This window comes from Achromobacter sp. UBA4530, from assembly GCF_002388205.1.
GTDB lineage: Bacteria > Pseudomonadota > Gammaproteobacteria > Burkholderiales > Burkholderiaceae_B > Achromobacter > Achromobacter animicus.
In genome coordinates this window covers 1-225,919 of the sequence record NZ_DGMA01000008.1, presented here as the reverse complement: position 1 = coordinate 225,919, position 225,919 = coordinate 1, and the positions used below count along the sequence as shown (strand labels likewise).

Here is a 225,919-nt window from a genome sequence, read left to right as displayed (position 1 = left end):
GATGCGGCGCTTGAGGCGCTGGCGTTTCCGCATGGCGAGTTCCGAGCCGGGCAGCGCGATCTGGCGGTGGCCGTCTACCGCACGGCGCGCGATGGCCGCTGTCTGATGGCGCAGGCTCCTACGGGCATCGGCAAGACGCTGGGCACGATATTTCCGCTGCTCAAGGCCAGTCCGGGTACGGGCCTGGACAAGGTGTTTTTTTTGGCGGCCAAAGGATCGGGCCGCGGGTTGGCGGTGGAGGCGCTGGAAACCATCAATGCGCAGCCCGCCAAGCCAGGCTTGCGGATTCTGGATCTGCAAGCGCGCGACAAGAGCTGCGTGCATCCCGATCTGGCCTGCCACGGCGACTCCTGCCCGCTGGCGCGCGGCTTCTACGATCGTCTGCCGCAGGCCCGCGCCGCAGCGGTTGAACACACGCGGCTGGACGCGCCTAGCGTGCGCGCCATCGCGCTGGAACACGAGGTGTGTCCGTATTACCTGTCGCAGGAGCTGATCCGCTGGAGCGACGTGGTGGTGGGCGACTACAACTATTACTACGATGCCACGGCCATGCTGCATGCGCTGACGCAGGCGCATCAGTGGAAGGTGGCCGTGCTGGTCGACGAGGCGCACAACCTGGTCGACCGCGCGCGCCGCATGTACACGGGCGAGCTCGACCAGAATCGGCTGACCGCCGCGCGGTATGCGGCGCCCAAGGCGCTCAAAAAGCCGCTGGACGGGCTGCACCGGTCGTGGAACGCGCTGAACAAAAAGCAGACGGAACGCTATCAGGCGTACGACGCGGCGCCAGCCGGCGTGCTGACGGCAGTGCAGAAGGCGGTGGCGGCCATCACCGAGTTCATCGGCCAGACGCCGCTGGCGCAGGATGATCCCTTGCTGGGGTTCTATTTCGAGGCACTGCATTTCATGCGGCTGGCGGAACAGTTCGGCTCCCACGCGCTGTTTGACGTGACCCTGGGCGAAGTGGGCGTCAGCAGCGCCAAGACGCCGCCGTCGACGCTGTGCGTGCGCAACGTGATTCCCGCGCCGTATCTGGCGGCGCGCTACGCGACGGCGCATGCGACGGTGCTGTTTTCCGGCACGCTCAGTCCGCAACAGTTCTACCGGGACACGCTGGGCCTGCCCAAGGACACGCCCTGGATCGACGTCGCCGCGCCGTTTCAGGCGGGGCAGCTGGCCGTGCGCGTGGTGGGCAACGTATCCACGCGCTTTCGCGATCGCGAGCGGTCGCTGGCGCCCATCGCGGACCTGATCGCGCGCCAGTACGACGAGCGGCCGGGCAATTACCTGGGCTTTCTGAGCAGCTTTGACTATCTGAAGCGCGTGACGGACCTGATGCGGGAGCGCCATCCGCAAGTGCCGATCTGGCTGCAGACGCCTGGCATGGACGAGCCAGGGCGTGCGGCTTTTCTGGCGCGGTTTACCGAAACGGGGCAGGGCGTGGGATTCGCGGTGCTGGGCGGCGCGTTCTCGGAAGGGGTGGACCTGCCGGGCAAGCGGCTGATCGGCGCGTTCATCGCCACGCTGGGGCTGCCGCAGGTCAACCCCGTGAATGAAAACATGAAGCGCGCCATGGACATGCGTTATGGCGAAGAGAACGGGTACGACTACACGTATCTGTACCCGGGCATGCAGAAGGTGGTGCAGGCGGCGGGCCGGGTCATCCGGACCGAACACGATGAGGGCACCGTGCACCTCATCGATGACCGCTATCGGCGCGCCAAGGTGCGTGGGCTGTTGCCGGGGTGGTGGCGGGTGGACTGATCGCGCGAGCCGCTAGGCGGGGCGCGCTTCGGGATGTGGTTCGGGCTGCGCCGGCGAGCGGAGTTCGGTCAGCGGCTGGTTGGGATCGCGCGACAACTGATAGCCGTACCAGAGGCTGCGCGCCATGCGCTTGGCCATTTCCTGCGCGGCATCGGCCAGGGCGCGATTCGGCAGGGCGTCGGTGGTCTCGCCAAAGAGGACCAGCCAGCGTTCGAAAAGCTCGGCTTTCAGGTTGGGCATGGCCGCGTGTTTGGGCATGGGCATGCCGGTGAACCGCCGCGTGCCCAGGATAACGGCTGACCAGAAGTCCGAGAGCGTGGCCAGGTGTTCGTCCCAGTCGTGGACCAAGCCGTTGAAGATTGGCCCGAGCGCTTCGTCGGCGCGCGCCTTGGCGTAGAAGGTATGGACCAGGTCCTGGATTTCGGCTTCGGTGCAGATGTCGGCGGTGGCGGTATCGGTGGCGATGTCGTGCGTGGTCAAGATGGTCTCCGGGCGGGGGGCAGGAGGCGATCTTAGGGCGAGGGTGGAAGCACGCGGGTTGATATGGCTCAAGCGGCGCGGCGTAATTTATTCGGACGCGTGCTCGGACGGGATCGGGATCTGTTTTCGGCAATAATGATATCCATTCTTATTAAGGCGGATGGATATGCGACAGATGAACGGGCGGCGCAATGGCCTGACTTCGACGGTATTGGCGGTTGCGTTGAAAGCGGCATTAACGGCTGCGTTGGCTGCGACAGCGCCGGGCGTGGCGGTTGCACAGTCAGCGCAAGGCGCGGTCATCCCGCAGGGCCATGCCGACAAGCCGCTCCCCATGCAAAAGGGTGAATTCGTGGCAGGCACATGGTCGGCGGACAGCGGCGTGACGCTGGATCTGCTGGACCCGCAAGGGCGCCATGTCCGCCGCCTGAGCGACCGCGAAAAGCCGGCCGGCGTGCTGATGCTGGTGGGGCCGGCCGATGGCGTCTATACCATACGGGCGCAGGGGCAGGGTGCGTATGAATGGTCCGTGACCCAACGCCTGCCGCTGTCCGAACAGCATGCGCCGGCGCCCACGCTGGACAGCCCGCGCCTGGCCGCGCTGGCCCAAACGTTGTCGCAGGGCGGCACGACGGCCACGTTCTGGGAAGAGATGAAGCGGCAGGGCACGCCGCTGATCGAGCCGGCAAACGCCACGCACGACCGTGTGACCTTCCTGTGGCAGGGCGCGGAACGTAACGTGCGCCTCTTCGGCGGTCCGTCAACGGACCACGCGCAGCTGTCGCGGCTGGGCGATTCCGACGTCTGGTACGTGAGCTTCCTGGTGCCCAAGACGGCCCGCCTGTCTTACCGGCTGGCGCCCGATGTGCCGGAACTGCCGGGGACCGGTATGGCGCGGCGGCGCGCGATTCTCGCCACGGCGCAGGCCGACCCCAACAATCCCAAGGTCTATCCCGAACGCGGCATCGACGCGTTCCAGACCTATTCGGTGCTGGAACTGGCGGACGCGCCGCCGCAGCCGTGGGTCGCGCCGCGCGCGGGTGTGCCCGCCGGCAGTGTCGAGGCGCTGGAACTGCGCAGCGAAATCCTGGGCAATACGCGCACGATTCATCTGTACCGGCCGGCAGGCTGGAAGTCCGATCGCCCGGACAACCACGTGCTGGTGCTGTTCGACGCGGGCGCCTATCTGGGGCGTGTGCCTACGCCCACCATCCTGGACAACATGATCGCGGCCGGCGTCATTCCCCCGACCGCGGCCGTGCTGATCGACAACCCCACCGCAGACTCGCGCGGCCGCGAGTTGCCGCCCAATCCGGATTTCGCCGACTTCCTGGCGCGCGAGCTCATGCCGTGGGCGCGCAAGCAGGGCATTGCAGCGCCCGCGGCACGCACGGTGATTGGCGGGTCAAGTTATGGCGGCCTGGCGTCGTCGTATGCGGCGTTGCGTCATCCCGAGGTCTTCGGCAATGTGCTGAGCCAGTCCGGCTCGTACTGGTGGTCGCCGCCCGGCGAGGAAGACCAGTGGCTGACGCGGCAATTCGTGGCGGTGCGGACGCTGCCGGTGCGGTTCTTCCTGGGCGCGGGCCTGTTTGAATCGGGGCGCGGCGGCCAGCCCGGCATCCTGGAGACCAACCGCCATCTGCGCGACGTGCTGCGAGCCAAGGGTTATCTCGTGACCCATCGCGAGGTGGCGGGTGGCCACGATTACCTGAGCTGGCGCGGGACCTTGTCGGACGGGTTGCTGGAATTGATCGGCAAGAACGGTCTGGCGCGGCAGTAGACGGGGGCGCCGGGCGGCGCGGCATGCTGCCGTTGTCCTGCCGTTGCCCTGCCGGTGTCCGCGGCGCGCGGAAGCCTTCACGCCCTGGGCGCGGCGTTGCCGATTTGCGTAGTATTGTCGCGATGCGCGCGGCCGGCCGCCGCGCTGCGCCCAATGACAATACGCGCGCCCGGCGGATCCGCGGCGCGCGCCAAGGAGACGAACGCCCATGCCTACCCCCGCCCCGCTCAATGACATCGTCGCTATGCCCGCGCACGCGCTGTCGGATGCCATCCGCAGCCGCCGGGTGTCCTGCCGTGAAGTGATGCAGGCGTACCTGGCGCATATCGACCGGGTCAATCCCAAGCTGAACGCCATCGTCGCGCGCCGCGATAGCGACGAGCTGCTGCGCGAGGCCGATGCGCGGGATGCGCAGTTGGCCGCGGGGCAGTGGCAGGGATGGCTGCACGGCATGCCGCAGGCCCCCAAGGACCTGACCGCCGTGCGGGGCATGGTCACGTCGATGGGGTCGCTGGTCTACAAGGACGTGGTGACGGCGCACGATTCGATTCTGGTCGAGCGCATGCGCGCCGCCGGCGCGATCTTCATCGGCCGCAGCAATGTGCCGGAATTCGGCCTGGGCTCGCACACCTACAACAAGGTTTATGGCGCCACGGGCAATCCCTATGACGTCACCAAGACCGCCGGCGGCAGCAGCGGCGGGGCGGCGGCGGCGCTGGCGGCGCGCATGCTGCCCGTGGCCGATGGCAGCGACTTCGGCGGCTCGTTGCGCAATCCCGCGGCGTTCTGCAACGTGTATGGGATGCGCCCGTCGGCCGGGCGTGTGCCGTCCGGTCCGTCGCCCGAAGTCTTCCTGAAGCAGCTTTCCTACGAAGGCCCCATGGGCCGCACGCCGCGCGACGTGGCCTTGCTGCTGTCGGTGATCGCCGGCCACGACAAGCGCGCGCCGCTGTCGCTGACGGACGATCCGGCGCAATACGCGCAGCCGCTGGATGCGGACTTGTCCGGCAAGCGCGTGGGCTGGCTGGGCGATTGGGGCGGCTACCTGGCGATGGAACCCGGCATCCTGGATCTCTGCGAAGCGGCCTTGAAGGATCTGGAGAGCGCGCGTTGCCAGGTCGATGACTACCAGGTGCCCTTTGCGGGCGACCGGCTATGGCGTATCTGGCTGGCGCACCGCCATCTGATGGTGGGCGGACAGTTCCATGCCCTGGTCAACAATCCCGAGACGCGCAAGCTGGTCAAGCCCGCGCTGATCTGGGAGGTCGAGGGACTGGAGGGCTTGACCGCCCGCCAGATCTATCAGGCGACCGAGGAACGCAGCGCGTGGTATCAGACGGTGCTGCGCATGTTTGAAGACGTCGACTTCCTGGCGGTGCCGTCGGCGCAGGTGTTTCCGTTCGACGTGAACCTGGATTGGCCCAAGGAGATTGCGGGCCGGCCGATGGATACGTATCACCGTTGGATGGAGACCGTCACGCCGTGGACGCTGGCCGGTTGCCCGGTCATCAGCGTGCCCGTGGGCTTTAACGCCGAAGGGCTGCCGATGGGCATGCAGCTTATCGGTCCGCCGCGCGGCGATCTTGCCGTGCTGCAACTGGCCCATGCGTACGAAAAGGCGCGCGATTGGGTGCAGGATCGGCCGCCGGTTGCGCTGTGGGAGGCCGCGGGCTGACCCGCCTGCCGCGTCTGCAAACTTCGCCGGCGGACCTGCCGGCCGCATCCAGAAGCATCGCCGGTTCAGCCGCCGGCGTACCACCGCTAACAAATGCCGCTTGATTTTATGTAATAGAACTTTGCATTTTCCCGACAAGCTAGCCATGTTTTGCGTTTTCCTGCGTTTTTCATGGCTGTGATGCGGCACCTTTGTAATAATTGTCGAAATTTCCCACATTCGAGCAGGAATGCGCTGATTGCCGGCGGGGAAATACCCAGGGGCGTCCCGGCAGGGCGTCGACGAGTCGATACAGTACAAAGGTCTCCCGGTATGAAGAATGTGACGCTCCGCCAAAGAATCATGGCCAGTTTTCTGGCCATTCTTGCCATCATGACGTTGATGGTGGTGGTGGACTACCGGCGGCTTCTGGATGTCGAAGCGGAAGCGCAGATGATCAACACCGACGCCGTGCCCGGCATCTACTACAGCACGTCGATCCGGGCAGCATGGTTCGCCGGTTTCGTGGTCGTGCAGGACGCCTTCAATGCGCCGACCGAGGCCGAGCGCCGCGCCGCGCTGGAAGCCCTGCCGCGGAACGACCAGCAGCTTGAAGAACACATCGACTTCTACCGGCGCACCATCGCCCGGCAGGACGACCAGCAGATGTTCGACGACTTCCAGAAGGAATTGCTGGAGTACAAGCGCATCCGCGCCGACATCCTGACGCCGGCCCTGTTGGCGGATCCGGCGCGGGCACAGACGCGGATCCTGACCGAGTTGCGGCCGTCGTTCTACCGAGGGCGCGACATCCTGGCCAGGATGGTGATCGAAAACAAAAAGCAGGCGGATGATGCTGCGGTGAGCATCCAGAAATCCGTGGAGTCGGCCGAGACCGGAATGCTGGTGTCCCTGCTGATGGCGATTGCCGCGTCCATCGTGTGCGGCTACCTGCTGATGCGCGCCATTGCCAACCCCATGCACGACATCGTGAAGACGCTGGAAGCGACGGGCGGAGGCGACCTGACGCGGCGGCTGAAGCTGGCGCGCAACGACGAATTCAACGCCATCGAGACCGGCTTCAACGGCATGGTCGACGAGCTGACTGGCCTGGTCGGCCGGACGCAGCGCTCGGCCGTGCAGGTGGCCACGTCGGTGACCGAAATTGCCGCAACGTCCAAACAGCAGCAGGCCACCGCGTCGGAAGTCGCCGCCACCACCACCGAAATCGGCGCGACGTCGCGCGAGATTTCGGCGACGTCCCGCGAACTGGTGCGCACCATGACCGAAGTCTCCAGCGCGGCTGAGCAGACCGCCACGCTGGCCGGCAGCGGTCAGGTGGGCCTGGCGCGCATGGAAGACACGATGCGCAACGTGGTGGGCGCGGCGGGCTCGGTCAACGCCAAGCTGGCGGTGCTGAATGAAAAGGCCGGCAATATCACGCAAGTCGTGACGACCATCACGAAGGTGGCCGATCAGACCAACCTCTTGTCGCTGAACGCGGCGATCGAGGCCGAGAAGGCGGGCGAGTACGGCCGCGGCTTCGTGGTGGTGGCCACCGAGATCCGCCGCCTTGCCGACCAGACCGCGGTGGCGACCTACGACATCGAGCAGATGGTGCGCGAGATCCAGTCGTCGGTATCGGCCGGTGTCATGGGCATGGACAAGTTTTCCGAGGAAGTGCGCCGCGGCATGGCCGACATGCAGCAGGTGGGCGACCAGCTCTCGCAGATCATCCAGCAGGTGCAGACGCTGGCGCCGCGCGTGCAGATGGTCAACGAAGGCATGCAGGCGCAGGCCACCGGGGCCGAGCAGATCAACCAGGCCCTGCAGCAGCTCAGCGACGCGGCCCAGCAGACGGTGGAGTCGCTGCGGCAGTCCAGCCTTGCCATTGAAGAGCTGACACTGGTGGCCAACGACCTGCGCAGCGGCGTGTCGCGCTTCAAGGTGTGATCGCGTCCATGACTGCTCCTGCCGTCCGCGCCCGCGCTGCCGCGAGCCACGCCGGCTCCGCTCGCCGGCTGTACCTGCTTTTCAGAATTGGCGCGGATCGCTATGCGCTGGACGCCGGGAATATTGCCGAAGTGCTGGGGCTGCGCGTCTTCAAGCAGGTGCCGGGCGCGCCGCATTGGGTGGCCGGCATGATGGAACGCCGCGGCGTTGCTGTGCCGGTCATCGACATGAGCGCGCTGGCCGGCGCGGGCACGTTCGCCGCCGTCACCAGCACGCGCGTGGCGCTGGTGCGCTACCGGCCGGATCACACTGACGCCGAGCGGCTGCTTGGGCTGATCCTGGAACAGGCCACCGAAACCGTCCACTACGACCCGTCGGGGTTTCAGCCGCATGCGCTGGACAATGCCGAGGCGCGCTATCTCGGTCCGGTCCTGACCGACGCGCAAGGCATGGTGCAGGCCGTTTCGGTCAATGATCTGCTGCCCGCCTACGTGCGGGCGCTGCTGTTTCCGTCTGACGGCAACGCGTCGGCAGCCGAGGCGCAGCCATGAGCCTGGTCGAGGAATTCAGCGGGCTCCTCAAGCGCCGCATGGGACTGGACAGCGGCTCCATCGGCCAGGCGGCCGTCGAGCGCGCGGTGCGGCACCGGATGCATGCGGCCGGCGTGGACGATGAGCAGGACTATCTGATGCGCGTGCAGGCCTGGCCCGACGAAATGCAGCAGTTGATCGAAGCCGTGATCGTGCCCGAGACCTGGTTCTTCCGGTATCCGGAATCGCAGGATGCGATGGCGGCGCTGGCACGCGAGCGGTTGTTCGCGCCTGGCTGTGAAGGGCGCATGTTGCGCGTGTTAAGCGTGCCGTGTTCCAGCGGCGAAGAACCGTATTCGATTGCCATGGCGCTGCTGGATGCGGGCGTTCCGTCGCATCGGTTCCATGTGGATGCCGTGGACATCAGCGTGCGCATGGTGGAATTCGCCCAGCGCGCCGTGTACGGCCGCAATTCGTTTCGCGGAGGCGATCTGGCGTTCCGCCATCGCCATTTTTCAGAGGTGCCGGATGGCCATCAACTGGCTGCGCGCGTGCGCGGGCAGGTCCGGTTCCAGCCGGGCAACCTGTTTGATCCGAACCTGTTGGCGGGCGCCGCGCCCTATGACTTCGTGTTCTGCCGCAACCTGTTGATCTATTTCGACCTGGCGACGCAGGAACGGGCCGTGCAGGTGCTGCGCCGGTTTGCGTGCGATGACGGTGTGCTGTTCGTGGGACCGGCCGAGACCAGTCTTCTGACCGGCCGCCGCCTGCCTGCCGTGCCGCTCGCGCGGTCCTTTGCCTTCCGCGCCAAGCCTGCGCCCGCGCCGGCAGAGATGCCGGCCGCTGCGCGCGCGCCGCTGTCCGGCCAGGGTCCCATCGTTCACGCCTGGACGCCGCCGCGCCGCCCGGTCGCGCAGACGCCCGCGCCGCGGCTGCCGGTGCCACATGCGGCAATTGCCGATACGCCATCCGCACCGCCCGCCGCCGCAACGGGGCAGGCCGCGCAGACGTTGCTGCGCGAGATCGCCGCGCTGGCCGATCTGGGCCGGGTGCGCGATGCCATGGCGAAATGTCTGGCGCACATCGAGATCCACGGCGCCAGCGCCGACGCGCTGCATCTGCAAGGTCTGCTTCTGGACGCGGAAGGGCAGTCGCGGCAGGCGCAGGCCGCCTACCGCAAGGCGTTGTATCTGGACCCGAACCACCGCGAGGCGTTGCTGCATCTGGCCGCGCTGGTGGCGTCGGATGGCGATCACGAGGGCGCCCGCCGCCTGCAGGCGCGCGCGGCGCGCGGGGAGGCGCGACGTGACTGACGCGATCCAAGCCCTGTCCGGCGTGGACGACTGCTGGAACCGCATCGGGATACGCGGCGACAAAAGCTGCCCGCAGCTTGCCGAGCATGTGCATTGCCGCAACTGTCCGGTGTATGCCGCGGCGGCCAAGCGTATCCTGGACCGTCTGCCGCCCGCGATGGAAGCGGCCGATGAGGCCGCTCCGCCGCAGCATTCGGCCAATCTGTCCTCGCTGCTGGTATTCCGGCTGCACCGCGAATGGATGGGCCTGCCGACCCGGTCGCTGGACGAGGTGGCCGGCACGCGCGGCATCATCAGCCTGCCGCACCGGCGCGATCCGGCGGTGCTGGGCGTGACCAACGTGCGCGGCACGTTGACGGTGTGCGTGTCGCTGCCGCGCCTGTTGGGCCTGGATGCCGCGGCGCCCCAGGCGCGCGAGCGTCCTGCCACCGCCCGCATGCTGATTTTCGGCGGCGCGGGCCGCGCCGTGGTGCTGCCCGTGGACGAGGTCGAAGGCATGCACGAAGTGGACCTGGAGGCGCTGGAGCCGCTGCCGTCGACGGTGCAGGGCGCAAGCCTGAAGTATTCGCGCGGCGTGGCGCGCTGCGGCGGCCGCGCCGTCGGGGTGCTGGACGAAACCCTGCTGATGCAGGCATTGGAACGGAGCCTCGCTTGAATCCCGATCAGATGCGCGACGCCTCGCTCCTCGAACTGTTCCAGATCGAGACCCGCACCCAGGTGCAGGTCTTGAACGACGGGCTGCTTGCCCTGGAAAAGAACCCCACGTCCGCGCCGCACCTTGAAGCCTGCATGCGCGCCGCGCATTCGCTCAAGGGCGCGGCGCGCATCGTGGACCTGCATCCGGCCGTACGCATCGCGCACGCCATGGAAGACTGCCTGGTGGCCGCGCAGGAAGGCCGTCTGCTTTTGCAAGCCGCCGACATCGATGCCTTGCTGCTGGGCACCGACCTGCTGCAGCGTGTCGCAACGCCGGGCGTGGAACTGGACGCCGAGATCGGCGATCTGGTGGCGCGGCTGAGCAGCGCGCCCAATCTGCCCAACGCCTCCAAGGCGCCCAGCACGTCCGGCACGCCGCCAGCGCCGGGCCCGCGCGCGGGGCGGCCGTCGGACTACCTGCCGCCCATCGTGCGGATCGAAGACGAGCCTGCCGCCGCCGCGCCGGCTGGCGCCGCAAAGCCGACCGCACCCGCCACCCTGCCATCGCGCCGCAGTTCGGACGGCAGCGTGGGCGAGGGCGAGCGGGTGCTGCGCGTGACCGCCGACACGCTGAACCGCCTGCTGGGCTTGTCCAGCGAGACCCTGGTCGAATCGCAATGGGTGGGGCCTTTCAGCACGGCCATGCTGCGGCTGCGGCGAATGCAGACGGGCGCGGCGCACGCGTTGGACGGCCTGCGGGCCGTGCTGGCCGATCAGCAACTGGACGCGCGTGGCCAGGCCGCACTGGACGACGCCCAGCGCATCCTTGAACAATGCCAGCGTGAACTGACGCAGCGCGCCAGCGAAGTCGACGAATTCGGCTGGCGCATGAATCATCTGACGCGGCGCCTTTATGACACCGCGCTCGCCTGCCGCATGCGGCCCTTTGGCGACGGCGTGGGCGGCATGCCGCGCATGGTGCGCGATCTGGGGCGTTCGCTGGGCAAGCAGGTTCGCCTTGAAATCGAGGGCGAAAACACGCAGGTGGACCGGGACATCCTCGAAAAGCTGGATGCGCCGCTCATGCACCTGCTGCGCAACGCCGTGGATCACGGCATCGAGGCGCCCGACGTCCGCGAACGCGCGGGCAAGCCGGCCGAGGGCCTGATCACGCTGTCGGCGCGCCATTCGGCGGGCATGCTGCTGGTTGAGCTGGCCGACGACGGCACCGGCATTTCGCTGGACCACCTGCGCGAAGAAGTCGTCGAACGCAAGCTCACGAATGCCGAGACCGCGTCGCGCCTGAGCGAAGCCGAGCTGCTGGAATTCCTGTTCCTGTCGGGTTTCAGCACGCGCGACGAGGTGACCGAGATATCCGGGCGCGGCGTTGGGCTGGACGTGGTCCAGACGATGGTGCGCCAGTTGCGCGGCGCGGTACGGGTCTACCAGCAGCAGGGGCGGGGCACGCGCTTTGTGCTGGAGATGCCGCTGTCGCTGTCGGTGGTGCGCAGTCTGCTGGTCGAGGTGCAGAACGAGATCTACGCGTTTCCGCTGGCGTACGTCAGCCACGCGTTGCAAGTGGACGCCCAGGACATCGAGCAGCTGGAAGGCCAGCAGCATTTCCGGTTCCAGGACCGGCAGATCGGCCTGGTGTCGGCGCGCCAGATCCTGCGCGCCGGCGAGGCCGCGCCAGCCACGGAGACCTTGTCCGTGGTGGTGGTGGGCGACCATGACCGGCTCTACGGCATCGCGGTGGACCGCTACGTGGGCGAGCGCACGCTGGTCGTGCAGCCGCTGGATCCCCGCCTGGGCAAGGTGCAGGACGTGATGGCGGGATCGCTCATGGATGACGGCACGCCGCTCCTGATCCTGGACGTCGAGGACATGCTGGTGTCCGTCCAGAAGCTGATCGAGGGCGGGCGGCTGTCGCGGGTCGACAGCGGGTCGGGCGCGGCGGCCACGCGCCGCCGCAAGCGCGTGCTGGTGGTGGATGATTCATTGACGGTTCGCGAGCTTGAGCGCAAGCTCCTCTTGAACCGCGGCTTCGATGTGGCGGTCGCCGTGGACGGCATGGATGGCTGGAACATGCTCCGCAGCGAGGACTTCGATCTGATCGTGACCGACGTCGACATGCCGCGTATGGACGGCATCGAGCTGGTGTCGCGGATCAAGGCGGATCCCAGGCTGCAGACCCTGCCCGTCATGGTGGTGTCGTACAAGGACCGGGAAGAGGACAGGCAGCGCGGACTGGATGCTGGCGCGGACTACTATCTGGCCAAGGGCAGCTTCCATGATGATGCGCTGCTCGACGCCGTTGAAGACCTCATCGGGAAGGCACGGACGTGAGAATCGGGATCGTCAACGATATGCCCCTCGCCGTCGAAGTCCTGCGGCGAGTCATTACATTGGAACCCGGCCTGGAGGTCGCCTGGACGGCGTCCGACGGTCTGGAGGCCGTCCAGCAATGCGCCCGCGATCGTCCCGATGTCGTGCTGATGGATCTCATCATGCCCGTCATGGATGGCGTCGAGGCCACGCGCCGCATCATGGCCGAAACCCCCTGCGCAATCGTTGTGGTCACCTCCGACGTGGCGGGCCACACGTCGCGCGTTTTTGACGCCATGGGTCACGGGGCGTTGGATGCGGTGGACACGCCGGTGGTCGGCGCCGCCGACATGCGCACCGCGGCGGCCCCGCTGTTGCGCAAGATCCGCAATATCGGCTGGCTGATCGGCCGTTACGGCAATCGTGCCGCATTGACGCCGGTCAGCAAGCCTGCGGCGCCCGCTAGCACGCGCCGGCTGCTCGCGGTGGGCGCGTCGGCCGGCGGCCCGGCGACACTGGCCCAATTGCTGCGCGACATTCCCCTGGATTTTCCGGCCGGCATCGTGCTGGTGCAGCACGTGGACGCGTCGTTTGCGGCGGGCATGGCGGACTGGCTCAATGACCAGGTGCCGCTGCCGGTCAGGCTGGCGCGCGAAGGCGAACGGCCGTTGCCCGGCCAGATCCTGCTGGCGGGCACGGATGACCATCTGACTCTGCTCGAGGATGGTACCCTCCGGTACACGGATTGTCCGCGCGAAAGCCTGTATCGGCCCTCCATCGATGTCTTCTTTCATAGCGTCGCGCAGCACTGGCGCGGCGTCGCGGTCGGCGTGCTGCTGACCGGCATGGGCCAGGACGGCGCGCGCGGCCTGAAGGCGCTGCGCGAGCGTGGATGCCTGACCATCGCACAAGACCAGGCCACCAGCGCCGTCTATGGCATGCCGAAGGCGGCCGCGGCCATGCAGGCCGCGGTGGAAATCCGGCCGCTCGAACAAATTGCGTCCCGCGTGATTCAGGCTTTCGCCTGAGCCGCGGCACATCGTTAGCATCAAGGACTCACTATGCTCCCATCCCCCGACGACACGGTCTCCGCGGATCTCAATTCGCATGGGGCGATGGTGTTGCTCGTCGACGACCAGGTCATGGTTGGAGAAGCGATCCGGCGCGCGCTCGTGCCCGAGGGCAACATCGATTTTCACTATTGCTCGGACCCTTACAAGGCCTTGAGCGTGGCGATCCAGACCCGGCCCACGGTCATCCTGCAGGATCTGGTGCTGCCCGGCGTGGACGGCCTGAGCCTGGTGCGCGAATACCGCGCCCATCCCGTCACGCGCGACATCCCCATCATCGTGTTGTCCACCAAGGAAGATCCCGCCATCAAGAGCGCGGCCTTCGCGACGGGCGCCAACGATTACCTGGTCAAGCTGCCGGACTCCATCGAGCTGATCGCGCGCATCCGCTACCACTCGCGTTCGTACATGGCGCTGGTGCAGCGCGACGAAGCCTATCAGGCGCTGCGCCAGAGCCAGCAGCAACTGCTGGAAAGCAATATGGAGCTGCGCCGGCTGACCAATTCGGACGGCCTGACCGGCCTGGGCAATCGTCGCTATTTCGATGAATACCTGAATGCCGAATGGCAGCGCGCGGGACGGGACAGCCGCGAGATCAGCATGCTGATGATCGACGTGGACCACTTCAAGTCCTACAACGACACCTATGGCCACATCGCGGGCGACGAAGCGCTCAAGCGCGTGGCCAACACCATCTTCGCCAGTTGCGACCGTTCCACCGACCTGGCGGCGCGTTTTGGCGGCGAGGAGTTTGCGCTGGTGCTGCCGGGCACGCCGGGCGGCAGCGCGCGGCTGGCGGCCGAGAAGCTGCGCCGGGCCGTGGAAGCCATGCAGATTCCCCAGCGCGACGCGGGCTTCGGCCCGTGGCTGACGGTCAGCATCGGGCTGGCGACGGCGGTCCCGCAAGAGGGGCAGCCTTGCACCGAGCTGATCCAGGCCGCCGACCGGGGCCTGTATGAAGCAAAGCGGCAGGGGCGCAACCGGGTGGTGCCCGGACAGCTCTGATGCGCTTGCCTGCCGCTCCGCCTGCTAGCGGGGGTGGCGGCGGCTGATGCCGGCTGCGCCCAGCATCAGCAGCAGGCTGACGGCAACGGCCACTGCGGCCATCGCCATGCCTTCTCCCACTGATCCCTGCTCGAACTGCCGCCACACGAAGATCGACACGGTCTGCACGCCGGCCGGCGCCAGCAGCAGCGACGTCACCAATTCCCGGGACGCCACCGCAAACACCATCAGCATCGACGCCGCCAGCCCGGGCAACACCAGCGGCAGGACGATGCGCCGCAGCGCGCGCGCTGCGCTGGCGCCATGGACCCGCGCCGCCGCTTCCAGGTTGGCGCCGATCTGCGCCAAGGCCGCGCCGACATACCGCACCGGGTAGGGCAGAAGCAGGCAGGTGTACGACAGCAGCAGGATGCCCCAGGTCCCGTAAGGCGTGGCCGGCCAGAACGGCTGGTTCCACGCCAGGATCAGGCCGACGCCGACCACCACGCCGGGCAATGCCGCTGGCAACAAAGCCAGCGCGTCGATCAGCGCGGCCCCGCGTACGTGCCGCCCCGCGATGCACCACGCCGCCAGCAGGCCGACCGCGCCGGCCAGCAAGGCGGTCCCGCTCGCCAGCGACAGGCTCGTGGACAAAGCCTCCCATGCGTCGCCGCGCGCATCGAACAGCGCGGCAAAGTTGACCAGCGTCAGATTGCCGGCCGCGAGGCCGCCCGACACGTTGCGCGTCAGCGCGGCAGCCAGCATCGAGGCCAAGGGCGCCGCCACCGCAATCAACGCCACCGTGGCAAAACCCAGCAGCACGGGGGCGCGCCATGGGCCGAGTTCAACGCGCGCCAGCGGCGCAGGCTTACCCGTTGTGGTTTCGAAACCCCGGCCCGCCAGCGCGGCGCGTTGGACGGCGTAGGCGGTCAGGGCCAGCGCCACTAGCACCAGCGACAGCAGCGATGCGCCGGGCAGGTCGATGGGCCAGTCGGCCAGCCGGCGTTCGATGGCGGTGGTCAGCACGGCAACGCCCGATTGCGAGCCGAGCGCCGCGGGTACGCCGTACTCCTCGATGGCGAGCGTGAACGCAAGCAGCAGGCTGGCGGCAATGGCAGGCAGCGCCAGCGGCAGCGTGACGCGCACGAAGGCGCGCCACGGACCCGCGCCGAATACGCGTGCCACGTCCGCCATCCGCGCGCCGGTGGCCGCCATGCTGCGCGAGACGGCGAAGTACACGACGGGAAAGATCGCCAGGCCCATGGCCAACGTCACGCCGGTCGGCGAAAACAGCAGCGGGCCAAGATTAAAGCCCGTCAGCTGTTCCAGATAGCCGCGCGGCTGCAGGGCCATCGTCCACGACAACGCGGCGATGTACGGCGGAAGCAGAAAGGGAACCAGGAACAGCAGGTCCCACATCCGCGCCAGCGGCACGCGGAACAGCCCGCGCAGGGCACCAAGCGGAATGCCGATGGCCGCGCTGACCGCCGCCACGCCAAGGCCCAGTTTCAGCGTGCCGCCGATCAGGCTGAGCGTGCCGGGACTGCCCAGCGTCGCAGGCCAGGCGCCGAACGGATCGCGTAGCGAACCTTCGCCCAGATGGGGAAACACGGCTTGCAGCGCCACGAACGCCATGGGCAAGGCGACGAGCACCGCCAGGGCGGCCAGGGTGGCGGCCGCCAGGAGATAGATGCTTTTCATGGAGGGGATCGGATGCCGGGCAGGCCGGCATCCCGGCCTGTCAGTGTTGGCCGAAGATCCGGCCGAAGCGGGTCAGCACCTCGGCCCGGCTGGCGCCGGATTCGGTGGCGGTGTCGGGCAGCAGGGCCAGATCCTTGAACACGGGCCGCTTGGCCGCCACGTCCTGACGCGCGGGCATCAGCCAGGCGTCCGCCACGGCGCGCTGGCCTTCTTCGGACAGCACGTAATCCACGAACTTGCGCGCCTCGTCGGCCTGGCGCGCGGTCTTCAGGATCATCATGGGACGCGGAGCGATCGCGGTGCCGCTGGACGGGAAGATGACCTTCACCGATTCGCCCTTGGCGACGCTGGCATACGACACGTAATCCACCGCGCCGAACACCGCCGCCTTCGCGCCTTGCAGCACTGGCGTCAACGCCTGGGCATTGGGGCCGGAGATGGTCATGCCGTTGTCGCGCAGCGTTTCGAACAGCTTCCACGCGGCCTCGCCCTGGGCGTTTTGCAGACCCAGCAGCAGGTCGAGCGACGCGCCTGACAGGGCCGGATCCGGCATGGTGACGAACTGCTTGAATTGCGGGGCGGTCAGATCTGACCAGTCGCGCGGTTCGGGCGTGCCGCTCTTCGTGTTCCAGACGATGCCCAGCGCGGAGATGCCTTGCGCGACATAGGTGGGCGCCTTGAAGCGCGCAGGCACCTGCGCGGCGTTCGGGCTTTCGTAGGCCATCAGCCAGCCGCGCTGGTCCAGGTCCTGGGCGGTGTCCCAGGAGGCCGAGATCAGCACGTCGGCGCGCGGGTTGGCCGCTTCGGCCTCCAGGCGCGCCATGACCTTGCCCGTGGTGGCCTGGAACACGTCCACCTTGATGCCGGTCTTGTCCTGGAAGCCGGCTGCCAATTGCTTGATGAGGCCGCCCGGTCCGGCGGTGTAGACGGTCAGCGCCTTGGCCTGGCCCGAGGCCAATCCGATAGAAAGCGTCATGAAGAGCGTTGCGAGTAGTTGGGAAGAAGGTGCGAGTGACATTTAAGCAGAGTCCTTGTTGACCGGAACGAGTTCGGCGATGCGGCCGTTTTGCATGCGGGCGATCGTGTGCGCCAGCGCATGGGCTTCCTCGTGGTCGTGGGTGACGTAGACGGCGGTCGTGCCGATGCGGCGCAGCAGTGCGCCGATCTCGGCGCATAGCGTTTCGCGCAGCGTCCGGTCCAAATTGGAGAGGGGTTCGTCGAACAGCAGCACGCGCGGGCGGGCGACAATGGCGCGCGCCAGCGCCACGCGCTGCTGCTGGCCGCCGGACAGGTCGGCGGGGCGGCGTTCGGCATGTTCGTGCAGGCCGACCATGGCCAGGGCGTCGCGCACGAGCGCGGGGCGCTCGCGGCGCGAGACGCCCCGCATTTCAAGCGGAAAGCCCACGTTGCTGGCCACGCTCATGTGCGGCCAGAGGGCGTAGTCCTGAAACACCATGCCCAGGCCCCGGCGCTCCGGCGGCTCGTACTGGTCCGCGCCGCTGACCACCGCGCCGCCGAACCGGATGTCGCCGTGCTGCGGCCGCAAGAGGCCGGCCAGCGCCTTGAGCAGCGTGCTCTTGCCGCAGCCGGACGGCCCAAGCAGCGCCAGGACCGTGCCCGCAGGCACGTCCAGGTCCACGCCGTCCAGCACCGTATGGCCGTTGAACGCATGCCGCAGGCCGCGCACGGCGATGGCCGTGCCGCCGGCATTGGAGGCGGGCGCGTTCAAAACCGATGCCGCATGCCGAGGTTCAGGCCGAACTGGTTCTTGCCCGGTTCGACGTTGGCGCCATACTTGCCGCCGACCACGCTCAAGGACGATTTGTCGTCGTTGATGGCGTAAGCAGCCACCGCGTACAGCGTGGTGCGCTTGGACAGATCGTATTCATTGCCGAGCACGATCATGGTGGACTTCTGGCCCGTGCCGGCGGCCTGCACGGCGGGGCAGGCAGCGTTATTCATGTCGTCGCACACCGAGTCGTTCAGGTGGTAGACGGCGGCCGACAGGCGCATGTTGCCCTGCGGCTTGTAGCTGGCGCCCAGCCACGTCATGTTGTTCTTGTAGCTGCGCTGCGTCAGCTTCTGGTCCAGCCAGCGGTAGCCGGCGTAGACCTTGACGTCCTCGAAGTCGTACGACACGCCCGCGACCACGCGGTCTTCGCGGTTGCCGCTGTTGGCGCCCGTCTTGGGTTTGTCAGCGTTCTTCGAGTGATACAGCACCGCGGCGTCCAGACCGCCCGACTTGTAGCGCAGACCGCCGCCCACCATGCGTCCTAGCTTGCTGTCATCGAACGACTGTTCGTTGTTCCAGCCGAAGCTGTAGTAGCCGCCGACGGACACGGGGCCCAGCTTGCCGACGTACATGACGGCGTTGTCGGTACGGTCCGAGAACGCGGCGTCAGGCCGCTTGATCGAGAAGTTGGCGTTGTCGAACGGGTTGTACTTGCTCATCCATTCGATCATCAGCGTGTTGTGGCGCCCCAGCGTCAGGCGGCCCCACGTGTTGCTGGAAAAGCCCACGTAGGCCTGGCGCCCGAACAGCCGTCCGCCTTGCAGCGTGGTGCCGTTGCTGGAGTCAAAGCCGTTTTCAAGCACGAAGATGGCGGAAACGCCGTCGCCCAGGTCCTCGGAACCCTTCAGACCCCAACGCGAACCGTTCAGGTTGCCTGCGCTCATGCCCGTCTTGCTGTTGCCGTCGGGACCGTTGCTGAGGTACTGCAGGCCGGTGTCGATCAGGCCATAAAGCTGGACCGAGGTGGCGGTGGCGGCGAGCGCGGCGGGCGCTGCCAGGGAGAAAGCGGACAGGCAGGCGCCAGCCGCCGCAATGCGGAGTGTCGATTTCAAAATGAAAGTCCTCTTTGGGATTCAATCGGAGCCGACACTCTAGGGGCGTGTTGCTACACGTCGATGACACTGCCCCCCATGCATTGCCACTGCCTTGCGGGCGAGCCGCGGCAAATGGCCTTCGATAGTCCCGCCGCAGGCTACCCGCCCGTCTTGCCGTCCTTGCGATGCGACCGGAACAGAAGGTGGGTCGTCGCCAGATGAAAGCGCACCGCGATCTCGGCGCATTCGGGATCGCGCGCGCGGATGGCGGCGATGATCTGGCGATGGTGTTCCACGCTGCGCAGCATGTCGTCGCGGCCGTAGAAGTAGAACGAGCCGATGATGATCGGCATGTCCAGCAGGTTCTCGACCAGGGATCGCACCCGCGCCGACTGCGCGGCGTTGAGCAGGGCGTGGTGGAACAGATTGTTGTAGTGCTGGACTTGGGCAACGTGGTCGGGCGCGCCGGAGTTCACGGCGTCGAGCATGCACTGGTTGATGCGGTCCAGTTCGTCGATTTGCTCAGGCGTGGCGCGCTCGGCGGCGGCCTTGGCGGAATAGGGTTCGAGCAGCATGCGCAGCTCGAAGGCCTCGTCGATGTCGCGGTCCTGCCAGCCCAGCACGACCGCGCCGCGCCGGCCTTCGCGGGTGACCAGGCCGTCCGCGATCAGGCGTTCGATCGCGTTGCGCACGGGCGTGCGGCTGACGGAAAGCTGCGCGGCGATGTGCTCCTCGCGCAGCGGTTCGCCGGGCAGGAACGAGCCGGCCATCAGGCGGCGGCGCAACTCTCCGTATACGTAATCACTGGCGCTCGACATGACGCGGCTTGGCTCTTCTCGGATTTGGAAGCTGGGACTATAACAACGGCGCGCGGGACCATGGGCGCCGAGGCGTTGGCCGCCGCGCAGGCGGGTTCTACACCTTCACCCCGTGCTCCGCCAGACGCGCCAGAAAGCGCGGCCAGACCTCGGGATTGAGCAGACGCGCCGGCTTGCGCCCGGCGAGCATGTCCAGGATCTGCGTGGCCGAACCCTGTGCCACCTTGCGGCGGCCTTCGTGCGTGACGCCGCCCGTGTGGAAGGCGGCGGCCACGTCCGACCGCTGCAAAAGGCCGCTGCGCGGAGGCGGCGGTTCCACCTGCCACACGTCCAGGCCAGCACCCGCAATATGACCGGATTCCAGCGCCGCGAGCAGGGCGTCTTCGTCATGGATGCCGCCGCGTGCAGTGGAGACGAACAGCGCGCCGCGCTTCATCCGGCGCAAGGCGGCGGCGTCGACCATCCCGCGCGTGACGGCGTTCAGCGGGCAGTGCAGGCTGACGATGTCTGCCTGTTCCAGCAGCGCATCAAACGAGACGGGCGCGGCGCCGCGTTCGGCGATCTGTGCGTCCGTCAGCAGCGGATCGTACGCAATGACCTTCAGGCCGAAACCCGTTGCGATCCGCGCCACCCTGCGTCCGATCTCGCCGATGCCCACGATGCCGATGACGCGGCCTTCGATCTCGTGACCCATCAGGGCCTCGCGGCTGACGGCAGTGCCCGCGCGCAGTGCGGCTTCCGATTCGCCCAGCCGCTTGACCAGCGACAGCAGCAGGGCGAAGGTCATTTCGGCGACCGACGCGGCATTGGCGCCGGCCTGGTTGACGACCGCCACGCCCGCGCGGGTGCATGCGGCCACATCCACCGTGTCGTAGCCCGCGCCGCCCGACGACACGCACAGCAACTGCGGGCAATGGGCCAACAGGTCCGCCGACACCTGCCACCGCGCCGGGATCTCGTCTTTCGCCGCACTGACGTGGTAAGCATGCGCGCCGGCCAGGCCGGCCGCCGTCACGGCGTCGCCGCCGGCCGGCAGCACGCGCAGGTCCAGCGTGCCGTCCCGCGCAATCGTCTCGTCGAACACCGGATCGATCCACAGATCCAGGCGCGCGACGCGCAGTTCGGGCCTGCTGACTGCCGCATCGCTCATGGTCAGACTCCCGTGCAGCCCAACGCGCGCAGACGGGCGTCGACCCACGACGTATCCAGCGTGCCCGCAGCAATGTCCGCCAGCATCTTGGTTTCCACGTCGTGCTTTGCCGCTGCGGCCTCAAAAATGGCCTGCGCCTGATCGAACGGCACGGCAAGCAGCCCGTCGTCGTCGCCCAGGATCAGATCGCCCGGGGCGATGGTCATGCCGTCCAGCGCGACCACGCAGTTGATCTCGCCGGGGCCGTCCTTGTACGGCCCGCGGTGCGTGACGCCGGCCGCATAGACGGGAAACGCGCTGCGGCGGATGGTGCCGCAGTCGCGGATGGCGCCGTTGATGATGATGCCCGCGATGCCGCGCGACTCGGCGTAGGTCGTCATGATCTCGCCGATGATCGCGTTGGTCAGATCGCCGCCGGCGTCGACCACGATGACGTCGCCCGGTTGCGCCAGGCTCAGCGCCTTGTGCACCAGCAGGTTGTCGCCAGGACGCGTGCGCACGGTGAGCGCCGGGCCGGCCAGCGGCGTGCCGTCGTGCATGGGCCGCAGGCGCGCGCCGCCGGCCGTCATGCGCGACATGCAGTCGCTGACGTTAGCGACCGGCACCTGGCGGAATTTGTCGACTAGTTCCTTGCTGACCGCGCGTTGGCGGGCGTGGATTTCAAAACCTGTCATCACTGCTCCTGATAGCGGAATATCTACAAATCGGGTTCACTGCTTCGGAATGCCGGCTTCCTGCACGACCTTGCCGAAGGCGTCGTGGTCCGTGCGGTGGCGGCGCGCCAGGTCTTCGGGCGAGCCCTTGAGCACGCTGTAGCCGGCGTCTTCAAGCTTCTTGATCAGTTCGGGGTTGGACTGCACCTTTTGCAGCTCGCTGTTCAGCGCGGCGATCACGTCATCGGGCGTCTTGCCCGGCGCCATCAGGCCCCACCAGATCGACTGGTTGATGGTCGGAAAACCGCTTTCAGGAAAGGTCGGCACGTCGGGCAGGGCGGGCGAACGCTCGCTCGCGACGACGCCCAGCGCGCGCACCTTGCCGCCGCGGATCTGCGGCAGCAGCGACGCGACGGAGCCCACGTAAATGTCGATCCGGCCGCTGGCCAGGTCGGGGAATGCCTGGCTCCAGCCGCGGTACGGCACGTGCATCAGTTCCATGTTGGCGGCCTTGCGCCACAAGTAGCCGGTCAGGTCGCCCGTGCCGCCGATGCCGGGAATGCCGAGCGAAACCTGGTTGGGGCGCGCCTGCGCGGCCTTGACGACGTCGGCGATGGTCTTGAACGGCGAATCGGGCACCACGACGAAGACGCTGGGCGAAGACGCCACGGGGCCGACCGGCTTGAAGTCTTTGAAGGTGTCGTAGCTGAGCTTGCTGTAGAGCCAGGGGTTCAGCACGATGTTGTCGGTCTGCGCCATGACCAGCGTGTGGCCGTCGGGTTGAGCGCGCGCCGTGGCGTCCAGCGCCAGGTTGCCGCCGGCGCCGGGCTTGTTCTCGACGACGATGTTCCAGCCGGCGTCCTGGCTGATGGCGCTGCCGATCATGCGCGTCAGGGTGTCGGTGCCGCCGCCGGGGGGAAACGGCGAGATCAGGGTGATGGGGGACTTGCCCAGGTCGGCGCCATGCGCGGCGGCGCAGCCCAGCACGAGCGTTGCGGCCAGCAGTTTCTTGAACAGTTTCATTGTCTTCCTCACGGAGTGTTTGCAGATTCGGTCCGCGCTCTGTGGCGCGGTGGGGGTGTCAGGACTGGCGGGCCAGCGTGGTCAGCCAGGCCAGGCGCGCCTCGACCGTGTCGGGCGCCGGGGCTTCGCCCTTGGCGCGCGCGGCCTCGATGCCGCGGGTGGAGCGTGCAAAGAGCTGTTCGACGCCATCAAGGACCAGCGGCGCAAGGCCAGCTTCATGGATCTGGTCGCGCGCTTCGCGGACCTCGGCCAGCCGGCGCGGCGCATGCAGCACGTGCGAGCGCACGAACGAGTCCATGAATGCCGTCAGCGGCGTGCGGTCGATGTCGGCCAGCACTTCGTAAAGCGACTCGCGCAGACCCATGCGCTCGGCCGCCACCAGGCATTCGACGGCCAGGCTTTCCATGCCTTTGGTCATGATGCTGCGCAAGAGCTTCAGGCGCACCGCGTCGCCGGGTTTGCCTTCGATAATCCGGACCGTGGCGCCCGCGCTTTCGCCCAGCGCCGTCACCACGGCCGCGCCTTCGCCGGCGCATAACAGTGGCGTCTTTTCGGCGAGCAGAGCAATGGCGCCCATGATGGCCACGTCCATGAACGGGATGGCGCTCGCGGCAGCGGCGGCGGCTGCCTGCTGCATGTCGGGCGCGCTGGCGGTGGTGAAGTCCGCGTAGACGGCGCCGGTGCGCATGTGGGGAAAGGCTTGCGCGGCGACTTCCGCCGCGCTGTAGCCGTACACGGCCGAGACCACGACGTCGGCCTCGGCCAGCCAGGCGCCCGGTTCGGCATGCAAGGCCGCGTCTGCGGCCTTGGCGCGATCCGCCATTTCCGCGTCCGAGCGCAGGTCGCAGACGCCGACGATGCGATGTCCTGCGGCGATCCAGGCACGGGTGTAGCAGTGGCCGACCTCGCCGCATCCAATCAGTGCGATTTTCATCTTAGAAACACATAAAAAAAACAATACGTGTTTATAGATCCGCGAATTGCGCGAGAAAAGGCCGTGTTTACCCTAGGGTATTCGCCTTACTAGTACATTAAAAAAACAAACAGCGGCTCTTTGGTTTGGCATGTCGGGGATTGGCGGGGGCGGCATCGGGCGCAGCTGCAGCCCTCGATCCGCCCAGTCTGCCTGGAAGATCCACCCCGCGCACGATCGGCGTGCAGGCGCCCCTACCCGTCACAACCTGCAATGTTTCGCCCGCGGCGCGGCGTTATTGTCTGCAAGATGCATGTCGCGCCCGCCCGGTCGGCTGGAACACCAGAATGAGGCACACCATGACTTACTCGAGCTATCACAAGAAGGACATCTTCGGCCGCCCATTGCATGCCGAGACGCAGATGATGTCCTATGGCTACGATCCCTATCTGTCCGAGGGGGCGGTCAAGCCGCCGGTGTTTCTGACGTCCACCTTCGCGTTCCGCACGGCCGAGGACGGCGCGGCGTTCTTTGACTTGGTGTCGGGCCGCAAGCCCTTGCCGCAGGGCGAGACGGCGGGGCTGGTGTACAGCCGGTTCAATCATCCGAACCTGGAAATCGTGGAAGACCGGCTCTCGCTGCTGGACGGTTCGCAGGATGCCGCCGTCACTTCCAGCGGCATGTCCGCGATCAGCGCGGTGCTGATGGCGTTTCTGCGGCCGGGCGATCAACTGGTGCAGTCCGTGCCGCTCTATGGCGGCACCGAGACGCTGATCGGCAAGATCTTCCCGGAGTGGGGCGTTGGGTCGCATCCCGTGGCGGACGGGCTGTCGCCGCGCAACATGCGCACCGCGCTGGAAGAGGCCGCAGCCAAGGGGCCGGTAAAGCTTTTCTATGTCGAAACGCCCGCCAATCCCACCAACGCGCTGTTCGACTTCGAGGCCATGAAGAACGAGCTGGATGCGTTCGAAACGCGTCACGGCTACCGGCCGATCTCGGTGTGCGACAACACGCTGCTCGGGCCGATCTTCCAGAAACCGGCGGAGCACGGGGTGGATCTGTCGGTGTATTCGCTGACCAAGTATGTTGGCGGCCATAGCGATCTGGTGGCGGGGGCGGTCACCGGCAGCAAGGAGCTCATCAAGAAGGTGCGCGCGATCCGCAGCGCCTTCGGGTCGCAACTGGATCCGCATTCTTGCTGGATGATCACGCGGTCAATGGAAACGGTGGTCCTGCGCATGAAGCAGGCGGCACGCACGGCAACCCGCGTGGCGGAATGGCTGGCGGGCAATCCGCACGAAAAGGTGCAGGTGTTCCACCCGGAACTGATCGCCGATCGCGCCTACCAGGAGGTGTACAAGCGGCAATGCACCGGGCCGGGTTCGACGTTCGCCTTCGTGCTGGACGGCGGCCGCGAGCGCGCCTTCCGCTTCATCAATGCGCTGCATCTGTTCCGTTCGGCCGTCAGCCTGGGCGGCACGGAGACGCTGGTGTGCCACCCGGCGTCGACCACGCATTCCGGCGTGCCCGCGGCGGAGCGTGATGCCGCGGGCGTGTCCGAAGGCCTGATCCGGGTGTCGATCGGCCTGGAGCACGAGGAAGACCTGATCGCGGACATGGACCACGCATTCCGCAACGGCTGATCGGTACGGACAGTGCGTCCGCACTTAGGCAGACCGCTCCCGCCGCGTACCGGGATTTAGCCCGGCTGAACCGCCCGGCGGGCGCGGTTCAGCAGCACGAACGCGGCAGTGCCCAGCAGCATGATCGTGGCGGTGGCGATCACCACCGCGTAGCCCGTCTCGAAGGCGCCGCGCGCCAACTCGGTCAGCGAAGCCGCCAGCTCCGCGGGCAGGCTTTCGGCGACGACAAGCGCCTCGTCCAGGCTGTCGCGCGCCGCGCCGGTGGCCGCCACGCCCGCAGGCACGGACAGCGACTGCGCATACACGCCCGACAGGATCGAACCCATCAGCGTCACGCCCAGCGCGCCGCCCAGCTCATACGAGACTTCCTCGATCGACGCCGCCATGCCGGCGCGCTCGGGCGTGGCGCTTTGCATGATGGTGCTGGAGGCGGCGGTCATGGTGGCGCCGATGCCCAGTCCCAGCACGCACAGGCTGATCATCTGCGGGATGACCGCCGCATCATAGGTCAGGAGGTACCCGCCCATCCCCGCGCCTGACACCAGCAGCGACAGGAACAGCATGCGCCGGCTGCCCACGCGCCCGAGCAGAAGACCCGCGAGCGGCCCGGCGACAAAGGCGGCCAGCGGCAGCGGCAGGATGAACAGCGCGGACTGGATCGGCGACATGCCCAGCACCAGTTGCAGGCGCTGGCTGAACACCAGCTCCATGCCCAGCAGCGCCGCGGCGGCAAACAAGGCGGCGGCGACGGCCGAACTGAAGGACGCGTTGCGGAAGATGGCGAAGTCGATCAGCGGATAGGGCCGCCGCCGCTGACGGCGCACGAAAACGGCCAGCATGGCGGCGCCCGCCGCGCAGGCCACGATGGCGTGCAGCCAGGACGGCGACGCACGCCCCAGTTCCTTGAGCGCGTAGGCGCACAGGATCATGCCCGCCATCACCTGCAAGGAGCCGACCAGATCCCACGGCCGCGATGCGTCGGGCTGGCTTGCCGGGATGAACCGCCATGCCAGCGGCAACGCCAGCAGCACGATGGGGACGTTGATGAGAAACACCGAGCCCCACCAGAAATGCTCCAGCAGCAGGCCGCCCACGACGGGTCCGAGCGCGGCGCCGCCCGAGGCGACCGACGCCCAGACGCCAATCGCCACGGCGCGCTCGCGCTCGTCGGCAAACGCCAGGCGCAGGATGGACAGCGTGGCGGGCATTATCATCGCCGCGCCCACACCCAGCAGCGCGCGGGCCGCGATCAGGACGACCGCGCCGGGCGAATAGGCGGCGGCGAGCGACGCCGCGCCGAATACGGCCAGCCCCATCATGAAAAGGCGCTTGTGGCCCAGCCGGTCGCCCAGCGTGCCCATGCCCAGCAACAGGCCGGACACGACCAACGCATATACGTTCACGATCCACAGCTTGGCGGATGCGGTGACGCCAAGTTCTTGGGTGAGCCGCGGCAGGGCGGTGTACAGGACCGTCATGTCGACGACGATCAGCAGCAAGGCGCTGGACACGATGGCCAGCACCAGCCAGCGGCCGGGGGTGGCCGCGGCAACAGCGTTCGAATGAGTCCGCTGCATGGTTCTACTCCTAAAAAGACCGTGTTTCCACTCGCGGCGTGCGCGCTCGGGAACACGGGCTGGCATTATCCATCTACATATCCGCCATAAAAAGTTGGATTGCATCTATAAAATCGATGGATTGAAAGGAGCACACCATGCAATGGACCTTGGACCAACTACGGCAATTCGTGGCGGCGGCGGAGGCCGGATCGTTCTCGGCGGCGGCGCGCCGCATCGGCCGCGCCCAGTCCGCGGTCAGCACGGCGGTGGGCCTGCTGGAGGCGGATCTGGGCGTGGAACTCTTTGACCGGTCGCGCCGCAATGCGGTGCTGACGCCGGCCGGCGAGGTGATGCTGCGGGAAGCGAAAGAACTGCTGCGCCAGGCGGGCGGGCTGTCGCAGCGCGCGCTGGCGTTTGCCGGAGGCCAGGAGGCGCGACTGTCGATTGCGCTGGACGAGGCCTTGCCGTATCTGGTGCTAGGCGCGCTGGCGCTGGAACTGGCCGAGCGATTCCCGGCGCTTGAGCTGACGCAGTTGAACGGCACCGCGACCGAGGTTGCCGATTACGTGCGGCAGGGCCGGGCCAGCATCGCGTTCCACTTCGACCGGGGCGACCCCGGCAGCGACTTTGCGCACCGTTCGCTGGGCAACGTGGCGCAAGGGATCTTCGTGGCGTCTGGCCATCCGCTGGCTGCGCTGCCGCAGGTGTCGCGCGAAGACCTGGCGCGTCACCGCCAGCTTGTCATGCAGATGGAAGGCGTTGAGGACATGGTGCTCAGTCCCACAGTGTGGCGCACCGACAGCTTCTACAGCATCGCGGGCATGGTGGCCGACGGCCTGGGCTTTGCGATCCTGCCGCTGAATATCGCGGAATACGAGAGCTTCAGCACCACGCTGACGCCGGTGCCGTGCGCGGAACTGGCCCTGCCGATGCTGTCCGTGCGGACGTTGTGGCTGCAAGGGGCCGTGTTGAACGAGACGGAACGCTGGCTTCAGCAGCGCATGGAGCAATTGCTGCGGGCGGGATAGCGCAGCGGAGCGGAATGCGCGTCAGGCAAGCCGCGTCTCAGGTCCGCAGCGCGTCAGCTCAGCCGCGTCTCAGCTCAGCAGCGCGGCAACCAGATCGCTGCCCGCCTGTCGGTCACCGCTGAAATCCAGCGCGGCCAGCACGTGTTCCAGGTGTTCGTCCATCAGGGCGCAGGCGCGATCGGCATCGCCGGCGCGCGCCGCCTCGATGAAGGCGTGATGTTCGCGCGACGAGCAATTGGCGTCGTGGGAGCTTTGATACAGCACAGTGATTACCGCGCTGCGCGCCGACAATTCGCGCAGCATGCCGGTCAGCACCGAGTTGCCCACGGTTTCGGCAAGCAGGATGTGGAACTGGCTGAGCAACCGGTTTCTCGCCTGCACGTCGCCGCTTTCCAGGGCCCGGCGTTCCTCGGCCAGATGCGCATCGATGCGGCGGAAGTCGGCGGTATTGGCGCAGGCCACGAACTCCCGGGCCAATGCCGCTTCCAGGATGCGGCGCACGGCGTAGACCTCGCGCGCCTCGTTCGCGTCGGGCTTGCTGACGAAGGCGCCCTTGTCGGGAACGATGTTGATGAGCTTGTCCTTGGACAGCATCAGGAGCGCGGCGCGGATCTTGGTGCGGCTGACCTTGTAGACCCGGGCCAGGGCCTCCTCGCGCAGCCGGGTGCCGGGCGGAAGCTTGTGCGCCACGATGGCGGCGGACACTTCCTGGGCGATGTCGTCGGCGCTGGGGTCTGGCTGGACGTCCTGATTCATGAGGCGCGGCAGGGCTGCCGGTAGCGGGAAATCGTCGGGCAGCCAGTCTAACAAAAGGCGGCCGGGGCGGCAGACATTTCTTGCATACAAAATCTGTCTGCACGCTCCTTCCTAAGGGTGCGGGGCTGCGCGCGGCGCCGGGACCGGGGCAGCAGCGCCTGCCGGCCTGCCCCTGTCCTCCCGGCGTCCGTCCCACTTGCTCGTCCCGCCAGCTTGTCGCGCTACTTGGCCATCAACCCCAGGTTTTCGATCAATGCCTTTTCCTTGACGAAGGTGGCCTGCGCCCAGGCCTTGTAGTCCTCGCTGCTGCGGTAGGCCGGTTCCTGATTGAGCTGCTTCATGACGTCAATGCTGGCCTGGTCGAACAGCGCCTTCTTGAACGCGTCATGCAGGATCTTCACGACCGCCGGGTCCATGCCCTTCGGACCGGCCAGACCATACGGCGACGTGGACACGACCTTGTAGCCCAGCTCTTGCGCGGTCGGCACGTCGGGCCACCGCGTGGTGCGCTTCTCGCCAAAGGTGACCAGCAGGCGCATCTTGCCGGAATCGACGAACTGGTCCCAACCGGTGGCGTCGCTCTGCGCCATGACATGGCCGCCCAGCAGCGCCTGCTGCATGTCGGCGTTGCCCTTGAACGGCACGTGGTTGAGCTTGACGTTGGCGTTGATGGCGATCTCTTCGATGATCAAATGCGGCGACGAGCCAATGCCGGTCGAGCCGTAATCGATCTTGCCGGGCGCCTTGCGCGCCGCCTCGATGTACTCGTTGAAGGTCTTGTACGGCGAATCGGAGCGCACCGTGAAGCCGAAGGTATAGCCCGACAGGCCCAGGATGAAGGTGAAATCGTTGATCGGATCCCAGCTGCTTTTCTGCATGTAGGGCATGCGCAGCATCGCCAGCGTGTACAGCGCGATGGTGTAGCCGTCCGGCTTGGCCGTCTTGGCCATGGTCGCCGTGCCCAGCGTGCCGCCGGCGCCTGGCCGGTTTTCCACGATGACGGGCTGGCCCAGGTGTTTCGAGGCGTCCTGCGCCACGATCCGCAGGTGGCGGTCGGTGGATCCGCCGGCCGGGAAGGGCACGATCAGGGTGATGGGCTTGGTGGGAAAGTCCGTCTGGGCGCTGGCGGAAAAGGGCAACGCGGCGCTTGCCAGCGTGAGCGTCAGGGCGGTAAGGACAGCGCGTCGCAGGGGAAGTCGGTTCATATTGTTTGTCTCCTGGTGGTTTGCCTGATGGTTGTTATGGGCGGCCAGTCAGTCGCGCAAGTCGACCTTGACGGGCAGCCGGGACAGCGCTTCGCGCAGCTGGGCTTTCAGCGGCGCGGGCGCACCGGCGCCGGCTTCTACGGCGACATCCGGTTGCGCATCGGCCAGCACGCGGAAGACGGGATCGTCTTGCGCGCGGCCAGCCGCTTGCAGGGTGCGCGCCACCACGGCCTCGACCGACACGGCGGTCGCCAGGCGGCGCAAATCGGGTTTGTAGATCTTGCCCACGTTGGTCATCGGCATGGTGTCCAGCACGACGACCCGCTTGGGCCGTGCGGGGCCTTCGTCCACGTGCTCAGCGGCGTAAGCCACCAATTCCGCCTCGGTCACCTCGCTGCCTTCGGCCAGCGTGACGAAGGCGATGGGCAATTCGCCCGCGTAGGCATCGGGGGCGCCGACTGCCGCGCAAAGCTGCACCGCCGGGTGTCTGGCAAGCGCGTCCTCGATAGTCTTGGGGTCGATGTTGTGGCCGCCGCGGATGATCAGGTCCTTGGCGCGGCCCTGCAGATGCAGGCGGCCTTCGGCATCCATCAGGCCGACGTCGCCGCTGATGAGCCAGCCGTCTTCGGTGAAGGCGCGCGCGGTGTCGTCGGCGTCCAGAAAACCGGGGATGACGTTCGGCGCCTTGATCAGCACCATGCCCGGCGTGCCGGGCGGCAGATCGCGCGCGGGCTGGCCCGCGGGCATGTCCAGGCTGACGATGCGGATTTGCACATACGGCAGCGGGAACCCCACGCAGTTGACGGGGAATTCGCAGCCGGGGGGCGAGATCGAGGTGATGCCCGCCATTTCGGTCATGCCCAGGCTTTCGCTGACGTGCAGGCCGAAGAGGCGCTTGAAGCGCGCGGCCAGCTCGGCGGGCAGGGGTGCGGCGCCGGTGCGGCAGTAACGGAGCGACGAAATGTCGGCGCCGGCCAACGGCTCCTCCGCCAACGCGGCCAGGATGGTCGGCACGCCCTGCAGCGACGTTGCACGGTGCTTTTCGACAAGGCGCCAGTAATTGCGCAGCACGTCGCGGTTGCGCAGCAGCAGGGTGGTGGGAATGACGGTTTCGACGCCGGACGACAACGCCGCCAGCGATGCCGGCAGCACGCCCGCCACATGAAACAGCGGATAGCCATTGATGACCACGTCGCCGGGACCTGCGTTTTGCAGCTGCACGGCCGCCCAGGCGGAAAACACCTGGTTGGCGTGCGTGTGGATCGCCAGCTTGGGCGCGCCCGTGGTGCCGCCCGTGTGGAAGTAGGCCGCCACGTCGCTGGCGCGGATGACGCGTTCGCTGACCAGCCGGTCTGAAGGCTGGGCCGCACGCGCGGCATTGAAATCCAGCGCGAAGTCCGGCAGCGCGGGGCGGTTCGCTTCGGCTTCATGCCACGGCGCTACGCGCAACAGCGACTTCAGGGTCGGCACGCGCTCCATCAGACGCAGCGCCTTGGACCACGAGCCACACTCCACGTCGGATCCATAGGCGATCAGCGCCTTGGCGCCGGCCGTCGTCATCAGCGATGCCAGCTTGTCTTCGGTGAGCAGCGGATTGAGCGGTTGAACAATGCCGGCCGCCTCGCCGCCCCAGAGGGCAAGGTGGTATTCCAGGCAGCCGGGCAGCAGCACGCCCACGGCGTCGCCTTCCCGGATGCCCAGGCTGTGCAGCAGGTTGGCGGTCTGGTGGATGCCGGCCAGCAGGTCCTGATAGGTCCAGCTGATGGCGTCGTCGGCGGGGTCCGCGCTGCGCAGGAAGGTCAGCGCGCGCCGTTCGCCAAACGCGGCCGCGGAATTGCAGAAGATCTCGTAGGTGCTTTGCACCGTCAGCGTTTCTTCCAGCGGCCGCGCCTGCAGCCGCTGGACGTCCTGCGCAGTACGCACGGGGAAGGGCGCGGCGAAGGGGCGGGAGAGGGTGGCGGAACGGGATTCGATCATGGCCGTGCGTCCGCGTTCATGCCTGCCCCAGCGCAATGTAGCGGCGCAGGTGGTGGTCTTCGTCGCCCAATTGATGGTCGATCATGACCAGGCGCTTGGCGTAGTGCGCCAGCGGCAACTCCCAGGTCATGCCGATGCCGCCATGCAGCTGGATGCATTCTTCGGCCACCAGCGTGCCGATGCGCCCGATGGTGACCTTGGCGGCCGACAGCGCGCGTTCGCGCGTGACACGGTCGGGATGGTCGACGGCGGCGGCCGCGTTGATGACGGCCGAGCGCGCCTGTTCGATCTCCAGCAGCACGTCGGCCATGCGATGCTGCAAGGCCTGGAAGCTGCCGAGCGGTGCGCCAAACTGGCGGCGCGTGCGCAGGTATTCCAGCGTGGCATCGCGCGCGCAGTCCATGGCGCCGACGGCCTCCGCGCACAGCGCCAGGATGCCGCGTCCCACGGCGCGCTCCAGCAGCGGGTAACCGGCGTCCGCTTCGCCCAGCAACGCGCCGGGTCCAAGCTGCACGTTGTCCAGCACCAGCTCCGCGGCGCGCCCGCCGTCGATCAGTCCGTAGCTCCGCAGGCTCAGGCCGGGCGTGGCCTTGGTCACCAGAAAGAGGCTGATGCCGGCCTCATCGTCATCAGCGCCCGACGTCCGCGCCGACACCAGGAATAGATCCGCGTGTTCGCCCGCGTAGACGACCGCCTTGGCGCCATTGAGCATCCAGCCGTCGGCGCTGCGTTGCGCACGCGCCTGCACCTGGTTGAGGTCGTACCCGGATTGCGGCTCGGCGTGGGCCAGCGCGGCGGTCAAGCTGCCGGCGATCAGGCCTTCCAATGCCTCGCGCTGATCCGGCGTGCCCTTTGATGCGATCGCGCTGCCCACCATCACCGCATCCAGGAAGGGTTCCACGACCATGCCGCGGCCCAGCGCTTCAAAGACGACAGAGATGTCAAAGCCCGCGCCGCCCAGCCCGCCGTCCGCCTCGGTGAACAGCGCGCCGATGGCGCCCAGCTCTGCGTAGCGTTGCCAGAATTCAGGGCTGTACCCCTGCGGCGAGTCGGCGTGGCGCATGCGGGTGGCAAAGTCGTATTGCTCGGCGACAAAGCGGCGCAGCATGTCCGAGAGCATGCGCCGGTCTTCGGTGTGTTCGAAATTCATGGCCAGCCCTTACAGTCCCAGGATCATCTTGGAGATGATGTTCTTCTGGATTTCATTGGAGCCGCCGAAGATCGACAGCTTGCGGTTGTTGAAGTACTGCGCTGCGGCGCTGTTGGCGCCGTCCGGGCCGATGGGCGGCGCATCGTAGCCATCGTGCAGCGCCTCGGGCACAAAGGGGCGCGCGTACGGGCCCATGGCGCGGCGGTTCAAGGCGCTGATCTCCTGGCGGATCTGCGTGCCGCGGATCTTCAGCATCGAACTCTCCGCGCCGGGCGCGCCACCGCCGGCCACGGCCGCGACCACGCGCAGGTTGGTCGTGCGCATGTTGGCCAGCTCGATCTCGACACGCGCCAGCCGCGCGGCAAAATCCGGGTCTTCGGTCAGCGGGCGGCCATGCCGCTTCTGGCGCGCGGCCACGGCCTTCAGACGTTCCAGCGCGGCCGTGGACTGGCCCACGCCCGCGATGTTGGTGCGCTCATAGGTCAGCAGATATTTGGCGCACGTCCAGCCGCGGTTTTCCTCGCCCACCAGGTTTTCGACCGGCACGCGCACGTCCGAGAAGAACACCTCATTGACTTCGTGTTCACCGTCCAGCGTGATGATGGGACGCACTTCGATGCCCGGGCTGTTCATGTCGATCAGGAGAAAGCTGATGCCTTCCTGGCGCCGGCCTTCCTGCGAGGTCCGCACCAGGCAGAAGATCATGTTGGCGTACTGGCCCAGCGTGGTCCACGTCTTCTGTCCGTTGACGACGTAGCTGTCGCCATCGCGCACGGCGGTGGTTTTCAGCGATGCCAGGTCCGAGCCCGCGCCGGGTTCGGAGTAGCCCTGGCACCACCAGTCCAAGCCGTCGAGAATACGCGGCAGCCAGTAACGGCGCTGCGCCTCGGTGCCGTACTTGATCAGCACGGGCCCCAGCATGCTCAGGCCGAACGGCACGATGCGCGGGGCGTTGGCCAGTGCGCATTCGTTGTCGAAAATGTACTTCTGCGCGGCCGTCCAGCCGGTGCCGCCGTATTCCTCGGGCCAGTGCGTGGCCAGCCAGCCTTGCGCGTTCAGGATCGCGTGCCATTCGGTCATGTCGTCACGCGTCAGCAGCTTGCCTTCGCCAACTTTGTCCGCCAGACGCCGGGGCAGCCTGGCGTCCAGAAAGGCGCGCACTTCGTCGCGGAAGGCGATTTCTTCGGGGGTGAATTCCAGATCCATGCGGGTCTCTCAGTAAATTTCAAACAGGCCGGCCGCGCCCATGCCGCCGCCGATGCACATCGTGACGACGGCGTAGCGGGCGCCGCGGCGGCGGCCTTCGATCAGGACGTGGCCAGCCAGCCGCGCGCCGGTCACGCCGAAGGGGTGACCCAGCGCAATGGAACCGCCGTCCACGTTCAGGCGGTCCATGGGGATGCCCAGCTTTTCCTGGCAATACAGGGCCTGCGAGGCAAATGCCTCGTTCAGCTCCCACAGGTCGATGTCCTGCACTTTCAGGCCGTGGCGCGCCAGCAGCTTGGGCACTGCGTAAACCGGGCCGATGCCCATTTCGTCCGGCTCGCAGCCGGCGATGGCAAGGCCGCGAAACGCGCCCAGCGGACGGATGCCGGCGCGCTGTGCCTCGGCCGCTTCCATCAGCACGCAGGCGGCCGCGCCGTCGGACAACTGCGAGGCATTGCCCGCCGTGACGAACTGGCCTTCGCCGCGCACGGGCGCCAGGCCGGCCAGCGCCTCGTAAGTCGTGCCGGGACGGTTGCAGGTGTCCTTGTCCACCGTCACTTCGCGTTCGGTGACGGCGCCGGTGGCGCGGTCCGTGACGGACATGGTGGTGGTGACCGGAATGATTTCCTCGCGGTAGCGGCCCGCCGCTTGCGCGGCCTCGGTGCGCGCCTGGCTTTGCGCGGCAAAGCGGTCCTGCGCCTCGCGGCTGATGCCGTAGCGGGCAGCCACGATGTCGGCGGTCTCGATCATGGGCAGATAGAGCTCGGGCTTGTTGGCGACGATCCACGGGTCCATGCCGCTGACGCCATCGTCGCGGGTGCGGATCTGCGACACCAGCTCGACGCCGCCCGCAATCACGGCGGGCGCGCCGTCCATTACGATTCGGCTCGCGGCCGACGCGATCGCCTGCAGGCCGGATGCGCAATAGCGGTTGATGGTGGCGCCGCCGACGCTGACGGGCAGCTCCGCGCGGATCACGGCCTGGCGGCCGATGTTGCGCCCGGTGGCGCCTTCCGGATAGCCGCAGCCGATGAACGCGTCTTCGATCAGCGCGGGGTCGATGCCGGCGCGGTCCACGGCGGCACGCACGGCGTGCGCGGCCAACGTGGGCCCGGCAATCAGGTTGAATTCGCCGCGCCCCGCCTTGGTAATGGGGGTGCGGGCAGTGGAAACGATGACGGCTTCACGCATGAGAGTTCCTAGGATGAATTCGGATCAGGCGGCGTTCAGGCTGCCGAAGGTGCGGCCGGACTCGGCCAGTTCCACGAGCAGCGGCGACGGCTTCCAGAACGCGGGGTCTTCCTTCGCATAGCTGCGGATGTCGGCAAGAATGCTTTGCAGGCCCACGCTGTCGGCGTAGTGCATCGGGCCGCCGCGGTGGCGCGGAAAGCCATAGCCGGACAGGAACACGACGTCGATGTCGGACGGGCGCAGCGCGATGCCCTGGTGCAGCACGTTCGCCGCTTCGTTGACCATCGCGGCCAGGTAGCGGCGCAGGATGTCTTCCTGCGTGAACGGCCGCGGCGTGACGCCGGCGCGGCGGCGTTCTTCGTCGATGATGGCAAACACTTCCGGGTCCGGCGTGCCCTGGCGCGCGCCGTCGGGGTACAGATAAAAGCCGCGGCCGGTCTTCTGACCAAACCAGCCGCGCTCGCAGAGGCGGTCAGGAATCTGCACGTAGCGCAGCGCCGGGTCGCGGGTGGCGGCACGGCGTTTGCGCGTCGCCCAGCCGATGTCTCCGCCGGCCAGATCGGCCATCTGGTACGGGCCCATCGGATAACCAAACGCGCGCACGGCGGCGTCGATGTCATAAGGCGAGGCGCCGTCCTCCATCATCATGTCGGCCGCCTGCCGGTGCACGGCCAGGATGCGGTTGCCGATGAAGCCATCGCACACGCCCGCGCGCACGGGAATCTTGCGCAGCCGTCGCGCCAGCTCGAAGCCGGTTGCCACGGTGTCCGGCGCGGTGTGGCGGCCGACCACGATCTCCATGAGCTTCATGATGTTGGCCGGCGAGAAGAAGTGCAGCCCCAGCACGTCGGCCGGTCCGCGCGTCGCTTCGGCGATGCGGTCCACATCCAGGTAAGAGGTGTTGGTGGCCAGCACGGCGCCGGGCTTGGCAACGCGATCCAGTTGCGCGAAGACGGCCTGCTTGACGGCCATGTCCTCGAACACGGCTTCGATGATGAGGTCGGCCTCGCCCAGCGCGTCGTAGCTGGTGGCGCCGGTGTAGCGCGCCATGCGCGCTGTGCGGTCGTCGGCGCTGATCCGGCCTTTCTTGACCAGCAGGTCGTACACCTGCTCGACGCGCGCGCGGCCACGTGCCAGCGCGGCCTCGTCCTGTTCCACCATCACGACCGCCAGGCCCGCATCGAGCACGGCCACGGCAATGCCCGCGCCCATCGTGCCGCCGCCGACGATGCCCACGCGCTCAAGCCGGCGCGAGCGCGCTTCCTTCAGCTCGGGAATCTTGGCGGTTTCGCGCTCGGCAAAAAACGCGTGGACCAGCGCCGCGCGCTGCGGGCTGTCCAGGCATTGCAGGAAGAGCGCGCGCTCGATGCGCAGGCCTTCGTCGAAGGGCTGTTCAATGGCTGCGCGCACCGCGTCGACGATCTTTGCAGGCGAATACAGGCCGCGGGTGGTAGCGGCGACGCGTTCGGCGGCGGCATCCACCACCGCCAGTTGCGCTTGCCGGTCTGAAAGAGCCTCGGCCGCATCGCGCGTGCGGCGCGGGCCGGCGTTCAGCGCCAGCAGTTCGCGCGTGTAGGCAAGGCCTGCGTCCAGCGCATCCTCCTCTGCGGACAGCACGTCGACCAGCCCCGAAGCCAGGGCGGCTTCGGCGGGCAAGTGCTTGCCGGTCAGCATCAGGTCCAGCGCGGCTAGTGCGCCCATGAGGCGCGGCGCGCGCTGCGTGCCGCCCGCGCCGGGCAACAGGCCCAGGTTCACTTCGGGCAGGCCCAGCTTGGCAGTGGCCAGCGCCACGCGATAGTGCGCCGCCAAGGCAATCTCCAGCCCGCCGCCCAGCGTTGCGCCGTGCAGCGCCGCCACGACGGGCTTGGCGCTGGCTTCGATCTGGTTGCATAGGTCGGGCAGCAGGGGCGGTTGCGGCGGCTTGCCGAACTCGCGGATGTCTGCGCCCGCGATAAAGTTCTTGCCAGCGCCCATCAGCAAGATCGCGCGGACCCGCGCGTCCGTCTGCGCCTGTGTGATGGCGTCGGACAGGTCTCGACGCACGGCGGCGCTCAGTGCATTCACGGGGGGATGGTCGATGACGATGACCAGAATGTCTTCGTAGCGGCGCGTCTGGGCCGCGCCGGTGCTTGCGCTGTCTGTCATGGACAGTGTCTCCAATGATGCTTCCTGCTCGCGCGCCGCGCCGGCATGCCGGTGCGCCGGCGCCTGGCGCGAACGGAGCCTTGGCGGGCCAGGGGTGGCCCGTCTCTTATGGCTTTATTCTTTCGCAGCAAAGATGTCTTGACAATGACATCGATAATTGACACTACGGATAAGAAAATTTGACAATGCACGGCAAGGAGCGCCGCCATGGACACCAAATCCCTTACCCTGCTGGTCGAAATCCTGGACGCGGGCAATCTCAGCGAAGCCGCGCGCCGCCTGAAGATGACGCGCGCCAACGTCAGCTATCACCTGAGCCAATTGGAGCGTTCGGTCGGCATGCAGCTGGTGCGGCGCACGACGCGGCGCGTGGAACCCACCGAGATCGGCCTGAAGCTGTACAAGCACGGGCGCAGCATCCAGGATGAGCTCGCAGCCGCGCGCGAATCGATCGAAACTCTGGGCAAGACACCGCAGGGCAAGGTGCGCCTGAGCGTGCCCAGCGGCTACGGGCAGTTCGTGATGACGCCCTGGCTGCTTGAGTTCAAGAAAACCTATCCCGACATCGTGCTGGACGTGCTGTTTGAAAACAGCGTCGAGGACCTGCTGCGCGACGAAGTCGACATTGCCGTGCGCATCATGTCCGAACCGCCGCAGCATCTGGTCGCGCGCGAACTCGGCCAGGTCCGCTACGTGGCCTGTGCGTCCAGGGACTACGCGGAAAGCCGCGGGCTTCCCCAGCGGCCCGAAGACCTGGCCGGCACGCCTGTCATCAGCGCCGCCGTGATCGGCCGGCCGCTGCGCCTGTCGGCGTACTACGGCGGGCAGCCCCGCCAGCATGTCGTCCTGGAACCCACCGTCATTTCCCGCAACTATGCCTTCCTGCGCGACGCCATCCGCGCGGGCCTGGGCGTCGGAGTGGTGCCGGATTATGTGGTGCACGAGGACATTGCGCGTGGCGAGCTTGTCCCCGCGCTGACCGATTGGCGCTTGAGCATTTTTGGGCGCGGCATGTATATGCTGTACATGCCCAATCGCCACCACCCGCGGGCGCTCGCAATGATCATTGAATTCATCCTGGAGCGGGCGCAGCGGCAGCACGACGGCGAGCCGGGTCTGCTGGCAATCAGCAGCGGCTGAACCTGCCGGGCACGCAACTTGCTGACGGCCTTCGCAAAACGGATGTGAGGGGAAAGATGGACAGCGCGACGCCAGTGGTCACTTCGCCGCAGAGGGAAGGCCCGGAACCCGTAGCGGCCGAGGCCGCCGAAAAAAAGGCCGAGCCGGCGGCGGCAAAGACCGATCCTTCTGAGGAAAAAGTCACGGCGCAGGACGCCGGCCTCATCAAGCCGCCGTCGCCCACGCCGCTCGTGCGCGTCAGCGGCTTCTGTCTGGTGACGCTGACTGTCCTTGCCGTGTTGTTTGGCCTGAAGGCGGGGCAGGAATTCATCGTTCCGGTGGTGATGGCGATTGTGGTCGCCTACACCCTGGATCCCGTCGTCGCCTTGATGGAGCGATATCGCGTGCCGCGCTCGCTGGGCACCGTCATCGTGATGTCGGCCATTGCCGTCGGGATCGTGGGCGTCGTCTACGTCACGCAGGACCAGGTCGCCGACATCATCAATGCGCTCCCCGAGATATCCAGCAAGCTGTCCCGCACGCTGGGCGGCCTCTTGAGCGGCGACGGCTCCATGATGGAGAAATTGCGCAACGCAGCAAGCATCCTGCAGGAGTCGGGTGCGCCCAAGCCCGGCGGTCGCGTCGTCGTGGCCAAGTCGGACGGCGGGCTGAGCGACATCCTGCTGTGGGGCTCCAAGGGGCTGGCCACCTTCGTCGGGCAGGCCACCATGTGCGTGTTCCTCGTCTTCTTCCTGCTGCTGTCGGGCAACGCGTTCAAGCGCAAGTTCGTCAAGATGGCCGGCAAGACGTTGTCGCAAAAGAAGATCAGCGTGCACATGCTGGACCAGATCAACAACTCGATCCACATGTACATGGCGATGATGCTGGTGACCAATGTGGCGCTGGGGCTGCTGTCATGGGGCGCCTTCCGCCTGTTGGGACTGGAAAACGCCGCGACCTGGGCGGTGGTGGCGGGCGCGCTGCACATCATCCCGTACTTCGGCCCGCTGATGACGGCGGTCGGCACTGGCGTCGCGGGACTGGTGCAGTTCGGTGAGCTCGGTCCCGCACTGGCCATCTCCATGAGTTCCGTCGCCATTGCGTTGTTGATGGGCGTCGTCGTCACCACCTGGATGTCTGGCCGCATCGCGCGGATGAACGCCGTGGCCGTGTTCATCCTGCTGCTGCTTTTCACGTGGCTGTGGGGCATCTGGGGAACGCTGCTGTCCGTGCCCATTGCCTTCATCGCGAAGGTGGTGGCCGATCATATCGAAGGGTTGGAGGCGTTGTCGGAGTTCCTGAGCGAGTAGGGCGGATGGCGGTGTCCGGGTGCAATGGCCGGGCCGCCTTCGATTGGTATGCTCGGGGCTTGCATCACCGGATCCTTCATGACCGACACTACCCAACCCCAACGAATCGCCGGCGCGCACACCGCGCTGGATGCCGATGCGCGGCGCGCGCAATTGCGCCGCATGAAGATCGGGGCGCTGGCGCTGCTGGTCGCCATGGTCAGCGGCTTCATCACCAGTCACGTCATGGGCGGGCAGGGCGCGTGGGCCTGGGTGCGGGCGTTTTGCGAGGCAGCCACCGTTGGCGCGTTGGCCGACTGGTTCGCCGTGGTTGCGCTGTTCCGGCGGCCGATGGGTCTGCCCATTCCGCATACCGCCATCATCCCCAGCAACAAGGACCGCATCGGCGACAGCCTGGCGATCTTCGTGCGCGATCACTTCCTGGACCCCGACACCCTCATTGAAAAGCTGCGCGTCTTCGATCCCGCCGCGCGGCTGAGCCGCTGGCTGGCCCGGCCCGCGCAGGCGCACGCCCTGAGCGATGGGGCGCGGCGCGTGGCGCTGCAGACGCTGGACCTGCTGGACGATCGGGCCGTGCGCGGTGTCATCCAGGAATTCGTCGTCAGCAATCTGCGCCGCTGGGATGCGGCGGGCACCGCCGGCGAGGTGATGGGCCTGTTGACCCGCGACGGGCGGCACCAGGAGCTGCTGGACGCCGCGATGGAACGGCTGGGCGGCTACCTGGCCGAGGAAGACGTCAAGGAGCGCGCGTCGACCCTGCTCGTGAAGTTCGCCCGCAAGGAATGGCCGCGCATCATCGCCGCCGTTGACGTGGTCAAGTCCGTCGACAACATCGCCGACAACCTGGCCGACCGCCTGGCGCGCGCGCTGGTCGAAGAGCTGCGCGACGTGCTGTCCGAGCCCGACCACCCCGTGCGCCGCGACTACGAGGCGTGGGTGATGAACTACATCGAACGCCTGAAGACCGACCCGGCGCTGGCCAGCCAGGTCGAAGCCCTGAAGCAGCGCGCCATCGACCACCCCAAGGTCCAGGAATACGTTCAAGGCCTGTGGGACGACATCCATGCGGCGCTGCGGCGCGACCTGGCGGACGAACATTCCGCGCTGGCCGCGCATCTGGAAAGCGCGCTGCTGGCGCTGGCGCGCAAGCTTGGCGAAGACCCCGGCCTGCGAGAAGCCATCAACAACCACATCCTGGGCGGCGCGCGGCGTCTGACCGGACGGTTGCGTGTTGGTGTCACCGAGCACATTTCGCGCACCGTCAAGAACTGGGACGAACGTCATCTGGTCGACGAGCTGGAACTCAGTGTGGGGCGCGATCTGCAGTACATCCGCTTCAACGGCACGCTGGTGGGCGGCCTGATCGGCGTGCTGCTGCATGCGGTGGTCCTGATCGTGAACGGCTAGGCAGGGTCTTCGGCCTTTCCCCACACCGTGTCACAACCTTGTATCAGGAACGAAGTTTTCTGGCGGACCGCCCGGCCCCGGTGCTATCTTCATCTGCGCCGCCGGCTGCGCGAGGCGCGCCTTACCGATGGCCGCCCGCAGCTTGCGGGCATCTTTCCAGGAGGCAATTCATGAAGAAATTCTCGATGCTTGTCACGGCGCTGGCATTGGCGGGCGCGTCCAGCGCGGCGATGGCCGAAGACGTCTCGATGTCGTTCCTGACGCCCGATGGCGTCGGCAAGAGCGCCGGCACCATCACCCTGAAAGACACCAAGGAAGGGCTGCAATTCACGCCCCACCTGAAAGGCCTGCCGCCCGGCGAGCGCGGCTTTCATGTGCACGAGAAAGGCTCGTGCGAGCCCGGCCCGGTAAGCGGCAAGACCGCGCCGGGCGGCGGTGCGGGCGGGCACCTGGATCCCAAGGGCACCAAGGCGCACAAGGGGCCGATGGCGACCGACGGACATCAGGGTGACCTGCCGTTCCTCACCGTCGCGGCCGATGGCAGCGCGACGAAAACCGTGCTTGCGCCGCACCTGAAGCTGGCTGACGTGAAGGGCCGGGCGTTGATGATCCACGCTGGCGGCGACAACTACAGCGACAAGCCCGAGCCGCTGGGCGGCGGAGGCGGACGTATCGTTTGCGGCGTGGTGAAGTAGGGTCAAGCCGTGCCGTTGCGGCCGTACTGCCGGTAGCCTTCGCGCTGCGCCAACCGGTCGTAGTACGCCGCCACGGCGGGCAGCGCCGGCTTTTCGAAGGGCGTCTCGAACCAGCGGTTCACGGACAGCCCCACCGGAATGTCGGCCAGCGTGAACGCGTCGCCGGCCACGTAGGCGCCGGTGGCCGCCAGCCGCTGGTCCAGAATTCCCATGAACCGCGCCCAATCGTGGCACGACGCCGCGATGGCGGCCTCGTCCCGGTGCGCCGGCGACTGCCGCGCCAGCGCCATGAAGGCGTAGCTCCACGACCGGTTCAGGTCCGTCGCCTGCCAATCCATCCACTGATCCACCCGCGCGCGCCGCTTCGGCTCGGCCGGATACAGGTGTTGCCCCTGATACTGACCCGCCAGATAGCGGATGATGGTGTTCGACTCCCACAGCACGAAGTCGCCATCCTGGATCACGGGCACCATGGCATTGGGATTGCGCGCCAGGAACTCCGGTTCGGACGTGGGCCGGAAACCGCTGCCCCAGTCTTCGCGATCAAAAGGCAAATTCAGTTCAGCGCATGTCCACAGCACCTTACGCACGTTGATGGACGAGGCTTTTCCCAATATTTTCAGCATGTTGGCTACCGCGGGCAGGGCGCTTTTCGGAATCGAAGGTCGTCGCAGTCTAGCGGGCCGGGGAACGTGCCGCCATATACAGATTCGGGCGCCGGCAGGCAGAACAGATGCCGGGGGAACGGCACGTGACGGACAAGACCATCTCGCCGCTATCCACGCGCTCCTATATTGCCGACACCGTTGCGCTGATCCTGTTCTTTACGACGACAGGCATCATCAATGAGCGCTGGATCGCGGGAATGACGTGGGAACAGGTGTTCCACGCGCGGCTGATCGGCGGTGCGCTGATGATTCCGGTAGGTAGGCCTTACGGTCTCTGGCGCGATTGGATAATGCGGCGCGCGAAGGACACGCGCGTATCCCGGCTGCTTTGGGATAGCGTGGCGCTGATGACTTTCCAGGTGCCTGTTTACGCCGCGATCATCGCGATCAGCGGGGCATCGGGCGAGGGTCTGGTGCGAGGGATATTGGGCGCGGCCGTGATGATGCTGGTGCTGGGCCGGCCTTACGGCGCGTTTTTGAATGCGATCAGGCGCGTGTTCGGCCTGCCGCCGGGAGGATCGCGGCCGATGTCGCTCAACGAGTAAGCCGTGCGCTTGGGCCTGTCGTGATTGCCGCTCGACGAGTACCCGGACTTGAAGTGAGCCGGGTACTAATCGAGCGGCGGTGGTATTGAATCTGCGACGCGGGTTTTACATCGTCGGTTGCGGAATCGGCGTTTCCGCCGGCATCGAGCCCGTCATGCGCGCCGGGCAACCCGACAGACCCCACTTCGTCACGATGCCCTTTTCGATCATGAACTTCTCGACGCACACGTGATAAGCCGAAATCGGGCCCCAGATTTCTTCGTACGAAATAATTCTTGCACCGCTTTCAAGCGTGTAGCTCTTCTTGGGCGGTCCCCACTTGGAAACCAGTTGCTCTTCGGTGCTGCCCACCCATGCTGCATTCACGTCGTTGTAGGTCTTGTTCCGCTTGCCGGTGATCATGCTCATCTGCGCGGACGTGCAACCCGCGAGCAGCGCAGGCAAAACCACAAGCAGTGCAATTTTTCTCATTTTGATTGTTACCCCGAAGATCGACGATTGAGACTGAGGCGCTTGAACGCGGCACGTTGTTGCTTGACGTTGTGCGTGCATGTCTCGCGCACGGCGGCTGCCGCGCGGTGAGGCTGGCCTCGCTTTTTCATGATTTTTGAGGCGCCAATGTATCAGATGGGTACACGGGCGACCGGTAACAATTCTGACGGTTTGTATGGCCTGCAAGCCCCGCCACGTTTGCGGCGCGCGGGGCGTACAACGCATGCCGCTCCGCCCATTGCCCTCAACAGCGCCCACGCGACCCGAAATTCTTTCGGTGTATGCTTGCCGCCAAAATGCACTGTGCCGGTGCATGAAACTCTGTCTCCACACCATGACCAAGGCCTTGTTAGTCGAAGACGATGCGAAGCTGGCGCGCCTGATCGCGCAGTTTCTGGAACAGCACGGATTCAATGTTGTTCAGGCGTATCGTGGTGATCATGCGGTGGATGCGTTTCGTCGTCACGAGCCGGCCATCACCATTCTGGATCTGATGCTGCCTGGCCGGGACGGCCTGCAGGTCTGCCGGGATCTGCGGGCGTTCTCGTCTGCGCCGATCCTGATGCTGACTGCCCGCGAAGACGACGTGGATCAAATCCTGGGTCTGGAATCCGGCGCAGACGATTACGTCATCAAGCCCGTGGAACCGCGTGTTCTGCTGGCGCGGATCCGCGCCCTGATGCGTCGTCACAACCAGGCTGAAACGCAGCCTGAACTCCTGGTGTTCGGACCGTTGTCGATCGACCGCCAGACCCGCGCGGTCGTGCTGGCCGGCGCAGAGGTCGACCTGACGACGCTGGAATTTGAAATGTTGTGGGCGTTGGCTAGCCAGGCCGGCCAAGTGCTGACGCGCGACGATCTGCTCAACGCCGTGCGCGGCATCGAGTTCAACGGGCTCGATCGCACCGTGGACGTGTGCATCAGCAAATTGCGCCGCAAGCTGGACGACGATCCGCGTGACCCGGCGCGCATCAAGACCATTTGGGGCAAGGGCTACCTGTTCTCGCCCAAGGTCCACGAGCTGGGCAATGCTTAGGTTCGTCCTGCGCATTTTCGTGGTGCTGGCCATCGGGTTCGTGCTGTCGAACGAAGTGGTGGACCGGGCGGCGAACTATCTCTTTGAGTCCGAGACGGCGAACTACACGCGTGAGGCCGTGCGCGGTCAGTTGCACAGCCTGAAGCAGGAACTGGCACATGTGCCGCCCGAGGCGCGCCCCGACTACGTGCGCAACACGTTGGCGCCCCATTACGGACTGGCGTTGCAGGTCCTGAATCCGGCCGACTACAACGCGGCGGAATTTGCGCTGACCGATGTGGAACGCCGCACCATCGACGCCGGCGGATTCTTCCTGCGCGACGACCAGATGAGCTTCGTGGCCGCCATACCCGGTCCGGGCGCGCAGTGGCTGATGGTCAAGCTGCCGCCCGAGCCGCTGGTCGGCACGTGGGTGATCGTCGCCATCTACGCCGCCCTGGGCGTGATGTTGTGTGGATTCATGCTGGTGTGGGCGCTGCCGGTCTGGCGCGATCTGGAAGCGCTGAAGACCGCCGCGCAACGGATGGGACAGGGCGACCTGCGTGTGCGCGCCGAATTGTCGCGGTTTTCCAGCATCCGTGGGCTGGGCGACACGTTCAACCAGATGGCCGATCGCATCAGTGCGCTGATCAGCAATCAGCGCGAGCTGACCAACGCGGTGTCGCACGAACTGCGAACGCCCATCGCCCGGTTGTCGTTCGAACTGGACATGATCGAGCAAGAGGCCGACCCCGCTGCGCGCAAGCGTCTTGTCGAGGAAATGAAGAACGATGTCGCCGAGCTGGACAGCATGGCATCGGAGTTGCTGATGTACGCCCGCCTGGAACACAAGCGCGACGACATCCCGCTACAGCCCCAGGATGCCCGCGGCTGGCTCGATTCCGTTGTGCAGCACGCGTCGTTTGAGGCTGAGCGGGCGCGTGTGCATTGCGAGGTGACGCACTGTGATGCGGGCGAAGTCCGGCTGCATCCGCGTTACATGACGCGCGCGTTGCTCAACCTGCTGCAGAACGCCATCCGGCATGCCGGCGGAAACGTTCAGGTTGGACTGGCCAGTCCAGAGCCGCGGACTTACGTGCTGACGGTGGATGACGACGGATCCGGCGTGCCGCCTGCGGATCGTGAGCGGGTTTTTGATCCCTTCATCCGTCTCGACGAGAGCCGCGCGCGCGGCACCGGGGGGACGGGACTGGGATTGGCCATCGTGCGCCGTGTGGCCCGATGGCACAACGGCGAGGCGCTGGTGTCCGACAGTCCGCTGGGCGGCGCCCGCTTCGTTATCCGTTGGCACGCCGCCTGACTCGACCTGGCGCGCGCACAACGCACGCGCAAAGATCTTCACAAACTCCCTACAAAGCAGGAAGGATCGCGCGGTCGCGCATCGATAGCATCTCGGCATTTCTCTTTCACGGGGTTGCCGTCATCCATGTTCTCGCTTGCCCGCCTGATTGCCATCGGATCGCTCTTCGTCGCCGTGGGCGGTTGCCAGGGGTTGCCACCCGCCGCGCCCGCGACGATCCAGAAAGGGGACTATGCGGCAGTGGTCGATTACCTGACCGAGCGCATCCCTTACGAAATGGACGTGTCCAAGGTTCCCGGCCTCTCCATTGCGGTCGTGGACGATCAGCGCATCGTCTGGAGCACGGGTTTCGGGTACGCGGACACGGCACGGCATCGACGGGCGACCGGCGACACGCTGTATCGCATGGGCGCCGTCAGCAAGGTCGTCACCGCGGCGGCCGTGCTTCGCGCCGCGGACGACGGCTTGCTGTCGCTGGACCGGCCGGCTGACGACGCCTTGACGTACGGGCGCCTCGAATCGCGCCGCAACGCCGCGCAGTGGATGAATGCTGCGCCCTTCACCGCTCGCACGCTGCTGGGCGTGCATCCGGCCACGCTGGAAGACACGATGGGCCGAGCCCGTGCCGACATGGCGTATGCCTTGCTGGGCGACCTGGTGGCGCATGCGGCACAAGAACCGCTTGACGCGTACGTGAGGCGCACCATTCTTCGACCCCTGAACATGCCGCGCGCGGGATTTCATCTGCACGAGCGCATGAAGGGGCAGCGGGCGGCCGGCTACCGGCGCGGCCTGCCCTGGGCGGAAGCGCCACAGCCGAACGCGGCGGCAGATGGCCTGTGGATGAGCGCGTCCGAGATGGCGCGCTTTTCCAGCATGCTGTTCGGGCAAGGCAGAGCCGGCGCCGGATCCGGGGCGGGGCAGGTGCTGTCCGAGCGATCCGCGCAGACGTTGCTGGGTTTGGAAACCGTGGCCGTTAGCAGCATGGATCTGGATTGCCGCTTTGCTTTGTCATGGCTGGCCGCGCCTTGCGGCGACGAATTGGTGAGCGCGACTTCGCTACGCGACCATAGCGGTGCGACGGAAGCGTTCCACTCGCGGTGGGTCGTTGCGCCGCAGGACAGACTTGCCGTGATGGTCATGAGCAACGCGGATTCGGGCGAGGCGCTGGTCGGCTCGGTTGCGACGCTGACGATGCGCCTGATGCGCCAGGCCAGGCATGGCATGTAGTCGCCGCCCGGGGCGCCTGTCGCAATGCGCCGCGGACAACTTGTGAAGTTGTTCAAAGGGCCGTGCAAACTTCTTCACAATTGTTCAAAGGACGCCGGAATTATGCCGGCCACCTGCCGATACATTGCCCGCCAGCGGCCGACCGGCCGCGCAATCAGCAGGGAGGCCGCAGGTGTCGGAAATCGTTGTGTATGTCAGAAGCAAGCCGCAGCTTGGCGACCAGATCGTCGCCATGCCGACGCTGTATCAGCTCAAGACATGGTGGCCGTCGCGCCGCATCAAGGTGGTCGCGCGTGACGACGTGGGCAGCTTCTACCGCGCGTTGCCCTGGGTAGATGAGTTCGTGCGCGCGGCTACGTTTTTCGACTATCTGCACACTCTGAGAAAAGAAACGCGCATGTCCGTCAGCCTGCATCACAGCAGCGAGCGCTTCGGCGTGGTCAACCTGCTGCGCCCGCCGTCGATCCGTTTGGGGTTCCGCAACGCCCGGATCAGCGACCTGGCCTGGACGCATTGCCACCGCAAGGACGTCACGGAATACATCGGCCAGGCCAATCTGCGCGTGCTGGCCGCATATCGGCCGTTCGACCTGCAAGGCGCGACGCGCGCGTGCTTCCAGATGCTCGCTCGTCCACACGTGCACTCGGTGCTGGGCGCCGACGTGGTGATGATCCCCGGGGGCGGCGCGGGCGCTTTCAAGCGTTGGAGCCTTGCAAACTACGTGAGGCTGGCCGATAGGCTCAAGCCGCTGCTGGGCGCCGGCGCCCGCTTTCTGTTCGTGCTTGGGCAGCAGGAAAACGCCGAGCGGGAAGCCCTGCAGGCGATGCAACGGCCCGACTTTTCCATTGCCTATTGCCGGCCCATTTCGGAATTGAGCGCCGTCATGTTGCGCGCGCGCCTGGTGGTGGCCAATGACTGCGGTCCCTCGCATATCGCGCAGGGCGCTTGTGTGCCCTATGTCGGCATCTTCAACGAGGCGAATCCCGAGTGGTTCTGGCAACGGCCCGGGTCGGCGTTCGTCGTTCCACGGCACCCCCAGAGCGGCATCAACTCGATCACGCCCGGTGAGGTGCTTCCTGCCTGCCTGGATGTACTGGATCATCATGCGCATTCTGCATACGCTCGCTGAGCGCAGCCTCGGCGGCCTGGAGTTCCGCACGCTGGAGCAGGCTAGCTGGCTGCACGACCGTGGCTACGAAGTCGCGATCGCCTCGCCCTCGAACAGTGCCGTCAGCCACGCCGCGCGCGAGCGCAAGCTGACGACCGTGGACATCGATTTCAATCCCGCGTACTCGATCCGGACCGTCTTGGCGCTTCGCCGGGCCATCCGAACCCTTCGCATTGAGGTCATCGACAGTCACAGCCGTGCCGACGCGAAGACCGCCGCGCTTTGCCGTGACCTGTGCGCCGTCGTCCGGACGCGTCACTTCGCCAAACCCATGCGTTCCTCCCTGCGCCGCCGGCTGGAATGGGCGATCGGGTGCGATCACGTCATCGCAACCAGTGAAGTCGGCAAACAGGAGCTGCTGGCGGCCCGGTTGGCCGCTGAAGACAGGATCAGCGTTGTCGGGGAGTGGGCCGGGGACCCGTTCTTTTCGCCCAATGACGCGCTCGATGCGAGCCTGCACATCCGTCGCGCCCTCGGGGTGCCCACGCCCAGAGCCGCATACGTCGTCGCCACTATCGGGATGCTGCGGCCAGAAAAAGGACAGGCTGATCTGCTTCACGTCGTGCAACGCCTGCGCATCCGAGGGGTGCCGGCGGTGGCGCTCGTTGTGGGCATGGCGACCGCTCGCACTCAACCCTATGCCTATGCGCTTTACCGTCTGGCGATCGATCTTGGCATTTCGGACTATGTGGTGTTTGCCGGTCACCGCACCGATGTGCCTGACATGATCCGCGCGGCGGATGTCGTGCTGGTTCCATCCGCAACGGAAGCCTGGTCGCGTATCGTGCCCGAGTCGTTTGCCGCAGCCCGGCCTGTCGTTGCCAGCGATGTGGGCGGCTTGCCGGAGATCGTCGTGCCCGGCCGGACAGGCTGGCTGGCTGCGCGCGGCGATATAGGGGGCTATGCCGACTGCATCATGCAGATTCGAAACCGGCCCTGGCGTACCCACGCCATCGTCGCCAATGCGCGGGCGTTCGCGGATACGCATCTGCGCCTGGGCGAACAGATGCTACGCACGCTCGCGGCGTATCGGCGCGCCATGGGCGCCAGCTTGCCCTCTGACGGCCACAAGTGCCAGGAGGCGTCTGCATGAATGTGGTCGACGCAACCTGCAAGGTGGCGGAAGGTGGTCCGGTGGGATGCGCGCGGCCGGCCGATGGCCCGATTCCGGCGTACGGTGAAACGCCGCAGCCTTTGGAACCCATGGCCGGCGAGCATCTGCTGGCGGGCCATGGCGAACACGGACGCACGGGCGTCCTTCTGATTCATCGGGTGGGTGGCCTGCCAAGCGAGCTGCACGAGCTGGCGCGCGGCCTGAATCGGTACGGTTACGCGGTGCTCGTGGTCAAGCTGGCGGGGCACTGCGGCTCTGTGCAGGATCTGGCGGGCGCCGGGTGGCTGGATTGGTTGGCCAGCGTGCGGCGTGGCGCGGATGTGCTGGCGAGCCGGGTTGATCGCGTGATCGTCGGCGGCGTGTCCACGGGGGCCGTGCTGGCGCTCGCCCTTGCGCAGGAACGGCCGTTCCACGTGGCCGGTGTGCTGGCGCTGTCGCCCGTATTTCGTCATGACGGCCGGACGGTTCCGCAACGCGTGAGGGTGGCCTTATGGCTGCTGGCCGCGAGGGCACTGGGCATCGGCCAGCATCGGGCGCTTCAGCGCCGGGAGCGCGCGGCGGGCTTGCCGCGCCTCCCCTGGGGGGCGCTTGCCGAGATGCGCAAACTGGCGGCCTCGGTATCGCGGCACTTGCTCATGCTGCGCGCTCCGTGCCTTGTCATTCATGCGCGGCAGGATGACGTTGCGCCGGTATCGAACGCGTTCAAGATTTTGAAGGGGGCGCGCAACACGAATGTGCAACTGCAGTTGCTGACAGATCGCCGTCACGTAGTCACGATGGGCCGCGGATGCGGGGATGTGGTCTCGCGGGTGGCGGCGTTTGTCAGCAACACATGCCTTAACCCTTCGCCGCCGGCAGCGCCTTCAGCAACGCTTCGTTGAACCGCTTCGGATCCTGTACCTGCGGGGAATGGCCAAGCTCCGGCCACGTGACGAGCTTTGCATTCGGGATGGCCTTGGCCGCCTTCGGGCCCAGCTCAGGATAGTTGCCGAGCTGTTTTGCCACCTCGGGCGCCGCGGCGTCCTTGCCGGGGGCGGTGTTGTCCTTTTCCCCGATGAGCAGCGTGGTAGGCACGGCGATCTGACCGAACTCGTGCACGACGGGCTGCGTGTAGAGCATGTCGTAGGTCAGCGCCTGGTTCCACGCAACGCGTTCGCGGCCTTCGCCTTGCAGCATGCCGGCGGCCATGAGGACCCACTTGTCGTAGTCGTCGCGCCATTGGCCGGCGTAGTAGGTGCCCAGCTGGTACTTCTTCATGCCCTCGAAGTTGGCCTTGAGCTCGCGCTGATACCAGTCGTCGATGCTGCGGTAGGGCACGCCTTTCTGTTTCCAGTCTTCGAGGCCGATGGGATTGACGAGCACCAGGGCGTCGGTTTGCGGGCCGTACATCAACGCGTAACGTGCGGCGAGCATGCCGCCCATGGAGTGGCCGACAATGCTGGCGCGGTCGATTTTCAAATGATCGAGCAGGGCGTGGGTGTTGGCGGCCAGTTGATGAAACGAAAACTGGTAGGCCTGCGGCTTGTCGGATTTGCAGAAGCCGATCTGGTCGGGCACGACGACGCGGTATCCGGCTTGGCTCAGGGCGGCGATGCTGGCGTCCCAGGTGGCGCCGCAGAAATTCTTGCCGTGCATGAGCACGACGGTCTTGCCGTTGGGCTTGGCGGCGGCCACATCCATGTAGGCCATCGACAGCTTCTGGCCTTGCGTGTCCAGCGCCAGCCGCTTGACCTCGTGCGGATACTCAAAGCGCTCCAGGTTGGGACCGTAGTCCGGCACGTTGGGGGCGTCTGCCGCGATGGCGCTGCCGGCAAGCGCCACGCCCGCGCAGAGTGCGCTCAGCCGGAGATGGTGGGATCGTGTCATTCATGTGACTCCTGTTATGACGCCGGCCCGCTGCCGGCGCTGTACAACAGGGACAGCAAAAATGGGGCCTGGGTTCCGCAGGCGGTGAACTCGAAGGCCATCGTCATTCTCCCTGCGTCGCAGAGGTGGCGGACAGTGCCGGCAGCAGGCCGCCGGTGCCTGGCGGGTAATGCGACGCTGCATATTGTCTGGCCTTGGCCTGGAAATAGGCTTCGACCCACTTGAAACGCTCGCCGTCCTTGGCAAGCCCGACGGTGTTGGCAATGGCGGCGAGGCTGATGGTGTGTCCGCCCGCGCCCCAATTGCCTTCCGACACTTCCTCGATGATGACCAATGCGCCGCTGCCGTCTTGGCGCGTGGCGCCCAGGCTTTCCATCATGGCTGCGTGTACCGAGGCGTGGACCTCGGACTTGTGCTGCTGGCTCATGTAGCCTTCAGGAATGCTGACGCGGGCGAGCAGGCGGCCGTGGGTGCGGATGGGCGTGTCGTCGATCTTACCGCCAACCCACCAGTCTTCGGCGGGCACTTCGGTGAACAGCACCGACGCGAAGGCCAAGCCGCCCGGGGTGCGGGCGCCGCCTTCCATCGTCAACAGCACCTCCGTCAGCCGCTTGCCCATTTCGTTCTTGCTGGCGGGGGCGAGCATCCCCTTTGCGTAATACAGCTGAATCACTGGCATGACATTCTCCTCGCATCCCCCAGACGGGGGGCAAGCGGCGTGTGAATACAAGCGCCGCTTGCAATGCAGGTTGATCTGGAAGGCGTTACTGGATGGTTTCAATAATGAGGAGATCGGCGCCTTCACCGTCCGTCTGAATCGTGATGGGGCGATCGCCCCAAACGCCTCGGCTATCGCGGCGGGCCAGCGTGATGTCATCGACGCTGGCCTCTCCGTCCAGCATGAACACATACACGCCATGACGATTGGATTTGGGCGTGTATTGCAGGTGCATTGCCTGGTCGGCCATCAACCTTGAAACCGATACGTCCTGGCCGATTCGCAAGGCGCCGTCGGCGTTGCCCACCAGTTGCGTAAGCTGATTGCGGCGCGTGCTCGCGTCGAAGTGGCTGCGCGTATAGGAAGGCGGCGTCAGCAGGCGGTCGGGCAAGAGCCACAGATACAGCACTTGCATATCGGTGCTGGCCAGATTCAATTCGGAATGCTTGCCGCCGGAGCCGGCAGAGAAGGCGTAGAAGTCGTTCGGTCCAAGTTGATCGATGTTGCCTACCGTGTTCACGTGCGTCAGCGTGCCCGCCAGAACGAACGCGCAAATGATGAAGTCATGGTGGCGGTGCATGTTGTAGCCGCTACCGGTGCCACTGAATACTTCCTCGCCAAAAACGCGGATCCGGCCGAATCCGGGCATGCCGCTTTGGTAAGCGCCAAAGTTGAAGCTGGAATGGCGGGTCACCATGCCTTCGGGGTGGCCGGCGATATAGCTGGACGCTTCGCCCGTCGACAGAAATTTTTCAAAGCCGCGGTCGTGCGCGCGCAGCACAAAGTCTTTGTTCATGATGAGTTCTCGGCAGGCGTTCAGACGAGGGCGTGCGCGGCGGCTTCGGCGCTGGCGTACGGAAGTTCGACCATTTCGAACCGGCTCTTTGGGGTGCCGCAGTCGGGGCAGACCCAATCGTGGGGGATGTCTGCCCATCGGGTTCCTGGCGCAATGCCGTGTTCGGGCAGCCCCAGGGCTTCGTCGTACAGAAAGCCACAGCCAAGGCAGACGTGGCGCTTCAAGGGTTCATCCATAGATGTCTCCATTGGGCCAATTCGCCTCGGCCCGGGGCGAGCGCATCAGGTAGCGCGTGACGCATTTATATAGCGCGTCACGCGCTACTGCAAGGGATTTGATATAGTGACGGTTCGATTTTTTCCAGGGGATCTCGATGGAAAGCGCCACCAATTTGCGTGAAATGGTGCTGGCGCAACTGCGCTCCCGCATCGTGTCGGGCGAAGCGGCACCGGGCACCATTTATTCCGTGCCGGCAGTGGCGACCGAGATGGGCATGTCCACGACCCCGGTGCGCGAGGCATTGCTGGAGCTGAGCCGCACGGGCCTGGTCGCGCCGCTGCGCAATCGGGGGTTCCGTGTGGAAGCGGCCACGCCCAAGGACCTGGAGAACCATTTTGACGTGCGCATCATGCTCGAATCGGGGGCGCTCGTCGCAATTGCGCGGGCGGGTCTCACCGACGCGGCGCCGCTGATTGAGCTGGCCGATGCGGTTGCCGCCGCCGTCAAGGCAGGCAGTGTCGCTGATTACATCGAAACGGACCGCCGGTTCCATGAAGCGTTGGTGTCGCGCGCAAACAATCCGCTGCTGACACGAATGATCATGGACCTGAGAGCCGACATGCGGCTGTATGGAATCAATTCGCCGGAGGGTCTGGAGCGGCAGCGCGCGTCCGTGTCGGAGCACTACGAAATGATCGAGTTGGCGCAAACGCGGCAGACCGAGGCAATTGCCGCGTTGATCACCCGGCATATCGAATCCTGGAAGCCGCTGCTGACGGCCGCGCTGCAGGACGTGTCGGCGGGGAGTGCGAGGGCCCGAGCCTGATTAGCGCCCGGCGCCCCGTGCACGGCGGTTGGCGGAATGCCTTCCCGCCGCCGCCTCACGTCGCATAGAGATTCGTCAACGATGCCTTGACGAAACCTCCATCCACCACGAGATCCTGTCCATTCACATACGAAGACGCATCGCTGGCAAGAAACGCAACGGCGCCGCCAATGTCCGCCGGCAACCCGATCCGCCGTGCAGGAATGCTCGCGATGCGCTTATGCAGCACACCTTCATTTCGATAGTGCGGTTCCGACAGTGGCGTGCGTATCATGCCCGGGCTGATTGAATTCGCGCGTATGCCCAGAGGTCCCCATTCCACGGCCATCTGGCGCGTCAGCGCCTGCAACGCCGCCTTGGTCGTGCCGTAAGCGCCGAGCCGGGTTGGCGTCTGGGCCGAGATCGATGACACATTGATGATGCTGCCGCCCTGTTGATCCCGCATCAACGGAAACACGGCCTGCGCGCACAGCAACGCGCCGCGCAGATTGATGCGGAAGATGCGGTCCCACAGCTCAAGCGGCAGCGCCTCCAGTCCCACCGGCGGCGCGCTGACGGCGGCGTTGTTGACCAGTATGTCGCACCGCCCGAATCGGGTTCGCACCTGATTGGCCATCTCGGCAACCGAATCGGAATCGGAGATATCACAACGCACGTTCAGGCGGCCATCGGCATCCGAGCCGGCAGGGCATGCGTTGACATCCACCTGGACGACGGCGGCGCCCATCGCATGCAGATGCTCGCAAATGGCAAGACCGATTCCGCCGGTCGCGCCGGTTACCACCGCCACGCGGTCCTTCAAGGCATCGGAGGCAAAAGGAAGTTTGAAAGATGTGTCCATAGGCGCGACCTATTTGTTCTTCAGGTCGGCCACTTCAGCCAACCCCTGCCAGATGACGGCGTCGCGTTTGATGGATGCTGCGAATTCCTTTGCAGACATGTCCGCCGGCACGATCATGTTCTGGCCTTCGATTTTTTCCCGCACGTCCGGCGTGTGCTGCGCGCGATAGATCTCGGCGTTCAGCTTGTCGATGATCTCGGGCGGCGTGCCGGCGGGGGCGAAGACGCCGTACCAGCCGTCCGCCTCAAATCTGTAGCCTTGTTCCGCCAGCGTCGGGACGTCCATCGACGCGGGCCAGCGCCGCGATCCGGTCTGGCCCAGGGCGACCAGCTTACCGCTGCGCATGTGGGGAATGGGCGAGGCGATGTCCATGAAGCCGACGCTGATGTTGTTGGCGATCAGGTCGGTGCTCTCGGTAACCAACTGCTTGTAGGGCACGTGCGGCATGTCCAGGCCGTAGTGCGCCTTGATGCCTTCCATGGCCAGGTTGCCGGACGAGCCGGTGCCCCACGAACCATAGGCGAGTTTGCCGGGATTGGCCTTGGCGTACGCGACCATGTCGGCCAGGTTCTTGAAGCCGGTGGTCGGATTGGCGACCAGCAGGATTCCGGCGGCCCCGACCTGGGCGATAGGGAGCAGGTCTTTTTCCGGATCGTACGGCAGCGAGGGAAGCACGACTGGATTGAGCAGGATGGCGGAGGAGGGGGCGAACAGCAGGGTGTAGCCGTCTGGTGCCGCCTTTGCCACCGTGTCGCACGCAATCATGCCGTTGGCGCCGGGCTTGGCTTCCACGACCACGGACTGGTTCAGCGCCTTGGCAAGCGGCGCGGCGATCAGGCGCGCGAAGATGTCGCCGCCCGCGCCGGATGAGCCGGCGACGACAAGCCGGATGGGGCGCTCCGGCCAGCCGCCTTGGGCAGCAAAAGCGTTCACACCCAGGCCCATCAGCATGCCGCCGAGCAGGATGGCGCGTCGTGTGGGTAAAGGATGGGTCATTGCAGCGTCTCCATAATTTTTTGATTTGTTGGAGCTTTCAAATTCTAGGTAGCCGTACCGGATTGGCTATAGCTGAAACCGCAGTTCAGAACTGCGCGAAACGAAGAAGTCGCGGCCACCGTTGTCGGCAACGGCGATGACGCAGTGCTGCGTTTTCTGCAGGAGAGTTCTTCGGGATGGTGGCTGAATCAACGGATGGGTGCTCTATACACTTTTTGTGGGTCAACATATGAAGAGCCAGCCATGCCTTTCACGCTTCGCCGCCGGTCGCCGCTTCGCTTGCCGTTTCTTCAGACGATTCGTCTGTCGATCCGCCCGCCATTTCGATTGCTGTTGGGTAGCGCGGTGCTGACGGCACTATGTTCGTTTTCCGCCACGGCGCAAACAGACTATCCGACGAAACCGGTGCGGCTCGTGGTGCCGTATCCGCCGGGCGCGGCGACCGATGCGATCTCGCGCGCGTTCGCCCAGCAGTTGGGAACGATCATGGGGCAGCCCGTGGTCGTCGAAAACCGGCCTGGCGCGGGTTCGGCGATCGGCATCACGGCGGTGAAAGGCCGGCCGGCCGACGGGTACACGCTGTTGGTCCATGCCGAAGGGTTCTACAGCGCGAAATTGACGACGCCGGGCGCGGGCTACGCGTTTTCGGATTTCGAGATTCTTGCGCCGTTAGGTCAGAGCAGTTACGCCTTCATCGTGCCAGCCGACAGGGGCTGGAATTGCCTCGAGAACCTGAAGGGGGCAAAGCGCGAATTGGATATCGGCATCGCCGACCTGGGCGTGGGCACTTATTCCACGCTGGCCGCGCGACTGGCATCAGGCCTTCAGACGCAGTACCGCCCCATTCCCTTCAAAGGCGGCGCGGAAGGCCTGACGGCGATCCTGGGCGGGCAGATCGACGGCTACTTCACCACGATTGGCACGACGCAGAACGTCAAGGACAATCCTCACGTCAAGGTGTTGGCGTATACCGGGCGGCCAGGAAGCACCTCGCATCTGCCCGGCGTGAAGACGTTCGCAGAACTCGGCGTGCCGGACATGGTATTTCACAGCAGCTACAGCGTGGCCGTGCGGACGGGCATCCCTGAACCGGTGAGAGACAGGCTGGCAGGATTCGTCAGGCAGGCGGTCGCGTCTGAAGAAATGAATAAGGCGCGCCGCGATCTGTACCTGGACGAATACAGCGGGAGTCTGGACGAGTACAAGCAAGAGCTTCTGGACCTGGCTGCGGAATTCGAAGCAAGCGCGCGGGCCCGCAAGGCGGAATGATTTCAGGAGGCCACGGCTTCCGGTTGCTGGCGCAAGCGCAGTACCGGGGACGTAAACAGCACGGCGAACTGAATGAAGAACCCCACGGTCGACACCCAAAGACACGCCTCCACCCCAAACCGCGCCGCCAGCGTCGCGCCGATCAACGCGCCGATGGGCCGCGCGCCGAAGTTGGCGGTCACGATGACGGATGACACGCGGCCCAGCAGGGCGTTGGGCGTCACCGATTGACGCAGCGTGGTGGTGGTGATGGTCCACAGGATCGGCCCGGCGCCGAACAGAAAGAACCCCACCGCCGCCCATGCCCCTGACGGATAGACCAGCGTCGACAAGAGAATGAAGCTGGCCAGTAACGCCGACAGCGGGCCCGCGCCAATCATCGCGCCGAACGGCAGGCGGCGGGCGAGCCGCGGGGCGGTCAGTGCGCCGGCCAGCATGCCCGCGCCGTAGATACCCAGCGTAATCCCGACGCCCGCGGCGGACAGGCCGAGGCGGTCGACGGCGTAGGCGACGTAGATCGCCAGCAGGACAAACCAGGCGGTATTGAAAAAGAGGGCGGTCAGGAGGACCGGACGCAGCAGGGGATGGGTGGCGACGAAGGCGGCGCCTTCGCGCAATTCGGTGAGCGGATGACGGCGTTGGGCCGTCTTCGGTGCGTCCTGCGGCAAGCCTGCCAGAAAGACTGCGGCCAGCAGCGACAGTGTGGTCGCGAGCACATAGGCGGTGGAGGCGCCCATCCACCCCACGAGCGCGCCGCCCGCCGCAGGGCCGGCCGAAAACGCGGCGCTGCGCGCCAGTTCCAGCCAGCGGTTGGCATTGGAGAGTTCACCAGGCGGAACCAGCTTGGGCACCAACGCAGGCGCCGCCACGTTGTAGGCGACGGTGCCCACCGCCCCGGCGAAGCCCAGCGCGGCGAGCCATTGCAGGCTGAGGCCGCCGGACCACAACAGCGCCAGCAGCACGATCAGGCTTGCCGCGCGCACGGCCTCGGCGGCGGTCATCAGCGAGCGGCGCGACATCCGGTCGGCCAGCACGCCGGCGGGCAGGGACAGCAATAGGAACGGCAGCGTCTGCGCGGTTTGCAGGTAGCCGGTCTGCGCGGCGGTGGCGCCCAAGGCCAGCACGGCATACAGCGGCGCGGCGGCGAGCGCGATCTGCTCGGAGAACTGTGCGGCCAGGTTCGACGCCGCGAGGCGGCGGAAAGCGGAGGGCAGGGCGGGCATGGACGGGGCGGCGGGCGCCGCAGAAACGGCAAGGGCACGATGATGATCGTACCCTTGCGGCCCTGCACTCCGGTCCTTGCTGGGACGCGTCCCGATCAGGGAATCGGGGGGTAGTCGCCGAAGCCGTCGGGCCAGGTGGTCAGCACGTCGTAGCCGGTCTCGGTAACGACGACCATGTGCTCCCATTGCGCGGACAGCGAGCGGTCCTTGGTGACGACCGTCCAGCCGTCGGGGAGTTGCTTGGTCTGCGGCTTGCCGGCGTTGATCATGGGCTCGATCGTGAACATCATGCCGGGCTGCAGCACCAGGCCTTCGCCGGGGCGGCCGTAGTGCAGCACCTGCGGGTCGTCGTGATAGATCTGGCCGATGCCGTGGCCGCAGTATTCGCGCACGATGCTGAAGTGCTCGCGATGGGCGACGGTCTGGATGGCGTGGCCGATGTCGCCCAGCGTGGCGCCGGGCTTGACGGCCATGATGCCGGCGCGCATGGCTTCGTACGTGGTGTTGACCAGGCGGCGCGCAAGCGGACTGGGCTGGCCGACGTAGTACATGCGGCTGGTGTCGCCGAACCAGCCGTCCTTGATGACGGCCACGTCGATGTTCAGGATGTCGCCGTTCTTGAGCACCTTGGCCGACGGGATGCCGTGGCAGATGACGTGGTTGACCGACGCGCAGATGGTCTTGGGAAAGCCGTGGTAGCCGACGTTGGCGGGCGTGGCTTTCAGCACGTTGACGATGTAGTCGTGACAGACGCGGTCGAGCTCATCGGTGGTGACGCCGGGACGGACGTGTTCGCCGATCATGTGCAGCACTTCGGCCGCCATGGCGCCCGCCTTGCGGGCCATTTCGATGTCGGCGGCCGATTTGATGGAAACCTTCTTGGCCATTTATGCGGCCTCCTGCTGTAAGGGTTGCGGCAACCCTTGCGAGAGGGAGGCGATGGTGAAGCCTTCTGCCTGATCGATGCGGATCAGCAATTGGCAGATGTCGGCGTGGCGCAGTTCGGGGTAGAGCTCGGACAGCATGCCGATGCGCATCCAGTGTTCGGCCTGGGAATTGATCGAGCGGCTGAGGGCGCCGCTGGCGACGCGCAGGTTCTCATGCATCTGCTCGGAAATCTTGACGATACCCATAGTGGATGTTCCGTATATGTTTTGTATATGGAACGTATCGTACTGCGGCCTGAGGGCGCGTGCAAATCGGCCCTCAGGCTTCCTTGCTTTCCTTGATTTCCTTGCGCGGCTTGGCGCGCGTGGACTTTTTGGCTGCGCCCGCGCGCGGCGCATCCTTCGGTACGGGGGCGGCCGCGGCAGTCATCTGTTCCATCCACATCAGCGCGTCGGTGTACGACACGAACTGCTGGAGGTAACCGGGCGACATCTCGCGCATCAGGGTCAGCGCGCGGTGCACGAGCTGGTTCGAGTTGAGCGGGCCGGCGTTCTTGTGGACCCGTTCCTGCGATTGGCGGACCTGGCGGTCGGCGCTGAAGCGGGACCAAAGCGCGCGGAATTCATCGAGCAGCGGCAACTCGGGGTAGGCGGCGCGCAGGCCTAGCGGGTCGCGGAAATCGTCGGAGCCAAGATAGGCGATCAACTCGGCCAGCGGTCCACCCCACTCGGCGTCTTGCGAGGCCTCTGCATCAGCCTCAGCGCCTGCATCCGCAGCCGCATCCTCCGCGCCGATCAACTCCCCCTCATACGCCGCGATCAGACCCGCAAGCCGCTCGTCCAGCCGCTGACGCACCGCGCCGTCGTACGCGGCCGCGCGGCGGTCTAGTGCGTCGATCAGGTGAAAGCGCAGCGGGTTGAGGCGATCCGCGCCGCTGGCGCGCCAGGCGTCCAGCACCGCACGTGCATTCAGGCTCTCAGCGCGGCTGCCGTCACTGTTCACCGGGCTTACCCGCTTCGTTGGACGGCTTGGGGATGGGCGTGATTTCCACGCGGCGGTTCTTGGCGCGGCCTTCCTCGTCGGCGTTCGACGCCACGGGTTGCTCGGCGCCAAACGCCGCGGCAAACACCGTTGACGACGGCACGCCTTCGTCGATCAGGGCGCGCGTCACCGTGAGCGCGCGCTGGGCGGAAAGGTCCCAGTTGTCCGCGAAGCGGCGGTTGCCTTCGCGCACCTGCTGGTCGTCGGTAAAGCCGCTGACCATCAGGATTTCGTTGTGGGTCTTCAGGTAGGCGGACAGCGGCTCGATCAGGGTTTTCAGGATCTCGCGGCCCTCGGGCTGGAGTTGGTCGGAGTTCAGCGCGAACAGCACGCTGCCGCTGATGCCGATGCGGCCGTTGATGAGCGTCACGCGGCCGGCGGCCAGGGGGCCCGCCAGCGCCTGTTCCAGGGTTTCGCGGCGATGGGTTTCTTCCTGGCGCTGCTTGACCTCTTCTTCCAGCTGCGTCGACAGCTGCAACTGCACCGCGACGACGCTGACCAGGATGAGGACGAAGGCGCCCAGCAGCACGGACATCAGGTCGCCGAAGACGGCCCAGGCGGGCGCCGTTGCCTCCACGCCGCCGTCGATATCCTCGCTCATGCCGTTTCCGCTCCGGCGGTGGCGCGCTGGGCGGCCAACTGCTGCAGGTTCTCGATGATCTGCTTCTGCGACATCAGGCTCAGGTCGACGACCTCACGGGCTTGCGCCACGTAGTAGGAAAGCTGCTCGTCGCCGCGCGCGATGGACTTGTCCAGCGCGGCTTCGATGCGTTGCAGATGCGCCGTAAGCTTGTCGTTCGATTCGCCGAAGGCCTGCACGGCCGCGCCAAAGGATTCGCCCAGGCTGGCGACTTCGACGGCGCTGCTGGTGACCAGCGACGCCACGTCGGACAGCTTGCCGGTTTCGGATTCGACCTGCGCGGTGAACTGCGCACCCACGCGTTCCAGCATGTCGGCCGACGAGGCGACCAGCCCGTCCACGGCGGTGCGCTGCTCGGCGGCGGTGTGGTTGACGGCGTCCAGCAGCGTGCTCAGCGTTTCAAGCAGGCGGTTGCGCTCCTGCAGCATGTCGTTGTCGCGCACCATGCTGTCAGACAGCTTCTGGCGCAGTTCGCCGATGACCTCGGCGGCGGCGCGGGGCGCTTCAGAAGCCGCTTGAACCAGACGGCCGATCTCGGCGATGGTTTCACTGGCGTGGGCCTGCGTCTGGGCAGTGATGTCCTGCGCGGTCAGGCTCAGGGTGTCGCAGATTTCCTGCTGCAAACCGGCGGCCTGTGCGCCGGCCTGCTGCCATTCGGTGCGCAGGGCGTCGGCCATGGCCGCCAGCTTGCCGGTCCAGGCGGTAAGGCGCTCCTCGTCGTTGGCCGCCAGCGCCGTTTGCAGGGCAGTGTGCGATTGTTCCAGCGTCTGAAGCAGCTCGGCGGCTTGCGTGCCGAAGGCGGCGGACGCGGTTTCCAACGCCTGGCGATTGTCGCGGGCGAGTTGTTGGCCGGTTTCTTCCTGGCGGGCCTGCGCATCGGTCCAGGCCTGCGTGACGCCGCCGGCTGCCGTTTCCAGGCGCGTCGACACGCTTTCCAGCAGGGCGGCCTGCTGCTGCGTCTGGGCAGTGATGTCGCGGGCGGTCTGAGCGAGCGCGTCGCTGATTTCGAGCTGGCGCAGGGCGGCTTGCGTGCCGGCCTGTTCCCATTCCTCGCCCAGCTTGGCCGCCATGGCCGTCAGCGAACCGGTCCAGGCGGCCAGACGCTCCTCGTCGCGCGAGGCCAGCGCGGTTTGCAGGTCGGCGTGCGATTGATCCAGCGTGCGCAGCAACGCGTCGGCATGCTGGCCGAAGGTGGCCGCGGCGGTTTCCAGCGCGCGCTGGTTGTCGGCGGCCAGTTGCTTGCCCAGGTCTTCCTGCCGCGTTTGCGCGTCGCGCCAGGCTTGCGTGACGCTGCCTGCCGCGGTTTCCAGGCGTGAGGACACATCCTGCAGCAAGCGGGCCTGCGCCTCGGTCTGGCCGGTGATGCCGCGCGCGGTCTCGGCCAGTGCGTCGTTGATTTCCTGCTGACGGGCCACGGTGTTCGCGCCGGCCTGTTCCCATTCCTGGCCCAGCTTGGCGGTCATGGCGCCGAGCGTATTGCTCCAGACGGCCAGGCGGTCTTCGTCGCGGGCGGCCAAGGCGGCCTGAAGTTCGGTGTGCGATTGGTCCAGCGTGCGCAGCAGCGAGGCGGCGTGCTGTTCGAATGCCGCCGTGGCGGCTTCGAGCGCCGCCTGGTTGCCCGCGGCCAGCTTGCCGCTGGATTCTTCCTGGCGGGCGAGGGCGCGGGTCCATTGGTCCGACACGCCGTTGGCGGCGGCTTCCATGCGGGCCGACACGCCTTCCATCAGCGCAGCTTGCGCCGCGGCCTGCTCGGCCACGTCGCGCACGGTCTGCGCCAAGGTGTCGTTGATTTCCTGCTGGCGGGCGGCGGCTTGCGCGCCAGACTGCTCCCATTCCTGGCGCAGCGTGGCTCCCATCGCGCCCAGCGTTTCGGTCCAGGCGGCCAGGCGCTGCTGATCGCGCGAGGCCAGATCCGTTTGCAGCGCGGCGTGCGAGGCGTTCAGGGTGCGCAGCAGCGATGCGGAATGCTGTTCGAAGCTGGCTGCCGCGGCGGTGAGCGCCTGCAGGTTGTCGCCCGCCAGCTTCTCGCCGGCTTGCTGCTGGCGCGACAGCGCGTCGGTCCAGGCTTGCGACATGTTGCCGGACGACGCTTCCAGGCGCGCCGACACGCTGTCCAGCAGGTTGGCTGAGCGTTGCTCGAAGGTCTGGGCGAAGCGGTCGAGCGAGGCGCGCAGGTCTTCGGCCATGGCCTCGCTGGCGCGCTGCTGGCCGGCCACTGCCTGGCTCCAGATGCCGGCAACGTCGCTCGTCGCGGCTTGCAGGCCGGCGGTCAGGCCTTCCAGTTGCTGGCGCACGGCCTGCGAGACCGTGTCCTGCAGCGTGGCGGTTTCGCGCGACAGGCTGTCCATGGTGGCTTGCACGACGGGCTGCAGCGCTTCGCCGGCGGAGCGCGCGCTTTGCGCCACGCTGTCCTTCATGGACTGTTCCATCACGGATGCGAGGCGGGCGTAGGCGGCTTCGGCCTTGCCCTGGAAGGCGGTCTGGCTGGCGATCTGCCGTTCGTTCAGCGCCTGATTCTGCTGTTCCATGCTCTTCATCATGGATTCCAGCTGGCCGACGATGGCGGGCATCGCTTCCGCCTGACGTTGCATCACTTCAGCCTGGCGCTGGAGCAGCTTGAAGGATTCTTCGCGCTGGTAGCTTTGCGAATACACACGCAGCGTGGTCGCGGCCTGGGTGTCCAGGAGTTGCGCCGCGTGGACGCGGTCGCGGCGGCACAGTGCCGCCAGGAGGCCCAGCATGGCGGACGCGGCGACGCCAGCGATCGAGGTGCCGAACGCAAAGCCCAGGCCCTTGACGGGTGCGGCCAGCGACGCGCGGATCGCGGCCAGATCGGTGGAGCTTTCAAGCGCAAGGCCGGTGCCGCGCAGCGTGACGACCATGCCGAGGAAGGTGCCGAGCATGCCCAGCAGAACCAGCAGGCCGACGAGGTAGGGCGCCAGCGTCGGGCCGGGCAGGCCCACGCGCTCACCTTCGATACGCAGGCGCGCTGCGTTGCGCAGGCCGGCCGGCACCTTGTCCAGCCAGGCGCCCAGGCTGCCGGGCGCTTCCTTGATGTCCGTCACGGCGCGTGACAGGGCAGTCGTTGCCTGCTGGTAGCGCAGCAGCTCGAGCGCGCCGGCCAGGTAACAGACGCCGATCAGCAGCGTCACGGCCAGCGCCAGCGGGTTCGTTCCCGCGTATCCGGCGCCGATCCAGCCCACAACGGCCAGTCCGGCCAGGAAAACCACGATATTGATCAGAGTCTTGGACATAGTGTCCTAATTAGCTGGTGCGAAGGGCGGCAAGCAACCCTTCGACCGGTTGTAAACGAACATCCAATTCGGCCAGCAGCACGGCGCGCATGTCGGCGCGGAACGTGTCCAGCCAGGCGCCCGCGGTAATTGCCGGGACGGGCGCCGCCGCGTTGGCCGGCGCGGCGTCAAGGGCTGCGACCGCTGCATCGCCGTCGGCTCTTGCATTGCCGTCCGCCTCCGCAGCGGTATCAGCCGGCGCGTCGGCGTCAGCCAAGTCCTGCGCCTCGGCAGCAGCCTGGGCTTCTGCGGCAGCCAGCGCCGCTTCCTCGGCCTTGCGCAGCCGGTCAAAGTGCGTCTGCAGCAGCTTCGGAATCGCGCCGAGCAGGGCCCGCTCCTTGGGCAGCAGCGCGCGGTCCATGATCGCGTCCACCACGGCCAGGCGCGTCCATTCGCCATTGCGCGCCGCGACCATCCCGCGCAGGCGGCTGCGCAGATTGCCGATGCTGGTCTCCATCGTGTGCTGCAACGACAGATACCGCTGGCGAAAACTCGAGTAATCGAACTCGTCCTCGGCCAGGACGGCAGCCAGTTTCTTGGCTGGCGCCGGTACCGGGGCGACCCGCTTGGCGGCCGTGGCCGCCGTGTCGCTGGCGATGGCGTCCGCCAGGGTGGTGCGCACGCGCACGCATTCGCGTTCTTCGGCGCTGCTGAACAGGCGGGCGCCGGGCGCAATGACCGGCGGGCTTGTATTCAAGGCCGCCGACAAGGCGATCGCGTCCGTCCAGCCAAGCCATTGGCTCAGATGGTCGGATAGCGACTGCCTGGACTGCTGGACATCCGCGTCCGTCAGGCGAGTCAGCAAGCGAATGAGCGTCGGGCCGCTTAAACCTGTGCGCTGGGGGGCTTGCAACATACCACCAGAGTCAAAAAGGGGGGAGTTTACACGCTGCGACGGGCCGAGAGGGCCTGTACAGGCGGTCCGGGCGGCCGTCCAGGTCATAAAACGGGGTCGCATCATGGACAGTGCGTCGAAGGCGCTGCAATACTGTGTCGCCACCCAGCGAGCAGGAACCCTGGCCCCGCATGACCGTCGAACGTTCCATGGATGCCCGCACCCCCTGGCGATTTGCCCGACGACTTCTCATCCTGGCCGCGTTGGCCGCCCTGGCGGTCTGGGCCTGGCCGCGTCTGCCGGAGGCGGCGCGCGCGCCCTGGCACATGGCGCGGCTGTCCTGGCAGGACGCGCCCGTGTCGCTGCCCGTGCCGGTGCAGGGCGTTGCGTCCCGGCGGCTGGCCGATACCTGGGGTGCGGCGCGGTCGGGCGGGCGCACGCACCAGGGCATCGATATTTTTGCCAAGCGCGGCACGCCGGTGGTGTCGGCGACCGAAGGCGTGGTCACGCGCATCGGCGAAAACACGCTGGGCGGGCAGGTCGTCTGGGTGATGGGACCGGGCCGGCAAATGCACTATTACGCGCACCTGGACGGCTACGCGGATATCCGCCGCGGCCAACTCGTTGCCCCGGGCGATGTGCTGGGCTTTGTGGGCAATACCGGCAACGCCAAAGGCACGCCGCCGCATCTGCATTACGGCATCTATGCAGGGGGCGGCGCGCTCAACCCGTATCCGCTGTTGACCGCGCCCACCGCAACGCAAGGTTCATCTCTGCCCGTATCGTCCGCGCAATAGCCCTGCAACCCGCCCGCTGCGCGGTGTAGATTGGTGCCCAGGCCAGAACAACGGGGCAGGCAGTGCCGCACTTTCCATGGACTTTCTGATTGAAACGGCGGCGCGCGCGTTGGCCGCAGGCGACCCGCTGGGCGCGTTGAACCAGGTGGCGCTGCGCAGCGACGCGCCCGCGCTGGCCTTGCGCGGCATTGCCTTCGCGCAACTGGGTGATCTGCCCCGCGCCAGGACGCTGCTGCGTAGCGCCGCCCGTGGGTTTGGCCCGCGGCAAGCGGTGGCGCGGGCCCGCTGCGTGGTTGCCGAGGCCGAGATCGCGCTGAAGTCGCGAGACCTGGGCCACCCGGACAAGGCGCTGGATACGGCGCGCGTCACGCTGCAGGCGCACGGCGACGTGGTCAACGCGGCGCATGCCGGTCATCTGACGGCGCGCCGCCAGTTGCTGCTGGGGCGGCTGGAAGACGCGGAGCGCACCCTCGCGCAGGTGGATGCCGGCTCACTGCCTTGGGCGTCGCGGGCCATCCAGGACCTGATCGTCGCGGGCATCGCACTACGCCGCCAGCAGGCGGCCGCCGCCCGCGCAGCGCTGGCGCGCGCGGGACAGTTCGCCGGGCGGGCCGGGATTGCGGCGCTGATGGCGGAAGTGGACCAAGCGGCGCGGACATTGGACGCGCCCGCCGCCCGGCGCATCGGACGCGACGGCGAAAGCACGTTGTCGCTGGACCAGGTCGAGGCCTTGCTGGCGTCCGGCACGCTGGTGGTGGATGCCTGCCGGTTCGCTGTGCGAGGTGGGCAAACGGCTGTCGCGCTGGCCGGCCGTCCCGTGCTGTTTGCGCTGGCGCGGGCGTTGGCGCAGGCCTGGCCCGAGGACGTGACGCGCGACGCGCTGATCGCCCAGGCGTTTCGCACGCGCTATTTTGACGAGACGCATCGTGCGCGCCTGCGCGTCGAGATGGGCCGCCTGCGCACCGCGATCCGCCCGTTGGCCGGTGTCCACGCCACTCGGCACGGCTATGCGCTCGCGCCTGCGGGCGCTTGCGACGTTACGGTGCTGGCGCCGGCCGGCGACGAAGCGGATCCGGAGCAGGGGGCGCTGTTGGCCTTTCTGGCTGATGGCGAGGGCTGGTCGAGTTCGGCGCTGGCGCTGGTGCTCGGATCGAGCCAGCGCACCGTGCAGCGCGCGCTTGACGCCCTGGCCGAGACCGGCAAGGTGCAGGCCTTCGGCCAGGGGCGCGCGCGGCGCTGGATGCTGCCGCCGGTGCCTGGATTCACGACAAGCTTGTTACTCCCGGCGATTCTGCCCGCCCAGTAGCATGGAAGCACCCCTACAAAAGGAAGCCACCATGAAACGATCACAAGCCGAAATCCTCCGTGAATATGGCCCGTTTCCGGGCGTCGAGGCCGTCCATGGGCTGACCTATGACGGCAAGCAGGTGTGGTTCGCTACGGGCGACAGCCTCGTTGCCCTGGACCCGGCCACCGGACAGACGTCGCGCTCGCTCGACATCACCGCGAATGCGGGCACGGCCTTTGACGGCACGCACCTCTATCAGATCGCCGATGGCCGGATCCAGAAGGTCGATCCGCAAAGCGGCAAGGTGCTGTCCACCATCCCGGCGCCCGGCGGCGAGGGCGTGTCTGGCCTGGCCTGGGCGGAAGGCAGCCTGTGGGTCGGCGCCTACCGCGACCGCAAGATCCATCAGGTCGACCCCGAAACCGGCAACGTGCTGCGCACCATCGACTCCAACCGCTACGTGACAGGCGTCACATGGGTGGACGGCGAGCTTTGGCACGGCACGTGGGAAGCCGAAGAAAGCGAATTGCGGCGTCTTGAACCGCGCACCGGCGAAGTGCTGGAGGCCGTCGAGATGCCGGCGGGCATTGGCGTGTCGGGCCTGGAATCCGATGGCGGCGCCCGGTTTTATTGCGGCGGCGGCGAAAGCGGCAAGGTGCGCGCGGTGCAGCGGCCGGGCAAGCCGCAGGATTAAAAAATGGGGAAAAACAACAGTAGATGGAGATGAGAAGGATTTGCATTTAAACTTCCTGCCGATTTGTCACCCTTTTGACCCACTCGGTAGGAAGCCCAATGCAAGCAGAAAGACGCGCCCGACGCGGCCACATCGTTCACCCACGTTTCATGCTGCGCCGCACGTCGGCGGCGGTTTTCCTGGCGTTGGCCTCGGGGGCCGTTGCCGCGCAGGACGCCAACGTGTCGACGCTGCCTTCGGTGCAAGTGGTGGGCGAGAACGCCAATCCGAACACCACCGAGGGGACGGGGTCCTACACCCCGCGCGCCACGGCGGCCAGCACCGGGTTGTCGCTGTCCCTGCGCGAGACGCCGCAGTCGGTCACCGTGATGACGCGCCAGCGCATGGACGACGAAGACATGCGATCGCTGGCGGACGTCATGGGCAGCACGCCGGGTATTTCGGTGCAGAACTTCGACAGCGAGCGCTACACGTTCAATTCGCGCGGCTTCAGCATCACCAACTACATGTACGACGGCGTGCCCACGGCATTCGACGTGGGCTACGCGGCGGGCGAGTCGTCCGTCGACCCCATCATCTATGACCGGGTGGAGGTCGTGCGCGGCGCCACGGGCCTGATGACGGGCGCCGGCAATCCGTCGGCCTCCATCAACCTGGTGCGCAAGCACGCCGACAGCCGTGAGTTCAAGGCGGACCTGAGCGCGGGCGTGGGCAACTGGGACACCTATCGCGTGACGGCCGACCTGTCCACGCCGCTGAATGCCGAAGGCACCGTGCGCGGCCGCATTGTGTCCGCCTACCAGGACAACCATTCGTTCCTGGACTACTACCAGAACAAGAAGAAGGTCTTTTACGGCGTGGTGGACGCCGACCTGACCTCGCGCACGACGCTCAGCGTGGGCTACAACTACCAGGACAACGAGCCGCAGGGCAGCAGTTGGGGCGGCTTTCCGCTCTGGTACGCCGACGGCGGCCGCACCGACTGGCGCCGGTCGCTGAATACCGGCGCGCGGTGGACCTCGTGGGGCAGCACGACGCAGGGCGCGTTTGCCAGCCTGGAGCATCGCTTCGACAACGATTGGCGCGTTCAGGCCGTGGGCTCGTATTCCAAGAACGAAATGGACGGCAAGCTGCTGTATCTGTACGGCTGGCCGGACCGCGAAACCGGCCTGGGCATGGGCGCGTCGCCCGCCTGGTATCTGGGCGACCGCAAACAGAATGCGCTGGACCTGAAGGCCAACGGTCCATTCACGCTGTTTGGCCGCCGCCACGAAGCCGTGGTCGGCGCCAGCTTCAACCGGCAGAAGGGCGATTTCAACTACCGGTCCGCCATCGATGCGGCCGACGTCGGCAACTTCCTGAACTGGAACGGCTCGTATCCCGAACCGGACTGGAACGATTCCATCATCGCCAACCGCTACACCACCACCCAGACCGGCTGGTACGGCGCGTTGCGCCTGAACCTGGCCGATCCGCTCAAGCTCATCGTGGGCGGGCGCTACAGCACGTGGAAGACGAACGCGATCGGCTTTGGCGGAGAAGGCCGCACCGAGTTCGAGAAGAACGCCTTCACGCCGTACGCCGGCCTGCTGTACGACATCAACGACACCTACACCGCATACGTCAGCTACACCGGCATCTTCAATCCGCAGACCTACCAGGACCGCAACGGCAACTGGTTGGATCCGCTGGAAGGCAAGTCGTACGAGGCCGGCATCAAGGGCGAATGGCTGGAGGGCCGTCTGAACGCCAGCGCCGCGATCTTCCAGATCGACCAGGACAACGTGGCGCAGGTCGACCCGGGCCAGATAGTGCCGGGCACGACCAACCAGGCCTACACGGCCGCGCAAGGCACGCGCAGCCGCGGCTTCGACCTGGAAATGTCGGGTGAAGTGACGCCGGGCTGGAATGTGGCGGCCGGATGGTCGCATTGGACGGCCAGCGACGGCGAGGGCAACGCGATCCAGACCGACCAGCCGCGCAGCCTGGTGCGCGTCTTCACGACGTATCAGTTGCCGGGCGACTGGAACCGCCTCACGATCGGCGGCGGCGTGAACTGGCAAAGCCATGTCTACACCATCGCCAGCGGCCCGAACGGCGACGAACGCGTCAGCCAGGGCAGCTACGCCATCACCAACCTGATGGCGCGCTACCGCTTCAACCGCAGCCTGTCGGCGCAGTTGAACGTGAACAACGTGTTCGACCGCAAGTACTACAGCCAGATCGGCTTCTACAGCCAGGGCGCGTGGGCCGCGGGACGCAGCGCGATGCTGACGATGCGCTACCAGTATTGATCGCGGGCGTTATGCGGGTCGGCCTTACACGGCCCGGCCTTACGCGGCCCGGCCTTACCCGCGCCTGGCATTGCCCGCCCCGGTCTCAAGCCGGCCCGACCGGTCCGGAGGCCGCCCGTGCGGCCTCCGCGATGCTGGCGATGAACGCCTTGGCGGCCTCGGGCATGATGCGTCCGGCCAGCGTCTGCACCTCGAAGTGACGTTCGTTCATTTCGCGGTCGCGTAGCGGCACGGCGACGATCTTTCCCCATTGCAGGCGGTTGCGGATGGCCAGTTCACCACAGAAGGCCACGCCGCCGCCCGCGCTGGCAAAGCCGACCAGCGCGTCGATGCTGCGGCTGGTGAACGCCGCCTCGCAATGCAGTTGCTGGCGGCTGCAACTGATGTCGATCAGCTGGCGCAACGTGGAATCGGGGCTGGGCAGGGCCAGGGGATAGGCGATCAGCTGCGCCAGCGCCATCTCGCGCCGGTCGGCCAGCGGATGGTCTGCCGCCAGGATCGCGCGCACCGGCGCCGGCACGCGCGCTTCCACGCGGATGTCGCGCTGCGACGTGAGGCTGAGGGTGATGCCGATGTCCGCCGAGCCGTCCCGGATGCGCTGGGGGATCTCCTGCTGCGAGCAGACGTCCAGCGAAAACCGGATGCCCGCGTAGTGCTGCCGGAAAGCCGCGATGGCCGCCGGCACGAACTCCGACGCATAGCCCTCGGTGCTGACGATGCGCACATGGCCTTGCCGCAGGCCGCGCAGCGCCAGGATGTCGCCCGCTACCCGTTCCACGTCCTGCTGCATGCGTTTGGCGTGCGCGGCCAGGAGTTCGCCGGCGGCGTTCGGGACCATGCCGCGCGCGCGGCGCTCGAACAGCAAGGTGCCAAGTTCCCGTTCGATGCGGGCAATCTGGCGGCTGACGGCCGAGGGGGCCACATCCAGGCGCCCCGCGGCTTCACTGACCGAGCCGGTGCGCACGACTTCCAGGAAATAGCGCAGGGAAATCTCCTGCAGGACGCGGGGGTTCATGGTCGGCTCCAAGGTTTGCGGAAAACGCAAAGAAGAATTCTAACCATTGATATTGCTGCAAAGCGCTGGCCGCCTCTAGGATGTGGGCATTATTTGCGCTTCCCATTCGCTACCACAGCCATGTTTCAATCCGACGCTCCCTCCCAATCCCCCGTTCTGGATTCCCTGCGGCAGGCCAAGCCGGTGTTGTGGACAGGCCCGGACATGCCGGCGCCCGCGAGCGGACCGGGTGCGCATTTCCTGATGGATCAGGTGCTGTCGGCGCAGGAACGCTTTACGCGATTCGCGCCGCTGCTCGCCGAGCTGTTTCCGGAGTTGGCCGAGACGGGAGGCGTGATCGAGTCGCCGCTGCTCCCCGTTGCCGCCATGCAAGTAGCGATCGGCCTGCCGCCGGACGCCGGCCGGTTGTGGATCAAGGCGGACCACGCATTGCCGGTGGCCGGCTCCATCAAGGCGCGCGGCGGCATTCACGAAGTGCTGGAATTTGCCGAATCGCTGGCGCTGCGCGAAGGGTTGCTGCTGCCGGGCGATGATTACCGCAAGCTGGCCGGTCCGGAAGCCCGCGCCGTGTTCGGCCGGTATCAGGTCGCCGTGGGTTCCACGGGCAACCTGGGCCTGTCCATCGGCGTGATTGCATCGGCGCTGGGGTTCCGGTCGGCCGTGCACATGTCTGCCGATGCCAAGGAATGGAAGAAGGCGCGTCTGCGGGCGCGCGGCGTCGAGGTCGTGGAGCACGCGGGCGACTACGAAAAGGCCGTGGCCGCGGGCCGGGCGCAGGTCGAAGCCGATCCTTTTGGCTATTTCGTGGACGACGAGCGGTCGGCGTCCCTGTTCATGGGCTACGCCGCCGCCGCGCTGCACCTGCGCGTCCAATTGATCGAGGCGGGCGTGCGGGTCGACGCCGAGCATCCCCTGTTTGTCTACCTGCCTTGCGGCGTGGGCGGGGCGCCGGGCGGGATCGCCTTCGGCCTGACCCAGCTGTATGGCCCGCACGTGCATTGCTTCTTCGCCGAGCCGGTCCAGTCGCCGTGTTTCCTGGTGCGCATGATGGCCGGCCAAGGCGAGCTGCCGGGTGCGCCCGCGTCCGCGTCGGTGTACGACGTCGGCCTGACCAACGTGACCGAGGCCGACGGCCTGGCGGTTCCGACGGCGTCCGAGCTGGCGTACGCGGCGGTGGGCGCGCAACTGCGCGGCGTCTACACCGTTGAAGACGACACGCTGTACGCCGACCTGGCGCGCCTGAAGGACAGCGAAGGCCTGCGCATCGAGCCGTCCGCGGCCGCAGGTTTCAGCGGTCCGCGCCATCTGTGCGGCACCGACGCCGGCCGCGCATGGCTGCGCGCGCACGGCCTAGCCGCGCATCTGCCGCGCGCGACGCACCTGGCCTGGACCACCGGCGGGCTGTTCGTGCCTGACGAAGAATATGACCGATTCCTGAGCCGCGGGCGTTCGCTCGCGGCCGGCAACTAGGCGCCGACAGACGCGCCGCTTATCCACCACCTCCCCATCGAGCACCGCCATGAAAACCTCGTTTCTTGCAGTCAGCCTCGCTTTTGCCAGCACCGTCGGCGCCGTCGCGCCCGCAGTGGCCCAGGACGCCTATCCCAGCCGGCCGATTACGCTGGTCGTGCCTTTTCCGCCGGGTGGCGCCACCGATGTGCTGGGCCGCGTGGTGGCGCAGAAACTGGGGCAGGAATTGGGGCGCACGATCGTGGTGGAAAACCGCGCGGGCGCTGGCACGGTGATCGGCGCCAGCTTCGTCGCCAAGGCCGCGCCGGACGGCTACACGCTGCTGGTCAGTTCGGGCACGACGTTCACGGTCAACCCGGCCATTCAAGCCAACCTGCCGTACGACCCGGTCAAGAGCTTCGAGCCGATCGGCATTGTCGGCCGCACCGGCCTGGCGCTGCTTGCGAACCCCAAGGTGCCCGTCAAGGACTTGAAGGAGTTCGTGGCCTATGTTAAGGACCCGGCTCACGATCAGCCGCCGTACGGATCGTTCGGCACCGGCACCACCGCGCATTTCGTGGGCGAGGCCTTTACCTCGGCCGCCAAGCTGAAGATGACGCACGTGCCGTACAAGGGCAGCTCGCCCGCGATGACTGACCTGATCGGCGGACAGATTCCGTTCTCGGTCGACACCGTGGCCGCGGCCCTGCCGCAAAGCAAGCAGGGCAAGGTGCGCGTCCTGGCGGTGTCCGCGCCCAAGCGCTCCGCCTTCCTGCCCGACGTGCCCACGTTCGCGGAACAGGGCTATCCCTCGGTCGCGATGGATACGTGGCTGATGGTCGCCGCGCCGCGTGGCCTGCCGGCCGACGTGAAGACGCGGCTGGAGAAGGCGCTCAAGGCCACCGTCGAATCGCCCGAGGTGGTCAAGAGCCTTGAGGCGCAAGGCTTCGAAGCCGCCTTCGCCAGCGCCGCTGAAGGCGAGGCGCTGATCCAGCAGGAACTGCCCGTCATGCGTGAAGTGGCGCAGCGGGCCAACATCAAGATCGACTGAAGGAAGACGACGATGGCATTGGACGACACCCTGGTTTCCCTGACGGCGGTCGAGCTGCGGCGCATGATCGGCGCCCGCCAGCTTTCGCCGGTGGAATTGCTGGAGGCCTGCATCGCGCGCATCCAGGCCGTGAACCCGTACATCAACGCGGTGACCGCCACTGCCTATGAGCGGGCGAGGGCGGAAGCGCGCGCTGCCGAGCGCGCCGTGATGGCGGGCGAGCCGCTGGGCCTGTTGCACGGCCTGCCGATGGGGGTGAAGGATCTGGAACCCACCGCCGGTGTGCTGACCACGTACGGCTCGCCCTTGTATCGCGGCCACGTGCCCGAGGAGGACATCGAGCTGGTGGCGCGCCTGCGCCGCGCCGGCGCCATCGTCGCTGCCAAGACCAACGTGCCCGAAATGGGCGCGGGCGCCAACTCGCGCAACACGGTGTGGGGCGCGACCGGCAATCCTTTCAACCCGAACCTGAACGCAGGCGGTTCGTCGGGCGGCTCAGCCGCAGCGTTGGCCGCCGACATGCTGCCGGTCTGCACGGGTTCGGACACCGGCGGCTCGCTGCGCATTCCCGCGTCCAAATGCGGCGTGGTTGGATTCCGGCCGTCGCCGGGCGTCGTGCCCAGCGTGCGCAAGCCGCTGGGCTGGACGCCGATTTCCGTGGTCGGGCCGATGGGCCGCACGGTGGCCGACGCCTGCCTGCAGATGGCGGCGTCCGCGGGCATGCATGCCGGCGATCCGCTCAGCTATCCGCTGGACCCGCTGCAATTCCTGAACCCCGGCGTCGCGGACCTGGGCTCGCTGCGCGTGGCTTACACCGAAGACTTCGGCGCGTGCGATGTGGACGACGGCATCCGCGCCACCTTCCGCGAAAAGATCGCCGCAATGCGGCATCTGTTTGCCGCCTGCGATCCGATCGACCTGGATGTGGGCGAGGCCCACCGGTGCTTCGACGTGCTGCGCGCTGAAGCCTTCGTGGCGGGCATGCGCGACGCCTACGAGAAGGATCCGTCCAGCCTGGGTCCCAATACCCGCGCCAACTTCGAAATGGGCGCGGCGATGAGCCTGAAGGACTGCGCGTGGGCGCAGGCCGAGCAGACGCGCCTGATCAAGCGCTTTCAGCGCGCCTACGACGATTACGACCTCATCCTTTCGCCCACCACGCCCGTGTCGCCGTTCCCGTGGACGCAGTTGTACGCGGACAAGATCAACGGCGTTGCGCAGGAGAACTACTACCGCTGGCTGGCACTGACGTATGTGGTCACGCTGACCACGCACCCGGCGCTGACGCTGCCGTGCGGGCGCGATGCCAAGGGCATGCCGTTCGGACTGCAGATCGTGGGCCGCTTTCGCGCGGACCGTGAAGTGCTGGCCGCGGCGCAGGCGATGGAGCAGGCGTTTGCGGGCTCGGACGTGCTGCAGCGCCCAAGGCCGGATCTGGCTGCGTTGCGTCCTGCCGAGCCGGCGTTGACGTCGATCGTGACGTCGCCGCCACAGTTGCAGGGCGGGGGAGAGACGGGTTCCGTGTCGGCGGTATAACCCCCGCCTTTCAGCGCATCGGGCCAGCACGCCGCGCCACGCGGCCTGCTGGCCTTTTTGCTATTTCAGGCTAGTCCGTTTTCTAGGGTAATTCCTGACTAAAAGCTGATTGTCAGCCGTTTGTCAGGCAGGTTTAATCACTCCAAAGTTGCGCATCAGACGCATCAACCGGCATCGGATGGCTCGCAGCAGCCAATCTGTGCCACACCCTTGCAGCCGTAGTAACAACACGCTGGTCCATGTAGTCCACCCCAGGAGACAACAAGCCATGCAACACGTTACAAAGCCCCGCCGCCGCAAATTCATCTCCGGCGCAGCCGCCGCAGGGGTCGCGGCGCTAGGATTTCCCGCCATCGCCAAGGCGCAGAACGCACCCATTTCCTTCCGGTTCCAGAGCACCTGGCCCGCGACCGACATCTTCCACGAATTCGCCCGCGACTACGCCAACAAGGTCAACGAGATGGCCGGCGGTCAGTTGAAGATCGAAGTGCTGCCCGCGGGCGCCGTGGTCAAGGCGTTCGACTTGCTGGATGCGGTGTCGGCCGGGACGCTGGACGGCGGTCACGGCGTGGTGGCCTACTGGTACGGCAAGAACACGGCGGTGGCGCTGTGGGGGTCCGGTCCGTCATTCGGGATGGATGCCAACATGCTGTTGGCCTGGCATGAATACGGCGGCGGCAAGGAGCTGCTGGTCGAGATCCAGAAGGCCATGAACGTGAACGTGCAGTCCCTGATGTACGGACCGATGCCGACGCAGCCGTTCGGTTGGTTCAAGCGGCCGGTCACGAAGGTCGAGGACGTCAAGGGCGTGAAGTTCCGTACCGTGGGCCTGGCCATTGACATGTACACCGCGATGGGCGCGGCCGTGAATGCGCTGCCCGGCGGGGAAATCGTGCCGGCGCTGGACCGCGGCCTGCTGGACGGGGCGGAATTCAACAACGCGTCTTCCGACCTGGCGCTGGGATTCCAGGACGTCTCCAAGATCTGCATGCTGCAGAGCTTTCACCAGAGTGCGGAGCAATTCGAGGTGCTGTTCAACAAGGCCAAGTACGACGCCTTGCCCGAACACCTGAAGCACATCCTGAGCTATGCGGCGCAGGCGTCCAGCGCGGACATGTCCTGGAAGGCGGCGAACCGCTATTCGCAGGACTACATCAAGCTGCAGAAGGATCACAACGTCAAGTTCTACAAGACGCCTGACGCGATCCTGCAGCAGCAGCTCAAGATCTGGGACGAGATGATCGCCAAGCGGTCGGCCGAGAATCCGCTGTTCAAGAAGGTGCTGGAATCGCAGCGGGCGTTCGCGGAGCGGGTGGGGCGCTGGCACGGCGACACCACCGTCAATTACCGCATGGCCTACAACCACTACTTCTCGCGCAGCACCAAGCCGGCCTGACGCCGTCCTGCGCTGCACCCGCGCGCCGCCTGGCCGGCGCGCGGGGTTTCGCCATGCGTCCAGGTTCCGTGCAGGCCGGCGGCAGGTTTGCCGCGGCCTGAGCGGATCCGACTCCAGGACCTTCGATGATCCGAATCGTACGTTTCATAGATAGCATCTCCACCCTTGTGGGCAAGACCTTTGCCTGGCTGATCGTGGTGCTGACGCTGCATGTGTGCTGGGAAGTCGCGGCGCGCTACATCCTGAACCAGCCCAGCGCCTGGGCGTTCGACCTGCAGATGATGTATTACGGGATCCTGTTCATGATGGCCGGGGCGTATACGCTGGCCAAGAACGGGCACGTGCGCGGGGACATCCTGTACGGATTCCTGCCGCCGCGCGTGCAGGCGGGGCTGGACCTGCTGCTCTTCATCGTCTTTTTCTTTCCGGGCGTCATCGCCCTGGTGTGGGCGGGCTGGTACTACGCCGGCTATTCCATCGCCATCCGCGAGCATTCCTCGCTGATGGCCAACGGGCCGCCGATCTATCCATTCAAGGCCTTCATACCCGCTGCCGGCGCAGTGCTGCTGTTGCAGGGCGTGGCCGAGGTCATGCGCTGCATCCTGTGCCTGAAGCAGGGCGCGTGGCCGTCGCGTGAAGAGGACGTCGAGGAAGTGGACGTCGACAAGCTCAAGGAGATGGTGCACGTGAAGGACGAAGACATCGCCAAGCTCGATCGTTACGTCAACTCCGGGGAGTCCCAGCGATGAAAATCCACAAGGCATTGTGGTTCGGCCTGTCGTGCATCGCGCTGGTGCTGCTGATGATCGCGTTTTTGACGCCGTGGGACAACCTCACCACTGGCCACATCGGGCTGCTGATGCTGGCCCTGATCGTGGTGGCGATCATGCTGGGCTTTCCCACGGCGTTCACGCTGATGGGCATGGGCGTGCTGTTTACGTTTCTGGCGTATTACATGCAGAGCTCGGATCCGGGGCGGTCGCTCGGACAGACGCTGGACCTGATGGTGCAGCGCACGTACGCCACGATGACGAACGATTCGCTGATTTCGATTCCGCTGTTCGTGTTCATGGGCTATCTGGTCGAACGCGCCAACCTGATCGAAAAGCTCTTCCGGTCGATGCATCTGGCGCTGGCGCGGCTGCCCGGCGCGCTGGCGGTGGCCACATTGGCGACGTGCGCCATCTTCGCGACGGCGACAGGCATTGTGGGGGCGGTGGTCACGCTGATGGGGTTGCTGGCAATGCCGGCAATGCTGAAGGCGGGGTACAGCGTGCGCCTGACGGCCGGTTCGATCACGGCGGGCGGTTGTCTGGGCATCCTGCTGCCGCCGTCGGTGATGCTGATCGTGTACGGCGCCACCACGGGCGTGTCGGTCGTGCAGTTGTATGCCGGTGCGCTCTTTCCCGGGCTCATGCTGGCGATTCTGTACATGGTGTACGTCATCATCGTGGCCAAGCTTCGGCCCGACATGGCGCCGCCGCTGCCCGAGAGCGAACGCGGCGTGCCGCTGTCGCCCGGCACGGCCGCGCTTGCCGCGGGCCCCTACACACGCGCCGTGTCGGGCATGCTGGCCGCCATGTTCAAGGGCCGGCGCAACAGCGCGGTGTCGTTTGGCTATCTGACGCGCAATATGGCGATGGCGTTGTCGCCGTTGTTGGTCACGGTGCTGATGCTGGCGGTGGTGCATCATGCGCTGACCAAGCCCGCTGTGGAGTACGAGATTCCCGCCGAACTGCAGTTGGGCTCGGGCGGCTTCGATTCCGGCTCTGGGTTGAACGAACCGCCCACGGATGGCTTGGCCGAGCCGCCGTCCAATGACCTGCCCGAACCGCCGTCCAATGAACTTGCCGAACCGCCGGGTAGCGCGCCCGCCGCGTCGGGTTTGAGCGAACCTCCGGGCACGCCCGCCGCCCAGCCGCCCGCAGGCGCGGCCGCACCTGCACAGCAGGCCGCACCCGACACGGCCGACGCCCGCAAGCCCGCGCCCACCGGCTTCTGGATCTTTGCAGGCGTCTGCGCAGTGATGCTGGCAGTGTTCTACGCCGCGCTGACGTGGGCGCGGCTGGAAATCTTCAAGATGCTGATGGCGTCGTTCTTTCCGCTGGCGGTGATGATAGCGGCCGTGCTTGGTTCGATCGGCTTTGGCCTGGCCACGCCCAGCGAGGCCGCCGCCATGGGCGCGATGGGCGGGGCATTGCTGGCGCTGGCGTATCGCAGGCTGAATCTGCCGGTGCTGCGCGAATCGGTGTTCCTGACGGCCAAGACCAGCGCCATGGTGTGCTGGCTGTTCGTGGGGTCATCGATCTTCTCGGCGGCGTTCGCGCTGCTGGGCGGCCAGCGCATCATCGAGGAATGGGTGCTGTCGCTGGGTCTGACGCAGATTCAGTTCCTGCTGCTGGCGCAGATCATCATCTTCCTGCTCGGCTGGCCGCTGGAATGGACCGAGATCATCGTGATCTTCATGCCGATCTTCGTGCCGCTGCTCAATACCTTCGGCATCGATCCGCTGTTCTTCGGCTTGCTGGTCGCGCTGAACCTGCAGACCGCGTTCCTGTCCCCGCCGGTGGCCATGTCGGCGTTCTACTTGAAGGGCGTGTCGCCGCCGCACGTGACGCTGAATCAGATCTTCCTGGGCATGATGCCGTTCATGGGCATCCAGGTCGTCGCGATCTTCCTGCTGTACATGTTCCCGGCGATCGGCATGTGGCTGCCGACGGTGCTGTATCGCTAAGGCGCCGGTGAGAGCACGTCGCAAGGTGGACAAGGTGTCTGACACCCATGAGATGGCCGTCGCAATCCGACGGCCATCTCGCCGGGGTGTCAGACACCTGCTTTCACTCGGGTGTCAGACACCATTGTTGAGGTACACCACGACCGCGACGAGCCAGGACGCCGCCAGCGCCACATAAGCCAGCAGCAGGATCTGCGTAACGGATGCCGGCCAATGCTTGCCCAAGCCGGCGCTTTTGCCCAGCGCGCCCAACAGGTAGCCGCCGTTCGCGCCCGGCAAAGGCAGCAGGTTCAGCGCTGCCGTAGTGGCGGCGGTCAGGCCCAGCAACGTGGAAAATGGCAGACCTTGCGCGGCGCCATCCACGCGCGCCAGCAGCGCCTGCGCCGTGTGCAGCGGCGACAGCGCGCCGCTGATGATGTTCGCAAATCCACCCGTCAGCGCCTGCACGCCCGCCATGCCGCCGAGCAGCGCGCACGCCAGCGCGATCAGCGCGAGGAAGCCGGAAGCGCCGATGATCAGTTGCGCCCAAAGCGGCTGCGCTTCCAGGTGTTGCGGGTGAATGTCCGCGTCATCCGCCGGCATCGTGTCGCCCGCCGTCTTGAAGCGGACCGCGCCGCCGATGGGCAGCAGCCGGATGCTGAGCTTACCCAGCCGCAACAGGCGCGGCCCCAGCCCGAACGACAGCTCATCCAGCGCTACGCCCAACGCGCGTCCCGCGAAGGCCATCACCATCACATGCAGCAGGGCACAAACGACAACGGCCAGCAGCAGGCCGATGGCCCCTGACGCCACCGTCACTCGTTTTCCGCCTTCGACAGCGACACTTTCCCGAATGTCATCCACACATGCGCCGTCTCGGACGCCTGCGCGCGATACGAGCCGGAGGCTTCACCCAGCCGCATGGCGACGGCGGTGAACTCCCAAGCCTGGGCGTCGTCGCAATCGACCTTGCGTTCGGTGTAAGCGGGCAGTCCATGCGCACGCCCGAATGCCAACGCCAGTTGCGCGTGCTCGGCCAGCTCGGCCGGCACCGATGGATGGTCCCAGCCCCACAGGAAGCTGCCGTCTTCGCTGTTGGACGTGCCGATGATCTGCACCGGCGCGGTGGCGACGATGCCGCCGGGAAGCTGGAACACGATCAGCCCGCTATCCATGTCCACCGACCATTGCTCGGCCTCGTCCAGGTGCCAGGTCGCGCAATGCGCCGTGGTGGCGGCCTGCATGCCTTCCATGCTTTGGGCGATGAAGTTCTGGACGTCGAAGGGCTTGGTGGTGTCGGACATGCTCGCTTGTTCCATCTAGATAAAGGGGCCGGTGATGATACGTGAAACGCGTTTGTGCGCGGCAATGAGGGAGGGCGAGCCGTCGCAACGGGCATCGGCGGCCGTTGGTCCTGCAGCTCAATACGTCAGCGGCGCGCCCGTGACGACCTCATACAAAAACCGGTCCAGCGTCTCGGTCTGGCCGTCGGGCCGGTCGAAGTAGGGCGCCTTTTCCAGTTCGGCCAAGGTCGATTCAAGATACGCGTGGATCAGCGGGAAGCGAGGACCGTGCTCGGCTTCGCCCGCCGCCATCTTGATGGCCAGCAAGTCATTGATCTCGGCGCGCAACGCGGTGTCGGTGATGATGACGTCGGCCAGATCGGCAAAGCGCATCGGCGGAACGCCCCGGCCGCTGTCGATCCATTGGGCGGCCAGCACCGGGCGCAGGACGTACAGATACTTCTTCAGGCGAACCGTGTCGCCCTGCAGCGATTCGCGGAAGTTGCGGCCGGCCATGGCAACGTAGTGCCAGCGCCCCTTGGTGCTGGAGAAGTACGCGCTGCGGAAATGCCGCAGCCACGCGCTGACGGCGTCGTCCTGGCGATAGATGATGGGCGAATCCAGCCACTCGAAAAGCGTGGGGTTGGAACCGCGCAAGAGTTGCAGGGATTTGCGCAGCTCCCAGCCCGAGACGTCCAGTTCGTCGTCAATCGGCAGCTCGATCACGTCGCGTTGCGGCGCCACGCGCAGATACCAGTCCAGCTTGTGTACGTACAGAAAGCGCACGTCGTAGTCGCTGTCGGGCGAGGCAAAGCCCCAGCCGCGGCTGCCGGATTCGCAGGCGAGCAGGACGCGCACGTCGTGGCGCTGCTCGATGTCTTGCAGGGTCGCCATCACGCGTTCGCGGACGGCGGGGTCGATGGGGTGGGCGTGCAGGATCGAAGTCATGCCCCGCATCCTAGCACCGCCCGGCCATCGGCCCGGCGCCGGCTCAAAGCTGGCTCATCCCGCCGTCCGCAATGATCTCCGTGCCAACGATGAAGGCCGATTCGCGCGCAGCCAGATGCAGGACGGTTGCGGCGATTTCCTGCGGCGTACCGAAGCGGCCCAGCGGAATCTGCGACTGGATGCTGGCGGCTGTCTTCTCCAGCGTGTCGGCGTCCAGGCCCAGCTTGCCGTAGATCGGCGTCGTGACCGGACCGGGGCTGACGACGTTGACCCGGACGCCACGCGGCAGCCATTCGGCCGACAGCGTTTTCGCCAGCGAGATCAGCGCCGCCTTGCTGGCCGCGTAGATCGACGACGCCGGCATGCCGATATGGGCATTGATGGACCCGTTGAGCACGATGGACGCGCCCGCGTTGAGCAAGGGGTCCAGCGCCTGCAACTGAAAGAACACGCCCTTGACGTTGGTGTCGAACGTCTGGTCCCACAGGTCTTCGGTGGCGTCGGCCAGCGTGGCGAATTTGGCGATGCCTGCATTGACGAAGACGGCGTCCAGGCGCACGCCTGCCGAGGCCAATGCGTCCGCCAGGGCCGCCGCCGCGCCGGGCGCGCCAGCGGTGTTCTGGATGGCCAAGGCGTTGCCGCCCAGGGTGACGCGGGTCTTTTCCAGCGCCGCGGTGTCGCGTCCGGTAACGATGACGCGGGCGCCTTCGGCGGCGAAGGCTTGGGCGGCAGCGAGGCCGATGCCGCTGGTGCCACCGGTGACCAGGACGGTCTTTTGTTCAAAACGGTTCATGACGGGTTCCTTTGGTGTGGAGGTGAGGTGTAGCCATGTTGCGCCTGGCCCGGGGGTTTGTCGTACGATCTGACGCACAAACACGTTCGAAGAAATTGCACATGTCTGGCCCGGAACGTGTATCCCCAGAGGTACAGCCCACTATGTTGAGCCCGCGATGCTGACTGCCAATGAACTCTCGCTGCTGGAAGCCATCCGCGATAGCGGCAGCCTGTCCCGGGCGGCCGCCCGGCTGGGCAAGGCGCCGTCTTCCGTGTCGCACGCCGCGCGGCAACTGGAGGAACGCTTCGATGCCCTCTTGTTCGACCGCCGCGGGTATCGGCTGCAACTGACGCCCGCCGGCCAATTGCTGGCGGACGAAGCCGCGCGGCTGGCGCAGGATGTCAGCCGGCTCACGCAGCGCGTGCGGCAGGTGGCCAGCGGCTGGGAAGACCGCCTGCACATCGTCAGCGACGAGATCCTGGAATTCGAACTGATGGCGCCGCTGGTCCGGGCCTTCGACAAGCTGGATTCAGGCGTCAGGCTGCGCTTCACGCACGAGGTGCTGGGCGGCACGTGGGGAGCGCTGCGCGAGGGACGGGCAGACCTGATTGTGGGCGCGACCAACGAGCCGCAGACCATGCCGAACCTGCAATGGGCGGCGTTGGGCGAGATGGAGTGGCTTTTTGCCGTATCACCGCGCCATCCGCTGGCCAAGGCAAAGGGGCCGTTGCGCCAGGACCAGATCCAGCAACATCGCGCCGTCGTCGTCGCCGACACGGCGCGCGGCTCGTCGGCGCGCGGGTACGGCAGGGTCGGCGGGCAGGCGACATTGGCCGTGCCCAGCATGCGCGCCAAAATCCTGGCGCAACGCGAAGGCCTCGGCGTGGGCTGGGTGCCGCGCCACCGCGTGGCCTCGCTGCTGGCGCGAGGCGAACTGGTCGAGATGGCCACCGAGACGCCGCGCGAGCCCAACCTGCTGTATCTCGCCTGGCGCGGCGATCACGACGGGCGGGCGCTGCGCTGGTGGTTGGACCAGTTGCGCCAGCCGCGCATGGCGGCGGCGCTGATGCGGGGCATCGACGGGTTCGCCTGACGCGTTGTAGTCTTGACCGCGTGCGGCAACGCAGGCCTTCGGCCGACCAGACCGCAAACAACAGTCCAAAGGACGAACATGGAAGAGACAAGGCAGGAAACCGCGCTCGACTGGGCGGCGCTGGTCGACGACCTGAACCGGCTGCTGCGGCTGAAGACCACCGTCATCGGCATGAAGCTTTACGAGCACGAAGCCGACATGGCGGGGGTGAAGGGCCTGCGCCGGCCCCAGGCCACCCACACCACGGACCAGATCGTGGGCATGGCGGCAAGGCTGGGCTGGACGGTCGGCATTACGGGCGACGATCTGGTCGGCGCGCAATGCCGCGCGGTCATCGGGCTGGGGCCGCAGGACGAAGATTGGAAGCGCGGCAAGGAATATGTGGGGGTCTGGCACGCGACCGAAGCCGATGCCCGGGCGCGCCAGGAGGCGCTGACCTGTGTGCCGGCGGGCAAGTACCGCGCCATGGTGGTGTCGCCGCTGGCGAACGGTCGCCTCGACCCGCCGGACATCTGCCTCGTGTACGCCACGCCGGGCCAGATGATCATCCTGATCAACGGCCTGCAATGGAAGAACTATCAGCGCTTTGACTGGAGCGTCGTGGGGGAAACCGCCTGTGCGGATTCCTGGGGCAGGGCGCTTGCTACGGGCGAACCCAGCCTGTCCTTGCCCTGTTTTGCCGAACGCCGCTATGGCGGCGTGCCCGACGAAGAAATGCTGATGGCGCTGCCTCCCCGCTATCTGCCGATTGCCATCGAAGGCATGAAGGCGCTGTCGGCCAATGGCCTGCGCTATCCCATCGCGCCCTATGGCATCCAGAACGACGTGCGCGCCGGCATGGGGGTGAGCTACGCGCAGCCGCCCAAGGCTCAGGGGTGAATGCCGGCGTGCAGCGCCGCGGCCAGCGCGCGCGCGGCCGGTCCCAGCGGCCGGTCGATGCGGTGCGCAAGATAGGTTTCGGTGGTGACCTGGCTGTCGCGGCCCAGGCTGGCGGTGGGCGCGCGCAGCAGGCGGCCCTCGGCCAGGTCGCGCTCGACCTGCCACAGCGGCAGCCGGCCCCAGCCGAGCCCGGACAGGATCAGCGCGTGCTTGGTGTCCTGGCCGCTGACGCGGCAGGTCTGCGGCGACAGCACGGCAAAGTCGCGGCCCTCCGACAGCGACGAGGGATCGGACTGCACGATCTGAAGGTGATCCGCCAGGTCCGCCGCGGTAAGCGCGCGGCCGGCGCGCGCAGTCTGCGCCAGGGGATGCGAAGCGCCGACCACGGCCACCATCTGAATGGCGCCAAGCGCCTGCACCGCAATGCGCGGATGCCGGAAATGCTCGCCTGCAAGAATGCCCAATGTGTGCGTGCCGGCCAACAGCGCGTCGACCGGTCCGCCCAAGGGCAGCACCGAGACGCGCATCGCCACCGAGGGATACGCGGTGCGCATGTGGTTCAGCGCCGCGCCAGCCCGTTCGATCGGAAAGAGCGTATCCACCACCAGCGAAAGCTCCAGCTCGACGCCTTCGCCCAGGCCCTGCGCGCGAGCGCGCATCGCATCGACCCGCAGCAGGATGTCGCGGGCGTTGGCAAGCAGCGCCTGGCCCTGCGGCGTCATGACGGGACGATGGCCGGTGCGGTCGAACAGCGGTACGCCCAGTTGCGCCTCCATGTTGGCAATGGCGTGGCTGACGGCGGACTGCACACGGGACAAGCGCCGGGCGGCCGCGCGAAAGCTGCCGGTATCTGCGACGGCGGCGAACACACGCAGTTGGTCCAGGGTCAGCGCGTCAATCATGGGAAGGTTGATCTATTTGTTCGATCAAGATCGTCGAAAGGTTATCACTTCGCGGAATCAATTTTGCGAGGCATGATGCCGGAATCTTGGCGATAGCGAGGGACGGGATGGACAAGGTTGAAGGGGCGGAAGGCGCCGTCGGGCACCCCCATTGGGGCGCGGTGCTGGCCATCGTTGGCGCGGGCGTCGTGGCGGCGTTGCAGGTGGGCAAGGTCATCATCGCCGCGCCGCTGCTGCGCAAGGACATGGGGCTGGACCTCGCGTCCATTGGCACGCTGACGGCGGTGTTTTCGATATTGGGCATGGTGGGCGGCATCGCGGCGGGCGGGGTGATCGCGCGCTTTGGCGCCCGGCGCATGCTGATCCTGGGCCTGGCGGCGACCGCGGCGGGCACGGCGGTGGGCGCGCTGGCGCCCGGCTATGGCGTGCTGCTTGGCTCCCGGGTGATCGAGGGACTGGGTTTCCTGATGATTACGGTGGCGGGGCCTGCCGCGCTGCAGCGCATCGTCACTGGCGGCAGGCGCGATTTCGCCTTTGCACTCTGGAGCTGCTACATGCCGGCCGGAATGGCAATCGCGATGCTCGCCTCGCAGGCGTTCGATGACTGGCACGCCTATTGGTGGTGCGCGGGCATCGCTGCAGGCGTGGCGCTTGCCAGCATCGCCGTGCTGGCGCCGCCCACGCCTCGCGGCGCGGCCCTGTCGTGGCAGGGGCTACGACAGGACACGGTCGACACCATGGGCGCGGCCGGCCCGATGCTGCTGGCGCTGTCGTTCACCCTCTACAGCCTGATGTTCTTCGCGCTGTTCACCTTCCTGCCGGTGCTGCTCATGGAGCAACTGGGGCTGACGCTGGCGACGGCCGGGCTGTACAGCGCCATTGCCAGCGCCGCCAACGTGGTGGGCAATCTGGGCGCGGGCGTACTGCTTGCACGCGGCTGGCGGCGGTCCACCTTGATCGCCTGCGCCAGCGCAGTGATGGCGGCCGTGTCGCTGCTGATCTTCGGTTCCGCGCTGCCGGCCATGACCACCTTTCTGTTGTGCGTGCTGTTTTCGGCCGTGGGCGGGCTGATCCCTGCGACGTTGCTAGGCACCGCGCCGCAGGTGGCGCCACGTCCGGCGTTGACCGCGGCGTCGGTGGGGTTGGTCATGCAGGGCAGCAATCTGGGGCAGGTCATCGGACCTGTGGCGGTGGGCGGCGCGATCGACCGCTTTGGCTGGTCCTCCGCGTCGTTCATCGTGGCGGCGGCAGGACTGGCGGGTGTGGCCGTCGCCTGGCGCCTGCGGCGCGTCGGGGGCGCCAATCTTTGATAAGGCTTGGCAGCGCGCGCCGTCGGTCACTCGGTGCCGGTCATGAGGCGGGCGCTTCGCTGTCACCGGGCTGGCCTATCATGGAGCGGCCGAACACGTTGGAGGTTACATGCACACGCCCGCCCCGCGCCTCGTCATCTTTGATTGCGATGGCGTCCTGATCGACAGCGAAATCATCGCCGCGCGCGCCCAATCCAGCGCCCTGGCCGAACACGGCATCGCCATCACGCCCGAAGAGGCCGCGCTGCGCTTTGCCGGCATTCCGGATGCGGACATGTGGCGCACGTTGCAGGCCGAGCACGCCTGCGCGTTGCCCGAAGGCTTCGCGCGCCAGTATGCCGATCGGCTGGATCGCACGTTCCGCACCGAACTGCGCCCCTTGCCGCACGTGCACGAGACGCTGAAGGTATTGAAGGAACGCGGGCTGGACCTGTGCGTCGCGTCCAGCAGCACGCCGGCCAAGCTGGAGGCCGCGCTCAAGATGGTGGGTCTGTGGGAGACGTTTGCACCGCATGTGTTCAGCACTGCGCAGGTGGCCAAGGGCAAGCCGGCGCCGGACGTTTTTCTGTACGCAGCGCGGCAGATGCGGGCCGCGGTGCTGGATTGCGTCGTGGTCGAGGACAGCGTGCCGGGTGTGCGCGCTGCCCGTGCGGCGCGCATGCGGGCAGTGGGGTTTGTGGGCGCCTCGCACAACGGACCGCAACAGCGGCAGCGGTTGCTGGACGAGGGCGCCTTTGAAGTGATCGATGATCTGCGGCGGCTGCCGGAGATCATCTGAGAGGGGCTGCTGATCTATGCCGCGGCGGGCATCTCGCCATGCAGCAGGTAATCCATCAGTTCGCGCACGGAACGCATGGCATTGCCGAATGGCAGTTTGGACGCGCCGCGGAAGAAAAGACCGCGGCTGACTTCGCCACGCATCGCGGCCGCGAGTTTCAGGTCGATGCAGAATTGGCCGAACTTGGCGATGCCGTCGCGCAGGCCGCATTGCGTCAGGCAGTCCATACGCTGGCTGCAGCGGCGCGGGTCGGCACGGGTGTTGGCTTGCAGCGTGCCTTCCTGGCGCAGGTAGCGCGTCAGCCACGGCGTGGCGACCGCACGTGCCGGCAGGCCGGCCACGCTGGTGAATTCCGCCAGTTCGGCGGGGTCGGCGTCGATCAGGACGCGCTTGAAGTTTTCGTGGGCGTCGCCTTCGTGGGTGACGGCGAACGCGGTGCCGACCTGCACGCCATCGGCGCCGTTGCTGAGCCAGTGGCGGACCTGTTCGTGGCTGCCGACGCCGCCCGCGACGATCAGGCGGGGGGCGTCACGGCCCAGTTGCAGTTCAGTGAAAAGGGCGTGGCAATCGGCCAGCACCTTTTTGAAATCGAAGCGTTCGCTGTGCAGGTCGTCGATTCGTGCCGCGCCCAGGTGGCCGCCCGCGTAACCCGGGTGTTCGATGACGACGGCGTCGGCCAGACGGCCCTTTTTCATCCACTTTTTCAGCACGGCTGCAACGCCGCGCGCTTCGGAGAGAATGGGCACCAGCGCCACTTTGGGGAAGTCGGCCGTCATTTCAGGCAGATCGAGCGGCAGGCCTGCACCCATGACGATGGCCTCGGCGCCGCTTTCGCAGGCCTGGCGCACCAGCGCGGGATGGTCGCGCACGGCTTTCATGACGTTTACCGCTACCAGGCCGCGGCCCTGCGCGGTGTCGAGCGCCGCGCGTACTTCGCGGTGCAGGGCTTCACGGTTGGCGGTGTCGATCGTGTCGCGGTCATTGCATTTTTCAGTTCTTTCCACGAGATCGGCGTGGTGATGGCGCAAATCGACGCTGGCAATGGTGCCCACGGCGTTCTGGCTGGCAACCGCGCCGGCCAGGCGATGGGCGGATACGCCAACGCCCATGCCGCCCTGCACGATGGGCAGCAACTCGCGTCCGGCGAGGGTGAGTGATTTGAACCACGTCATGATATGAGTCTTTCCTCTGGTCAAGAGAGCAGAGGCTAGAGCAACGTGGGGAGCGCCGCCTTGCGAAGGATCAAGTGGTGCGGCAATGGGCGGGGGCCAGACAGCTCCCGCCCATCCGTCACGTTTTTATCCCAGCAGCTTGATGATCGCCGGCACGGACAGCACGGCGGTGTAGTAGCCCATGAACTGCACGCCGGTATTGAAGCCGAACAGGCGCGACAGCAGGCCGCCGATGAGGCCCATGGTCAGGATGACGAGCAGGCCCAGGAATTGGCCTTCCCAGACGCTGATCACGATGATCAGGCCGACAAACGTGGCGATGATGGCCTCGTGGCTGACGCGGCGCGACACGAACAGCGCGGCGCGGCGCGCGAAGTTCATGGCGAAGGGATAGGACACCACTGCCGCCAGCAGCACCGCCAGCATGCCGTAACCCAGGAATTCCCAATGGTTCAGCAGGTTGTGCAGGTTGTGCGTCTGGCCGGTTGCCGAATCCACCGTGAAGCGCGGCGGCGCGTTAAAGAGCGGCGCGGCCGGTCCCGCCGCTACGGGGCTCAGGGGCAGGCCGAAGGCGATCAGCGGAATCAGGGCCTCGGCGATGTAGGTGGCCTCGGTCACGCCGTTGCGTGCGCTCAGCACCGTCGTCAGCCGGTGATAGGCGTGCTTGACGCGCGAACCCACCAGCTCGCCCAGCACGACGGTCATGGCGACCGGGCTGAACACGAAGGTGGCGCTGGACACGGCTGCGGTGGCAAGCGTCCAGCGCGTCTGCACCCGGTCCATGACTTTCAGCGGGTTCGGAAAGTAGCCCGACCAGCCTTTTACGTCAGGCGCCAGCGAGAACGTGCGCACCTTGTCGCGCATCATCTTGCCGCGGCCTTGCGGCGACAGCACGGTGAACAGGTCGGCGATCAGCGGTCCGATGGCGATGCCCAGGAAGTAGCTGATGCTGAGCTTGACGCCGTACTTGGCCGTCAGGCTTTGCAGCGCAATGATCACCATGACGAACGGCACCAGCAGCGCCACCGCCGCCCAGCGTCCCGCGGAGAAATACGCGATCAGCAATGCGGCCGCCAGGAAGATCCACGGGGCCGACTTGGTGATGGCGGCGCCGAACGGCGCCAGCAGCACGGCGAACAGCACCGCCAGCGGCACCGCGACAAAGGCGGCGACGATGGCGCCGGACACCATCTTGCGCAGCGCAATGTGCGGCACGCCCAGCTTGCGCAGCATGTTCGCGTCCTGCAGCAGCGGCGTGGCCAGCGTGTCGCCCGGGATGCCCAGCAGCGCGGTCGGCACGGCGTGCGTCATGTGCTTGGCCACCGCGCCCGCCAGAAAGAACGTGAAGACGCCGGCGGGCGGCACGCCCAGCAGCACGACCAGCAGCGTCAGCGGCGCGAGCGTCGTGGTTTCATCGGTGCCGGACACCAGGCCGATGGCCGCAAACACGACCGCGCCCAGCAGGCCCATGCCCGCGGCCACCATGATTTGTTCAAGCAGTTCGGGGCTCATGCCAAGGCCTCCTTGGCGGCGCCGCGCCGGGGGTCGGCAACATCGGCGGCAGTGGCAGAGACGGCGGGCGCCGCCGGCTGCGCGAACAGGTCGTACAGGTCCAGTTCCTTCAGCTCGCGCACCACGGCCTCGGGCAGGTCCGCCAGCGTGCCCAGGCCGCCGGGCTGTTCGGCCAGCTCGGCCAGCACTTCGGCGCGCCAGGCAGGATCGTGCGTGGCGCTGTGCTCGACGACCTCGCGTTTGGGCGGGAACAGTCGGGCGCAGATCACGCCAGCCAGCACGCAGCCCGCCAGCCCGGCCAGCATCGCGTATGCGTGCGCGAGCTCGGGTGACGCCACCACGCCGCGCAGCCAGCGGCGGGCGGCAAAGAAGCCGGCCACGCTGACCGAGATCCCAATGCCGATGGCCCAGGCCAGATGCCTGAGATCCACGGTGTCGCTCCATACTTCAGCCAGGCGCGTGGACGGCGCCTGAGGGCTTTGTTTCATGTCTCTCTCCTGTGTTTATCGGACGGCGCGCGGGGTGACCGGCTCCGCCTCGGGTACTCGCCGTTCGGGTTATCGGGACGCGCGCAGTTCCTCCAGCAAGGCCAGCGCGCGGTCGGTGCGGACGTCTTTTTCCGCGGCCATGCGCTTGGCGACCTCGTCGATCTCCGCGCCCGTGGCGCCGGCCACCAGCGCGATGTTGCGGGCGTGCAGCGCCATGTGGCCGCGCTGGATGCCTTCGGTGGCTAGCGCCCGCAGCGCGCCCAGATTCTGCGCCAGGCCGACGGCCACGGCGACTTCGCCCAACTCCTGCGCGGAGCGTACGTCCATGATCTTGAGCGCAAGTCGCGCCAGCGGATGGGTCTTGGTGGCGCCGCCGACCAGGCCCACAGGCATGGGCATTTCGATGCTGCCGACCAGCGCGCCCGACGTGTCCTTTTCCCAATGCGTCAGCGACGTGTAGCGGCCCGAACGCGCGGCATAGGCGTGCGCGCCGGCCTCGACCGCGCGCCAATCGTTGCCGGTGGCGACGATGACCGGGTCGATGCCGTTCATGATGCCCTTGTTGTGCGTCGCAGCGCGGTACGGGTCGATGGCGGCGAACGTGTACGCGTCCAGCACGCCTTCGATGATCTCGGCGCCGCTGCGCTCCTTGGTGTCCAGCGTCTGCGGCGTCAGGCGCACGCGGGCGCGGGCCAGCCGCAGGTCGGCCAGGTTGGACAGGATGCGCAGGCGGACCGAGCCGCCGACAATTTCCTCGACCAGCGGAGCCACGGCCTCGGCCATGGTGTTGACGGTGTTGGCGCCCATGGCGTCGCGCACGTCGACGATCAGGTGCATCACGATCATCGGGCCGCGCGGCGTGTCCGGGAACACGTGGACCTCGATGTCCTGGCAGCCGCCGCCCAGTTCGATCAGCACCTTGTCGCGGCTGTTGGCCAGCGTCAGGATGCGTTCGCGCTCGCGCAGCAGGGCAAGGCGCGCGCCATGCGGGTCGGTCAGGCCCAGGACCTGCACCTGCGCGCGCATGAGCGGGCGGGTGCTGGACGTCTCGAAGCCGCCGCCTTCGCGCGCCAGCTTGGCCATGAAGGACGCGGCCGCCACCACGGACGGCTCTTCCACGGCCATCGGCACCAGGACGTCGCGGCCATTGACCTGGAAGTTGCCCGCCACGCCCAGCGGCAGCTCGAACGTCCCCAGGACGTTTTCGATCATGCCGTCGGCGCGGGCCAGGTTCAGCGCGCCGGGCTCGGCCAGCATTTGGCGCTCTTCATCGGTAAGCGAGGCGGCGTCGGCAATGAAGGCCAGGCGTTGGGCGGGGGTGAGGGCCCGGAAGTTGGGCAGGCGTGAATCGGCCACGATGGCGTGTCTCCGTATAAGAATCGAGTGGCCTGATTCTAGGTAAACTGTACCGCTATTCAGAGGTACAGTTTGGGCAAACAGTACCATCGCACTGCACCAATTTTGACAACGACAAGACGGGGATCGCAACGTGGATGACGCCAATTCGCCGGGCAGGCCGCAGCGCGCGGCGCCCATCGCCGAGAGCCTGGCCAACCTGATCGGCCAGCAGATCGCCGACGGCGTCTACCGCGCGGGCGACAAGCTGCCGTCCTTGCGCGAGCTGGCGCAACTGCACCGCTACGCCAAGAACACAGTCGTGGTGGCGTTTGAAATGCTGGTGGCGCGCGGGCTGGTCGAACCGCGGCGCGGCTCGGGCTTCTATGTGCTGGACGTCGATCACGCGCGCCCGGCCGCGGACGAAGAGCCGGGGCAATTGAGCCGGGCGATGGACATCGTGTGGCTGATGCGCGAACAGCTCAAGACCCAACCGGATGCGGTCGCCGTGGGCGACGGCTTTCCGCCGGTGGAGTGGCTGGCGGACATGCGCATGGATCGCTATCACCAGAAGGTGGTGCGCACGGGGCTGGGCGCGCTGTTCCGCTACGGCAGCCGATTTGGCTATGCGCCGCTGCGCGAAAGCCTGGTCCGCAAGCTGGGCGACGTGGGCATCAACACCGCGCCGTCGCAACTGGTGCTGACGCATGGCGCCAACGAGGCAATGGATCTGGTGATCCGCTACTTCCTGCCGCCGGGGTCGACGGTGCTGGTGGACAATCCCGGCTACTACCCGCTCTTTGGCAAGCTGAAGCTGGCCGGCGTGCGAATGCTGGGCGTGCCGCGCCTGCCTGACGGGCCGGACGTCGTTGCATTGGAATCGTTGCTGCAGCGCGAAAAGCCGCGGCTCTTCTTTACGCAGTCGATCGCGCACAATCCCACCGGCTCGGACATGTCGCCGGCCAAGGCCTACAAGATCCTGCAACTGTCAGAGCGCTACAACCTGATGGTGGTCGAAAACGACCCCCTGGCGGACTTCAAGCCCACGTCGTCGGTCAGGCTGTCGGCGCTGGATCAGCTTGAGCGCACCATCTACATCGGCAGCTTCTCGAAGTCTTTCTCGGCGGCGTTGCGCGTGGGTTTCATCGCGTGCAACGCTGCGCTGGCAAGCGACCTGGCCGATCTGAAGGCGCTAGTGCACGTCAGCAGTTCTGAATATTGCGAGCGCATGGTGGACGTGATGCTGCGCGAGGGCCATTACGAGCGGCATCTGGTGCGGCTGCGGCAGCGGCTGGAAGCTGCGACCGGCCAGGCGTTGCAGGTGCTGGATTCGCTGGGCGCGCAGGTGTTCACGCGGCCGACCAGTTCGTTGTATCTGTGGTCTGCGTTTCCCGGCGTGGCGGATTCGCTGACGTTGGCCGCGGCGCTGATGCCCGAGAAGGTCATCATGGCGCCGGGTCGCGTGTTCAGCGTGGATCCCACGGCGGTGTCGCCGTGGTCCCGCTGCAATGTGGGCGCCGTGGTGTCGCCGCGCTTCCACGCCACCCTGGCTGCGCATCTGGATCAGCGATAGGAGAATTCCTGGAAGGCCTGCCGCAGCTCGCCCTGCGACTGGTTGCTGAGCGCTCGCGCGACGGGTGCGTCGGGCGCGGCGCGCGCGGCTTGCACCGCAAATTGGCGCACGCCGCGGCGGGCCAGTTCCCGCGCCAGCGCCATCAGCCGCGATTCGTCCAGCCAGTCGGGATGCCACGTGATGCGGCATTCGAAATCCAGTCCGGCGGACAGCAACTGCGTCAGGCACGCCAGCGCCGGTCGCTGGGAATCGCGCCGGCCCGTGATGTCGTCGTAACCCTTGGCGTCCGCCTTGATGTCCATGCCCACCCAGTCCAGATGACGCAGCACGTCGGCAAGCCGTAGCGGGTAGATGCCCGCGGTGTGCAGGCCCACGCGGTAGCCCATGCGTTTGACGTCTCGGATCATGGCGGGCAGGCGCGGCTCGCTTAGCGGCTCGCCGCCTGAGAACACAACGGCGTCCAGGAGGCCCTTGCGGGTTTCGAGGAAGGCGCGGACCTCGCGCCAGTCATAGCGGGCGGCGCGCGTCTGGAGTTCGACGTTGTGGCAATAGTGACAGCGCCACGGGCAGCCCGAAATGAAGACGACCGCGGCCAGTTGGCCGGGCCAGTCGACGGTGGAAAAAGGCACCAGCCCGCCCACGGCGGGCGAGTGCCGGGGCAGGGGCTGGATAACCGGCTGCGGCGGTGCGGCATAGGCCGGCCGATCCGCCAGCAGGCGAATGGCCTGGGCGGCGGGCCGGCCGGCGCCGCCGGCCGGCGAGTTGCCCTGGGGCGATCCGCCTTCAGGCACTGCGTTCGACGAAGAAGCGGCGCTCATTGAATTCGCCCTGTTTGCCGGTGTTGAAGGAAGAAACCGGGCGGTGGTAGCCCATCACCCGGGTCCAGACTTCGCAGCGCACGCGCTGGCTGTCGTCCAGTTGGACAGCGGGAGCGGACGCGGCGACGGGAGCGGTCAAGGTTTGCATAGGTTTTCCTCGGAAAGTGATGCCGGACGCTTGCCCGGCGGGTAAAGGACGGCGCGCGCCGGAAGGTTGCGCACCGCCCCGGATCCCGGCAACGCTAGGCCGGGGTGCAGCAAGACGATTGCTTGGCCAGCAGTTCCGCGTCGCACTTGGGGCAGAACTCGTGGTGCCCTGCCAGGTAGCCGTGATTCGGGCAGATGGAGAACGTGGGCGTGACCGTGATGTAAGGCAGGCGGAAGTTGGTGAGCGCGCGGCGCACGAGCTGCTTGCAGGCCTCGGCGGTGGACACGGCCTCGTTCATGTACAGGTGCAGCACGGTGCCGCCCGTGTACTTGCTTTGCAGCGTTTCCTGCAGTTGCAGCGCGTGGAAGGGATCGTCCGTGTAGCCGACCGGCAACTGGCTGGAGTTCGTGTAGTAGGGCTGGGCGTCCGTACCCGCTTGCAGAATGCCCGGGTAGCGCTTGCGGTCTTCGCGAGCGAAGCGGTACGTGGTGCCCTCGGCCGGCGTGGCTTCAAGGTTGTAGAGGTGGCCGGTTTCTTCCTGGAATTCGGTCATGCGCTGGCGCACGCGGTCCAAAAGGCGCACCGCAAAGGCGTGGCCGGCGGGCGTGGTCACGTCTTCAGCATCGTCCGTGAAGTTGCGGATCATCTCGTTGATGCCGTTCACGCCCAACGTGCTGAAGTGGTTGCGCAGCGTGCCCAGGTAACGGCGGGTGTAGGGGTAGAGGCCCTGGTCGATGTAGCGCTGCACGACCTTGCGCTTCGTTTCCAGCACGTCGCGGCCCAGCGCCAGCAGGTAATCCAGCCGCTCCATCAGCCGCGCTTCGTCGCCGCGGCAGGTATGGCCCAGCCGGGCGCAGTTCACGGTCACGACGCCGACCGATCCGGTCTGCTCGGCCGAGCCGAAGAGGCCGTTGCCGCGCTTCAGGAGTTCGCGCAGGTCGAGCTGCAGGCGGCAGCACATGGAGCGCACCATGTGCGGCTCCAGGTCGGAATTCAGGAAGTTCTGGAAGTACGGCAATCCGTAGCGCGCCGTCATTTCAAAGAGGCGCTCGGTATTGGGATGGTCCCAGTCGAAATCGGGCGTGATGTTGTAGGTGGGAATGGGGAACGTGAACACGCGGCCCTTCGCGTCGCCGGCCATCATGACCTCGATGTACGCGCGGTTGATCATGTCCATCTCGGCCTGCAGGTCGCCGTAGGAAAACGGCATTTCCTCGCCGCCCACGTAAGGGATCTGGTCCTTCAGGTCGGCCGGGCAGGTCCAATCGAACGTGAGGTTGGTGAAGGGCGTTTGTGTGCCCCAGCGGCTGGGCACGTTCAGGTTGAAGATGAGTTCCTGGATGGATTGCTTGACGTCCGCGTAGGTCATCGCGTCGCGGCGGATGAAGGGCGCCATGTAGGTGTCGAACGAGCTGAACGCCTGCGCGCCGGCCCATTCGTTCTGCAGCGTGCCCAGGAAGTTGACGATCTGGCCGATGGCGGCCGACATGTGCTTGGGCGGCGTGGATTCGACCTTGCCGGGAATGCCGTTGAAGCCTTCGGTCAGCAACTGGCGAAGCGACCAGCCGGCGCAGTAGCCGCTGAGCATGTCCAGGTCGTGGATGTGGATGTCGCCTTCGCGGTGGGCATGTCCGGCTTCCGGGGTGAAGACGTTGGACAGCCAGTAGTTGGCGGTGACCTTGCCGGCGACGTTCAGGATGAGGCCGCCCAGGCTGTAGCCCTGATTGGCGTTGGCGTTGACGCGCCAATCGCGCTGTTCCAGATACTCTTCCATGGCGCTTTCGACGTCGACCAGCGTATGGCGCAGCGAACGCAGGCGGGCGTGCTGCTCGCGGTGGACGATGTAGGCGCGCGCCGTGCGCCAATGGCCTGCCTGGACCAGCACGTCTTCGACGCGGTTCTGGATGGTTTCGACGCCGGGGCAGACGTTGCCATCCAGCTTTGCGATGACGGTGCCGGTCAGCGCGCGTGCGCCTTGCAGGTCCAACTCCCCGGTGCTTTGGCCCGCCGCCGCCATGGCTTGCGCGATCTTCTCGCTATCGAATGCAACGACGCGGCCGTCGCGCTTGAGGATATGTTGGATTTCCATTGTTGGCACCATATGTAGTGGAGTGCGAAGACTCTATCACCACATATGGTGCTGGAACCGCTGGATGTGGATGCCGGTTGACCCGCGTCAAATGGCCGAAAACTGTCGTGAATTTGCGCAATGCGGCGGTCGGTCGCACCCGGCGCCTGTCGCCGGCCCGGCCGGATCAGAAGCCGATGCTCACGCCGAGCAGGGAAATCGCCACCGCGACCGCCGCCGTGCCGGCGGCCGGCCGCGGGGCCCATGACAGCAGGCCGAACCACAGCAGCGCGCCTGCGGACAGCCAGCCCAGCCAGACCACCATCCCCAACACGTCGCCCCACAGGCCCACGCAGGGAAGGATGGCCAGCCCCATCAACAGGACCCCGGCGCCGCGCAGGACGCGCGTGTGGCCGGCGTGCGGATTGCGCGTCCAGACCTGGTGATAGTGACGGGGGGTGGCAAGCGCCAGGCAAGCCATGCCGGCGTAGGTCAGCAGCAAGGCCATCGCGATGGCGCAGAGGTCGTTCATGGTCATGCGGCTGCTTTGTTGCGCGGGTCGCTGTGCCTGCCGGGTGGCGCGACGCCCTTGCGCTGTTGTGGGTAATGCCCCCGATTCTACGGGAATCGGCGCGGCGTCTGGCTTTGGAGCGCTTTGTATTTTCTGCACAGCTTCCGGGCCGCCACTGCTCTCACGGCGGCAATCGCCTGCCCGGTTCGGCGGACGCAGCCTCGGGAACGCGAATTGCTGTGTTCGCGCCTCCATCGGAAGCGATCGCCCGCCGTGCGCATCGTTGATGACCTACGACAAGGAGCCCAACCATGAAACGCAAAGCCGGAAACGCCCGCCAGATCAAGGAGCTGCTGTACCAGGCGCTGGAAACCGAGATCGGCGGCCTTGCCATTTACGAGACTGCGGTCAGCTGTGCCATCAATGAAGACCTGAAGAAAGAATGGCTGGGCTATCTGGAAGAAACCCGCACACATCGCCGTGTGTTGCTGACGGTGTTCGAACAACTGAAGCTGGACCCGCAGGCCAGGTCGCCGGGCCGCGACGTGGTGCGTCACCTGGGCGAATCGCTGGTGCGGGCGATGAAGATGGCCATCAACGCCGGCGACCCGGCCGCGGCTCAGCTGGTGGCGACCGAATGCGTGGTGCTGGCAGAGACCAAGGACCACGCCAACTGGTCGCTGATCGGGCTGATTGCCGAGCAGCAATCGGGCGAAGAAGCCAAGATCCTGAAGCAGGCCTATGACGCCGTGGCTACCGATGAGGACCATCACCTCTATCACACGCAAGGATGGTCGCGCGAGTTGTGGATCGAGTCGCTGGGCTTCCCGGCCGTGCTGCCGCCGCCCGAAGAGGTAAAGAAGGTGGAAACCGCCATTGGTGCGTCCCGCGCCGAGCAGGCGCGCGAAACGATGCTGACCCATTAAGGAGAAAAAATCATGGCAAGCAAGAAGCCAGCAAAAGGCGGCGCGCTCGACACCGCCTACATGAATACCGACAGCGGTCCGGCCACCGGTCCCGCCGGCAAGCCGACCCACCCCGCGCTCCAGCGCGCGGCTGCCGTGGGCGCCACCACAGGCGCCATCCCCCATAACGCCAACAAGGAAGCGGAGTACGGCGAGCAGGCCGCGCGCTGTCCCTACGCGGGTGCACACGTGGGCACGGTGGACCCCGCCGTGGGCGCAAGCTCGCTGTCCGAGAAGGAAGTCTCGGACAAGACGGGCGATGCCGCCACGCCGGGCGTAAACCAGAACGACGGCACGTTGCCCCGCGTGCGCGCGGACGGCGGCGGCCAAGCCCTGACCACCAACCAGGGCGTGCGCATCAGCGACAACCAGCACTCGCTGAAAGCAGGGCTGCGCGGGCCGGCACTGCTGAAGGACTTCATCCTGCGTGAAAAGATCACGCATTTCGACCACGAGCGCATCCCCGAGCGCATCGTGCACGCGCGCGGCTCGGCTGCCCACGGCTACTTCGAGTGCTACAAGCCGCTGACGGACCTGACCGCTGCGTCGCTGTTTGCCGAGGCCGGCAAGCGGACCCCGGTCTTCGTGCGCTTTTCGACCGTGGCCGGCGAGCGCGGATCCAAGGATACGGCGCGCGACGTGCGCGGCTTTGCCGTGAAGTTCTACACGGACGAGGGCAACTGGGATCTGGTCGGCAACAACATGCCGGTGTTCTTCATCCAGGACGCAATGAAGTTCCCGGACCTGGTTCACGCGGTCAAGCCCGAACCGCACCATGGCATGCCGCAGGCGGCTTCCGCGCACGACACCTTCTGGGACTTCGTGTCGCTCATGCCCGAATCGACGCACATGCTGATGTGGGCGATGTCGGACCGCGCGATTCCGCGCAGCTACCGGATGATGCAGGGCTTTGGCGTGCACACTTTCCGCTTCGTCAACGCGCAGGGTGAATCGCGGCTGGTGAAATTCCACTGGAATCCGATCCTGGGCACGCATTCGCAGGTATGGAACGAGGCGGTCAAGGTGTCGGGCGCGGACCCGGACTACCACCGGCGCGATCTGTGGGAAGCGATCGACGCGGGCCATGGCCCCGAATGGGAACTGGGCGTGCAGGTCTTCACCGAGGATCAGGCCGAGGGTTTCAGCTTCGACGTGCTGGACGCCACCAAGATCGTGCCCGAGGAACTGGTGCCGGTCGTGCCGATTGGCCGCATGGTGCTGGACCGCAACCCCGACAACTTCTTTGCCGAGACCGAACAGGTGGCGTTCTGCGCCGCGCACGTGGTGCCCGGCGTGGACTTCACGAATGACCCTCTGCTGGCTGGCCGCATCCATTCCTACGTCGACACGCAGATCTCGCGTTTGGGCGGCCCGAACTTCCACGAGATTCCCATCAACGCGCCGCTGGCGCCGGTGCACAACAACCAGCGCGACGGCATGCACCGCCAGGCCATCCATCGCGGCCGGGTGGCCTATGAGCCCAATTCGCTGGCCGGCGGCTGCCCGTTCCAGGCGGGCATGGACGGCTTCGTGTCGTTCCCGGAGCCGGTAACGAGCGATGAATTGCGCGGGCATCCCGAAAAGTTTGCCGAGCACTACAACCAGGCCACGCTGTTCTACGACAGCCAGACCGCCTGGGAGCGCAAGCACATCGTCGATGCCTTCGCGTTCGAGCTCAGCAAGGTGACCGTGCCGCAGATCCGCCAGCGCATGGTGGCGTCCCTGCGCAACGTATCCGACGAGTTGGCCCAAGGGGTGGCCGATCAGCTCGGCATGGCGCTGCCGGACCCGTTGCCGCGCGCCATAAAGAACCCGCCCAAGCCCGAAGTGCAGGTGTCGCCATCGCTGTCCCTGACCGCGCGGCCGGGCGACGGCAGCGTAGCCACGCGCAAGGTCGCCATCCTGGCGGCTGAAGGCGTGGATGGCAAAACCGTATCCGCGGTGGCCGACGCGCTGATTCAGGCGGGCGCCGTCGTGCGGCTGGTGGGTCAGCGCATTGGTCCCGTCCAGAGCGCCGACGGCGGCGCGTTCGATGCGGATGCGTCGCTGGACAACCATCCGTCCGGCGTGTTCGACGGGGCGGTGGTGGCGGGCGGCGCGGATGCCGCGGCGCTTCTGGCTGCCGACGGTCGGGCGCTTGAGTTCCTGCGTGATGCCTACCGGCACGGCAAGACGCTGATGGGTATTGGCGACGGCGTGCAGGTCTACGCGGCCGCAGGCATCGATCCCGATCCGAACGATGGCGGTCTGCTGCTGGGCGGGGAGGATCCGCAGGCGTTCATCGCGGCGCTGGGCAAACACCGCCATCCGGAGCGGGAGACCACGCCACCGAAGGTATGAGGACGCGCCCGCACGGGTAAGAACGGATCATTGACACGTGCGGGGCGGCTGCGAATACTGAGCCGGCAGGTCGGACGCGCGCAATCGGCGCGCGTCCTTCTTAACCGGGGAGGCCGTATGAATCGCGCGTCCGTGTTGCCTGTGAAGTTCCTTGGCTGGCTCTGCGCCAGCCTTTTGACTTTTTCCGCCCTGGTCAGCGTCTCACCGTCCGCGCGGGCCGCGTCGGCGGCGGAGATCGGCGCCGACGCGATGGCGGCGCTGGAGCAGCTTTACTCCCAGGATCCGCGCATGCGTGAACTGGGCAAGCAGGCTGTCGCGGTGCTGGTGTTTCCCGACATCATCAAGGGCGGCTTCCTGGTCGGCGGCGAGCGCGGCTCGGGCGCATTGATCCGCCGCGGCCAGGTCGAAGGGTTTTATTCGATATCTGCACTGTCTTTCGGGTTCCAGGCCGGCGCGCAACAGTTTTCGTACGCGCTGTTCTTCATGAATGAGCCGGCGCTGGCGTACCTGGATCAGAGCGACGGGTGGAGTCTGGGGGCGGGGCCCAGCCTGGTCGTGGTGGATCAGGGCTACGCCGCCAGCATCTCGACCACCACCTTGACGCAAGACGTGTACGCGGTGCCGTTTGGCGAGCAGGGCCTGATGGCGGGGATGGGTCTGCAAGGATCGAAGATCAGCCGCATGGATCCGAACTGAGTCATTTGCAGAAATGGGGGCGGGACCCCGGTTGGCGTCCCGCCGGCCGTCATTCCAGCGTTATGCCGGCACGCTGGGCGATGGCGCTGAAAGTGGCGATTTCTATCGCAATCTGCTCGCGGAAAGCCTGACCTGGCAGGAAGACCGGATTCAGTGACAGTTCCGATACGCGCTTGCGCACCTGAGTGTCCTGCATGATTTCCGCCATTACCCGGTTCAAGGTGTGCATGACCGGAGTCGGCGTGTTCGCCGGCGCGACCAATCCGTACCAGCCGACGAACGATACCTCCGGCATGCCCGCTTCGGCGAAGGTCGGCACGTCCGGCAATTGCGGCATGCGTTGCTCGCCGGTGACGGCCAGTGCGCGGATCTTGCCGGCGCGCACGTGGGCGGCGGACGCCGAAACCGTATCGACGGCCAGCGCGATCTCGCCGCCGATCAGCGCGGTCATGAGTTGCGCGCTGCCCTTGTACGGCACCGGCGTCATCTTGGCGCCGGCAGCCTGCGCGAACATCTCGCCGGTGAGGTGGGGGGCGGACCCGGAGCCAAACGTGCCGTACATCAGTCCGCCTTTGGCGCTTTCCTGTCGGGCGAGCTCGGCCGCCTGTTGTGGCGTCGCCGCGGGCAGCGCGTTTTGCGCCAGCAGCACGACGGGCGCCATGGCGACGATGCCGATGTGCTCGAAGCTGCGTACGGGATCGTAGGGCAGCGACGGTTTGAGTGCGGGCAGGACGCTGTACGTGGTGCTGCCCGACAGCATGAGCGTGTAGCCGTCGGGCGCTGCGCGGGCGACGGCCTCGGCGCCGATAAGCGTGGAGGCGCCGGGGCGATTCTCGACGATGACGGGCTGACCCAGCTTGCCCGTCAACTTGGTGGCGAGCAGGCGCGCCACCGCGTCGGTGGCGCCGCCCGGCGTGAACGGGACGACGATCTTGATGGCTTGGTCCGGATACGCGGCGTGGGCATTCGCGGCGGCAAGTGTCAACGCCAACAGGGCGGTGCGAAGTCTGGCGGTCATGATGGGGCTCGGTCGGATCAGGCGTAGGTGGACGATTGGGAGCAGGCTTGTTCGAGCAAGTCGGCGCCCTGGGTGCCGAGGTCCCAGAAAAGGCCAGCCATGATGGCCAGGCCTTCCCGGGCGACGCTGCCCAGCAGGTGTTCATTGGGCGCGTGCTGCGCGCAAGCGGGATAGGAGTGAGGCACCCACAGGGTGGGAAGGCCAAGTTGGTCGGCAAAAATGTCGTTGGGCAGGGAGCCGCCCAGGTTGGGCAAGAGGGCCGGCCGTTTGCCGGTGGTGCGCTCCAGCGAGGCGGCGGCCCAGCGCACCCACGGGGTGTCGGGCGACAGGCGCGTCGCGCCCGCCTGCATGCCGACACGAACCTCGACGTCGTCGAAACCGCCCTGATGCAGGTGTTCGACCACGTGTTCCTGCAGGGCACGCCAGTCGGTGCCGACCACGAAGCGCAACTGGCACCAGGCCGACGCTTCCGGAGGAATGGCGTTCACGGGCTTGGCGGGGTCGCCGGCGCCGAATGTCAGGACGTCGAGACTGTTCCAGCCGAATACCTTTTCCGGCGAGGTCAAGCCGGGTTCGCCCCACCAGTCGTTGATGTCCGGATCGTCGTCGCCACCACCGACTTCCAGGTCTGCCAGCGCCAAGGCGACCGCAGCGGGGATGGGCGGGGGGCGTAATCCCGGCACGGCGATGCGGCCGTTTGCGTCCACCAGCGAACTGATCGCATGCGTCAGCCGGATGGCCGGGTTGGAAAGCAGTCCGCCCCAGTTGCCGGAATGGTAGCCGCGTTCCCGAGCCCGTACCTTGAGTTCGAAATTGACCGCGCCGCGCGAGCCCATGAACAGCGTGGGCCGCGCGGCGTTCAGGCGCGGCCCGTCGCTGGCGATGAAGACGTCGGCGGCCAGAAGATTGCGGTGCGTCTTGCAGAACGCAGCCAGGCCGGGCGAGCCCGCTTCTTCGCCGGTTTCGATGAGCCAGATCGTATTGAACCCCAGCACGCCGCCGCGGACGGCGATGACGCGCGACAGCGCTTCAAGGTTGATGGAGTGCTGGCCCTTGTTGTCGGCCGTGCCGCGCCCGTACCAGCGGTCGCCTTCGACCTGCAGGCGCCAGGGGTCCCGGCCGGCGTCCCATTTGGCGGCGTTGCCTCGCACCACGTCGCCGTGACCGTACATGAGGACGGTCGGCAACTCGGCCGCTTCGATGCGGCGTGCGACCAGGATCGGCAGGTCCACCCCGGCAGGGTTGCGATGCACTTCACAGGAAAAGCCCAGTGCCGACAGGCGCGGGACCAGTTCGATCGACAGGTAGGCATGCTGCGCCGGGCCCTGGGTGGAGACTTCGCTTTCGGTGGTGTACGCGATGCGGCGCGCGAGGGTGTCCTGAAGGACGCCGCTGTCATACGCTTCTGTCGCGTGGAGAATGGCTTGTTCGCGGGTCATGGCGGTTCTCGGGGCAGTACGGAAAAACAAAAGTATTACGGTTCTACGCGTGCCACAATTAGATATTTCGCACCTTAGCGTTGCCATAAAGGCATCTCATCCAGGAGCCATCCATGATCTCCCTCGGTCTCAGATATTTCCTGGAAGTCGCGCGCTGCGGTTCGATCGCAGGCGCGGCGGCCAGCCTGCACGTGGCGGCATCCGCCGTCAGCCGGCAGATCGCCAAGCTGGAAGACAGCCTGGGCATCGTACTGTTCGAACGCCAGGCGCGCGGCATGGCGCTCAGCGAGGCCGGGCTTCAGCTCGCGGCATACGCCCGGGCGGCCGCGCTGGAGGCCGAACGCGTCACCAAGGAGATCCGGCGGCGGAGCGCGCTAGGCGACGTCACGATCCGGCTGGCCTGTAGCGAGGGATTCGCGCACCGATTCCTGCCGCTATGCATGGCCGACTTCAAGCAGGTCCGGCCCGAGACGCGTTTTCATCTTCAGGTGGACCGGCCGGAGGAGGTGATTCGCCGGATTCTCGAGGGAATGTCGCAGATCGCGCTGCACTACACGGTGGCGCAGGACGATCGCTTGAAGACCGAACTGCTGACGCGCGCGCCGGTTTACGCGGTGATGTGCCGGCAGCATCCGCTTGCCGCGCGCCGTGCGATCAGCCTGCGTGACCTGGCCGACGTGCCGGTATCGGTTGGCGACAAGGGCACGACCGTGCGGCAGCTTTTCGATACCGCCTGCGCCAATGCCGGCTTGCACATCGAGCCGGCCTACGTGTCCAACAATTCGGCGGCCTTCCTGCCCATGCTGCCGGGCAGCCGGATCGTGGCGCTGACGGGTTACCTGACCTTGATGGGGGATCCGCAGGGCACCGCGCTGGCCGCAGTGCCGTTCAGCAACCCGGAAATGCGCCAGCGCAGCATCCAGGCCGTGACGCTGCAAGGGCGCACCTTGCCGCCGCTGGCCAAGGAGTTTCTGGAATTCATGGCGGCGCGGCTCACCGCGGCGCCGCGCGCGCCGGATCTGGAGAAGGGCGCCGCGTAATGGCCGTTGCCTAGACCGACCGCACGAACAGTGCGCGCAGCTTGTTCCAGAAATCGCCGCCCAACACGAAGAAGCTGGCCACCAGCATGACGTCGCCCAGCAGTTGCGCCTGCCACAGCCGCGGCCGGAAACCGGGCCAGATCTGATCGACATAGGGTTCCAGCATCGATGTGAGCAGCGGCAGGATGAACATCACCATGCCGATGGCGTGGCGCACGGGGCCGACCTTCTGCACGGGCGCCAGTTTCTTCGCGTGACCGCCGATGATGGCCTTGAGTTGCTGGAATCCCTCTTTGCCCATGACGGCGATGCAGGTGATGAGCAGCACCTTGTTGGCGATGAAGATGGCGCCGGTCAGTGCCGCGATGCGCGATCCGGGGATGTCCATCGCGGCGCCGATGGGAATCAGGAACCAGAGCGCGAAGGCCAGGATGAAAATTCCGATTCCGCACTTGAAGCGCCAGCCCATTGCCGGCGCGGGTTGGGTTGGCATGTCTTGGACACTCATGGCGGTCTCCTTGCGAGGGGTGGAATTTGAGGCGAGGGGATTCAAGGCAGGTGAATCAAGTTCCGGAAATACGGCGGCGTGAGGAAAATACGCCCGGCTTGCGGGGCGCACGCGGCCGGGGTTCAAGCAACTGCAGCATCAGGCAGGCATACAGGGTGACGGCGATGAACAGCCCCATGCGCACGGCGAAGGCGGTGTAGACGTCCTTGCCCGCCACGCTGTCCTGCACCGACTGGCCCAGCAGGATGATGAGCGTGATCAGGGTGTTCAGCCAGAAAGTGGGCGCATGCGGCGTGGGACTCAGCCGGTACAGCTTTCTGGCCATTACCAGCCCGAACAGCAGCATCCACAGGAAGTACATCCACAGGCTGGGAAAGGGCCGCAGGGCGATCCAGAACCCCACCGCAAGCACGCCGGCCAGCAGCGTCGATCCCAGGATCTCGCGCGCCGCGCCATGCGCCGCCGTGACGCAGCTTTGGCGGCCCAGGCTGACTGCCTTCAGGATGATGGGCATGTAGCCCAGCGGATCGGTCATGGCCAGCAGAAAGGCCGGCAGCACGACCAGCGCCGCGCGCAGGGCCATGCGGCTTGCCTCGGCGGCCGGCAGAACAGGCGGGGGCGGCGGCGCCGGCAGGCCGGGCGGTTCGGGAAACAGCGCGTGGCAGACCCCCAGCACCAGGGCGGCCAGCAGCAGCGCTTTGACCAGGGCCTCGATCACCGTCACCGCCAGGCCGAAGTCCAGGGTGCCTGCCGCGGAAATCATGGTCAGGCCGATGATCAGGAACGTCGACACCAGATTGTTGCCGCCGCGCAGCCCGTGGCGAAACGCCAGGAACAGGCACAGGCCGACGATCAGCACCCCGCCGGCCGGGTAGTAGCGAAGCAGGGGAATCAGCAACAGCCCGCTTCCCGTGGTGAACATCGCCACCAGGGCCAGGCCGAGGCCGGCTTTCAACGACAGCGGCCGGTTCATCTGCGCCAGCAGGAACACCCCGAGCACCGGCGCGATCATCGGGATCGGCATGTCCAGCCCGAAGCTGATCGCCAGGCACAGCGCCGTCCCCACGCCCAGGCGCAGGGCGCGCTGGCCGCGGGGGTCGCGAGGGGCGGGGGGCGTGTCAGTAAGCATAGGACAGCCAGCTCATCAGCCGCAGGTACAGGCGGCCCAGGGGGTTGAGCGGATTGCCGGGGTTGGGAAATGCCATGACTTCGGCCTGGCCGCCCACCCGGATGCCGCGCAGGGACGGAAGCTGTCCGGGATCGAGGTCGATGGCGACCGGGAAGCGTTGGGCGGGCCGCAGCCAGTCGCGGCTGTTCTGCACCGTGGGGAGGCTGCCGGGCTGCGTGGGCGTGCCGACGTTCACGCCATAGCCCACGCTGCGCACGCGGCCCTCGAACACCTGCCCGGGCAGTGCGTCCAGGATGATGGCGACCGGCGTGCCGGGGTCGACGTGCCCCAGGTTGTTCTCGGTCATTTCCGCGTTGATCCACACGTCGTGAATGGCGATCAGCGTCATCACGGGCTTTCCCGCCGCGGCGAATTGGCCGGCGTCGGTCCGCAGGTCGGTGACGAGGCCCGCAGCGGGGGCGCGCACCTGCGTGTTGGCCAGGTCCAGTTCAGCCTTTTCCACGGCGGCGGCGGCGCTGCGCAGCTTGGCGTTGTCTTCCTCGCTGCCGCCTTCCTGTTCGCGCGCCCGCTGCACCTCGGCACGTGCGGCCGCCACCTGGCTGACCGCCTGCGCCAGATTGGCCCGCGCAATCTCCAGCCGGCGCAGCGATATCGTGCCCTGGTCGTCGCGGTACAGGCGCTCGAGTCGGGTGCTGTCCTGGCGCGCGCGGACTTCATTGGCTTGCGCCGCGCGCAGGGACGCCTGCGCCGCATCGATGCCGGCGGTGCTGGCGCCAATCTGCCGGCGCGTGGCGTCCAGATCCGCCCGGGCGCGGTCGAGCGCAATCCGGTAATGCTCCGGGTCGATGTCGAACAGCACGGCGCCCGACTTCACGTCCTGGTTGTTGCGCACATGTACCTGCGTCACCCGGCCCGCCACTTCGGATGCCACCGGCACCACGAAGGCCTCCACCCGCGCCTGCTGCGTGTACGGCGTGTAGCGGTCCGCCAGCAGATACCAGACCAGGCTGATGACGATGACCACGAGAACCCAGCGGACCCCCTTTTTGGCGGGATCCGCGGGGGGCGGCGGGGCGGCCGGCGGTGCGGGCGGTGGCGGCGGCTCGGACGGCGCGGGGCGTGCCGGCGTATCGCGGGCAGGCGAGCCAGGGCTCGCCGCGGGCGCAGCGCTGGCCGTCGGGGGCGCGGGCCTGGGACTAGTCATCGGATCGCCTCGTGGTCTTGGGAAGCGCCGGCGCGGGCCGCCCGGCCTCGGACAGCAGGTCGCCCCAATTCGTGCGCCGCTGCATCTGTTCTTGCGTGGCCGGATCGATGACCGGCTGATCGCTGTACCAGCCGCCGCCCACTGCCTTGTACAGGGCGATCAGGTCGCGCACGGCATTGCCCCGGTTCACCAGATAGGTGTCCTGCTGCGTTGCCAGCGCGCGCTGCGCATCCAGCACCCGCTGAAAGTCGGAATAGCCCTCGCGGTAGAGCGCAGTGGCCAGCGTCAACGAGCGCTTGGCCGCGAGCGCCGAGTCGTAGAGGATCCCGTCGCGTTCCAGCGCCTTGACCAGTCCCGTGGCGGCGTCGTCGGCCTCGCGCGCGGCCTGGCGCACGGCGTCCTGGTAGATGACGATAAGCTGCTGCAGCCGCGCGTCCTGCAGGCGCACGGTGTTGGTGATCCGGCCGTGGTCGAACACGTTCCAGGTCAGGCTGGGGCCTGCAAGCAGCGCTGCGCCACCGGACGTGCCGGCCAGCGACGTGGCGGTCCAGGCGATGCTGCCCAGCAGCGTCAACGAGGGGTAAAGATCCGCCTTGGCCACGCCCACCTGCGCGGACTGCGCCGCGATCCGCAGCTCGGCGGCACGGATGTCCGGTCGCCGCAGCAGCAGGTTGGCCGGCACGTCCTGCAGCACCGCCCGGTCGATTAGCGGAATCACGGCCTCGCGTGTCGCCAGGTCGGGCAGCTCCGGCATCGGGCCCGGCGGCTTGCCGACCAGCACCGCCAGCGCGTTGCGGGTGCGCGCGATCTGGCTTTCGAACTCCGGAATGGTGCTAAGCGTGCCAAGGTATTGCGTGCGCGCCTGCTGCAGGTCCAGTTCGTCGGTCTCGCCGCTCTTGAAAAGGCGCTCGGTGATCTCGTAGCTGCGCTTCTGGATGGCCGCATTGTCGCGGGCGATGCGCAGCCGGGCTTCGGCCGTGCGCAGCGCGTAATAGCTTTCGGCGACCTGCGCGTGCAGCAGCACCAGCACGTCTTCGCGGTTGGCCTCGGCCGCGAAGTAGGCGGCATCGGCGGATTCGATGGCGCGGCTGAAACGGCCCCAGAAGTCCAGTTCCCAGCCGATGCTGAACCCGGCGCTGTATTGCCAGAAGCTGCTGGGCCGCGGATTGCCTTCCGAGGAGCGCGATGACCGATGCTGATAAAGCGCGTCCGCGCCGACGACCTGCGACTGCGGATACAGCCCGCTGCGGGCAATGCCAAGCTGGGCGCGCGCCTCCATGATCTGCAGGCCGGCCACCTGCACGCCGGGATTGTGCGCATCGGCCTGGGCGATCAGGGATTCAAGAACGGGGTCATCGAAGATACGCCACCACTGCCGGGCGTCCGGCTGCGAGGCGTCCAAGGTGGCCTGTTGCAGCGCGGGCGTGTCCCACTGGCTGGACCAGTCGACACGCTGAGGCTCGAAGTCGGGCCCCACCTGCACGCAGCCGGCCAGGCACAGCACGCCGGTCAGCAGCAGTCGATTCAAACAAGTCATCGGCCACATTGGGCACCAGGTCTGTCAGAGGCCAAACTGCAAGTCCCCGGTGACGGCCCGATGGTGCCCGCACCGCGAACGCCGGAAAGCTCGGCAGCGACAACGTGTTGTGTGGTCGCGCCGGCATCGCGGGCAGCAGTCGCGTTCCCGGCGGCGCGAAAAAGCGCCGGACCGGATCGGGCGGTTTGCGTCAGCGTGCCAACCGATTCTATTGAGCTTTTTATTTTCCGGCTAGCGGGAAGATACGGGGGGCGGCCCGGCAGGCCGCGCCGGTCAGGCGGTGCGGCGGCGCCAGCCCAGGCGGCGCAACCGCTCCAGCGCCAGATACACGATCGGCGTCGTATACAGCGTCAGGAACTGGCTGATCATCAACCCGCCGACAATGGCGACACCCAGCGGGCGGCGCAATTCCGACCCTTCGCCCATTCCAAGCACCAAGGGCAGGGCGCCCAGAAGACCCGCCAGGTTGGTCATGACGATGGGCCGCAGGCGCAGCATGGCGGCGCGGTGGATGGCCTGCTCGGGCGTCAGGTTCTCGCGCCGCTCCAGACTCAGGGCGAAGTCGATCATGAGGATGGCGTTCTTCATGACGATGCCCACCAGCAGGAACAGCCCCAGCAGCGCGATCAGCGTGAACTCGATACCGGCCAGCCGCAGCGCCAGCAGCGCCCCGACGCCGGCCGACGGCAGCGTGGACAGGATGGTCAGCGGATGCAGCGCGCTTTCGTACAGGATGCCCAGCACCAGGTAGATGGCGACCAGGACCCCCAGGATCAGCCAGGGCTGGTCCTGCAGGCTCTGCTGGAAGTTGCGCGCATCGCCGCCCAGGCGGGTCTGGATGTAAGACGGCACCATCAGCTTGGCCGTTGCCGCGTCGATGGCGGCCAATCCCTGTTCCAGCGACACGCCGGGCGCCAGCGAGAAGCCGACCCACACCGCGGCAAACAGGCCATCGTGAAACACCCGGTCGTTGACCAGCCCGTTGTCGTAGGTGGCAAATGCGGTCAGCGGAACGCGGTTGCCATCGGCGGCCACGACGTGCACCTGTTCCAGGACTTCCGGGTCTTCGGTGTAGCGCGGGTCCAGTTCCAGCACGACGCGGTACTGGTTCATCGCGTCGTACAGCGTCGCGACCTGCCGCTGGCTGAACGAATTGCTCAGCACGCTGCTGATGGTGTCCATGTCGACGCCCAGCCGCTGCGCCGCGCTGCGGTCGATGTCGATCACGACCTGCTGCGTCGCGCCGTCGCCTTGCGCGTCGACGTCGCGCAGCTCGGGGATCTCCTGCATCGCCTTGGAGATCTTGCGCGACCATTCCCGCAGCGCCGGCACGTCGCTGGCCATGATGGCCAGTTCATGGTCGCCGGAATTGCCGAAGCCGCCGGGCATGCGCAGGTCCTGGTCCACGTTCAGAAAGAACATGCCGCCCGGCACCGCCGGCGCGTTCGTGCGCATCCAGTTGATGACCTCGGTGGACGACGCCTCGCGTTCGGCGGCGGGTTTCAAGCGGATGAGGAACAGCGAATTGCTGATGCCCAGGCCGCCGCCGTTGTAGCCGATGACGTCGTCGACGGCCGGGTGCTTGAGGACAAGTTGCCGGTACTGGTCGATCTTGGGCTGCATGACCTGAAACGAGAACCCGTCGTCGCCGCGCACGAAGCCCATGAGCTGGCCGGTGTCCTGCACCGGCAGAAATCCCTTGGGCGCCTGGACATACAGGTAGACGTTCAGCCCGACGACGCCGGCCAGCAGCAGCAACGTCAGGCGCGCGTGGCCAAGCACGCGCGCCAGCGACACGCCATACCAGTCGTGGATGCGGGCAAACACCGCCTGCATCCGCGAGGGCTTGGCCGCAACATGGCTGACGGGCCGCAGCCAGCGCGCGCACAGTGCCGGAATGATGGCCACCGACACGACCAGCGAGATGACGGTGGCCGCCACCAGCGTGATCGAAAATTCGCGGAACAGCCGCTCCACCAGACCGCCCATGAACAGGATCGACACGAACACGACGCTCAGCGCCACGGTCATGGCCACCAGCGTAAAGCCCACCTCGCGCACGCCGCGCAGCGCGGCCTTGACTGGGGTGAGGCCGCGCTCCAGATGGCGCGAGATGTTTTCCAGCACGACGATGGCGTCGTCCACCACCAGCCCGGCGGCCACGATCAGCGCCATGAGCGACAGGTTGTTCAGCGAAAAGCCCCACGCGTACATGACGGCAAAGGTGGCGATCAGGCAGACCGGAATTGCCACGCTGGGGATCGCGGCGGCACGCGCATTGCCCAGAAACAGCCACACCACCAGGATGACCAGCCCGGCGGCCAGCGCCAGGGTGATGTGCGCCTCGCGCAGCGTCGCCTTGATGCCCGGCGAGCGGTCCAGTGCGACGGTCAGGTCCACGTCGGCGGGCATCAACTGGCGCAGGCCCGGGAGGGCCTGGTTGATGGCGTCGATGGTTTCGATGATGTTGGAGCCCGGCTGCCGGCTGATGGTCAGCACCACCGCCGGATTGCGGTTGTGAAAGCCGCTGCTGTAGCGGTTTTCGACCGAATCGCTGACGCGCGCCACCTGCGACAGCCGGATCACGGCGCCATCCTGGTAGCGCACGATGAGACTGTCGTAGTCCTGCGCGCGGCGCGGCTGCTCGGGGGTGCTGACCTCCCAGCGCTGGCCGGCCGAATCGAGCTGCCCTTGCGGGCCCATGGGAGCGGCGTTCGAAATTGCCTCGCGCACGTCGTCCAGCGCCACGCCGTAGTGCGCCAGCGCGTTGGGATTGACCTGGACCCGCACGGCCGGCAGTGAACTGCCGCCCATCGTCACCTCGCCCACGCCGCTGATCTGCGAAAGCTTCTGCGCCAGCACGGTTGAACCCAGGTCGTAGAGCTGACCAGCGGGCCGCGTGGCGGAACTGAGCGCCAACGCCATGATGGGCGCCTGCGACGGATTGACCTTGCGATAGCTGGGATTGCCCGGCATGCCGGCGGGCAGTTCGGCGCGTGCGGCGTTGATGGCGGCCTGCACGTCGCGGGCGGCCTCGTCGATGTTGCGATCCAGTTCAAACTGGAGCTGCACGCGAGTCGAACCCTGGTTGCTGGACGAGCTCATCGAGCTGACGCCCGCAATGCTGCCCAGCGCCCGTTCCAGCGGCGCGGCGACTGTGCTGGCCATGCTTTCGGGGCTGGCGCCGGGCAGATCGGCGCGCACTTCGATGGTCGGAAAATCCACCTGCGGCAACGGCGCCACCGGCAGCAGGCGCCACGCCACCGCGCCCAGCAGCGTCAGCGCCAGCGCCAGAAAAATGCAGGCGACCGGCCGGTGCAGCAACGCCCGGATCATTTCACCGGGCCTTCGGCGTTGGGCGCCGGTGCGGCATCAGCGCGGCGGTGGCCCAGCCGGTGAAAGAACAGGTACACGGCCGGCGTGGTGAACAGCGTCAGCACCTGGCTGACCAGCAGCCCGCCAACCATGACCCAGCCCAGCGGCTGGCGCAGTTCGGCGCCGGAGCCGGTCGCCAGCATCAACGGCAGCGCGCCAAATAGTGCGGCCAGCGTCGTCATCAGGATGGGGCGCAGGCGCAGCAGCGCGGCCTCGCGGATGGCGGCTTGCGGGTCAAGGCCGCGCGTGCGCTCAGCCTCCAGCGCAAAGTCGACCATCATGATGCCGTTCTTCTTGACCAGCCCGATCAGCAGAATGATGCCGATCACGGCAATCAGGTCCAGCGGCCGGCCGGTGATCAGCAGCGCCAGCAGCGCGCCGACCGTGGCCGAGGGCAGGGTGGACAGGATGGTGACCGGGTGGATGGCGCTTTCGTACAGCATGCCCAGCACCAGGTACATGGTCACCACCGCGGCCAGCATCAGCCACAACGTGTTGGACAGCGACGCCTCGAACGCCGACGCCGCGCCTTGCAGCCGCAGCTCGACGCTTTCGGGCATGCCGATTTCCTGCTTGGCCGCTTCGATGGCAGCGATGGCTTCGCCCAGCGAACCGCCCGGCGGCAGGTTGAAAGACAGATTCACCGCGGGGAACTGCGACAGGTGATTCACCGCCAGCGGTGCGGCGCGTTCACTGACCGTGGCCAGTGCGGACAGCGGAATGGCCTGCCCGTTTTCCGTCTGCAAATGAACGCGTTCCAGCGCCTCGGGGCTGGTCGCCATTGTCCGGTCTACCTCCAGCACCACGCGGTACTGGTTGGATTGCGTGAACAGCGTGGCGACCTGACGCTGGCCGAATGCGTTGTACAGGGCCTGTGCCACGTCGTCCATCGTGACGCCCAAACGCGCGGCGGCGTCGCGCGAGACTTCCAGATAGGCCTGGCGCCCGCCGCCCTGCAGGTCGGAAGAAACGTCGGCAAGCTGGGGCGCCTGCGCCAGCTGCTGCATCAGCGCGGTGGTCCAACGTGTCAGCAGGGCGCTGTCGGGCGAAGTCAGGCTGAACTGATATTGGCCGCGGCTGACGCGGTCTTCGATGTTCAGTTCCTGCACAGGTTGCAGGTAAAGCGAGATGCCGTTCACCTCGCGCGCCCGCGCGTCCAGCCGCGCGATGATGTCCGCCAGCGGCGCGCTGCGTTCGTTCCAGGGCTTCAGATTGATCAGCAGACGCCCCGTGTTCAGCGTGGCGTTCATGCCGTCGATGCCGATGAAGGACGACAGGGTGGCGACGTCGGGATCGGCCAGCAGGCTTTCCGCCACGGCCTGCTGACGACGCGACATGGCGTCAAACGACGTGCTCTGCGCGGATTGGGTCACGCCTTGCAGGACGCCGCCGTCCTGCGCTGGAAAGAAGCCCTTGGGCACCGCCAGATACAGCAGGCCGGTCAGCACCACGGTGGCCACCATCGCCAGCAGCGTCAGCCGCTGGTGGCGAAGGGTCAGGTCCAGCCAGCCGGCGTAGCGCACTTGCAGGCGGTCCAGCAACCCGGGGCGCGACGGCTCGTGCGCCGGCAGCAGGCGCGCGCACATCATGGGCGTCAGCGTCAGCGAAACCGCCAGCGAGATCAGGATGGCGACGGCCAACGTAATGGCGAACTCGCGGAACAACCGGCCGACCACGTCTTCCATGAACAGCAGCGGAATCAGCACCGCGATTAGCGACAGCGTCAGCGACACCAGCGTGAAGCCGATCTGCCCCGCGCCCTTGAGCGCGGCCGCCATCGGGCTGTGGCCTTGTTCGCGGTAGCGCGCAATGTTCTCCAGCATGACGATGGCGTCATCCACCACGAAGCCCGCGCCAATGGTCAGCGCCATCAGCGTCAGATTGTTGGTGGAGAAACCGGCCAGGTACATGAAGCCGAACGTGCCGATCAGCGACAGCGGGACGGCCAGGCTGGGGATCAGCGTAGCGGGCAGGTTGCGCAGGAACAGAAAGGTCACCAGGACGACCAGTCCCACGGCGAAGGCCAGCTCCCATTGCACGCCGCGCACCGAGGCGCGGATGCTCTCCGTCCGATCGGTCAGGATGCGTACCTGCACGGCGGCGGGCAGGCTGGCCGTCAGTTGCGGCAGCAGCGCCTTGACCTGGTCCGCCACCGCAATGACGTTGGCGCCCGGCTGGCGCTGGATATTCACCAGCACTGCGGGCTGCTTGTCCACCCACGCGGCCAGATAGCGGTCTTCGGCGCCGTCCTCCACTGTCGCGATCTGACCCAGCCGCACCGGCGCGCCATTCTTCCAGGCGACGATCAGGTCGCGGTATTCCTCGGCGCTCTGCAATTGATCATTGGCGTCCATGATGACGGACCGCACGGGGCCATCAAAGCTTCCTTTAGGCTGATTGGAGTTGGCCTTGGCAATCGCCTCCTGCACGTCCGACAACTGCAGGCCGCGCGCGGCCAGCGCCATCGGATTGACCTGCACGCGCACGGCGGGGCGCTGCCCGCCCGCCAGGCTGACCATGCCCACACCCGACAGCTGCGACAGCCGCTGCGTCATCCGCGTATCCACCAGATCGTAGACCTTGGGCAGCGGCAGGGAATCCGACGTGACGGCCAGCGTCAGGATCGGCACGTCCGCGGGGTTGACCTTGCGGTAGACGGGCGGGGTGGGCAGATCGTTCGGCAGGAGCGAATCGCTGGCGCTGATGGCTGCCTGCACCTCTTGTTCGGCCACGCCCAGCGGCACGTCCAGCGCAAACTGCAGCGTGATGACCGAGATGCCGCTGCCGCTGGTGGACGACATCTGCTTTAAGCCCGGTATCTGCCCGAAGCGCCGCTCCAGCGGTGCGGTGACCGCGCGCGCCGTCACGTTGGGACTGGCGCCCGGATACTGCGTGGTGACCTGGATGATGGGATAGTCGACCTGCGGCAATGCGGCCACGGGCAGCAGGCGCCACGCCAGGATGCCGGACAGCAGCAGGGCGATCATCAGGAACGATGTGGCGACCGGGCGCAGGATGAAGGGGCGTGACAGGCTCATGCGGGCTCCTTGTCCTGATCGTGCTGCTCCACCATCTGCACATCGCGTCCGTCATGCAGCCGGTCCACGCCCTCGACCACGACGCGCTCGTCCTCGGCCAGGCCCGCCAGCACGACGATGCGACCCGCGTTGGCCGGACCCAGTTCCAGCACGCGGCGGGTGGCGCGGTTGTCGTCGCCGATGACGAAGACGAACGATCCTTCAGAACCGAACTGCACGGCGGCGGTGGGTATGGTCACGACATCGTCCTGCTGCACGACGGCCAGCCGGATGTTCACGAACTGGTTGGGAAACAACGACTCGTCGGCATTGTCGAAGCGCGCGCGCAGCCGCACCGTGCCGCTGGCCGCCTGGATGCGGTTGTCCAGCGCTTCGAGCGTGCCTTCGGCCAGAATGCGGCGCTCATCGGCGTCCCAGGCCTGCACGCGCAACACGGGCGTGTTCGCCTGCGCCTGACGCAGGATGTCCAGGCGGGTCTCCGAGATGCTGAACAGGGCCGACGTGGGCGCCATCTGCACCAGCGTGGTCAGCCCGTCTGCGTCTGTCGTGCGCACGTGGTTGCCGGCATCCACGCGCCGCAAGCCCACGCGGCCGGCGTGCGGCGCCACGATACGCGTAAGACTGAGCAGGCGGCGGGCGTCGGCGACCTGCGCCTGGTTCTTCTGGCGCTGCGCGGTGTACATCCGCACCTGCGCCTCGGCGGCATCAAGCTGCTGCCCGGCCACGGCCTCCTGCCGCGCCAGCTTCCGATAGCGGCGCAGGTCCGCTTCGGCGTTGTCCAGCAGCGCCTGCGTTTGCGCCAGCTCGCCTTCGGCGGACGCCAGCGCAGCCTGGAAGGGGCGCGGGTCTATTTCGGCAAGCAACTGACCCTGCGAGACCGCCTGGCCTTCGGTGTAGTGCAGTCTCACCAACTGGCCATCGACCTGGCTGCGCACGGTCACCTGAGCCAGCGGCGTGATGGTGCCCAACGCATGCAGGTCCCGCTGCAGCGGGCCAGTGCGCGCGGCGGCGACGCTCACTGCGACGGGAAGCTTCCCATAGTTGGGGGGAGGAGGGGCGGCCGGGCCTTTATTGCCCGCCAGCCAGACCGCCGCACCGATCAGCAGGGCCAGCGTCAGGGCGGCCGCGATCAGGATCAGGCGTTTGCGTGAGGGGGTGGGGCCCGCAAGGAAGCGCAGGGACATCAGGGCTGTCAGGCAAGGGATAGCGGACAGCCGAGATTCTATATTAATAATAATGATTAGCGTTATTGACGCTGATTTTCAAGAAGGGTTTGCGCGTATCGTTTAGAGTGGCGGCTGTTTTCAATACCCCGGTTTGCAAGAGGAGTGGGTCATGAGCAAAGAATCCTTCGAAAGTCAGCGGGAATTATTCGAGCGCCTGCAGGAACGGCTGGCGTCCGAACGCGACCGCTTGGCGCAGTGGCAGTCGATCGAAGCCGATTACCAGCGCAAATACACCGAGACGCTGCGGCCCCTCGAAGAAAAGCTCAACCAGCTTCGTTACAAGCTGGTGCTGTGCTTTGATCATGCGTACAAGGAAATGGGCCTGTCCAAGGCCGAGCGCGAATTCGTTTCCGAACTGGTCACGGAGTTTTCGGAAGAACTGCTGGTCCTGGCAACCAAGAGCGAGCTGCCTGCCGGCTGCGACACCGCGCGCCTCAAGACGCTTTACAAGAAGCACCGCGGGTCGGATTACGACGGCAACCTGGCCGAACTGACGGAAAGCGCGGGCCAGGAACTCGCCGATGCGCTGGATCTGGACGTTGCCGATCTGGCCTCGATGTCGCCCATGCAGTTGCTGCAGATCATCCAGGACCAGTATGACGACGAGGACGCGGAAGAACTGCTGGAGTACGCGCGCGTCGTCAAGATTCCGGCCGTGACGAACGACGTCGCGTGGCAGGCCTTGCAAGACGCCGAACGCGCGCGCCAGGCCCAGTCCGCCCAGGATCCCGCCCTGCGTACCGAGGTGCAGGCCGCCGCCGACATCCCGGACGATCGGCTGCAAGAGACCAACGCGGTGCTCGCCGCCCAACTCGACGAAGTGCTGAGCCAGCTTCAGTTCGCCGAAGAAGGCTTCAAGCTGCGCTACGAACTGGACGTGTTCGCCACGTTCGATCCCGATACGGTAATGGGCGAACTGGACGACGATATCAAGGACATCCAGGAGTACATCCAGGAACTGGAGCACGAGATCATGCAGTTCTCGGATGAATCCCTGCTCAAGGCGTGGATCAAGGCGATGCGCCGGGAAGTGGCCGCGATGGAGCGGCGCGAAGATCGGTCCTGACGCGTTTCAGCCTTTCGGCCGCGACACCGGCATCACCCGCATGACCGGCGCGGCCTGCTTGGCCGCCGCATCCGCGCGCGGCCGGATCATCATCGGGAAGAACCGCGACAGGTACAGTCCCAGCGCCAGCGCCCACGCGGTGGCGGACGCATGCAGCAGTCCCAGTGTTGCGGTGGTGGGCAACAGCGCCGCCAGCCGCAGCAATGCCGCCAGGATCATCAGCGCGTAGCTCGCGACCATGCTGCGGTCCGTGTGCAGCGGCCGGCCCAGGTGGCCCAGCGCGGTGCGCGTCACCATGCCCAGGATCAGCACGGAAAACCCTGCCACGCCAATCACGTGCGCCGGCCACGCCTGCCGGACGACGAAGCCCGCCAATTGCGCCGCGCCGACCAGCAGCCCGATGCCCAGGCCCAGATACCCGGCATAGAGAATCCACAGAAGCGGCACGCGCCGCACGGCCCACGGCTTCCAGGACACCCACTGCACCAGCGCGATCACGCCGCTGGCCGCCAACGCCGCCGCGGCCACTTGCTGCACCCCGGCCAGCAGGCAGGCGATGGCAATGACGCCGAACCCAAGCTGCCAATGGCCGCTCTTGGTATGGGGAGGGATGTCCAGGCCCGCGACGGCGCGCTTGGCGAAGAAGGGCATGACCCGCCGCGCGATCAGCAACGTCAGCACGGCCATCGACAGCAGTCCGGCGTTGAAAAAGCGCATCAGCGTGACGTAATCGCCCTGGACCGTCGCCCACAGATACAGCCCGTTGGTCGCGCCGAGCGCCAGCAGCAGCAAGGGAACGCCATAGTTGCGCTGGTTGCGTGTCACGGCGACGGCGCGTCCCAGCGCCCCAGCCGCCCACAGAAAGAAGAGCAGATCGGCAGCCGCCGCAACGGCGAATGCCGGGCGGCCCGGCACCAGATAGCCCACCCGCGCGACGATCCATAACCCGCACAGGGCCGCCAGCGGGTTGCCGCGCAGCGGATTCTTGCCCGTCCAGTTGGCGCCCGCCGTCAGCAGAAACCCCACGGCAATGGTGGCGACAAAGCCCCACAGCATTTCATGCGCGTGCCAGAACATGCCATTCAGCACGCCGGTCAGGCGCGCCGGCGCATGCACCCACAGCAGCACGGAGAACAGGGCCCAAAAGCAGCCGGCCAGGTACAGCGGGCGAAATCCCATTTCGGTGAAAGCGCGCCATTCGGGCGGTGCGGGGCGCGGCTTCTTTGCGGGTTCTTCAATGGAAAGCAGGGTGCTCATGATGTAGCCAGTGCGCGCAGGGTGCGCCGCGTTGCGGGTTAGAACGTGTATTTGAAATACATATTACTGCTGGCGGCATCCGGGCGCGACTTGCCTGCTTGATCCAGCGCAAGGCTGTCCGGAACACCTGCATGACTAGGCACTTCGGAAATGGCCCTTTGGTCGGCTGGGGAATGGTGAGTGAAGGGTGGTCTCCTTAGGCTACCCACATACGCATTTGTCAGCAAAAAGCGAGACCAACCATGGCAGCACATCAATCCTCGGCCGGCGCGCCGATGCGGGTCCTGATATCCAGTACGTTTGCCTTCACCATCTGTTTCGCGGTGTGGATGATCTTCGCCGTGCTGGGCATTCCCATAAAAACCCAGCTCGGCCTGTCTGAAACGCAATTCGGCCTGCTGGCCGCCATGCCGGTCCTGACCGGTTCCCTCGTGCGCGTGCCGCTGGGCATCTGGACCGACCGCTACGGCGGCCGCCCCGTGTTCTTCGTGCTGATGTTGCTGGCAGTGGTGCCGATCTGGCTGCTGTCGTACGCCACGGAATACTGGCAGTTCCTGGTGCTGGCGCTGTTCGTCGGCCTGACCGGCGGCTCGTTCTCGGTGGGTACGCCCTACGTGGCGCGCTGGTTCCCGCGCAACAAGCAGGGCCTGGCCATGGGCGTCTTTGGCGCCGGCAACTCGGGTTCGGCCATCACCAAGTTCGTGGCGCCCGCACTGATCGCCGCGGCCGCCGGATCCTGGGTCATCGTGCCGCAGGTGTACGCCGTGGCGCTGCTGGTCACCGCAATCCTGTTCTGGATGTTCTCGTCGTCCGATCCCTCGCACCGCGTTGCGGGCGGCGCATCCTTGTCGGCCCAGTTCGCCATGCTGAAGGACCCGCGCGTCTGGCGCTATTGCCAGTACTACTCGGTCGTGTTCGGCGGCTACGTTGCCCTGGCGCTGTGGATGACCAAGTACTACATCGGCGAATACGGCTTCGACATGAAGCTGGCCGCGCTGTTGGCCGCATGTTTCTCGCTGCCCGGCGGCGTGCTGCGCGCGGTGGGCGGCTGGATCTCCGACCGCTACGGCGCCTACAAGACCACGTGGTGGGTGATGTGGGTGTGCTGGGTCGCGTTCTTCCTGCTGAGCTATCCGCAAACCGAATTCACCGTCATGACGGCCGGCGGCCCGCGTTCCTTCGGCATCGCGCTCGGTCCGGTCACCTTCACCATCCTGCTGTTCATCGTCGGCATCGCCATGGCGATCGGCAAGGCCTCCGTCTTCAAGTTCATTTCTGACGAGTTCAGCGACAACATCGGCGCCGTGTCCGGCATCGTCGGGCTGGCTGGCGGCCTGGGCGGCTTCATTCTTCCCATCATGTTCGGCGTCCTGCTCGACCTGACCGGCATCCGCTCCAGCGCCTTCATGCTGCTGTACGGCACGGTCTGCGTCTCGCTCATCTTCATGCACTTCAGTTTCCGGCCCGAAAGCGCGGCCATCGCGCGGCAGCAAGCCGCCTGACCCACCCACCATCCTGAGAGAACCTCATGTCCACTCAAGTCCTTGCGCGCTGGGAGCCGGATAACCCCGGCTTCTGGAAACAGACCGGCGCGCGCGTCGCCAACCGCAATCTGTGGATCTCGATCCCGGCGCTGATGCTGGCGTTCAGCATCTGGATGCTGTGGAGCGTGGTCGTGGTCAACCTGGACCGCGCCGGCTTCATGCTGTCCAAGAACCAGCTGTTCTGGCTGACGGCGCTGCCCGCGCTGTCCGGCGCCACGCTGCGCATCTTCTACTCGTTCCTCGTGCCCGTCTTCGGCGGGCGCAAATGGACAGCCATCTCCACCGCCTCGCTGCTGATTCCGGCGCTGGGCATGGGCTTCGCGCTGCGCGACCCCACCACCTCGTTTCCGACGCTATTGATCCTGGCGCTGCTGTGCGGCCTGGGCGGCGGCAACTTCAGCTCCAGTATGGCCAACATCAGCTTCTTCTTCCCCAAGGAAAAGAAGGGTCTGGCCACGGGGCTGAATGCCGGCATCGGAAACCTGGGCGTGTCGCTGGTGCAGTTCGTGGTGCCGGTTGTCATCACGATGGGCGTCTTCGGCGTCGCCGGCGGCGAACCCCAGGTCATCAACGCCAATGGCACGCAGCAGAACCTGTGGCTGCAGAACGCGGGCTTCATCTGGGTGATCCCCATCGCGCTGGCGTCCATCGCCGCGTGGTTCGGCATGAACGACATCGCCGACGCGCGCGCCTCGTTCGCCGACCAGGCCGTCATCTTCAAGCGCAAGCACAACTGGTTGATGTGCTGGCTGTACGTGGGCACGTTCGGGTCGTTCATCGGCTTCTCGGCGGGCTTCGCGATGCTGACCAAGACGCTGTTTCCCACGGTCAATCCCATGGCATACGCTTTCCTGGGACCGCTGGTCGGATCGCTGACGCGTCCCGTGGGCGGCTGGATCTCCGACAAGCTCGGCGGCGCCCGGGTCACGCTCTTCACCTTCGCGGCCATGATCGCCGCGGTGGCGGGCGTCATGGTGTTCCTGCCTGGAGAAGGCCGCCTGGGCGACTTCAACGGGTTCCTTGCCATGTTCATCGTGCTGTTCGCGCTGACTGGCCTGGGCAACGGCTCGACGTTCCGCATGATCCCCGTGATCTTCCTGCGTGAGCGCACGCAGGCCGCGCAGGGCAAGGGCCCGGCCGCGCAAAAGCAGGCGATGACGGAAGCGGCCAAGGAATCGGCCGCCGTGCTGGGTTTTTCCGGCGCCATCGGGGCCTACGGCGGCTTTTTCATCCCGCGCAGCTTCGGCACGTCGCTCGACATGACCGGCAGCGTCCAGACCGCGCTGGTTTGCTTCATCGGCTTCTACGCCACCTGCATGCTGATCACCTGGTGGTTCTACGCGCGCCGCAATGCCCCCGTGCCGTGCTGATCTGCCTGATACGCCGGCCAGTCCGCGCGTTGCGCGCGGTGTGGTCGGCGGCGCGCGACTAGTTCGGTCTACGCGGATAACTAGTCACTCTGCCGAACCCGGGTTGTGCCACCGGCGAATGGTCCGCCAGACAGCCCAGTCCTAAAGTTGCTTCATCAGCATTGATCGCAGTACGCGCCGGCCAGGCCGGCGTTCTTGGAGAAACACAATGAGTCATTTTCTGGACCGGTTGAAGTTCATGTCGCGGGTGAAGTCCACCTTCGCGAACGGTCACGGCGAAACCGTCAACGAGGACCGCAAGTGGGAAAACGCGTACCGCGCCCGCTGGCAGCACGACAAGGTGGTGCGTTCCACCCACGGCGTGAACTGCACCGGCTCCTGCTCCTGGAAGGTCTATGTCAAGAACGGCCTGATCACTTGGGAAACCCAGCAGACCGACTATCCCCGCACCCGTCCCGATCTGCCCAATCATGAGCCGCGTGGCTGTCCGCGCGGCGCCTCGTACAGCTGGTATGTGTACTCGGCGCAACGCGTGAAGTACCCCATGATCCGCGGCCGCCTGATCGAAATGTGGCGCGAAGCCCGCAAGACCATGGATCCCATCGCCGCCTGGGAATGGATCAGCCAGGATCCCAAGCGCGCCAAACGCTACAAGTCGGTACGCGGCCTGGGCGGCTTTGTCCGCGCCGATTGGGACACCGCCACCGAAATCATTGCTGCCGCCAACGCGCTCACCATCAAGAAGTACGGTCCCGACCGCGTGATCGGCTTCTCGCCGATTCCCGCCATGTCGATGGTCAGCTACGCTGCCGGCGCCCGCTACCTGAGCCTGCTGGGCGGCGCCTGCCTCAGCTTCTACGACTGGTACTGCGACCTTCCCCCCGCCAGCCCCCAGATCTGGGGCGAACAAACCGACGTGCCCGAATCGGCCGACTGGTACAACTCTACCTACCTGATGGTCTGGGGCTCGAACGTCCCGCAGACCCGCACCCCCGACGCGCACTTCTACACCGAAGTCCGCTACAAGGGCACCAAGACCGTAGCCGTGTCCAGCGATTTCGGCGAAATGGTCAAGTTCGGCGACATCTGGCTGGCGCCCAAGCAGGGCACCGACGCCGCGCTCGCCATGGCCATGGGCCACGTCATCCTCAAGGAATTCCACCTCTCGGGCAAGTCGGCCTACTTCACGGACTACGTGCGCCGCTACACCGACATGCCGATGCTGGTGCAGCTCAAGGAACGCGACGGCTTCTACGCCCCTGACCACTTCCTGCGCGCCTCGCAGCTCGACAACGCGCTCGGCGAACAGAACAACCCCGACTGGAAGACGCTGGTCCTGGACGAGTCCACCGGCGATCTGGTCGCGCCCAACGGCAGCATCGGTTTCCGCTGGGGCGAGGGCGCCGTCAACGACGGTGAAAAGGTTGGCCGCTGGAACCTCGAATCCAAGGACGGCGGTTCGGGCCGCGAAATCGTCCCGACGCTGACCCTCCTGGGCCAGTCGGACGACGTGGTCGGCGTGGGTTTCCCGTACTTCGGCAGCGAACACGACGAACTCCTCGTGCGCAACGTGCCCGCCCGCCGCATCCGCCTGGCCGACGGCACCGAGGCGCTGGTCGCCACGGTGTATGACCTGCAAATGGCCAACTACGGCCTCGATCGCGGCCTGGGCGGCGGCAACGTCGCAACTTCGTACGACGACGACGTTCCCTACACGCCCGCCTGGCAGGAAAAGCACACCAGCGTGCCGCGCGCGCAGGTCATCCAGGTGGCGCGCGAATTCGCCCAGAACGCGCACGACACCGAAGGCAAGTCCATGGTCATCGTCGGCGCCGGCCTGAACCACTGGTACCACATGGACATGATCTACCGCGGCATCATCAACATGCTGATGATGTGCGGTTGCGTCGGCAAGAGCGGCGGCGGCTGGGCGCACTATGTGGGCCAGGAAAAGCTGCGTCCGCAGTTCGGCTGGGCGCCCCTGGCGTTCGCGGCGGACTGGGTCCGCCCGCCGCGCCAGATGAACGGCACCTCGTTCTTCTACGCCCACACCAGCCAATGGCGCCACGAAAAGCTGAACGTGCAGGAAGTGCTCGGCCCCACCGCCGACCGCGCCAAGTACGGCGAACTCAGCATGATCGACCTGAACGCCCGCGCCGAGCGCATGGGCTGGCTGCCGTCGGCGCCGCAGCTGCGCACCAATCCGCTGGACGTGGTGGCGCAGGCCGACAGCCTGGGCAAGGATCCCATCGCCCACGCGGTCGAACAGATGAAGTCGGGCGACCTTCGCATGTCCTGCGAAAACCCGGACGATCCCGCCAACTTCCCGCGCAACATGTTCGTGTGGCGCTCCAACATTCTCGGCTCCAGCGGCAAGGGCCACGAGTATTTCCTGAAGTACCTGCTGGGCACGCAGAACGCGGTGTTCGGCGATGAAGGCGATGCCATCAAGCCCACCGAAGTCACCTACGAGGAAGACGCGGCCGAAGGCAAGCTGGACCTGCTGACGGTGCTGGACTTCCGCATGAGCACCACGTGCCTGTACGGCGACATCGTGCTGCCCACGGCCACCTGGTACGAAAAGGACGACCTCAACACGTCCGACATGCACCCGTTCATCCACCCGCTCAGCGAAGCCGTGCAGCCGCTCTGGGAAAGCAAGACCGACTGGGAAATCTACAAGCTGCTCGCCAAGAAGTTCACCGACATCGGCGGCCCGTATCTCGGCAAGCGCCGCGATCTGGTGCTGACCCCGCTGATGCACGACACCCCGGGAGAACTCGGCCAGGCCTTCGAACCCAAGGACTGGAAGCTGGGCGAATGCGACCTGATCCCCGGCAAGACCGCGCCGTCCATGACGGTGGTTGAACGCGATTACAACGACATCTACCGCAAGTTCACGTCGGTGGGTCCGTTGCTGGACAAGCTGGGCAACGGCGGCAAGGGCATCAACTGGAACACGCAGCACGAGGTCCACGAGCTGGCCGGCATCAACGACAGCGTCACCGAAGCCGGCGTCAGCCAGGGCCGTCCGCGTCTGGACACGGCCATCGACGCCGCTGAAATGATCCTGACCTTCGCACCGGAAACCAACGGCCACGTGTCGGTCAAGGCGTGGGAAGCGCTGGGCAAGATCACCGGACGCGACCACACGCACCTTGCCGTCGGCCGCGAGCACGACAAGATCCGCTTCCGCGACATCCAGGCGCAGCCGCGCAAGATCATTTCGGCGCCCACCTGGTCTGGCCTGGAAAGCGAAGAGGTCAGCTACAACGCCGGCTATACCAACGTCCATGAACTGATCCCATGGCGCACCCTGACGGGCCGCCAGCAGTTCTACCAGGATCACCGCTGGATGCTGGACTTTGGCGAAGGCTCGTGCGTGTACAAGCCCGCCATCGACACCAAGACGGTTGCGCCCATGCTGGGCAAGTACCCCAACGGCGAAAAGGAACTGGTCCTGAACTGGATCACGCCGCACCAGAAGTGGGGCATTCACAGCACGTATTCGGACAACCTGCGCATGCTGACCCTGAGCCGCGGCGGCCCCCACGTGTGGGTGTCCGAAGCCGAGGCCAAGCAGGCCGGTCTGGTCGACAACGACTGGGTCGAAGTCTTCAACGTCAACGGCACGCTGACCGCCCGGGTGGTCGTGAGCCAGCGCGTGCCGGTCGGCATGTGCCTGATGTACCACGCCCAGGAAAAGATCGTGAACGTGCCGGGCGCTGAAACCAGCGGCAAGCGCGGCGGCATCCACAACTCGGTCACGCGCACGGTGCTCAAGCCCACGCACATGATCGGCGGCTACGCCCAGCAGGCCTACGGTTTCAACTACTACGGCACCGTGGGCGCCAACCGCGACGAATTCGTGGTCGTGCGCAAGATGAAGAAGGTGGACTGGCTGGAAGGCCCGCTCGTCGAAGAACTGCAACAAGAAGAGAAGCAATCATGAGGATACGCGCCCAAATCGGCATGGTGCTGAACCTGGACAAGTGCATTGGCTGCCACACTTGCTCGGTCACCTGCAAGAACGTCTGGACCAGCCGCGACGGTGTCGAGTATGCCTGGTTCAACAACGTGGAAACCAAGCCCGGCATCGGCTATCCGAAAGAATGGGAAAACCAGGAAAAGTGGAAGGGCGGCTGGAGCCGCACGGCCGCCGGCAAGCTGGAACCGCGTCAAGGCGGCAAGCTGCGCATCCTGGCCAACCTGTTCGCCAACCCGAACCTGCCCGCCATCGACGACTACTACGAGCCGTTCACCTACGACTACGAGCACCTGAAGAACGCGCCGCTGTCGCAAACGCCGCCCACCGCGCGTCCGGTGTCGGTGCTGACGGGCAAGAAGATGGACAAGATCCATTGGGGCCCCAACTGGGAAGACGACCTGGGCGGCGAATTCAGCTCGCGCAGCCGCGACGCCCTGTTTGAAGGCGTGCAGAAGGAGATGTACTCGACCTTCGAGAACACCTTCATGATGTACCTGCCGCGCCTGTGCGAACACTGCCTGAACCCGGCCTGTGTCGCCAGCTGCCCGTCCGGCTCCATCTACAAGCGTGAAGACGACGGCATCGTCCTGGTCGACCAGGACAAGTGCCGCGGCTGGCGTATGTGCATCTCGGGCTGCCCGTACAAGAAGATCTACTACAACTGGAACAGCGGCAAGGCCGAGAAGTGCACGTTCTGCTACCCGCGCATCGAGGCCGGCCAGCCGACCGTGTGCTCGGAAACCTGCGTGGGCCGCATCCGCTACCTGGGCGTGCTGCTGTACGACGCCGACCAGATCGAGAACGCCGCATCCACCGCGAACGAGCAAGACCTCTACCAGTCGCAGCTCGACCTGTTCGTGGACCCGCACTCGCCCGAGGTGATCGCCGCGGCCCGCGAGCAGGGCATCCCGGAATCCTGGCTGGAAGCCGCGCGCAATTCGCCCGTCTACAAGATGGCCGTCGAATGGAAGGTCGCTTTCCCGCTGCACCCGGAATACCGCACGCTGCCGATGGTCTGGTACATCCCGCCGCTGTCGCCCATCCAGACGGCCGCTGAATCGGGCAAGATGCCCCAGCGCACCGTCGGCAAGAGCGGCATGATCCCCGATGTGTCCACGCTGCGCATCCCCGTGCGCTACCTGGCCAACCTGCTGACCGCCGGCAAGGAAGCGCCGGTGTTGCAAGCGCTGGAACGCATGCTGGCCATGCGCGCGTTCAAGCGGTCCGAGACCGTTCACGGCGAACGCGACACGGCCCTGCTGGACCAGGTGGGCCTGACCGAGGAAACGGTGCAGGACATGTACCGCATCATGGCCATCGCCAACTACGAAGACCGCTTCGTCGTGCCCAGCAGCCACAAGGAAGTGGTCGAGGACAGCTTCAACGAGAAGGGAAGCTGCGGCTTCACGTTTGGCAACGGCTGCTCGGGCGGCGTGTCGGAAGGCACTCTGTTCGGTCGCAAGCCCCAGGGCAGCGAAATCTTCATCGAGATGCCCAAGTCGCGCAAGAAGGCCGTTTCGGCTTAAGGAAAGGAAAACATCATGAGCCTGTACCGACTGCTTTCCGCCATGCTGTGCTACCCCGAGCCGGAGCTGCTGGACTACCTGGGCGAACTGGAAGAGGCCCTCGCGGCCTATCCGGACGCCGAAGAGACCCTGCAGCCCCTGGTGAGCTACCTGGCCTCGAACGACCTGATTCCCCTGCAAGAGAACTACGTCGCCACCTTTGACCGCAACCGCTCGCATTCCCTGCACCTGTTCGAACACGTGCACGGCGAAAGCCGCGACCGCGGCCAGGCCATGGTGGACTTGCTGGAGACCTACCGCCAGCACGGTTTCGAACCCGTCGTGTCCGAACTGCCGGATCACGTGCCGCTGTTCCTGGAATTCCTGGGCGTCATTGACCCCGACACGGCCCAGGAACTGCTGGACGAAGCCATCCACGTGCTGGCCGCCATCGGGGCGCGCCTGGCCAAGAGCGAAAGCTCCTATGCCTGCATCTTTGCCGTGCTGCGCGCCCAGTCCCGCGTGATTCCGCGCGTGCAGACCGAGGCGCCCGTGCGCGACATGGACGAGGCGATGGAGGCCTTCGGGGCCGGCCCGGACGGCGTGGAACCGCTGCTACGGCCGTTCTCGGGAGGCGGCGCACAGCCCGTGCACTTCCATCCCCGTTCCGCCGCGACTCATTAATGCTCAGGACGACGCATCATGAACTCCCTGAATCAGTTTCTTTTCGGCATCTATCCGTACATCGCGCTGACCATCTTCCTGCTCGGCAGCCTGGCGCGCTTTGAACGCGAGCAATACACCTGGAAGTCCGACAGCTCGCAACTGCTGCACCGCGGCCAGCTGCGGCTGGGCAACATCCTCTTTCACATCGGCATCATCGGCCTGTTCTTCGGGCATCTGGCCGGCCTGCTGACTCCGGTCATCGTGTGGGACACACTGGGCGTCTCGCACTCGCTCAAGCAGATGGTCGCCATGGTGGCCGGCGGCGTGATGGGCGGGCTGTGCCTGATCGGCCTCCTGATCCTGATCCACCGCCGCCTGACCGATCCGCGCATTGCACACGCCACCCGGCCGGGCGACAAGATCCTGCTGCTGTGGATCCTGGTGACCCTGCTGCTGGGGCTGTCCACGATCGTGCTGTCGGCCGGCCACATGGACGGCGAAATGATGGTGCACCTGATGACCTGGGCGCAGCACATCGTCACGTTCCAGGGCGACGCCGCCAGCTACATCGCCGGCGTGCCGCTGCTCTTCAAGGCGCACCTGTTCATGGGTCTCACGTTGTTCGTGATCTTCCCGTTCACCCGCCTGGTGCACGTCTGGAGCGGCTTTGCGTCGATCGGCTACCTGGGCCGCGCCTGGCAACTCGTCCGTCCGCGCTGATCCATCGTCTTAGGAGCCGAACATGCCTGTCATCGTCAATGGCGTCGAACTGAACGACGCGGATCTGGAACGTGAACTTCCCTTGCACGCCGAGGCCGGCAATCCCATGCGCGAGGCCGTCACGGCCCTGGTGCTGCGGCGCGTGCTGCTGGACGAGGCCGGCCGGCAAGGTCTGGACGTGTCCGACGAGGAAAGCGCGATCGGCGCGTTGCTCGCCAGCCAGGCGCCGGCGCCCGAAGCCGACGACCAGGCGTGCCGGCGCTTCTATCAGATGCACCCCGAGCGCTTCATGGTGGGTGAACTGGTCGAGGCGGACCACATCCTGTTCCAGGTCACGCCCGACGTGAACCTGGACATGTTGAAGGCGCATGCCAACGTGGTGCTGACCGAGCTGCTGGCCGATCCCTCCCGGTTCGCGGAGGTTGCCCGCGAGCAGTCCAATTGCCCGTCCGCTGCGGTGGGCGGCAACCTGGGCCAGCTCGGTCGCGGCGACACCGTGCCCGAGTTCGAACGCGCGGTGTTTGCATTGCCCTCGGGCGGGCTGCTGCCGCAGTTGCTGCAAACGCGGCATGGCCTGCACATCGTGCGCGTCACGCGCCGCGTTGAAGGCCGCCTCTTGCCTTACGAGCACGTCGCAAAGCAGATTGCGACGGCGCTCACCACCATGAGCCGCGACACCGCCTGGCGGCAATACACCAAGCTGCTGGTCGGGCGCGCCAAGATCTCCGGCATTGACCTGGACGACGGCGAACCCGAACGGGTCTTCGCCGGGAGCGCCGCATGATGGACGAGCCAGCCCCTGCCGTATTGGCGGACGGCTTCGGCCGCCGCATCGACTACCTGCGTGTCTCCGTCACCGATCGCTGTGATCTGCGTTGCAGCTATTGCCTGCCCAAGGACTTCAAGGGCTTTGAGACGCCGGCCAACTGGATGTCCCACGACGAAATGGCGCGGCTGGTCGGGTTGTTCATGGGCCTGGGCGTGGCCAAGGTCAGGCTCACCGGCGGCGAACCGCTGCTGCGCAAGGGCGTGGCCGGGCTGGCCGCCGCCATCGCCGCCATGCCCGGACTGCGCGACCTGTCCGTGTCCACCAACGCCACCCAGCTTGTGCGCCATGCCCAGTCGCTGCGCGCGGCCGGCGTGAGCCGCCTGAACATCAGCCTGGATACATTGGACGCCGCGGCGTTCTCGCAGATCACCGGGCGCGACTGTCTGGATTCCGTGCTGGCCGGGCTGGCGGCCGCGCGGCAAGCCGGCTTTTCCCCGATCAAGCTCAATAGCGTGGTGCATGCGGCCACGCCGGAATCCGAAGTCCGCCGCTTGCTGTCGTATGCCGTGGAGCAGGGCTTCGTGCTCCGGCTGATCGAACCCATGCCCATGGGCGAATGCGGTCGCGGCTATACGCATACCGACCTGAACGCGATGGGCGCGCGTCTCGCGGCCGATGCTGGCCTGGTGCCGTCGTTGTCCGAATCCCGCAACGGCCCGGCGCGCTACTGGACAAGCGGGCAAGGCGCGCCGGTGCTGGGCGTCATCACACCCATGTCGCGCCATTTCTGCGCCACCTGCAACCGTGTGCGGCTGGGCGTGGATGGCACCTTGTATCTGTGCCTGGGCCAGGAAGACCAGGTGCCGCTTGGACACCTGCTGCGCGCGGGCGCCAGCGACGCCGAGCTCATCCAGGCCATCCGGGTAGGCATCGCGGCCAAGCCGGAGCGCCATGACTTCAACGCCCGGCCCGAACGCGTCGTGCGCTTCATGGCGCAAACGGGAGGCTGATATGCAAGATCTTGAACGACTCGTCGGCGGCTTCCAGCGCTTTCAGCAGCAATACTACGAAGACGCACCAATGCTGTACCGCAACCTGCGCGACGGCCAGCATCCCAGCACGCTATTGATCGGCTGTTGCGATTCCCGGGTGGATCCGGCCATGCTGCTGGGGTGTGATCCCGGCGATATCTTCACCGTGCGCAATGTGGCGAATCTGGTGCCGCCGTGCAGCAAGGACCGCGGCCTGCAGGGCGTCCTGGCGGCCATCCAGTTTGCGGTCGAGCAATTGCAGGTCAGCCGCATCATCGTGCTGGGCCACGCGCAATGTGGCGGCATCCGCGCCCTGATGGAGCGGCGCATCCGACGCGACGGTGAAACCGACTATCTGGGACGCTGGATGGACATCGCAGAACCGGCGCGCGAGCAGGTGTTGCGGCAGATGCCGGATGCCTCGAAAGAAGAGCGCCGGCGCGCCTGCGAACAGGCTTCCATCCTGATTTCCCTTCGCAATCTTGAAGACCTGCCTTTCGTGAGGCGGGCGGTCGACGCGGGCAGCCTGTCACTGCATGGCTGGTACTTCGACCTGGTGGCGGGCGCTTTGCTGGCATACTCCCCGCGGGCAGACACGTTTTTGCCCATCGTGTGCCCCTTGCTGACGGAACCTGCCCTCGTATGACTCCTGTATTCGGTATCGCCGGCCGCTCCGGCAGCGGCAAAACCACCCTGATCGAAGCGATGCTGCCGCTGCTTGGCGCCCGCGGCCTGCGCGTGAACGTCATCAAGCACAGCCATCACGACTTCCAGATGGAGCCGCCGGGCAAGGACAGCGCGCGATTCCGCACCGCCGGCGCGCAGGAGGTCATGATCGCCTCGCCGTACCGGTATGCCATCGTGCACGAGCTGCGCGACGCGCCGGAGCCCACCCTGGAGGCGCAACTGGCGCGCCTGTCGCCCGCCGATCTGGTGTTGGTCGAAGGCTTCAAGCAGGCCGCGATCCCGCGCATCGAGGTCTACCGCCCAGCGTTGGGCAAACCGCCCCTGCACACGGAAGACCCTGCATTTCTGGCGGTCGTGACCGACGCGCCGTTGGACATCGAGTTGCCATGCCTGCCGCTGAACGATCCTGCCCAGGTGGCGGATTTTCTGTGCCGCACGCTTGGACTGCGTTGATCGCGTGAGTGACGCAATGGGCACGCGTGCGCCGGATTGCTGGCGGGAAGCGACTACACTGACACCCGAACTGCGCTTCCAGCCCTGACATTCATGAAGTCCACCGATACCGCCGCCCAACCCGACGCGCTGCCTTCGCCCCGGCACCGCCTGTCCACGCGCATCGTGGCAAGTTCACTGCTGGCGCTGATCGTCGTGCTCTCCATGGTCAGCTGGACGCTGTGGTTGTCCTGGCAACTGGAAGGCGCGGGCGCGGCCATCAACGATACCGGCAGCCTGCGCATGCGGGCCAACCGCGTCGCCGTCGAGCTGATGCGGCCGCAAGCCGGGCGCGAAGTGCGCACCACCGAACAGATCGCGATCCTGGACGAGACCATCGCGCGGCTGGCGCGGGGCAATCCCGCGCGGCCGCTTTTCATTCCCAACGACAACGCCATCCGCGCCCAGTGGCACGACGTGGCTGCATACTGGCGCGACATCATGAAGCCGGCGGCCCTGCGTTCCATCGGCCAGCCGGATGCGTCAAGCTACCTGGAAACGCTGCCCGAGTTCGTGGCCCGCGCCGATACGCTGGTGCGCATGATCGAACAGGACAACGCCGGCAAGACCACGTCGCTGCGCCTGTCGCAGGGCGTGCTGGCGGCAATTGCCAGCGCGGGCACGCTTGCCATGATCTACCTGCTGTATCTGTGGATCATTTCACCCGTGTTGCGCCTGCGCGACGGCCTGCAGCGCATGGCAGACCGCGAATTCAGCACCCGCCTGCCGGTGGAAAGCCAGGACGAGTTCGGCGTACTGGCGCGCGGCTACAACCGCATGGCTGACGAGCTTCAAGACCTGTACACCAGCCTGGAACAGCGGGTGGAACAGAAGACGGCGCAGCTTGCCGCGCAGAACCGCGATATCGGCGCGCTCTACGACATGGCCGCGTTCCTGAACCAGCCCAATGAAATCGAGGCCATGTGCGATGGCTTTCTGCGCCGCGTCATGCTGCAGTTCGATGCGGAAGCGGGCAGCATCCGCGCGCTGGACCCCAACAACGAAAAGCTCAACCTCGTAGTGTCGGTGGGCTTGTCCGACGATCTGGTCGAATCCGAACACTGCATGAAGGTCGACGACTGCTATTGCGGCGTCGCCACCCGCCAGGCTGGCGTCATCGTCATCCAGGACTTCCGCCAGTCGCCGCCCGACATGGATCTGAACTGCCAGCGCGACGGCTTTGCCAGCGTGGCGGTGTTCCGTATCGTGACGCGCGACGAAGTCCTGGGGTCGTATTCGCTGCATTTCCGCACGCAGCGCCGACTGCTGGCGTCGGAGTCGCAGCTGCTGGAAACGCTGGGGCAGCACCTGGGGGTGGCGCTGGACAACCGCCGCCTCAGCGCGCAGGCGCGCCAATTGGCCGTGGTGCAAGAGCGCGGGCTGGTGGCGCAGGGCCTGCACGACAGCCTGGCGCAAGGGCTGAACTTCCTGAACCTGCAATTGCAGATGCTCGATGCCGCCATCAAGCGCGGCGACGAAGAAGAAGTCAGCGAAATCCTGCCGCTGCTGCGCACCGGCGTAGACGAAAGCTATCAGGACGTGCGCGAACTACTGACCAACTTCCGCAGCAAGCTGTCGCAGGGCGACCTGCAGGCGGCCATTGAAGACACGGTGGCGCGTTTCCGCCGCCAGACCGCCATCGACACGGATCTGACATTCAGCCAAGGCGAAGGCGCGCCGCTACAGCCCGAGCAGCAACTGCAGGTGCTGTTCATCCTGCAGGAAGCGCTGTCCAACGTGCGCAAGCATTCCGAGGCCAGCCGCGTGCGCATCGCCGTGGAAAATGGCCGGGATTTCACTCTGCTGATTGCCGACGATGGGCAGGGGTATGATCCCGCCGACGTCGCCGAGCGCGGCGAATCCCACGTTGGCCTGCACATCATGCGCGAGCGCGCCGCTCGCATGCGCGCCGTGATAAAACTCGAATCGCAGCCCGGCGCCGGCACGCGCGTGGCGCTCACCTTGCCTGGCGCCGAGCGCCAGGCCGCCTGACATCCTTGCCCATCATGACCATCCGCATCCTGCTCATCGACGACCACACCCTGTTCCGCTCCGGTGTCCGCCTGCTGCTGCAGCGCCAGCCCGACTTCGAGGTCGTTGCCGAGGCCGGGGACGGCGTCGAGGGCCTGAAGCGCGCCAAGGAACTCAAACCCGACGTCGTGCTGCTGGACCTGAACCTGCCCGGCTTGTCGGGGCTGGAAACGCTGCAGCTCCTGACGCAGGATCTGCCCACCTGCGCGGTGATCATCCTGACCGTGTCCGAAGAAGCCGACGAGCTTGGACAGGCGCTGCGCGACGGCGCCCGCGGCTACCTCGTCAAGAACATCGACGCGGACGCCCTGGTGTCCGCCATCCGGCGCGCCGCCAACGGCGAAGCCGTCATTGCGGACAGCATGACGGCCAAGCTGGTCGAGCAGTTCCGTGGACAGGCCAGCCAGACGCCGCCGCCACCCGGCACCGCGGAACGCCACCGCCTTACCGCACGCGAAACGCAGATCGTGCAATGGCTGGCGCGCGGGGCCAGCAACAAGGTCATTGCGCGCGAACTGGATGTCAGCGAAAGCACCGTCAAGATCCATGTGCAGAACGTGCTGAAAAAGCTCAATCTGACCAGCCGCGTGCAGGTTGCGGTGTATGCGGTCGAGCGCGGCCTGTACACCGAGGAATAGTCCTATAAAAGCCGCCGCGCGCGCCGCGCGGTTTGATTTTCGACAAGGCCCGGGGGACGGGCGGCCCATAGACTGGCCGTCATGCAAACTCGAACCTCTCCCATAGAGCTCGTGGCCCCGGCAGGCAGTCTGGCCGCCTTGAAAGCGGCGATTGAAGCGGGCGCCGACACCGTCTATCTCGGGCTCAAGAACGCCACCAACGCCCGCAACTTTGCCGGGCTCAATTTCACCGAAGCCGACATCCGCGCAGGCGTTGAACTGGCGCATCGCCACAACCGGCACGTGCTGTTCGCCATCAATACGTTTGTGCAGGCCGGCCGCATGGCCGAATGGCAAGCCGCCGTCGATGCCGCCCACGACCTCGGCGCCGACGCCGTCATCATGGCTGATCCGGGCCTCCTGACCTACGCCAGCGACCGCTATCCGGACCTGCGCCTGCATCTGTCTGTACAGGGCTCGGCCACCCACACCGACGCCATCGAACTCATGAAGGAACAGTTCGGCATCCGCCGCGTGGTGTTGCCGCGTGTGCTGACACTGACGGAAATTGCGCGCATCTGCGCCAACGTCAGTGTCGAGGTCGAGGTGTTTGGTTTTGGCAGCCTGTGCGTCATGGCGGAAGGCCGCTGCCTGCTGTCGTCATACGCCACTGGCGACTCTCCCAACAACAAGGGCGTCTGTTCGCCCGCGCACGCGGTGCGCTGGGTCGAAGAAGACGGCCGCATGGATGCGCGCCTGTCCGGCATTCTCATCGACCGCTACGAACCCGGCGAACCGGCCGCGTACCCCACGCTGTGCAAGGGCCGGTTCGAAGTGGACGGCCAAGCCGACCACGCACTGGAAGAACCCACCAGTCTGAACGCCATCGGCCTGTTGCCCAAGCTGGCCGAAATGGGCGTATCCGCCATCAAGATCGAAGGACGCCAGCGCAGCCCGGCGTATGTCACGCAGGTGGTTTCCACGCTGCGCGCCGCGCTTGACAGCGTGCATGCGGACGCGTCGCGCTTTTCTCCGCGCCCCGAATGGAACGCCATGCTGGCGCGCCATGCCGAGGGTTCACAAGTCACACAAGGCGCTTTCGAACGCCCATGGAAATGACCCAAATCCCTTTTCAGATTTCCGTCGGCCCCTTGCTGTACTACTGGCCGCGCCAGCGCACCATGGATTTCTACGCCGCCGTCGCCGAAAGTCCGGCGGACATCGTCTACATCGGCGAAACGGTCTGTAGCCGGCGGCACGAGCTGCGCGCCGACGACTGGCTTGAATTGGCGCGTGATCTGCGCGCGGTGGGCAAGACCGTGGTGCTGTCGGGCCGCACGCTGATCGAGACCGGGGCCGAGGCCAGCGCCTTGAAGAAGCTATGCGAACAGCAGGACTTCATGGTCGAGGCCGGCGAACTGGGCGCAGTGCGCCATCTGAGCGGCCGCGGCTTTGTTGCCGGCCCGCACGTCAATGCCTATCACGGCGGCACGCTGACCTGGCTGTCGAACCGCGGCGCCGTACGTTTTGTCGCGCCACTTGAAATGGACGGTCCTACGTTGGAACGACTGCTGTGCGAGCGTCCCGCCGGCATGCAGGCCGAAGTCATGGTGTGGGGCAGGATGGCGCTGGCGTTCTCGGCGCGCTGCTTCACGGCGCGGCACTTCCGCCTGAAAAAGGACGACTGCGGCTTTCGCTGTATCGAGCATCCGGACGGCCTGGACATGCGCACCCGCGAATCGCGCGAATTTCTTGGTATCAATGGCATCCAGGTGCAATCGGCCGCATGCCTGGACCTGTTGGCCGAAGCGCCGGAATTGGCGGGCATGGGCGTCGACGTCCTGCGTGTCAGCCCGCAATCGGCGGGCACACTCGAAGCGATCGCCGCGCTTGACGCCACGCGCCGCGGCGTCAAGCCCGATGCGGTTTCGCCGCCCGCGGGCATTGGCCGCTGCAATGGTTACTACTACGGGCAGGCCGGTATCGGCCTGCAGGAGGCCACCGCATGAGCGCACCCCTGACTCTACCGCCCATGCTGGCCAAGCTGGGCAAGCGCGTGCCGGGACCTTTCGTGTCCCTGCATTTTGTCGCGGGACTTGAACTGGCCCGCCGCCTGAAGTGGCTGGAACCGCCCGCCGAACTGAACGGACGCACCTTTGCCATCACCGTCGAAGACCTGGGGCTGCGCAGCAGCTTTGTGGTGCGCGACGGCGCCTTCCGGCCGCTGTGGAGCAAGGGGCCGCAAGCCGCCGCCGCCGAACTGGAACTTGGCGCGAAGCTGGCCGACTTTCTGGCGCTCATGCGCGCGGAAACGGATGCCGATACCTTGTTCTTTCAGCGCCGTCTGCGTATCGCTGGCGATACGGAACTGGGATTGATCGTCAAAAACTGGCTGGATGCCGCGCCGCGGCCGGCATGGCTTCAGCGCATTAGCGCGGTGCGTGGTGGGATCGGGAGCGGGGCGGGCGGCTGATCTTTCTGCCGAGCCGGTTTCTCTGCCCGGCTCGGCATCCCGTCATTCTCCAGCGCGCCCCTCCATGCGGCGCGCGACGCGCGACAGCGCCAGGCTGGCGGCCAGATACAACAGCGCCACCGCCAGATACACCTCGACGTGATAAGGCCGCCAATCGGTGCCCGCGACTACCGCCTTGGCCGCGCCCAGCACGTCGAACACGCCGATGATGCTGACCAGCGATGTGTCCTTGACCGCGCCGACAAAGACGCCCAGCGCGGCTGGCGCGGCGATGCGACGGGCCTGCGGCCAGATCACGCAGGCATAGGCCAGCGCGGGCCGCATGCCCAAGGCGCGTGCGGCCATCATCTGGCCGGGCGGAATCGCCTGCAACGCGCCGCGCAGCACTTCGGCCAGCACACACGCGGTATGCAGGGTCAGCGCCGCCAGCGCCATGCTGAATTTGGAGACGCCGCCGCCAAACAACATGGGCAGCACAAACGACGCGAACAGCAGCTGGGTCACCAGCGGCACCCCGCGCACCGCTTCGATCAGACCGGCTGCGGCCAATGAACCGGCGGGGCTGCCGGACCGGCGAATCAGGGCCAGCGCGAAAGCCAGGGGCACGGCCACCACCAGCGCGGCGATCGCCAGGATCAACGTGACGAACAGTCCTCCCCAGCGTTGCGGTCCGATGAAATCGCCGCCCCACGGCCAGCCGGTCAGCGCGGCCACGGCAATGGCAAACAGCGCGGTCAACAAGACGATACGCGTGCGCGCCGGTACGCGACGCGCGCCCAGGGCGACAGCGATGGCGGCCAGAAGGGCCAGGGACGCGATCAGCGCGGGCCCCCGGTGCTCGTCGGACATCGTGCCGTAGAACAACAACGGCAGGTTCTCGCGCACGGCGGCCCAGCAGGCGCCGGCCGCATTTGCGCAGGCCAACGGGTCGCCTGACCACACGGCACGAAGCACCGCCCAATCAAGCAGTGACCAGGCCACGGCGGCCAGCAGCAAAGTCAGCACGGCCGACATCGCTTTGCGCCGAAGGGTCCTGGCCTTACGAACAGCGCCATCCCGGAATGCGCGGTCACCCAGGCGCGCGCCGTGCGTGTCGCCGGGGCCGTGCCGCGTATTGCGCGCGTTCCACGCGGAGAGCCCGCCGCCCAGGCAGAGCGCCAGCGTCAGGTAGATGCTTACGGCAAGCGCAATGCCTTCCAGCGCCAGCCCGGTTTGCGTGATGGCCGTGTTGATGACGGCCATCAGCTCCTGGTAGCCGATTGCGATGGCGAGCGTGCTGTTCTTGATGAGCGCCAGGCATTGGTTGGCGTAGGGCGGCAATGCGACGCGCGTGGCGTAGGGCGCGATCACCAGCCGCAGCACCTTGACGGGCGTGAGGCCCAAGGCCTGGCCGGCTTCGACCAGACCCACGGGAACAGCACGGACCGCGCCGCGCACGATGTCGGCGATGTAGGCGGCGTGAAAGACGACGAGACCGAGGGTCAACGCGGCAAATTCGACGCTGGGTTGCCAGCCGCCTTGCAAGCCGAGCCCGCGCTTGACGGGCAGGTCGATCTGCATGGGGGGCAACAGCGCCCAGGTGATCGTCGCGGCGGCCAGTGTTGCAGCCAATACTGCGGCCAATGCTGCGGCAGACGAAGCGGGCGACGCGGTGCTGCGCCAACGGCGGCGGGCGTACCCGGCCACCGCCAGCGCAGCAACCGCCACGCCCGCATAAGGCAGCCACCCATGCAAGGCAGGCAAGGCCAACCCGCGATTGGACAGCAGCACGGAAGGCAGCGGCGACCAGGCTTGACGCAGATCCGGCAGCCGCAGCAGCAAGCCATACCAGACGAAAAGCTGCAACAGCACCGGCGTGTTGCGCAGCGGTGCGATGACCAGGGCGGCAACGCGGGCCGCCAGCGGATTGGACGACAACCCCAGAAATCCCAGCCCCACGCCCAGGACAGTGGCCAGCGGTATTGCCACGAAGGCGACGGTCAGCGTATTGACCAGTCCCGCGGCCAGGGACATCCAGTAAGGATCTTCCGGCGTGACGTTGAGCAGGCTCTCGGAGATGCGGAACCCCGCCGGCAGAAAGAGAAAGCCGAACCCGCCCTGGATACCTCGGGCGGCCTGCACCGATTCGATGTGCAGCACCAAAAGGGCCGCCATGCCGCCCACTCCCAGGATCCACGCCAGCGCAGGCAGCCAGCGGCGCCACGGGGCAGTCAACGGGAAAGGAAGCGAGGTGGCAGTCATGGCGGGCCGGGCGGCATCAATCAAAAAGGAAGAAGGGCGGACCCGGTGGCCCGCCCGCGAATCATCGAGAAATGCGCATCAGGCGATGCGTATCAATCGATCTGCATCGAGCGATCTGCACTAAGCGATCTGCACCGAGCGATTCGCACGAAGCGATTCTCACGAAGCGATTCGCACCAAGCGATTCGCACCAAGCGAAGCGCATCACTGAAACGGCGGCGAATACAACAAACCGCCCTTATTCCATTGCGCGTTCAAGCCGCGTTCCAGCTTGAGCGGCGTGGCGGCTCCAAGGTTGCGGTCCCACACCTCGCCGTAGTTGCCCACGGCCTTGATGGCCTGCCTGGCCCACGTTTCGTCCAGGCCGAAGCTCTTGCCGATGCCGGGATCCACGCCAAGCAGGCGGCGCACCTGGGCGTCGGTGCTTTGCGTCTGGCTGTCGGCATTCTGAGCGGTGATGCCCAACTCTTCCGCGGCGACCAGCGCGTTGACCGTCCAGCGCACGATGGCGGCCCAGTTCGGGTCGTCCTGGCGTACGAAGGGGCCGAGCGGCGACTTGTTGATGCGCTCGGGCAGGATGACGAAGTCGTCGGGCTTGCTGGCGCGGGCGGCGCGGCTGGCGGCGAGGGTGGACGCATCCGACAGATACACGTCGCAGCGGCCGGCGTAAAAGGCCTGCTCCAGCTCGACCAGGTTTTCGATGACGACTGGGCGATAGCTGAGCTTGTTCTTCTTGAAATAGTCGACCAGGTTCTGTTCATTCACCGTGCCGGGCTGCACGCAGACCTGCGCGCCTTCCAGTTCGGTGGCGCTCTTGACGCCCAGCTTTCGCGGCACCAGGAAGCCTTGGCCGTCGTAGAACACGATGCCGGCGGACGCGATGCCCAGTCCGGCGTCGCGGCCCGACGTGATGGTGGTGTTGCGGTTCAGCACGTCGATCTCGCCGGACTGCAGTGCCGGAAAGCGTTGCTGCGAGCTCAGCGGCACGAAGCGGGTCTTCTCCGGATCGCCCAGCACGGCGGCGGCCAGCGCGCGGCACAGGTCGGCGTCAAGGCCGGTCCAGCGGCCTTGCTTGTCGGCAATCGACAACCCTGCCGACCCCTGGCTGACACCGCACACCAGTTCACCGCGCTTCTTGATGGTGTCCACCGTGCCGGCCTGCGATGCGCCGGCAAGCGCCATCGCGGCGGCAATGCCGGCGGCCTTGAATAGATGATTCAAACGCATGCTGTTCCCATGATTGTTGTGTGCAAGAGAGGCACGAATTCTATGGGCGCGTAGCAGTTTGCCGAGCGACTTAATACTCATATCAATATGAAAACTAAGCCTTATCCAGATGCGCGTCATATACCTAGAATGCCCGCATGCCAGATGGTCTGGCGGAGTAGGTTGCGCATGGCTTGGCAGGACGAATTCAGACAGCTGTTTCCCATCACGCGCGATAAGGCTTACGCCAACATCGCGTACACCAGCCCCTTGTCGCCGCATGTGTCATCCGCAGTGGCGGGCTTTTTCGACAGCATCACGCATGCGCGCAGCGACAAGCCGCAATGGCTGCGCGATGCCGACGCCGTGCGCGTGCGGCTGGCCCGTTTGATCGGCGGCGACGCGCGCCGGCTGGCGTTCACCAAGAACACCACCGAAGGGTTGAACACGGTCGCGCAGGGGCTGGCCTGGAAGGAGGGCGACAACCTGATCGTCGACGATCAGGAACATCCCTCGAACGCCTTGCCGTGGCTCAATCTGCGCCGGCGTGGCGTACAAGTGCGCGTGGCGCAGGCGCGCGCGCATCGCTTCACGGTCGATGACCTCTGGCAGCACGTGGATGCCCGCACGCGATTGATTGCGGTGTCGTGGGTGCAGTACGGCACGGGGCTGCGCACCGACATCCAGGAGCTGGGGCGCCGCTGCGCGGAGCGCGGCATCTGGCTTGTCGTGGACGGCATCCAGGGTGCGGGCCTGCTGCGCGCGCAGGTGGATGACTGGCACGTCGACGCCTTTGCGTGCGGCGCGCACAAGGGCATGCTGGGTCCGCTTGGCGTGGGCTTGCTGCATGTGTCGCCGCGGCTGCTCAATGCGCTTGACCCGTTCTACATCGGTCCGTCTGGCGTGACCACGCTGGACAAGTCCGGCCTGCAATGGCAGACCGCGGTGTCGGACGCCAATGACGCGCGGCGGCTGGAGACCGGCAACCTGAACTATCCCGGCATCGCCGGCTGGGCGGGCGCGCTGGACCTGATCGAACAGGCGCGGCCCGAGCGCATCGAGCCCTGGGTGCTGGAACTGTCGCAGGCGCTGAGCGACGGACTGCGCAGCTTGGGCGCGCAAGTCGTGTCGCCGCCGGGTGATGACGTGCGCAGCACCACCACGGCGCTGCGCGTGGCGGATCCTGCGGCGGCGCTGGCGCATTTGACGCAGGCCGGTGTCGTCGCAAGCGTCGTGGAGTATGGTTACGTGCGCCTGTCCGTGGGCGCCTATAACAACCATGAAGACATCGAACGCATTCTGCGCGCCGCGCGCGCATTTGCGGCCTGATCTGAATTTTCAATCACGTATTGACCGGAGAGACTGATGACTGAAGCGAAGAAGCCCAACTGGCGCCTGGAAACCGTGGCCGTTCATGGCGGCTACCGCCCCGATCCGACCACACGCGCGGTGGCGGTGCCCATCTACCAGACGGTGGCCTATGCGTTCGATGACACGCAGCACGGCGCGGACCTCTTCGATCTGAAGGTCGCGGGCAACATCTACACCCGCATCATGAATCCGACCACCGACGTGCTGGAGCAGCGCGTGGCGGCCCTGGAAGGCGGCATTGCGGCGTTGGCGCTGGCGTCGGGCCAGGCCGCCGTCACGTACGCGATCCTCACCATCGCCGAAGCGGGCGACAACATCATTTCGTCCAGCACGCTGTACGGCGGCACTTACAACCTGTTCGCGCACACGCTGCCGCAATACGGCATCACCACGCGTTTCGCCGACCCGTCCGATCTGGCCGCCTTCGAGGCGCAGATCGACGACCGCACCAAGGCCATCTTCGCGGAATCGGTCGGCAATCCTCTGGGCAATATCACCGACATCGGCGCGTTGGCCGAGATCGCGCACCGGCACGGCCTGCCGCTGATCGTCGACAACACCGTGCCGTCGCCGTACCTGCTGCGTCCCATCGAGCACGGCGCCGACATCGTGGTGCAGTCGCTAACCAAGTATCTGGGCGGACACGGCACCAGCCTGGGCGGCGCCATCATCGACTCGGGCAAGTTCCCGTGGGCCGAGCACAAGGCCCGCTTCAAGCGCCTGAATGAGCCGGACGTCAGCTACCACGGCGTGGTCTATACCGAAGCCTTCGGTCCCGCCGCGTATATCGGCCGTGCCCGCGTGGTGCCGCTGCGCAACACAGGCGCGGCGATCTCGCCGTTCAATTCGTTCCAGATCCTGCAAGGCATCGAGACGCTGGCGCTGCGCGTGGACCGCATCGTGGAAAACGCAGTCAAGATCGCCAGCTACCTGCGCGAGCACCCGAAGGTGGAATGGGTGAATTACGCGGGCCTGCCGAATCATCCGGACCATGCGCTGGCCAAGAAGTACCTGGGCGGCAAGGTGCCGGGACTCTTTACGTTCGGCGTGAAGGGCGGCCGCGACGCGGGCGCGCGCTTCCAGGACGCGCTGCAGCTCTTCACGCGTCTCGTCAACATCGGCGACTCCAAGTCGTTGGCAACGCACCCGGCATCCACCACGCACCGCCAATTGAACGCCGAGGAACTGAAAAAGGCCGGCGTGCGCGAGGAAACCGTGCGCCTGTCCATCGGCATCGAGCACATCGACGACCTGATCGCCGATCTGGAGCAGGCGCTGGCACAGGTGTAAGCGCGCGGGCCGACGGCCGCACCGGGCTGGAATCCGATCAGACCGATGCGGGCCGGCGCCGTCGCAAGGCGGACGGCGCCATGCCTTCCGTGCGCTGGAACACCCGGCTGAAGGCGGCCTGGGACTGATACCCCACGCGTTCGGCGGCCTCCTGGATGCCCATGCCCTGATCCAGCAGCCGCCGCGCCACACGCATACGCAGCAACTGCAATAGCTGCGCGGGCGTGGTGCCGCTTTGCAGCGTGAAGCGGCGGTGGAAGGTGGCCTTGGACATGTGGACGCGGTCCGCCATGTCCTGCATGCTCCAGGGCGCGGCGGGCTCGGCCAGTATCGCCTGCAGCAGTCCGGCCATTGCCGGATCGCGCGCCAGCACGAAAAGGCCGTGCGCCTGGCGGTCCTGAATCGCCAGGTGGCGCAGCATGAAGAAGATCAGCAGGTCCGTCAGCCGTTCCAGCACGACGGGCGAGGCGGATGGCTCCCTTGCGGTTTCGTCCAGGATCAGGTCGAACACACCGCGTGCGGCGCGAAAGCGGTCGTCGTCCGCGCGCAGCAGCAGATAGTCGGGCAGGGTGTCGGCCAGCAAATCGGCGAGCCCCGGGCGAAACTGGAAGAACCCGCAGGCAAGGCCCGTGCCGTCGGACTGACGCGGCGATAGCGGTTGCATCGGGCCGCACACGGCGCCGATGCTGGCGGACGGCTGCAGGGGCGTCAACACATGAGCGATGTCTCGCAGGAAGAAGATGCCGTCGCCCGCCGCCAATGTGTGCGATTCCTGGCGCGATGCAATGTCCGCGCGGCAACGGCCGTGCAGGATCAGGTGAAAACTGGCGCGGGCGCGCCCGCTGGTGCTGGCGGTCCAGTTGCCGCAGTATTGGCCCAGGTGATAAAGACTGGATTGCACCTCCAGGCTGGAGAGCAGCACGGCGTCCACGGCGGCTTGATCGGTGAGGGCGGAATCGAGGGTCAAGGTGGCGTTCGGTTATAAGCGCATAGCTGAAAGTCGATAAGATCTAGCATCAAGTTGCGATCCTCGTGCATTGTCGCTTGCGGGGCGCTGCACGCAAAATGGTGTTTTCAATCGATAGTCCAATGGAGATCTTCATGGCCCGTCTGACCGTGCACACCGCGCAAAGCGCGCCCGAACCCACCCAGGCGGCGTTGGCCGCAGCCGAGAAGGGTGCAGGGTATCTGTCCAACCTGCTGGGCGTGCTGGCCAGCGCGCCCGCCGCGCTCGAGGCCTACCAGACGCTGTCGCAGATCAACGCGCGCGCCGGCTTGACGCTGCAGGAGCGCGAGGTCGTGCAACTGGTTGCCGGCACGCTGCACGGCTGCACCTTCTGCGTGGCGGGCCACACCGCGCTGGCGCGCAACAAGGCCAAGCTGTCTCCCGAAGTCGTGGACGCGCTGCGCGCGCAGGGCACGCTGCCCGACGCGCGCTTGCAGGCGCTGGCGGCATTTACGCAAGCGGTGATCCGCACGCGCGGCCGGGTCGACGACGCGGAACTCGAGGCCTTGCGCGATGCGGGCTTCACCGAGGGCAATGCGCTCGAGGTGATTCTGGGCGTAGGCCTGGCCACGATCTGCAACTTTGCCAACAACCTGGCGCAGACCCCCTTGAACGAACAACTGAGCGAATACGCCTGGAGCGGCGCGCAATGACGGCGCAGACCGCGACCCGGCATCCTGACGCGACCGACCTGGCCGGCGGCGCGATCCTGCCGCAGGACCTGCAAGATTGGCTTACGCAACATGCCGAGGCGCTGGACGACGGCAGCCTTGACGCCGCCACGGTGCTGCCGCGGCTGGCGTCGGCGGGACTGTTCCGCATCGGCGTGCCCGAGGCGCAGGGCGGCCTGGCCGGCACCGATATCGGCGATGCGATCGAGGCGGTGTCGCAGGTAGCTGAACGCTCGGTCGCCAGCGCGTTCGTCGCGTGGGGCCAGCGCGTCTTCATCGAGTATCTGCTGACCAGCCCCAACGCGGCGCTGGCCGAGCGCTGGCTCGCGCCGTTGCTTGCCGGTGAACTGGCGGGCGCCACCGCGCTGTCCAACGCCATGAAGTTCCTGAGCGGCATCGAGTCGCTGCAGATCACGGCACGCGATGTCGACGGACAGTGGACGCTGGACGGCCGCATGCCCTGGGTGACGAATCTGCGGCCGCAGGGCTTTCTCGTCGCGGCGGCCGTCACTGCGCCCGACGGCACGCCCGCGGTCGTCGCGCTGCCGCACGATATTGCCGGACTGGAACGCAGCGTGGACCTGTCGCTGCTGGCGCTGCAGTCCAGCAACACCGCTGCGCTGGATGTGCGCGGCGTGCGCATCGGTCCTGAATGGCTGATCCACGCCGACGCGCGGCAGTATCTGCCGGGCGCGCGTCCGGCGTTCGCCGGCCTGCAATGCGGCCTGTCAATTGGCCTGGCCCGCAGGGCCTTGCAGGCGGCCGGGCAAGCGGGGCAGGGCCAGGCGTCGCGCGGCATCCTGGGCCAACCGTTGCAGGCGCTGTCGGCGCAACTCGAGGACCTGACGGCCGGACTGATTGCAGGCGTGCGCAGTCAGCGTTTTGTAGCCGAACCGTGGGCCTTGTTCGAAATCCGCATTGCGCTTGCAGACGTGGCGAACGCGGCGGTGCAGCTTGAACTGCAAGCCAGCGGCGGCGCGGCCTACCTGAAGCCTGGTGGCGCCGGCTTTGCGCGGCGCTGGCGCGAGGCGGCGTTCCTTCCCATCGTCACGCCGAGCCTGGTGCAGTTGAAGACCGAACTGGCCAAGCGCCAGGCCCGGCTCGCCGCGCAGGCCGCCTCATGACGGCGGTGCCGCTGCCGGTGTTGCAGGCCCGGGGCCTGGCGTTGCGCTACCCCGGCGCGGACGGCGCCGTCTTTGACGGCGTCGACCTGGATCTAGCGCGCGGCGAAGTGGTCGCGGTGCTGGGCGCCAGCGGTGCGGGCAAATCCAGCCTGTTGCGCGTCCTGGCCGGCCTGCAGCCCGCCACCGCGGGGACGCTGCTGATGGAAGGCGCGCCGCTCACCGGCGTGCACCCGCGCGTGGCGGTGGCGTTTCAGGATCCGAGCCTGTTGCCCTGGCTGTCGCTGGAACGCAATGTTTCCTTCGGACTGGACTTCAAGCATCAGCCGGCGCTGACGGATGCGCAGCGCCGCGCGCGCGTGGCGCAGGCCATCGACGAAGTGGGACTGGCCCATGCGCGGCATCTGCGTCCGGCGCAATTGTCGGGCGGCATGGCGCAGCGCACGGCGCTGGCGCGGTGCCTGGCGCGTCAGCCGTCGGTGCTGCTGCTGGACGAACCCTTTGGCGCGCTGGACGAGGTCACGCGCGGCGAAATGCAGGAGCTGCTGCGCAAGGTGGTGGCCGACTTCCAGACGGCGGCCGTCCTGATCACGCATGACATCGACGAAGCGCTGCTGCTGGCCGACCGCATCGTGCTGCTGGGCGGCGCGCCCGGCCGCATCTTGGGTGTGTGGCAGGTGGACCTGCCGCAGCCGCGCGCCGACCTGCTGCCGGAAATGGGCGCGCTGCGCCTGGAGATCCTTACCCGCCTGCGCGCCGCGCTGCGGACCTCGCGCGGCGCTGCCGTGCCTGCCTGACCCACCTCGCTAGGAGCTTTCTGATGTGCCTTGAACACATGTCGCGTCGCGACTGGTTGAAACTCTCGGCCCTGCTGACCGCCGGCGGCGCCGCATCTGTGCTGTCGGCCTTCAATGCCCGTGCGCAGTCCGAGCCGGACGCGCCCGTGCGCATCGGCTACCTGCCCATCACCGACGCTGCGCCGCTGCTTGTGGCGCACAACAATGGCTTGTTCGACAAGGCGGGCGTCAAAGCCGAAAAGCCCGTGCTGCTGCGCAGTTGGGCGCAGGTGATCGAAGCCTTCATCTCGGGCCAGGTGAACGTGGTGCATCTGCTGTCGCCGATGACGGTGTGGGCCCGCTTTGGCAGCAAGGTGCCTGCCAAGGTGGTGGCCTGGAATCACGTTGGCGGCTCCGGCCTGACCGTCGCGCCCGCCGTCAACAGCGTGAAGGAACTGGGCGGCAAGACGGTGGCAATCCCGTTCTGGTATTCCATCCACAACGTCATGCTGCAGTACCTGCTGCGCGAAAACGGCCTGACGCCGGTGGCGCGCAAGGACGGCGCGCCGGCCGCCAATGAAGTGAACCTGGTCGTCATGGCGCCCGCGGACATGCCGCCCGCTTTGGCGCAGCAGCGCATTGCGGGCTACATCGTGGCCGAGCCGTTCAACGCGGCGGCTGAAACCCTGGGCGTGGGCAAGGTGCTGCGCTTCACCGGCGACATCTGGCGCAACCATGCTTGCTGCGTCGTCTTCATGCACGAGCGGGACCTGACGCAGCGGCCGGAATGGTCGCAGAAGGTGGTGGATGCCATCGTGCAGGCGCAGCTCTGGATCCGCGACAACCGGGCCGAGACGGCGCGGCTGCTCTCCAAGGAGGGCATCAACCGCTACACCCCGCACACGCTGCCGGCGTTGTCCAAGGTGCTGGCGCCGCCGCCCGAGGACCGCGAGCAGTACCTGGCCAGCGGCGCGATCCGGCATGCCGATTGGGACGAACGCCGCATCGACTTCCAGCCGTATCCGTTTCCCAGCTACACCGAGGAACTGGTGCGGCGGCTGCGCGACACGCTGATCGAGGCGGACCGCGGATTCCTGGCCGACCTGGATCCGGCGCGTGCGGCGGCCGAACTGGTGGACGATCGCTATGTCCGGCGGGCAATCGAATCGGCCGGTGGCCTGACGCGTTTCGGCTTTCCCGACGCGTACAGCCGGACCGAGCTGGTGCAGGCGTGACGGGGCGCGAGTCCGTGGCACAGGCACCGCCCGACGTGCAGCGGCAGGCGGCGGTGCCTTCCCGACGCACAAGGGCGGCTGGCCTGGGTCTGGGCGCGCGCTACGCGCTCGGCCTGGGCGGGTTGGGGCTCCTGCTGGCGCTGTGGTGGCTGGGCACGGAAGTCCTGGCGCCGGCGGGCGGCATGGCCCGGCGCTTTGCGCCCGGACCCACCTTCGTCAGCCTGGGCGAATTGCTGTCCGGCTCGGACCTGCCGCACCACATCCTGGTCAGCCTGCGGCGCATCGCGGTGGGCTTGGGGCTGGCCTTGGCGATCGGCGTGCCGCTGGGCCTGGCGATCGGCAGCTGGCGCCGGCTGGAGGCGGCCGCATCGCCCGCCATGCAATTCCTGCGCATGATCTCGCCGCTGTCGTGGATGCCGATCGCGGTCATGGTGTTTGGCGTCGGGGACGATCCCGTTTACTTCCTGCTGGCCTTCGCGGCGGTCTGGCCGATCGTGCTGAACACGGGTGCCGGCGTGCAGCAGCTTGATCCGCGCTGGCTGCAATTGGCGCAGAGCGTGGCAGCGACCCGCTGGGAGACGCTGCGCAGCGTCATCCTGCCCGGCGTGATGGGCCACATCCTGACCGGCGTGCGGTTGGCGATCGGCATCCTGTGGATCGTGCTGGTCCCGTGCGAAATGCTGGGCGTGTCGGCCGGCATGGGGTATTTCATCCTGGACACGCGCGACCGGCTGGCGTATTCGGAACTGATGGCGATGGTGCTGATGATCGGCGTGCTGGGGTTCCTGCTGGACGCCGGCGCCCGGGCGTTGTACCGCTACTGGCGCGGCCAGTAGCGACCCGGGGTGGCTACCCCTTTGCCACCCGCTACTTGCGCGCGCTTTTGCCGTTTGCCGCGCACACCAGGTCCCGCAGGCGCCGCTGCACGGGGTCGCGGGTGACGGGCGCGTTGCGGATGCCCGCCACCGGGATGGACTCCACGATCGCCCCGGTGGCGTCGTTGCCCGCGTGGTGAAGAACCTGGGTGACGGTATAGGTGTCGGCGGCGCAGTTCAGCGTCACCGGCTGGGTCACCGAGCCGTAGGGTTGGCCATTGGCCTCGGAGATGCGCGGCTGCGCGTAGAACCAGGCCACCGTCACGGCGCGTACCGTTGGACTTTCGGACACGGTGCGGATGGAATTGCTGTCGTAGAACACGCCCGGCATCGTCTGCGGGTCGACCGGCACCCAGGCCGGATCGTTGGCGGCGGCGCCATGCGCCATCGGGCCCCCGCTCGCCCCGACAAACAGGGCCAGGGCGAGGAGGGCAGAAGGGGGCCTTGCGGTCATGGGCGATTCCGTGGTGTCGGGGCAGGGGCGCGCGTCCGGTAAGACGTGAGCATGCGTTACGCCAGTATAGAGAACCGGGCGCAACGCGCTATAGTTCCGTCCGTTCGATAAATGTGGCTGGCGGCGTGGGGGGCTGGCATTATGCCCGGCATGCCTGGACCCAAGACCATCAGACTCGTGGCCGCTGGCTTGGCGGTCATCACCGCCGCCGTGCTGGCGCGCGGCATCTACCAGATCATCCCGATGGGCGATCCGCTGCCGCGCAGCGAGGTCGTGGGTGAACTCAATGGCCCGGCGCTGGCGTCTTACTCGCGCGTTGCCATCCAGCGTTACGGCGAACGCCAATTGCTGACCGGCCAGCTTCTGGTCACCGCCAAGGACATTGACGGCTTGGCGCAGGCGCCCGTGCTGGACACGCAGATCCCGGCGCTGAAAGACAGGCTGCAAAAGCAGCGGATCCAGCTCGCCCAGACCGGCGCCATCACCGCCATGGCGCATGGCCACGGCGATCTGGCCCTGACCATGCTGCAGACCGGCCGGTCCACCACCGATGCGCGCAACCTGATCTACGGAGGACGGGGCACTGGCGTATTCGAGCTGCTGGGCTCCATCAGCGGCGATACCGGCGTAACGTTGATCGGTGCGCCCGGCGGTGAGCCGCTGTACCTGATCACCAGCACCCTGCGCAGTCCGGGCGAAGGCGATCAGCCCGCGGCCTGGGATGCGCTGCGTTCCGACGACCTGGGCGTCACGTGGACGTACGATCCCGACGTGACGCTGGGCGTGCCGCAGCTGCACACGGCCTTTCTCACCGACCGGCTGGCGATTGCCCTGGAAAACCACGAGACCGGCGTGCGCCTGCTGCATAGCTGCGACGGCGCCAAGCACTGGTCGGCGACGCGGCTGAAAGAACAGGTGTGGCCGGATTCGGCCGCGTTCGAGCGCAAGTTCGCCGAGATAGCGGAGCGGGATCGCAAGGCGTACGGCACGGAGCAATTGGGCTATGGCTGGTCGCTCTACCCGCTGGACGACACGCGCGCGGTGGGCTGGAGCTGGCGCACCCGCGTGCGGCCTGAAGGGCAGGACGCGCCCGAATTGATCGAGACGCGCCGCTTTGAAGTGCAATTCCAGGAAGGCGCGTCGCCCGCGTTCCGCATTACGCCGGACGTTGCCCGGGTGCCCGCCCAGGACGCCCATGCGCTGCTGACGCGCGATCAGCCCGTCTTCGAAACCGAAGGCGACACCATCTACCAACTGGACAAGACCGGCATGGCCTGGGTGAAGCGATCACGCTCGCCGAACGTGCGCGGCGCGGCGTCGTGGATCGGGCAGGCGTGGTTCGGGCGCAATGCGTGGGTCATCAAGACCTACGCCGAACAGCTGTTCTCGGGCAACGAATACACGAAAACCTACTTCTACAGCCGCGACAAGGGCAGGTCCTGGCGGCCATTCCAGTTGTCGCACGAGCAGGAGCGCGGGCTGCTGGGCCTGGACCAGACCGGCGACGCCTTGCTGTCGCTTGCGGAACGCAACGGCAAGACCGTCATTCAGCGGTATCCGCTGGATTGAGTCCGCGATAGCGGCACGCCGCCCCATTCGCCAGCAGGCGTCCGCCAATCGGCCGTCGGTTCATCCTTCAGCCGCAGCGCGCCCCTCGGCTAATCGGTCACCACATATTCCGGATAACGCTTGCAGATTTCAGCCACCTGGCTGAGCGTGCCCGACAGATGCTCGCGCAGCACCTGTTGCGCCCGGGCAGGATCCTGCGCGGCGATGGCGTCCACCAGCCGCTGATGATCGTCCAGGATGCGTTCCGCCTTGCCGGCTTCCGGCAGATGCAACCGCCGCAGCCGATCCAGGTGGCCGCTGTAGCGCTGCGCCATTTCCCACAAGCTGGCCACGCCGGCGGCTTCGTGCATGTCGCGGTGAAACGCCTGGTCCGCGTTGATGAATTGCTGGTATTCGCCGGTGGCGTGGGCGGCGCGCTGCAGGTCGATGGAGGCCTGCAGACGCTGGAGCAGCATCGGGTCAGGCCGCTGCGCGAGCAGATGGACGATTTCCAGTTCCAGCGAGCGGCGCAGGAAATGCGCCTGCCGGGCGGCCGCGATGTCGACGCGGCTGACCACCGTGGTGTGCTGCGGATAGATTTCGACCAGGGCTTCCTCGGCCAGCCGCATGAGCGCATCGCGGATGGGCGTCTGGCTCAGACCGTAGCATTCGGCCAGGGTGACGCGCGATAGCGGTGCGCCAGGTACGAGTTCGAGCGAAATGATCTGGCGCCGCAGGTGTTCGAAAACCTGTGGGGCCGCGTGGCGGGAGCGATCCAGTCTGAGCTTCTGGCTTTGCATCGAGTAAACATGTCGAGGTTCCGCGCAGGAATGGGCGGATGGCGAATGCCGCAGTGTAGCGGGTTTTCACCTAGCTGACGCACTAATGTATTAGTGTTTAAATGCTGTGACTCTTACTCCGCATCCCTCGTATCCCCATGAAACGCACCTACGAAAGCTTGCGCAGCGCTGCCTGGATGGCCAAGGACGATCTGCGCTCCTTCGGCCACCGTTCCCGCATGATGCAGATGGGCTACGGCCCCGACGATTGGGCCGGCCGCCCCGTCATTGCCATCATCAACACCTGGTCCGACCTGAACCCCTGTCACAGCCATTTCAAGCAGCGCGTCGAAGACGTGAAGCGCGGTGTGTTCCAGGCGGGCGGTTTTCCGGTGGAGCTGCCCGCGATCTCCGTGTCGGAGTCTTTCGTCAAACCGACCACCATGCTGTACCGCAACTTTTTGGCCATGGAGACCGAGGAGCTGTTGCGCAGCCACCCGGTGGACGGGGCCGTCCTGATGGGCGGCTGCGACAAGACCACGCCCGGGCTCATCATGGGCGCCATCAGCGCCGGCCTGCCGTGCGTCTACGTGCCCGCCGGCCCCATGTTGCGCGGCAACTGGAAGGGCAAGATCCTGGGTTCCGGGTCGGACGCCTGGAAGCTCTGGGACGAACGCCGCGCCGGCAAGATCACGCAGGAACAGTGGACGGAAGTGGAGGGCGGCATCGCCCGCAGCTACGGCACCTGCATGACGATGGGCACCGCCAGCACCATGACCGCCATCGCCGAGGCCATTGGCATGACGCTGCCCGGCGCCTCGTCCATCCCTGCTGCGGATGTGAACCACATGCGCATGTCGGCCGAGTGCGGCCGGCGTGTGGTCGAGATGGTCTGGGACGACCTGACACCGCAGCGCATCCTGAGCGTGGCGTCGTTCAAGAACGCCATCAACGTCGCCATGGCGATGGGCTGTTCCACCAACGCCATCATCCACCTGGTCGCCATGTCGCGCCGGGCGGGCTGCGCGGTGGGCCTGGACGATTTCGACGCGGCCAGCCGCAAGGTGCCCGTCATCGCCAACATCCGGCCCAGCGGCGACACCTACCTTATGGAAGACTTCTACTACGCGGGCGGCCTGCCGGCGCTGATGTCGCGGTTGCAGGATGCCCACCTCGACCTGTCCGCCATGACGGTTACCGGCAAGACGCTGGGCGAGAACATTGCGGGCGCCGAGGTCTACAACGACGACGTCATCCGCAAGCTTGACGAGGCGATCTACGACGAAGGTGCGTTGGCCGTGCTGCGCGGCAACATCGCGCCGGACGGCTGCGTCATCAAGCCCAGCGCGTGCGCCCCGCAGTACCTGCGGCACACCGGCCCTGCGCTGGTCTTTGACGACTATCCCAGCATGAAGGCCGCCGTCGAGGACGAGAACCTGGACGTCACCGCCGACCACATCATGATCCTGCGCAATGCCGGTCCGCAGGGCGGTCCCGGCATGCCGGAGTGGGGCATGCTGCCGATCCCGACCAAGCTGGTCAAGCAGGGCGTGCGCGACATGCTGCGCCTGTCGGATGCCCGCATGAGCGGCACGAGCTACGGCGCCTGCATCCTGCACGTCGCGCCCGAAAGCTACATCGGCGGCCCGCTGGCGCTGGTCAAGACTGGCGACACGATCACCGTGGACGTGCCCGCCCGCACCATCAACCTGAACATCAGCGACGAGGAAATGGCCGCGCGCCGCGCCGCCTGGACGCCGCCGCCCAAGCGCTACGAGCGTGGTTACGGCTGGATGTATTCCAAGCACATCCTGCAGGCCAACGACGGCTGCGACCTGGACTTTCTGGAAACGGAATTCGGCGCGCCCGTGCCCGAGCCCGCCATTTTCTGAATCCGCCATTTTTAGATCCCCGATCCAATACCCGGAGCCATCGTGTCCCAAATGAATCCCGAAACCCGCGCCCGGCTGGCCGGCGTCAGCACCGCCACCCTGTGCACGGCCCTGTTCAAACGCGGCCTGCGCAACCAGTTCATCCAGGACGTGCGCCCGTTGAACGCCAACCTGCCCAACATGGTCGGCCCGGCCTTCACGCTGCGGTACATCCCCGCGCGCGAAGACCTGAACACGATCAAGGTGTTCGAAGACCGCGCGCATCCGCAACGCGCCGCGGTTGAGACCTGCCCGGAAGGCGCGGTCTTCGTCATCGACAGCCGCAAGGATGCGCGCGCCGCGTCCGCAGGCTCCATTCTGGTCACCCGCCTGATGAAGCGTGGCGTGGCGGGCGTGGTCACCGACGGGGGTTTTCGCGATTCCCCCGAAATTGCCGAGATGGGCTTTCCCGCCTATCACCAGCGTCCGTCCGCACCCACCAACCTGACGTTGCATCAGGCGCTGGACATCAATGCGCCCATCGGCTGCGGCGACGTGGCCGTGTGGCCGGGCGACATCGTCGTGGGCGACCGGGAAGGCGTGGTGGTGATTCCGGCGCACCTGGCTGACGAGATCGCGCTGGAAGCCGTCGAGATGACCGCCTTCGAGGATTTCGTGACCAGCCAGGTGCAAGGCGGCGCGTCCATCCTGGGCCTGTACCCGCCGACCGATCCGGGCACGAAGGACAAATTCGCCGCCTGGCGCAAAGAACAGGGCCGCTGAGCCTTGCCGCCGGCACGACCGGCACCCCACACATACCTATAAAACAAGGCAGGAGACAACTCATGAACACGCAACGACGTGGCGCGCTTGCCGCGCTTCTGGCCGGCGCGGTCTTCGGGACGCTGGCGTTGCCCGCCAGCGCGGCCGACTGGCCCACGCAAAAGCCGATTTCCTATGTGGTGCCGTTCACCGTGGGCGGTTCGACCGACGTGGTGGGCCGGGTGCTGGCCCAGAAGTTGGGCGACCGCCTGAAACAGAACGTCGTCGTGGAAAACAAGCCGGGCGCCGCCGGCGGCATCGGCGCCACCTACGTCGCCAAGGCGCCGCCCGATGGCTACACCTTGTTCGGTGGCACGATCAGCACCCATGCCATCAACGCCAGCTTGTACAAGAACCTGAAGTACGACCCGGTAAAAGACTTCGAGCCGGTGTCGCTGATCGCCTTCCTGCCCAACGTGCTGCTGGTGGATCCGAATCTGGGCGTGAACTCGGTGGCCGACCTGATCGCGCTGCTCAAGCGCGACCCCACCAAGCGCACGTTCGCGTCCTCCGGGGCCGGAACCTCGACGCACCTGGCCGGTGAGCTGTTCGCCGGCATGATCGGCGTGCCGCTCACCCACGTGCCGTACAAGGGCACGCCGCCCGCCATGGTGGATGTCTCGTCCGGCGCGGTGACGTTCATGTTCGACCAGATGACGGCGGCGCTGCCGCTGCTGCAGACCGGCAAGCTCAAGCTGCTGGCCGTCACCACCAAGGACCGCATCGCCCTCGCGCCCGAGGTCCCGACCATGCAGGAAGCAGGCGTGCCGGGCTTCCAGATGGCGTCCTGGCAGGCGGTGTACGCGCCCAAGGGCACGCCCAGGCCCATTCTGGACAAGCTGGCCGCCGAGATCGCCCTGATCCTGAAAGAGCCCGACGTGCAGGAAAAGCTGGGCAAGACCATGGGCATGGAACTGGTCGGCAGCACACCGGACGAGCTTCGGGAGCTGATGGCGACCGAGATTCCGCGCTGGGCGGAAGTGGTGAAGAAGTCGGGGGCATCGGTGGAATAGCAGGACGTCTTGCGAACGCGCGCCGCGTTCAGGCGGCGCGCGTTGGCGATTGGATCATCTTCCACCCATTGCCCGACGGGTCCCGAAAGCCCGCGTCGACGCTTCCGTACCTGTCCACGGGCTCCTGGGTGAACTCCACGCCAAGCGCCTTCAGGCGGGCATGGCTGGCGCGGCAATCGGCCACCGACAACACCAAGGGCGGCATCGCGCCCTTGGCAACCATGGCGCGCAAGGTCTGCGCGGTGGCTTCGTCGTGGATGGGCGGACCCGACCGGAACAGGCCAAGCTGGAACGACGGCTGCTCGGGATGCTGGATCGTGAGCCAGCGGTAGGATCCGTTGCGCACGTCCGTATGTACGCGAAACCCCAGTTTGTCCACGTAAAAGGCCAGCGCTTCGTCCTGGTCTTCCACGTATATGCCTGCGACATTGACGCCTTCGGTCATGATTTCTCCTTGGTGGGTGGCCGCACTGTAGCGTTGCCGGCGAGGCGGCGCTTCTCCAAAACTGCGGTGGCCAGATTAGGACGCTGGACGGCTTGCAGCACACAGACGGGAATGGCGGGACACCGTGCGGCACGCTGCTGGTCGCCCCGCATGGCGCCGGGGCTGCATCCGGTGATGTCGTGGAAGGTGCGGCCGAACGTGCCCAGGCTTTCCCAGCCGGTCGCAAAGGCGATGTCCGTGATGTTCATGCCGGTGTCACGCAGCAACGTGACGGCGCGTTCGATGCGACGGGTCACCAGATAACGATGAGGCGGCATCCCGAACGCCCGTTTGAATGAGCGGGCGAAATAGGCAGGCGAAACGCCGCCGACTTCGGCCAGCCGGCTGACGGGCCAGGCCTCGTGCGACGCGGCGTCCATCAGATCCTTTGCGCGCAACAGGCGGCGCAGGAGCGCAGGGTCCAGCAGGGCATCGTCCACGTGGCGGGATCTATGAGGATCGAGAGCGGGCATGATCGGCGGATGAGGGCGGATACGCGGCTAGTGTATCGAGCTCGCGCCTGAGGTTCCGACCATGGTTGTCCATGCGGACATCTGGCGGCGTGGGGGGGGTTACGGCGGTAGTGTGGGCGGGGCCGCTCAGCGCTAAGCTATGTATTTGGGTCAGGTTGACCGCCAGACCCGAAGCGGAGCTGCCGTTCATGACCGATCTCCTCGCCCTGGAAGGGGCCACCATCGCTTTCGACCTCGACGGAACGCTGGTCGAGTCTGCCCCCGACCTGATCGGATCGGTAAATGCCGTGCTGATCGCGCACGGCTATCAGCCCTTGCCCTACGAGCGGGGCCGGCCATTTGTCAGCCGAGGCGCCCGGTGGTTGTTGGAGTTCGGGCTGACAAGCGCTGGCGAGCCCGAACCGGCGGCGCGCGCGGCCGCGCTATTTGGCGGCTTCATCGCCTACTACAGTGACCATATTGCAGACGAGACTCGGCCGTTCCCCGGGGCGATAGACGCCCTGAAAACGCTCCGCTCGGCGGGCGCCACATTGGTCGTGTGCACCAACAAGCCCACCGGTCTGTCGCGCAGCCTTCTGACCAAGCTTCATATGTCAGGTTTGTTCGACGGCGTGGTAGGCATCGACGCGGTGTCTGCGGCCAAGCCCAATCCCGCACATTTGATCGAAGCCGTGCAGGCCGTGGGTGGCAATCTGGCTCGCACCGTCATGGTGGGTGATGCCGACACCGATGCGGGCGCCGCGCGCGGGGCGGGCACGCCGCTGGTGCTGGTCGACTTTGGGTATACGGAAATCCCTGCCGCGGACCTTGCGCCGGACGTGCTCCTGCATGACTTCGGCGACCTGGCGGAAGCCTGCGCGGCGTTGCTGGACTCTCCATAGGCCGGCGCGCTGACGGCGCGCGGCGTGTTAAAGGAGTAGCACCATGACCGACTTCGACAAGGCATTCATCGGTTCGATTCCGAAGCTTTACGACTCCCTGATGGTCCCCATGATCTTCGCGCCCTATGCGGCGGGCATGGCGGAGCGGGTAGCAGGGTTTTCGCCGCGCGCGGTGCTGGAAACGGCGGCGGGCAGCGGCGCGGTCACACGGGCGCTGGCGCCGCGGCTGGGCGCCGGGACGCGCTATGTGGCCACCGACCTCAATCAGCCTATGCTCGATTACGCAGCCGCCCGCCAGGCAGACGGCGACCGTATCGAATGGCGGCAGGCGGATGCCATGCACCTGCCGTTCGAGGACGAAACCTTTGACGTCGTGTGCTGCCAGTTTGGCGCGATGTTTTTTCCTGACCGAGTAGGCGCTTATGCCGAGGCGCGCCGGGTCCTGCAGCCCGGCGGGCGCTTTGTCTTCAGCGTGTGGGACAGCGTTCAAGAGAATGAATTTGCCGCCGTTGTCGCACAGGCGGTCGCCGAGATGTTTCCGGAGAACCCCCCGGTCTTCATCGCTCGCACGCCTCATGGTTACTACGACAAGGCGCGAATCCAGGATGACCTGCGCCGGGCGGGCTTTGAAGACGTGCAAATCGAGACGCACGAGGAAGTCAGCCGTGCGCAATCCGCGCAGGAAGCGGCAACCGCCTACTGTCAGGGCACACCCCTGCGCAACGAAATCGAAGCGCGCGACGCGAGTCTGCTGATGCCCACCACGGAGCGAGCGGCGCAGGCTCTGGCCGACCGCTACGGCGCCGGTCCGATCACAGGAAAGATCCAGGCGCACGTGGTCACCGCAACAAAATAGGGCAGTCCAAACCCTATTTGTCCGGGGCGTGCCCGTGTTTCACCATGTTCACGATGATCCGGAACAACTCGTCCCGCGCGGCTTGCTGCGTGATCTCGCCTGCGACCGCTGCCTGCGAGAGCGCGTCGGCCGCGCCCAGCATGCCCCACAGACTGGCCAAGGAAACGCCTTGGGAGCCGGCGAACGGCGCCAGGATGTCCTGGCATTTCCTGATGAACGCGTGCTGATATTGCGTCTTTACCGCGGCCAGTTCCGGCGATCCGTTCAACGCAGCCAACACGCCGGGGATTTCACGCCCCTGCGCCGACACGCATTCCACGTACCGGGTGGCGATGACGTCTGCCTTGTCGTGCAGCGTGGGTTTGCTGGCGGCGATGGCGTCGTCGATGATCGCCGTCTGGCGTTGGTCGAAATCCTGATACAGCGCCGCCAGCAGCCCGTTGCGGGTGCCGAAGTGGTCATAGACGACCGGCTTGGATACGCCGGCCTGTTCAGCCAGCCGGCCCAGCGTCAGCGCGTCCGTGCCTTCATCGCGGATCAGCGCCCAGGACACGTCGATGAGCTGGCGTTGCCGCGCGTCCTTGGACAAGCGGCGGCGGGGAGAGGGGGCGGATAGGGACGTCATCAAGGGTCTCTTCGAGGTCAAACTCACAACTGCGGGGCAAAGATCCGCTGGCCGATGGCCTGCGCGGCGGTCAGGTGCGCTTCGGGGTATCCGGCGTCGGACGCGACCAGCAGATCGGATGTTGCCACGCGCGCGCCGCAGTAGCCGAAGATGCCGTGATCAATTTGCGTCTTCATGGCGCCGAAATAGCCGTGCCGGGCATAGGTGCGCATATCGGCGCCGCCGCTGGCGACCAGATGCACCTGCAGCCGCTGCAGGCGTTTGACGACCTTGCCGTCGGGCGGGGCGTCGTAGGCCCAGCCATTGGTGAAGACGCGGTCGATCCAGCCCTTCATCAAGGCGGGAAACGACCACCAATGAACGGGGTACACCAGCACCAGCGCATCGGCGCGGTCCAGGCGCGCGTGTTCGGCGGTCACGTCCGCGGGCGGGTTGGAACGGGTCAGGTGCAGGTCGACGTCGGCCTGGGTAAAGCGCGGGTCGAAGCCTTCGGCGGCCAGATCCGCCACCTCGAAAGAATGCGGCGGCCCTGACCGCGGGCCTGCCTGCGCAACCCCTTGCGCGACATGTTGGGCGATGGCGTGCGTCAGGGACGCCGGGTCGGGATGAGCAACAACGATGAGCGCATGCATGGCGAATTCCTTTGATCGGACGATTTAACCTACTAAAAGTAGTCTACGAATCGTAGCCTACGTTTAGTAGGTAACGCCAGAAGAATCTTCCGCTCCCATAGGTGTCGTCGAACCCAGCCATGCACCGCCCGCGGATCTATACGGTTATCGTGTCGCCAGATCAGTCCCCCACGGAGGAAGCATGACCTCACGAACGGCATTGTTCGACCTGCGCTCGGAGCAGGGCGTGTTGCGGATATCCATCGCGGTCACACTGTGCATCGCCGCCATCGGTATCGGCTTTGGCGTGGCCTCGGGATCGTTTTCCATCGTCTTCGATGGTGTCTATTCGCTGGTCGACGCCAGCATGAGCGCGCTGTCGCTGGTCGTCGTGCGGCTGATCACCTCTTACGCCACGTCCCGGCAACTGCCGCGCAAGCTGCGAGAGCGCTTCACGATGGGGTTCTGGCATCTGGAACCCATGGTGCTGGCCCTGAACGGCATATTGCTCAGCGGCGTGGCGATCTACGCCCTCATCAACGCAATCAGCAGTCTGCTGAAAGGCGGGCGCAATCTGGAGTTTGGCCTGGCGCTCATCTACGCCGTGCTTACGCTGACCGCCTGCGTGGCAATCGCGCTGGCCGAGGCGCGCGCGAACCGGCGGATCCGGTCGGCATTCCTGCACATGGACCTGAAGGGCTGGATCATGTCGGCCAGCATCACGGCCGCGCTGCTGGTGGCGTTCTGCATCGGGTTTGGCGTACAGGGCACCCGCTGGGAATGGATTTCGCCCTACATCGACCCGGCCGTGCTGGCCGTGGTGTGCGCGGTGATCATCCCCTTGCCGCTGTCGGTCATCCGCCAGGCGTTGTCCGAGATGCTGCTGGTCACGCCGGCAGACCTGAAACAGCACGTGGACTCGGTGGCGCAGGCCTTCGTGCAGCGCCATGGCTTCGCGTCGTACCGCGCGTACGTGGCAAAGGTCGGCCGGTCGCAGGAAATCGAGCTGTATTTCATCGTGCCGGCCGACACGCCGGCGCGCGGCATTGAAGCGTGGGACAGCCTGCGTGATGAGATCGGGGAGGCGCTTGGCGCGGACAGCCCGGATCGCTGGCTGACGGTGGTCTTTACGGGTGACCCGGAATGGGCGGAATAGCGTCAGCGGCCGTGTGTGGTTTCAAAGACACGCCGCCATCAGGAATACCGGCAGCGTTTCCCAGACGACGGCCACGGCCGACAGCCCGCACAGCGCGGCACAAAGCCAGGCATGAAATGGCGGCGCATGCTGCGCCCGCACCCGCGCATGCTGGCGCCACGCGGCCAGCGCCATTCCGGCCAGTGCGGCCACGCTACCGGCCACGATGATCCACGACGACACCGGCAGTCCAAGCCACAGGCCGGTCAGCGCCGAACGCGCGCAGGCCAGCGCGTTGACGATGTAGATGAACAGAAAGTGCACCAGCCAGATCAGCGGGCCGGCGATGAGGTACAGCAGTTCTACCGAGAAGCGCGTCTGCATGCCTTACCCCGTCAGCCGCGGAAAGGCGTGCAGCAGCGCCAGCGCGATCAGCCCCTGCGCCACGGTGTAGAACAACATCGCCCGGGTGGTGTCGAACGCCGCGCGGCGCGTGGGGCTGAGCCGTCCGGCCAGCGACCGCGCCACCGTAAAGATGGACATCACGGCCGAAATTCCGCCAAAGAGCGCCTGCAGGCCCGCGACGGCGTAGGTCGCCGCCGTGTAGGCGGAGGTTTGGGGGCGGAGCCCCGCCTGCCATTGCGCGGTCAGGTCAAGCGCGGGCGCTGCCGTCAGCAACAGCGCCGCGCCTGCGACGCACCAACGCAGCGCGGCTTGCCGGTCCTGCGTCATCAACCGTCCGGCGGCCGCTGCAACGGCGCCGGCCGTCAACAGCATGACGGTCGACAGCATCGGCCACCCGGCCGAGGGCAGCGCGCGGGCAGAGGGCCAAGCCTGCGGATTCGTGGTCCACAGGAACAGATAGCTGAACAGCAACGAGCCGAAGATGCTGGCGCAAACGATCAGCAGCAGCACCATCGCCCACGACGCATGCGACGCGCTGCCCGAGCACATCATGGGCAGCCGCAGGCCGCCGCCGATCTCAACCGGGGGGTAATCCGGCCCGGTATCCGCGTCCCACAGCCAGCGCCACAGCGAGACGACGGCCAGCACACCAAAGGCGGCCGCCAGCGGCATCAACTTGAAGGTCAGCAGCAGGAAGAATCCCGCAGTGCCCACGGCCGCCAGCAGCGGCGACCACGCGGGGCCAGGCAGCGGCAGCACGTAGTCGGGCCGGGCGTCCAGCGCGCTGGTCACCAGTGTGGTGCGCAGGCCAGCCGGCGAATTGGGCAGGTAATGCTGGCCATCGGTGACCTGCCGCGCGAGGCCGGGCTGGTCCCACAACGGCTCGCGGCTGGTGACCGTAGGCACGCTGCGCAGCCCGTAGCTGCCGCTGGGCAGCCACTCCAGCGTGCCGGCGTCCCAGACGTTGCCCGCATTGTTGTCGATGGTCGGCCGGAAGTTGCGCGCCAGATCGATCAGGAAGACGAGCACCCCGGCGGCGATCAGGTAGGCGCCCACGGTCGAAAGCAGGTTCAGCGGACCGAGGCCCTGGCTTTCGGCATAGGTGTAGACGCGGCGCGGCATGCCGGCCAGCCCGGTGAAGTGCATCGGAAAGAACGCGACGTTAAAGCCCACGAACATCAGCCAGAAGGCCCAGCGGCCCAGCCGTTCCGACAGCCGCCGCGCGCTGATGAAGGGCGTCCAGTAGTAGAACGCCGCGAATAGCGGGAACACCATCCCGCCGAATAGTACGTAATGCAGGTGCGCAACGACGAAGTAGGTATCGTGCGCCTGCAGGTCGAACGGAATCACGGCCACCATTACACCCGTCAGCCCGCCGATCACGAACACGAAGAAGAATCCCAGGATGAACAGCGTCGGCGTCCTGAGCGGGCGCAGCCGGGCGGCGGCGGCAAGGGTGGCGATCCACGCGAAGATCTGGATGGCGGTCGGGACCGACACCGCCATGCTGGCGGCCGACGCGAAGCTGAGCGACAGCTGCGGAATGCCGGTCGCGAACATGTGGTGCACCCACAGGCCGAAGCTGAGGAACCCCGTGGACACGACCGCCAGCACCACCAGGCGATAGCCGACCAGCGGTGTGCCGGTCATCGCGGGAATCATCATCGACACCATGCCGGCGGCGGGCAGGAAGATGATGTAGACCTCCGGGTGGCCAAAGAACCAGAACAGGTGCTGCCAAAGCAGCGGATCGCCGCCGCGCGCCGCAATGAAGAACGGCATGTCGAAGGCGCGCTCCAGCTCAAGCAGGGCCGTGGCGACGATGACCGCAGGAAACGCAATGATCACCATGCCGCAGAACACCAGCATTACCCAGGCGAACACGGGGATCTTATCGAGCGTCATGCCGGGCGCGCGCGTGCGCAGGATGCCGACGGCCAGCTCGATGGCGCCCGCAATTGCCGAGATCTCAATGAAGCCGATGCCCAGCAGCCACAGGTCGGCGTTCACCGCGGGCGAGTATTGGGTGCTGGTCAGCGGCGGATACATGAACCAACCGCCATCGGGCGCCAACCCCACGAAGATGCTGCAGAAGAACACCAGCCCGCCGATCGCATAGGCCCAGTAAGCGTATGCCGACAACCGTGGAAACGGCAGGTCGCGCGCGCCCAGCATGTTGGGCAGCAGCAGCACGGCCACGGCTTCGACGGCCGGCACTGCGAAGAGGAACATCATCACCGTGCCGTGCATGGTGAAGAGCTGGTTATAGAGTTCGTGGCCGATCAGGTTGCTGTCCGGCGCGGCCAGCTGCGTGCGCATCATCAGCCCCAGCACGCCGGCCAGGATGAAAAACAGCAGCGCGGTGGCGATGTACAGCAGGCCGATGGACGTGTTGTTCACGACCGTGAGTGCGCGCCATCCCGTGGGACGCTTCCAGGCGCGTTCAAGCTGCTCGAGCTCGCCTTCGGGCCGCGGCAACGCGTTGGGAAGCTCGGTCGGGGATGTCGGGCGCGTCACTTCAGGCCTTCCAGGTAGCGGGCCACGGCGCGCAAGTCCTCGCCCGGCCATCGGTCAAAGGACGGCATGCCATTGCCGGGCTTGATCTGCTGGCTGCCGGCGATCCACCCGCCCAGCGCGCCCACGTTGTTCGGCAATATGCCCGCCGCAAGGGACGGGCGGCTGCCCACATGGGTGAGGTCCGGTCCCAGCGTGCCGCGTGCCTCTGTTCCGCGCACCGTGTGGCATTGCGCACAGGCCTGATTGAATAGCTCGGCCGCCGGTTCCAGCGCGGCGTCGGGCGCGGCTGCCGGCTGCCGTTGCGCCTGCACCCAGGCGTCGAAGGCCTCGGCGTCCACCGCCTGCACGTCGAACAGCATCTGCGCGTGTTGCGCGCCGCAATATTCGGCGCAGTGGCCGCGAAACGTGCCCGGGGTCCGAGCCAGCGTGCGCATCCGGTTCACGCGGCCGGGGATCATGTCGAGCTTGCCGCCCAGTTCGGGAATCCAGAAGCTGTGGATCACGTTGTCGGACTTGAGCAGGAATTGCACGGGCTTGCCCGTGGGGATGCGGATCTCGTTGGCAGTCTCGAAGATCACGCCGCCGGACGCATCCAGATAGCGCACGCGCCACCACCACAATTTGCCGGTGACTTCGATGCGCGCGGCAAACGATGCAGCGTCCCGGGCCGCCGATGGGGAAGGCGTCAGCACGTAGACGAGCAGGGCGGTCAACGCCACGACGGGAAACGCGATGCCCGCACCGACGATGAGTCCGGGCCGGGAAAGCCGGCGGCGCAGCGTCACCGGACCGAACATCGCGAGCGCCAGCAGCGCGGCCACTACGACGAAGATCGCCGCCGCACCCACGTAAAGGACCCAGCCGATCTCGGCGATGCGCGCGGCGTCCTCGCCGCTGGGTTGAGCCGATGCGGCAAAGGGCAACGCGGCGGCGAGCACGATAAGAAGGATTTTCGCCATGTTCTTGTAGTGGATGACCCGGCGCGCGTCGGCCGACAAGGCCCACGGGCCGCCGGCCCGCGAGAGGCATCGTCAGCATCTTTCGTGCCCGCGTCCGCAGCCGAAGCGCAGGCACAGGAGTTGCTGGCGAGTCCAGGTTCTGCGCCAAACCGCGCGATTCAGGAGACGGCATTGCGCCGGCTAGCCCGACCCAACCGCCTGCTACCGGCCCTGGCTGCGATGTTGCTGCTGGGCGCGTGTCAGGAAGACTTGCCGCCGCTCTTTCCTGCGGACGCGGCGGGCGGATTGCGCGAACGGGCTGACCCCGACCGAGGCCGCCGGTTGATTGCCGAGCACGGCTGCACCGCGTGTCATACCGTGCCCGGCGTCAGCGGTCCGGCGTCCCGCGTCGGGCCGCCGCTGGGCAACATGGCGCGGCAGGCGTACGTTGCCGGTCTGTTGTCCAACACCCCTGAAAATCTGGTGCGCTGGCTGATGGATCCCCCTGCCGTGAATCCCCGTACGGCCATGCCCGACACCGGCCTGCATCAGGCCGACGCCGAGGACATTGCCGCCTATCTGATGCAGCGCGCGGACCGCAAGGCGAGGGCGCCATGAAGCGTTGGAAGCGCACCGCCGCCCTCACGCTCGTTGCCGCTGCCGCCACCGCAGGCGCGGTTGGCGGCGGTGTGGTGTATTTCGGCATGTACGACGTGACGGCGACGTCGCCGCACACCACGCCGGTGCACCACCTGCTGGATGTCGCGTTGACGCGGGCCGTGAAGATGCGGTCAGCGGATATCGTGCCGCCTGAGCTGGACGCCGCCGAGCGCATCCAGAACGGTTCACGTTTGTACCGCGCCCACTGCGCCCAGTGCCACGGCGGGCCGGGGGTGGCGCCGCAGCCGTACGCGCTGGGGCTGAATCCGGCGCCCGCCGCGCTCGTCGCCACCGCACGCACGCGCACGGCGGCCGAAATTTTCTGGGTCACGCGACAGGGCATCAAGATGACCGGCATGCCAGCGTGGCAGTATCGGCTGACCGACGACGAGATCTGGGACGTGGTGGCGTTTCTGCGCGTGTTGCCGGGCCTGTCCGCCGACGATTATCGGCGTGGCGATGATGGACAACCGGCGGAAAAGCCGCAGGCAAACGCCCAGCCGGCGGCCCGCGTGGGAGACGCGCGGGCCGGGCGCGATGCGCTGCAACAGTATCTTTGCGTGACGTGCCATGCAATCCCGGGCGTGCCCGGCGCGTGGAACTACGTGGGCCCGGCGCTGGATCAGATGGGCGAGCGGCCGTACATCGCGGGCGTCATGCCAAATACGCCCGCCAACATGGAGCGATGGTTGCGCAACCCGCCGGCCGTCAAACCGGGCACGGCCATGCCCGACCTGGGCGTCAGCGAACAGGATGCAAGGGATATCGCCGCGTTCCTGCGCACATTGAACGAGGGGCCGTGAAGCGTTTGCCCCCGTCATGGGGCGCCGCATGCAGGAACGGCACTTGCTCGCCTGCCAATCACCTTGATGCACCGGAGCTTTTCCATGACGCAACCGAAATCCGACAACGTCCGAGAATCCATTCCCGGCCAGCCCGACGTCAACAAAGGCGCGTTGCGCCCGTCCGGCCATGCCACGACGCCGGAGCGGGTGCCCGACGTTGATCACCCGCCACGCGCGCGCAGCCATGACCAGCCGGGCTTCGATCAGGCCGTGGCGCAGGAGGAAGCCGAGGCGCGAAGCGGCACGCTGCCTGGCAGCAACGACACGCGTCCCGCGCCGGACCGCGACGAGGAAGAGAAATGATCGTTGAAGTCTTTCAACGCGCGGATGGCCACTGGGGCTTTCGCGGCATCGCCTTGCTGGGCGTCCAGGAGGATGCCGGCTCCTATCCGACGCGCGACGACGCCGCGGCAGCCGCCCGCGTCGCCTACCCGGGCGAGACCGTCTCCGAGGTAGATGCCTCGATGGACACCCCGCCGCAGCCGCACTCGGATTGACGCCGCGCCAATAACGTGGGGCCCGCGTCCGTACCGCGCGCCCCGCGTCAATATCGCCCGGCGGCCAGCACGTCGTGCAGATATCCGTCCGCGTCTGGCCGTTCGGTAAGCATGTGCCGCACCCACGCGTCGCGTTCATGCGCGATCACGGCCAGTTCCCACACACAAGCCAGCGCGGGCGCGTTGACCGGCGCAAACGCGTCCGGCCGGGCCAACGGTGCGGAGAGCATGCGCTGGCACACGATGCCGCCGGAGATCCACCAGTCCACGAGCAGCCACACGGCCTCCTCGCCTACGTGCGCAATGCAGTAGCCAAGACCATGGGTGCGCGGACCGCCAGCGTGTTCGTCCAGGACGTCGCGCACGGCGGCGCGGACTGACGCGTTGACGGGATCGGACAGGATCGGACCCGCAGCGTTCGGGTCTCGATGGATGCCGTACGCCTTGATCGAATGACCTGCCTCGCGCCACACGCCCAGCGTGGCAATGCGGCGGGGGGAATAGGGTTCTGGAGAAAGCGTCATCTCGTGCGTTGCGGTCGGAAGATTGCGCAATTCTACTGGCGCCCGCGCGACCAGCCCAACCGCCGCGCGCCCAGCACGATGCCCGTGGCGGACACCGCCAGGCCGCCGAGGCTCAGCAGGATAAGCGCCAGGTCCCGGCCCGCACCGGCATTCAGCAGGGCGGGGGTGTCCCAGCTATGCAGGAAGTAAAAGAGCCAGCGCCCGACCCGTTGCGCGCGGGACAGGCTCAGCGCCACCTCGCCCGTGCGCAGGTCCACGTAGACGCGGTCACCGGCCGGGGTGTCGAAATCGATTCGCAGGACTGGCAGGCCCCGTGGTGCACCGCCGTTCATCGCTTCGGCGTGGCGTGCGTAGTAATAGGCGTCGTAGTGATCGAGCAACGTCGCCTGAACGGTCGCGCCGGGAAACAGGGCGCGCGCGGCGTCAAGGACCGCATCAGGCTGCCACATCGACTGCACCTGCAATGCACCATCCTCCCGGCGAACGATGCGGCTGCCGGCCGTCGCGTCGCGGGCCAGCACGTACGGCTGGCCTGCCATCCGCCGCCATTCGAGCTGAACCGGTTCAAAGCCCGCGGCGTGCAACGCCTGTAATACCGGCTGCGGGTCTGCAATCGGCGCGGCGATTGGCGCGCCCGCCATGGCTTGCCGATCAGGTCCCGGATCGGAGCCGGCGAATAGCCCGCCCGGGTTCATCGACATCAGCCCGCTGAAGATCCACGTGCAGACAAACGCGCTGAAGGCGAGACCAATGATGTGGTGCCAGCGCATCCAGGCCTCACGGTAGGGCGTGCGCGCGCCCGTCTTGTAGCGGCCGCGAAAACGCCAGCGCCAGACGCCGACGACCGTGCCGCTGACAGCCACCACGGTGCAGACGGCCGACAGTGCGATCACCATCCAGCTCCACACCGGATCGACGGAGCGGTCGCGCGCCATGTATAGCCAGTGCAGCCACGCGCCGACGTAGTTCCAGCGCTGTTGCGCGATCGGCGCGTCCAGCACGACTTCGCCCGTCGCCGAAGACACATACAGCGTGCCCGGCGCGTCGCCCTCCATGTTCACCTTGTGCAGGGGGCGATGGCGGTCCAGCCCGCGCGAATGCGTCCAGCGGTCCTCGTCGATCAGGCCCGCATACCGGGCCGTGCCCGCAGGCCAGAACGCGTGCGCCGCGGCCACGCCCATGTCCGCTGTCACCACGCCGTCAGGCCGGCCGGTGCGCGCGGACCAGGCGCGCGGGCCGTCCGGGGTTGGGACGATGTAGGTCGGCTCGCCGCGCACCGACGTCAGGACGGCAAGCGCGCCGCCTGGCCGCGCTGCGTCCAGCGGCAGATACGCGTCTGCAGCCAGCACAGGCAGGCCGGCAAACCGCTCTTCGGGCGTCAGCTTCGGGTAGCCGACATACAGCATGACGATGCCGCTGAGAAACCACACCAGCATCAGCAGGCAGCCGCCAACCCCCAGCCAGCGATGGGCCAGGTAGGTCAGCCTGCGCAGGCGCGCCTTGGCGTCCATGGTCGCGCCCGCCTCAGAAGCGGTGGTTCAACGTCAGTTCGAACCGGCGGCTCGGCCCATACATCCATTGCGTGTTGGTGTAGTAGGCCGTGGTGAAGTACGCGCGGTCAAAAACGTTGAAACCCCGGGCCGTGATGGCGGTGTCCTTGTTCACGTCCCAGCGCAGCGCCAGGTCGGTCGTGGTGTAGGACGGCAGTTCGATGGTGTTGGCGCTGTCCGCATAGCGCTTGCCCACGTAGCGCATCCCGCCCATCGCGGTCCAGCCCGGCTGGAAGTTCCAGCTTAGCCACAGATTCGCCAGGCGTTGCGGCACGTTGGGCGGGACATTGCCCGCGCGCGAGACGGCCGCCCCGCCCACCGATTCGGAGAAATCGTCGTACTTTGCCCGCAGCACGGTGGCATTGGCGTCGATCGTCCAGCCGGGCGCAACCGCCAGCGACAGCGACGTTTCCAGGCCGCGCGACGATTGCTCGCCGACCTGCACCCGCAGGCTCGGGTCGTCGGCGTCGCGCGACAGCAGATTGGTCTTGCGGATTTCGTACGCCGCCAGCGTCCACTCGCCGCGTCCATCCATGAAGTTCTGCTTCAGGCCGACCTCGATCTGCTTGCCGCGCGACAGGTCGAACGACGCGTTGGACGGGCTGATCATCAGCAGCCCGCTGACCGGATCGGCGGCTTGCGCGTACTGCGCGTAGACGGCCAGATCCGGCGTCACGTCGTACACGGTGCCGATGCGCCAACCCACGTCGGAAAACGTCTTGGACAAGGCGCGCTGATCGGTGACCAGGTCGTCGCGCGTGACCTTCGCGTGGTCGTAGCGCAGGCCGCCGATGATCGACCACTTGCTGGTCAGCGCCAGGCGGTCTTCCATGAACAGGGCAAACTGATCCGCCTTGTTGCGGTAACGCGGAATGAACGGCACGTCGCTCTGGTATTGGCCGTGATCCGGGTCATACGGATCCACCGGCCCCGAACTGCCCGTGTAGGTGTTGTTGATGTGCTTGAACGTGGCGTGGTTGACGTCGAAGCCCACCGATACCGTGTTGTCCAGGCCGGCCAGCGTGCCCTTGAAGACGGCGCTCGTGGTCAGGCCGGTCTGGGTCTGGTCATGCGTGATCTGCGTGTTGTCGGATCGGTCGATCAGGCTGGTTGCGGGGTTGTATACGTAGCGCTCGGCGTTGCGCCAGTCGCGGTCGCTCTGCACGTGATAAAGGCGTGCCCGCACGGTGGTGGCGTCGTTCGGCGTCCAGACGGTGTCCAGCTGGGTCCACTGGTCGCGAAAGCGCATGAAGCTGTCGGCGACGTTGTAGTTCTGCTTGCGCACGGCGTCATCCTGCTCGCCGTTGATCATCGGGGTGCCGAAGTACCGCATCGGGCGCTGGTAGCCGTAGGCGTAACTCAACGTCATGTTCAGGTCCGGCGTGGCGTCCCAGCGCAACGCGCCCGAAAACGTCGCATCGCCCGACTGGCCGCGGTCGACATAACCATCCGTGTAGTTGCCGCTGACATCCAGGCGATACGACAAGGTGTCGCTCAGCGCGCCGCCGCTGCCCAGTCCCAGCCGCGCCGTATCCTGCGTGCCGATCGTGGCCTGCACTTCGTTCTGGATCGGCCCGCGGGTGGGACGCTTGGGGATCACGTTGACGACGCCGCCGATCGCGCCGTCGCCGTAGATGACGGACGCGGGTCCGCGCAGCACCTCGATGCGCTCGACCGACCAGGTGTCGAACGGAAACGTCAGGCCGACGCCGCCATACTGGCGCAGTCCGTCGTACAAGCGCATGACCGACGTGCTGTCGGTGAAGCCGCGCACCGACAGGGCGCTATTGCCGTTGCCAGGGTGGGGCGCGGCCGAGAAACCGGGCGCGCGGGTAATCGCTTCGATCACGCTGGCGTCGCCGCGGGACTCGATCTGTTCCCGCGAAATGATGTCGACGCTGGCGGGCGTCTGCATGGGCGTGAGGCCAAGGTTGGAGCCGGTGGACGCCTCGGTAGTCAGCGCCGTCTCGGATCCGCCGACCACGGTGATGGGGGCGAGTGTGGCGGGAGCGGTTTGGGCGGCGGCGTTGAAAGCGGCCAGGATCAGCGTCGTGCCGAGGCACGCGTGCGTACGAACGATGGTCAAGATGACCCCTCTTCTTTTGTCTTCGACTGAATCTGCCGCCGGCCTGAAGGCCGGTCGGCAAAACGCGGGCGAAGAGGGGATGGCCGTGCAGGCAGCGCCGATGCGATGGCGCCATGAAGCTGTTCTACGGGGTTCCCGCTCTTCGCTGCCGTGCGCGGCGTCAGGCGCGCGCGCGGCGGATCAGGAAGACAGGGAAGGCGGGGCGCGTGACCCTAGCGGCGGCCCAAGAGCCGGCAGCGGCGGCGTGGCGCGGTGGACGGGAATCTCGGGCGCGGCGTAGGCGGCGCGCGCCGACAACACAGGTGCGAGCCCGGTGTCCGGCAGAATTGCGTGCGCGGCGAGGGCGCCGAAGGCGCAGGCATCTGCGGCACCATGCTTGGCGTCCGGCTCGGCCGGCAGGTCGAACGTCACGTTCATCGTGCCGCCGGCTTCGCACAGCGTCAGCATCAGCGAGGTCGTGGACGGCCCCGCCATGTAGCCGGTCGGGATGAAAGCGCGCAGCACAAAGGCGGCCATTGCCAGGCAGACGAGCAAACGCCAAGGCAGGCCGCGGGGCTGAAACGCAGAGTCCCGATGAGTCGACATGGGCGGGATTCTATTACAGAACCTCACGCATTCTGTCCGAATGGAAACGCATGCGGCGTTCGGTCGCAGGGCGCTTACTATCGATCGGGTGTGTGCATTGGAAACCCGACAGGAGTTCGCCAGGATGATGCCCCCATCGAACGACAGCCCGACCGGCACGCCGGATGGCAGGACGCAGTCAGGCTTCCCGTCTCCTTATCCGCAGGCCCCCTGGAAACTGCACGGCCATGCACTCCTGAGTGCATGGCGGGTGCCGCTGGCCGATCTGCCGCAGCAGGCGCCCGGTGATGCCCGTGTGGTCACGTTGGGACGCCATGCCATCTGCACCACGGTCTGGACCGCTTACGAGCCGGGCGGCACGCTCGCCTACAACGAGCTGCTCTTTGCGACGGCGGTGCGTCACGCGGGATTGCTGGCGCCCGCGTGCACGGTTGGGCCGATCTGGGTGGACGACGAGGCGGCCGCAGAAGGTGGCCGCAAGCTGTGGGGCATCCCGAAGCGCATCGGCGATTTCGAGCCGCTGCCCGCCTTGGGCGGACCAGGCGAGCCGGCCGCGTTGGCGCAAGCGTCGCTCGTCGCGGAAGGCCGGCCCGCCGCCAGCGTGCAATTCCGACCCGGCCTGCGCGTTGCGTTACCGCTACGATTCGTGGTCTGGACGGTTCAGGACGGGCCGGCAGGGCTGATCCGCACGCGCTGCACGCTGCGAGGAACGCTGCGTTTCGGGATCGCGCACTGGCGCATGGCCGAAGCGGGTCCGCTGGGATTTCTGGCACGGCGTCAACCGGTGGCCAGCGCATGGTTGGAACGGGTGTCGGTGTCGTTCGGGGTGTAGCCGTGCGCTATGCACGCCGGTCGAACACCACGCACGTGGTGGTGGCGTGCGCATACAGCTTGCCGTTCTCGTCCTCCACCCGCGCCTGCGCCGTGGCGATCTGCTTGCCGCTATGTATCAGCGTGGCGGCGGCGCGAAGCGGGCCACTGGATGGCGCCGCCGCACGCACGATGTTGACACTGAGTTCGACCGTCGTGTAGCGCCTGCCTTCCGGAAGCGCACTTTGGATCGCGCAACCCAATGCCGAATCCAGCAGCGTCGAGAACCAGCCGCCGTGGACGGTGCCGAACGGATTGCAATGCCGCAGTTCGGGGATGCCAAGGAACACGGCCCAGCCCGAGTCCGCTTCCACCAACGTCATGTTCGCGGTGTCGTTCATGGGCGGGTAGGGCAGCTCGCCGGCCATCATTGCGTGCAGGATCTGCAAGCCTGTCATGCCGGCGATCTGATCCGGACTGGCGATATCGGGCTTGCCCCCGCCCGTGCGCAGCCTCGCGAGTGCAGCCTGGTGCTGGGCCGTCCAGCACGTCTGTTGATTTCTGTACATACGACCCCTCGTTGTGAAGCCCCGGCGGGCGAGTGCCACGCCGCAGGCGGCGTGAATCAACCCGTCGTTACCCGGGCCGCAACAGGTTGGGAAGCGTCCTGCGCGACGTCTGGCCGGATCTTGAACCAGATGGCGTACATGGCGGGCAGGAAGACCAGCGTGATGATCGTGCCGGCGAACGTGCCGCCGATCAGGGTGTAGGCCAGCGTTCCCCAGAACACCGAGTGCGTCAACGGGATGAAAGCCAGTATCGCGGCCAGCGCAGTCAGAATCACCGGTCGCGCCCGCTGCACCGTCGCCTCGACCACCGCGTCATAGGGCGCCAGGCCTTCCTGTTCGTTGTGGTGGATCTGGCCGATCAGAATCAGCGTATTGCGCATCAGGATGCCGGACAGGGCAATCAGCCCGACCAGCGCGTTGATGCCGAACGGCTGCTGGAACAGGAGCAGTGTCGGCACAACACCGATCAGGCCGAGCGGGCTGGTCGCAAAAACCATCACCATGGCGGCGATGGATCGCACCTGCAGGATGATGATCAGCAGGGTGATGGCAATCATGATCGGAAACAGCGGCAGCATGGCAGTGCTTGCCTTCTCAGATTCCTCGATGGAGCCGGCCTGTTCGATGCGGTATCCCGCTGGCAGGTCGTTGATGACAGGTTGCAGTTGCTTGAAGATCGCGGCGGAAACGTCAGGCGGCTGAAGGCCTTCCGCGATGTCGCCGCGAACCGTAATGGTCGGCGTGCGGTCACGGCGCCGCAGGATCGGATCCTCCATTTGCACATCCACCGTGCCAACCTGCGACAGCGGCACGCGTTGGCCGTCGGCCCCCACCAGCGTCAGGCCGGCGATCTTGGCTGGATCCAGGCGGACATCACCGGCCGCTCGGCCGACCACTTCAACCGAGCGGATGTCCTCGCGAACGTTGGTGAGGGGTACGCCACTCAACAGGAACTGCAACTGTAGGGCGACCGAGCTGGAGGTCAGTCCCACCGCCTGAAGCCGGTCCTGGTCCAGCGTAAAGTGCAGAGCGGGAACCCGCGCGCCCCAATCGGTGTTTACGGTGCGCATCATGGGATCGGCGTGCATGATCGACTGGACGCGCGCGGCAATCGCGCGCAACTGGCCGGCATCAGGCCCCATGACGCGATAGGCCACCGGGAACGGCGAGGGCGGGCCGAACACGATCTGGGTGACGCGGACCTGCGCCTGCGGCGCCAGGCCGTCGGCGATGGCCTGGCGAAGCCGGAACTTGAGCGCTTCGCGTTCCTTGTCGTTGCCCGTCAGCACGACGATCTTGGCGAATGACGGGTCCGGCAGCTCGGGCGCCATGGCCAGAAAGAAGCGCGGCGCGCCTTGTCCGATGTACGCGGTGACGATCCTGGCTTCCGCCTGCTTGGCCAGCCACGCTTCGACTGTCGCAGCGGCCTCGCTGGTTTGTTCAATGGACGTGCCGTACGGCATCTGCACTTCAACGAGCACCTCGGGCCGATCCGAAGTGGGAAAGAACTGTTTGTTGACCAGACCCATGCCAACCACGGCCAGCGCAAAGACGGCGACCACCGTGCCCGCCACCAGCCATTTGCGGCCGATGACGTGCCCCAGCAGACGCCGGAACCGGTTGTAGTGGCGGGTGTCGTAGATGGCGTGGTGTCCGCCTTCGACCTTCTTGATGTCCGGCAGCATCTTCACGCCCAGATACGGCGTGAAGAACACCGCCACCACCCAGGACGCGATCAGCGCAATGCCGACGATCCAGAACATGTTGCTGGTGTACTCGCCCGCGGTGGAACGCGCGAAACCGTTCGGCATGAAGCCAACTGCGGTGACGAGCGTGCCGGACAGCATGGGGGCGGCCGTGTGGCTCCACGCATACGCCGACGCTGCGATCCGGCTGTAGCCTTCTTCCATCTTGACCACCATCATTTCGATGGCAATGATGGCGTCGTCCACCAGCAGGCCGAGCGCCAGGATCAACGAGCCAAGCGTGATGCGGTCGAAATTCTTGCCCGAGGCCGCCATGATCACGAACACCGCCGCAAGGGTCAGGGGCACGGCGGCGGCCACCACGATCCCGACGCGCCACCCCATGCTGACAAAGCACACCAGCATCACGACAAGCAGTGCGACGAAGAACTTGACCATGAACTCGTCCACCGCCGCGCTGATGTTCACGGCCTGGTCGGTGACCTTGGTCAGGCTCATCCCGAGCGGCAATGCGGTGTTGATCTTGCCGACCTCCTTCTCGAGCGCGCTGCCCAGATCCAGCCCATTCCATTCGTCGCGCATGACCACGCCCAAAAGCAGCGCGGGCTCGCCGTTATTTCGCACCAGAAACGTGGCCGGGTCTTCATACCCGCGTTCCACGGTCGCCACGTCGGCAAGCTTCAGCGTGCGTCCCCGGGCGGTGATGGGCGTCTGGCGAATCTTGTCCAGGCTGTCGAACGCGCCGTCCACGCGCAGGAACACCCGGGGACCCTTGGTCTCGATCGACCCGGCAGGCGTCAGGACGTTCTGCGCGTTGAGTGCGGCAAAAATGGCCTGTGGATCGACGCCGAGCGTAGCCAGGCGGTCATGGGAGAACGACACGAAGATGCGCTCGGGCTGCTCGCCGATGATGTTCACTTTCTTGACGCCCGGCACGTGCAGCAGTTGCTGGCGCAGCGCTTCGGCGTCGCGGGCGAGCAGACGCTGAGGCTCGCCTTTTGCCTTGAGCGCGTACAGGGCAAACGTGACGTCCGCGTACTCGTCATTGACCATGGGCCCGACTACGCCGGGAGGCAGACGTCCGGCTTCGTCGGCAAGCTTCTTGCGCGCCTGATAGAACTCTTCCTGCACCGCCTGGGGCGGTGTGCTGTCCAGCAGCGACACCATGGTGAATGCCAGGCCGGGCCGCGTGAAGGTTTCGGTCCGGTCGTACCACCGCAACTCCTGCAGCCGCTTCTCCAGCGGTTCGGCGACCTGGTCCTGCATCTCCTGTGCGGTCGCCCCGGGCCATGCGGTGACGACGGTCATCTGCTTGATGGTGAAGGGCGGATCTTCAGCACGGCCCAATTGGAAGAACGCGAGGATTCCGGCGACAGAGACGAGAAGAATAAGGAACAGCGTGATCGAGCGCTCGCGCACGGCGAGCGCAGACAGATTGAAGCGGCCTTCGCTCATCAACGCGCTCCCACGAGGTCGGCAGCCTTCTGCTCCCCGAGCCTGACCGGCTCGCCTTCATGCAGCAGATGCGCGCCCAGGGACACGACACGTTCGCCGGCCTTGAGGTCGCCGGCGACACGCGCTACATCGTCGCTCAGGCCGTGGATCTGGACGTGCCGCCGCGCCACCTGGGCCGGGGCGCCATCCACCACCACCCAGACGCCCGGGCCGGCGCCGGTGTCGAAGACCGCGCCTATCGGCACCTGCAGCAGGGGCGTGCCGTCCGGCGACTGCGGAATGTCGATCGTGACGGTGGCCCCCAACGGGGCGCGGGCCAGCGGGCCTTCCAGCACATACCTGGCCTCGAACGTCCGCGTGACCCGATCCGCCGCATCCGACAGTTGCCGCAGCGTGGCCGGGGCGGGGGACTGGCGGTCCCCGTACAGCATTGCCCGGGCGGCGGAGCCCACGGATGGCCGTAGTGTTTCGGGAAGGTGGACGATGGCTTCGCGCTGGCCGGCGCGCGCCAGCCGCACGACGGATTGCCCGGCGGCAACGACCTGTCCGGGTTCGGCCAGCGTGTCCACGACGACGCCGTCCGCGTCCGCCACCAGCACCGCATAGCTCGACGCGTTTTTCGCGACGTCGGCCCGCGCTTCGGCCGCCTTCAGGTCGGCACGCGCCGTGTCGGCCGCGGCCTTGATCTGCGCATAGGCCGACGCGGACACGGCGCCTTCTGCCACCAGGCCGCGATAGCGGGCATCGTCGTCGACCGCCTGTTTTGCGCGCGCACGCGCCGCGGCCACGGCTTCAATCTGCGCACGGGCCTGCAGGCCCAGATCTTCCGGATCCAGCCGCATGAGCGGCTGGCCGCGGGTCACCGATTGACCGGTGTCGACCAGTCGCTCCAGCACCTTCCCGGACACGCGGAATCCCAGGTCGCTTTGAACGCGCGCCGCCACCACCCCCGAAAAGGAGCGTGCGGGCGCGGATGCGGTTTGCGCCACGCCGACTCTGACAAGCGGTGGGTCGACGCGGGGATCTGACGGGGGGCTATCGCCGCATGCCGCAAGGGCGACAGGCAACAGGCAGAGGGCAAATGGGGCAAGCGGACGCCGAAGCATGGGAGACCATCCTCACAAAGAAGGTCCCCATTCTATACAAGTGACCAATAAGGTCAATGGTCACAAAAGAAAATTTACGGCGCCAGACTACGCAGGATCAGGTTCGACAACTGCACCGTGGCTTCCGCGCCATTGGCCAGGTTGTGCTGCAGGAGCAAAGGATTGATGTACGGCCGCATGACGAGATAGATGGCGTCGGCCGTTTCATCGAGGGGCGTCTTGCGTTCGAAGTCGCCGGCTTCCCGACCTTCGCGGATTACCTGCAGGATGAGGCCCTTGATGTGCGCCTCATAGGCTTGCGCGGAAGGCCACGACTCGCTGGCCGAGGTTCGCGCAATGTCGTACAGCTTGCTGTCGTGGAAGAAGAGCTGGCTGCCGGCTTCCACCAGGGCCTTGAACATGCGCCGCAGCCGGTCCGGCGCGGACCGCGCGTCGGCGACGGCCGCGTCGACGGCCACCATGATCGTGTTCAGGCGGTTGGCGCAGATGACCTCGCCGATCGCCTGCTTGGAGTCGAAGAACTTGTAGATATAGGCCTTGGAGAATCCAATGGCCTTGGCCAGGTCCGAGACGGTGGTCTTGTCGAAACCGTACAGGCCGAAGTATTCGGTGGCGGCTTCGACGATCTGATCGCGGACGTCGTGATCGGAGGGGCCTCGCGGCTGAAGGGCGGGGGATGTTGCTTTCGTCATGGGTGCAGCTTAACCCGGCGCACTTTTGTTGACAACGAGTGACCAAAACGTATTATAGTCACCCAAAATTAATAGCCTGAAGGATTCCCATGCTCGCCCGTCATTCCTTTGTCTTGCTCTGCGCCGGCGTGCTGGCCGGGTGCGCGGCAGGCCCTGATTACCACCGGCCGGAGGCGCCGCTTCCCAGCCACTACTCGCAGGCCCCCGGCCGGCAAGCCGGATCCGGGGCCGTGCAAGGCCTCGATACGTGGTGGCGCCAGTTTGACGACCCGATGCTGGCGCGATACGTGTCGTTGGCAATCGCGCAGAACCTGGACCTGGCGCAGGCGGCGGCGCGCGTGACGCAGGCGCGTGCGGGGCTGGGCGCGGCCAACGCGGCCTTGCTGCCGTCGGCTTCGGTGCGCGGCCTGGCTGCGCGGTCGCATCAGTCGCGTGAGACGCCACTGGGGCAAGTGGCCAGCACGATGCCTGGTTACGACCGCTGGGGCAACCAGTACGAAGCCAATCTTGAGGCCAGCTGGGAAGTCGATCTGTTCGGCGGCCTGCGGCGTGGCCGTGAGGCGGCCATCGCCGATTTTCAGGCCTCGGAAGCGGCAGCGATGGCCACGCAGCTCGCGGTGGCCGCGCAAACCGCGGACACATACATTGTGATCCGCAGCCTCCAGGCGCGTTTGGACATCGCACAGCGGCAGGTCAGGACGCAGCAGGATCTTGTCGCCAAGGTCGCGCTGCTGCACGAACGCGGGCTGGCTGCGCAATACCAGGTGCGTCAGGCGGATGGCGCGCTGTCGCAAGTACAGGCGACCGTTCCGGTGTTGCAGAGTGGGCTTGATGCGGCCATGAACGCCTTGGACGTCATGCTGGGGGCAGCGCCCGGCACGCATCGCGCCGAATTGGCGGCGCACGCGCCGATACCCGCCGCGCCTCGGATCGAGGAAATGGGCGCTCCCGCGGATCTGCTCCAGCGGCGGCCCGATCTGATCGCGGCCGAACGCCGGCTGGCGGCCGCCAACGCCCGTATTGGCGAGGCCATCTCCGAGTTCTACCCGAAGTTCTCGTTGAGCGGCTTGCTGGGCAGCGCCACGGCCGTGTCCAGCGGCAATCTGTTCTCCGCCGGTGCAAGCCAGTCCACGGGCGTGTTGGGACTGCGTTGGCGGCTGTTCGACTTTGGCCGCATCAACGCGCAGATCGACGGGGCAAAGGGCCAAGAGGCCGAGGCGCTGGCGGCGTATCGCCTGGCGGTACTGCATGCCACGGAAGATGTCGAGAACGCGTTTTCCGCACTGATCCACCGTGCCGAACAGTCGGCGGTGCTGACCCGCGGCGAAGACGCGCTGACGCAGGCGCGAGCGTCGTCGTTCGCGGCCTACAAGCGCGGCGCCGCCAGTCTGGTCGACGTGCTGTATGCGGACGCCTCGCTCTTGCAGGCTTCTGACGACCGGGCGCAGGCCCAAGCGGAAACCGCTCGCGCAGCGGTGGCGGCATACAAGGCGCTGGGCGGAGGCTGGCGCCCGGACGCACCAGCGCAGATCGCCACGCGCTGAACCGAAGCGCGCGGGCCTCGGCACGGACACAGGAACACGACTTGCTGCGCTGCGCTTCTCGGGCATCTGCTCGGGCCCGCAACTCACGAGGCGATCCAGTGACCCAACTCATCGAAAATCGGTACGCCCTTACCGTGCGCCCCATGCCGGCGGTATTCCTGGCCGGGATGTTTCCCTTGTTTCTCGGCGCGGCACTCGCGGATGCTGCCTATGCGCAGACTTTTCACATCCAATGGAACAATTTCGCGTCCTGGCTGCTGGTCGGCGGACTGCTGTTTGGCGCGATCGCGCTGCTGTTTGCCATCGTGGACCTGTTCAGGGCCACGCAGCGCGCGCGCGGGATCGTTCCTTATGCCGTCGTGCTGCTGGCAGCCTGGCTGGTAGGCCTGTTCAATGCGTTTCTGCACGCCCGCGACGCTTGGGCGAGCATGCCCACCGCACTGATTCTGTCTGCAGTCGGCACCGTGCTGGCGCTTGTGGCGCTCTGGCTGGGCTTCCGCACCCCGCACATCAGGGGGCCGCTATGAATCACCTACGACTGATTGCCGGAATTCCGTTGCTGGTGATGGCAGGGGTGTGCAGCGCGCAGGCCGGCGGCCAATATGGACCTTCGCCTGATCTGCCCAAACCCGAACGCGGCCTGCTGCCCGATATGGTCATTGCCAAGCCTGCCCCGTGGGGCGACAAGGTGCCGACCGTGCCCGAGGGCTACAAGATTTCGGCCATCGCCACGGATCTGAAAATTCCGCGGCAGACGCTCGTGCTGCCCAATGGCGACATCCTGGTGGCTGAGGGACGCGGCGGCAGCGCGCCCGACCTCAAGCCCAAAGACGTGATCGCGGCCGTCATCAAGGCCCGCGGCACCAGCCCGGTCAAGGGCGGCAACCGCCTGACGCTGCTGCGCGACCCGGAAGGCGATGGCACCTACGAGGCCTCCGTCTTTGCGGAGAATCTCAACGCGCCGTATGGGCTGGCGCTGGTCGGGAACCAACTGTATGTCGCCAATCAGGACGCATTGGTGCGGTTCGACTATCAGCCTGGGCAGACCAAGGCAAGCGGGCCGCCCGAAGTCGTCACGCCGCTGCCGTCGGAGATCAACCATCACTGGACGAAGGCGCTGACCGCCAGCGCCGATGGGCAGTATCTGTACGTGGGCATCGGCTCGAACAGCAACATCACCGAACGCGGTATGACGGCTGAAGCCGATCGCGCGCGGATCTGGCGCGTGAATGCCAGCACGGGTGAATACAAGACGTATGCGACCGGGCTGCGCAACCCGACCGCGCTCACGATTCAGCCCGACACCGGGCAACTGTGGGCCGTGGTCAACGAGCGCGACGAAATCGGTCCGGACCTGGTGCCCGACTATCTGACCACGGTCAAGGAAGGCGCCTTCTACGGCTGGCCTTATAGCTATTGGGGCAAGAACGTGGATGATCGCGTCCGGCCGCAGGATCCCGCGAAGGTCGCGTCGGCCATCGCGCCGGATTACGCGTTGGGCTCGCACGTCGCGGCGCTTGGCGTCGATTTCTCAGACGCTTCGATGGGGGATCGTTTTGCCAACGGCGTCTTCGTCGGCGAGCACGGAAGCTGGAACCGCAAGGACCCCGTTGGCTACAAGGTGGTCTTCGTGCCGTTCACGGACGGCCGGCCTTCGGGTCCGCCTGTGGATTTCGTCGCGGGCTTTCGCGACAGCGACGGCACGACGCGCGGCCGTCCGGTTGGCGTGACCGTAGATCCGAAGGGCGCGCTCATCGTGGCCGACGACCTGTCGAACACGATCTGGCGAGTCACCCCGGCGCAGCCGGCGCAGCCGCCCAAGCCGGTCGCTGCGGCGCGGCCCTGACAAGTCATCCCCCAGGCCTCCCGCGCGACGCATCGCATCGTCGGGAGGCCACGCAACAGGAGCACACATGGCAACACTTCAAGACGTCAACATCGCCATTCTGGCTGTCGATGGGTTCGAGCAGGTCGAACTCACCAGCCCTCGTCATCGTCTGCACGAGGAGGGCGCGCGCACAGTGCTGGTGTCCGCCCGCACCGATCCGATCCAGGGCTTTCATCACGACAAGCCGGGCGACCGGTTTCCGGTGGATCTGACCTTTCTGCAGGCCGCCTCCGAGCCGGAGGTCTTTGACGCCTTGCTGTTGCCCGGCGGCGTGGTCAATGCCGATGAAATCCGTATGCAGCCCAAGGCGCAGGAGCTGGTGCGCGCATGCTTTGACGCGGGCAAGCCCGTCGCCGTCATTTGCCACGGCGCCTGGCTGCTGATTTCCGCCGGCGTGGTGAAGGGTCGCAAGATGACCAGTTGGCCGTCGCTGCAGGACGACCTGCGCAATGCGGGCGTTGAGTGGGTGGATGAAGAGGCCGTCGTCGACGGCGTATTGGTGTCCAGCCGCAAGCCGGATGATATTCCGGCGTTCAATGAGGCCTTCATCGGCGTGCTGCGCAAAGCGGTCGAAGGGCGTGATCGCAAATAGGCTGGCCGGTGGCGAGCGCGGGGGGTTAACAGAAGACGCATCGGGAGGCGCCGCGAAGGGGCCCTCGAAGCCGCCCCGTAAGCTGCCGCGGCGGATGTGGCTACGTACGCTTCAACGCAACGGTCACCAGTACCGACGCGTTCTCCAGCGCAAAAAGCGAATGCGGCGCTCGGCCGGGCAGGTACATCAGGCGGCCGGCATCCAGGATATGCGTGGCGCCGCCGGTCGAGACCTCGACGCTGCCCTCCAGGCATTGAAGGGTGATTTCGCCCTCGACGTCATGCGAGGGCATTGTCTTGCCCGCCAGCAGCACCAGCCGCATGACCTCCAGATCCTCGGACTTGAAAAGCGCGACCGACTGCTTCTGCGCAAGCGCCGCGCCATAGGGCTTCAGATCGATGACCTGTCCGGGATCCGCGTGTTTCAGGGCCATGATGACTTCCTTCGCTGGGAGATGGATGGACCAACGATACCCCAGGCTAGCGCAGCGCGGCCGATCAGTTGATCTTGATGCCGCGTTCCTTGACCAGGTCCTTCCATTGCGCCGTTTCCTTGGCCAGGTGGTCGCGCAGTGCGTCGGGCGTGCTGCCGATGGACTCGGCCCCGATCGAATCGAGCGTCGCCTTCACTTTGGCATCCGCCAACGCCGTGCGCATGGCATCGTTCAGCTTGGCCACCACATCCGGTGGCGTGCCCGCAGGCGCGAAGGCGGCGAACCAGGGCATCAGTTCATAGCCTGGCACGCCCGCTTCCTGCAGGGTCGGCACGTCGGGCAGGGCGGCCGAGCGCTTGGTGGTGGTGACGCCCAACGCACGCAGCTTGCCGGTCGCGATGTGGGGCTTGGCGGACGTGATGCTGTCGAACATGTAGTCAACCTGCCCGCCCAACAGGTCCGCGACGGCCGGGCCGCTGCCCTTGTACGGCACGTGCAGCATGTCCACGCCCGTCATTGACACGAACATTTCACCGGCCAGGTGGATCGACGTGCCGACCCCGGCGGACGCGTACGTGTAGTGCTTGGGCTGGGCCTTTGCCTTGGCGATCACGTCCTGCACGCTCGTCGCGCCGGTGCGTTCAGGATTGGTGACCAGCACGTTCGGCACCACGGCCAGCAGCGAGATCGGCGCGAAGTCCTTGATGGGGTTGTAATTCAGGTCCTGGTACAGCGCGGGATTCACGGCCATGCCGTTGGCCACGATCAGGATGGTGTAGCCGTCCGGCTTGGCGCGCGCGACGGCAGCCGCGCCGATATTGCCGCCCGCGCCCGCGCGGTTTTCCACGATGAACGACGTATTCAGCTGCTTGCCCATGGATTCGCCAAGCGTGCGCGCGATGCTGTCCATGGCGCCGCCCGGCGGGAAGGGCACGATCCACTTCACCGGGTGGTCGGGATAGGCATCGGCGTGCGCCGCCGCCGCGCCAGCCAGTAGCGACGCGGCCAGCAAGGCGCGGGCGAAGGGTTTGAAGGCGGGGCGCAGGCGCATGAAAGTCTCCGTGTTCTTGAATTATGGGCGGCGATGCGGAACCGATTCATACTCTGGCTGGCCGCGCTTGAACGATGGAGGCAGTATCGCTTGCCTTTTTCCAAGGCGTCCAAGACTATATGGGTTTTAATTGATACCTTCAGGGTCTTAATCGTCATGGAACTCAGGCACTTGCGCTATTTCCAGGCCGTGGCCGAGGCCGGCAGTTTCACGCAGGCGGCCGCGCGGCTGCACATCGCGCAGCCGCCGCTCAGCCGCCAGATCAAGCAACTGGAGGAAGAATTGGGCGTGCTCCTGTTCGAACGCACCACGCGCGCCCTACGCCTGACCGAGGCGGGCCGCTTTCTGCTCGAGCAATCGCGCCTGTTGACCGCGCGGCTGGACGAAGTGCTGGAAGGCACGCGCCGGTTGGGTCAAACGGAGCGCCGCTGGTTCGGCATCGGCTTCGTGCCGTCCACGCTGTACGGCTTCGTGCCGGAACTGATCCGGTTGCTGCGCAGCGCGGACGAACGGGTCGAAGTGGGCCTGATGGAAATGAACACGTTGCCGCAGCTCGAAGCGCTGAAGGCAGGCCGCATCGACCTGGGCATCGGCCGCATCCTGCTGGATGACCCGGCGATCGAACGCCGCGTGCTCATGACCGAACCCTTGATGGCCGCCGTGCCGCTGCATCACCCGCTGGCGGGCCAGGGCAGCGTCTCGGTCGACCGGCTGGCGCGCGAGCCCTTCGTCCTGTATCCGGCGCGGCCGCGGCCCAACTACGCGGATCACGTGCTGGGACTCTTTCGCGCCGCCGGCCATTCGCTGCAGGTCGCGCAAGAGGCCAACGAGCTGCAGACCGCCATCGGGCTGGTTGCGGCGGGGCTGGGCGTCACGGTCGTCCCCGCGTCGGTGCAGCGCCTGCAACGCCAGGACGTGGCGCATGTGCGGATCGAAGCCGACGCGTTTGTGTCGCCCGTGATCGTCAGTTATCGCAAGGATGATGCGTCGGTGTTCCTGGCGCGGGCGCTGGAACTGGCGGGGGAGCTTGCAAAGGGGTAGGGGCGGCAGGGATGACCTGCCGCGCTATCGTCCGCCCGCAGGCGAATACGCGCCCACCAGTTCGATGATCCAGTCGATAAAGGCGCGCAGTTTGGCGCTGACGTGGCGGTTGGGCGGGAACGCCACGTACATCGGCATCGGGTCCATCCGCCAGTCTTCGAACACCGGAACCAATTCGCCTTGTGCAAGATGCGGCGCGGACATGTAATCCGGCAGCCACATCACGCCCATGCCGGCCAGACCGGCCGCCAGGTAGGCATTGCCGTCGTCCACGGCCAGCACGTAACGGCCGTGCACGTTGACGACTTCGTTGCCGCGGCGCATGGCATAGGGCAGCGCGCGGCCCGTGCGTTGCCACAGAAAACCGACGATGCGATGGTGCGTGTCCTCAAGCTCGCGCGGGTGTGCAGGCTTGCCGGCCAGTTTCAGATAAGAGGGCGCGGCATAGACGCCCAATCGTAGATCACCGACACGGCGGGCCATCAAGGATTGATCGGTCAGCTCCCCGCCGCGCACCACGCAGTCGACGTTTTCGCCGATCAGGTCGACGATGCGGTCGCTGACGCCCATGTCGAGCTGGATGTCGGGATAGCGCGCGTGAAAGGCCGGCAATGCCGGCACCAGCACCATGCGCGCCAGCGGGCTGGGCACGTCCACGCGCAGGCGGCCACGCGGCGCTTCGGCGGCGCTGGACAGGCTGGTCTCGGCGTCGTCCATGTCGGCCAACAGCTTGATCACACGCTCGTAGTACGCCGCGCCGTCGGCCGTGACGTTGACCTTGCGCGTGGTGCGGTTCAAGAGGCGCACGCGCAGCCGCGCCTCGAGCTGCTGCACAAGCTGCGTGACGCTGGTCTTGCTCATGTGCAGGGTTTCGGCCGCCTTGGTGAAGCTGCCGGTCTCCACCACGCGCGCAAACGCGGTCATTGCGTCAAATCGGTCCATGGCTGCTCCGGTTGGGATCGGGATTGTTTGGATTCTACAAATAGTGATGGATGAAGTTGGCCGTTTATCCGCGCGGCGGGCGCTTTTACAGTTCGCCTATGTCAACGCGGGCGGTCCGAAGCCCCTTCATTTGGAGAATCCCATGAACAACCGTGACGTCGTGTTTCCTCCTCATCGCCACGCGCTTTACGAGCGCAACCGTTATTCGCCGGCCGTGCGTTCCAACGGCTTTCTGTTCGTGTCCGGCCAGGTCGGCAGCCGCGACGACGGCTCGCCCGAGCCCGATCTGCGGCAGCAGGTGCGGCTGGCTTTCCAGAACCTGAACGCCATTCTGCACGCGGCGGGCGCGTCGTTCGACGACGTGGTCGACGTGACGGTCTTCATGATCGATCCGCAGTCGCAGTTCGAGACCATGTGGGAAGTGGTGCCCGAGTTCTGGGGCGAGGCGCCGTTTCCGAACATCACGGCGGTGGGGGTGACCTGGCTTTATGGATTCCAGTTCGAGATCAAGGTCATCGCCAAACTGCCGGAGGGCGCGACGGCTTGAGCGTGCGGCCGGCCGGCGGCCGGACCGCTGGCCGGATCATGACCGGCCCATGATGGGATCATGACCGCCGGAAGACGACGACCTTGCTGGTCAGCTTCTGCAGCGGTTCATCCCGCTGGTTCGACGTGACGGATTCCACGACCACGATGGCGCGATCGGGTTTGGAACGGGACGGCGTGATGCTCAGCACCGTGCTCGTCACCTTCACTACGTCGTCGGGGCGGGTGGGCTGCGGCCAGACCACTTCGGCCCCAGCGCCAATCACGCCGCGCGCCACGGGAAAGCTTTCGACCAGCAGCTTCATGGTCAGCGCCGCCGTGTGCCAGCCGCTGGCCGCCAGGCCCTGGAATAGCGTGTCACGCGCGGCGTCCGGATCCAGGTGAAAGGGCTGCGGGTCGAATTGCGAGGCAAAGGCAATGATCTGCGCCGCGTCCAGGGCGTGGCTCTTGCTGACGAAGATGTCTCCGACGGACAAGTCTTCAAGATAGATCAGCGGCGGCTTGCGGGTATCGGTCATTAACGGCTCCGGCGGTCGACAGGTGGGTGGGGCATTATGGGCGCGCGCCCGCCACTCCCGCAATGCCGCGGGCGATGACCGTTGCCAAAATCGGGTCCATAATCGGCATGTCCCGTTTTATGGATGTCGCACCATGGCAGAAACCCCCACGTCGTCGCAAGAAATCCGTCCGCTGGAGATCGGCGACATCACCGTCATCGACAACACCAAGCTCAAGAAGGCCGTGACCGCCGCGGCGCTTGGCAATGCGATGGAATGGTTTGACTTCGGCGTCTACGGCTTTGTCGCCTTCGCGCTGGGCAAGGTGTTCTTTCCCGACGCTTCGCCCGCCGTGCAGACCATTGCCGCGCTGGGCACGTTTTCCGTGCCGTTCCTGGTCCGGCCGCTGGGCGGCGTCTTCTTCGGCATCATGGGTGATCGCTTCGGGCGCCAGAAGGTGCTGTCGCTCACCATCATCATCATGGCCATCAGCACGTTCTGCATCGGCCTGATTCCCGCCTATGCCACGATCGGCATCTGGGCGCCGATTCTTCTCTTGGCGTGCAAACTGGCGCAGGGCTTCTCCGTGGGGGGCGAATACACCGGCGCGGCCGTGTTCGTGGCCGAATATGCGCCAGACAGGCAGCGCGGCTTCCTGGGAAGCTGGCTGGACTTCGGCTCGATCGCCGGATTCGTCGTAGGGGCGGGCATGGTCGTGCTGCTGCAGACCATGCTGGGCGAGCAGACCTTCCTTGATTGGGGCTGGCGCATCCCGTTCTTCGTGGCCGGACCGCTTGGCCTGCTGGGCTTGTATCTGCGCCACGCGGCCGAGGAAACGCCGGCCTTCACGCAACAGCTTGAACGGATGGAAAAGGAAGACCGCGACGCCGTGCAGGAAAAGCCGACGGTGTCATTCCGCGAGATCTTCAGCAAGTACCGCCGTGCATTGCTGGTCAGCATCGGCATGGTGCTCGTGACCAATGTCACCTACTACATGCTGCTTACCTACATGCCCACGTATCTGTCGGGCAGCCTGGGCTATACCGAAGGGCATGGCGTGCTCATCATCGTCGTCGTGATGGTGGGCATGCTGTTCGTGCAGCCGGTGGTGGGGTTCATCAGCGACAAGATCGGACGCAAGCCGTTCCTGCTGGCCGGCAGCCTGGGCCTGCTGGTCACGGCGATCCCCTCGTTCTTTCTCATCGGCAGCGATAACACCGCGCTGATCTTTTTAGGACTGTTGCTGATCGCCGTGTTCCTGAACTGCCTGATCGGCATCATGGCGTCGACGCTGCCCGCGCTGTTTCCCACGCGCATCCGCTACAGCGCGCTGGCCAGTTCGTTCAACGTGGCCATCATCTTTGCCGGCCTGACCCCCACGGTTGCTGCATGGCTGGTCGAAGAGACCGAGAACCTGATGATGCCCGCGTACTACCTGATGGCGGCGTCGGTCATCGGGCTTATCACGTCGTTCTTCCTGCCCGAAACGGCCAACCGGCCGCTGCGCGGGGAAACGCCCACGGCGTCCAGCCGCAAGGAGGCCAAGGTGCTCCTGCAGCAGGCGTACGAACACATCGAGCAAAGCGTGCAGGACGTCGATGCCGAGATCGCGGCGCTCGAGGAAAAGCTCGACGCGCTGCGCGTGCGGCGCCAACGGTTGGCCGACAGGCATCCGGATATTGAATAGAGGAGCGGGACATGAGCGTGCCATTCAAGCAGGTGGATGTGTTCACCAACGAACCCTATCGCGGCAATCCCGTCGCGGTGGTGCTGCAAGGGCAGGGGCTGTCGGACGAGCAGATGCGGCGCATCGCCAACTGGACGAACCTGTCGGAGACCACCTTCGTGCTGCCGCCCACGCAGCCTGGCGCGGATTACCTGGTGCGCATCTTCACGCCCCAGGCCGAGCTGCCCTTTGCGGGGCATCCCACGCTGGGCACCGCCCATGCGCTGCTCGAGGCGGGCATCGTCGCGGCGCGTGACGGCCGGCTCGTGCAGGAATGTGCTGCCGGCCTGATCGAACTGTCGGTCACGGACGCGGCGGGTGGCAGCCCGCTTATCGCCTTCACGCTGCCGGAACCCAGGCTGGCCGACCTTGGAGCCGATCTCGTCGACGAAATGGAAGCCATCCTGGGCTCGGCGGTGCTGCACGATCCTGCGCCCAAGTTCGTCAACGTGGGCCCGGTATGGACGATTGCCCAACTGCCCAGCGCACAGGCGGTGCTGACGTTGGGACCGGACTTCGCACGCATGGCCGACTTCGACCGCCGCAACAATGCCGCGGGCATCGTCGTGTACGGCGCCTACGGCGAAGGCGCGGAAGCGGCCATCGAGGTCCGGGCCTTTGCGCCCAGCTTGGGCGCCAACGAAGACCCGGTCTGCGGCAGCGGCAACGGCTCGGTGGCGGCGTTCATCCGCGACGCCGGACAGGTGCCGCAGTTCGGCACGGAATACCTCAGCACGCAGGGCGCCGTGGTCGGGCGGTCGGGCAGGTTGCGCATCTCGTTCGATGCGGGCGGCGCCATTCGCGTGGGCGGGCAGTCCGTGACCTGCATCGACGGGCGCATCGCCGTTTGAGACGGGGTCCGCATGACCGCGATGCGTGCCCGGTTTTCGGCAGGCGCGGCGTGGACTATGCTTGAACGTCGCGCATTGCAGCAAGGTTGAAGCGCATCACTTTCCTGCCAAGGAGGAGCACGATGGCCAGCAAAAACACCGTTTGCCTGTGGTACGACGGCGACGCCCTGGAAGCGGCGACCTTTTATGCAAAGACGTTCCCCGACAGCAAGGTGGGCACGGTCCACCGCGCACCCGGCGACTATCCCTCCGGCCAACAGGGCGACATCCTGATGGTCGACTTCACCGTGATGGGTATCCCCTGCGTCGGCCTGAATGGCGGCAACGCCTTCCAGCACAACGAATCGTTTTCCTTTCAGGTCGCGACCGACGATCAGGCAGAAACCGACCGTCTGTGGGACGCCATCGTCTCGAACGGCGGCCAGGAGAGCGACTGCGGCTGGTGCAAGGATAAATGGGGACTGTCCTGGCAGATCACGCCACGGGCGCTGCTGGCGGCGGTAACGGACCTGGATCAAGCGGCGGCCAAGCGCGCGTTCGAGGCCATGATGACGATGAAGAAGATCGACATCGCGACGATTGAAGCGGCACGGCGGGGGTGATCTCGCGGCCGGCCAACGTAGGCTGAGGCCCGTGCAAGTTCCAACGGTTGGAAGTCAGCCGGTGTGGGGGCCAGATCAAGAAATGATCTGCCCACGGGACAAATTTTTGGGGTCGGATTACACGCGCTCGGGCGCTGGCGAGCGTGATGCGAAAGCGCACCCGGAAAAGGTGAAATGACACGTTTTCACCGTAAAATCCCGCAGCCGCCGCGCGTTTTCGGCGAAATCTCCTGACTTTCGAGATGTACGTCGATCTTCTCACTCTGTACCTGCTGGCAGTTGGAACACTGCTTGTCAGCGCCGGCCTCATGTTCTGGGAACAGCGGGCCAACCCCACACGCAGCAAGGAATTACGCATCCTGGCTTCAGGCTTCGCCACGCTGGCGCTTGGCTGCGCGGCGGCGTTATATCGTCGCGACCTTCCCGGCGTCAGCGGTGCGGCGCTCAGCAACCTCGTTATCCTCGGCGGCTATCTGCTTGTGCTCAACGGCGTAGCCGCGCTGAGCGGACGGCGCTATGTGCGCACGTCGCTCTGCGTGCTGATCGGCATGGGGCTGACCTGGGTGATCGGGGGCGTGCGCTGGCTCGACGTGATGTGGACGTATGTAAGCTCGGTCCCGATTGCGCTCGTCAGCGGATTGACGGCCTGGGAGGTGTACCGTTGCCAGGCGCTCAAGCCGCGCCGGTCTCGGTACATTGTGATGGCCGTTGCGGGCGTGCATACGGCGCTCTACGCCGGCCGGGCGTTCATCCTGCCCTGGTTCGACTCGCAACCCGTCCTGGCGCTGGCCGGCAAGCTCACCATCTACGAGGGCGTGCTGTATTCCGTGGTGCTGCCGATGACGCTGCTCAAGCTCATCCGCGACGAAACGCACCGCCAGCTGCTGCTGGAGTCGCAGACCGACTACCTGACCCGGCTGGGCAACCGGCGCTGGTTCGTCGAGCAGGGCGCGCGCATGCTGAACGGCAAGGAAGGGCGCGGCGCGGTGTCGGTGCTGGCGTTCGACCTGGATCACTTCAAGTCCGTCAATGACCGCTATGGGCACGCGGCGGGCGACCAGGTGCTCAAGTCCTTTGCCGAAACTGCGCGGGAAGTGCTGGGGCACGACACCATTCTTGCGCGCATCGGCGGCGAGGAATTCGCCGCGCTGCTCTGGGGCGACGACGCAAAGGGCGCCCACACGCTGGGCAAGGCGATGGCCGAACGCTTTGCCGTGACCGTCTCCAACCGGATCGACAACATCGGCATTGCTGCGACGGTCAGCATCGGGCTTGCGCGTTTCAACGGCGACGCGCCCACCATCATGGATGCGCTGGCCATCGCAGACCAGGCGCTTTACCGCGCCAAATCGCTGGGCGGCAACCGGCTGGAAGTGGCCGGGACCAGGGAGCAAGCCGCGGCCTGAACGGCCGCGTTGCTTCGGGACGGCGATGGTATCGGCTACTGCGCAACGTACTGCTTGCGCGTGGCGTCGTAGGCGTAGATGATGGCGTCGCCGGGGCCCAGCTTGCGGGTTTTGCCGGGACCCGAGATCGTGTTGCCCGAGAACTGCACCGTCACGCGCGGCAGGTCGGCGGTCGCGTTGGCGCTGAAGACCAGTTCACCTTCGCTGCGCGTACACGGCATGACGTCGCCGTCCGCACAGGCCGGTCCGTTGTCCTCGCCTGCTATCACGTTGCCCACGTAGGACCACACATTGCCCGTTTCGTCCTGACGCTTTTCCGGGGGCGTGAAGACAAGCAGGGCGTAGCCGCTGATCGTGATGCCGTTCTCGAAGGTTTCGGTGGGCACCGCCAGCAACAGCTTGCCCGATGCCGTGCGGTACTCCAGCGGCTTGCGCTGGGTGTCGACTTCCGGCGGCCTTTCGTAGGCGCCGAATTCACCGATGGTCGGCTCCATGCCGCGGAATTTCCAGGGGCTTTCCGGGGATGCCGGGTCGCGGATGAAGGTGGCTTCGGCCAGATTTACGGTCGTCATCGGACCGACGTCGTCCTCGCCCGGCTTGCCGTAGCGCTCGGCGGTTTCCCAGATGAAGCCGGTGTAGTAAGGCGTGCCTTCGAGTTCGAACGCATGGCCGAACCAGTAGGTGGCGATGCTGCCGTTGGCGACGTCGGCGGAAGGGGCGCCCTTGCTGTCCACCTGATGGATGGCGTACAGGACCGCGGCGGCGTCGGGCGGCGCAATCCGCGCAGCGGCGTTGGCGGCGGGGGCGGGCGCGTTGGCTGCAGCCGTGGCGGGGACAGGGGTCGCAGCAGCCGTTGCTGCGGCAGCCGCAGGAACGGCTGTTGATGCTGGTGCCGGCGCCGCCGCCTTTTCCTGCGCGGCATTGCCCGGCGTGGGGCTCATCGCCGCAAACGCGGCCGTGATCGCCGCCACCAGCAGCGCGGCGGCGGCCGCGTTGCCCGTCCGCAAACCTTTTCCTTCTGACTTGCGCGTAGACGCCATGTCCTTCTTCTCTCTATGTCGCGATGTGCAGCCATCGGCGGAAGCGGCCGGCGCGTGCCAATGCCTGGGGCGCTTACCTGCGCCGCAATGCAGGCTGCATGGGAATTTCGGGTGCCAGATCGCTGGCGGCCTCGACCATAGAAGGGGGACATAAAGGGTGTCAAGGCAAGTGTGTGCGGGGCGGCGGGCGTGTAACGAAGCCATCGCCGCCCGATTTCCGGTGGAGTCTACGCCTGTGCCCAAAAACCCCCGCATTTTCCTGTAATGCGTGCCATCGGACCGGGTAACAGGGCGCTTAACGCCCTGTTACCTTGGCAATATTCGGGGTTACGCGGAGATGGGATTAGTGCTGGAACAGCGTCGTTCCCGCATGCGGCGCCCGCGCAGTCAGGATCGTCCCGCTGACGGATTCCGTGCAGAACACGCTGCGCCTGTCTTCGCCGCCAAAGGCGAGGTTGGTGGTCGACATGCCCTTCGGACTGCGCCACACCGTCATGGGCTCTGCGCGGTGATTGAGCAACCACACATAACCCAGGCCCGGATTGCACACGAGCAGGTTGCCTTCGCTATCGACAGCCAGTCCATCCGGGCCGCTGGGACCATACGACGTGAAGAACTGGCTCACCTTGCTGACGCTGCCGTCTGCCATCAGCGGCACGCGCCAGACGCAATTGCCGCGTGTCACCGCCAGGTACAGCACCTTGCCGTCGGGCGACAGTGCGACGCCGTTGGGACTGGGCACGTTGTCCAGCAGGCAATCCAGTTGCCCGTCCGGGCGCAGACGGTACAGGCGACCCGAAGGATCATGCAGGCCGCTCTGGCCCTGGTCGGTGAAATAAAGATTGCCCTGCGCGTCGAAGATCAGATCGTTCACGCCCTTGAAGCGTTCGCTGTTGCGGCGCGCCAGGTAGGGCGTGACCGCGCCGCTGGCGACGTCCAGCACCATCAGCCCGTTCTTGTAGTCGGTGATCAGCAGCCGCCCGTCTTCCACGAACTTCATGCCGTTGGGTTCGCCGTCGTATTCCGCCACCAAAGACCATTCGCGGTCCGGGCCGATGCGAAAGACGCGGCCCCACGGAATGTCGGTCACGTAGAGATTGCCGCTGCGGTCGAACACCGGGCCTTCCAGGAACGAGTCGGCAATGGCGCCGCCGCGGTTGGCATCGGCCCAGTCGCTGCGCTCGGCGCGGCGAAAGCGGTCGGGCATGGGCGACCAGACCTCGAACGACTCGACCTGTGGCGCTTGCAGAAAAAACATGGTGTCTCCCTGTTCTTATTTCGCGTCGTAGCCGATGTTGCGCGCTACGTTGCCCCACATCACGCCGCTGTCGGCCAGGATGCGGCTGAACTCGGCGGCATCGGCCACGCGCGGGTCGGCGCCCATCATGGTGGCGAACGTCTGCATTTCTTCCGACGCCATGGCGCGGGCGACCTCGCGTTGCAGCCGCTCGGTGACCGCCGGCGGCGTGCCCTTGGGCACCCACAGGCCGGTCCAGTTGACCACGCCAAAATCCTTCACGCCAGCTTCCGTGAAGGTCGGCACATTGGGCAGCACCGCCAGCCGCTTGTCGCCGCTGATTGCCAAGAGGCGCAACTGACCGCCTTGCACCGCGCCCATCACGCCCGTGGTGGAGGCGAACTGAAAGTCGATCACCTTGCCCAGCACCGCCTGCGTGGCCTCCGCCGCGCCCTTGAACGGCACGTGCATGAACTTGACCTTCGTCGCCAGCGCCAGGCCTTCGGCGGCAAAATGCGGCGTCGTGCCGGGACCACCGGAGCCGTAGGTGATCATGTCGGGCTTGGCGCGGGCCTGCGCGATCAGGTCATCGAGCTTGCGGTAGGGGCTGTCGTTGGACACGGCCAGCGCCATCGGCGCAAACACGAAGGCCGAGACCGGCTGCAGATCCTTGGCCGGATCAAACGGCAACTGCTTGAAGATGTGCGGCAGCAGCGAATAGGTCGTGTCATTGGCCACCAGCGTATAGCCGTCGGGCGCGGCGCGGGCCACCTGATTCACGCCGATGGTGCCCGTGGCGCCCGGCTTGTTCTCCACGATGAAACTCTGGCCGGTCTGCGTTGAAAGCATCTGCGCCATCTTGCGCGTCGCCACGTCGACCGCGCCGCCGGGGCCGTAGGGCACGACGACGCGCACCGGACGGCTGGGCCACGTGTCGGCGGCGTCCGCAGCTTGGGCGAGACCGCTGGCCAGCAGCGGCAGGGCGGCGGCAAGCGTGGTGACCGCGCGGCGCAGGCGGAAACGGGTTTGAATCTGGCTGGTCATTTGTCTTCCTCTCTTGTTTTGTATGGATTATTCCGCTTTCATGCCCAGGTTCTCCGTCGTTGCGGCCCGGGCGCCTACTCAGGCAGCCGACCCGGCGCGGGCCAGCACGTCCAGCACGTTGCGCGCGGCGGCCACGCCCATGTTGACGTAGGCCGCGCTGGTCACGCCACCGATGTGCGGGCTCAGGATGATGCGGGGCTCCGTCTGGAAAGGGTGGCCTGCCGACATGGGTTCGACCGCAAAGCTGTCCAGGCCCGCGGCCCGCACCTGGCCCGAACGCACGGCGGCCAACAGCGCGTCCTCGTCCACCAGACCGCCGCGCGCCGTGTTCACCACGATCACGCCGGGCTTGCACTGTGCCAGCGTTTCTGCGTTGACCATGCCGCGGTTCTCGTCGGTCAGCGGGCAGTGCAGCGACACCACGTCGGCCTCGCGCCAGATTGCATCGAGTTCCACGGTACGGATGTAGTCCGGCAGGTCCTTGGCGTACGGGTCGAAGCCGATCACCTGCATGTCCATCCCGTGCGCCATGGCCGCCATGCGCCGGCCGATGGCGCCCAGGCCGATCAGGCCGATGGTCTTGCCGCCCAGTTCCAGGCTCTTGTGTGTGGACTTGTCCCAGTGGCCGGCGCGCATGCGTTCGTCCAGGCCAACCACCGACTTGGCGCAGGCCAGCAGCAGGGCCAGCGCCTGCTCGGCGACGGCGGCGGCGTTTACGCCCACCGCGGCCACGACCTGGATGCCGCGTTCGGCGGCGGCGGTCTTGTCGATGGTGTCGGTGCCGCTGCCGTGTTTGGAGATGACGCGCAGCGCGGGGGCGGCGTCCATGGCCGCGGCGCCCACCTTGCTGTAGCGCACGATGATGGCGACCGGGTTGTGCTCGCGGCACAGCGCCACGATGTCGTCTTCAGTGGGCGTCTTGCCGGCGAAGATCAGTGAGAAGTCCTGCAGCAGCGCCAGCGCCTCCGGCGCCAGATCCGCCGCGGTCACGACCAGCGCGGGCTTGCCCGTGGCAGCGGTGTTCACAGCGACTCTCCTTCCTTCAGGACGCCCGCGGCGCGCAGCGCGGCGGTCAGCCACTTCGCTTCCGTGTCGCCCGCCTGGATCGCGGCGATGCGCGCGGCTTCGTCGCGCACCTTCTTTTCGGCGGCGGGCAGCAGGCCTTCGATCTTTTCGCGCTCCACCACCACCACGCCGTCGGCGTCGCCGATGATGAAGTCGCCCGGATTGACCGTCACGCCGCCCACGGATATCGGGTGCCCGATGCGGCCGGGCACGTTCTTGGTCGGGCCGTTGGGGTTGGTGCCGGCGGCAAACACCGGGTAGTCCATGTCGATGATCTCGACGGTGTCGCGCGCGGCGCCGTCCATCACCACGCCGGCGATGCCCAGCTTGCGGCAGGCGTTCATCATGATGGTGCCCATCAGTGCCGAACTGAGGTCGCCCTTGCCGTCGATGACCAACACGTCACCGGGCTTGGCCAGCGAAATCGCGGCGTGGATCATGAGGTTGTCGCCGGGGCGCACCTCGACCGTCATTGCGGTGCCGGCGACTTTCATGCCGGGATGCAGCGGACGGATGCGTCCGTTCAGGGCGCCGCGCCGTCCGGCGACGTCGGCCAGGATGGCGGGTTGCAGTTCGGCGGCGCGGCGCACGATGTCGGCGTTGACGCGGGGGAAGTCCTTGATGATGTCCGGGGTGCTCATGCGTGTTCCTGTCAAAGGTAGAAGAGGGATGCGGGGGCGGTCAGGCGGGCTTGATGCCGGCGTCGCGGATGACCTTGCCCCATTTGTCGAAGTCCGCTTTGCGTGTCTGGTCCAGGGCCTGCGGCGTGCCGCCGGCCAGCGTGATGCCGAGCTGTTCGGCCAGCGCAACCAGCGCGGGGCTTTGCAGCGCGCGGCCGATGTCGGCGTTAAGCCGCGCGATCACCGGCGCCGGGGTTGCAGCCGGCGCGAAGACCGCCTGCCATTGCTCGACTACGAAATCGTCGAACCCGGCTTGCGCCATGGTGGGCACGTCGGCAAGCGCGGGCAGGCGCTGCGCGGACGTGACGGCCAGGGCGCGCAGCGCGCCGGTCTGCACGTGCGGCAACGCGGCGGCGGCCGGAATGAAGGCGAACTGCACCTGGCCGGCCAACGTGTCCTGCAAGGCGGGGGTGTCGCCCTTGTAGGGCACGTGCAGAAAGCGGGCGCCGGTCTTTTGCTGCAGCAGTTCGCCCTGCATGTGCAGGATGGTCCCGGTGCCGCCCGATGCATAGGCCAGGCTTTCCGGCGCCTTCTTCGCCGCGGCGATCAGCTCGGCCACGGTCTTGAAGGGCTGCGCCTTGCCCACGACCAGCAGATGGGGAATGGTGCCGATCATGATGACCGGCGCGAAGTCGGCGACGGGGTCATACGTGAGCTTGCCCATGACGTGGGGGGCGATTGCCTGCGGGCCGATCGACGTGCCCAGCAAGGTCAGGCCGTCGGCTTCGGCGCGTGCCACGCGGGCCGCGCCGATGGTGCCGGTGGCGCCGGGGCGGTTGTCGACGATGACACGCGTTGAAAGCAGCGCATCGAGCTGCTGCGCGATGGCGCGGCCCAGCACGTCGGTGCTGCCGCCTGCCGGATACGGCACGACCCAGGTGATGGTCTTGCCGCCAGGCCATTCCTGCGCGGCGCGGAGGCCGAAGGCGGCGGTGGCCGTCAGCGCCGCGGTGGCGGCGAGGAAGTTGCGGCGGGTAAGGGTGTGAGGGTCTTGCATGGGTTGTCTCCGATGATGCTTTTTGTTCATGCCGGAAAGCCGTACAGGGCCGCCGGGTTGTGGACGAGGACCTGGTCCAGTTGGTCGCGGCCGGTCCATTCGCCCAGGCGCTCGAACTGGCGCGCGTCGTCGGGCATGGCTTGCATGCCGGCCGACGCCGACGCATGCGGCCAGTCGCTGCCCCAGACGACACGCTCGGGATTGGCGTCCAGATAACTGCGGGCCAGCGCATCCAGCGCCCGGTCTTCAATGGAATGCCGCGGGCTGACGATGTAGCCGCCGGACAGCTTGATCCACGCGCGGCCGCGCTCGAGCAGCCGCAGCACCAGGGCGTGGGCCGGATGCACGCCGGCGTCTGGCGGCGCAAGCCGCGCCATGTGGTCGAACACGATGGGCGCGGGCAGGTCTTGCAGCGCTGGCGCCAGCTCGGCTAGCTGCTCGCGCGCCATCAGCAGTTGCAGGTGCCAGCCCAACGGTGCGACGCGCTGCGCCAGCGGCACGATCTGATCCGCGGAACTGGTCACGCCCAAGGACAGATTGAGACGGATGCCGCGAACGCCTGCGTCGTGCATGGCTTGAAGCTGCGCATCGGTCTCGCTGCCATCGATCACCGCCACGCCGCGCGCCTGCCCACCCAACTGCGCCAGCGCGTCCAGCATGGGACGGTTGTCCGCACCGTAGGTGGAAGGCGTGACCAGCACGGCCCGCTGCGTTCCCAACCGGGCCTGGATCTCGCGGTACTGCGACATCGTGGCGTCCGGCGGCGACAGTTTTGCGCCGGGCGCAGCGGGGTAGCGCGCGTCATAGGCGTGGATGTGGCAGTCGCACGCGCCGGCCGGCGCGGCAATGGCGGGGCGCGACGTGCCGCTGGAATACGGGTAGCGGGCTTGCATGGCGGATCACTCGACCTTCGCGCCCGAGTCCTTGACGATCTTGCCCCAGCGGATGCGGTCGTCGTGGATCAGCTTGGCGAACGCGTCCGGAGAACTGGTCAGCACTCGCGCGCCTTGCTCCTGGTACTTCAAGCTCAGGTCCTTGGCCTGCAGCGCCTTGTTGAACTCGGCGTTCAGGCGCTGCACGATGTCGGCCGGCGTGCCGGCGGGCGCGGCCAGTCCGAACCAGGTCACCGCTTCAAAGCCGGGAAAACCGCGTTCGGCGACGGTGGGCACGTCGGGCATGTCAGGCACGCGTTGCGACGACGTCACCGCCAGCGCCCGCATCTTGCCGTTGCGCACGTGGCCGATCAGCGTGGGCACCGACGACAGGTACATGTCGATCTGGCCGCCGATCAGGTCATTGGAGGCCTGCGCCGCGCCCTTGTACGGAATGTGGGTGAGCTTGATGCCGGCCGCGTTCTGCAACTGCACGGCCGCCAGATGCGCGACGGTTCCGTTGCCCGAGCTTGCGAAGTTCAACGCGCCGGGTTTGGCTTTGGCGGCGGCAATCATGTCCTCGAACGACTTGAGCGGCGAGGTGGCCGGCACGACGATCACCAGCGGGGCGTCCGCGACCAGACCGATGGCGGAGAGATCCTTTTCGGGGTCGTAAGGCAGCTTGGCGTAGAGCGTCGGGTTGATCGCCAGGTTGCTGGTCTGGCCCAGCACCAGCGTGTAACCGTCCGGCGCCGCCTTGGCGACCGTGTCGACCCCGATGTTGCCGCCCGAGCCCGGCCGGTTCTCCGTGACGATGTTCCAACCGGTGTTGGCGCCGACCTTTATCGCCGCCTCCCGGGCCAGCACGTCGGTGCCGCCGCCTGGCGGGAAGGGAACGATCAGGCGGATGGGCTTGTTGGGATAGTCCTGAGCGGCGCTCAGGCTGGTCATGCACACCAGGGCCAGGCCCGACAGCACGCGCGCGATCTGCTTCATCGTTGTCTCCGAATAGTTGTTTTGGTGAAGGCATTGTGAATCCGTGTTCCACTCAATACAATGCAGGTTCGTATAGCGGAACATGTTGCGTACCATGAACGATGAGCTGAACCCCGATCGGGACGAAACCCCAGCCGAAGAAGGCGTGGTGGCGGTGCGCCGCGCAATGAGCATCCTTGCCGCGTTCGGCGTGGACGACACGCACCTGTCGCTGGCGGAGCTCAGCCGGCGGACCGGCTGCCATCGCTCAACCGTGTTGCGTCTGGCGCGCACCCTGGCCATGGACGACTACCTGGCGCAACGGGAGGACGGCACATGGCGTCTGGCGCGCGCGGCCGGATGGCTGGGCGCCTGCTACCAGGCCACGTTCAACATTGCGGAAGTGGTGCAGCCGGTGCTGCGTGAGCTGTCGGCTGCTACGGGTGAAAGCGCCACGTTCTATGTGCGCGAAGGCAAGCAGCGCATCTGCATGGCGCGGGTTGAAGGCCCCAAGTCCATCCGGCATCACGTGCGGGTGGGGGCGGCGCTGCCGCTTGAGCTGGGCAGTCCGGGGCGTGTGCTGCTGGCGTTTGCCGGCGAACCGGGCGAACCCTATGAATCCGTGCGCCGCGCGGGCTACATGATTTCGCTCGGCGAGCGCGATGCCGAAGTCTCCAGCATTTCGGCGCCGGTCTACGGCATCAACTGGACACTGCAGGGCGCAATCTGCATCTCGGGGCCGATCTCGCGCCTGACCGAAAGCGTGCTGCTCGACCTCAAGGAGCCCGTGCTTGCGGCGGCGAGCCGGCTGTCGCGGTCGCTGATGGGATTGCGGCGGACGGCGTAGTTCGTGCGAGGGCTTTCTGCGCCAGCCTCAAAAACAAAAAAGAAAGGACGCGATCCGGGCTCCATCGGACCGCGTCCCTGCGCGCGCAAAGGGCGAAGGCCTAGCCGCGCCCGTTTGCATGCGTGGCGAACATCACTCCGCCTCGATCTTCGCTTCCTTCACCACCTTGCCCCACTTGTCCAGGTCCGACTGGATCACCGCCGCGTACTCCTGCGGCGTGCCGCCCTGGACCTCGATGCCCGCGGCTTCCAGCTTGGCGCGCACGGCGGGTTGCTTGAGGACCGCGTTGATCTCGGTGTTGAGCTTGGCGATGATCTCCTTCGGCGTGCCCGCCGGCGCCAGGAAGCCGCCGTTGGTGTTGGCGTCGTAGCCCTTCAGGCCTTGCTCCTGCGCGGTCGGCACGTCGGGCAGGGCCTTGGTGCGATTGGCGGTCGACACCGCGACGGCGCGCACGTTGCCGGCCTTGACTTGTTCCTGCATGGCGCTCAGGGTGTCGATGTAGAGCACCGTGCGGCCCGCGAGCAGGTCGGGGTGCGCGGCGGACGAACCCTTGTACGGGATCAACAGCATGGGCGCGCCGCTGACCATGCGGAACATCTCGGCGGCCATTTCCTGCGCGCTGCCTCGGCCCGACGTGGCGACTTTGGCGTCGTCGGGATGCGCCTTCATCCAGTCCACCAATTCCGGCAGCGTCTTGGGCGGGATCTTCGGATAGACCGAGAACACCAGCGGAATTTCATGCGTGTAGATGATGGGCTCGAAACTCTTCTGCGGGTCCCAGCCCAGGTTCTTGAACAGGTATTTGTTGATGTTGTGGCTGCCGCCCACGATGCCGATGGTGTAGCCGTCGGGCTTGGCGTTGGCGAGCAGTGCGGTGCCCAGGTTGTTGGAGGCGCCCGGCCGGTTGTCGACGATGACGGGCTGGCCCAGCGATTGCGAGAGCTTTTCGCCGACGACGCGCGCAATCATGTCGATGCCGCCGCCCGGCGGGGCCGGCACGATGATGCTGATGGGGCGGGTGGGGTAATTCTGCGCCGCGGCCAGGCCGGGCACGGCGGCAAGGACTGCCGAAAAGGCCAGGGTCTTGGCCAGCGTGGTGAAGGTCATGCTTGTCTCCTCGGGGTGGTCAACTTCAGTCAACTCTGTGGGGCGCCCCGGGTGTGCTGCACCCCGGGTCGCGGATAAGGCCTTAGCCGCGCCCCGCAAAGGGCATGGCGCTGGCCATGACGGTCATGGTCAGGACGTTGGCGTCCAGGGGCAGCGACGCCATGTGGCGCACCGCTTTCGCGACGTGGACGGCATCCATCATGGGCTCCGGTGCAACCGTGCCATTGGCCTGCAGCACGCCGCGTGTCATGCGTTCGGACAGCTCCGTCATCGCGTTGCCGATGTCGATCTGTCCCGCCACGATGTTGTAGGCGCGGCCGTCCAGCGCCAGCGACTTGGTCAGGCCGGTCACCGCGTGCTTGCTGGCGGTGTAGGGCGCGGTAAAGGGGCGGGGCGTGTGCGCGGAGATGGAACCGTTATTGATGATGCGGCCGCCCTGCGGCGTCTGGCGTCGCATCAGCCCGAAGGCGGCGCGCGCGCACAGATAGACGCCCGTCACATTGGTGTTGATGGCGTTGAACCACTTTTCCAGCGGCAGTTCGTCCATCGGCACAGCGGGCGCGTTGACGCCCGCGTTGTTGAACAGCAGGTCCAGCCGGCCGAACCGGCTTTCGATGGTGTTGAACAGCGCTTCGACGCTTTCCGGGCTGGTGACGTCAGTGGGCACGGCCAACGCGGTCTGACCGCGCGCGGCAGCCTCGGCTTGCAGCGACTGCAAGGGATCGGCGCGGCGGCCGGCCAGCACGACGGTCCAGCCGTCGTTCAGCAAGGCGATGGCGGTGACGCGGCCGACGCCGCTGCCTGCGCCGGTGACCAGGGCAATTTTCTGGGTGGTGCTGTCGTTCAAGGGATGGCTCCTCGGGCGGATTGGATGGTTATTGATGTTGAAAGAATCGGCGCGGCGTCAGGCGGCGCGGGGCGCGCCAACGGTCATGGTCAGGTCCCCGATGCCGGCCACGCCCGCGTTGACGACATCGCCAGGGCCCAAGGGACCAACGCCGGCGGGCGTGCCGGTAAAGACGAGATCGCCGGGCGCCAGGGTCACGGATCGCGAGAGCATCGCCACCAGCTCGGGTACGGACCACAGCAGGCCGGATACGTCGCCGCGTTGGCGGTCTTCTCCATTGACGGACAACCACAGCGCGCCTTCGCGCGGATGGCCGCAGGCGTCAGCAGGCACGATGGCGGTGCACGGCGCGGAATGATCGAAGGCCTTGGCGGGCTCCCAGGGACCGCCCGCGCGCTTGGCCTGTTGCTGCAGATCGCGCCGGGTCATGTCCAGCCCCGCGGCGTAACCCCAGATATGGCGGGCTTCGACGTCATCTGCAGCGATGTCCTTGCCGCCGAGACCAATCGCCACGACCAGCTCGATCTCATGGCAGTAGTCCGCCGTGTCCGCGGGATAGGGCAGCGCGCCGGCGGCCGGGAACACGGCGCTGGCGGGCTTCATGAACCACGCCGGCATCTCGGCCGGACGCGCTTCGTCGGGCAGCCAGCGATAGTTGCGGCCGATGCAGAACACGCGCGCGACGGGAAAACGGGCCGCGCTGCCGGCGATCGGCAACGTGGTTGGTGCAAGGGCGGGAAAGACGAGGTCAGTCATGGCAGTCGTCGAAGATGTGCCTTGCGGCTCAGGTCGTCAGGCTCAACGCCGGACGCTCGCCGGCCAGCGCCTGCGCGATGCTGTCCAGCACCATCTGGCCCATCGCCGCCCGCGTCTCCCACGTGGCGCTGGCGCGATGCGCCTGCAGGGTGGTGCGATCCGACTGGCGCAGCGCCTGCGGCACGCGGGGCTCATCCACAAAAACGTCCAGTCCCGCGCCCGCGATGCGGCCGGCGACCAGCGCCTCGGTAAGGTCGGCCTCGTTGACCAGCCGGCCGCGCGCCACGTTGACCAGGAAGCCCTGCGGGCCCAGCGCGTCCAGCACGGCAGCATTGACGATGCCCTCGGCCTTGTCGGCGGCGGCGCAGAGCACCAGCGCGTCGGACGCCCGGGCCAGCGCGACCAGGTCCGGCACGAATTCATGCGGCACGTCGTCCATGGCGCGCAGGTCGGTGTAGCGGATCTGGCAGCCAAAGGCCGCCGCCCGCGTGGCGACGGCGCGGCCCACGCGGCCCATGCCCACGATGCCCACGCGCATGCCGCTGAAGCGGCGCGCCAGCGGAATGGCGCTGGGCGACGGAAACTGCTCCCACAGGCCTTCCCGCACGAAGCGGTCGCCCGCGCAGAGGTTGCGGCAGGCTGCGATCAGCAGGCCGATCGCCAGGTCGGCGACATCTTCGGTCAACGCGCCCAGCGTGGCGGTGACCGGCAGGCCGCGGCCGCGGCAATACGCCAGGTCCACCGCGTCGGTGCCCACGCCATTGACCGCCACCACCTTCACCCCGGGCAGCTGTTCCAGCATCTCACGCGAGATGCCGGTGTGGCCGCCGGTGATGACGGCTTCGATGCGAGCGCCGTGCTCGCGCAGCCAGGCCGCCTGATCAGAGATCTCGAAGAACTTGTGCACCTGGTACAGCGAGGCAAGCTCGTCGTTGACCGCCGGGATCAGGATGGGATTGAGTTGCAGGACCTGAGGCTTCATGTCGGTTCGGCTCTGGTGGGGGGACCGGCTGCGGGTCCGCGTTGAACATGGATTCCATGGTATTTAATGATTGATTTGTAAAGCAATATTGATCTATAAAATCAACATATAAACTTTGCTACAGAAGATCATGGGTACCTGGATTTCAATGGCCGAAGCGTGCAGCCAGCTAGGCGTGCGGCCGCAGACCATCTACGCCTACGTCAGCCGCGGCAAGCTGGAGGTCATGCCCGACCCGGCCGACACGCGCCGCAGTCTTTACCGCGCCGAAGACGTCGCGGGGCTGGCCAAGCGCAAGCAGGCGGGTCGCAAGCACGAAACCCTGGCCACCAACACGCTGTTCGGCGCCGAGCCCAGCATCCCCACGGCCATCTCCACCTTTCATCGCCAACGCCTGTACTACCGCGGCCAGGACGCGGTTACGCTGGCCGGATCGGCCAGCCTGGAAGAGGCCGCGCAATTGCTGTGGAACTCGGACCAGCAAGCGGACTTCTCTTGCACTGCGCGCGTGGCATCGCCGGGCCGCGTCGCGGCGTTCACGTCATTGGCGGCGCTGGCCGCCACCGGGCACTCCACGCATGGCCGCATGACGCGCGTCCTCCACACCGAATGCCAGAGCCTGGTCGGCCAACTGGCCAACGCGTTTGGCGCGCAGCCCGGCAAGCGGCCGCTGCATCTGCGGTTTGCGCAAGCCTGGAAGCTGTCGCCGCAAGCCGCCGAGTTGGTGCGCAGCGCCATGGTCCTGCTCGTCGACCACGAACTGACCAGTTCGGCATTTGCCGCGCGCATTGCGGCCTCGACCGGCGCGTCGCTGCCGGCATGCCTGCTGTCGGGACTGACCACCTTGTCCGGGCCTTTGCATGGCGACGCATCAGGCCGCGTCCGCGCGTTGTTCGACGATGTGGCGCGTCAAGGCGAAGATCAGGTCATCGCGCACTACCTTTCCACGGGCCTGCCGCTGGCGGGCTTCGGCCATCATCTGTATCCCGATGGCGATCCGCGCGCGGCGGCGCTGCTGGCGCAGTTTGAGCCGGCCGAGGTCATCACGCGCTTCATCGACAAGGCCACGCAACTGACCGGCCTGCATCCCAACATCGACGTGGCGCTGGCCGCGCTGTCGGCGCACTGCAAGCTGCCGGACGATGCGGCCTTCGGACTGTTTGCCACGGCGCGCAGTATCGGCCTGCTGGCGCATTGCCTGGAGCAGCTCAGCGTCGCGCAAGTCATCCGGCCGCGCGGACGCTATGTGGGCGTCGTGCCGCAAGCGGCCTAGTCCGGCAATCTTCGGTATGCTGGCTGATCCGGACAGGAGATCAGCCATGACACGTACGCAGAAGCAGAGGATGCTCGCAGGAGAGCTCTACACGGCCGCCGACGACGAGATCCAGGCGGACCAGCTTGCCGCCAGCGCCTGGATGAAGCTGTACAACGCCTTGCTGGGCGAGCCGCCCGAACAATGGCACGCGCTCCTGCGCGAGCGACTTGCCAGCGTGGGCGAGGGCGCACTGATCCGCCCGCCGTTTCATTGCGACTACGGCTACAACATCTCGCTGGGCGCGAACGTGTTCATGAATTTCAACTGCGTGATCCTTGACGTCGTGCAAGTCACGATCGGCGACGGCACGCAGATCGGCCCGGCCGTGCAGATCTATACGGCGGACCATCCGCACGATCCCGAGCAGCGCCGCGCGATGCTGGAATTCGGCCGTCCCGTGCACATCGGCAAGCAGGTGTGGATCGGCGGTGGCGCGATCATCCTGCCGGGTGTCACGGTGGGGGATGACGCGATCATCGGCGCGGGCAGCGTGGTCACGCGGGACGTGCCGGCAGGGGCGAAGGTGGTGGGGAATCCGGCGCGGGTGCGTGGCTAAGCAATTGGCCGAACCGCTGCCCGCCGGATTACCCCGCGCAGTCTAGGCGCCTGCGCGTTCGGGCTGCGCGTCGTCAGCGAAACCCGGCGGCGCCTGGAATCCCCCTTGCTGCGCCGTGAACAGGGCGGCGAAGCGGATGGGCGTCAGGTCTTCCAGATAAGGCCCGACGGCCTGGGCGCCGATGGGCAGGTTGTCGTCGTCCAGGCCCAGCGGAAAGCTGGTGGCCGGCAAGCCGGGCAGGACCGGCAGACCGGCCCAGTTGAACAGATCCGCAAAGCGAAGCTGCGTCACACCCTCGTCGAACGCGACCGGAAACCTGCGCGCATCCTTGGGTTCTGAATGGTCGTGCGCAAAGGCTGTGGCCGGCAATACCGGACTCAGCACCACATCGAAGTGCTCGAAGAACGCCTCCCATTGCTGGCGCAATCGCAGCCGTTGTTCGTGCTTGTCCAGCCACTCCGCGTGCGAGAGATACGGGCCGCGCTTCCATGCGGTCTCGGCAGTCTCTTCGCTTTCCGGGTCAGCCGGCTGCGCGGCCGCACCCGTTGGCCGTGGCAGCGACGCGCCCAGCAGACTGCGGTACACGACATGCGCGGCATTCAGATCGGGCAGTAACCCAGCGGCCTCTTCAGGAAGCGTCACGGTCACGCCCGCGGCTTCCAATCCCTGTCGCAGCCGCGTTTCGACCAGTCGTTCGGACCGGGACTGAGGCTGCCCGGGCCAGGCCGTCAACAGCAGCACCCGGAACTTGCGCAGGTCGTCGTGCCGCGCGGCAGGCAACGTCGCCCGCCATGCCTTGCTTGCCAGGGGATCCCGGTTAAGCAGCAGTTGCAGCGCCAGTTCAAGGTCTTCGGCGCTGCGCGCCAGCGGCCCGGCCACGGTCAAATCGCGCAACGTCTGCTTGCCGGAGGGCGCGCCGGTGCCGCCGTTGTAGACCAGGCCGAATGTCGGCTTGTGGCCGAAGACGCCCGTGAAATGGGCTGGCACGCGAATCGACCCGCCAATGTCAGTGCCTAGCTCCAATGCGCCGAATCCGGCCGCGATGGCAGCGGCGGACCCGCCTGACGAGCCGCCTGGCGAGCGGTGCAGATTCCAGGGATTGCGGGTGACGCCATAGACCGCGTTGTAGGTCTGCAGATCGGCAAGCGAGAGCGGAACGTTTGTTTTGCCGATCAGCACGGCGCCGGCTTCGCGCAGCGCGATGACGGCCGGCGCGTCGACGGCGTCGACGTTGTGCGCGTAGTCAGGATTGCCCACGCACGTCGCGAGGCCAGCGATGTGGAAGTTTTCCTTCACTGTGATCGGCACGCCCAGCAATGGCTTGCGCTCGCCGCGAGCCAGGGCCGCGTCGGCCGCGCGTGCGGCCTGGCGCGCTCCTTCATCGTCGCGTGCGATGACCGCGTTCAGTCGGGGGTTGTACCGGTCGATGCGCGCAAGCACATGGTCCAGCAATTCGATGGCGGTGACCTCGCCCGTTGCGAGGGCGCGCGCCTGCGCGTGCGCAGGCGCGAACGCCAGCGCTTCCAGGTAGGCGAAAGAGGGGCGTTGCTGTTGGCTCACGGTTCGGCTCCTCTCAATGTTCCAGCCACGTGTCGGAAAAGTCTCCGGCGGTCAGGTCCACGCTGTTGTTCAGGTTGTGGACACGCTTCTGATAGACCTGCAGGGTTGACGGCACGGTCACCAGCGGAAGCGTGGGAAGGTCCTTGCCGACGATGCCCTGGATCTCCTTGAAGGTTGCGGCGCGGCGCGTATCGTCGGTTTCGACGGCCGCGGCCCGGAACAGGTCGTCCACACGCGGGTTGTTGTAGTGCGCCGCGTTGACGAAGGGCAAGGGATTCTTGATGCCGTCGGACCAGTAGAAGCGCTGCACGCCTACCGTGGGATCGAACAGGCGTCCCAGGCCATTCACACTCAGATCGAAACTGCGTTCCTTGTAGAGCCGGTTGATGAATGTGGGCAGGTCGCCATCGACAATCTCCACCTTTACGCCCACGCGGTTCAACGCCGCGCGGATGTACTCGGACGTGCGCTTGAAGTCGGCCGACGGCATGAACGCCAGGCGCAGGGAGAAGCGGCCATCACTTCCCTTGCGCGGGTAGCCGGCTTCATCGAGCAGGGTGTTGGCGCGCGCAAGGTCAACGGGATAGTTGAAGGCGCTGTCGTCGTAATACTGGGCAAGAATGGACGGAATCGGCGAATTCACGACGCGGGCGCGCTTGTAGTAGACCGTGTTGGCAATGAAATTCCGGTCGATGGCATGCGCCAGCGCGTGACGCACCTTCGGATTCGCCAGGATCGGATTGTCCAGGTTGAACTCCAGAAACAACACGTTGCTCAGGAACTCGTCGTAGGTGTCGTCGATGGCAAGCTTGGGGTTGCCCGACAGGCGATCCAGGTCAGACACGGCCACGTTCAACGCCGCGTTGGCTTCGCCGGTTTCGATGGCCGCCGATATCGATGCCGTGTTTTTGATGAAGCGATAGATCACGCGGTCGAGGTAGGGATGCCCTTTGCGCCAGTAATCGGGGTTCTTTTCCAGCACGACATAGCTGCCCTTGGACCATTCCTTGAACCTGAACGGACCTGTGCCGATCGGGTGGTTGTTGTTGTCGTGCACCAGCGGATCCGCCGCGCCATAGCGCTGCTGCGAGACGATGGGCGTCTCCGCGGACGACAGCGCCTTCAGCAAATAGGGCGCAGGCTTGCTCAGCACGATGATCGCCGTGTGCGGGTCGGGGGTTTCAACATCCTGGACGTTGGCGAACGTGATTCGGCCGCGCGGGCCGATCTCGCGCTGCTTCAGGATCGAGTATTTGACGTCGGCCGAGGTGAAGTCCGTTCCGTTGTGAAACTTGACGCCGGTGCGCAGCTTGAACGTGTAACGCAGGCCGTCGTCGGTGATGTTCCATTCGGTGGCCAGGAGCGGTTGGGGCTTGAACTGCAGGTCATAGCGCAGCAGACCTTCCGTGATCTTTGCGCTGATGTTGCGGTTCTCGACCTTCGGATTGACCAGCGACACCAGCGCGGTGGGTTCCTGCGCCATCAGGAAGGTGAGCGTGCCTCCAGGCTGCGGCTGCTGTGCGTTTTGCGCGTGCACCGCCACGCTTGCCGCGGCGGGAATCCACGCCAGCATCATCGCCAACCGGCGCATTGTCTTCGACTGCATATCTGCCCTTTTTACGAATGCCGCGCTTGCGCCGGCGCTCGATATTTGAAGAATTGAGAGGGCGAAATGTTGAACCGCTTTGCCTCGCACAACAACGATTGGCGTCTTATTTACTTATCCCGATAGTCGGCCGCCGCGTTTGCTAATTCGATATTCTTCGTTGCCAGCGTTGCAAGCCGATCGCGACAATGCCGAGCTTGACGATTATTCGGAATCAACAGACATGTTTGCGGCAGGCGGCTGCGAACCTGTGCATCGCTATGAGCAACTTCAACGGCGCCCAGCTGTCCAGACTGCTGGCCGTGTTTCGCAGGAATGCCCTCCAGGCCATTCCGACCGTGCTGGGCATCATCATTCTTAACTTCCTGTTGCTGGAATGGGTGCCGGGCAACGCCGCGGACGTCGTGGCGGCGGAATCCGGCGGGGCCACGGCCGAGAGTCTGGCGCAACTGCAACGCCACTTCGGCCTGGATCTGTCGATGGGTGAGCGGTTGAGCAACTATCTGTCGCACCTCGCTCATTTCGATCTGGGCATGTCGGCCCGCCACAACCTGCCCGTCACCACACTCATTCTCGATCGTCTCGGCAATACCTTGCTGCTGATGGGGGCGGCGCTGTTGCTGGCTACGTTAACCGGCGTGGTGCTGGGCGTGCTGATGTCGCTGTACGCCGGGCGCTGGCAGGACAAACTGATCTCCGTGCTGGTCCTGCTGTTGTATTCCACGCCGACGTTCTGGCTGGGCTTGATGGCGATCGTGCTGTTCGCGGTCACGCTGGGTTGGCTGCCGACCAGTGGCAGCCACACCATCGGAGCGGGGCTGTCGGGTTGGGACGCGGTGGCCGACAAGGCGCGGCATCTGTTGCTACCGATGCTGACGACAGCAGGTCTCTATCTAGCGGTGTTTTCGCGGCTGACCCGTGCAGCGATGCTGGAAGTCAGCAAGCAGGATTTCGTGCGCACGGCCAGGTCCAAAGGCTTGTCGCCGGCGGTCATCACGGTGCGCCATGTGCTGCGCAATGCATTGATTCCGGTCACGACGCTGATCGGCATGCACTTCGGCGCATTGCTGGGCGGCGCGACGGTGATCGAGACCGTATTCAATTGGCCGGGCCTGGGCAGCTTGGTGCTGGAATCTATTCTTGCGCGCGACTATCCGGTGCTGTTGGGCATCCTGTTCTGCTCCTCCTTGCTGGTGATCGTGGTCAACATGGTGGTGGACTTGCTGCAGGCCGCGCTGGACCCGCGAATCCAGGTTCGCTGACACGGGCCATGAGCCTGCATTTTCTCGAAACGACACGATGAACGACGCTATCAAACAATCTCGCACTGGCCCTATGCGCCAGAACACCCACCTCTCCGCATCTGCTCGCGATCCGGGCAGATGGCGCGCCGCCTGGGGGGGATTTCTGCGCGATCCCGCAGCATTGGCCGGCCTCACTATCCTGCTTTCCGCGGTGCTGGTGGCCGTGTTCGCGCCGGTGTTGTTTCCCGGTGATCCGCAGGACATGGTCGGGCCGGCCCTGGCGTGGCCCGGCCAGGACGCCGCCTTTCTGCTTGGCACGGATTCGCTGGGGCGTGACGTTGCTGCGGGTCTGGCACATGGCGCGCGCGTCTCGCTGTCGGTTGGCGCCGTGGCGGCTGTCATCAGCCTGACGATCGGCATTCTGGTCGGCGCCATTTCGGGCTATTACGGCGGCTGGGTCGACGACGTGTTGGTTCGCTTTACAGAGTTGGTGCAGACCGTGCCGACGTTCCTGTTCGTCATCGTCATCGTGACGATAGGCCAGCCGTCTGTCTGGCTCATCCTGCTGGCGATTGGATCGGCATGCTGGCCCGTGACCGCGCGGCTGGTGCGCGCCGAGTTCCGCACGCTGCGCGAATCCGAATTCGTACTGGCGGCGCGCAGCCAGGGGTTCGGCAACGCCTGGGTCATTTTCCGCGAGATCCTGCCCAATGCGTTGCCGCCGGTCATCGTGACGACGTCCGTGCTCGTGGCCACTGCAATCCTCATGGAATCGGCGCTGTCGTTCCTGGGGCTGGGCGATCCCAACGCCGTGTCGTGGGGCAGCATGATCGGAGAGGGGCGCGAAATGCTGCGCACCGCGTGGTACCTGTCCGCGGTGCCAGGCGTGGCCATCGTGCTGACGGTGCTGGCGCTGAATTTGGTGGGCGATGCGATCAACGACGCATTCAATCCCAGACTGGCGGCACGCGCATGATTTCCACACTTCGAACTGCCACGCCCCGCGACGCCGCCGCACTGCTGGAAGTGCGCGGGCTTGATGTTCGTTTCCGCGGTCGCCGCGGCAGCCATCACGCCGTCAAGCAACTGTCCTTTTCGGTCGCGCAGGGGGAAACGCTGGCGATCGTCGGCGAATCCGGCTGCGGGAAGTCCACCACCGCGCTAGCGTTGTCGGGATTGCTTGCCCCGCAGGCGTCGGTAAGCGGAGATATCGTGCTGCAAGGGCGCAACCTGGCCGGCTTGCCCGAAGCGTCGCTACGCACGATCCGTGGGCGCGACCTGTCGATGATTTTCCAAGAGCCGATGACCTCGTTGAATCCGGTGCACACGGTGGGCGCACAGATTGGCGAGACCCTGCGCCGCCATCACGGGCTGTCCGCGGCGGCGGCGCGTGCCCGTGCCATCGAGTTGCTGGATCTGGTAAGAATTCCGGAACCCGGCCGGCGGCACGACGATTATCCGCACAACCTGTCCGGCGGGCAGCGCCAGCGCGTCATGATCGCCATGGCGGTTGCCTGCTCGCCCAAACTGCTCATTGCCGACGAACCCACCACCGCGCTGGACGTGACCGTGCAGGCGCACATTCTGGAGCTGCTGGACACGCTGCGTCGCGATCTGTCGATGGCGCTGATTCTCATCACGCACGATCTGGGCCTGGTGTCCCGATGGGCAGACCGGGTGTTGGTGATGCTCGATGGAGAAAAGGTGGAGGAGGGGCGCGCCGGCGCGATATTCGAGCTGCCCAAACATCCCTACACGGCGGGGCTGGTTGGCGCATCGCTGCATGCGGGCAAGGACGTCCACTACCGTCAGACGCGGCTGCCGGAGATCCGCCACGGCATCGACGCGGACACCGGTGCGCGTGCGATCACGTTGGTCACGCCTGCGCTGTCCGCATGCGGCGGGCATCGTGACGTTGCACTTGCGCCCTTGTTGAAGGTCGAGTCCCTGCGCACGTCATACCGCAAACGCGATGGCAGCATGTTCCATGCGGTCGAAGACGTGTCATTCGAGCTGCGCCGGGGCGAGACGATAGGGCTGGTGGGAGAGTCGGGGTGCGGCAAGTCAACGTTGTCGCGCACGTTGCTGCGGCTGATTCCTCAGTCGGCCGGCCGCATAGTGTTTGATGGTGCGGACCTTACCGTGATGTCGGAAAGGCAGGTCAAGCCGTGGCGCAGCCGGATGCAGATGGTGTTTCAGGATCCCTACGGCTCGCTTAACCCACGGCGGACTGTCTTTGACATCCTGGATGCGGTGCTGTCGCTGCACGGCGTGTCGCGCAAGGCAGAACGCGCCGCGCGCATTGCCGAGACGCTTGACCGTGTTGGCCTGCCTGCGTCCGCCAGCCATCGCTACCCGCACGAATTCTCGGGTGGACAGCGTCAGCGCATCGGCATCGCGCGCGCCTTGATCCTGCGACCATCGTTCCTGATTCTGGACGAACCCGTGTCAGCCCTGGATGTGTCCATCCAATCGCAGATTCTGAATCTGCTGGCGGAACTGAAAGAAGCCTTTGGGCTGTCCTATCTGTTCATCTCGCATGACTTGGCGGTAATCCGCTACATCGCGGATCGAATCCTGGTCATGCGTGAAGGCAGAATCGTGGAAGCGGGCGCGCGGAAGCAGGTTTGGGATAGCCCGAGCCATCCGTACACTAAATCACTGCTCCAAGCTGCCTGAACACTGCGGCCACGATGGCTTCGGGCCGGTCTTCCTGCACAAGGTGACCGGCATTCGGCACGGATATCAGTGGCCGGTCCGATATCAGTGCCGCCAGCGTCGCACCGCGCTCGTGCGGGATCCACGCGTCCTGTTCGCCCCACAGCACTTGCACCGGGCAATCCATGCGACCGTACAAGCCCTGCACCTCGTCCGTGTACTTCTGATCCATTTGCGCGATCTGTCGGTAGAACGCCGGCTGTCCGACGGGGCCCAGCCACGGGCGGCTGTACACGTCCAGCGCCTCTTCCGATAACGGATTGTGCGCGGCGGTCTGCAGATAGGCTTTCAACAGTGCGCGGTGCATGTAGTCCGGCATGCCCGAGAACGCGGCCTCGTGCTGGCGGACATGCTTCACGAAGGGCGAACCCCACGGCGCCAGCGCCACCGCATCGAAGATCGTCAGCGATGCGTAGCGCAGTCCGTTCAGGTAATACGCGCGCAGCGCCGTCGCACCGCCGAAATCGTGGGCCAGGACATCGGGGCGATCCAGGTCCCATTCCTTGAACAGCGCCGCCAGTATCCGGTTCTGCACACCCAGCGACACGTCTTGGCCGTCCCGCATCTCGGAGGCGCCGTAGCCCGCCAAATCAAAGTAATAGACGGTTCTGCGGTCGGCGAGCAGCGGGATGATCCTGCGCCACACCTGCGATGAAAACGGCGTGCCATGGATGGCGGCCAGCGCTGGGCCCTTGCCGAGCTTTCCCCAGCGGATGGCGTTGCCTTCGATCAGGGCGGTGTGGGGGAGTTCGAGCATGGCGGCTACTGGGGAGGGTCGTCAGGAATGGGCTTTCGGGGCCTGCGCGGCATGTCGTCGGGGCCGGCGGCGTGTTCCGCTGCGCTTCGTGCCTTGGCGGCCGCGGCAACCGGCGCGACTGTCAGCGGCGGCGCGCCCGTCACGGCCGGCAGCGCGGGCGCATGCACGGCTGGGATTCCGGCGGCATTCCGATATGACTGGAGCAGCAGCAGCGCGTCGATCGTGCCCAGATTGTGCTCGGCCTCAGCGCGCGCTTCAAGGCGGGTCTGTTCGTCTTTCACGGCTTGATTCGCCGCAGCCGTCCGTGCGTCCAACCGTGCAAGCTGCGCGTGAAACGCCTGGACGGCTAGCTTCAGGCAGTGCGCCGTGTAATCGTCGTGCAGCAGGTCCGCGGGCGGCGTCAGGTTGTGATCCGCGGGCACCCGGGGGCGCTGCGCCGCATCGGCCGCCAGGGGCAATGCTCGCCCGACGTAAAGGCGTTGGAACGGCGTCGGCGGCGTGCGCGCGACGCGATCTGCGCCCAACTGGGCGCCCACGCGTTCAGTGCGGTATGCATCCCTGGCATCGTCGGTTCTGACCGCGCCGGGCGAGGCGATTGGGGAAGGGAGCATGGGCGTCTGGGTGGGCTGAGCGATGGGCCAATCTACTAGTTGGTCGGTAGCGTGTCAAGGGTGGATCAGACCGGGGCGGACGGGTAATGCTGAACGGGTTGCGCAGCGCCTGCGGTCGCACGGCGACCGGACAGGCATGCATTTGCGCAGTGTTAAAACCTTCGGGACGGGCGCCGCGCGCCAGCCACGTCAAAGGAGAAGACCATGCCCATGTTCATCACGATCGGTTATGGCGATCAGCAGGGCTATGACCGCACGGACAAAGCCATACGCGATTCTGCGCATGCGCATGATGCCGCGTTGCAGCACGCGGGCGTGCTGATGGGCGTCGCGGGAACACCGGTGCAGGTGCGCAATCCGGACGCGGCAGGTGTCGAAACGGTGCAGGGGCCGTACCTGAACGCGCCGCTGCCGCTCGCGGGCTTTGCCGTCATCGAGGCAGCTGATTTGGCCGAGGCCATCGAAAAGGTGTCCCGCACGCCGTGTGCCGTGGCGCACGGCGTCGTGGAAGTGTGGCCGCTGGAACAGCCGTAGCGCGCGCTATTGGTCGACCGACCGCATGTCGCAAGTCGTCTCGGACGACGCGCACGCGCCGCGAAACCAGGCGCGTCCGCGCGTGCGGTCCTTCTCGGCCAGCAGTTCAAATGTTGCGCTGTGGCGCATTTCGTAATCCAAAAGCAGCCATTCGCCGTCGCACGCGACGATGCCGCGCAAGGTGGCGCGCTCGGTCAACCAGTCGCTGTCCAGGTCCAGCAACCGTTCGCTACCGGCGTCCGGGCGGGCATATCCCCGCGCCGACTGGATGCCGACTTGCGCATCCCCGGCGGCGATCCAGCCTTCACCCTGATAGACGGGCCGCGGCGGGCTGCGGTCGCTGCCGCTCATGGCGTCGCTGGCGTTCCTGATCTTCAGCCAGCCGTCGCGCGCCTCCGTCACGTCGAAGGTCACGCTGTAGAGGTCGACTTCGGGATCCGGGCTGTCGCCGCGCGTGGTCGGCAGCGCGCCGAGCTGCTTGGCGCTGGCAGATGCCGACGCGCGCACGGGGATGGCGGGCTTGGCATTGGTCGTCCAGCCCGAAAAGCGGCATGCCGTGGGGCCGGCGGGCGTCCAGGCTGCTGCGTGAGACGCGGTCTGAGCGTGGAGACCAGGCGACAGGGCAAGCGCGGCAAACAGCAATGCAAGCGGTCGGAGCGTCATGGAGGATTCGTCGGCGGAGTGATTGAGGCCGGAAGATCGGCCGGCGAAAAGCCTAACATGGCCGCCTTCGGCGCCCTGATGGGCGCAGTGACACCGGGCAGCGCAAGGCTGCCCGGCGGTCTTCCTGTGATGGTTTGCGGGCCGGCTACTGCGCGCCGGTGGCGCCCGACACATACTGCGCCAATGCCTGCACCTCCGCGTCACTTAACGCCTCGAATGCCGGCATGACGCCGATCCCGTTGCGCACGGCCTGCGTGACGCGGTTGGCGTCGGGTTTCAGTTCATCGAGGTTGGGCCCGATGGTCCCGGCCGCGCCGGCGTCGGCCAGCGTGTGACAGACGGCACAGGCCGGCGTTGTCGACTTCAGGAACAGGGCGCGGCCCGCCTCGGCATTGGGCGGTTCCGCCGCCCACGCCGTGGCGCCCGCAATCAACGACAGGCCCGCCGCGCAGAGGTTGCGCGTCCGCCGCCCGATCAGGCGGCGGGATGCGGGGTTCGGCTTGAAGAAACGGCTTTGCATCGATTCCGCCATCCTCAAGACACGTTGATGGCCAGACCGTGGTCGCGCCAACTGCTGTTGATGTAGCCCGGCGCGTTCTCGAACCGGTTCTCCACCTGCACGTTGCCCTGCGTGTCTTCGACGCGGCTGACCAGCATGTGCTGGCCCGCTGTCAGTTCCACCGGCAGCGCGAACTGACGCCATGCATATTTGCCAAGATCCGGTCCGATCAGCGCGGCCTGCTTCCAGGTCTTGCCGCCATCGATGGACACGTCCACGCGCTTGACCGCATGCATGCCCCCAAAGGCAACACCCCGCACCACCACGCGTCCGGCCTTCACGGCCTGACCATTTGCGCCCGGTGCGTTGATCCACGACTTGGGTTCCATCGCCCAGACCGAGGGTTGGTCGGGGCTGGGCTTGGCGTCCATCGGCGTCAGGCGATAGCCGGTCTGCTGGATCTTTGCAGGGCTTTGTTCGGCGGTGAACGCCAGCCGCTTGATGTACTTGACGTTGTTCACGCCGGTATAGCCCGGCACGATCAGCCGCAACGGGCCGCCGTGGGCCAGTGACAGCGGCTCGCCGTTCATCTCCCAGGCCAGCATGGCGTCCTGCATGGCTTCGCGCGGCACCGAGCGTTCCACCAGCAGGGATTTCGGATCCAGGCCTTCCGGAAGCACTTCGCCACCGGTGCCGGTCATGAAGGCGGGTGTGCCATCCAGGCCGCCCAGGTATTCCACGAGCGTGCGCACCGGCACGCCCGTCCACATCACGCAGCCTGCCGCACCCACTTCCCACGGCGTGCCGCTGGGCTTGTGGGGAAAGAAGCCCCGGCCGTTGCCCGAACACTGCAGCACCGTCGCGATCGATTCCACGCCCAGCGTCTTCAGGTCGCCCACGGTCAGCGTGCGCGGCTGCTTGACGCCCTGGATCTCGACCTTCCAGCCGTCCCGATCGTCCAGGATGGCCGCGTCCGGCGGCGGCAGGTTGTTGCGGACGTAGAGCTGGCGCGACGGCGTGATGATGCCGTCGCCAAACGCGCTGCGGCGCGTTTCGATGGTGTTGGCGCTGTGCACGATGACGCTGTCGGCGTCTTTCCAGGCCGCGTAAGGCGGCAGGGGTTTGGCCGTGGATGCGGCGGCCGGTTTCGCTGCGGGCGCCGCGGCGGCGGGTTTGGCGGGCGCATCGCTGGCGCGCGCGATGCCGCTGGCGCCCAGACCGGCCGCGGCCAGGGCGCTGGCGCTGCCGGCCAACAGGCGGCGCCGTGCGGGGTTGCGTGGGGTTGTCTCCATGGCTTGCCTCTCTGGTTGCCGCGTCCCGCAGCGCGAGCGCGGTGTTGTGCTTATGGCGGCCCAGCGCTTGCGGCCTTCCGCATCATCGGCAATGCCCCTCTTTATGTCAACGGGTTCTAAAGAACTATAGGTTTACGGTCATTTCAGATATAAGACTTTCGGATATTGGGTTCAGGGCCGCAAAGAACGGAATCTGTCCTGGTGCAAATGAAGCCATTGTTCGGCAGTGCAAACGGCAATGCCGCGCTGGGCATTGAAGGTCTGTGCTTTGTCCCACGCCACGCCACGGCCCTGCGCGAACACTGCGCGATACTTGCGCATCGCATCGCCAGGTTCGGCCGCCAGTGCGCGCAGCAGCGCCGGCACCGGCCATTCTCGCCGCGTGACCTTGCGCTCCAGCAAGCGGTCCAAGGCATCCGCGACCGCCCGGTACGTGACGGTGTCGCCCGCGACATGCACGACCTGGTTGGCGATGCGGGGCTTTGTGAACAGGATCTCGGCGGTCAGCGCGCCAATGTCTTCGGCCGTGGTCAGCGTGACCGCATTGTCCAGGCTTCCCAGCGCGTTCACCGTGTTGGCGGCCAGATCCACCACACCGAACGCGGGTTCGAACAGAAAGCTCGTGAACATGCCCGTCGAAACGATGATCCATTCGGTGTTGCGCTGTGCGCGCAGCATGTCGCGCACATCAAGCTGCTCATCGAACAGGTCCTGCGGACTGCCCCGGCCGATGACGTCGTAGTCCACGCCAAACTGCCACGGCACAAAGCGCTTGACGCGCGCGTCCAGCGCAGCGCGGGCGATCTTGCGCTGAACGCCGGGTCCGCCGACAAAGCCCGTGCATGAGACGACCGTATCGTAGCGGCGGAAGGTGGCGGCGAGCGCCTCCGTGGATTGCTGGGCAAGATCGCCTTCGATGATGCCGACGCCCAGCCCACGCAGCTCGGCAAGATCGCGCTGCTTGGCGGGATCGTTGGAAGCGACGGTCGACGCGCGCAACAGGACCGACAACTGGCCTTTGACGACGCGCGGCGCCAGGTTGCGCAGCACGGCCATGCCGAGCTGGCCCGCGCCCAAAACGAGGACAGCGTTGTGTTGAATCATGGGATGCCTCAAGCAGAAAAAGTGGCTTGCAGTGTAGGAGCGGGCAGGGCATCCATTGTTCGCCGTGACGGAATTCACAACGCGCCGCAGCGCGCATTCGCGGCCGATATGCGTTGGTAATATCGGGACCTTCCCGCCGCATGCGGCGCACGTTCTATCGTCGGGATCGGCTCATGGACAAACTTCAAGCGATGGCGGCATTCGTCAGGGTCGTCGAGGCGCGCAGCTTCACGAAGGCCGCGCAATCGCTGGCGCTGCCTCGGTCGTCGGTCACGACGATGATCAAGAACCTGGAAACCCACCTGGGCACGCCGCTCCTGCATCGCAGCACGCGCAGCCTGAGCCTGACCGATGCCGGTGCGCGCTATCTGCAGGCGTGCCAAGCCATCCTGGCCAATATTGCCGACGCCGAGAATGACGTTACCGCCGCGATCCAGGCGCCCCGCGGCCGCGTGCGCGTCGACATGCCCGGCGTGGTTGGCCGCGCGATTGTGGTGCCAAGGCTGGTCGAGTTCGAGGCGCGTTTTCCCGACGTCGAGGTCGTGCTGGGCCTGAGCGATCGCCCGGCCGACCTGATCTATGAAGGTATCGACTGCGCCATCCGTAGCGGCGAGCTTGCCGATTCCACGCTCGTGGCGCGCAGCCTTGGTCACTTGGTATGGGTAACCTGCGCGTCGCCCCAATACCTGGGCCGCTTCGGCGAACCGAAATCAGTGGAAGCGTTGCCCGCGCATCGGGTGGTCAACTATCTGTCCAACGCCACCGGCAGGCCGCTGGACTGGCGGTTCCGAGTCGACGGTGAAAACGTGTCGATGGCCTTGCCAAGCCGCTATTCGGTCAACGAGACCGAGGCATATCTGCACTGCGGCCTGGAGGGTCTGGGCCTGATTCAACTATCTGCGCTGGCGGCGTCTCCGTATCTGCGCAGCGGCCGCCTGCGCGAAGTCTTGGCCGATGCGCGCTGCGAGCCGGTGCAGCTTTCCATTGTCTATCCCCAGGCGCGTGCGACCGCGGCGGTGAAGGCGTTCGTGCAGTGGGTGCTGGAGATCAGCCGGCCCGTGTTGGCGGAGTGATGATCGTCACGGGGCGACACTGCTCGCCATCGCGTCCTGCCGGTATTCGTGCGGCGCGACGCCGCTCGCTTTCCTGAACGCCCGGGAAAAATTAGCCGGTGTGGAATAACCAGAATCCATGGCGATCTGCGTGATGGACACGGTGCTTTCGCGTAGCAGGTCTTGAGCGCGTCGCAGGCGCGCGGTATTGGACAGCTCACGAAAGCTGACGCCGCCGTCGCGGCGCAGTACGCGTTGCAGGGTGCGCACGCTGGTGCCCATCGCCTTGGCTGTGCTGTCGATAGAGACGGCGCCGGCTTGCATCTGGATGCGGATGTGCCAGATGACGGTGGCCAGATAATCGCAGTCCGCGCTTGCGGCTGATTCCGCCGCAGGCCCCTGCACACCGGCAACCGTGCCCGGCGGGACCGGGGTTGGCGTCATATGAGTAGTGGCGTCATTCACTTGTGCTTATTCTTCGCGTGTAGTTGCGAGAATCTGCTAGCGCGCTTCCTGCCTGGCAGAAATCGGAGTGATGTGCCTTCGGATATTACCTAAGCCAACAAAGGGCGAGGCCTCTTTTTATTTGGCTTACAAACCTGACGGAGAATCGCAATGAGACTACACAAAACCATCCTGGCGCTGTGCGTCGTGCTGGCGGTTTCGGGTTGCGTGACCAAGCAGACCTACGACAAAGAGGCGCAACTGGCAGCCGAGTATTCCGCCCTCAATAAGCAGCTCTCGGCCGAACTACGCGGCGACCAAGTGCAGATTACGCAATTGCAGGACGAGTTGAAGGTCACCATGGTGAACGAGATTCTCTTTCCCGAAGGCGGGTGGAGCCTAAGTTCCAACGGCGAGAGGACGCTCGCCAAGATCGCGCCCACGCTTTCCAATCTGCAGGGCAAGCAGATCGTCGTCGAAGGGTTCACCGACAACGAGCCTATCGGGCCGGCATTGAAGCGGCAGTTTCCCTCCAATCTCGAGCTGTCATCGGCGCGGGCGGACAACGTGGCGCGTTATCTGATCGCCAAGGGCGTATCGCCAAATTCGGTGTCCGCGGAAGGGTTCGGCGAGGCGCGGCCGGTGGCCAGCAACTCGACGCCTGAGGGCAGGGCCAAGAACCGGCGAGTGGAGATCGTGATCACAGCCGCGGGGCGTCCTTAAACCGGCTCGTTTGCGGGCAGTGTCGAAGCGGCCAGGAGCGCTCCTCCTGGCCCCTCTGCATGACACTCGCCCAGTCACGCGCCGCCGACGCCGCGCACCACCTTGCCCGTTCCGCCGCACGTCGCGCAGCGGGTTTGCTCGATCCTGCCGCTGCCGTGACAAGCGGGGCAGGGCACCTGGCCCGTTCCAGGTGTACCAGGCGCGAAGTCGTCGCCGGGGTTGATGTCGCCCGGCATGGGGGCGGAAGGCTTTTCGTTCATTGCAATCTCCGGTAGGCCAGCATCTCGCAGCGTCGGCATGCCGGCCTATCCAGCACCTGGCGCTTATTCGAATTCGTGCCAGAGCGCGAGAAAGGCTTCGCCCTGCGGCACGGCCCCATTCACAACTTTTCGCCCGGCAAGTTGCTGGCTTGCCGGACCCAGTCCGAAAACTGCGCTTCGTCGAATGCACCTTCGTGGATGTCCAGGTAGCGCACCTGCGGATACTTCGATTTTCCAGCGGGGATGGGCCGCAGCGCAGCCCCCTGAAAAAACGTCACCTTGATGTACTTCGAGAAGCAGTGCAAGCTCAGGAACCAGCCTTCGCCCGGCCGTCCGTAAAAAGGCGAATTCCATTTGACCGCCTTGGCGACGCCGGGGACAGCTGCTTCCACCAAGGCGTCGATGCGTTTGCCGATGGGCGATTTCCAGCCGGGCATCGCGGCGATGTAGGCCTGCACGGGTTCGTCGCCATCTCCCTTTGGTATCTGAGGGTTGCCGCCGGAGAGCAGGACGACTTCGCCGGGCGCCGCCTGGGTTGCGGGGTTGCGCGCTCTACCGGTCTTTCGAGTCGGCGCGGAATTTGCATTTTGCGTCATGGATGGTGCTCTCTGTGGTCCGGGAACGGGTCTTCCCGCCCCAGATAATCGTCCACCGCGCTGCCGACCGTCGGGTGAAAATGGTCGTCGCTGAACAGACGGGACAGCTCAAAGCGTTTGAGCTTGTCCCGCACGGGGTCCTTCATCTCCGCGAAGTGCAACGCGATGCCTTCGCGCGCCAGCGTTTCGCACAGCTCGCGCAGCATGTCCGCGGACGTGACGTCGACGCTCGTGACGGGTTCGGCAGCCACGACCACGCGCCGCACGGGCGAGGGCGATGCCTCGACGGCTTCCAGAAGGCGCTGCTGGAAGAGCTCGGCGTTGGCAAAGAACAGGGGCGCATCCCAACGGAACAGCACCAGTCCGTCGATCAGTGCGGCATTCGGATAGCGCTTCAGGTCGTGATACCCGCGAAGGTTCGGCACGCGGCCCAGCACCGCGAAGTGCGGGCGCCAGCCGTCCCACAGGAATTCAATGACGGCGATGACGACCGCAAGGCAGATGCCGGGTATTGCCCCAAAAACGGCGACCGCGGCAAAGCACAGCATCGACAGCCAGAACTCCCATTGCTGAATGCGGTAGATGCGCCGCAGGTCCTTGAACTCGAAAAGGCCGATGGCGGCGGCGATCACGACCGCGGCCAGCGCGCTGTTGGGCAGGTGGCGCAGCAGGTTTGGCGCGGCGATCAGCAGCGCGGCCACGGCCAGCGCGCCGACGACGCCCGTCAGTTGCGTACGCGAGCCGGCTGCTTCGGCCACCGGCGTGCGCGACGCGCTGCTGCTGATCGGAAAGCCCTGGAAAAACCCCGCCGCCAGGTTCGCCACGCCCAGTCCCACCATTTCCTGGTTCGGATCCACCCGCGTGTGGGTGCGTGCGGCATAGGTGCGTGACAGCACGCTGGTGTCGGCAAACGCAATCAGCGCCACCGCGCAGCCGCCCAGCACGATCTTGACCAGATCGGCGTTGCTGAGCCACGGCCAGGCAAGGCTGGGCAGTCCCTGCGGAATCTCGCCGAGCACCTTGACGCCTTGCGCGTCCAGGCCGAAAAGCTTGACCGCCAGCGTGGCAAGGATCACCGCAATCAGAATGCCCGGCACGCGATCAAAGCGTTTGAGCAGCAGAATCACCGCCAGGCTTGCCGCGCCGACTGCGAAGCTTGGCCCATGGGTCTGCCCGTCGGCAACGGCCAGCGCCAGTTGCTGCATTTCCTGCAGAGGGCCGGCGTCGTCGATGGAGATGTCGAACAGCTTGGGCAACTGGCTGACCAGCACGGTCAGCGCGATGCCGTTCATGTACCCGTAGCGGATCGGCTTGGACAGAAGCTCGGTGATGAAGCCCAGCCGCATCAGGCCCAGCACGATGCAGAACAGCCCGGAGACGACGGCCATCATGCTGGCCGCGGCGATGGCCCGCATCGGATCCCCGTTGGAGACGCTGAGCACCACCGCCAGGATGGGCGCGGCCAATGCGGAGTCGGGCCCCAGCACCAGGATGCGGCTTGGGCCGAACAGCGCGTAGGCCAGCATGGGAATGATGGTGGCGTACAGACCGTAGACGCCCGGAACGCCAGAGGCTTCGGCATAGGCGATGCCGACTGGCACGAGCATGGTTGTCAGGACCAGACCGGCCGCGACGTCCTTGGGCAGCCAACCTGCCTGATAGGACTTGAGCATTGCCAGGCCGGGCAGCCAGCGCAACCAGTTCGGCGCGGGCTTGGCAGGGGAGCGGGGCGTCAAGGTGGACATGGAATCCCGGTGCAAACGCGTGCGCTACGGGTTAGGGACTTCTGCGCGCATCATGGCGGAGAAGGGTTGCCGGTATCTTCCAACATCTGTCGCAGGCGAGCGCGGCGGCGCTCGAGGTCGGCGATCTGGCGCTCCACGGATGCCAACCGCTGGCGCTGCACCTCGGACGTCTCCGGGCACGCCGCCGCGCCTTCGATCAGCCGCATGCAATCGGGAAATCCGCGGATCTCCGCCAACGTGAACCCCGAGGCGATCAGGCGCTGGATTTGCCGGACCTGAGTCACAGCGGCGGCGGGGAATGTGCGATACCCATTGTCCGTCCGTGCCGACGCAAGAAGACCGTGGTCGTCGTAGTGGCGCAGCGAACGCAGGCTTGCGCCGGTTTTGCGGGCGAGCTCGCCGATCGACATGGGTGTTTGAGGCGGGGGCGTTTTCATGCGGGAAAGCGTAGCAGATTGGTGCTTGACCTTGACATAGGTGTGAGGGTTGAAACTGGCGCTCCCTCCAATCTTCGGGATGCATCATCCATGCAACGCAGAACCTTTTTTCGCCATGTGGCGGCAGCAGCCTTGTTCATGGCAGTCTCCGTGGTCGCCAACGCGCAATCCCGGCATTACACCGTCACGGCGCCTGATGGCGTGGCCCTCGCCGTCCAGGAGGCCGGCAATGCCGCGGGTCCGCCGGTCGTTTTCGTACACGGATTGCTGGGTAGCCACCTGAACTGGGAGGCCCAGCTTGCCAGCCCGGCGCTGCAGCGGTATCGGCTGATCACGTACGACCTGCGGGGTCACGGTCTGTCGGGCAAACCGGTGGACGCGGCGGCGTATACCGATGGCCGGCGCTGGGCGGACGATCTGGCGGCAGTGATCACGGCGACCGGCGCGCAAAATCCCGTCGTCGTCGGCTGGTCGCTGGGCGCCGCGGTGACGACCAACTACCTTGCCGCTTACGGTGACGCGCAGATTGCGGGCGCCGTCTATGTGGGGGGTGTGATCGAGCTGGATCCCAAGCAGATCGCACCGCATCCTGCCCTATACCGGGACATGGTGTCGCCGGATCTGAAGACCCACCTGGACGCGGAGCGTGAGTTCATCGGCCTGTGCTTTGCGCAAGCGCCCGATGGCGTCACGTTCCAACGGCTCCTGGCCAATGCCGCCATGGCGTCCTTCGACATGCAGGCCGCCGTGCAATCGATGACGGTCGAGGCGGCGCGTGGCCTCGGCTCGGCGCGCAAGCCTTTGCTGCTGATCTACGGCGCGAAGGACGCCCTGGTGCAGCCGGCGCCGTCAATCGACCGGGCGAGGGCGCTGAACCCGCACGTGCGCAGCAAGATCTATGCGGCCTCCGGGCACGCGCCATTCATGGAGGAGGCGGACAGGTTCAACCGGGAGCTGGCTGCGTTTGTTGACAGCGTCGTGACACGCTGACGGGATGGATGAAGCGGGGGGCTCGCGGCAGCTGCTTTTGCCAAATGTTGCTTGTTGCGAAGCAGCATCGCCTGCTATCTTCGACCCCGAAATGCGTTTGCCCCGATTTGGACCGCTTCAATGCCCGCCCCCCAGCTTCTGATTCCCGAACCCACGCCCGCGCGGTCCACCGACACGCTGGGCTGCTCGGCCAGCAAACTGGCTGTGAATCAGGAATTCCACGGAGGCGGACTGACGTTCTACCGCAAGCGCACTGAAACCGCGCAATTCGGCAGCGTCGAAACGCCGGCGTCGCATCGCGGGTTTCTGGTGGGCGTGGCGCTGCGGGGCGGCCACCGTCGCCGCATCCTGCAGGGCAATCACGCGTCGACCCATGATTTCGACGCGGGTTCAATCTACATCCGCGACTTCACCGACGATTACCGGGCCGACCTGCAAGGCGGCTTCGATTTCATGTTGGTCGAAATGCCCCGCGCGTTCATCGAACGCATCAACGACGAGAAGGGCGGTCCGCGTGTCAGCAGCCTGCTGCCGCGCAATGGGCAGCCCGATCCGGTGCTGGGCCACCTGTCGCAGGTGCTGGCGGGCGTGGTGGCGAATCCCGCGCAGACGAGTGGACTCTTCGTGGATCATTTGAGTCTGGCCCTGGGCACCCATCTGCTGTCGCAATACGGGGCCGGGGCGACGAGCGGCTGGGCGGACTCGGGCGGGGGCCGCGTGCTGTCCCGCAAGCTGGAGGCGCGCGCCAAGGACATGCTGCTGGCGTCCCTGCGCGAGGACGCATCCGTTGCAGATATCGCCGAGGCCTGCAATCTGTCCCGCAGCTATTTCATCAAGGCGTTCCGCCAGACAGTCGGCACTACGCCGCATCGGTGGCTGCTGGAGCAGCGGGTGCAAAAGGCGCAGGAACTGCTGCGCGCACCGGGCCGGTCCATCACCGACATCGCGCTCTTGTGCGGCTTTGCCGACCAGGCGCACATGACGCGCGTGTTCACCAGTGTGGTGGGGGTGGCGCCGGGGGCGTGGCGCAGGGAACACGGAGCTTGAGATAGCGCTAAGCGGCCGGCAGCCCGGGCGGCGCGGCTTCGTTGCCGAGGACGCGCGCGTTGCTCTTTCGTGCAAAGCAGGACGCAAGTGGGCAAGACGTGCCCCCGCCATGGCGCTACCGTGATGGAATGCCTTCCCTCTGTCCCCGATGTTCCGAAAGCGTTCCATGAGTGTTCTTGCCGCCGGCCGCCCGCCGGCCAACCTGCCGCCCGATTTGGCCGCGTTGCATGCGCAGGCGTTTCCGATGCTGCCGCGCGCGCTGATCGAGCGCGCGGCCGCCTATGGCGAGGAGATGTCGGCCGAGCCGGGCCGGGTGCTGCTCAACAGCGGTGATCGCGAAGCCGCGTTCTACATCCTGCTCCAGGGCTATGCCGAAGTGCTGGAAGCCGACGCCGGCGGCGCCATGCGCAGTCTGCTTGTCCATCGTGACGGCGAATTCACGGGCAGCCTGGACCTCTTCACCGACCGGCCGAATGCGGTCACGGTGCGCGCCAATACCCCCAGCCGCCTGTTGCGGCTGAGCCGCGCAGCGCTTGAAACGCTGATTCTGGCGGAGCGGCCGCTGGCAGAAATCATCCTGCGCGCGTTCATGCTGCGCAGGATCGGGTATCTGCGGCGCCGGCCGTATGGGGGCGCCATTCTGCGCTCAGTGGCGGGAAGCGCGCAGGAAGATCCCGTCATGGACCTGGCCGTGATCGGCGGCGGGCCGGCTGGATTGGCCGCCGCCGCCTATGCCGCCTCCGAGGGGCTGCAGACATTGCTGGTGGGCGGCTCGCTCTCCTGTGGCGACGCGCCCGGACTGGACGTGCTGAAGGGCTTTCCGGGCACGATCACCGGATTATGCGAGGGCCCGCTGCTGCGCCGCGCCGAGGACCAGAGCAAGCGCTTCGGCGCGCACGTCCTGCCGCTGCGCACGGTCAGCCGCTTCGACGGCGGCTGTTATCCCTATCGGGTATGGCTGGACGACGGCCGGCTCGTCGAGGCGCGCAGCCTCATCGTTGCGACCGGCATGCGGGGCGATGCGGAAACGGTGACCGATCACGCCAACACCGCCTGGCTGGACGGGTGGCTGGACACGGATGACCAGGGCTGCATCCATACGGGTCTTGCCGCCGCGGGGTCGATGCAGGCACGCGATTATGAAAGCTCGCAGCCAGGCGTGTTCGCCGTGGGCGCGGCGCGTGCGGGGTCGGTGAAGCATGTGCTGGCGAGCATTGCCGAAGGCGCGGCTGCGGTGCGGGTGGTGCATCGGTTTTTGGATGCGTCGGCGCATTGAGGGCCGGGGCGGATGGGCAGAGGCGAGGACAAAGATGAGTCGACGACGAGATCTGCGATTCGCCTGAATGGGGATGATCGGGCCAACTTTGGCTCGCCCGGGCCAAAGTTGGCCCGATTCTTTTTTGTTTGTTTTCAAACCGTTGAAGAATGTCGGGCCACAAATGGCCCGAACTTCCGTTGAAAAAAACACTTCCGCTGCCTTTGCGCCGTTGGGATTCCCATGTTGGGCGGTGAAGCACGCGTAAGCAGTTGATAAGAAAGAACAACGGAAAGACGCTTCCAACTTGGCACAGGGTTTGCATTGAGGCGACAGGTCATCACCGACTACTGCCACACTGCGCCAAGCAAAGGAACTTATGAGCGTCAGCACGACCTTGAGTTGGGCGATCCGCCATGCTGTCCCCAATCCTACGGGCACATGTAACGCCTGCGAACGCACTGGCCTGCCAATCCTTCCGTTGCGAATGGCCTACGCGCCTAAGCCTACCGCGACATCAAAGCGGCCG

At 66.4% G+C, this 225,919-nt stretch carries 207 protein-coding genes (1 of these 207 cut by a window edge); 101 read left to right on the top strand and 106 right to left on the bottom strand.

Annotated features, from left to right (window positions below; translation table 11 throughout):
* Window positions 1-1,764 carry the 3' portion of an ATP-dependent DNA helicase gene (locus tag B2W22_RS07850; protein WP_286937056.1) on the top strand. Its footprint begins 507 nt before the window's first position, so the window shows 1,764 of its 2,271 coding nt (coding positions 508-2,271); its start codon lies off the left edge, out of view; the stop codon is at window positions 1,762-1,764.
* Window positions 1,765-1,776: 12 nt separating this feature from the next.
* Here B2W22_RS07850 and B2W22_RS07845 read toward each other — a convergent pair whose 3' ends face one another.
* The gene (locus B2W22_RS07845) at window positions 1,777-2,244 is read right to left on the bottom strand and encodes a group III truncated hemoglobin (protein WP_286937053.1); all 468 of its coding nucleotides are present in this window, start codon (window positions 2,242-2,244) and stop codon (window positions 1,777-1,779) included.
* Window positions 2,245-2,410: 166 nt separating this feature from the next.
* Between B2W22_RS07845 and fes the strand changes: the two genes are divergently transcribed.
* The 9 genes from fes to B2W22_RS07800 all read left to right on the top strand — a co-directional run bounded on the left by fes (window position 2,411) and on the right by B2W22_RS07800 (window position 14,510).
* The gene (gene fes, locus B2W22_RS07840; protein WP_286937051.1) at window positions 2,411-4,024 is read left to right on the top strand and encodes an enterochelin esterase; all 1,614 of its coding nucleotides are present in this window, start codon (window positions 2,411-2,413) and stop codon (window positions 4,022-4,024) included.
* A 208-nt stretch (window positions 4,025-4,232) separates the two neighbouring features.
* Entirely contained in the window at window positions 4,233-5,699 is a 1,467-nt protein-coding gene (locus B2W22_RS07835) for an amidase (RefSeq protein WP_286937049.1), read from the top strand.
* Window positions 5,700-6,011: 312 nt separating this feature from the next.
* Window positions 6,012-7,631 carry a methyl-accepting chemotaxis protein gene (locus B2W22_RS07830; RefSeq protein ID WP_175121204.1) on the top strand — a complete coding sequence of 540 codons (1,620 nt, stop codon included), beginning with the start codon at window positions 6,012-6,014 and terminating at the stop codon, window positions 7,629-7,631.
* A gap of 8 nt (window positions 7,632-7,639) precedes the next feature.
* A complete protein-coding gene (locus tag B2W22_RS07825) occupies window positions 7,640-8,182 on the top strand; it encodes a chemotaxis protein CheW (RefSeq protein WP_286937047.1) in 543 nt (180 codons plus the stop codon).
* Entirely contained in the window at window positions 8,179-9,474 is a 1,296-nt protein-coding gene (locus B2W22_RS07820; protein ID WP_286937046.1) for a CheR family methyltransferase, read from the top strand. Before B2W22_RS07825 ends, B2W22_RS07820 begins: the two co-directional genes overlap by 4 nt.
* Window positions 9,467-10,129, top strand: a complete 663-nt coding sequence (locus B2W22_RS07815) for a chemotaxis protein CheW (RefSeq protein WP_254594847.1) — start codon at window positions 9,467-9,469, stop codon at window positions 10,127-10,129. The genes B2W22_RS07820 and B2W22_RS07815 overlap by 8 nt, the downstream gene beginning before the upstream one ends.
* Window positions 10,126-12,456 (top strand): hybrid sensor histidine kinase/response regulator, encoded by a 2,331-nt coding sequence (locus tag B2W22_RS07810; RefSeq protein ID WP_286937044.1) that lies wholly within the window; start codon window positions 10,126-10,128, stop codon window positions 12,454-12,456. Before B2W22_RS07815 ends, B2W22_RS07810 begins: the two co-directional genes overlap by 4 nt.
* A complete protein-coding gene (locus B2W22_RS07805) occupies window positions 12,453-13,463 on the top strand; it encodes a chemotaxis response regulator protein-glutamate methylesterase (RefSeq protein ID WP_175121209.1) in 1,011 nt (336 codons plus the stop codon). The genes B2W22_RS07810 and B2W22_RS07805 overlap by 4 nt, the downstream gene beginning before the upstream one ends.
* A gap of 33 nt (window positions 13,464-13,496) precedes the next feature.
* Window positions 13,497-14,510, top strand: coding sequence for a response regulator (locus B2W22_RS07800; RefSeq protein ID WP_175121210.1), 1,014 nt, complete (start codon window positions 13,497-13,499; stop codon window positions 14,508-14,510).
* 24 nt (window positions 14,511-14,534) lie between these two features.
* On the opposite strand, the gene B2W22_RS07795 is transcribed toward B2W22_RS07800, so the two are convergent.
* From B2W22_RS07795 to B2W22_RS07755, 9 genes are all read right to left on the bottom strand, one after another.
* Complete coding sequence (locus B2W22_RS07795; RefSeq protein ID WP_286937041.1) at window positions 14,535-16,190, bottom strand: ABC transporter permease; 1,656 nt, start codon at window positions 16,188-16,190, stop codon at window positions 14,535-14,537.
* 40 nt (window positions 16,191-16,230) lie between these two features.
* Window positions 16,231-17,166: an ABC transporter substrate-binding protein gene (locus B2W22_RS07790; RefSeq protein ID WP_286937040.1), complete on the bottom strand. Its 936-nt coding sequence runs from the start codon at window positions 17,164-17,166 to the stop codon at window positions 16,231-16,233.
* Between the two features lie 42 nt (window positions 17,167-17,208).
* Entirely contained in the window at window positions 17,209-17,919 is a 711-nt protein-coding gene (locus tag B2W22_RS07785; RefSeq protein WP_175183719.1) for an ABC transporter ATP-binding protein, read from the bottom strand.
* The gene (locus tag B2W22_RS07780) at window positions 17,916-19,034 is read right to left on the bottom strand and encodes a porin (protein WP_218344169.1); all 1,119 of its coding nucleotides are present in this window, start codon (window positions 19,032-19,034) and stop codon (window positions 17,916-17,918) included. The genes B2W22_RS07785 and B2W22_RS07780 overlap by 4 nt, the downstream gene beginning before the upstream one ends.
* A gap of 140 nt (window positions 19,035-19,174) precedes the next feature.
* A complete protein-coding gene (locus B2W22_RS07775; protein ID WP_175121215.1) occupies window positions 19,175-19,834 on the bottom strand; it encodes a GntR family transcriptional regulator in 660 nt (219 codons plus the stop codon).
* A 97-nt stretch (window positions 19,835-19,931) separates the two neighbouring features.
* Complete coding sequence (locus B2W22_RS07770) at window positions 19,932-20,984, bottom strand: NAD(P)-dependent oxidoreductase (RefSeq protein WP_286937038.1); 1,053 nt, start codon at window positions 20,982-20,984, stop codon at window positions 19,932-19,934.
* Window positions 20,985-20,986: 2 nt separating this feature from the next.
* Window positions 20,987-21,658: an RraA family protein gene (locus B2W22_RS07765; protein WP_056561950.1), complete on the bottom strand. Its 672-nt coding sequence runs from the start codon at window positions 21,656-21,658 to the stop codon at window positions 20,987-20,989.
* 36 nt (window positions 21,659-21,694) lie between these two features.
* Window positions 21,695-22,660 (bottom strand): Bug family tripartite tricarboxylate transporter substrate binding protein, encoded by a 966-nt coding sequence (locus B2W22_RS07760; protein ID WP_175183700.1) that lies wholly within the window; start codon window positions 22,658-22,660, stop codon window positions 21,695-21,697.
* Between the two features lie 58 nt (window positions 22,661-22,718).
* Complete coding sequence (locus tag B2W22_RS07755) at window positions 22,719-23,594, bottom strand: NAD(P)-binding domain-containing protein (RefSeq protein ID WP_286937036.1); 876 nt, start codon at window positions 23,592-23,594, stop codon at window positions 22,719-22,721.
* A gap of 338 nt (window positions 23,595-23,932) precedes the next feature.
* Between B2W22_RS07755 and B2W22_RS07750 the strand changes: the two genes are divergently transcribed.
* A complete protein-coding gene (locus B2W22_RS07750; protein WP_175121220.1) occupies window positions 23,933-25,216 on the top strand; it encodes a cystathionine gamma-synthase family protein in 1,284 nt (427 codons plus the stop codon).
* Window positions 25,217-25,272: 56 nt separating this feature from the next.
* Here the strand turns inward: B2W22_RS07750 and B2W22_RS07745 are convergent, their stop codons facing one another.
* Complete coding sequence (locus tag B2W22_RS07745; protein ID WP_286937015.1) at window positions 25,273-26,793, bottom strand: MFS transporter; 1,521 nt, start codon at window positions 26,791-26,793, stop codon at window positions 25,273-25,275.
* A 137-nt stretch (window positions 26,794-26,930) separates the two neighbouring features.
* Here B2W22_RS07745 and B2W22_RS07740 point away from each other — a divergent pair, with 137 nt between their 5' ends.
* Window positions 26,931-27,803 carry a LysR family transcriptional regulator gene (locus tag B2W22_RS07740; protein ID WP_218344153.1) on the top strand — a complete coding sequence of 291 codons (873 nt, stop codon included), beginning with the start codon at window positions 26,931-26,933 and terminating at the stop codon, window positions 27,801-27,803.
* Window positions 27,804-27,872: 69 nt separating this feature from the next.
* Here the strand turns inward: B2W22_RS07740 and B2W22_RS07735 are convergent, their stop codons facing one another.
* The 7 genes from B2W22_RS07735 to B2W22_RS07705 form a co-directional block, all read right to left on the bottom strand.
* Window positions 27,873-28,559: a GntR family transcriptional regulator gene (locus B2W22_RS07735; RefSeq protein ID WP_175121224.1), complete on the bottom strand. Its 687-nt coding sequence runs from the start codon at window positions 28,557-28,559 to the stop codon at window positions 27,873-27,875.
* Between the two features lie 221 nt (window positions 28,560-28,780).
* A complete protein-coding gene (locus B2W22_RS07730) occupies window positions 28,781-29,764 on the bottom strand; it encodes a tripartite tricarboxylate transporter substrate binding protein (protein WP_286937012.1) in 984 nt (327 codons plus the stop codon).
* A gap of 48 nt (window positions 29,765-29,812) precedes the next feature.
* A complete protein-coding gene (locus B2W22_RS07725) occupies window positions 29,813-31,741 on the bottom strand; it encodes an acyl-CoA synthetase (RefSeq protein WP_286937010.1) in 1,929 nt (642 codons plus the stop codon).
* A 16-nt stretch (window positions 31,742-31,757) separates the two neighbouring features.
* Window positions 31,758-32,891, bottom strand: a complete 1,134-nt coding sequence (locus B2W22_RS07720; protein ID WP_286937009.1) for an acyl-CoA dehydrogenase family protein — start codon at window positions 32,889-32,891, stop codon at window positions 31,758-31,760.
* A gap of 9 nt (window positions 32,892-32,900) precedes the next feature.
* The gene (locus B2W22_RS07715) at window positions 32,901-34,097 is read right to left on the bottom strand and encodes an acyl-CoA dehydrogenase family protein (RefSeq protein ID WP_286937007.1); all 1,197 of its coding nucleotides are present in this window, start codon (window positions 34,095-34,097) and stop codon (window positions 32,901-32,903) included.
* Window positions 34,098-34,106: 9 nt separating this feature from the next.
* Window positions 34,107-35,288 carry an acetyl-CoA C-acyltransferase gene (locus tag B2W22_RS07710; RefSeq protein ID WP_105239242.1) on the bottom strand — a complete coding sequence of 394 codons (1,182 nt, stop codon included), beginning with the start codon at window positions 35,286-35,288 and terminating at the stop codon, window positions 34,107-34,109.
* 24 nt (window positions 35,289-35,312) lie between these two features.
* Window positions 35,313-37,433 (bottom strand): 3-hydroxyacyl-CoA dehydrogenase NAD-binding domain-containing protein, encoded by a 2,121-nt coding sequence (locus B2W22_RS07705; protein ID WP_286937005.1) that lies wholly within the window; start codon window positions 37,431-37,433, stop codon window positions 35,313-35,315.
* Between the two features lie 207 nt (window positions 37,434-37,640).
* Between B2W22_RS07705 and B2W22_RS07700 the strand changes: the two genes are divergently transcribed.
* From B2W22_RS07700 to sodC, 4 genes are all read left to right on the top strand, one after another.
* Window positions 37,641-38,573, top strand: coding sequence for a LysR family transcriptional regulator (locus B2W22_RS07700; RefSeq protein ID WP_286937003.1), 933 nt, complete (start codon window positions 37,641-37,643; stop codon window positions 38,571-38,573).
* A 56-nt stretch (window positions 38,574-38,629) separates the two neighbouring features.
* On the top strand, window positions 38,630-39,862 hold the full coding sequence (locus B2W22_RS07695; RefSeq protein ID WP_286937001.1) for an AI-2E family transporter: 1,233 nt from the start codon (window positions 38,630-38,632) through the stop codon (window positions 39,860-39,862).
* A 78-nt stretch (window positions 39,863-39,940) separates the two neighbouring features.
* Complete coding sequence (locus B2W22_RS07690; RefSeq protein WP_286936998.1) at window positions 39,941-41,269, top strand: DUF445 domain-containing protein; 1,329 nt, start codon at window positions 39,941-39,943, stop codon at window positions 41,267-41,269.
* Between the two features lie 170 nt (window positions 41,270-41,439).
* The gene (gene sodC / locus B2W22_RS07685; protein WP_286936996.1) at window positions 41,440-41,964 is read left to right on the top strand and encodes a superoxide dismutase [Cu-Zn] SodC; all 525 of its coding nucleotides are present in this window, start codon (window positions 41,440-41,442) and stop codon (window positions 41,962-41,964) included.
* Window positions 41,965-41,966: 2 nt separating this feature from the next.
* Here sodC and B2W22_RS07680 read toward each other — a convergent pair whose 3' ends face one another.
* Window positions 41,967-42,590 (bottom strand): glutathione S-transferase family protein, encoded by a 624-nt coding sequence (locus B2W22_RS07680; protein WP_175183687.1) that lies wholly within the window; start codon window positions 42,588-42,590, stop codon window positions 41,967-41,969.
* Between the two features lie 125 nt (window positions 42,591-42,715).
* On the opposite strand from B2W22_RS07680, the gene alaE reads away from it, so the two are divergent.
* A complete protein-coding gene (gene alaE / locus B2W22_RS07675) occupies window positions 42,716-43,177 on the top strand; it encodes an L-alanine exporter AlaE (RefSeq protein WP_286936993.1) in 462 nt (153 codons plus the stop codon).
* A 105-nt stretch (window positions 43,178-43,282) separates the two neighbouring features.
* Here the strand turns inward: alaE and B2W22_RS07670 are convergent, their stop codons facing one another.
* A complete protein-coding gene (locus B2W22_RS07670; RefSeq protein WP_286936990.1) occupies window positions 43,283-43,648 on the bottom strand; it encodes a hypothetical protein in 366 nt (121 codons plus the stop codon).
* Window positions 43,649-44,003: 355 nt separating this feature from the next.
* Between B2W22_RS07670 and B2W22_RS07665 the strand changes: the two genes are divergently transcribed.
* From B2W22_RS07665 to B2W22_RS07640, 6 genes are all read left to right on the top strand, one after another.
* The gene (locus B2W22_RS07665) at window positions 44,004-44,705 is read left to right on the top strand and encodes a winged helix-turn-helix domain-containing protein (RefSeq protein WP_239212809.1); all 702 of its coding nucleotides are present in this window, start codon (window positions 44,004-44,006) and stop codon (window positions 44,703-44,705) included.
* Window positions 44,698-46,005, top strand: a complete 1,308-nt coding sequence (locus B2W22_RS07660; RefSeq protein WP_286936988.1) for an ATP-binding protein — start codon at window positions 44,698-44,700, stop codon at window positions 46,003-46,005. Before B2W22_RS07665 ends, B2W22_RS07660 begins: the two co-directional genes overlap by 8 nt.
* Window positions 46,006-46,131: 126 nt before the next feature.
* Entirely contained in the window at window positions 46,132-47,235 is a 1,104-nt protein-coding gene (locus B2W22_RS07655) for a serine hydrolase domain-containing protein (protein ID WP_286936986.1), read from the top strand.
* A 124-nt stretch (window positions 47,236-47,359) separates the two neighbouring features.
* Window positions 47,360-48,364 (top strand): glycosyltransferase family 9 protein, encoded by a 1,005-nt coding sequence (locus B2W22_RS07650; protein WP_349679451.1) that lies wholly within the window; start codon window positions 47,360-47,362, stop codon window positions 48,362-48,364.
* Window positions 48,324-49,496: a glycosyltransferase family 4 protein gene (locus tag B2W22_RS07645; protein WP_286936985.1), complete on the top strand. Its 1,173-nt coding sequence runs from the start codon at window positions 48,324-48,326 to the stop codon at window positions 49,494-49,496. Before B2W22_RS07650 ends, B2W22_RS07645 begins: the two co-directional genes overlap by 41 nt.
* Window positions 49,493-50,398 carry an alpha/beta hydrolase gene (locus tag B2W22_RS07640; RefSeq protein WP_286936984.1) on the top strand — a complete coding sequence of 302 codons (906 nt, stop codon included), beginning with the start codon at window positions 49,493-49,495 and terminating at the stop codon, window positions 50,396-50,398. The genes B2W22_RS07645 and B2W22_RS07640 overlap by 4 nt, the downstream gene beginning before the upstream one ends.
* On the opposite strand, the gene B2W22_RS07635 is transcribed toward B2W22_RS07640, so the two are convergent.
* The 4 genes from B2W22_RS07635 to B2W22_RS07620 form a co-directional block, all read right to left on the bottom strand.
* On the bottom strand, window positions 50,355-51,383 hold the full coding sequence (locus tag B2W22_RS07635; protein WP_286936982.1) for an alpha/beta fold hydrolase: 1,029 nt from the start codon (window positions 51,381-51,383) through the stop codon (window positions 50,355-50,357). The two genes, B2W22_RS07640 and B2W22_RS07635, sit on opposite strands and share 44 nt — an antisense overlap.
* A 103-nt stretch (window positions 51,384-51,486) precedes the next feature.
* Entirely contained in the window at window positions 51,487-52,062 is a 576-nt protein-coding gene (locus B2W22_RS07630; RefSeq protein WP_175183680.1) for a tautomerase family protein, read from the bottom strand.
* A gap of 85 nt (window positions 52,063-52,147) precedes the next feature.
* Entirely contained in the window at window positions 52,148-52,897 is a 750-nt protein-coding gene (locus B2W22_RS07625; protein WP_286936978.1) for a pirin family protein, read from the bottom strand.
* Between the two features lie 20 nt (window positions 52,898-52,917).
* Window positions 52,918-53,133 carry a rubredoxin gene (locus tag B2W22_RS07620; protein WP_175121243.1) on the bottom strand — a complete coding sequence of 72 codons (216 nt, stop codon included), beginning with the start codon at window positions 53,131-53,133 and terminating at the stop codon, window positions 52,918-52,920.
* 137 nt (window positions 53,134-53,270) lie between these two features.
* On the opposite strand from B2W22_RS07620, the gene B2W22_RS07615 reads away from it, so the two are divergent.
* Window positions 53,271-53,942 carry a GntR family transcriptional regulator gene (locus B2W22_RS07615; protein WP_286936976.1) on the top strand — a complete coding sequence of 224 codons (672 nt, stop codon included), beginning with the start codon at window positions 53,271-53,273 and terminating at the stop codon, window positions 53,940-53,942.
* Window positions 53,943-53,997: 55 nt separating this feature from the next.
* Here the strand turns inward: B2W22_RS07615 and B2W22_RS07610 are convergent, their stop codons facing one another.
* Together B2W22_RS07610 and B2W22_RS07605 are read right to left on the bottom strand one after the other, a co-directional pair.
* Window positions 53,998-54,783: an SDR family NAD(P)-dependent oxidoreductase gene (locus B2W22_RS07610; RefSeq protein ID WP_286936974.1), complete on the bottom strand. Its 786-nt coding sequence runs from the start codon at window positions 54,781-54,783 to the stop codon at window positions 53,998-54,000.
* 9 nt (window positions 54,784-54,792) lie between these two features.
* The gene (locus B2W22_RS07605; RefSeq protein WP_286936971.1) at window positions 54,793-55,779 is read right to left on the bottom strand and encodes a Bug family tripartite tricarboxylate transporter substrate binding protein; all 987 of its coding nucleotides are present in this window, start codon (window positions 55,777-55,779) and stop codon (window positions 54,793-54,795) included.
* Between the two features lie 144 nt (window positions 55,780-55,923).
* On the opposite strand from B2W22_RS07605, the gene B2W22_RS07600 reads away from it, so the two are divergent.
* Window positions 55,924-57,048 (top strand): Bug family tripartite tricarboxylate transporter substrate binding protein, encoded by a 1,125-nt coding sequence (locus tag B2W22_RS07600; RefSeq protein ID WP_286936969.1) that lies wholly within the window; start codon window positions 55,924-55,926, stop codon window positions 57,046-57,048.
* Between the two features lie 2 nt (window positions 57,049-57,050).
* Here the strand turns inward: B2W22_RS07600 and B2W22_RS07595 are convergent, their stop codons facing one another.
* The 7 genes from B2W22_RS07595 to B2W22_RS07565 all read right to left on the bottom strand — a co-directional run bounded on the left by B2W22_RS07595 (window position 57,051) and on the right by B2W22_RS07565 (window position 64,989).
* Window positions 57,051-58,271: an MFS transporter gene (locus B2W22_RS07595; protein WP_286936968.1), complete on the bottom strand. Its 1,221-nt coding sequence runs from the start codon at window positions 58,269-58,271 to the stop codon at window positions 57,051-57,053.
* Window positions 58,272-58,366: 95 nt separating this feature from the next.
* Window positions 58,367-59,158, bottom strand: coding sequence for a type I methionyl aminopeptidase (gene map / locus B2W22_RS07590; RefSeq protein WP_056318211.1), 792 nt, complete (start codon window positions 59,156-59,158; stop codon window positions 58,367-58,369).
* A complete protein-coding gene (locus tag B2W22_RS07585) occupies window positions 59,159-59,404 on the bottom strand; it encodes a ParD-like family protein (protein ID WP_175121249.1) in 246 nt (81 codons plus the stop codon).
* Between the two features lie 73 nt (window positions 59,405-59,477).
* On the bottom strand, window positions 59,478-60,161 hold the full coding sequence (locus tag B2W22_RS07580; protein WP_286936965.1) for a DUF2894 domain-containing protein: 684 nt from the start codon (window positions 60,159-60,161) through the stop codon (window positions 59,478-59,480).
* Window positions 60,151-60,801, bottom strand: a complete 651-nt coding sequence (locus B2W22_RS07575) for an OmpA family protein (RefSeq protein ID WP_175183673.1) — start codon at window positions 60,799-60,801, stop codon at window positions 60,151-60,153. The genes B2W22_RS07580 and B2W22_RS07575 overlap by 11 nt, the downstream gene beginning before the upstream one ends.
* A complete protein-coding gene (locus tag B2W22_RS07570; RefSeq protein ID WP_286936963.1) occupies window positions 60,798-64,094 on the bottom strand; it encodes a DUF802 domain-containing protein in 3,297 nt (1,098 codons plus the stop codon). Before B2W22_RS07570 ends, B2W22_RS07575 begins: the two co-directional genes overlap by 4 nt.
* Before the next feature lie 10 nt (window positions 64,095-64,104).
* Complete coding sequence (locus B2W22_RS07565) at window positions 64,105-64,989, bottom strand: DUF3348 domain-containing protein (RefSeq protein ID WP_286937338.1); 885 nt, start codon at window positions 64,987-64,989, stop codon at window positions 64,105-64,107.
* Between the two features lie 170 nt (window positions 64,990-65,159).
* Between B2W22_RS07565 and B2W22_RS07560 the strand changes: the two genes are divergently transcribed.
* The 4 genes from B2W22_RS07560 (at window position 65,160) to fhuE (ending at window position 70,041) form a co-directional block, all read left to right on the top strand.
* Complete coding sequence (locus B2W22_RS07560) at window positions 65,160-65,765, top strand: M23 family metallopeptidase (RefSeq protein WP_286936962.1); 606 nt, start codon at window positions 65,160-65,162, stop codon at window positions 65,763-65,765.
* A 76-nt stretch (window positions 65,766-65,841) separates the two neighbouring features.
* A complete protein-coding gene (locus tag B2W22_RS07555) occupies window positions 65,842-67,071 on the top strand; it encodes a helix-turn-helix domain-containing protein (protein WP_286936961.1) in 1,230 nt (409 codons plus the stop codon).
* Window positions 67,072-67,102: 31 nt separating this feature from the next.
* Window positions 67,103-67,747, top strand: coding sequence for a PQQ-binding-like beta-propeller repeat protein (locus tag B2W22_RS07550; protein ID WP_175136282.1), 645 nt, complete (start codon window positions 67,103-67,105; stop codon window positions 67,745-67,747).
* A gap of 98 nt (window positions 67,748-67,845) precedes the next feature.
* Entirely contained in the window at window positions 67,846-70,041 is a 2,196-nt protein-coding gene (fhuE, locus tag B2W22_RS07545; RefSeq protein WP_175183669.1) for a ferric-rhodotorulic acid/ferric-coprogen receptor FhuE, read from the top strand.
* An 85-nt stretch (window positions 70,042-70,126) separates the two neighbouring features.
* On the opposite strand, the gene B2W22_RS07540 is transcribed toward fhuE, so the two are convergent.
* The gene (locus B2W22_RS07540) at window positions 70,127-71,056 is read right to left on the bottom strand and encodes a LysR family transcriptional regulator (protein WP_175121256.1); all 930 of its coding nucleotides are present in this window, start codon (window positions 71,054-71,056) and stop codon (window positions 70,127-70,129) included.
* Window positions 71,057-71,176: 120 nt separating this feature from the next.
* On the opposite strand from B2W22_RS07540, the gene B2W22_RS07535 reads away from it, so the two are divergent.
* From B2W22_RS07535 to B2W22_RS07510, 6 genes are all read left to right on the top strand, one after another.
* Window positions 71,177-72,526, top strand: a complete 1,350-nt coding sequence (locus tag B2W22_RS07535; RefSeq protein ID WP_286936958.1) for a D-serine ammonia-lyase — start codon at window positions 71,177-71,179, stop codon at window positions 72,524-72,526.
* A 49-nt stretch (window positions 72,527-72,575) separates the two neighbouring features.
* On the top strand, window positions 72,576-73,556 hold the full coding sequence (locus tag B2W22_RS07530) for a Bug family tripartite tricarboxylate transporter substrate binding protein (protein WP_175121258.1): 981 nt from the start codon (window positions 72,576-72,578) through the stop codon (window positions 73,554-73,556).
* Between the two features lie 12 nt (window positions 73,557-73,568).
* Window positions 73,569-75,092 (top strand): amidase, encoded by a 1,524-nt coding sequence (locus B2W22_RS07525; protein ID WP_286936955.1) that lies wholly within the window; start codon window positions 73,569-73,571, stop codon window positions 75,090-75,092.
* Between the two features lie 268 nt (window positions 75,093-75,360).
* Window positions 75,361-76,488, top strand: coding sequence for a TRAP transporter substrate-binding protein (locus B2W22_RS07520; RefSeq protein ID WP_175121260.1), 1,128 nt, complete (start codon window positions 75,361-75,363; stop codon window positions 76,486-76,488).
* Between the two features lie 125 nt (window positions 76,489-76,613).
* Window positions 76,614-77,237 carry a TRAP transporter small permease subunit gene (locus B2W22_RS07515; protein ID WP_175136290.1) on the top strand — a complete coding sequence of 208 codons (624 nt, stop codon included), beginning with the start codon at window positions 76,614-76,616 and terminating at the stop codon, window positions 77,235-77,237.
* Window positions 77,234-79,222, top strand: coding sequence for a TRAP transporter large permease (locus B2W22_RS07510; protein ID WP_286936953.1), 1,989 nt, complete (start codon window positions 77,234-77,236; stop codon window positions 79,220-79,222). Before B2W22_RS07515 ends, B2W22_RS07510 begins: the two co-directional genes overlap by 4 nt.
* 114 nt (window positions 79,223-79,336) lie before the next feature.
* Here the strand turns inward: B2W22_RS07510 and B2W22_RS07505 are convergent, their stop codons facing one another.
* The 4 genes from B2W22_RS07505 to B2W22_RS07490 form a co-directional block, all read right to left on the bottom strand.
* Window positions 79,337-80,020 carry a site-2 protease family protein gene (locus B2W22_RS07505; protein WP_286936951.1) on the bottom strand — a complete coding sequence of 228 codons (684 nt, stop codon included), beginning with the start codon at window positions 80,018-80,020 and terminating at the stop codon, window positions 79,337-79,339.
* Window positions 80,017-80,505 (bottom strand): DUF6882 domain-containing protein, encoded by a 489-nt coding sequence (locus B2W22_RS07500; RefSeq protein ID WP_175136293.1) that lies wholly within the window; start codon window positions 80,503-80,505, stop codon window positions 80,017-80,019. Before B2W22_RS07500 ends, B2W22_RS07505 begins: the two co-directional genes overlap by 4 nt.
* 117 nt (window positions 80,506-80,622) lie before the next feature.
* Window positions 80,623-81,432, bottom strand: a complete 810-nt coding sequence (locus B2W22_RS07495; protein WP_175136294.1) for a nucleotidyltransferase domain-containing protein — start codon at window positions 81,430-81,432, stop codon at window positions 80,623-80,625.
* Window positions 81,433-81,475: 43 nt separating this feature from the next.
* Entirely contained in the window at window positions 81,476-82,225 is a 750-nt protein-coding gene (locus B2W22_RS07490) for an SDR family oxidoreductase (RefSeq protein WP_175183661.1), read from the bottom strand.
* Between the two features lie 157 nt (window positions 82,226-82,382).
* Between B2W22_RS07490 and B2W22_RS07485 the strand changes: the two genes are divergently transcribed.
* Together B2W22_RS07485 and B2W22_RS07480 are read left to right on the top strand one after the other, a co-directional pair.
* Window positions 82,383-83,300: a LysR substrate-binding domain-containing protein gene (locus B2W22_RS07485; RefSeq protein WP_286936948.1), complete on the top strand. Its 918-nt coding sequence runs from the start codon at window positions 82,383-82,385 to the stop codon at window positions 83,298-83,300.
* Between the two features lie 78 nt (window positions 83,301-83,378).
* Window positions 83,379-84,179, top strand: a complete 801-nt coding sequence (locus tag B2W22_RS07480) for a DUF169 domain-containing protein (RefSeq protein WP_286936946.1) — start codon at window positions 83,379-83,381, stop codon at window positions 84,177-84,179.
* Here B2W22_RS07480 and B2W22_RS07475 read toward each other — a convergent pair.
* Complete coding sequence (locus tag B2W22_RS07475) at window positions 84,170-85,081, bottom strand: LysR family transcriptional regulator (protein WP_175136298.1); 912 nt, start codon at window positions 85,079-85,081, stop codon at window positions 84,170-84,172. The genes B2W22_RS07480 and B2W22_RS07475 overlap by 10 nt on opposite strands.
* A 107-nt stretch (window positions 85,082-85,188) precedes the next feature.
* Between B2W22_RS07475 and B2W22_RS07470 the strand changes: the two genes are divergently transcribed.
* The gene (locus tag B2W22_RS07470; protein WP_286936943.1) at window positions 85,189-86,391 is read left to right on the top strand and encodes a CynX/NimT family MFS transporter; all 1,203 of its coding nucleotides are present in this window, start codon (window positions 85,189-85,191) and stop codon (window positions 86,389-86,391) included.
* A gap of 109 nt (window positions 86,392-86,500) precedes the next feature.
* The gene (locus tag B2W22_RS07465; protein WP_175136300.1) at window positions 86,501-87,169 is read left to right on the top strand and encodes an HAD family hydrolase; all 669 of its coding nucleotides are present in this window, start codon (window positions 86,501-86,503) and stop codon (window positions 87,167-87,169) included.
* Window positions 87,170-87,183: 14 nt separating this feature from the next.
* Here the strand turns inward: B2W22_RS07465 and B2W22_RS07460 are convergent, their stop codons facing one another.
* From B2W22_RS07460 to B2W22_RS07445, 4 genes are all read right to left on the bottom strand, one after another.
* Entirely contained in the window at window positions 87,184-88,341 is a 1,158-nt protein-coding gene (locus tag B2W22_RS07460) for an NAD(P)H-dependent flavin oxidoreductase (RefSeq protein WP_175183655.1), read from the bottom strand.
* Between the two features lie 126 nt (window positions 88,342-88,467).
* Complete coding sequence (locus tag B2W22_RS07455) at window positions 88,468-89,853, bottom strand: tripartite tricarboxylate transporter permease (RefSeq protein WP_175121273.1); 1,386 nt, start codon at window positions 89,851-89,853, stop codon at window positions 88,468-88,470.
* Complete coding sequence (locus B2W22_RS07450; protein WP_286936940.1) at window positions 89,850-90,341, bottom strand: hypothetical protein; 492 nt, start codon at window positions 90,339-90,341, stop codon at window positions 89,850-89,852. Before B2W22_RS07450 ends, B2W22_RS07455 begins: the two co-directional genes overlap by 4 nt.
* A 69-nt stretch (window positions 90,342-90,410) precedes the next feature.
* On the bottom strand, window positions 90,411-91,700 hold the full coding sequence (locus tag B2W22_RS07445) for a hydroxymethylglutaryl-CoA reductase, degradative (protein WP_279971227.1): 1,290 nt from the start codon (window positions 91,698-91,700) through the stop codon (window positions 90,411-90,413).
* 130 nt (window positions 91,701-91,830) lie between these two features.
* On the opposite strand from B2W22_RS07445, the gene B2W22_RS07440 reads away from it, so the two are divergent.
* Window positions 91,831-93,249: a PLP-dependent aminotransferase family protein gene (locus tag B2W22_RS07440; RefSeq protein ID WP_175136303.1), complete on the top strand. Its 1,419-nt coding sequence runs from the start codon at window positions 91,831-91,833 to the stop codon at window positions 93,247-93,249.
* On the opposite strand, the gene B2W22_RS07435 is transcribed toward B2W22_RS07440, so the two are convergent.
* The 4 genes from B2W22_RS07435 to B2W22_RS07420 all read right to left on the bottom strand — a co-directional run bounded on the left by B2W22_RS07435 (window position 93,240) and on the right by B2W22_RS07420 (window position 96,821).
* A complete protein-coding gene (locus B2W22_RS07435; RefSeq protein ID WP_286936939.1) occupies window positions 93,240-94,067 on the bottom strand; it encodes an anaerobic ribonucleoside-triphosphate reductase activating protein in 828 nt (275 codons plus the stop codon). The two genes, B2W22_RS07440 and B2W22_RS07435, sit on opposite strands and share 10 nt — an antisense overlap.
* Entirely contained in the window at window positions 94,033-94,215 is a 183-nt protein-coding gene (gene nrdD, locus B2W22_RS07430; RefSeq protein WP_175121277.1) for an anaerobic ribonucleoside-triphosphate reductase, read from the bottom strand. Before nrdD ends, B2W22_RS07435 begins: the two co-directional genes overlap by 35 nt.
* Before the next feature lie 94 nt (window positions 94,216-94,309).
* A complete protein-coding gene (locus tag B2W22_RS07425) occupies window positions 94,310-96,304 on the bottom strand; it encodes a ribonucleoside triphosphate reductase (protein ID WP_175136305.1) in 1,995 nt (664 codons plus the stop codon).
* 166 nt (window positions 96,305-96,470) lie between these two features.
* The gene (locus tag B2W22_RS07420; protein ID WP_175121279.1) at window positions 96,471-96,821 is read right to left on the bottom strand and encodes a DUF3325 domain-containing protein; all 351 of its coding nucleotides are present in this window, start codon (window positions 96,819-96,821) and stop codon (window positions 96,471-96,473) included.
* A gap of 284 nt (window positions 96,822-97,105) precedes the next feature.
* On the opposite strand from B2W22_RS07420, the gene B2W22_RS07415 reads away from it, so the two are divergent.
* From B2W22_RS07415 to B2W22_RS07405, 3 genes are all read left to right on the top strand, one after another.
* Complete coding sequence (locus tag B2W22_RS07415) at window positions 97,106-97,720, top strand: hypothetical protein (RefSeq protein WP_286936935.1); 615 nt, start codon at window positions 97,106-97,108, stop codon at window positions 97,718-97,720.
* A 12-nt stretch (window positions 97,721-97,732) separates the two neighbouring features.
* Window positions 97,733-100,099, top strand: coding sequence for a catalase (locus tag B2W22_RS07410; protein ID WP_286936934.1), 2,367 nt, complete (start codon window positions 97,733-97,735; stop codon window positions 100,097-100,099).
* Between the two features lie 117 nt (window positions 100,100-100,216).
* Window positions 100,217-100,795: a YSC84-related protein gene (locus B2W22_RS07405; protein ID WP_175121282.1), complete on the top strand. Its 579-nt coding sequence runs from the start codon at window positions 100,217-100,219 to the stop codon at window positions 100,793-100,795.
* Between the two features lie 49 nt (window positions 100,796-100,844).
* Here the strand turns inward: B2W22_RS07405 and B2W22_RS07400 are convergent, their stop codons facing one another.
* Both B2W22_RS07400 and B2W22_RS07395 read right to left on the bottom strand, forming a co-directional pair.
* Window positions 100,845-101,813, bottom strand: a complete 969-nt coding sequence (locus B2W22_RS07400; RefSeq protein WP_175121283.1) for a Bug family tripartite tricarboxylate transporter substrate binding protein — start codon at window positions 101,811-101,813, stop codon at window positions 100,845-100,847.
* A gap of 17 nt (window positions 101,814-101,830) precedes the next feature.
* Complete coding sequence (locus B2W22_RS07395; RefSeq protein ID WP_175121284.1) at window positions 101,831-103,252, bottom strand: M20 family metallopeptidase; 1,422 nt, start codon at window positions 103,250-103,252, stop codon at window positions 101,831-101,833.
* A gap of 113 nt (window positions 103,253-103,365) precedes the next feature.
* On the opposite strand from B2W22_RS07395, the gene B2W22_RS07390 reads away from it, so the two are divergent.
* Window positions 103,366-104,292 carry a LysR family transcriptional regulator gene (locus B2W22_RS07390; protein ID WP_175121285.1) on the top strand — a complete coding sequence of 309 codons (927 nt, stop codon included), beginning with the start codon at window positions 103,366-103,368 and terminating at the stop codon, window positions 104,290-104,292.
* 10 nt (window positions 104,293-104,302) lie between these two features.
* On the opposite strand, the gene B2W22_RS07385 is transcribed toward B2W22_RS07390, so the two are convergent.
* From B2W22_RS07385 to B2W22_RS07355, 7 genes are all read right to left on the bottom strand, one after another.
* On the bottom strand, window positions 104,303-104,800 hold the full coding sequence (locus B2W22_RS07385; RefSeq protein ID WP_175121286.1) for a transporter suffix domain-containing protein: 498 nt from the start codon (window positions 104,798-104,800) through the stop codon (window positions 104,303-104,305).
* Window positions 104,801-104,855: 55 nt separating this feature from the next.
* On the bottom strand, window positions 104,856-105,929 hold the full coding sequence (locus tag B2W22_RS07380) for a DUF2955 domain-containing protein (RefSeq protein WP_286936930.1): 1,074 nt from the start codon (window positions 105,927-105,929) through the stop codon (window positions 104,856-104,858).
* Window positions 105,919-106,941 carry an HlyD family secretion protein gene (locus B2W22_RS07375; RefSeq protein WP_239212811.1) on the bottom strand — a complete coding sequence of 341 codons (1,023 nt, stop codon included), beginning with the start codon at window positions 106,939-106,941 and terminating at the stop codon, window positions 105,919-105,921. Before B2W22_RS07375 ends, B2W22_RS07380 begins: the two co-directional genes overlap by 11 nt.
* A 184-nt stretch (window positions 106,942-107,125) precedes the next feature.
* The gene (locus B2W22_RS07370; RefSeq protein WP_175121289.1) at window positions 107,126-108,679 is read right to left on the bottom strand and encodes an efflux transporter outer membrane subunit; all 1,554 of its coding nucleotides are present in this window, start codon (window positions 108,677-108,679) and stop codon (window positions 107,126-107,128) included.
* Window positions 108,680-108,943: 264 nt separating this feature from the next.
* Window positions 108,944-112,006, bottom strand: a complete 3,063-nt coding sequence (locus B2W22_RS07365; RefSeq protein WP_286936928.1) for an efflux RND transporter permease subunit — start codon at window positions 112,004-112,006, stop codon at window positions 108,944-108,946.
* Window positions 112,003-115,083 carry a multidrug efflux RND transporter permease subunit gene (locus B2W22_RS07360; protein ID WP_286936926.1) on the bottom strand — a complete coding sequence of 1,027 codons (3,081 nt, stop codon included), beginning with the start codon at window positions 115,081-115,083 and terminating at the stop codon, window positions 112,003-112,005. The genes B2W22_RS07365 and B2W22_RS07360 overlap by 4 nt, the downstream gene beginning before the upstream one ends.
* Window positions 115,080-116,267: an efflux RND transporter periplasmic adaptor subunit gene (locus tag B2W22_RS07355; RefSeq protein WP_286936923.1), complete on the bottom strand. Its 1,188-nt coding sequence runs from the start codon at window positions 116,265-116,267 to the stop codon at window positions 115,080-115,082. Before B2W22_RS07355 ends, B2W22_RS07360 begins: the two co-directional genes overlap by 4 nt.
* Before the next feature lie 151 nt (window positions 116,268-116,418).
* Here B2W22_RS07355 and B2W22_RS07350 point away from each other — a divergent pair, with 151 nt between their 5' ends.
* The gene (locus tag B2W22_RS07350) at window positions 116,419-117,375 is read left to right on the top strand and encodes a molecular chaperone DnaJ (protein ID WP_286936921.1); all 957 of its coding nucleotides are present in this window, start codon (window positions 116,419-116,421) and stop codon (window positions 117,373-117,375) included.
* Window positions 117,376-117,381: 6 nt separating this feature from the next.
* On the opposite strand, the gene B2W22_RS07345 is transcribed toward B2W22_RS07350, so the two are convergent.
* Entirely contained in the window at window positions 117,382-118,632 is a 1,251-nt protein-coding gene (locus B2W22_RS07345) for an NnrS family protein (protein ID WP_286936919.1), read from the bottom strand.
* Window positions 118,633-118,874: 242 nt separating this feature from the next.
* Here B2W22_RS07345 and B2W22_RS07340 point away from each other — a divergent pair, with 242 nt between their 5' ends.
* The 15 genes from B2W22_RS07340 (at window position 118,875) to ubiT (ending at window position 136,525) form a co-directional block, all read left to right on the top strand.
* The gene (locus tag B2W22_RS07340; RefSeq protein WP_239212686.1) at window positions 118,875-120,134 is read left to right on the top strand and encodes an MFS transporter; all 1,260 of its coding nucleotides are present in this window, start codon (window positions 118,875-118,877) and stop codon (window positions 120,132-120,134) included.
* A 26-nt stretch (window positions 120,135-120,160) separates the two neighbouring features.
* Window positions 120,161-121,546 (top strand): NarK family nitrate/nitrite MFS transporter, encoded by a 1,386-nt coding sequence (locus B2W22_RS07335; protein WP_175136319.1) that lies wholly within the window; start codon window positions 120,161-120,163, stop codon window positions 121,544-121,546.
* A gap of 208 nt (window positions 121,547-121,754) precedes the next feature.
* Window positions 121,755-125,498, top strand: coding sequence for a nitrate reductase subunit alpha (locus B2W22_RS07330; protein WP_175136320.1), 3,744 nt, complete (start codon window positions 121,755-121,757; stop codon window positions 125,496-125,498).
* Entirely contained in the window at window positions 125,495-127,060 is a 1,566-nt protein-coding gene (gene narH / locus B2W22_RS07325; protein ID WP_286936916.1) for a nitrate reductase subunit beta, read from the top strand. Before B2W22_RS07330 ends, narH begins: the two co-directional genes overlap by 4 nt.
* 15 nt (window positions 127,061-127,075) lie before the next feature.
* Window positions 127,076-127,723 (top strand): nitrate reductase molybdenum cofactor assembly chaperone, encoded by a 648-nt coding sequence (gene narJ, locus B2W22_RS07320; protein WP_175121298.1) that lies wholly within the window; start codon window positions 127,076-127,078, stop codon window positions 127,721-127,723.
* 18 nt (window positions 127,724-127,741) lie between these two features.
* Window positions 127,742-128,425, top strand: a complete 684-nt coding sequence (gene narI / locus B2W22_RS07315; protein WP_175183639.1) for a respiratory nitrate reductase subunit gamma — start codon at window positions 127,742-127,744, stop codon at window positions 128,423-128,425.
* A gap of 22 nt (window positions 128,426-128,447) precedes the next feature.
* Complete coding sequence (locus B2W22_RS07310; RefSeq protein ID WP_175183638.1) at window positions 128,448-129,209, top strand: peptidylprolyl isomerase; 762 nt, start codon at window positions 128,448-128,450, stop codon at window positions 129,207-129,209.
* The gene (moaA, locus tag B2W22_RS07305; RefSeq protein WP_286936912.1) at window positions 129,206-130,204 is read left to right on the top strand and encodes a GTP 3',8-cyclase MoaA; all 999 of its coding nucleotides are present in this window, start codon (window positions 129,206-129,208) and stop codon (window positions 130,202-130,204) included. Before B2W22_RS07310 ends, moaA begins: the two co-directional genes overlap by 4 nt.
* A gap of 1 nt (window position 130,205) precedes the next feature.
* Window positions 130,206-130,871, top strand: a complete 666-nt coding sequence (locus B2W22_RS07300; protein WP_175121302.1) for a carbonic anhydrase — start codon at window positions 130,206-130,208, stop codon at window positions 130,869-130,871.
* Complete coding sequence (gene mobB / locus B2W22_RS07295; protein ID WP_286936909.1) at window positions 130,868-131,365, top strand: molybdopterin-guanine dinucleotide biosynthesis protein B; 498 nt, start codon at window positions 130,868-130,870, stop codon at window positions 131,363-131,365. Before B2W22_RS07300 ends, mobB begins: the two co-directional genes overlap by 4 nt.
* 93 nt (window positions 131,366-131,458) lie before the next feature.
* Entirely contained in the window at window positions 131,459-133,396 is a 1,938-nt protein-coding gene (locus tag B2W22_RS07290) for a type IV pili methyl-accepting chemotaxis transducer N-terminal domain-containing protein (RefSeq protein WP_175136325.1), read from the top strand.
* 14 nt (window positions 133,397-133,410) lie between these two features.
* Window positions 133,411-134,073, top strand: a complete 663-nt coding sequence (locus B2W22_RS07285; protein ID WP_175121305.1) for a response regulator — start codon at window positions 133,411-133,413, stop codon at window positions 134,071-134,073.
* Between the two features lie 81 nt (window positions 134,074-134,154).
* Entirely contained in the window at window positions 134,155-135,171 is a 1,017-nt protein-coding gene (gene ubiU / locus B2W22_RS07280) for a ubiquinone anaerobic biosynthesis protein UbiU (RefSeq protein ID WP_286936906.1), read from the top strand.
* Complete coding sequence (locus B2W22_RS07275; protein WP_254594112.1) at window positions 135,162-136,061, top strand: U32 family peptidase; 900 nt, start codon at window positions 135,162-135,164, stop codon at window positions 136,059-136,061. Before ubiU ends, B2W22_RS07275 begins: the two co-directional genes overlap by 10 nt.
* Window positions 136,058-136,525, top strand: a complete 468-nt coding sequence (ubiT, locus tag B2W22_RS07270) for a ubiquinone anaerobic biosynthesis accessory factor UbiT (protein WP_286936904.1) — start codon at window positions 136,058-136,060, stop codon at window positions 136,523-136,525. The genes B2W22_RS07275 and ubiT overlap by 4 nt, the downstream gene beginning before the upstream one ends.
* Window positions 136,526-136,567: 42 nt before the next feature.
* Here ubiT and B2W22_RS07265 read toward each other — a convergent pair whose 3' ends face one another.
* Together B2W22_RS07265 and B2W22_RS07260 are read right to left on the bottom strand one after the other, a co-directional pair.
* Window positions 136,568-138,766 carry an ABC transporter permease subunit gene (locus B2W22_RS07265; protein ID WP_286936903.1) on the bottom strand — a complete coding sequence of 733 codons (2,199 nt, stop codon included), beginning with the start codon at window positions 138,764-138,766 and terminating at the stop codon, window positions 136,568-136,570.
* 204 nt (window positions 138,767-138,970) lie between these two features.
* On the bottom strand, window positions 138,971-139,993 hold the full coding sequence (locus tag B2W22_RS07260; protein ID WP_175136329.1) for an amino acid ABC transporter substrate-binding protein: 1,023 nt from the start codon (window positions 139,991-139,993) through the stop codon (window positions 138,971-138,973).
* Between the two features lie 168 nt (window positions 139,994-140,161).
* Between B2W22_RS07260 and B2W22_RS07255 the strand changes: the two genes are divergently transcribed.
* Together B2W22_RS07255 and B2W22_RS07250 are read left to right on the top strand one after the other, a co-directional pair.
* A complete protein-coding gene (locus tag B2W22_RS07255) occupies window positions 140,162-141,301 on the top strand; it encodes an aminotransferase class V-fold PLP-dependent enzyme (protein WP_286936901.1) in 1,140 nt (379 codons plus the stop codon).
* A 36-nt stretch (window positions 141,302-141,337) separates the two neighbouring features.
* On the top strand, window positions 141,338-142,633 hold the full coding sequence (locus B2W22_RS07250) for an O-acetylhomoserine aminocarboxypropyltransferase/cysteine synthase family protein (RefSeq protein WP_175121311.1): 1,296 nt from the start codon (window positions 141,338-141,340) through the stop codon (window positions 142,631-142,633).
* A gap of 37 nt (window positions 142,634-142,670) precedes the next feature.
* Here B2W22_RS07250 and B2W22_RS07245 read toward each other — a convergent pair whose 3' ends face one another.
* Window positions 142,671-143,600 carry an AraC family transcriptional regulator gene (locus B2W22_RS07245; protein ID WP_286936899.1) on the bottom strand — a complete coding sequence of 310 codons (930 nt, stop codon included), beginning with the start codon at window positions 143,598-143,600 and terminating at the stop codon, window positions 142,671-142,673.
* A gap of 134 nt (window positions 143,601-143,734) precedes the next feature.
* Between B2W22_RS07245 and B2W22_RS07240 the strand changes: the two genes are divergently transcribed.
* Genes B2W22_RS07240 through B2W22_RS07220 form a run of 5 tightly spaced genes read left to right on the top strand, consistent with a single transcriptional unit; the run spans window position 143,735 to window position 148,278 of the window.
* Complete coding sequence (locus B2W22_RS07240) at window positions 143,735-144,292, top strand: carboxymuconolactone decarboxylase family protein (RefSeq protein WP_175183631.1); 558 nt, start codon at window positions 143,735-143,737, stop codon at window positions 144,290-144,292.
* Window positions 144,293-144,345: 53 nt separating this feature from the next.
* Window positions 144,346-145,434: an acyl-CoA dehydrogenase family protein gene (locus B2W22_RS07235; RefSeq protein WP_414631948.1), complete on the top strand. Its 1,089-nt coding sequence runs from the start codon at window positions 144,346-144,348 to the stop codon at window positions 145,432-145,434.
* On the top strand, window positions 145,431-146,228 hold the full coding sequence (locus tag B2W22_RS07230; protein ID WP_286936895.1) for an ABC transporter ATP-binding protein: 798 nt from the start codon (window positions 145,431-145,433) through the stop codon (window positions 146,226-146,228). The genes B2W22_RS07235 and B2W22_RS07230 overlap by 4 nt, the downstream gene beginning before the upstream one ends.
* Window positions 146,229-146,251: 23 nt before the next feature.
* On the top strand, window positions 146,252-147,442 hold the full coding sequence (locus B2W22_RS07225; protein ID WP_286936893.1) for an ABC transporter substrate-binding protein: 1,191 nt from the start codon (window positions 146,252-146,254) through the stop codon (window positions 147,440-147,442).
* A gap of 53 nt (window positions 147,443-147,495) precedes the next feature.
* Window positions 147,496-148,278 (top strand): ABC transporter permease, encoded by a 783-nt coding sequence (locus B2W22_RS07220; protein WP_414631947.1) that lies wholly within the window; start codon window positions 147,496-147,498, stop codon window positions 148,276-148,278.
* Window positions 148,279-148,309: 31 nt separating this feature from the next.
* Here B2W22_RS07220 and B2W22_RS07215 read toward each other — a convergent pair whose 3' ends face one another.
* Window positions 148,310-148,771, bottom strand: coding sequence for a surface-adhesin E family protein (locus B2W22_RS07215; protein ID WP_175183627.1), 462 nt, complete (start codon window positions 148,769-148,771; stop codon window positions 148,310-148,312).
* Between the two features lie 150 nt (window positions 148,772-148,921).
* Here B2W22_RS07215 and B2W22_RS07210 point away from each other — a divergent pair, with 150 nt between their 5' ends.
* Window positions 148,922-150,340 (top strand): hypothetical protein, encoded by a 1,419-nt coding sequence (locus B2W22_RS07210; RefSeq protein ID WP_175121318.1) that lies wholly within the window; start codon window positions 148,922-148,924, stop codon window positions 150,338-150,340.
* Window positions 150,341-150,429: 89 nt separating this feature from the next.
* On the opposite strand, the gene B2W22_RS07205 is transcribed toward B2W22_RS07210, so the two are convergent.
* The gene (locus tag B2W22_RS07205; RefSeq protein WP_175121319.1) at window positions 150,430-151,119 is read right to left on the bottom strand and encodes a GntR family transcriptional regulator; all 690 of its coding nucleotides are present in this window, start codon (window positions 151,117-151,119) and stop codon (window positions 150,430-150,432) included.
* Between the two features lie 137 nt (window positions 151,120-151,256).
* On the opposite strand from B2W22_RS07205, the gene araD reads away from it, so the two are divergent.
* The 3 genes from araD to B2W22_RS07190 all read left to right on the top strand — a co-directional run bounded on the left by araD (window position 151,257) and on the right by B2W22_RS07190 (window position 154,804).
* A complete protein-coding gene (araD, locus tag B2W22_RS07200) occupies window positions 151,257-152,990 on the top strand; it encodes an L-arabinonate dehydratase (protein WP_175183625.1) in 1,734 nt (577 codons plus the stop codon).
* A gap of 51 nt (window positions 152,991-153,041) precedes the next feature.
* Window positions 153,042-153,752: a ribonuclease activity regulator RraA gene (locus B2W22_RS07195; protein ID WP_056561707.1), complete on the top strand. Its 711-nt coding sequence runs from the start codon at window positions 153,042-153,044 to the stop codon at window positions 153,750-153,752.
* Between the two features lie 62 nt (window positions 153,753-153,814).
* Complete coding sequence (locus B2W22_RS07190) at window positions 153,815-154,804, top strand: Bug family tripartite tricarboxylate transporter substrate binding protein (protein ID WP_286936890.1); 990 nt, start codon at window positions 153,815-153,817, stop codon at window positions 154,802-154,804.
* 28 nt (window positions 154,805-154,832) lie between these two features.
* On the opposite strand, the gene B2W22_RS07185 is transcribed toward B2W22_RS07190, so the two are convergent.
* Together B2W22_RS07185 and B2W22_RS07180 are read right to left on the bottom strand one after the other, a co-directional pair.
* Window positions 154,833-155,249 carry a VOC family protein gene (locus B2W22_RS07185; RefSeq protein ID WP_286936888.1) on the bottom strand — a complete coding sequence of 139 codons (417 nt, stop codon included), beginning with the start codon at window positions 155,247-155,249 and terminating at the stop codon, window positions 154,833-154,835.
* Window positions 155,246-155,761 (bottom strand): helix-turn-helix transcriptional regulator, encoded by a 516-nt coding sequence (locus tag B2W22_RS07180; protein WP_286936886.1) that lies wholly within the window; start codon window positions 155,759-155,761, stop codon window positions 155,246-155,248. Before B2W22_RS07180 ends, B2W22_RS07185 begins: the two co-directional genes overlap by 4 nt.
* A gap of 188 nt (window positions 155,762-155,949) precedes the next feature.
* Between B2W22_RS07180 and B2W22_RS07175 the strand changes: the two genes are divergently transcribed.
* Window positions 155,950-156,642, top strand: coding sequence for an HAD-IA family hydrolase (locus B2W22_RS07175; protein ID WP_175183622.1), 693 nt, complete (start codon window positions 155,950-155,952; stop codon window positions 156,640-156,642).
* A 43-nt stretch (window positions 156,643-156,685) separates the two neighbouring features.
* Window positions 156,686-157,498: a class I SAM-dependent methyltransferase gene (locus tag B2W22_RS07170; protein WP_286936884.1), complete on the top strand. Its 813-nt coding sequence runs from the start codon at window positions 156,686-156,688 to the stop codon at window positions 157,496-157,498.
* A 13-nt stretch (window positions 157,499-157,511) separates the two neighbouring features.
* Here B2W22_RS07170 and B2W22_RS07165 read toward each other — a convergent pair whose 3' ends face one another.
* Entirely contained in the window at window positions 157,512-158,123 is a 612-nt protein-coding gene (locus B2W22_RS07165) for a TetR/AcrR family transcriptional regulator (protein WP_286936882.1), read from the bottom strand.
* Window positions 158,124-158,146: 23 nt separating this feature from the next.
* Window positions 158,147-158,755 (bottom strand): NAD(P)H-dependent oxidoreductase, encoded by a 609-nt coding sequence (locus B2W22_RS07160; protein ID WP_175183619.1) that lies wholly within the window; start codon window positions 158,753-158,755, stop codon window positions 158,147-158,149.
* Between the two features lie 181 nt (window positions 158,756-158,936).
* Between B2W22_RS07160 and B2W22_RS07155 the strand changes: the two genes are divergently transcribed.
* Window positions 158,937-159,890, top strand: a complete 954-nt coding sequence (locus B2W22_RS07155; RefSeq protein WP_175121324.1) for a cation diffusion facilitator family transporter — start codon at window positions 158,937-158,939, stop codon at window positions 159,888-159,890.
* Window positions 159,891-159,911: 21 nt separating this feature from the next.
* Here B2W22_RS07155 and B2W22_RS07150 read toward each other — a convergent pair whose 3' ends face one another.
* The 3 genes from B2W22_RS07150 to B2W22_RS07140 are packed head-to-tail and all read right to left on the bottom strand — an operon-like array spanning window position 159,912 to window position 163,750.
* Window positions 159,912-160,253, bottom strand: coding sequence for a hypothetical protein (locus B2W22_RS07150; protein ID WP_175183617.1), 342 nt, complete (start codon window positions 160,251-160,253; stop codon window positions 159,912-159,914).
* A gap of 3 nt (window positions 160,254-160,256) precedes the next feature.
* A complete protein-coding gene (locus B2W22_RS07145; protein WP_286936878.1) occupies window positions 160,257-162,791 on the bottom strand; it encodes a cbb3-type cytochrome c oxidase subunit I in 2,535 nt (844 codons plus the stop codon).
* Window positions 162,788-163,750: a cytochrome c oxidase subunit II gene (locus tag B2W22_RS07140; RefSeq protein WP_286936876.1), complete on the bottom strand. Its 963-nt coding sequence runs from the start codon at window positions 163,748-163,750 to the stop codon at window positions 162,788-162,790. Before B2W22_RS07140 ends, B2W22_RS07145 begins: the two co-directional genes overlap by 4 nt.
* Before the next feature lie 171 nt (window positions 163,751-163,921).
* On the opposite strand from B2W22_RS07140, the gene B2W22_RS07135 reads away from it, so the two are divergent.
* The 4 genes from B2W22_RS07135 (at window position 163,922) to B2W22_RS07120 (ending at window position 165,731) form a co-directional block, all read left to right on the top strand.
* Entirely contained in the window at window positions 163,922-164,347 is a 426-nt protein-coding gene (locus B2W22_RS07135) for a c-type cytochrome (RefSeq protein ID WP_286936874.1), read from the top strand.
* Window positions 164,344-165,192, top strand: a complete 849-nt coding sequence (locus B2W22_RS07130; RefSeq protein WP_286936872.1) for a c-type cytochrome — start codon at window positions 164,344-164,346, stop codon at window positions 165,190-165,192. The genes B2W22_RS07135 and B2W22_RS07130 overlap by 4 nt, the downstream gene beginning before the upstream one ends.
* Before the next feature lie 84 nt (window positions 165,193-165,276).
* Window positions 165,277-165,537, top strand: a complete 261-nt coding sequence (locus tag B2W22_RS07125) for a hypothetical protein (protein ID WP_286936870.1) — start codon at window positions 165,277-165,279, stop codon at window positions 165,535-165,537.
* Window positions 165,534-165,731, top strand: coding sequence for a hypothetical protein (locus B2W22_RS07120; RefSeq protein ID WP_286936867.1), 198 nt, complete (start codon window positions 165,534-165,536; stop codon window positions 165,729-165,731). The genes B2W22_RS07125 and B2W22_RS07120 overlap by 4 nt, the downstream gene beginning before the upstream one ends.
* 47 nt (window positions 165,732-165,778) lie before the next feature.
* On the opposite strand, the gene B2W22_RS07115 is transcribed toward B2W22_RS07120, so the two are convergent.
* The 4 genes from B2W22_RS07115 to B2W22_RS07100 all read right to left on the bottom strand — a co-directional run bounded on the left by B2W22_RS07115 (window position 165,779) and on the right by B2W22_RS07100 (window position 170,476).
* On the bottom strand, window positions 165,779-166,255 hold the full coding sequence (locus B2W22_RS07115) for a hypothetical protein (RefSeq protein WP_286936865.1): 477 nt from the start codon (window positions 166,253-166,255) through the stop codon (window positions 165,779-165,781).
* Between the two features lie 32 nt (window positions 166,256-166,287).
* Window positions 166,288-167,766, bottom strand: a complete 1,479-nt coding sequence (locus B2W22_RS07110) for a PepSY domain-containing protein (protein ID WP_286936864.1) — start codon at window positions 167,764-167,766, stop codon at window positions 166,288-166,290.
* Window positions 167,767-167,779: 13 nt separating this feature from the next.
* Complete coding sequence (locus B2W22_RS07105) at window positions 167,780-169,891, bottom strand: TonB-dependent receptor (RefSeq protein ID WP_414631942.1); 2,112 nt, start codon at window positions 169,889-169,891, stop codon at window positions 167,780-167,782.
* A 180-nt stretch (window positions 169,892-170,071) separates the two neighbouring features.
* A complete protein-coding gene (locus B2W22_RS07100) occupies window positions 170,072-170,476 on the bottom strand; it encodes a DUF2946 family protein (RefSeq protein ID WP_286936862.1) in 405 nt (134 codons plus the stop codon).
* Between the two features lie 124 nt (window positions 170,477-170,600).
* Here B2W22_RS07100 and B2W22_RS07095 point away from each other — a divergent pair, with 124 nt between their 5' ends.
* Window positions 170,601-171,308, top strand: a complete 708-nt coding sequence (locus B2W22_RS07095) for an acetoacetate decarboxylase family protein (protein ID WP_286936860.1) — start codon at window positions 170,601-170,603, stop codon at window positions 171,306-171,308.
* Between the two features lie 7 nt (window positions 171,309-171,315).
* Here the strand turns inward: B2W22_RS07095 and B2W22_RS07090 are convergent, their stop codons facing one another.
* The 4 genes from B2W22_RS07090 to B2W22_RS07075 all read right to left on the bottom strand — a co-directional run bounded on the left by B2W22_RS07090 (window position 171,316) and on the right by B2W22_RS07075 (window position 176,814).
* Window positions 171,316-171,855, bottom strand: a complete 540-nt coding sequence (locus tag B2W22_RS07090; protein ID WP_286936857.1) for a PaaI family thioesterase — start codon at window positions 171,853-171,855, stop codon at window positions 171,316-171,318.
* A 56-nt stretch (window positions 171,856-171,911) separates the two neighbouring features.
* Window positions 171,912-175,016, bottom strand: a complete 3,105-nt coding sequence (locus B2W22_RS07085) for an efflux RND transporter permease subunit (RefSeq protein WP_286936855.1) — start codon at window positions 175,014-175,016, stop codon at window positions 171,912-171,914.
* Window positions 175,016-176,122 (bottom strand): efflux RND transporter periplasmic adaptor subunit, encoded by a 1,107-nt coding sequence (locus B2W22_RS07080; RefSeq protein WP_286936853.1) that lies wholly within the window; start codon window positions 176,120-176,122, stop codon window positions 175,016-175,018. The genes B2W22_RS07085 and B2W22_RS07080 overlap by 1 nt, the downstream gene beginning before the upstream one ends.
* A gap of 74 nt (window positions 176,123-176,196) precedes the next feature.
* A complete protein-coding gene (locus tag B2W22_RS07075; protein ID WP_175121340.1) occupies window positions 176,197-176,814 on the bottom strand; it encodes a TetR/AcrR family transcriptional regulator in 618 nt (205 codons plus the stop codon).
* An 89-nt stretch (window positions 176,815-176,903) separates the two neighbouring features.
* Here B2W22_RS07075 and B2W22_RS07070 point away from each other — a divergent pair, with 89 nt between their 5' ends.
* The 4 genes from B2W22_RS07070 (at window position 176,904) to B2W22_RS07055 (ending at window position 180,838) form a co-directional block, all read left to right on the top strand.
* A complete protein-coding gene (locus B2W22_RS07070; RefSeq protein WP_286936852.1) occupies window positions 176,904-178,358 on the top strand; it encodes an efflux transporter outer membrane subunit in 1,455 nt (484 codons plus the stop codon).
* Window positions 178,359-178,456: 98 nt separating this feature from the next.
* Window positions 178,457-178,885 carry a DUF2231 domain-containing protein gene (locus tag B2W22_RS07065; protein WP_217481027.1) on the top strand — a complete coding sequence of 143 codons (429 nt, stop codon included), beginning with the start codon at window positions 178,457-178,459 and terminating at the stop codon, window positions 178,883-178,885.
* Window positions 178,882-180,204 carry a PQQ-dependent sugar dehydrogenase gene (locus tag B2W22_RS07060; protein ID WP_239212736.1) on the top strand — a complete coding sequence of 441 codons (1,323 nt, stop codon included), beginning with the start codon at window positions 178,882-178,884 and terminating at the stop codon, window positions 180,202-180,204. Before B2W22_RS07065 ends, B2W22_RS07060 begins: the two co-directional genes overlap by 4 nt.
* Window positions 180,205-180,271: 67 nt before the next feature.
* Window positions 180,272-180,838, top strand: a complete 567-nt coding sequence (locus B2W22_RS07055) for a type 1 glutamine amidotransferase domain-containing protein (RefSeq protein WP_286936849.1) — start codon at window positions 180,272-180,274, stop codon at window positions 180,836-180,838.
* Window positions 180,839-180,938: 100 nt separating this feature from the next.
* Here B2W22_RS07055 and B2W22_RS07050 read toward each other — a convergent pair whose 3' ends face one another.
* Window positions 180,939-181,271, bottom strand: coding sequence for a cupin domain-containing protein (locus B2W22_RS07050; protein WP_175121344.1), 333 nt, complete (start codon window positions 181,269-181,271; stop codon window positions 180,939-180,941).
* Between the two features lie 64 nt (window positions 181,272-181,335).
* Complete coding sequence (locus tag B2W22_RS07045; RefSeq protein WP_286936846.1) at window positions 181,336-182,322, bottom strand: tripartite tricarboxylate transporter substrate binding protein; 987 nt, start codon at window positions 182,320-182,322, stop codon at window positions 181,336-181,338.
* Between the two features lie 156 nt (window positions 182,323-182,478).
* Here B2W22_RS07045 and B2W22_RS07040 point away from each other — a divergent pair, with 156 nt between their 5' ends.
* The gene (locus B2W22_RS07040) at window positions 182,479-183,363 is read left to right on the top strand and encodes a LysR family transcriptional regulator (RefSeq protein ID WP_175121346.1); all 885 of its coding nucleotides are present in this window, start codon (window positions 182,479-182,481) and stop codon (window positions 183,361-183,363) included.
* A gap of 24 nt (window positions 183,364-183,387) precedes the next feature.
* On the opposite strand, the gene B2W22_RS07035 is transcribed toward B2W22_RS07040, so the two are convergent.
* Window positions 183,388-184,305, bottom strand: a complete 918-nt coding sequence (locus B2W22_RS07035; RefSeq protein ID WP_175121347.1) for a LysR family transcriptional regulator — start codon at window positions 184,303-184,305, stop codon at window positions 183,388-183,390.
* Window positions 184,306-184,447: 142 nt separating this feature from the next.
* On the opposite strand from B2W22_RS07035, the gene B2W22_RS07030 reads away from it, so the two are divergent.
* The gene (locus tag B2W22_RS07030; protein WP_286936844.1) at window positions 184,448-184,852 is read left to right on the top strand and encodes a RidA family protein; all 405 of its coding nucleotides are present in this window, start codon (window positions 184,448-184,450) and stop codon (window positions 184,850-184,852) included.
* A gap of 58 nt (window positions 184,853-184,910) precedes the next feature.
* On the opposite strand, the gene B2W22_RS07025 is transcribed toward B2W22_RS07030, so the two are convergent.
* Window positions 184,911-185,369 carry a MaoC family dehydratase gene (locus B2W22_RS07025; RefSeq protein ID WP_175121349.1) on the bottom strand — a complete coding sequence of 153 codons (459 nt, stop codon included), beginning with the start codon at window positions 185,367-185,369 and terminating at the stop codon, window positions 184,911-184,913.
* A 133-nt stretch (window positions 185,370-185,502) separates the two neighbouring features.
* Here B2W22_RS07025 and proP point away from each other — a divergent pair, with 133 nt between their 5' ends.
* From proP to B2W22_RS07005, 4 genes are all read left to right on the top strand, one after another.
* Window positions 185,503-187,035, top strand: coding sequence for a glycine betaine/L-proline transporter ProP (gene proP / locus B2W22_RS07020; protein WP_175136364.1), 1,533 nt, complete (start codon window positions 185,503-185,505; stop codon window positions 187,033-187,035).
* Between the two features lie 11 nt (window positions 187,036-187,046).
* Window positions 187,047-187,925, top strand: coding sequence for a PhzF family phenazine biosynthesis protein (locus B2W22_RS07015; protein WP_286936841.1), 879 nt, complete (start codon window positions 187,047-187,049; stop codon window positions 187,923-187,925).
* 122 nt (window positions 187,926-188,047) lie between these two features.
* Window positions 188,048-188,527 carry a VOC family protein gene (locus B2W22_RS07010; protein ID WP_286936839.1) on the top strand — a complete coding sequence of 160 codons (480 nt, stop codon included), beginning with the start codon at window positions 188,048-188,050 and terminating at the stop codon, window positions 188,525-188,527.
* Window positions 188,528-188,769: 242 nt separating this feature from the next.
* Window positions 188,770-189,933, top strand: a complete 1,164-nt coding sequence (locus B2W22_RS07005; protein ID WP_286936836.1) for a GGDEF domain-containing protein — start codon at window positions 188,770-188,772, stop codon at window positions 189,931-189,933.
* A gap of 35 nt (window positions 189,934-189,968) precedes the next feature.
* Here the strand turns inward: B2W22_RS07005 and B2W22_RS07000 are convergent, their stop codons facing one another.
* The 8 genes from B2W22_RS07000 to B2W22_RS06965 all read right to left on the bottom strand — a co-directional run bounded on the left by B2W22_RS07000 (window position 189,969) and on the right by B2W22_RS06965 (window position 197,864).
* Complete coding sequence (locus tag B2W22_RS07000) at window positions 189,969-190,874, bottom strand: hypothetical protein (RefSeq protein WP_414631946.1); 906 nt, start codon at window positions 190,872-190,874, stop codon at window positions 189,969-189,971.
* Between the two features lie 442 nt (window positions 190,875-191,316).
* Window positions 191,317-192,231, bottom strand: coding sequence for an SMP-30/gluconolactonase/LRE family protein (locus B2W22_RS06995; RefSeq protein ID WP_286936831.1), 915 nt, complete (start codon window positions 192,229-192,231; stop codon window positions 191,317-191,319).
* Window positions 192,232-192,246: 15 nt separating this feature from the next.
* The gene (locus B2W22_RS06990) at window positions 192,247-193,254 is read right to left on the bottom strand and encodes a Bug family tripartite tricarboxylate transporter substrate binding protein (protein ID WP_286936829.1); all 1,008 of its coding nucleotides are present in this window, start codon (window positions 193,252-193,254) and stop codon (window positions 192,247-192,249) included.
* 78 nt (window positions 193,255-193,332) lie between these two features.
* On the bottom strand, window positions 193,333-194,280 hold the full coding sequence (locus B2W22_RS06985) for an NAD(P)-dependent oxidoreductase (RefSeq protein ID WP_254594109.1): 948 nt from the start codon (window positions 194,278-194,280) through the stop codon (window positions 193,333-193,335).
* Complete coding sequence (locus B2W22_RS06980) at window positions 194,277-194,960, bottom strand: RraA family protein (RefSeq protein WP_286936826.1); 684 nt, start codon at window positions 194,958-194,960, stop codon at window positions 194,277-194,279. Before B2W22_RS06980 ends, B2W22_RS06985 begins: the two co-directional genes overlap by 4 nt.
* Before the next feature lie 40 nt (window positions 194,961-195,000).
* The gene (locus tag B2W22_RS06975) at window positions 195,001-195,996 is read right to left on the bottom strand and encodes a Bug family tripartite tricarboxylate transporter substrate binding protein (RefSeq protein WP_286936824.1); all 996 of its coding nucleotides are present in this window, start codon (window positions 195,994-195,996) and stop codon (window positions 195,001-195,003) included.
* A 26-nt stretch (window positions 195,997-196,022) separates the two neighbouring features.
* Window positions 196,023-196,889, bottom strand: coding sequence for an amidohydrolase family protein (locus B2W22_RS06970; RefSeq protein ID WP_286936822.1), 867 nt, complete (start codon window positions 196,887-196,889; stop codon window positions 196,023-196,025).
* Window positions 196,890-196,895: 6 nt separating this feature from the next.
* The gene (locus B2W22_RS06965; RefSeq protein WP_175183592.1) at window positions 196,896-197,864 is read right to left on the bottom strand and encodes a Bug family tripartite tricarboxylate transporter substrate binding protein; all 969 of its coding nucleotides are present in this window, start codon (window positions 197,862-197,864) and stop codon (window positions 196,896-196,898) included.
* 94 nt (window positions 197,865-197,958) lie between these two features.
* Here B2W22_RS06965 and B2W22_RS06960 point away from each other — a divergent pair, with 94 nt between their 5' ends.
* Window positions 197,959-198,690: an IclR family transcriptional regulator gene (locus tag B2W22_RS06960; protein ID WP_286936819.1), complete on the top strand. Its 732-nt coding sequence runs from the start codon at window positions 197,959-197,961 to the stop codon at window positions 198,688-198,690.
* Between the two features lie 132 nt (window positions 198,691-198,822).
* On the opposite strand, the gene B2W22_RS06955 is transcribed toward B2W22_RS06960, so the two are convergent.
* From B2W22_RS06955 to B2W22_RS06940, 4 genes are all read right to left on the bottom strand, one after another.
* Window positions 198,823-199,797, bottom strand: coding sequence for a Bug family tripartite tricarboxylate transporter substrate binding protein (locus B2W22_RS06955; protein ID WP_175183590.1), 975 nt, complete (start codon window positions 199,795-199,797; stop codon window positions 198,823-198,825).
* A gap of 82 nt (window positions 199,798-199,879) precedes the next feature.
* Window positions 199,880-200,644 carry an SDR family oxidoreductase gene (locus B2W22_RS06950; protein ID WP_175121360.1) on the bottom strand — a complete coding sequence of 255 codons (765 nt, stop codon included), beginning with the start codon at window positions 200,642-200,644 and terminating at the stop codon, window positions 199,880-199,882.
* A gap of 57 nt (window positions 200,645-200,701) precedes the next feature.
* On the bottom strand, window positions 200,702-201,400 hold the full coding sequence (locus B2W22_RS06945; RefSeq protein WP_286936816.1) for a fumarylacetoacetate hydrolase family protein: 699 nt from the start codon (window positions 201,398-201,400) through the stop codon (window positions 200,702-200,704).
* 28 nt (window positions 201,401-201,428) lie between these two features.
* Window positions 201,429-202,382, bottom strand: a complete 954-nt coding sequence (locus B2W22_RS06940; protein WP_286936814.1) for a 2-hydroxyacid dehydrogenase — start codon at window positions 202,380-202,382, stop codon at window positions 201,429-201,431.
* A 130-nt stretch (window positions 202,383-202,512) separates the two neighbouring features.
* Between B2W22_RS06940 and B2W22_RS06935 the strand changes: the two genes are divergently transcribed.
* Together B2W22_RS06935 and B2W22_RS06930 are read left to right on the top strand one after the other, a co-directional pair.
* Window positions 202,513-203,655: a citrate/2-methylcitrate synthase gene (locus tag B2W22_RS06935; RefSeq protein ID WP_286936812.1), complete on the top strand. Its 1,143-nt coding sequence runs from the start codon at window positions 202,513-202,515 to the stop codon at window positions 203,653-203,655.
* A 46-nt stretch (window positions 203,656-203,701) separates the two neighbouring features.
* Complete coding sequence (locus B2W22_RS06930; RefSeq protein ID WP_286936810.1) at window positions 203,702-204,253, top strand: sugar O-acetyltransferase; 552 nt, start codon at window positions 203,702-203,704, stop codon at window positions 204,251-204,253.
* 42 nt (window positions 204,254-204,295) lie between these two features.
* Here the strand turns inward: B2W22_RS06930 and B2W22_RS06925 are convergent, their stop codons facing one another.
* Together B2W22_RS06925 and B2W22_RS06920 are read right to left on the bottom strand one after the other, a co-directional pair.
* Complete coding sequence (locus B2W22_RS06925) at window positions 204,296-205,813, bottom strand: amidase (RefSeq protein WP_286936809.1); 1,518 nt, start codon at window positions 205,811-205,813, stop codon at window positions 204,296-204,298.
* 13 nt (window positions 205,814-205,826) lie between these two features.
* Entirely contained in the window at window positions 205,827-207,419 is a 1,593-nt protein-coding gene (locus tag B2W22_RS06920) for an ABC transporter substrate-binding protein (protein WP_286936807.1), read from the bottom strand.
* A gap of 260 nt (window positions 207,420-207,679) precedes the next feature.
* Here B2W22_RS06920 and B2W22_RS06915 point away from each other — a divergent pair, with 260 nt between their 5' ends.
* The 3 genes from B2W22_RS06915 (at window position 207,680) to B2W22_RS06905 (ending at window position 211,342) form a co-directional block, all read left to right on the top strand.
* Entirely contained in the window at window positions 207,680-208,681 is a 1,002-nt protein-coding gene (locus B2W22_RS06915; protein WP_175121366.1) for an ABC transporter permease, read from the top strand.
* Between the two features lie 73 nt (window positions 208,682-208,754).
* Window positions 208,755-209,639, top strand: coding sequence for an ABC transporter permease (locus B2W22_RS06910; RefSeq protein WP_286936805.1), 885 nt, complete (start codon window positions 208,755-208,757; stop codon window positions 209,637-209,639).
* On the top strand, window positions 209,636-211,342 hold the full coding sequence (locus tag B2W22_RS06905; protein ID WP_286937332.1) for an ABC transporter ATP-binding protein: 1,707 nt from the start codon (window positions 209,636-209,638) through the stop codon (window positions 211,340-211,342). Before B2W22_RS06910 ends, B2W22_RS06905 begins: the two co-directional genes overlap by 4 nt.
* Here the strand turns inward: B2W22_RS06905 and B2W22_RS06900 are convergent.
* Together B2W22_RS06900 and B2W22_RS06895 are read right to left on the bottom strand one after the other, a co-directional pair.
* Entirely contained in the window at window positions 211,317-212,138 is an 822-nt protein-coding gene (locus tag B2W22_RS06900) for an alpha/beta fold hydrolase (RefSeq protein ID WP_286936803.1), read from the bottom strand. The two genes, B2W22_RS06905 and B2W22_RS06900, sit on opposite strands and share 26 nt — an antisense overlap.
* A gap of 5 nt (window positions 212,139-212,143) precedes the next feature.
* A complete protein-coding gene (locus B2W22_RS06895; RefSeq protein WP_286936801.1) occupies window positions 212,144-212,674 on the bottom strand; it encodes a hypothetical protein in 531 nt (176 codons plus the stop codon).
* Between the two features lie 279 nt (window positions 212,675-212,953).
* Between B2W22_RS06895 and B2W22_RS06890 the strand changes: the two genes are divergently transcribed.
* Window positions 212,954-213,283 (top strand): YciI family protein, encoded by a 330-nt coding sequence (locus tag B2W22_RS06890; protein WP_286936799.1) that lies wholly within the window; start codon window positions 212,954-212,956, stop codon window positions 213,281-213,283.
* A gap of 6 nt (window positions 213,284-213,289) precedes the next feature.
* Here the strand turns inward: B2W22_RS06890 and B2W22_RS06885 are convergent, their stop codons facing one another.
* From B2W22_RS06885 to B2W22_RS06870, 4 genes are all read right to left on the bottom strand, one after another.
* Window positions 213,290-213,946, bottom strand: coding sequence for a hypothetical protein (locus tag B2W22_RS06885; protein ID WP_286936798.1), 657 nt, complete (start codon window positions 213,944-213,946; stop codon window positions 213,290-213,292).
* Window positions 213,947-214,091: 145 nt separating this feature from the next.
* Window positions 214,092-214,466, bottom strand: a complete 375-nt coding sequence (locus B2W22_RS06880; protein WP_239212768.1) for a c-type cytochrome — start codon at window positions 214,464-214,466, stop codon at window positions 214,092-214,094.
* Between the two features lie 14 nt (window positions 214,467-214,480).
* Complete coding sequence (locus B2W22_RS06875; protein WP_175183578.1) at window positions 214,481-215,737, bottom strand: sulfite oxidase; 1,257 nt, start codon at window positions 215,735-215,737, stop codon at window positions 214,481-214,483.
* A 171-nt stretch (window positions 215,738-215,908) separates the two neighbouring features.
* Window positions 215,909-216,841: an aromatic alcohol reductase gene (locus tag B2W22_RS06870; protein WP_286936795.1), complete on the bottom strand. Its 933-nt coding sequence runs from the start codon at window positions 216,839-216,841 to the stop codon at window positions 215,909-215,911.
* A 173-nt stretch (window positions 216,842-217,014) separates the two neighbouring features.
* Here B2W22_RS06870 and B2W22_RS06865 point away from each other — a divergent pair, with 173 nt between their 5' ends.
* The gene (locus tag B2W22_RS06865; protein ID WP_286936793.1) at window positions 217,015-217,914 is read left to right on the top strand and encodes a LysR family transcriptional regulator; all 900 of its coding nucleotides are present in this window, start codon (window positions 217,015-217,017) and stop codon (window positions 217,912-217,914) included.
* A gap of 6 nt (window positions 217,915-217,920) precedes the next feature.
* Here the strand turns inward: B2W22_RS06865 and B2W22_RS06860 are convergent, their stop codons facing one another.
* Window positions 217,921-218,358: a helix-turn-helix transcriptional regulator gene (locus tag B2W22_RS06860; protein ID WP_286936791.1), complete on the bottom strand. Its 438-nt coding sequence runs from the start codon at window positions 218,356-218,358 to the stop codon at window positions 217,921-217,923.
* A gap of 150 nt (window positions 218,359-218,508) precedes the next feature.
* On the opposite strand from B2W22_RS06860, the gene B2W22_RS06855 reads away from it, so the two are divergent.
* Window positions 218,509-219,060 carry an OmpA/MotB family protein gene (locus tag B2W22_RS06855; protein WP_175121378.1) on the top strand — a complete coding sequence of 184 codons (552 nt, stop codon included), beginning with the start codon at window positions 218,509-218,511 and terminating at the stop codon, window positions 219,058-219,060.
* A gap of 74 nt (window positions 219,061-219,134) precedes the next feature.
* On the opposite strand, the gene B2W22_RS06850 is transcribed toward B2W22_RS06855, so the two are convergent.
* The 4 genes from B2W22_RS06850 to B2W22_RS06835 all read right to left on the bottom strand — a co-directional run bounded on the left by B2W22_RS06850 (window position 219,135) and on the right by B2W22_RS06835 (window position 222,098).
* Window positions 219,135-219,320: a hypothetical protein gene (locus B2W22_RS06850; protein WP_175183538.1), complete on the bottom strand. Its 186-nt coding sequence runs from the start codon at window positions 219,318-219,320 to the stop codon at window positions 219,135-219,137.
* Window positions 219,321-219,439: 119 nt separating this feature from the next.
* Window positions 219,440-219,916 carry a DUF1801 domain-containing protein gene (locus tag B2W22_RS06845; protein WP_286936788.1) on the bottom strand — a complete coding sequence of 159 codons (477 nt, stop codon included), beginning with the start codon at window positions 219,914-219,916 and terminating at the stop codon, window positions 219,440-219,442.
* Window positions 219,913-221,661, bottom strand: a complete 1,749-nt coding sequence (locus B2W22_RS06840) for a SulP family inorganic anion transporter (protein WP_286936786.1) — start codon at window positions 221,659-221,661, stop codon at window positions 219,913-219,915. Before B2W22_RS06840 ends, B2W22_RS06845 begins: the two co-directional genes overlap by 4 nt.
* A 50-nt stretch (window positions 221,662-221,711) precedes the next feature.
* Window positions 221,712-222,098 (bottom strand): MerR family transcriptional regulator, encoded by a 387-nt coding sequence (locus B2W22_RS06835; RefSeq protein WP_286936785.1) that lies wholly within the window; start codon window positions 222,096-222,098, stop codon window positions 221,712-221,714.
* Window positions 222,099-222,236: 138 nt separating this feature from the next.
* Here B2W22_RS06835 and B2W22_RS06830 point away from each other — a divergent pair, with 138 nt between their 5' ends.
* The 3 genes from B2W22_RS06830 (at window position 222,237) to B2W22_RS06820 (ending at window position 225,411) form a co-directional block, all read left to right on the top strand.
* Complete coding sequence (locus B2W22_RS06830; protein WP_286936782.1) at window positions 222,237-223,088, top strand: alpha/beta fold hydrolase; 852 nt, start codon at window positions 222,237-222,239, stop codon at window positions 223,086-223,088.
* A gap of 120 nt (window positions 223,089-223,208) precedes the next feature.
* Window positions 223,209-224,135: a helix-turn-helix domain-containing protein gene (locus B2W22_RS06825; RefSeq protein ID WP_286936780.1), complete on the top strand. Its 927-nt coding sequence runs from the start codon at window positions 223,209-223,211 to the stop codon at window positions 224,133-224,135.
* 166 nt (window positions 224,136-224,301) lie between these two features.
* On the top strand, window positions 224,302-225,411 hold the full coding sequence (locus tag B2W22_RS06820) for a cyclic nucleotide-binding domain-containing protein (protein ID WP_286936778.1): 1,110 nt from the start codon (window positions 224,302-224,304) through the stop codon (window positions 225,409-225,411).
* Window positions 225,412-225,919 lie beyond the last annotated feature (508 nt).

What these genes read in the sequence shown, in the direction of transcription:
- fes (WP_286937051.1), top strand. Translation starts at nt 2,411, where the DNA reads ATGCGACAGATGAACGGGCGGCGCAATGGCCTGACTTCGACGGTATTG.
- B2W22_RS07835 (WP_286937049.1), top strand. Translation starts at nt 4,233, where the DNA reads ATGCCTACCCCCGCCCCGCTCAATGACATCGTCGCTATGCCCGCGCAC.
- B2W22_RS07830 (WP_175121204.1), top strand. Translation starts at nt 6,012, where the DNA reads ATGAAGAATGTGACGCTCCGCCAAAGAATCATGGCCAGTTTTCTGGCC.
- B2W22_RS07825 (WP_286937047.1), top strand. Translation starts at nt 7,640, where the DNA reads ATGACTGCTCCTGCCGTCCGCGCCCGCGCTGCCGCGAGCCACGCCGGC.
- B2W22_RS07820 (WP_286937046.1), top strand. Translation starts at nt 8,179, where the DNA reads ATGAGCCTGGTCGAGGAATTCAGCGGGCTCCTCAAGCGCCGCATGGGA.
- B2W22_RS07800 (WP_175121210.1), top strand. Translation starts at nt 13,497, where the DNA reads ATGCTCCCATCCCCCGACGACACGGTCTCCGCGGATCTCAATTCGCAT.
- B2W22_RS07795 (WP_286937041.1), bottom strand. Translation starts at nt 16,190, where the DNA reads ATGAAAAGCATCTATCTCCTGGCGGCCGCCACCCTGGCCGCCCTGGCG.
- B2W22_RS07790 (WP_286937040.1), bottom strand. Translation starts at nt 17,166, where the DNA reads ATGACGCTTTCTATCGGATTGGCCTCGGGCCAGGCCAAGGCGCTGACC.
- B2W22_RS07775 (WP_175121215.1), bottom strand. Translation starts at nt 19,834, where the DNA reads ATGTCGAGCGCCAGTGATTACGTATACGGAGAGTTGCGCCGCCGCCTG.
- B2W22_RS07770 (WP_286937038.1), bottom strand. Translation starts at nt 20,984, where the DNA reads ATGAGCGATGCGGCAGTCAGCAGGCCCGAACTGCGCGTCGCGCGCCTG.
- B2W22_RS07765 (WP_056561950.1), bottom strand. Translation starts at nt 21,658, where the DNA reads ATGACAGGTTTTGAAATCCACGCCCGCCAACGCGCGGTCAGCAAGGAA.
- B2W22_RS07760 (WP_175183700.1), bottom strand. Translation starts at nt 22,660, where the DNA reads ATGAAACTGTTCAAGAAACTGCTGGCCGCAACGCTCGTGCTGGGCTGC.
- B2W22_RS07755 (WP_286937036.1), bottom strand. Translation starts at nt 23,594, where the DNA reads ATGAAAATCGCACTGATTGGATGCGGCGAGGTCGGCCACTGCTACACC.
- B2W22_RS07750 (WP_175121220.1), top strand. Translation starts at nt 23,933, where the DNA reads ATGACTTACTCGAGCTATCACAAGAAGGACATCTTCGGCCGCCCATTG.
- B2W22_RS07745 (WP_286937015.1), bottom strand. Translation starts at nt 26,793, where the DNA reads ATGCAGCGGACTCATTCGAACGCTGTTGCCGCGGCCACCCCCGGCCGC.
- B2W22_RS07740 (WP_218344153.1), top strand. Translation starts at nt 26,931, where the DNA reads ATGCAATGGACCTTGGACCAACTACGGCAATTCGTGGCGGCGGCGGAG.
- B2W22_RS07735 (WP_175121224.1), bottom strand. Translation starts at nt 28,559, where the DNA reads ATGAATCAGGACGTCCAGCCAGACCCCAGCGCCGACGACATCGCCCAG.
- B2W22_RS07730 (WP_286937012.1), bottom strand. Translation starts at nt 29,764, where the DNA reads ATGAACCGACTTCCCCTGCGACGCGCTGTCCTTACCGCCCTGACGCTC.
- B2W22_RS07725 (WP_286937010.1), bottom strand. Translation starts at nt 31,741, where the DNA reads ATGATCGAATCCCGTTCCGCCACCCTCTCCCGCCCCTTCGCCGCGCCC.
- B2W22_RS07720 (WP_286937009.1), bottom strand. Translation starts at nt 32,891, where the DNA reads ATGAATTTCGAACACACCGAAGACCGGCGCATGCTCTCGGACATGCTG.
- B2W22_RS07715 (WP_286937007.1), bottom strand. Translation starts at nt 34,097, where the DNA reads ATGGATCTGGAATTCACCCCCGAAGAAATCGCCTTCCGCGACGAAGTG.
- B2W22_RS07710 (WP_105239242.1), bottom strand. Translation starts at nt 35,288, where the DNA reads ATGCGTGAAGCCGTCATCGTTTCCACTGCCCGCACCCCCATTACCAAG.
- B2W22_RS07705 (WP_286937005.1), bottom strand. Translation starts at nt 37,433, where the DNA reads ATGACAGACAGCGCAAGCACCGGCGCGGCCCAGACGCGCCGCTACGAA.
- B2W22_RS07700 (WP_286937003.1), top strand. Translation starts at nt 37,641, where the DNA reads ATGGACACCAAATCCCTTACCCTGCTGGTCGAAATCCTGGACGCGGGC.
- B2W22_RS07695 (WP_286937001.1), top strand. Translation starts at nt 38,630, where the DNA reads ATGGACAGCGCGACGCCAGTGGTCACTTCGCCGCAGAGGGAAGGCCCG.
- B2W22_RS07690 (WP_286936998.1), top strand. Translation starts at nt 39,941, where the DNA reads ATGACCGACACTACCCAACCCCAACGAATCGCCGGCGCGCACACCGCG.
- sodC (WP_286936996.1), top strand. Translation starts at nt 41,440, where the DNA reads ATGAAGAAATTCTCGATGCTTGTCACGGCGCTGGCATTGGCGGGCGCG.
- B2W22_RS07680 (WP_175183687.1), bottom strand. Translation starts at nt 42,590, where the DNA reads ATGCTGAAAATATTGGGAAAAGCCTCGTCCATCAACGTGCGTAAGGTG.
- B2W22_RS07670 (WP_286936990.1), bottom strand. Translation starts at nt 43,648, where the DNA reads ATGAGAAAAATTGCACTGCTTGTGGTTTTGCCTGCGCTGCTCGCGGGT.
- B2W22_RS07665 (WP_239212809.1), top strand. Translation starts at nt 44,004, where the DNA reads ATGACCAAGGCCTTGTTAGTCGAAGACGATGCGAAGCTGGCGCGCCTG.
- B2W22_RS07660 (WP_286936988.1), top strand. Translation starts at nt 44,698, where the DNA reads ATGCTTAGGTTCGTCCTGCGCATTTTCGTGGTGCTGGCCATCGGGTTC.
- B2W22_RS07655 (WP_286936986.1), top strand. Translation starts at nt 46,132, where the DNA reads ATGTTCTCGCTTGCCCGCCTGATTGCCATCGGATCGCTCTTCGTCGCC.
- B2W22_RS07645 (WP_286936985.1), top strand. Translation starts at nt 48,324, where the DNA reads ATGTACTGGATCATCATGCGCATTCTGCATACGCTCGCTGAGCGCAGC.
- B2W22_RS07640 (WP_286936984.1), top strand. Translation starts at nt 49,493, where the DNA reads ATGAATGTGGTCGACGCAACCTGCAAGGTGGCGGAAGGTGGTCCGGTG.
- B2W22_RS07635 (WP_286936982.1), bottom strand. Translation starts at nt 51,383, where the DNA reads ATGACACGATCCCACCATCTCCGGCTGAGCGCACTCTGCGCGGGCGTG.
- B2W22_RS07630 (WP_175183680.1), bottom strand. Translation starts at nt 52,062, where the DNA reads ATGCCAGTGATTCAGCTGTATTACGCAAAGGGGATGCTCGCCCCCGCC.
- B2W22_RS07625 (WP_286936978.1), bottom strand. Translation starts at nt 52,897, where the DNA reads ATGAACAAAGACTTTGTGCTGCGCGCGCACGACCGCGGCTTTGAAAAA.
- B2W22_RS07620 (WP_175121243.1), bottom strand. Translation starts at nt 53,133, where the DNA reads ATGGATGAACCCTTGAAGCGCCACGTCTGCCTTGGCTGTGGCTTTCTG.
- B2W22_RS07615 (WP_286936976.1), top strand. Translation starts at nt 53,271, where the DNA reads ATGGAAAGCGCCACCAATTTGCGTGAAATGGTGCTGGCGCAACTGCGC.
- B2W22_RS07610 (WP_286936974.1), bottom strand. Translation starts at nt 54,783, where the DNA reads ATGGACACATCTTTCAAACTTCCTTTTGCCTCCGATGCCTTGAAGGAC.
- B2W22_RS07605 (WP_286936971.1), bottom strand. Translation starts at nt 55,779, where the DNA reads ATGACCCATCCTTTACCCACACGACGCGCCATCCTGCTCGGCGGCATG.
- B2W22_RS07595 (WP_286936968.1), bottom strand. Translation starts at nt 58,271, where the DNA reads ATGCCCGCCCTGCCCTCCGCTTTCCGCCGCCTCGCGGCGTCGAACCTG.
- map (WP_056318211.1), bottom strand. Translation starts at nt 59,158, where the DNA reads ATGGCCAAGAAGGTTTCCATCAAATCGGCCGCCGACATCGAAATGGCC.
- B2W22_RS07585 (WP_175121249.1), bottom strand. Translation starts at nt 59,404, where the DNA reads ATGGGTATCGTCAAGATTTCCGAGCAGATGCATGAGAACCTGCGCGTC.
- B2W22_RS07575 (WP_175183673.1), bottom strand. Translation starts at nt 60,801, where the DNA reads ATGAGCGAGGATATCGACGGCGGCGTGGAGGCAACGGCGCCCGCCTGG.
- B2W22_RS07570 (WP_286936963.1), bottom strand. Translation starts at nt 64,094, where the DNA reads ATGTCCAAGACTCTGATCAATATCGTGGTTTTCCTGGCCGGACTGGCC.
- B2W22_RS07565 (WP_286937338.1), bottom strand. Translation starts at nt 64,989, where the DNA reads ATGTTGCAAGCCCCCCAGCGCACAGGTTTAAGCGGCCCGACGCTCATT.
- B2W22_RS07560 (WP_286936962.1), top strand. Translation starts at nt 65,160, where the DNA reads ATGACCGTCGAACGTTCCATGGATGCCCGCACCCCCTGGCGATTTGCC.
- B2W22_RS07555 (WP_286936961.1), top strand. Translation starts at nt 65,842, where the DNA reads ATGGACTTTCTGATTGAAACGGCGGCGCGCGCGTTGGCCGCAGGCGAC.
- B2W22_RS07550 (WP_175136282.1), top strand. Translation starts at nt 67,103, where the DNA reads ATGAAACGATCACAAGCCGAAATCCTCCGTGAATATGGCCCGTTTCCG.
- fhuE (WP_175183669.1), top strand. Translation starts at nt 67,846, where the DNA reads ATGCAAGCAGAAAGACGCGCCCGACGCGGCCACATCGTTCACCCACGT.
- B2W22_RS07540 (WP_175121256.1), bottom strand. Translation starts at nt 71,056, where the DNA reads ATGAACCCCCGCGTCCTGCAGGAGATTTCCCTGCGCTATTTCCTGGAA.
- B2W22_RS07535 (WP_286936958.1), top strand. Translation starts at nt 71,177, where the DNA reads ATGTTTCAATCCGACGCTCCCTCCCAATCCCCCGTTCTGGATTCCCTG.
- B2W22_RS07530 (WP_175121258.1), top strand. Translation starts at nt 72,576, where the DNA reads ATGAAAACCTCGTTTCTTGCAGTCAGCCTCGCTTTTGCCAGCACCGTC.
- B2W22_RS07525 (WP_286936955.1), top strand. Translation starts at nt 73,569, where the DNA reads ATGGCATTGGACGACACCCTGGTTTCCCTGACGGCGGTCGAGCTGCGG.
- B2W22_RS07520 (WP_175121260.1), top strand. Translation starts at nt 75,361, where the DNA reads ATGCAACACGTTACAAAGCCCCGCCGCCGCAAATTCATCTCCGGCGCA.
- B2W22_RS07515 (WP_175136290.1), top strand. Translation starts at nt 76,614, where the DNA reads ATGATCCGAATCGTACGTTTCATAGATAGCATCTCCACCCTTGTGGGC.
- B2W22_RS07510 (WP_286936953.1), top strand. Translation starts at nt 77,234, where the DNA reads ATGAAAATCCACAAGGCATTGTGGTTCGGCCTGTCGTGCATCGCGCTG.
- B2W22_RS07500 (WP_175136293.1), bottom strand. Translation starts at nt 80,505, where the DNA reads ATGTCCGACACCACCAAGCCCTTCGACGTCCAGAACTTCATCGCCCAA.
- B2W22_RS07495 (WP_175136294.1), bottom strand. Translation starts at nt 81,432, where the DNA reads ATGACTTCGATCCTGCACGCCCACCCCATCGACCCCGCCGTCCGCGAA.
- B2W22_RS07490 (WP_175183661.1), bottom strand. Translation starts at nt 82,225, where the DNA reads ATGAACCGTTTTGAACAAAAGACCGTCCTGGTCACCGGTGGCACCAGC.
- B2W22_RS07485 (WP_286936948.1), top strand. Translation starts at nt 82,383, where the DNA reads ATGCTGACTGCCAATGAACTCTCGCTGCTGGAAGCCATCCGCGATAGC.
- B2W22_RS07480 (WP_286936946.1), top strand. Translation starts at nt 83,379, where the DNA reads ATGGAAGAGACAAGGCAGGAAACCGCGCTCGACTGGGCGGCGCTGGTC.
- B2W22_RS07475 (WP_175136298.1), bottom strand. Translation starts at nt 85,081, where the DNA reads ATGATTGACGCGCTGACCCTGGACCAACTGCGTGTGTTCGCCGCCGTC.
- B2W22_RS07470 (WP_286936943.1), top strand. Translation starts at nt 85,189, where the DNA reads ATGGACAAGGTTGAAGGGGCGGAAGGCGCCGTCGGGCACCCCCATTGG.
- B2W22_RS07465 (WP_175136300.1), top strand. Translation starts at nt 86,501, where the DNA reads ATGCACACGCCCGCCCCGCGCCTCGTCATCTTTGATTGCGATGGCGTC.
- B2W22_RS07460 (WP_175183655.1), bottom strand. Translation starts at nt 88,341, where the DNA reads ATGACGTGGTTCAAATCACTCACCCTCGCCGGACGCGAGTTGCTGCCC.
- B2W22_RS07455 (WP_175121273.1), bottom strand. Translation starts at nt 89,853, where the DNA reads ATGAGCCCCGAACTGCTTGAACAAATCATGGTGGCCGCGGGCATGGGC.
- B2W22_RS07450 (WP_286936940.1), bottom strand. Translation starts at nt 90,341, where the DNA reads ATGAAACAAAGCCCTCAGGCGCCGTCCACGCGCCTGGCTGAAGTATGG.
- B2W22_RS07435 (WP_286936939.1), bottom strand. Translation starts at nt 94,067, where the DNA reads ATGAGCGCCGCTTCTTCGTCGAACGCAGTGCCTGAAGGCGGATCGCCC.
- nrdD (WP_175121277.1), bottom strand. Translation starts at nt 94,215, where the DNA reads ATGCAAACCTTGACCGCTCCCGTCGCCGCGTCCGCTCCCGCTGTCCAA.
- B2W22_RS07425 (WP_175136305.1), bottom strand. Translation starts at nt 96,304, where the DNA reads ATGGAAATCCAACATATCCTCAAGCGCGACGGCCGCGTCGTTGCATTC.
- B2W22_RS07420 (WP_175121279.1), bottom strand. Translation starts at nt 96,821, where the DNA reads ATGACCATGAACGACCTCTGCGCCATCGCGATGGCCTTGCTGCTGACC.
- B2W22_RS07415 (WP_286936935.1), top strand. Translation starts at nt 97,106, where the DNA reads ATGAAACGCAAAGCCGGAAACGCCCGCCAGATCAAGGAGCTGCTGTAC.
- B2W22_RS07410 (WP_286936934.1), top strand. Translation starts at nt 97,733, where the DNA reads ATGGCAAGCAAGAAGCCAGCAAAAGGCGGCGCGCTCGACACCGCCTAC.
- B2W22_RS07405 (WP_175121282.1), top strand. Translation starts at nt 100,217, where the DNA reads ATGAATCGCGCGTCCGTGTTGCCTGTGAAGTTCCTTGGCTGGCTCTGC.
- B2W22_RS07400 (WP_175121283.1), bottom strand. Translation starts at nt 101,813, where the DNA reads ATGACCGCCAGACTTCGCACCGCCCTGTTGGCGTTGACACTTGCCGCC.
- B2W22_RS07395 (WP_175121284.1), bottom strand. Translation starts at nt 103,252, where the DNA reads ATGACCCGCGAACAAGCCATTCTCCACGCGACAGAAGCGTATGACAGC.
- B2W22_RS07390 (WP_175121285.1), top strand. Translation starts at nt 103,366, where the DNA reads ATGATCTCCCTCGGTCTCAGATATTTCCTGGAAGTCGCGCGCTGCGGT.
- B2W22_RS07385 (WP_175121286.1), bottom strand. Translation starts at nt 104,800, where the DNA reads ATGAGTGTCCAAGACATGCCAACCCAACCCGCGCCGGCAATGGGCTGG.
- B2W22_RS07380 (WP_286936930.1), bottom strand. Translation starts at nt 105,929, where the DNA reads ATGCTTACTGACACGCCCCCCGCCCCTCGCGACCCCCGCGGCCAGCGC.
- B2W22_RS07370 (WP_175121289.1), bottom strand. Translation starts at nt 108,679, where the DNA reads ATGTGGCCGATGACTTGTTTGAATCGACTGCTGCTGACCGGCGTGCTG.
- B2W22_RS07365 (WP_286936928.1), bottom strand. Translation starts at nt 112,006, where the DNA reads ATGATCCGGGCGTTGCTGCACCGGCCGGTCGCCTGCATTTTTCTGGCG.
- B2W22_RS07360 (WP_286936926.1), bottom strand. Translation starts at nt 115,083, where the DNA reads ATGAGCCTGTCACGCCCCTTCATCCTGCGCCCGGTCGCCACATCGTTC.
- B2W22_RS07355 (WP_286936923.1), bottom strand. Translation starts at nt 116,267, where the DNA reads ATGTCCCTGCGCTTCCTTGCGGGCCCCACCCCCTCACGCAAACGCCTG.
- B2W22_RS07350 (WP_286936921.1), top strand. Translation starts at nt 116,419, where the DNA reads ATGAGCAAAGAATCCTTCGAAAGTCAGCGGGAATTATTCGAGCGCCTG.
- B2W22_RS07345 (WP_286936919.1), bottom strand. Translation starts at nt 118,632, where the DNA reads ATGAGCACCCTGCTTTCCATTGAAGAACCCGCAAAGAAGCCGCGCCCC.
- B2W22_RS07340 (WP_239212686.1), top strand. Translation starts at nt 118,875, where the DNA reads ATGGCAGCACATCAATCCTCGGCCGGCGCGCCGATGCGGGTCCTGATA.
- B2W22_RS07335 (WP_175136319.1), top strand. Translation starts at nt 120,161, where the DNA reads ATGTCCACTCAAGTCCTTGCGCGCTGGGAGCCGGATAACCCCGGCTTC.
- B2W22_RS07330 (WP_175136320.1), top strand. Translation starts at nt 121,755, where the DNA reads ATGAGTCATTTTCTGGACCGGTTGAAGTTCATGTCGCGGGTGAAGTCC.
- narH (WP_286936916.1), top strand. Translation starts at nt 125,495, where the DNA reads ATGAGGATACGCGCCCAAATCGGCATGGTGCTGAACCTGGACAAGTGC.
- narJ (WP_175121298.1), top strand. Translation starts at nt 127,076, where the DNA reads ATGAGCCTGTACCGACTGCTTTCCGCCATGCTGTGCTACCCCGAGCCG.
- narI (WP_175183639.1), top strand. Translation starts at nt 127,742, where the DNA reads ATGAACTCCCTGAATCAGTTTCTTTTCGGCATCTATCCGTACATCGCG.
- B2W22_RS07310 (WP_175183638.1), top strand. Translation starts at nt 128,448, where the DNA reads ATGCCTGTCATCGTCAATGGCGTCGAACTGAACGACGCGGATCTGGAA.
- moaA (WP_286936912.1), top strand. Translation starts at nt 129,206, where the DNA reads ATGATGGACGAGCCAGCCCCTGCCGTATTGGCGGACGGCTTCGGCCGC.
- B2W22_RS07300 (WP_175121302.1), top strand. Translation starts at nt 130,206, where the DNA reads ATGCAAGATCTTGAACGACTCGTCGGCGGCTTCCAGCGCTTTCAGCAG.
- mobB (WP_286936909.1), top strand. Translation starts at nt 130,868, where the DNA reads ATGACTCCTGTATTCGGTATCGCCGGCCGCTCCGGCAGCGGCAAAACC.
- B2W22_RS07290 (WP_175136325.1), top strand. Translation starts at nt 131,459, where the DNA reads ATGAAGTCCACCGATACCGCCGCCCAACCCGACGCGCTGCCTTCGCCC.
- B2W22_RS07285 (WP_175121305.1), top strand. Translation starts at nt 133,411, where the DNA reads ATGACCATCCGCATCCTGCTCATCGACGACCACACCCTGTTCCGCTCC.
- ubiU (WP_286936906.1), top strand. Translation starts at nt 134,155, where the DNA reads ATGCAAACTCGAACCTCTCCCATAGAGCTCGTGGCCCCGGCAGGCAGT.
- B2W22_RS07275 (WP_254594112.1), top strand. Translation starts at nt 135,162, where the DNA reads ATGGAAATGACCCAAATCCCTTTTCAGATTTCCGTCGGCCCCTTGCTG.
- ubiT (WP_286936904.1), top strand. Translation starts at nt 136,058, where the DNA reads ATGAGCGCACCCCTGACTCTACCGCCCATGCTGGCCAAGCTGGGCAAG.
- B2W22_RS07265 (WP_286936903.1), bottom strand. Translation starts at nt 138,766, where the DNA reads ATGACTGCCACCTCGCTTCCTTTCCCGTTGACTGCCCCGTGGCGCCGC.
- B2W22_RS07260 (WP_175136329.1), bottom strand. Translation starts at nt 139,993, where the DNA reads ATGCGTTTGAATCATCTATTCAAGGCCGCCGGCATTGCCGCCGCGATG.
- B2W22_RS07255 (WP_286936901.1), top strand. Translation starts at nt 140,162, where the DNA reads ATGGCTTGGCAGGACGAATTCAGACAGCTGTTTCCCATCACGCGCGAT.
- B2W22_RS07250 (WP_175121311.1), top strand. Translation starts at nt 141,338, where the DNA reads ATGACTGAAGCGAAGAAGCCCAACTGGCGCCTGGAAACCGTGGCCGTT.
- B2W22_RS07240 (WP_175183631.1), top strand. Translation starts at nt 143,735, where the DNA reads ATGGCCCGTCTGACCGTGCACACCGCGCAAAGCGCGCCCGAACCCACC.
- B2W22_RS07230 (WP_286936895.1), top strand. Translation starts at nt 145,431, where the DNA reads ATGACGGCGGTGCCGCTGCCGGTGTTGCAGGCCCGGGGCCTGGCGTTG.
- B2W22_RS07225 (WP_286936893.1), top strand. Translation starts at nt 146,252, where the DNA reads ATGTGCCTTGAACACATGTCGCGTCGCGACTGGTTGAAACTCTCGGCC.
- B2W22_RS07215 (WP_175183627.1), bottom strand. Translation starts at nt 148,771, where the DNA reads ATGACCGCAAGGCCCCCTTCTGCCCTCCTCGCCCTGGCCCTGTTTGTC.
- B2W22_RS07210 (WP_175121318.1), top strand. Translation starts at nt 148,922, where the DNA reads ATGCCTGGACCCAAGACCATCAGACTCGTGGCCGCTGGCTTGGCGGTC.
- B2W22_RS07205 (WP_175121319.1), bottom strand. Translation starts at nt 151,119, where the DNA reads ATGCAAAGCCAGAAGCTCAGACTGGATCGCTCCCGCCACGCGGCCCCA.
- araD (WP_175183625.1), top strand. Translation starts at nt 151,257, where the DNA reads ATGAAACGCACCTACGAAAGCTTGCGCAGCGCTGCCTGGATGGCCAAG.
- B2W22_RS07195 (WP_056561707.1), top strand. Translation starts at nt 153,042, where the DNA reads ATGAATCCCGAAACCCGCGCCCGGCTGGCCGGCGTCAGCACCGCCACC.
- B2W22_RS07190 (WP_286936890.1), top strand. Translation starts at nt 153,815, where the DNA reads ATGAACACGCAACGACGTGGCGCGCTTGCCGCGCTTCTGGCCGGCGCG.
- B2W22_RS07185 (WP_286936888.1), bottom strand. Translation starts at nt 155,249, where the DNA reads ATGACCGAAGGCGTCAATGTCGCAGGCATATACGTGGAAGACCAGGAC.
- B2W22_RS07180 (WP_286936886.1), bottom strand. Translation starts at nt 155,761, where the DNA reads ATGCCCGCTCTCGATCCTCATAGATCCCGCCACGTGGACGATGCCCTG.
- B2W22_RS07175 (WP_175183622.1), top strand. Translation starts at nt 155,950, where the DNA reads ATGACCGATCTCCTCGCCCTGGAAGGGGCCACCATCGCTTTCGACCTC.
- B2W22_RS07170 (WP_286936884.1), top strand. Translation starts at nt 156,686, where the DNA reads ATGACCGACTTCGACAAGGCATTCATCGGTTCGATTCCGAAGCTTTAC.
- B2W22_RS07165 (WP_286936882.1), bottom strand. Translation starts at nt 158,123, where the DNA reads ATGACGTCCCTATCCGCCCCCTCTCCCCGCCGCCGCTTGTCCAAGGAC.
- B2W22_RS07160 (WP_175183619.1), bottom strand. Translation starts at nt 158,755, where the DNA reads ATGCATGCGCTCATCGTTGTTGCTCATCCCGACCCGGCGTCCCTGACG.
- B2W22_RS07155 (WP_175121324.1), top strand. Translation starts at nt 158,937, where the DNA reads ATGACCTCACGAACGGCATTGTTCGACCTGCGCTCGGAGCAGGGCGTG.
- B2W22_RS07150 (WP_175183617.1), bottom strand. Translation starts at nt 160,253, where the DNA reads ATGCAGACGCGCTTCTCGGTAGAACTGCTGTACCTCATCGCCGGCCCG.
- B2W22_RS07140 (WP_286936876.1), bottom strand. Translation starts at nt 163,750, where the DNA reads ATGGCGAAAATCCTTCTTATCGTGCTCGCCGCCGCGTTGCCCTTTGCC.
- B2W22_RS07130 (WP_286936872.1), top strand. Translation starts at nt 164,344, where the DNA reads ATGAAGCGTTGGAAGCGCACCGCCGCCCTCACGCTCGTTGCCGCTGCC.
- B2W22_RS07125 (WP_286936870.1), top strand. Translation starts at nt 165,277, where the DNA reads ATGACGCAACCGAAATCCGACAACGTCCGAGAATCCATTCCCGGCCAG.
- B2W22_RS07120 (WP_286936867.1), top strand. Translation starts at nt 165,534, where the DNA reads ATGATCGTTGAAGTCTTTCAACGCGCGGATGGCCACTGGGGCTTTCGC.
- B2W22_RS07115 (WP_286936865.1), bottom strand. Translation starts at nt 166,255, where the DNA reads ATGACGCTTTCTCCAGAACCCTATTCCCCCCGCCGCATTGCCACGCTG.
- B2W22_RS07110 (WP_286936864.1), bottom strand. Translation starts at nt 167,766, where the DNA reads ATGGACGCCAAGGCGCGCCTGCGCAGGCTGACCTACCTGGCCCATCGC.
- B2W22_RS07100 (WP_286936862.1), bottom strand. Translation starts at nt 170,476, where the DNA reads ATGTCGACTCATCGGGACTCTGCGTTTCAGCCCCGCGGCCTGCCTTGG.
- B2W22_RS07095 (WP_286936860.1), top strand. Translation starts at nt 170,601, where the DNA reads ATGATGCCCCCATCGAACGACAGCCCGACCGGCACGCCGGATGGCAGG.
- B2W22_RS07090 (WP_286936857.1), bottom strand. Translation starts at nt 171,855, where the DNA reads ATGTACAGAAATCAACAGACGTGCTGGACGGCCCAGCACCAGGCTGCA.
- B2W22_RS07085 (WP_286936855.1), bottom strand. Translation starts at nt 175,016, where the DNA reads ATGAGCGAAGGCCGCTTCAATCTGTCTGCGCTCGCCGTGCGCGAGCGC.
- B2W22_RS07080 (WP_286936853.1), bottom strand. Translation starts at nt 176,122, where the DNA reads ATGCTTCGGCGTCCGCTTGCCCCATTTGCCCTCTGCCTGTTGCCTGTC.
- B2W22_RS07075 (WP_175121340.1), bottom strand. Translation starts at nt 176,814, where the DNA reads ATGACGAAAGCAACATCCCCCGCCCTTCAGCCGCGAGGCCCCTCCGAT.
- B2W22_RS07070 (WP_286936852.1), top strand. Translation starts at nt 176,904, where the DNA reads ATGCTCGCCCGTCATTCCTTTGTCTTGCTCTGCGCCGGCGTGCTGGCC.
- B2W22_RS07060 (WP_239212736.1), top strand. Translation starts at nt 178,882, where the DNA reads ATGAATCACCTACGACTGATTGCCGGAATTCCGTTGCTGGTGATGGCA.
- B2W22_RS07055 (WP_286936849.1), top strand. Translation starts at nt 180,272, where the DNA reads ATGGCAACACTTCAAGACGTCAACATCGCCATTCTGGCTGTCGATGGG.
- B2W22_RS07050 (WP_175121344.1), bottom strand. Translation starts at nt 181,271, where the DNA reads ATGGCCCTGAAACACGCGGATCCCGGACAGGTCATCGATCTGAAGCCC.
- B2W22_RS07045 (WP_286936846.1), bottom strand. Translation starts at nt 182,322, where the DNA reads ATGCGCCTGCGCCCCGCCTTCAAACCCTTCGCCCGCGCCTTGCTGGCC.
- B2W22_RS07040 (WP_175121346.1), top strand. Translation starts at nt 182,479, where the DNA reads ATGGAACTCAGGCACTTGCGCTATTTCCAGGCCGTGGCCGAGGCCGGC.
- B2W22_RS07035 (WP_175121347.1), bottom strand. Translation starts at nt 184,305, where the DNA reads ATGGACCGATTTGACGCAATGACCGCGTTTGCGCGCGTGGTGGAGACC.
- B2W22_RS07030 (WP_286936844.1), top strand. Translation starts at nt 184,448, where the DNA reads ATGAACAACCGTGACGTCGTGTTTCCTCCTCATCGCCACGCGCTTTAC.
- B2W22_RS07025 (WP_175121349.1), bottom strand. Translation starts at nt 185,369, where the DNA reads ATGACCGATACCCGCAAGCCGCCGCTGATCTATCTTGAAGACTTGTCC.
- proP (WP_175136364.1), top strand. Translation starts at nt 185,503, where the DNA reads ATGGCAGAAACCCCCACGTCGTCGCAAGAAATCCGTCCGCTGGAGATC.
- B2W22_RS07015 (WP_286936841.1), top strand. Translation starts at nt 187,047, where the DNA reads ATGAGCGTGCCATTCAAGCAGGTGGATGTGTTCACCAACGAACCCTAT.
- B2W22_RS07010 (WP_286936839.1), top strand. Translation starts at nt 188,048, where the DNA reads ATGGCCAGCAAAAACACCGTTTGCCTGTGGTACGACGGCGACGCCCTG.
- B2W22_RS07005 (WP_286936836.1), top strand. Translation starts at nt 188,770, where the DNA reads ATGTACGTCGATCTTCTCACTCTGTACCTGCTGGCAGTTGGAACACTG.
- B2W22_RS07000 (WP_414631946.1), bottom strand. Translation starts at nt 190,874, where the DNA reads ATGAGCCCCACGCCGGGCAATGCCGCGCAGGAAAAGGCGGCGGCGCCG.
- B2W22_RS06995 (WP_286936831.1), bottom strand. Translation starts at nt 192,231, where the DNA reads ATGTTTTTTCTGCAAGCGCCACAGGTCGAGTCGTTCGAGGTCTGGTCG.
- B2W22_RS06990 (WP_286936829.1), bottom strand. Translation starts at nt 193,254, where the DNA reads ATGACCAGCCAGATTCAAACCCGTTTCCGCCTGCGCCGCGCGGTCACC.
- B2W22_RS06980 (WP_286936826.1), bottom strand. Translation starts at nt 194,960, where the DNA reads ATGAGCACCCCGGACATCATCAAGGACTTCCCCCGCGTCAACGCCGAC.
- B2W22_RS06975 (WP_286936824.1), bottom strand. Translation starts at nt 195,996, where the DNA reads ATGCAAGACCCTCACACCCTTACCCGCCGCAACTTCCTCGCCGCCACC.
- B2W22_RS06970 (WP_286936822.1), bottom strand. Translation starts at nt 196,889, where the DNA reads ATGCAAGCCCGCTACCCGTATTCCAGCGGCACGTCGCGCCCCGCCATT.
- B2W22_RS06965 (WP_175183592.1), bottom strand. Translation starts at nt 197,864, where the DNA reads ATGAAGCAGATCGCGCGCGTGCTGTCGGGCCTGGCCCTGGTGTGCATG.
- B2W22_RS06960 (WP_286936819.1), top strand. Translation starts at nt 197,959, where the DNA reads ATGAACGATGAGCTGAACCCCGATCGGGACGAAACCCCAGCCGAAGAA.
- B2W22_RS06955 (WP_175183590.1), bottom strand. Translation starts at nt 199,797, where the DNA reads ATGACCTTCACCACGCTGGCCAAGACCCTGGCCTTTTCGGCAGTCCTT.
- B2W22_RS06945 (WP_286936816.1), bottom strand. Translation starts at nt 201,400, where the DNA reads ATGACTGACCTCGTCTTTCCCGCCCTTGCACCAACCACGTTGCCGATC.
- B2W22_RS06940 (WP_286936814.1), bottom strand. Translation starts at nt 202,382, where the DNA reads ATGAAGCCTCAGGTCCTGCAACTCAATCCCATCCTGATCCCGGCGGTC.
- B2W22_RS06935 (WP_286936812.1), top strand. Translation starts at nt 202,513, where the DNA reads ATGGGTACCTGGATTTCAATGGCCGAAGCGTGCAGCCAGCTAGGCGTG.
- B2W22_RS06930 (WP_286936810.1), top strand. Translation starts at nt 203,702, where the DNA reads ATGACACGTACGCAGAAGCAGAGGATGCTCGCAGGAGAGCTCTACACG.
- B2W22_RS06920 (WP_286936807.1), bottom strand. Translation starts at nt 207,419, where the DNA reads ATGCAGTCGAAGACAATGCGCCGGTTGGCGATGATGCTGGCGTGGATT.
- B2W22_RS06915 (WP_175121366.1), top strand. Translation starts at nt 207,680, where the DNA reads ATGAGCAACTTCAACGGCGCCCAGCTGTCCAGACTGCTGGCCGTGTTT.
- B2W22_RS06910 (WP_286936805.1), top strand. Translation starts at nt 208,755, where the DNA reads ATGCGCCAGAACACCCACCTCTCCGCATCTGCTCGCGATCCGGGCAGA.
- B2W22_RS06905 (WP_286937332.1), top strand. Translation starts at nt 209,636, where the DNA reads ATGATTTCCACACTTCGAACTGCCACGCCCCGCGACGCCGCCGCACTG.
- B2W22_RS06900 (WP_286936803.1), bottom strand. Translation starts at nt 212,138, where the DNA reads ATGCTCGAACTCCCCCACACCGCCCTGATCGAAGGCAACGCCATCCGC.
- B2W22_RS06890 (WP_286936799.1), top strand. Translation starts at nt 212,954, where the DNA reads ATGCCCATGTTCATCACGATCGGTTATGGCGATCAGCAGGGCTATGAC.
- B2W22_RS06885 (WP_286936798.1), bottom strand. Translation starts at nt 213,946, where the DNA reads ATGACGCTCCGACCGCTTGCATTGCTGTTTGCCGCGCTTGCCCTGTCG.
- B2W22_RS06880 (WP_239212768.1), bottom strand. Translation starts at nt 214,466, where the DNA reads ATGCAAAGCCGTTTCTTCAAGCCGAACCCCGCATCCCGCCGCCTGATC.
- B2W22_RS06875 (WP_175183578.1), bottom strand. Translation starts at nt 215,737, where the DNA reads ATGGAGACAACCCCACGCAACCCCGCACGGCGCCGCCTGTTGGCCGGC.
- B2W22_RS06870 (WP_286936795.1), bottom strand. Translation starts at nt 216,841, where the DNA reads ATGATTCAACACAACGCTGTCCTCGTTTTGGGCGCGGGCCAGCTCGGC.
- B2W22_RS06865 (WP_286936793.1), top strand. Translation starts at nt 217,015, where the DNA reads ATGGACAAACTTCAAGCGATGGCGGCATTCGTCAGGGTCGTCGAGGCG.
- B2W22_RS06855 (WP_175121378.1), top strand. Translation starts at nt 218,509, where the DNA reads ATGAGACTACACAAAACCATCCTGGCGCTGTGCGTCGTGCTGGCGGTT.
- B2W22_RS06850 (WP_175183538.1), bottom strand. Translation starts at nt 219,320, where the DNA reads ATGAACGAAAAGCCTTCCGCCCCCATGCCGGGCGACATCAACCCCGGC.
- B2W22_RS06845 (WP_286936788.1), bottom strand. Translation starts at nt 219,916, where the DNA reads ATGACGCAAAATGCAAATTCCGCGCCGACTCGAAAGACCGGTAGAGCG.
- B2W22_RS06840 (WP_286936786.1), bottom strand. Translation starts at nt 221,661, where the DNA reads ATGTCCACCTTGACGCCCCGCTCCCCTGCCAAGCCCGCGCCGAACTGG.
- B2W22_RS06835 (WP_286936785.1), bottom strand. Translation starts at nt 222,098, where the DNA reads ATGAAAACGCCCCCGCCTCAAACACCCATGTCGATCGGCGAGCTCGCC.
- B2W22_RS06830 (WP_286936782.1), top strand. Translation starts at nt 222,237, where the DNA reads ATGGCAGTCTCCGTGGTCGCCAACGCGCAATCCCGGCATTACACCGTC.
- B2W22_RS06825 (WP_286936780.1), top strand. Translation starts at nt 223,209, where the DNA reads ATGCCCGCCCCCCAGCTTCTGATTCCCGAACCCACGCCCGCGCGGTCC.
- B2W22_RS06820 (WP_286936778.1), top strand. Translation starts at nt 224,302, where the DNA reads ATGAGTGTTCTTGCCGCCGGCCGCCCGCCGGCCAACCTGCCGCCCGAT.